Here is a 223,506-nt window from a genome sequence, read left to right on the forward strand (position 1 = left end):
GCCTGCCAGCTGCCGGAAGGCGTGGAAATGGTGATGCCGGGTGACAACGTGAAGATGGTGGTCAGCCTGATCCACCCGATCGCGATGGACGAAGGCCTGCGTTTCGCCATCCGCGAAGGCGGCCGCACCGTCGGCGCCGGCGTGGTGGCCAAGGTCATCAAGTAATACCCCTCGGGATGCCGCCTTCGGGTGGCGACCTGGAAAAAAGCCGGCCTCAGGGCCGGCTTTTTTTATGGCTCGGACGGATGCTGTGCGTCAATCTAGCTCGTCATCCCGGCGCAGGCCGGGATCCAGCAGCGAAAGACTCGATTGTCGCCTCATGGCGATAACCAGAAACTGAGGTGCTGGATCCCGGCCTGCGCCGGGATGACGAACAAAAAAACAGCATTCCACGCAAAAAGAACCGCTTAGCCCTTTTCTTCCACCCAATAGTCAGCTATAGTCGCCGTCTTGCCTGTCGCCGGACCTTGGTTCGGGCGACCTTACAGCGAAATGAGGCACGGGAAGTGCTTCGAGTTCGCTGGCCTGGATGGCCAATACGCAAGAGAGGGCTCGGACGACGAAGCATGACGCTTTGTTGACCTGGCCATTTCGCGCGTTTTATACTTTTCCGTCTAGGCGGGCCCATTTTGGGCCTGCCTAGTCTTTTAAGGTCGATTTGAGGTGTGGCGTTTAGCCTTCCAAGAACGACTGGTTGTATGCAGTAAAGGGTTGTGCGGGTGGGCGAGAAGCTCACTCGAATCACAAGAATTGTTCTTTCGATAACAGGACACGGTTTATGGCGAACCAAAAGATTCGCATTCGGCTCAAGGCGTACGATCACCGTCTGATCGATCGCTCGGCCAGCGAGATCGTCGAGACTGCCAAGCGCACTGGCGCAACGGTGCTCGGCCCGATTCCGCTCCCGACCAAGATCGAGCGTTACACCATTCTGGTGTCGCCGCACGTCGACAAAGATGCCCGCGACCAGTACGAAACCCGTACCCACAAGCGCGTGCTTGACATCGTCGACCCCAACGACAAAACCGTGGACGCGCTCATGAAGCTGGACCTCGCCGCTGGCGTGGACGTTCAGATCAAGCTTGGTTGAGCGAGAGACAGGATACGAAGATGAGTATCGGACTAGTTGGCCGCAAGTGCGGCATGAGCCGACTCTTCACTGAAGATGGCCGTTCGATTCCGGTGACCCTCATTGAGGCCACCCCGAATCGCGTCACGCAGCTGAAGACGGAAGAAAATGATGGTTACAGCGCTGTGCAGGTCGCAGCCGGCGTCAAGCGCGCCAGCCTGCTGACGCAGCCGCTGAAGGGTCACTACGCGAAGGCCAAGGTTGAGCCGGGTCGTGGTCTTTGGGAGTTCCGCGTGTCTGCCGACGACCTCGGCAAGTACAGCGTGGGCGCCGAGATCAAGGCCGACGACGTGTTCCAGGCAGGTCAGATCGTTGACGTTGCCGGCGTGTCGAAGGGCAAGGGCTTCCAGGGCACCATCAAGCGTTGGAACTTCACCATGGGTGACGCGACCCACGGTAACTCGCTGTCGCATCGTGCGCCGGGTTCTATCGGTCAGCGTCAGACCCCGGGTCGCGTGTTCCCGGGCAAGAAGATGTCGGGCCACATGGGTGCGGTCAACCGCACGCAGCAGGGCCTCGAAGTGGTCAAGGTCGACGCCGAGCGTCATCTGATCGCGGTGAAGGGCGCGGTGCCGGGTGCTACCGGTGGCGACGTCGTCATCCGTCCGACGACCAAGGGCTGAGGAGAGACGCCATGGAACTCAATGTTATTGGCGCCAAGCCGCTCAACGTGTCGGACGAAGTGTTCGGCGGTGAGCTCAAGCAGGCCCTGATCCACCAGGTCGTCATCGCCTATCAGGCGGGCGGCCGTGCCGGTACCCAGTCGCAGCTGTCGCGCGGCGAGATGTCCGGCACCACCAAGAAGTTCAAGAAGCAGAAGGGCGGCGGCGCCCGTCACGGTGACTACCGTGCACCGATCTTTGTCGGTGGTGGCCGCACGTTCGCTGCCAAGCCGCGCAGCTACGAGCAGAAGGTCAACCGCAAGTCGTACCGCGTTGCCATCCGTTCGATCCTCGCCGAGCTGATCCGTCAGGATCGTCTGAAGGTGGTCGAGAGCTTCGGCATCGACACCCCCAAGACCAAGGCGATGGTTGCCAAGCTGGCTGAGCTGCAGGTCTCGGGTCGTGTGCTGCTGGTGTCGGAAGACGCCAACGAAGCCACCTTCCTGGCCGCGCGCAACATCCCGTACATCCACGTCGTGGACGTGCTGGCCCTGAACCCGGTCAGCCTGGTCGGTTCGGACCACATCGTCATGACCGTCGATGCGGTGAAGAAGATCGAGGAGTGGCTGGCATGAGCAACGAACGCATTCTGAATACGCTGCGTGCGCCGCACATCTCGGAAAAGGCTGCACGCCTGGCCGAGAAGAACCAGTACGTATTCGTGGTTGCTCCCGAAGCAACCAAGGCCGATGTCCGCGCAGCGGTGGAACAGATGTTCGACGTCAAGGTCGAGCAGGTGAACCTCGTCAATGCCAAGGGCAAGGTCAAGTCCTTCCGTTTCCGCACTGGCAATCGCCAGGGCAAGCGTAAGGCCTATGTCCGCCTCGCCGATGGCCAGACCATCGACGTGTCGGCCAAAGCCTGAGCCAGGAGTTGAATTGAGATGGCACTGATCACTCACAAGCCGACCTCCCCCGGTCGTCGCGACGCAGTCAGCGTTCGCACCGAGGGCCTTCACAAGGGCGCGCCGTACGCGGCGTTGACCGAAGCGAAGACCAAGAACGGCGGTCGCAATAACTACGGTCGTATCACTGTTCGCCACCAGGGTGGTGGTCACAAGCAGCGGTACCGCATCATCGACTTCAAGCGCGACAAGGAAGGCATTGCTGCCAAGGTCGAGCGCATTGAATACGATCCGAACCGCACCGCGCATATCGCACTGCTGTGCTATGCCGACGGCGAGCGTCGTTACATCATCGCGCCGAAGGGCGTGCAGGCAGGCGATCGCCTGGTGTCGGGCAGCGATGCTCCGATCAAGGCCGGCAACAGCCTGCCGCTGCGCGCCATCCCGGTCGGTTCGACCATCCACTGCATCGAGATGCGTCCGGGCAAGGGTGCGCAGATTGCGCGTTCCGCCGGTGCTTCGGTCCAGCTGGTTGCTCGCGAATCGGGTTACGCCACGCTGCGTCTTCGCTCTGGCGAAATGCGCCGCGTGCCGGTCGATTGCCGCGCCACCATCGGTGAAGTGGGCAACGGCGAGCACAGCCTGAAGAAGCTCGGCAAGGCCGGCGCCAAGCGCTGGTTGGGTATTCGTCCCACCGTTCGCGGTGTGGTGATGAACCCGGTCGACCATCCGCACGGCGGTGGTGAGGGCAAGACCTCTGGCGGTCGTCACCCGGTTTCTCCGTGGGGTACGCCGGCCAAGGGCTACAAGACGCGCTCGAACAAGCGCACCCAGCAGTTCATCGTGCGTCGTCGCAAGTAATAGGAAACGATCATGCCGCGCTCTCTAAAGAAAGGTCCGTTTGTCGACCTGCACCTCGTAAAGAAGGTGGAAGCCGCCGTTTCCGCCAATAACAAGCGTCCGATCAAGACCTGGTCGCGTCGCTCGATGATCCTGCCGGAAATGGTCGGCCTGACCATCGCCATCCACAACGGCCGTCAGCATGTCCCTGTGCTGGTCAACGAGAACATGGTCGGGCACAAGCTCGGCGAGTTCGCGACGACCCGCACGTTCAAGGGCCATGGCGGCGACAAGAAGGGTAAGTGATGAGCACTGAAGCCAAAGCGATCCTGCGCAGCGCCCGCATTTCGGCGCAGAAGGCACGCCTGGTGGCTGACCTGGTCCGCGGCTTGCCCGTGGGCCGAGCCAGCGACGTGCTCCAGTTCACCAACAAGAAGGCCGCAGCCCTTGTTCGCAAGGTGCTGTTGTCGGCTGTCGCCAACGCCGAGAACAATCTCGGCGCCGACGTCGACGACCTGAAGGTCGCACGCATCTTCGTCGACGAAGGTCCGGCGATGAAGCGCATGTACGCCCGCGCCAAGGGCCGCGGTTCCCGCATCCTGAAGCGCACGAGCCACATCACTGTGGTCGTTGGCAACTAAAGAGGACGTAGACGATGGGTCATAAAGTTCATCCCACCGGTATCCGCCTCGGCATTGCCAAGGACTGGAACTCGAAGTGGTACGCCAACAAGGGCGAATACGCCCAGTACCTCGCTGCCGACCTCAAGGTCCGCGAGATGCTGCGCAAGAAGCTGGCCCAGGCCGGCATCTCCAAGATCCTCATCGAGCGTCCGGCCAAGACCGCACGCGTGACGATTCACACCGCCCGTCCGGGCGTGGTGATCGGCAAGAAGGGCGAGGATATCGAGAAGCTGCGCAAGGAAGTCAGTGACCTGATGGGCGTTCCGGCGCACATCAACGTCAGTGAAGTCCGTAAGCCTGAGCTGGACGCACAGCTGGTTGCCGAGTCGATCGCGCAGCAGCTGGAGCGTCGCATCATGTTCCGCCGCGCCATGAAGCGCTCGGTTGGCAACGCGATGCGCCTGGGCGCACTGGGTATCAAGATCAATGTCTCTGGCCGTTTGAACGGCGCTGAGATTGCTCGTTCCGAATGGAGCCGCGAAGGTCGCGTGCCGCTGCATACGCTGCGCGCCGACATCGACTACGGCACCGCCGAGGCTCATACGACCTACGGCGTCATCGGCATCAAGGTGTGGATCTACAAGGGCGAAATCTTCGACCTTGCAGCAGCCGGCCAGGAGTCGAAGGAAGAGCAGTCCCAGCCGCGCCGTGAGGGTGGTGAGGGTCGTCGTGAAGGGCGTCGCGAGGGCGGTGAAGGCCGTCGCGAGCGGACGGCGAAGTAAGGAGAGTTGCCATGCTGCAACCTAAGCGAACCAAATACCGTAAGCAGTTCAAGGGCCGTAACGATGGTCTGGCTTTCTCCTCGAACCTCGTCAGCTTTGGCGAGTTCGGTCTGAAGGCAACCACTTTTGGCGCCCTGACCGCTCGTCAGATCGAAGCCGGTCGTCGTTGCATCACCCGTTTTGTGAAGCGCGGCGGCAAGCTGTGGATCCGTGTGTACCCGGATAAGCCCATCACCAAGAAGCCCATCGAAGTTCGAATGGGTGCCGGTAAGGGTGGCGTTGAATACTGGGTCGCTCCGATCCAGCCGGGCCGCATGCTCTATGAAATCGAGGGTATCGACGAGGCGACGGCACGCGAGGCGTTCCGCCTGGCCGCCGCCAAGCTCTCGGTCCAGACCCAATTCGTGACCCGGGCGGTGATGTGATATGGCCATCAAAGATTTGACCACCAAGTCGGCCGACGAGCTGAACAAGCATCTGCTGGACCTCCGCAAGGAGCAGTTCAATCTGCGCATGCAGAAAGGCACCGGCCAGCTCAACCAGCCGCACCAGCTGCGCCGCGTTCGGCGCGACATCGCCCGCACGAAGTTCGTGCTCGGCGGCAAGAAGTAAGGGACGGCTGATATGAGCGACAACCAAAAGCAGACGCGCACCCTCGAGGGCCGCGTCATTAGTAACAAGATGGACAAGACCGTGACGGTCCTGATCGAGCGCCAGGAACAGCATCCGCTGATCGGCAAGATCATCCGTCGTTCGACCAAGCTTCACGCACAGGACGACCTGGGCGCGAACGAGGGCGACCTGGTCCGCATTGCAGAATGCCGTCCCTTGTCCAAGACCAAGCATCACCGCGTGGTCGAAATCATCACGCGCGCTAACGTCTAAGGGAGGGTGCAGACATGATCCAGATGCAAAGCACGCTATCCGCGGCCGATAACAGCGGTGCTCGCGAACTGATGTGCATCAAGGTGCTCGGCGGCTCCAAGCGCCGTTACGCCGCGATCGGTGACGTTATCAAGGTCACCGTGAAAGATGCCATTCCCCGCGGCAAGGTGAAGAAGGGCGAGGTGTACAACGCCGTGGTGGTTCGTACCGCCAAGGGTGTGCGCCGTCCCGATGGCTCGCTGATCCGTTTCGACGGCAACGCAGCGGTCCTCCTCAACAACAAGCTCGAGCCGATTGGCACCCGTATCTTCGGGCCGGTCACTCGCGAGCTGCGCAGCGAGAAGTTCATGAAGATCGTCTCCCTCGCGCCCGAAGTGCTCTGAGCGGAGACTAGACCATGAACCGTATCCGCAAGGGTGATCAGGTCCTCGTGATCACCGGCAAAAACAAGGGTCAGCGCGGCGACGTGCTGCGCGTTGATGGCGACCGCGTGTTCGTCTCCAACGTGAACCTGGTCAAGCGTCACACCAAGCCGAATCCGCAGGCCAACCAGGCCGGTGGCATCGTCGAGCGTGAGGCTTCGATCCACCTCTCCAACGTCCAGCTGTTCAACTCCGCCACGGGCAAGGGTGAACGCGTTGGCGCCAAGACGCTCTCTGATGGGCGTAAGGTGCGCGTGTTCAAGTCCTCCGGCGAAGTCGTGGACGCGTAAGGAATTAACTATGACGACGCGTCTCGAAACGTTTTACAAAGACCAGGTCATCCAGAAGCTCACCGAGCGTTTTGGTTACCAGAACGTGATGCAGGTTCCCCGCATCACCAAGATCACGCTGAACATGGGCGTGGGCGAAGCGGCGGGCAACAAGAAAGTGCTCGAAAACGCCGTGGCCGACATGGCCAAGATCGCCGGCCAGAAGCCGATCCAGACCAAGGCCCGCGTGTCGGTTGCCTCGTTCAAGATCCGCGACGGTTGGCCGATCGGCTGCAAGGTCACCCTGCGCCGCGCGCAGATGTGGGAATTCCTCGATCGCCTGATCAACATCTCGCTGCCGCGTACGCGCGACTTCCGTGGTGTGTCGGGTCGCGCTTTTGACGGCCGCGGTAACTACAACTTCGGCGTCAAAGAGCAGATCATCTTCCCGGAAATCGACTTCGACGCCGTCGACGCGATGCGTGGCATGGATATCTCCATCACCACCACCGCCAAGTCGGACGACGAAGCCAAAGCGCTGCTGGAAGCCTTCAGCTTCCCGTTCCGCAACTGATACACGCGAGAGATATCTATCTATGGCAAAGACCTCGATGGTCAACCGCGATATCAAGCGGACCAAGCTCGTCAAGAAGTACGCCGCCAAGCGCGCCGAACTGAAGGCGATCGTGCTGAGCCCCAACGCCTCGTATGACGAGAAGATGGAAGCCCAGACCAAGCTGCAGAAGCTGCCGCGCGACGCGAGCCCGTCTCGCCAGCGCACCCGCTGTGCTCTGACCGGCCGTCCGCGCGCCGTGTATCAGAAGTTCGGCTTGGGCCGCAACAAGCTGCGCGAAGCCACCATGCGTGGTGACGTGCCTGGCCTGCGCAAGGCCAGCTGGTAAGACCCCAAACAGGGCGTTGACGGGTTTCGGCCCGTTGGCGTTCGATGCGGCGGTGGGCGCCTGCCTGCCGCCGTTGGCGCGATTTATGCGCTGATGTTCGCAAAGTCGGAAAAAGCTGTTATAGTCGTCGGTCTGCGTTCCGCAGGTCGGCACTGTGCCGGCTCACAATTGAATTGATTTCCGGTTTTTCGGATATCGGTGCACTCTGAAGGATGTTTTCATGAGCATGACTGATCCCATCGCCGATCTGTTTACGCGCATCCGCAATGCCCAGCTCACGGGCAAGCAGACCGTAAACATGCCGTCGTCGAAGCTGAAGGTGGCCATCGCCAACCTTCTCAAGAATGAGGGCTATATCCTCGACGCCAAGGCCTCCTCCGTGGAAGGCAAGCCGGTGCTCGAGATCAAGCTCAAGTATTTCGAAGGCCGTCCGGCTATCGAAACCATCGCCCGTGTCAGCCGTTCCGGTCTCCGCGTCTATCGCGGCAAGGACGAGCTGCCGAAGGTCCTCGGTGGCCTGGGTATCTCGATCATCTCGACTTCCGCCGGTCTGCTGACCGACGCGCAGGCCCGTTCGAAGGGTCTGGGCGGCGAAGTCATCGGCCAGGTCGCATAAGGAGCCGACGATGTCCCGCGTAGCCAAACAACCGATCAACCTGCCCAAGGGCGTTGAAGTCAAGTCCGACGCCAACGGCATTTCCGTCAAGGGCCCGAAGGGCACCCTGGCGATCCATCACCTGCCGGGCGCCTCGATCAATATCGACAATGGCGTGGCCAACATCGTTCTCGCCGAAGGCGCGGACGACAAGTTCGGTGGCACCCTGCGCGCGCTGCTGGCCAACATGGTCAAGGGCGTGTCCGACGGTTACGAGCGCAAGCTCGAGCTGGTCGGCGTGGGCTACCGTGCTTCGATGGCCGGCAAGTCGCTGAACATTGCCCTGGGCTTCTCGCATCCGGTCGTGTTCGAAGCGCCCGAAGGCATCACCATCGAAACCCCGACGCAGACCGAAATCCTGATCAAGGGTTCGGACAAGCAGCGCGTGGGCGAGGTGGCCGCCAAGATCCGTGGCTTCCGTCCGCCGGAACCCTATAAGGGCAAGGGCGTGCGCTACTCCGGCGAGAAGATCACCCTGAAGGAAGCCAAGAAGGCATAAGCGGTCCCTCGCGAAAGGGCAGCCATCCATGGCTGCACTCTTCAAAAGGGCTAAAGCTGCTTGTCGATCCGCTTCTAGGAACTATGACGATGAACAAGAACGAATCCCGCCTGCGTCGCGCCAAGTCGACTCGCTCCCACATCCGCAAGCTCGGTGTGGCTCGCCTGTCGGTGCATCGCACCGGTCAGCACCTGTACGCACAGGTGTTCGACGCTTCGGGCACGAACGTGGTGGCTGCTGCCTCCACCGTGCAGAAGTCGGTTGCTGAAGGTCTGAAGGGCACGAAGAACCTCACCGCTGCCGCCGCTGTCGGCAAGGCCGTGGCTGAGCGTGCGCTGGCCGCTGGTATCGAGTCCGTGGCGTTCGATCGCTCGGGCTTCCGCTACCACGGTCGCATCAAGGCGCTGGCCGATGCGGCCCGCGAAGCCGGCCTGAAGTTCTAAGGCCGCTTGGTATCGGGTGCCGGTTCGCCGGCACTTGATGCCAACAGAAGTACCCACAACTCCAAGCGGCTCAGCCGCAAGTAAAAGTCCCGGTTTGCCGGGCACATGGAAAAAAACATGTCTTCTACCGATCGCGAAAATTCAGACGGCCTGCTCGAGAAGCTGATTGCCGTTAACCGCGTGGCCAAGACCGTCAAGGGTGGCCGCCAGATGAGCTTCACTGCGCTGACCGTGGTCGGCGACGGCGAAGGCCGCGTGGGTTTTGGTTATGGCAAGGCGCGTGAAGTGCCGGTCGCCATCTCCAAGGCCATGGAGCGCGCCCGCCGCCAGATGGTGAGCATCGACCTGAACAACGGCACCCTGTGGTACGCCATCAAGGCCAACCACGGCGCAGCCCGCGTGTTCATGCAGCCCGCTTCGGAAGGTACCGGCGTGATCGCCGGCGGCGCCATGCGCGCTGTGCTCGAAGTGGTCGGCGTGAAGAACGTGCTCGCCAAGGCCGTTGGTTCGCGTAACCCGATCAACCTGGTCCGCGCGACCATCAAGGGCCTGCAGGCCGTTGCCTCGCCGAAGCAGATCGCTGCCAAGCGCGGTAAGACCCTGGAAGAGGTGCTGGGCAATGGCTAAGAACAACGAAACCGCCGCCACCGTGCGCGTGCGCCTGGTCAAGGGCCTGCGCGGTGTGCAGAGCCGCCATCGCCTGAGCGTGAAGGCGCTCGGCCTGAGCAAGCTCAATGACGTCCGTGAATTGAAGGACAGCCCGCAGGTTCGCGGCCTGATCAACACGGTCTATTACCTCGTGCGGGTTGAGGAGTAATCACCATGCGTCTTAACGACATCAAGCCGGCCGCCGGCTCCCGTAAGACCCGCCTTCGCGTGGGTCGCGGTATCGGTTCGGGCCTGGGCAAGACCGCCGGTCGCGGTCACAAGGGTCAGCACGCTCGCGCGGGCGGCACCCACAAGTACGGTTTCGAAGGCGGTCAGATGCCGCTGCAGCGTCGCCTGCCGAAGGTTGGCTTCCGCTCGCTGAAGAAGAAAGAAAGCCAGGAAGTGTTCCTGTATCAGCTGGCCACCCTGAAGGCAGACGTGATCGATACGATCGCCCTGCATCAGGCTGGTTTGATCGACAGCCATGCCAAGAAGGTCAAGGTTGTCCTCAAGGGCGAAATCGGCCGCGCCGTGAAGCTGTCGGGCGTGCTGGCTACGGCCGGCGCCAAGGCAGCGATCGAAGCTGCCGGCGGCAGCGTGGAGTAATCACGTGGCGTCAGCCCAGGGCACATCGCTCGGATCGCTCGGCAAGCTGACGGAACTGCGTCAGCGCATCTTCTTCGTGATTGGTGCGCTGATCGTCTTCCGTCTCGGTTCCTTCATCCCGGTTCCCGGCGTCAACCCGGAAGCCATGACGAACCTGATCGAGCAGGGCGGCGGCCTGATGAACATGTTCAACATGTTCTCGGGTGGCTCGCTGGCACGTTTCTCGGTGTTCGCGCTCGGCGTGGTTCCCTACATCTCCGCATCCATCGTGGTGCAGATGATGGGTTCGGTGATCCCGAGCCTGCAGGCGCTGCGCAAGGAAGGTGAGGCGGGTCGTCGCAAGATGACTACCTACACCCGGTTCGGTACGGTTGGTCTGGCGGCTTTCCAGGCGTTCGGCATCGCGGTGGCCCTGCAGAAGCAGGTCGCAGCGGGCGGTGCGCCGGTGGTCTACACGCCGGGCATGGGTTTCATCATGGCGTCGATCGTCGGCCTTACCGCCGGCACGATGTTCCTGATGTGGCTGGGTGAGCAGATCACCGAACGCGGTATCGGCAACGGTATTTCGCTGCTGATCTTCGCCGGTATCGTGGCGGGTCTGCCGGGTGCGGTTGCGCACACGCTGACCATGGCCAACAACGGCGAGCTCTCCGTGATCCGGATGCTCATGGTGGTCGGCCTGATCCTCGCGGTGACGGCGTTCGTGGTGTTCATGGAGCGCGCCCAGCGTCGCATCACCGTGAACTACGCGCGTCGCTCCGGCGGCCAGCGGGCCTACATGAACCAGACCTCGCACCTGCCGCTCAAGATCAACATGGCGGGTGTGATTCCGCCGATCTTCGCGTCCAGTCTGCTGATGTTCCCCGCCACGGCGGCCACCTGGTTCGGCCAGGGCCACCAGTCGCGCTGGATCACCGAGCTGACCCAGGCGCTGACCCCGGGCGAGCCCCTGTACGACATCGTCTTCGCGGTGCTGGTGATCACTTTCGCCTTCTTCTATACGGCGATCGTGTTCAACTCCCAGGAGACGGCGGATAACCTCAAGCGCTCTGGCGCCTTGATTCCGGGCATCCGCCCGGGCCGCTCCACGGCTGACTACATCGACAACGTAATGACCCGTCTTACCGGTGTCGGCGCGCTGTACCTGGTGCTGGTCTGCCTGGTTCCATCGTTTATGCAAAAAGCGTGGCACGTCCCGTTCTACTTCGGTGGCACCTCTCTGCTCATCGTCGTGGTCGTGGTGATGGATTTCACTGCTCAGGTGCAGGCGCACTTGGTCAGTCACCAGTACGAAAGCCTGCTGAAGAAGGCCAACCTCCGCCGCAACTGATGGCTGCTGGGGTGGTGTGAAGTTGGTCTAAGTCGGAGGGCGGCGGTACCCCAGGTACCGCAGGGCTTTCCTAATGGGTTGTTTAAGGTTAGAATTGCGCGTTTACCGCGCACGAAACGCATCGGAGAAAGTACATCATGGCGCGCATCGCGGGTGTCAATTTGCCGGTCCAGAAGCATGTCTGGGTTGGCCTGCAGAGCATTTACGGGATCGGCCGCAGCCGGGCCAAGAAGGTCTGCGCGGACGCTGGCGTGGTTCCCACCACCCAGATCAAGTCCCTGAGTGAAGGCGAAGTCGAGAAGATTCGTCATGAAATCAGCAAGTACGTCGTTGAAGGCGATCTGCGTCGCGAGGTGGGTATCGCCATCAAGCGTCTGATGGATCTGGGTTGCTACCGCGGTCTGCGTCACCGCCGTGGTCTGCCGGTGCGCGGCCAGCGCACGCGTACCAATGCACGCACCCGTAAGGGTCCGCGTCGCGCCATCAAGAAGTAACGGATTCCGAACATGGCTAAGCCTGTCAAGACCAAGAAGAAGATCAAGCGCGTTGTCACGGATGCCGTGGCCCACGTGCAGGCCTCCTTCAACAACACCATCGTCACCATCACCGATCGCCAGGGCAACGCCCTGTCGTGGGCGACTGCCGGCGGCGCGGGTTTCCGCGGCTCGCGTAAGTCGACCCCGTTCGCTGCCCAGGTTGCCGCCGAAAAGGCTGGCCGCGCTGCAGGCGACTACGGTGTGAAGACCGTGGAAGTGCGCATCAAGGGCCCGGGTCCGGGTCGTGAGTCCGCCGTGCGTTCGCTGAACGCGCTGGGCTACAAGGTGCTCAACATCATCGACGTCACGCCGATTCCGCATAACGGCTGCCGTCCCCCCAAGAAGCGTCGAGTCTAAGGAGCATACCCATGGCCCGTTATCGTGGAGCTACCTGCAAACTCGCCCGTCGTGAGGGTGCAGATCTCAGCCTGAAGAGCCCGGCGCGCGCGCTGGACTCCAAGTGCAAGCTGGAAAACAAGCCCGGCCAGCATGGCGCCAACAAGCGCATGCGCATGTCCGATTACGCCAACCAGCTGCGTGAAAAGCAGAAGGTGAAGCGCATCTACGGCGTGCTCGAGCGTCAGTTCAGCAACTACTACTCCAAGGCGTCGACCCTCAAGGGCAACACCGGCGAGAACCTGCTGCGCCTGCTCGAAAGCCGTCTCGACAACGTCGTTTACCGCATGGGTTTCGCGGTCACCCGCGCCCAGGCCCGTCAGCTGGTCAGCCACAAGGCTGTGCTGGTCAACGGCAAGAAGGTGAACATCCCGTCGTACCAGGTTCGTCCGGGCGACGCGGTTGCACTGACCGAGCGTGCGCGCACTCAGCTGCGCGTGCAGGAAGCGGCAACCGTGTTCGACACCATGGACCTGCGTCCGCAGTGGGTCGAAGTCGACAGCAAGAAGTTCGAAGGTACGTTCAAGTCGATGCCGGACCGCGGCGATCTGCCGACCGACATCAACGAGAGCCTGATCGTCGAGCTCTACTCGAAGTAATCAACCGGAGCCCTGCATGGCAGTTTCGTCAACTAGCGTGCTGCGCCCTCGCGGCCTCAGCGTCGAGCAACTCGGAGCCAACCGCGCCAAGGTGGTGGTCGAGCCGCTCGAGCGTGGTTTTGGCCACACCCTGGGCAACGCGCTGCGCCGCGTGCTGCTCTCCTCGATCCCTGGCTCTGCCATCGTCGAGGTGGAAATTGATGGCGTGCTGCACGAGTACACCACGCTTGAAGGTCTGCAGGAGGACGTCATTGAAGTCCTGCTCAACCTCAAGGATGTGGCGATTCGCCAGCATTCGGGTGATGAAGTCACCCTGACCTTGTCCAAGAAGGGCAAGGGCGTGGTCACCGCCGGCGATATCGCCGTCGACCACTCGGTGGAAATCATCAACCCCGAGCATGTGATCTGCCACCTGACCAAGGACATTGCCCTCAACATGCGTTTGAAGGTGCGTCGCGGCGTCGGCTACCAGCCGGCCAGCTCGCGCCAGCATCCGGATGACGAGGCTCGTCCGATTGGCCGCCTGCAGCTCGACGCGTCGTTCGCGCCGGTTCTGCGTGTTGCCTACGAAGTTGACGCCGCTCGCGTTGAGCAGCGCACCAACCTCGACAAGCTCGTGCTCGACATTGAAACCAACGGCACCATCGGTGCGGAAGACGCGGTTCGCAAGGCCGCTGAAATCCTCAACGACCAGCTGTCGGTGTTCGGTGACTTCTCGCGCCGCGAGAGTGCCACCGACAAGGCGGAGAAGGGCGGTTTCGATCCGCTGCTGCTGCGTCCGATCGACGATCTGGAGCTCACCGTGCGTTCGGCTAACTGCCTGAAGGCCGAGAGCATCTACTACATCGGCGACCTGGTGCAGAAGACGGAAGTCGAACTGCTCAAGACGCCGAACCTCGGCAAGAAGTCCCTGACCGAAATCAAGGACGTGCTGGGTGGTCGTGGTCTCGCGCTCGGTATGAAGCTCGAAAACTGGCCGCCGCCGGGTCTGTCCCACGGCATGCAGCTGGGTTAAAAGTTTTGGCGGTCGTTCGCGACCGCCGGCTGTAACGGCAAACTGGCGAGCGTACTTCGGTGCGCTCGCCAGCTGCTAAAGCGGTATCAAAACCGCATGATGTTTTGGGTGACTACTTTGGTCGCCGGTATTGGTGCTCTGACGAGTGTTCAACCCTCGGATTTTGCAGACACCTGAAACGGCCAGCTTGGCCGTCTTGCTCAATAAGAGCCCGTAGTACCAAGGGCTTCATCAGCGGGTAACCGCGGGAAGTCGGACCGAACCGCCGACTTTTCATAACAACAGACAAAGAGAGTATTGCCATGCGCCACCAGAAATCCGGTCGCAAGCTCAACCGCACGAGCAGCCACCGCGAAGCCATGTTCAAGAACATGGCCGCGTCGCTGATCAAGCACGAGCTGATCCGCACCACCCTTCCCAAGGCGAAGGAACTCCGTCGCGTCGCCGAGCCGCTCATCACGCTCGCCAAGACCGATGGCGTTGCCAACCGTCGTCTCGCTTTCGCGCGTCTGCGCGACAAGCAGGCCGTCGGCAAGCTGTTCGTCGAACTGGGTCCGCGCTACCAGACCCGTCCCGGCGGCTACCTGCGCATCCTCAAGTGCGGCTTCCGCCCGGGCGACAACGCTCCGATGGCGTACGTCGAGCTGGTTGATCGCCCGCAGACGGACGAAGCTGCCGAGTAATCGGTTGCAACATGCGTTTTGCAAAACCCTGGCGGGGCAACCTGCCGGGGTTTTTGCTTTTTTGGGACGCGCTGAGTGGAGTTGCCGGCAGGCGTTAGATGGGCGCGGCAGCGGAATCAGCGGCGCATCGTTGCCAGCCGTGTTCGCGGGAAGTTGCGGTGGGACGATCAGGCGATAAGAGTGCGCCTTTGCCAATGCCCCATGGGTGAATCGGCAGGGCTGACAGGGGCGGGGCAAGCGGGTAATGTCCGCTTTCGCATTGCAGCACAGTCAGGCCATGAACCCTTTCCGTTGGTCGTATCGCGCCACCTACTTCGCCGGATTCGTCATCTGCGTCGCGCTGCTGGGCTTTGCCCTGTACGCCGAGCACGTGCTCAACATGATCCCGTGTCCGCTGTGTATTTTTCAGCGCATAGCCTTCATGGTGATGGCGGTGTTCTTCCTTCTCGGCGGCTTGCACGCACCGCGCGGCGGCGCGCGCTGGATCTATACCGGCGGCGTCATGTTGGGCGCATTGGGCGGCATCGTCACGGCGGCGCGCCACCTTTGGCTGCAGACGCTGCCTGCCGATCAGATTCCCGCCTGTGGCCCGAATCTCGGCTACATGATGGATACGTTCCCGTTCGCCAAAGTGCTAAAACTGGTGTTCACCGGTTCGGGCGAGTGCGCCAAGATCGAACCGGTGCTTGGCTTGCCCATGCCGGCGTGGACCCTCATGTGGTACGTGCTGCTGGTGATCGCGGCGGTAGTCGCCGCCACGCGCAAGCGAGTCTGAGCAGGGTTGTTCTCTATGTCGCAGGTTACGCCCGTCAAGCCTTCACCCTCCGCCGACCTGGAAGGCTGGTCGCCAGAAAGTTGGCAGGGCCGCCAGGCGTTGCAGCAGCCGCTTTATGAGGACGCCGCCGAACTGGCGCGCGCCACCGATCAGCTTGCAACGCTGCCTCCGTTGGTCACCTCGTGGGAAGTGCTATCCCTGAAAAAGGCGCTGGCCGAAGCGCAGGAAGGTCATCGTTTCCTGCTGCAGGGCGGCGATTGCGCGGAGAGTTTTGCCGACTGCACCAGCCCGATCATTTCCAATCGGCTCAAAGTGCTGCTGCAGATGAGTCTGGTGCTGGTGCACGGGCTGAAGAAGCCGGTGCTGCGCGTGGGTCGGTTTGCCGGCCAGTACGCCAAGCCGCGCTCGGCCGATCACGAGACGCGCGATGGTGTGACCTTGCCGAGTTTTCGCGGCGACGTGGTCAATGGACCTGAGTTCACGCCGGAAGCCCGTCGCGCCGATCCCCAGCGCCTGATTCAGGGTCACGCGCATTCGGCGCTCACCATGAATTTCGTGCGTGCGCTGATTGATGGCGGTTTTGCCGACCTGCACCACCCCGAATACTGGGATCTGGCCTGGGTCGAGCATTCGCCGCTGGCCGCCGAGTACCGTCGCATGGTTGCGGCCATCGGCGATTCGCTGCGCTTCATGGAAACCCTGGCCGGCCCCATCGCCGGTTTCTCCCGCGTGGATTTCTTCACCTCGCACGAAGCGCTGCTGCTGCACTACGAGCAGGCGCTGACGCGCAAGGTGCCGCGACACCAGGGCTGGTTCAACCTGTCTACGCATTTCCCGTGGATCGGCATGCGTACCGCGGCGCTCGATGGCGCCCACGTCGAGTATTTCCGCGGCATTCGCAATCCGATCGCGGTGAAGGTGGGGCCCTCGGTCACGCCGGATCAGTTGCTGCCCGTCATCGATGCCTTGAACCCGGAAGACGAGCCCGGCCGCCTCACCCTGATCCATCGGATGGGCAATGGCCTGATCGGCAGCGCACTGCCGCCCTTGCTCGAGGCCGTCCGGCGGGAAGGGCGCCGGGTGCTGTGGGTCGCCGATCCCATGCATGGCAATACCGAAACCACCTCCAATGGCTATAAGACGCGCCGTTTCGACAATATCCGGGGCGAGTTGGACCAGGCCTTCGATATCCATGCGGCCGCGGGTACGCGGCTGGGCGGCGTGCATCTGGAATTGACCGGCGAAGACGTCACCGAATGCATGGGAGGCGCCCGCGATCTCAATGAGGCTGATCTGGATCGCGCCTACAAATCCATGGTCGATCCGCGGCTCAACTACGAGCAGTCGCTGGAGCTGGCCATGTTGATCGTGCGCAAATCCGTTGGTTCGTCGCCCCGCTGACCGGCTGCGAGCGTAACCCTGAAAAAAAAGATGTGAAAAACAGAGCCCGGTCCGTCGCCGGGCTTTGTTTTTGCATGGGGAGGAACAGGGTCCCCGCGGCTGCCGCGTTGCAGCGCGTTGCGTAAGGATTTTCCTGCGACAATCGGCAGCTCGCCGAAGGCTCGATCTCACCGCTGCGCAAAGCTTGGGTCGGTTTTACGCGTTAATTGAAACAGGGGTTTGGCACTACTCGATGGTCACGGCAACGAAAGGACACGGCGACGCAGGGAAACGTGCGGCGCTCCACGCAAAGCTTCGCCAGATTGGCGTCGTCGTCGCTTATGCGGTGGGTTTCTCGCTGCTCAAGGAAGTCTCCACTTCCCACTGGAACATGATTGCCGGCTTGCGCCTGCTGTGCCTGCTGGTGGTGCCGTACCGCTACTGGCCGGCCATGATCATCGGGGAGACCATCCCGCTGATCGGTCTGGGTTGGACCTACCACGACCGTTTTGGAACACTCTGGGCACTTTCGGTCACTGTATCGCCGATGCTGGTGACCGCGCCCGTGATTGCGTGGTGCCGGCGCCGCCTGCCCGTATGGGGGGATGGTCGCGTGAACATCACCGCGATCATGACCTGCATCCTTGCCGGCAGCATCGTCAGTGCTCTGGTCAATAGCGCCTCGTTTGCCACGATGACGTTTCTACCCACCGAAAAACCGCATCCGCTGACCGTGCACACGGTGCTGGAATATTTCCTCGGGAGTTACCTTGGTGCGTTGACCTTGGTCCCGCCGGTGTTCGCTTGGTGGAGTTGGTCCGGCCGTCAGGTTGCGGGCGCTGTCTCGATGAAGCGAGAGGCCTTGTTGGATTGCCTGAAGGGCGTGGTGCCGTCGCTGCTGCTGCTCATTTGGCTGGCCTCGACCCAGCTGGGCGACGAGGTAGTAGCCATCGCCCGCATGGCGATGTTCCTGCCGGTGGCATGGCTGACCCTGCGCCTGGGCTGGCAGGGAGCGGCCATCGGTGGCCTGCTCGCCAGCATCGCCGTCGAGCTCACCATGACGGTGGAGCGCGACCCGGCCGTCATGCAGGCGCAGGCGCTGATCGCCTTCGCCGTCTCCAGCTTGATCATGCTGGGCGCGCGCCTGGCGCCAAAGTCGGCCAATGATCTGGGCGGGCGTCTGGACAGCAACGACAGCCTGCGTGGCTTCCTGTTGGCGCAGCAAGGCCTTTACCAGGAGGAGTTGCGCCTGCGCCATGTGGCCGAGTCGCTCGATCGCCTGGGCCAATCGATGCGTGATGGCCAGCACCGCATGATGGAGCGTCTGCGGCCGGTGCTGCCTGCCAGCATGGAGCAGACCTATGCGCGGCATCTGGATCTGACCCAGCTGGAAATGCAGCGCCTTGCCGACGCCTTGCATCCGCGCGCCTGGCGCGAACATGGATTGGCGGCCACTTTCGAGAGCGGTCCGTTGTCGAAGGCCGCTGCACTGGTTGGCGCTGCCTACAGCTGCACGCTTACCGGCAGCGGCCTCAACCTGCTGGCGCCGGACGTCCACATGATGCTCTACCGCCAGGCCTGCGAAGTGTTGGTGTATATGCTGGCGCGCGAGCCGATGAAGCGCGTGCGCGTGCATATTCGCGGCGGCTGCTCGCACGGCCGGCGTTGGGTCGTGCTGCGCATGAGTGCCGTGCGCTCGGCGCCTGCGCTGCGTGGACGGCCGGTACCCGAATGGCGCCAGCTCGTATCGTTGCTCGGCACCAATGGCCAGGGCATGGCCACGGTGCGCGAACGCGCACTCATTTACGGCGGCGTGGTGCACGAACGCGAGAGCCATGATCACCTCGGCGTGACGCTGCTGCTGCACGATGCGCTGCGCGTCGACGCGCCGGTGCCACTGCCGATGCCGCCGCTGGATCGCGCGGTGTCCGCCTGACCCACACGGGAAATCGACAGCACGGGGATCAAGCTTGTGCGGCATGATGTCGCTAAGTCGCGCCGTCTGGCCGTTTGATCCTGCACAGCGTGGATGCGCGCCTATAATCGGCCACCGTTGCGGCGCGGCACGTTCTCGCCGCGCACTCACGCGTAGGTCGGGGAAACATGAAAACCCTTTCAGCGAAGTGGTCGCAGGCCGGGCGCGCATGGGGCGCATGGATCGCGTTGATGTTGCTGATGCACGTTGGCATGGCCCACGCGCAGGACGCGCCGCATCCCGCTATCCCGGACACCCTGCAGCAACGCATTGCCGCATGCACCGCCTGTCACGGCGCGCATGGTGAAGGCACCCCGGAAAGCGGATTTTTTCCGCGCCTGGCGGGTAAGCCCGCCGGCTATCTCGCGCGTCAGCTGAGGGATTTCCAGCTGGGCCTGCGCAAGTACGGTCCGATGGAATACACCGTGCGACAGCTCAGCCCCGAATACATGCACGAGATCGCCGAGTACTTCGCCGCGCAAGAGGTCCCCTACGCGCCTTCGCCGCTGCCCCGTGTCACCGCGCAAGCGCAAGAGCGCGGCGAAACGCTGGTGATGCATGGTGATCCGTCGCGGCAGATTCCCGCTTGCCAGTCTTGCCATGGCAGTCAGCTTACCGGCGTGCAGCCCGACATTCCGGGGCTGGTTGGATTGCCGTACGACTACCTCAGCTCGCAGCTCGGTTCATGGCGCACAAAAACGCGCGCGATGACGGCGCCTGACTGCATGGCGGAAATCGCCAATCGCTTGAGCGACTCGGACATCACCGCTGTGTCGGCGTGGCTGGCCAGCCGTGCACTGCCGGCCGATATGCACGCGCAGGCCCCCGGCACGGTGACACCGCCGCTGCGTTGCGGCGTGCTGGCCGACAAGGGAGATGGCGCATGAAGCGCATAGCGATCATTGTTGTCGTGATACTGCTGCTGGCCGGCGGCTGGTGGTGGTTTCAGCATGAAGCGCAGCCTTCCGTGGCGCCGTCCACCAGCAAGGCTGACGCTGCGAGCTTGAAGGATCCGGCGCTGATCGCGAAGGGCGAATACCTCGCCGTGGTGGGCGATTGCGCGTCCTGCCATACCGCGCAAGGTGGCGAGCGTTATGCAGGCGGGCGCGTGCTGCCTACGCCGTTCGGCAATATTCCCTCGCCCAACATCACGCCCGATCACGCGACTGGATTGGGTGGCTGGAGCTTCGAGGATTTCTGGCAGGCACTGCACAGCGGCAAGGGACGCCAGGGCGAATTTCTGTATCCGGTGTTTTCCTATACCTCGTACACCAAGGTGTCGCGCGACGATGCGCTGGCGATGTTCGCCTATCTGCAATCGTTGGCACCGGTGCATGCGCCCGCGCAACAGCCGTCGCTGGAATTTCCATACAACGTGCGTAGCGGCCTGAAGGCGTGGCGCGCGTTGTACTTTCACGAAGGCGAGTTCCAGCGCGATGCGTCGAAGTCCGATGCGTGGAATCGCGGCGCGTATCTGGTGCAGGGACTCGGCCATTGCAACGAATGCCATGCACCGCGCGATTCGCTGGGTGGGCAGGAAGGCAAGGCGTCGCTGGCCGGCGGACAGATTCCCGCACAAAACTGGTACGCGCCGGACTTGAGCATGCAGGCCAATGGTGGCCTTGCCGGCTGGAGCGAGCAGGACATCGTCGATCTGCTGAAGACAGGGCAGTCAGCGCGCGGCACAGCGTTTGGCCCCATGGCCGACGTGGTGGTGCAGAGCACCCAGCACTTGCAGGATGACGACCTGCGCGCGATCGCCACCTATCTGCAATCGCTACCGCCGCGGGCCGCCACGAAATCCGAGGAACCGCTGTTCGACACGCACGCCATCATGGCGCAGGGCGCCAAGGTGTACGACGCACGTTGCGCGGATTGCCACGGCAAGGACGGCAACGGCGTGGCGGGAATCTATCCGCCGCTCAATGGCAATTCTTCGGTGAATGAGCCGACCGCCATCAATGCGATGCGCGTTGTCCTGCTAGGTGGATTTGCACCGGTGACCAAGGGCAATCCGCGGCCTTATTCGATGCCGCCGTTTGCGCAGCAATTGAGCGATGCCGACGTCGCGGCGGTGGTGACCTACATCCGCAGGTCGTGGAACAATTCGGCCTCGGTGGTGATGGAGCGCGACGTCGGCAAATACCGCCACACGCCGATCGACTGATCGGCGCTGTGCGCGTCATGCTGGCGCGCGTGCATGGCCGGAAGCCTCGCTGATGCAGCCTGCGCCGATGAGTGCAGCGTGCACCGCCTGTTCGAATGGCGTGTAGAGCTCGCCTCCAAGGAACGCCTTGAGCTTGGTGTCATCGAGCTGGACGCGGTCGCGCCACAGATAGCGCATCTTGCAGAGCTCGCGCATGGTTTCGTTGAACGGAGTGGCGAGCCGCGCCAGCCACCAGGGGAAACGCCCGGCCTTGATCGCGTCGTCGCCAGCGGCACGACGCACGGCGTCGAGCATGGCGTGTCCGTCCACCCAGTAGCCGCCGAAATGAAAGCGCTCGAATGGCGCCAGCTCATTCTCGCGATCAAGCAGGCGGACCAAGGCATGAGCGACATCCGGCAGATAAGCCCAGCTGTGGCCCACGCTGTAGTCGCCGGGATAAGCGATGCGTGTGACCGGCTTGCCGGCCTGCAGCAAACCCTGTGCAAACCAGTTGTTGCCGGCGCGCGGGCCAAAGAAGTCGCCACAGCGGAGCACCAGCACGCGGGCGCCCGCCTGCGCGGCGGCTTGCAAGCGGCGCTCCATCTCCACGCGGATCTCGCCCTTGCGGGTTCGCGGATGTTGCGGGGCGCCCTCGCCAAGCAGGGGGAAGGCATCCGGGCCGTAGTTGTAGACGGTACCCGGCAGCACGATGCGGGCGCCGTTCGCCCGGGCGGCGGCGATGGTGTTGTCCAGCATGGGCAGCACGAGTTGGTCCCATGCTTTGTAACCGGGCGGATTCACGGCATGGACGATCACGGCCACGCCGGCCGCCGCATCGAGCACGTCGGTGCGTTGCATGGCGTCGCCGATACGCCAATCGATGGTGTTCGGACCCGCCTGCGGGACCTTGCGGACCAGGGCCCGCACACGCCAGCCACGGCGTAGCAGGGCCGTGCAGGTTTCCTGGCCAATGCCACCGTTGGCGCCGATCACTAGAGCTATACGCTGAGTTTGCATGACAAGTCCTCGTTGGGAGGAATCCAGCTTGCGAGGCTTGCAGCTAAAAGAAAATTGGCGATCGGCGAAGATCTGCTATAAAAATATGCATGGCAAACATGGAACCCGGTTGGGAGCTTTATCGGTCCTTTCTCGCCGTGATGCGGGAAGGCAGCCTGTCGGGCGCCGCCCGCGCGCTGGGCATGACCCAGCCCAGCCTTGGGCGCCATATGCGCGAACTGGAGTCGACCTTGGGGGCGGCGCTGTTTGCCCGTTCGCCGCAAGGCCTGGTGCCCACCGAGCTGGCGCGGGAGCTGGTACCTCATGCGCAGGCCATGGCGTCGGCCTCGGCCGCGCTGCAGCGCACGGCATCGGCTGGCCATGGCGAGGTCAGTGGAACGGTGCGGCTGACCGCGAGCGAGGTCATCGCTACCGAGGTGTTGCCGTCGATGCTGGCGGAGTTCCGTGAACGCCATCCGGGCATCGTGATCGAGCTGGCGCCGTCCAACCAGGCCGCCGACCTGCTGCGGCGCGATGCCGACATCGCCATTCGCATGCACCAACCCACCCAGGATGCGCTGATCGCCCGGCACGTGGGGCGCGTGGAGCTGGGCATGTTCGCGCATAAGCGCTACCTGGATTCGCACGGCTTTCCGCAGATGCTGGCGGAACTGACCGGACATGCGTTGATCGGTTTCGATACCGAAACACCCTATATCCGTCGCCTGCGCCCCCAGGGCATGCCCTATGCGCGGGAACACTTCGCCCTGCGCACAGACAGCGACCTGGCCGCCCTGGCCGCCATTCGTGCGGGATTTGGCATCGGCATCATGCAGGTGAACCTGGCGAAGCGGGATGCGCAGTTGATCCGGTTATTCCCGGCCGAAGTGTCGCTGGCGCTGGAAACCTGGGTGGTGATGCATGAGGACCTGCGTCCCAGCCTGCGCGTGCGTCGCCTGTTCGAACACCTGGCGTCGGCGCTGGCGAGCTATACGCAGGCCTAGCGCGCCCGTACCAGCGCAGCGAGGGCGTGCCACGGGGCAAGATCCCAGTGACCTCTCGCCTGCCCGGACGGGGAGGGCAGCACAAATAGCTGGGTCGGCCCGTAGCGTTCTTCCTGCAGGCCATAGTTGGCCACACGCCCGAGCGCGGCACGTGCCGCCGCCTTGCTGGTGAAAGCCAGCACACGAGGCGCATGCTGTTCGATGCGCTCGCGCAATGCGGCGGCGTCGAAAGCGTCCCGCGGCAGCTCATCGTCATTGCCGATGTGATGCTTGGCCAGATCGGTCAGCCCGATGCCTAGCGCAGGGAGCTGCGGAAACTCCGCCGGCGCAAACAGCCGAGGCGTCAGCGCCACGGCGTGCAGCGCGCGCCAGAACAGGTTGCCCGGATGAGCGTAGTAGGCCGCTTGCTCGGCCGAGCGCCGTCCGGCAGCGGTGCCGCAGAACACCAGGTCCAGGCCGGGACGGAGCAGATCAGGAAGGATCGGATCGGGCATCCGGGTAAGCATAGCCCGCGAATTCATGCGCAGCTAATGGAACACTCATCGGTACATGAAATCCCGTGATTTGCGCGCTGGTTGGCGGCGTGGCGGAGCTCGCGCGGCCTAGCCTGTTTCACGCATCGACAGTGTGCGCATGCAGCCGCTATAAAGATCGCCCATGCATTGGAGTCACCGGTGAGCGAAGAAATCCTGATCAACGTGACCCCTCGCGAGACACGCGTCGGCGTGGTCGAAAACGGCATGTTGCAGGAGGTGCACGTCGAGCGGGCCTCCCGCCGCGGCTATGTGGGCAATGTCTATAAGGGGCGCGTGCAGCGGGTGATGCCCGGGATGCAGGCGGTGTTTGTCGATATCGGACTGGAGCGTGCGGCTTTCCTGCATGCCTCGGATATCGTGCGTCCGCCGGTGCCGGCCGCCGCCGAAGGGGCGGAGGTGGTGACCGGCGGCAACGGTCATACGCCCTCGATCAGCGAGCTGGTGCACGAAGGCCAGGAGATCGTGGTGCAGGTGGTCAAGGACCCGATCGGCACCAAGGGCGCCCGGCTGTCTACCCATCTGTCGATTCCCTCGCGCTATCTGGTGCTGCTGCCGTATGCGCGCACGCTGGGTATCTCGGCGCGGGTCGAGGAAGAAGCGGAGCGCCAGCGCCTCAAGGAAGTCCTGACCTCGCTGATTGGCGAGAACCCGCTGGGCTACATCGTGCGCACCAATGCGGAAGGGCAGACCGCCGAATCGCTGGCCTTCGATGTCACCTACCTGGGCAAGGTATGGCGCGTGGTGCAGGAGAACATCGTCAAGGCCAAGGTGGGTGAGCGTGTCTATGAAGAGCTGTCGCTGCCGCTGCGCAGCCTGCGCGACATGCTCAACGACGATATCGAGAAGGTCCGGGTGGATTCGCGCGAGACCTTCGAGAAGGTCGTCAAATTCGTGCACAAGTTCATGCCGCAACTGGACGACCGCATCGAGCACTATTCGGGCGAACGGCCGATTTTCGACCTGTATGGCGTCGAGGATGAAATCCAGCGCGCGCTGAAAAAGGAAGTGCCGCTCAAGTCCGGCGGCTACCTAATCGTCGACCAGACCGAGGCGATGACCACCATCGACGTGAATACCGGCGGTTACGTCGGTACGCGAAATCTGGAGGAAACCGTTTATCGGACGAATCTGGAAGCGGCGCAGGCCGCCGCACGCCAGCTCCGACTGCGCAACCTGGGTGGCATCATCATCATCGACTTCATCGACATGACCGACGAGGAGCACCGGCGCCAGGTGCTGCGCATGCTCGAAAAGGGACTGTTGCGCGACCACGCCAAGACCACGGTCTACCCCATGTCGGCCCTGGGCCTGGTGGAAATGACGCGCAAGCGCACCACCGAAAGCCTCGAACGCCAGCTGTGCGAGCCGTGTCCAGCCTGCAGTGGGCGCGGCACGCTGAAGACCGCCGAAACCGTGACCTACGAGATCTTCCGCGAGATCACCCGGGCCGTGCGCCAGTTCAACACCGAAAAACTACTGGTGATGGCCAGCCCGAACGTGGTCGGCCGCATCCTGGAGGAAGAGTCCGCCGCGGTGGCCGAATTGGAAGAGTTCATCTCCAAAAGCATACGCTTTCAGGCCGAGGAGCATTATTCGCAGGAACAGTTCGATGTGGTTCTTCTGTAAGACGCGCCGCCCCGCGCTTCGCGTCGCGAGCCAGTCGTGAGCGCACCCTGGTTGAAACGTACCCACTCCTGCGCCCGGGCCGTCGCCTGGGTGGCCGGCGTGGCCGTGATTTCGCTGGCCGTACTGATGGGGCTGGCCCAGTTGCTGCTGCCGCTGCTGGCCAAACACCCGGCGTGGGTGGAGGCGCAGCTGGCCGCAAGGCTGCATCGCCCAGTGACGTTCCAGTCGATGGAAGGTCGCTGGCAGCCCTCCGGTCCGATGTTCGTCATGCGTGGCGTAACCATCGGGTCGGGCGACGGCGGTGCGCCGCTGCAAATTCCCGAAGCTGAGCTCAAGCTCGATCCGGGTGGCTGGCTGCTGCCATCGCGCCATGTGGTGAACCTGCATGCGCGTGGCCTGCAGTTCGACCTCAGCCGAGATAGCGACGGTACGTGGCACGTCAACGGATTTGGCCTGGCGGGCGGTGGCGAGCGGCAGAAGCCGGGCTTCAACCAGTTGTCGATCGGCTTGTCGCTGAGCGATACGCGGCTGGATATCACCGACAATCGCATCAATCGTCATTTCACCTTGCTGGCTGACCAGTTGCGCCTGAGTCGACAGGGCAGCCGCATTCGCGTCGGCGCCTTGTTGCGTCGCGAAGGATCGCCTGGGCAATTGCGCGGCGCCGGTAATTTCAGCGACGACGGTGCGGACGGAAAACTGTGGATCAGCGGCAGCAATCTCGACTTGCACGCCTTGTCCACCGGCATCGATATGGCCGGCTATACGGCCGACAGCGGTAGCGGTTCGTTCGAAAGCTGGCTGGACTGGCGCGACGCGCGCGTGGTGCGCAGCCTCACCCGTTTCCATCTGAGCGATCTGAAACTGGGCAACCCCGATGGCGCCACCGCCAGCGCGGAAGGCCTCGATGGCCTGGCCGAAGTGGCCATCGGCAAGGACAGCTACACCATACGCTGGGCGGCGGATGACGGCGGTATCGCCCTCGCTTCGCTGAAGGGCATGAACTCGGATCAGGCAAGCGTCGATGTCACCGCGCGCAACCTGCAGCTGGCGCCGCTGGTGCCCTGGCTGGCGCTCAAGCCACAGTTGTCGCCGGGGCTGGCGCAGTGGGTGGGTACGGGAAAGCCGCGGGGCCAGATCACGCAGGCGCAGTTCGGCTGGAGTCACGCTGAAGGTTTGCGTGTACTCGACGCCGCGTTCGACAACGTGGCGATCAACCCGGTGGGCAAGTTGCCTGGCATCGACGGTATCCACGGCGAGTTTCGTGGCGATGCGCAGGCGATGGCCGTCTCACTGCCGGCGCAGGCCACGGTGCTGCGCTTTCCGCACACCTTCCGCGAACCGTTCGTGATGTCGAAGCTGGGCGGCGATGTGGCGTTCTGGCGCGATGACGATGCCTTGCATATCGGCACGCAAGCCTTCGATTTCGAAGGCGCGGGTTTCGGCGGCGAAGCGCGAGGCGAAGTGGCGTTGCCCAATGAGGGTGGACGTCCATTCATGGATCTGTATGCCACCATCTCCCATGCCGATATCGTCGCCGCCAAACTGTTCTGGCCGGTGGATTCGATGTCGCCGGCCGCGGTGCAGTGGCTGGACCAGGCATTGGTCGACGGCAAGATGGATCATGCCGATGTGCTGGTGCGCGGCGACCTGAAGGACTGGCCCTTCCACCACAACGAAGGGCGCTTCGAGGGACGTGCCGAGCTCAGCGGGCTGGAGCTCAACTATGGCCGCGACTGGCCGCATGCGCAGAACGTCACGGCCGTCGCCAACTTCATCAACGGCGGGATGTTGGTCGAAGCGAGCGCCGGCGAGTCGCTGGGCAACAAGGTCGAACGCGCGGTGGCGCTCATTCCGGAACTTGGCCACAGCGTGCTCGACCTCAACGTGAGCGGCAACGGCACGGGCGCCAGCATGATGGACTTCGTGCAGCGCAGCCCGATCGGCATCCATCACGCCGATACTTTGTCCAAGCTGCGGCTGGGCGGCAGCGGCGACTTCGATTTCCATCTGTCCTTGCCGGTGGCGGATTCCAGCAACTTCATCCTCGATGGTCGCGCACAATTGAAGGGCGTGGATTTCGATGCGCCGGAGTGGAACCTCAAGCTCGACAAGCTCACCGGCCCGGCGACCTTCGACAAGGCCGGTTTTCACGCCGGTCCGCTTGATACGAGTTTCCGCGGTCAGCCGGCCAAATTGGATCTGGCCATCGCCGGCGCCACCGGGCAACCCAATACGGTGCTATCAGCCAAGCTGGCGGGCCGTTTCAGCATGGCCGAGCTGACGCAGGGCTATAAGCAGCTCGACTGGTTGAACCAGGTCGCAGATGGGCGCAGTGACTTCACCGTCGGCTTCAACATCCTCACGGCGCCGGGCTCAGCCGCGAGCACGCAGCAGTTGAGCGTGGATTCCATGCTCAGTGGCATGACGCTAGATTTCCCCGCGCCGTTGAAGAAGTCGGCGGAGGGCACGCTGCCGTTGCATCTGGATATGAACCTGCCGATGCAGGGCAGTGATGTGCAGCTGAGCGTGGGGCAGGTGGTGCGTGCGCGCATGCGCCTTCCGCAGAACGACAATCAGTCGCTGGCGGCGACGTTCGCCTTCGGTACCAAGGTGCCCGACTCGGTGCCGGAGAAGGGCATCCGCATTCGCGGCCGCCCGGGCAAGCTCGACGTGACCGGCTGGACGCAGTACGCCGCGTCCGGCAGCAGTAGCAACGGCCCGGGCCTGGAAAGCATCGATGTGACGGCCGAGCAGGCGATGGTGTTTGGCCATCCATTTGCCGACATGCATCTGCTCGCCACGTCGCAGCCGGATGGTCTTGTCGTCGATGTCGACAGCGCTGGATTGGCCGGCCGATTCAATATTCCGCTGGCCGATCTCACCCGCCGAGGCGTGACGGCACGTTTGCAGCGCCTGTATTGGCCCAAGGATGTAGTGGCGCCGAAGAAGTCGGCCGGTGGTGCGCCAGATGTTGCCACGGCGCAGAGCGGCTCCGCGCAAGCGGCTGCCGGCGCGACGACGCCGCCACCCAATCCGGCCGTCACCGGCATCACGCCCTCGGCGCTGCCGCCGTTTCACCTCTGGGTGAACGACCTGCGTTTCGGTGATTCCAAACTCGGCGAAGCCAGGCTGGAAACGTGGCCGACCGACAAGGGCATGCATATCGATCAGCTGCGCACCTTGTCGCACGGCGTGCAGATCAATGGTGTCGGCGACTGGAATGGCACGGCGAACGACAGCCGCTCGCACATGCGCTTTGATTTTGCAGCCGAGAACATGGGCGACATGCTCGGCGCCTTCGGCTACGAAGGTCTGCTCGCCGGCGGCAAGGTGCGCTCGCAGCTCGAAGCCACCTGGCCCGGCGCGCCATCGGCGATGGAGCTGGGCAATATGGACGGCAAGCTGAGCATCAACATCACCGACGGCCGCATGCCCGAAGTGACGCCCGGCGTGGCGCGCTTGTTCGGCCTGGTTTCCGTGCTTGAACTGCCGCGTCGCCTGTCGTTCGACTTCGGGGATGTATTCGGCAAGGGACTCGCCTTCGATGCCATCACCGGCGACTTCAAATTGGGCGATGGCAACGCGAGCACCGACAACCTGCAGATACGCAGTCCGGCGGCGGAGATCTCCATCACTGGACGCACCGGTTTGCGTGCCAAGGATTACGACCTGCAGGTGCTCGCCATACCCCACGCTGGCAACAGCTTGCCGGTGGTCGGCGCGTTTGTGGGCGGGCCTATCGGCATTGCGGCGGGCTTCGTGGCGCAGGGGCTGCTGGGGCACGGCATCAATCGCTTTGCCAGTGCGCGCTACAAGGTCACTGGCAGTTGGGATAAGCCAACGATCACCTTGATTGAGAAGAAGGATGTGCCTGTGCCGCCCGCGTTGGCGGCGCCGGGCACGGCCACGTCGCCGGCGCCGGCGACCAGCAGCGCGCGTTGAATCAGGATTTCATTGTGGGAGCGCACCCTGTGCGCGACAGCCGGATCGATAGCAAAGCCGTCGCGCACAGGGTGCGCTCCCACAGGTGTCGCTCTTACGCCGAGGGTTCTCGCGGCTTCGTGCTCCCGCGAAACGGAAACAGCTGCTGGCGCACGAAGCCTTCGGGCATGTAGTCACCGACCACGCCGTAGCTCTCCGGAAACTTCTTGGTCGACTTCACCGCCGTCCCGAACAGGTAATCAAGGAAGGCGTAGTGCGCGGCGTAGTTCTTGTCGATCGCTTCGTCGTCGGAGGCGTGGTGCCAGTGATGGAAGTCCGGCGTGACGATCACGTATTTGAGCGGGCCCCACGGCAGATGCACGTTCGCGTGATTGAACACTGCCTGGAAGCCGACCACGATGATGTACGCATTCATCACACCCTCGCTGAAACCAAGGATGTAGAGCGGCGCCAGCACGGCGACGCGCGTAACGATCAGCTCCAGCATGTGCTGGCGCGAACCGGCGAGCCAATCCATCGTTTTCACCGAATGATGCACGGCATGGAAACGCCACAGGAACGGCACCTCGTGATACGCGCGATGCGTCCAGTACTGCGCCAGGTCGGCCACCAGGATGCACACCAGCAGCTGCGGCACGAACGGCGTGTGCTGCACGAACTGCTGGAAGTCGCTGCGCACCAGCCAGCCGAACAGGTGATGCAGCAGAAAGTTCACCACCAGCAGGGCCAGGCCCACGATGAAATGATTCACCGCGAAGTGCTTCAGATCGGTCTGCCATTCCTTGCGGAACAGCATCTGGCCCTTGTACAGCGGAAACAGCTTCTCGATCACCACGAATACCAGGGTGGAACCGAGCAGGTCGAGGATGAACCAGTCCAGCCCGATGTACGGGGTGTGGTCGGGAAAGTCGCCTACCGGCACACGCGAGCCGCCTAGTGCGGTCGCGGCGATCACCAGGGCGAACGCCACCATGCTGAGCCGGCGAGCACGGCCCAGGATGATGTTGGCCAGCGACATGCCGCCGGCCACCAGCAGGGCGGCCAGCAGCAGCTGGCGCAGCACGTCGACGGAATACTGGTGGCGCAAGTCCGGCGTGGTCAGGTACTGGGGAAAGTGGAAGGCCAGCACCGCCAGCAGGCTCAGGAAGCCCAGCGACAGCGCGATGATGCTGCTCACCATGCCCTGGCCCGGCGTGAGCGCGCCGTCCTTGTGCAGCAGCTCGCGGGTCTCTTCGATGGGTGCCTTGATGGTGCGGTCGATGACCTTGTGGGCCAGCGGCTGCCGGGGTGTGTCGCTCATACGTGTTCCTTCACATGCGCGTCATAGTTGGATGGCGCCATCGTAACCGTTGGCCCAGCCCGGCTCTATCAGAGGAGGCTTTAAACGCCCGGCGAGTGGCCCCAACTTGCTAAAGTCCCCCTTTTGCAAACGGCACCGACTTCATGGATTCCCTGATCGCGCAGGCAGAACGCCGCCTGCTGTCGCCGGGCGGCCTGGCCGCCACCGACCTAGACCGCGTCTTCAACCAGTTGATGGGTCCCTCCATCGACGCCGCCGACCTGTATTTCCAGCATTCGCGCAGCGAGTCCTGGGTGCTGGAGGAGGGCATCGTGAAGGATGGCAGCCACTCCATCGAGCAGGGTGTGGGCGTGCGTGCGATCAGCGGCGAAAAGACCGGCTTCGCCTACTCCGACGAGATCGTGCTGCCGCAGCTGCTGGAGGCCTCCAAGGCCGCCCGTGCGATTGCCCAGGGCGGCAACGGCGCCGGCAAGCCGCTGGCGCTCAACGGCGCCCGCCAGCTGTATCCGGCGATCGACCCGGTCGAAAGCCTGCCCAATCCCGACAAGATCGCCCTCCTGCGCGAAGTGGACGCCTATGCGCGCTCCCGCGACCCTCGCGTAAAGCAGGTCATCGTCAGCCTGTCCGCCACCATGGACACGGTGCTGATCGCCGCCTCCGACGGCACCCTGGCCGCCGACGTGCGCCCGCTGGTGCGCATGAATGTCACCGTGATCGCCGAGCAGAACGGCCGCCGCGAGCAGGGCAGTTCGGGTGGTGGTGGCCGCTATGGCTATCGCGAGCTGATCGAAAACGGCCGCGCCATGGGCTTCGCCGATGAAGCCGTGCGAGGGGCGCTGGTCAATCTGGAGGCCGTCGACGCGCCCGCCGGCAGCATGCCGGTGGTGCTGGGTCCCGGCTGGCCGGGCGTGCTGCTGCACGAAGCGATCGGACACGGCCTGGAAGGTGACTTCAACCGCAAGGGCAGCTCGGCGTTCGCCGGCCGTATTGGCCAGCGCGTCGCCGCACCGGGCGTCACCGTGGTGGATGACGGCACGCTCACCGGCCGCCGCGGCTCGCTCAGCGTGGACGACGAAGGCACCGCCACCGAATGCACCACGCTCATCGAGGACGGCATCCTCAAGGGCTACATGCAGGACAAGCTCAACGCACGCCTGATGGGCATGGCGCCCACCGGCAACGGCCGCCGCGAGTCGTTCGCGCAGCTGCCGATGCCGCGCATGACCAACACCTACATGCTCGCCGGCCAGCACGATCCGCAGGAGATCATCCGCTCGGTGAAAAAGGGCTTGTACGCCGTGAATTTCGGCGGCGGCCAGGTGGACATCACCAACGGCAAGTTCGTGTTCTCCGCCAGCGAGGCCTACCTGATCGAGGACGGCAAGATCACGCGTCCCGTGAAGGGCGCCACCCTGATCGGCTCCGGCCCCGACGTGCTCAACCGCGTGTCGATGATCGGCAACGACCTCGCGCTGGATGAAGGCGTCGGCGTATGCGGCAAGGATGGCCAGAGCGTGCCCGTGGGCGTGGGCCAGCCGACGCTGAAAGTCGATGCGATGACCGTGGGCGGCACGGCGTCCTGACGCCGCTGCAAAATCTGCCTGCCGCCAGCCTGCGGCTATATCGATAGAACAAAAGCTCATTTCGCTTTGACGAGCCGCAGCCGGACAGTGTCCGCTGCGGCTTTTCCGTTGGCCGCCCGGACGTCTGGACGTCCGGTTCATCTTTCGGTGAGGGGCGGTGCGATGAGCGAAGCGACACGAGTTCTGTCGGGTCAGGCCCGTGCCCAGGCGGCTGCCGCCACGCGCCCCGCGCGCTGGGGCGTGTTCTCCAACGAGGACTGGTGGTCGGTTTGGATTGGCCTGCTGGTGATCGTGGTGGCTTGGGCGTTATTCGCGAACGGCAGCAGCCTCAAGTGGCTGGCGGTGGCGCCGGCCAAGTGGAAGACGCTGGCCGAGGCGTGGCAGGGCGTGGTCTCGCACGCACCCAACTATCTCGCGCTGTTTGCTGCGTTCGCGCTGCTGTTCGGCACCGGGCTTGCCGTGCTCGGGCAGTCGCTGACGCGTTTTCTGCCTGCCTTTGCGATTCTGTTCGTGGTGTCGCTGCTGATCTTCACCGCCTCCGCGTGGGTCGAGGCGTCGCGCTACAACCTCGAGGCGCCCTTGCTTGCGCTGGGGCTGGGTCTGATCGTCTCCAACACGGTCACGTTGCCCGAGTGGTTCCAGTCGGGGCTGCGCGTTGAGTTCTACATCAAGGTAGGTATCGTGCTGCTCGGTGCCACCTTGCCGCTGACCCTGCTGTTCTGGGCCGGTCCGGTAGCGGTGGGGCAGGCGACCATCGTCTCGCTCGCCACGTTCTTCACCATCTTTTTGACCGGCAAGGCCTTGGGCCTCGATAAGCGTTTCGCCGCGGTGCTCGGCGTGGGTGGCGCGGTATGCGGCGTGTCCGCGGCCATTGCGAGCGGTGGCGCGGTGCGTGCGCGTCGCGAAGACACCTCGGTGGCCATCACCCTGGTGGTGGTGTGGGCGATCGTGATGATCTTCGTGTTGCCATTCGCGTCGCGCGCGCTGGGTTTGTCGACGCCAGTGGCCGGTGCGTGGATCGGTACGTCCGAGTTCGCGGACGCGGCCGGTGTAGCGGCGGCACAGGCTTACGGCGATGCTGCGCGCAACGCTGGCGGTGCCATTGCGGGCGCGCCGGATGCTGCCGTGCAGGCCTTTACGCTGATGAAGGTGGTGGGCCGCGATATCTGGATTGGCATCTGGGCCTTCGTGCTCGCGTGGGTTGCAACGACGCGTTGGAACACGGCTGAAGAAGGCGTGCAGGCAAAGGCCGATGTGCGCGAGATCTGGGCACGCTTTCCGAAGTTCGTGTTCGGCTTCGTCATCGCTTCAGCCTTGGTCACCTGGATCGCCAGCCACTACTCGCTGGCCGACTACCGCAAGGTGGTCACGCCGGATCTGGTGGCGCCGATCAGCACGTTGCGCACCTGGGCTTTCACGTTCTGCTTCCTGAGCATCGGACTCACGACGCGACTGCGTTCGCTGACGGCCACTGGATGGCGTCCGCTGGCGGCGTTTACCGCGGGAGTGGTGGTGAACGTGATCATCGGCTACGTGCTGTCGGTGCACGTGTTCGCCAATTATTGGAACGGCCTGGGCGGATGAGTGCGGTCGTGACACTCGCGGCGTGTTGCGCGCAATGTCGTCATCGTTGCGATGATCCGCAAAAGCTGGAGCTGCGCGTGCCGGGTTTGACGTCGTTTGGTTCGGCTTATGGCGCGAGCATCGGGGCGAGTGCGTTGTGCGAGGTGCACGATTGTTTTGTGTCGCCGGGAGATGTGTGCGCGCGATTCAGTGCCGTTGAAGACTGAGACGGGTTGAGTCGCGCACAGGGTGCGCTCCCACAAGTGACCTCGATCCTGTGGGAGCGCACCCTGTGCGCGACTCACGCTTGCCTCAATCCTCGTTTTCTTCCGGCGCGTCGTCTTCGTTCTGGTCGTCGGCTCCGTCGGTGCGGCTGCCTGCCGCCAGATCCTTCAGCAACTGATAAATTTCCCGATACGCCCGCGGCGGCTTGTTGCCGTCTTTTTCAATCTTGGCCTGGCGCACCAGCGAACGCAGGTGCTGGCGGTCGACATTCGGATACTGGGCGATCACCTCGCTCATGGCGTTGTCCGGATCGCTCAGCAGGCGATCGCGGGTGGCCTCCAGGCGGTGCATGGCAGCCGTTTCCTGCCGTTGGCGATCGCGGTTTTCGCCGAGTGCGGCCCGCACGCCTTCAAACACGCTGGCGTCGTGACGGCGCATCACCTTAGCCAGAAAGGCCAGCTGTCGCTTGCGCGCGATGTGGGCGGTGATGCGGCGCGTGTTGGCGATCTCGCGCTCCACATCTTCCGGCAGCTCCAGCTTGGCCAGCTTGCTCGGCGGCAGCTCGAGCAGCTGGACAGCCAAGGCGAGCACGGCAAGCGCGTCCTTGCGTTGCTGCGTGCGGGTCGGGCCGTAATCGTGGTCCGGATTGTCGGTGTAAGTGCGGTTCACAGGAGAATTCCAACGGATGGAGCAAACGCTCAGGGGGCAGCGATGACGCCGTCGAGCAGGTCCGGTTCGGCCTGTTCCAACGCGAAGCGGGAAATCGGCTCGCCCTCCAGCTCCACGGTTTCGCAGAACATGGCAGCGGGACGCACCCACAGGCCGTAGTCGCCATAGAGCGCCTGGTAGACCACTACCTCTTCCATCGTTTCGCTGTGCCGGGCGGTGCCCAGGACGCGGTAACGCTGGCCTTTGTAGTGGCGGTAGATGCCGGCTGTCAGTGACATGGCGTTCTCCGCGACGCTCCGTTGCTTTCGGGTGCGCGACCCCCACTTTCGGAGTGGCGCGGCTAGGACCGCGTATTCTACCCGTTCCCCGCTTGCCCGTAGGAATCGACGCGTGACCCAGCTCAGCCCCACCCAGGACCGCAGCAACGACGAACTCGACCGTCTGGCCCAATTGGCCGAAGACGTGATTCGCCGGGCCCGCGCTGCCGGCGCCAGCCAGGCCGAGGTGGCCGCCAGCATCGACACGGGCCTGAACGTGAACGTGCGCCTGGGCGAGGTGGAAACGGTGGAGCACACACGAGACCGCGGTTTCGGGCTTACCGTGTACTTCGGCCAGCGCAAGGGCTCGGCCAGCACGGCCGACCTCAACCCCGATTCGATCCAGGCTACGCTGGAACAGGCCTGCGCGATCGCCCGCTATACCGAGGAAGACCCGGCCGCCGGCCTGGCCGACGCGTCCCGCATGGCCACCCAGTTCCCCGACCTGGACCTGTGGCACCCGTGGCGCATCGAGACCGACCAGGCGATCGAACTCGGCAAGCAAATCGAAGATGCCGGTCGCGCCCACGCGGGCATCACCAACTCCGACGGCGCCAGCGTGCAGATGGGCGAAAGCCTGGCCGTCTACGCCAATTCACACGGTTTTGTCGGCCGCGAGCGCGGCACCCGTCACTCGCTGTCGGTGGCGCTGATTGCCGGCGACGACGACGGCATGCAGCGCGACTATTGGTACGACAGCGTGCGCTCGGCCGAGGATTTCATCAGCGCCCAGGCGCTCGGCGACAAGGCCGCACAGCGCACGCTGGCACGGATGGGCGCACGCTCGCTGTCGACGCGCCAGTGTCCGGTGCTGTTTACCCCGGAAGTGGCACGCGGACTGATCGGCCACCTGATTGGCGCCGTCAGCGGCGGCGCGCTGTACCGTCGCGCCAGCTTTCTGCTGGACCACGCCGGCAAGCAGGTCATGCCGTCCTGGATGAATATCGTGGAGCGTCCGTTCGTGATGCGCGGGCAGGGTTCGGGCTCGTTCGATGCCGAGGGCGTGGCCACGCGCGACAGCTCGCTGATCGATAACGGCGTGCTTGCGCGCTACGTGCTCGGCAGCTATTCGGCGCGCAAGCTGGGTCTGGCATCCACCGGCAATGCCGGCGGCATCCACAACATGATCGTGCAGCCCGGCCAGGACGATTTCGCAGGCATGCTCAAGCGCATGGGCACCGGCCTGGTGGTCACCGAAGTGATGGGGCAGGGCGTGTCCACCATCACCGGCGATTATTCGCGTGGCGCGGCCGGCTTCTGGGTGGAAAACGGCCAGATCGCCTACCCGGTGGAAGAGATCACCATCGCCGCGAACCTGCGTGACATGTACGCCAATATCGTGGCGGTGGGGGCGGATGTGGATCATCGCTCGCACCTGCTGACGGGCTCGATTCTGCTGGAGCAGATGACCATCGCCGGGGAGTGACTAGCTGCACCGGTATTGCGGGCGGACACTTGCTAGGATGAGGCCGTCAGCACTAGCTGGCAGAACAATCAGGCCTTTACGACCCAGGAGATGCACGCATGAGCGTTCCGCCCGAGTCCGTCGTACCGCCCCCGTCGAGCGGCCCTGCCGTGCCGCCGTCCGATGTCCCCAGCGTCCAGGAGCGCCAGTGGGCCATGTTCGCCCATCTGTCCGCGCTGCTCGGCCTCATCATCACCGGCCATTGGTTCGGCTGGGGATGTTTCCTCGGGCCGCTGGTCATCTGGTTGGTGAAGAAGGACAGCATGCCCTTCGTCAATGACCAGGGCAAAGAGGCGCTGAACTTCAACATCACCGTGGCCATCGTGTTCTTTGCACTGTTCGTGCTCACCCTGATCACGCTGGGCCTTGGCGTGTTGATTGCCGTCCCCGTGGGCATCGTGGTTGGTGTGGCGTGGCTGGTATTCACCATCATTGCCGCCATTCGCGCTAACGAGGGGGTGCGCTATCGCTACCCGTTCACCTTGCGGCTGATCAGCTGAGCCAGCAAGAAAAAGGCGACCCTCGGGTCGCCTTTTTCCTTTCAGTGCAAGCCCACGTAGACGCGTTTGAAGCCCACCGGTTGCTCCAGCGTAGGCACCTTCCAGGCGCCGGTCACGACCATCTGCTTGCCGTCGTCCGACGTGGCCCAGGTCTGGTCCAGCTGGGTGCCGTCGGCGTAACGGATAGTCACCACCAGCTGGCCACCCATGATCTGGCCACGCACCATCGCGTTGCCATTGAGCGACTGGCGGGCCACGCCGTCCAGCTTGCCCGTGAGCTGATCGCCGTTGCTCAGGTGCACCTGGAAGGTTTTGGCGTCCTGCTGCACCAGCAATACAGAGTCGGTCTGCAGCATCGGCGGCATCGGGTAGGTGGCCGTCGCGATAGGGTCTTTGTCGGTCGCTGGCGCGGTCTTGCTGTCGCCACCGCCGCCACCGTGGCCGTGACCGCCGCCGCCCATGCCGCCACCGTGGCCGCCACCGCCCATCCCGCCGCCACCCATACCGCCCCCGCCCATGCCGCCACCACCGTGGCGACCGCCGCCATGCGTGCCCGCAGGCGTCGCACTGGATGACGACGAGGCGGGTGCAGAGGACTGCTGGCGCACCGCGAGCTCCTTGCGCGCTTCCACGCGCATCGCGTTGGTCAGGCCATCCGCGTTATCGCTATTGCGGTCGTCCAGGCGCCAGGCGCCGGAAAAATCGGTGGACTGCGCCGCGATGGCGGCGCCGGCCACCAGCATGAGCGTGGCGCCGAGCCAGCGGCTGCGAATGAAGCGGGGTAATGGCATCGGGTTCGCGCAGTCGGGGATTCAACACGCAGGAACGTTCGAGCGTGGCGACTGTTGACCAGTTGCCGGCAGCGCGCTGTGGAGCGGATGCTCAGCGCAGGCGCGCAGCGGCGTAGCGGGCGAGTTCTTCCAGCAGGCTGGCGCGTTCGCCGAAGGGGGCGATGGCGTCGAGCGCATCCTGGGTGAGGCGTGCCAGATGTTCGCGCGACGCCTCCATGCCGATGATCGAAGGGAAGGTCGGCTTATCGGCGGCCGCGTCCTTGCCCGCGGTCTTGCCGAGCACGGCCGACTCGCCTTCCACGTCAAGGATGTCGTCGCGCACCTGGAAGGCCAGGCCGACGGCATGGCCATAGCGATCGAGGGCCAGGAGGTCCTCGTCCGAGGCTCCGGCGGCCAGGCCGCCCAGGCGTACGGCGGCACGAATCAGCGCGCCGGTCTTGCAGGCATGCATGAACTCAAGCTCCGCGAGCGTGAGCTTGCGCCCCACCGCGGCCAGGTCCAGCGCCTGGCCACCGGCCATGCCGTCGGCACCGCAGGCGCGGCCGAGCACGCGCAGCATCTCCACGCAGCGCGCGGGCGAGACGCCAAGGTCCACGTCATGGGCCAGCAGTTCGAACGCCAGGGCCTGCAGTGCATCGCCGGCCAGGATGGCCATCGCCTCGCCAAACACGATGTGGCAGGTGGGGCGGCCGCGCCGCATGGCATCGTCGTCCATCGCCGGCAGGTCGTCGTGCACCAGCGAATAGGCGTGGATCAACTCCACCGCCACCGCGGGCGCATCGAGGCGCGATCCGGTTTCGCCGAACGCGTGGCCGGCCGCATAGACCAGCAGCGGACGCAGCCGCTTGCCGCCGCCGAGCACGGCGTAACGCATCGCCCGGTGCAACTCGATGGGGGCGGTGTCTTCCGGTGGCAGGGAACGGACGAGCGCCTCTTCGGCGCGGGCGATCAGCGACTTGAGCTGGGCGCCAAGCTCGGAGCTCTCAGAGCTCGGGTTCAAAAGGTTCGGCTGTGTCTGGGGCATCGGGGTCGAGCAGCATCCGTACGCGCAACTCGGCATTTTCCAATGCCTGCTGGCAATGGCGATAGAGGCCGATGCCGCGTTCGAAGGAGGACAGGGATTCGTCCAGGCTCAATTCACCGCCTTCCATACGCGCAACCAACTGCTCGAGTTCGTCCAGCGAGTGTTCGAAATCGGCGGCGGGGGCGACGGGGACGGATGCTGACTTGGCCATGGCCCGCAAAGCTAGCGCAGGGGCGGTGCGGAATCAATCGCAACAACGCTCAGTAGGCCGGTTGCCATAGGGGCCGTGCCTCGCCGAACAAGGCCACGCCACGCGCACTCAGCCAGCGGTCGCCCACCCCGATCAGTTCCTCGCCCGCGTAGAGGAGCGGACAGGCCAGTCGACGCCATGGCGGCATGCCGCCCTGCTGGAACAGGTCACGCAGTTCGCGGGTGTGCGCATCGCCTGCCGGGCGCAGCTGCTCGCCGCCTCGGCGCAGGCGGATGCTGAGCGCGTCGCTCAGCTGCCCGGGCGGATCAAGCCGCAGGCTCCCGCCATCGGGCAAGGCCAGCGGCTCGCCATGCCAGTCAGCACCCCATTGCGGATCGATCAGCGGCTGCGGCGGCAGCGCCCACAGGCGTCCCCGCCACACATGCACCTCGGCGCCTGGCCAGCGGATGCAGGGCAGCTGTCCGTCGCGGGCGCCGCACTGGCGTTCGATCTGCTCGCGCTGGGCGGTGGTGGGCGCGGTGAGTCCGCGGGCGTGCAGCCAATCGTCCAGCAGCGGATGCCGCAGCGCGGGCGAAAGCGCGAGCCAGCCGTGGGCGTCGAGGCTGCCGTTGGTGGTGTCGAGCAAGCGCGCCTGTTCGCTACGCCATTGCCGCTCCAGCGTTTCGGTGGCGGCGCGATGAAGGCTGGCGCTGTGCACGATGGAATCGACCGCCTGCGGCCAATGTTGGGTGAGGCGCGGCAGGATCTCGTGGCGCAGAAAATTCCGCGAGAGTCGCGCGTCGTTGTTCGACGGATCGTCGATGCACGGGAGTTCGTGCTGCGCCACGTAACGGCGCAATTCATCTCGCGGCGTGTCCAGCAGCGGACGCCACAGCAGGCCTTCGCCGAGACGACGCGTCGCACGCATGCCGCCCAGTCCTTCAGGGCCGGCGCCACGCAGCAACTTCAGCAGAACGGTTTCAGCCTGATCGTCGCGATGGTGCGCCAGCAACAGTCGTTCGCCTTTTTGCAGCGAGGCGGCGAAGGCGCGATAACGCGCATCGCGCGCAGCGGCCTCCAGGCCATAGCCGCGCGCATGATCGACGTGGACGCGCAACACCAGGCACGGCACACCCCACTCGCGCGCCATCTGTTTGCAGCGTTCGGCCCAGGTAGCGCTGTCCGCATGCAAACCGTGGTCGATATGCAGGGCGCGCAGCTCGCGCGCTTTTGCTTCCGGCAATAGGGCGAGCGCATGCAGCAGCGCGGTGGAATCGGGGCCGCCGCTGTACGCGACGCACAGGTGTCCTTGCGGTTGCTGCTGCAAGGCGTGGCGGAGCGTGTCGATCAGCTTATTCACGAGCCGCTGTCTTCTTGCCCTTGTTGCGCACGTAGATCACCTTGGGGCGTCCTTCGCCGGGACTGCGGCGATCGAGTTCGAACAGTGTGGTGGCGGCAATCAATTCGCTCAGCTTGTTGTAGCCATAGCTGCGAGCGTCGAAGTTCGGGCGCTGCTTGGTGATGATGGAACCCACGCCGCCGAGTGCGGCCCAGCCGTCGTCGTCCGAGGCCGCTTCCAGGGCATTGCGCAACAGGTTTACCAGGCTGGAATCCTGCTTGAGCTGGGCGGCCGTGCGTGGCTTGAGCGGCTGCTCTTCATCGGGTTTGCCGACGATGATGTCGGTGTAGATGAACTTGTCGCAGGCAGCCACGAAGGGATCAGGTGTCTTGCGTTCGCCGAAACCGTAGACGATCAACCCCGACTCGCGGATGCGCGCGGCCAGGCGAGTGAAGTCGCTGTCGCTGGAGACGATGCAGAAGCCATCGAAGCGCCCCGAATAGAGCAAGTCCATCGCATCGATGATCATCGCCGAATCGGTGGCGTTCTTGCCGCTGGTGTAGCCGAACTGCTGGATCGGCTGGATCGACTGGGTGAGCAGTTGCTCTTTCCAGCTCTTCAGGTGATTGGACGTCCAATCGCCGTAAGCGCGTTTGACGTGCGCGGTGCCGTACTTGGCCACTTCGGCGAGCAACGGCTCGGCAATCGCCGGTTGTGCGTTGTCGGCATCGATCAGGACAGCCAGCTTGCTGGTGTGTTCGTTTGCCATGGACGCGATTCCGGGCGGCGTTGGCACGGATGGTAGCGCGCTGGGGCGACGATCGTATTTCTTTGTAGGAGCGCACTTGTGCGCGACCGGCTTTGCGATGCAGTGCGGTCGCGCACAAGTGCGCTCCTACAGGGAGGCCGTCGTTACTCGACGTACGCGCCGTAGCCGCGCAGGCGCTTGTAGCGCAGGTCCATCAGGTCCTTGACCGGCAGCGCTTCCAGCTCGTCGAGCTGGTTGAGCAGCACGGCTTTCAGGCGCACCGCCATCGAGTGCGGGTTGCGATGGGCGCCGCCCAGCGGCTCGCGCACGACCTTGTCGACCAGGCCCAGCTCCAGCAGGCGCGGCGCGGTGAGGCCCAGGGCCTCGGCGGCGTCGCGGGCCTTCTCGGCGCTCTTCCACAGAATGGACGCACAGCCTTCGGGCGAGATCACCGAATACGTGGAGTACTGCAGCATGATCGTGCGATCGCCCACGCCGATGGCCAGCGCGCCGCCCGAGCCGCCTTCACCGATCACCGTGCAGATGATCGGCGTCTTCAGATCGGCCATTTCCAGCAGGTTGCGGGCGATGGCTTCGGACTGGCCGCGTTCTTCGGCGCCGACGCCGGGATAGGCTCCCGGGGTGTCGATCAGGGTGATCAGGGGCAGGCCGAAACGCTCGGCCATCTTCATCAGGCGCAGCGCCTTGCGGTAACCCTCGGGGCGCGGCATGCCGAAATTGCGGCGCACCTTGCCCTTGGTATCGCGCGCCTTCTGGTGGCCGATGATCATCACCGAGCGACCGTTGATGCGGCCCAGGCCACCCACGATGGCGGCATCGTCCGAGTAGGCGCGGTCGCCGGCCAGCTCATGGAACTCGTCGCACATCACGCTGATGTAATCGAGCGTGTACGGACGGCCCGGATGGCGCGACAACTGAGTCACCTGCCAGGGCGTGAGGTTGCGGAAGATCTCGTTGGTCTTGAGCTTCAGCTTCTCGCGCAGGCGGGCGACTTCTTCGTCGATGTTGAACGCCTGCCCGTGACTGGCATGGCGAAGCTCTTCAATCTTCGCGTCCAGCTCGGCGATGGGTTGTTCGAAATCGAGGAAGTTGGGATTCATTCGGTGCAGTTCATGACACGGAAGCGCGCAAGTATACCGGGCCGCGGAATTTCGCGGGAACGGGGGCGTATGGGGTTAGGAAAGAGTAAAGAGAGGCCTTTTTGTGGCCGTGAGTCTAGATTGGCCCCTCACCCCGGCCCTCTCCCCGGAGGGGAGAGGGAGAAGTGATGCTCACCGCGAAACCTGGCAAACCAAGGGCCATGCGAAGCGAGCCCCCGCTTTAAGTCCTCGGCGATTCGGGTGCGTTGCGCAGCGCTTTGTAGTACCCGCTGTGTACCCTCGGAGGTTGTCCCATGACGGTGCACCTCGAGCGTTCGGGCTTATCCAAACACGATGCTGCGGGCGTCATCAGGCCATTTTCTTTGGGTTACTTTCGACGCGAAGCTAGTCCCGTGGGATCTTTTGGGCCAGCAAAAGAAAAGTGACTCGGTCGGCGGCAGCCGATCGAAACGCCCGCCGCGTAGGCGGCACGCTGGCGGAGAGGCAACAACGGGAGACTGACGAAACTGGAATCCGGCCTGCGTCGGAATGACGACTAGGAAAGGACGCGCCGACCGGTCAATCAATCCCCTCGCGGCCGATCATCCGTCTTCACAATCCTCAACTTGGCAGCCTCCACCCCAGGCACCGCCCGAATCGCCCGCAACAACTCCGGAATAGCATCCACCCGCCATTCCTCGCCCAATTCCAGGTCCGCCTGCGCCGTAGCGTTGTGATACCCGTAAAGAATCACGCTAGCGCGCCCACCCCGGTAACCAGCCAGCGTCCGCCGCAGGTCCTCGATGAAAGCCGGGTTCACCCCGTTCAGTTTTAAACGCAGCAGGCGTGCGTAGCGGCGGCAGCCGTCGCCGAGGGTGTAGGCGCTGCGGGCGCGCAGGGCGAAGCCGCCGCCGGAGAAATCGTCGATGCGCAGGCCGCCTTCCACTACCAGCATTTCGTCGCGCGTCAGCAGCGGCGCCACCTGCTGGTAGAGCTCGCCGAAGAAGCTCACCTCGATGATGCCGGTGCCGTCCTCCAGCCGCACGAAGGCATCGCTATCGCCGCGCTTGCGGATGGCCGTGACCATGCCGGCCACGGTCCACGGTGTATCCGGGCCGCGACGGAAACGGTTGTTGTCGCCGTCATCGTTCTTGCGCGGCTTGGGCGGCTGGTAGCGATCGCCGATCTCGCCCAGCGGGCAGGTGGACAGCTGCGCCAGTTCATCCTTCCACGGATCGGTGGGATGGCCGGAAAGGTAATGGCCTAGCGTGTCGCGTTCGCCCTGCAGCAATTGTTCCAGCGGCCACTCGGGCACGGTGGGAAGATCGACCTGCACGACGGGTGCGACGCTTCCCATCATGGCGCCGAACATGTCGTTCTGGCCGCTCTGCCGATCGCGCAAATGCTGCTCGGCAACCTTCATCGCGTTCGGCAACTGCGCCATCAGGCTGGCGCGATTCTCTGCCAGTGCATCGAGCGAGCCGGAAAGAATCAGCGCTTCGAGCACGCGTCGATTGAGCTTGGTCGAATCCACGCGACGGCAGAAGTCGGGCAGATCCTTGTAGGGGCCGTTGCGTTTGCGTTCGTCGGCAATCGCTTCGCACGCGCCCTGGCCGACACCCTTGATCGCGCCCAAGCCGTAGCGGATCGTGCGGGCGCCCTGGCGTCCGGTGGACGATGACCCGTCCGCTTCCACCGCCACGAACATGAACTCGGACGCGTTGACGTCAGGCGGCAACACCTTCAGGCCGATCGCCTTGGACTCGTCGATGAAGGTGACGGCCTTGTCGGTGTTGTCCATGTCCGACGAAATCGTCGCGGCCATGAACTCGGCGGGGTAGTGCGCCTTCAGCCACGCGGTCTGATATGAAACGAGCGCGTATGCCGCGGCATGCGACTTGTTGAAGCCGTAGCCGGCGAACTTTTCCATCAAGTCGAAGATGGCGTCGGCCTTGTCGCCGGTCAGCCCATCCTTGGCGGCGCCCTCGCGGAACTTGGCGCGTTCCTTCGCCATTTCCTCGAGTTTCTTCTTGCCCATCGCGCGGCGCAGCAGGTCGGCGCCGCCGAGCGAATAACCGCCGACGATCTGCGCCATCTGCATCACCTGCTCCTGATAGACCATGATGCCGTAGGTCTCTTTCAGGATCGGCTCGACGCGCGGGTCGGGATAGATCACATCCTCGCGGCCATGCTTGCGCGCCACGAAGCTGGGGATCAGATCCATCGGGCCGGGGCGATACAAGGCCACCAGCGCGATGATGTCTTCGAAGCGGTCGGGCTTGGCGTCCTTGAGCATGCGTTGCATGCCGGAGGATTCGAGCTGGAATACGGCCACCGTCTGCGCTTTTTTCAGCAGGTCGTAGGTGGGCGCGTCGGTGAGCGGCAGCGCGGCGATATCCAGCGGCGCTTCGCCGCAAGTCTCGCGGCGCAGATTGATGGCCTTCACCGCCCAGTCGATGATGGTCAGCGTGCGCAGGCCGAGGAAGTCGAACTTCACCAGGCCGACGGCTTCCACGTCGTCTTTGTCGTACTGCGTCACCACGCCGGTGCCGCCCGGTTCGCAGTACAGCGGTGCGAACTCGGTCAGCGGCTTGGGGCCGATCACCACGCCGCCGGCGTGCTTGCCCACGTTACGGGTGAGGCTTTCCAGGCTGAGTGCGAGGTCGATCAGCGTGCGCGCTTCTTCGTCCTGCTCGTAGAGTTCGCAGAACTCCTTGACGATGCGGTCGGGCTCTTTCTTGGCTTTTTCCGAGCGACCCAGCGCGCATTGCAGCGTGAGGTCGAGCGGACGTGCAGGAATCAGCTTGGCGATGCGGTCGACCGCGTTATAGCCCATGCCGAGCACGCGACCGGAATCGCGCAGCACAGCCTTCGCCGCCATCGAGCCGTATGTGATGATCTGGCTGACATGATCGCGGCCGTATTTGCGCGCGACATAGTCAATCACCTCATCGCGGCGATCCATGCAGAAGTCGATGTCGAAGTCGGGCATCGACACGCGTTCGGGATTGAGGAATCGCTCGAACAGCAGGTCGAACTGGATCGGATCCAGGTCGGTGATCTTCAGCACCCACGCCACCAGCGAGCCCGCGCCCGAACCACGGCCCGGTCCGACGGGAATGCCGTTCTGCTTACCCCAGTTGATGAAGTCCGCCACGATCAGGAAGTAGCCGGGGAAGCCCATCTTGATGATGACGTCCAGCTCGCGTTCCAGGCGCGTTTCGTATTCCTCGCGCGTACGGCCCGGCGCCACGCCGGCGAATTCGAGTCGCTCTCTCAGGCCCTCGCGCGAAATCTCGCGGATATAGCTGGCCAGGTCGTGGCCTTCCGGGACCGGGAAATCAGGCAGGTAGTAGGTGCCGAAATCCAGTTCCAGCGAGCAGCGTTTGGCCAGCTCGATGGTGTTTTCCAGCGCCTCGGGAAGATCGGCGAACAGCGCCTCCATTTCTTCCGGCGACTTCAGGTACTGCTGGTTGCTGTAGTCGCGCGGGCGCTTGGGATCGGCCAGTACGCGGCCCTGGTTGATGCACACGCGCGCTTCGTGCGATTCGAAGTTGTCCGCCTTGAGGAAGCGCACGTCGTTGCTGGCGATCACCGGCAGGTCGAGCTCGCTGGCCAGGGCCAGGGCGGCCGCATTCCAGTTTTCCTCGCCGTCGCGACCGGTGCGGGTCAGCTCGAGATACAGGCGATCGGCCATCTGCTGGGCGAACGGTCGCAGGCGGGCTGCCGCGTTGGTCACGCCCTGGTTGACGGCGATACGTCCGGCTTCGCTTTCGCGGCCGAGCAAGGCGATCAGGCCACGGGTCGCGTCTTCGGTCAGCCAGCTGGCATCAACCAACGCACGGCCACTGTGCTGACCGTCGCGCCACGCGCGCGACACCAGGCGGGACAGATTGAGGTAACCCTCGCGGTCCTGGCAGACGACCGTCAGACGCCAGGGACGCGGATCATCCGGCGCGCTCACCCAAAGGTCGCAGCCACCGATCGGCTTGATGCCGGCGGCACTGCACGCCTTGTAGAACTTCACCAGCGCGAACATGTTGCTGTCGTCGGTCAGCGCAACGGCCGGGATACCCAGGCGCACGCAGGCTTCGACCAGTCCCTTGATGCGGACAGTCGAGTCGACCAGCGAATATTCGCTGTGCAAGTGAAGGTGAGCGAAGCGAACGGACATGGCGCACGCGCGAGATGGATGTTCAGCCTAACGGTGCTGCACGGGGCGGGCAAGAATTGACATTACCTGCCGCCCGCTTTTCCCCGTGGGATCAGGAAGATGTCGGGGTCGCCGTGGCTGGCCTGGTCGCCTCGGGGGCGGGTTGGGCCAGCAGTTCGTCCACTTCCGCCATGATGGTGTCCAGCGAATCTTCGCCATAGCCCGTATGCACGTGGGCGATGCGCCCGTCGCGGCCGATCATCACCATGAAGGGCAGGCCGTTGATCGCGTACGGCTTGCCGATGCGGTTGTCGGCGGCATCGAAAGTCAGGATCACGTCGAGGTTCTGCCAGCGGCGGCGCAAGTCCTTGAACTTGTCGTACTCGTCTTCGTGATTGACGCCGATCACCTTCAGCTCGTCCGCGCCCTTGAGCTTTTGCAGCGCGGCCAGCACGGGCAGCTCCTTGCGGCAGTAGGCGCACCACGAAGCCCAGAAGGAAACGATCACCACTTTGCCGCGCATGCCGGACACCAGCACGTCATGTCCGTCGCGGTCGTGGCCGAGATAGTCGGGCGGAACATCGCCGGGTCCGGGGCGGGCCTGGGCGAGGGTCGCGACGGCAAGCGCCAGCACGGCCAGCGTCGTTCGAATCGAGTGTCGCATCGTCTCTCCCCCTGGATGGGCGAAGCATAGCCGAGGCCCGGGCCGGAGCCGTGGCGTCGATCAGCCGGACCTATGGCGGTTGCAGGGAAGGGCGGGGACTGGCATGGTCGAACGCTTTATCCATCTGCACGGCGGCCTGATGCCTGCCGGGGAAGCACCGATGTCATTGATCCGATCGCTGTTCACTGCCAAACCCATCGAGTCGTCGTTGACGGCCAGCGACAACCTGCGGCGTACGCTGGGCCTCAAGGATCTGATCGTACTGGGCGTGGGTGCGGTGATCGGCGCAGGCATCTTCGTGATCACCGGGCAGGCAGCGGCCGAGCATGCGGGTCCGGCCTTGACCCTCTCTTTCGTGCTGGCTGGCCTTGCCGCGGCACTGGCCGCGCTGAGCTACGCGGAATTCGCCGCCATGCTGCCGGTCTCGGGCAGCGCCTACGTCTATGCGTACGCCACCTTCGGCGAGTTGCTGGCCTGGTTTATCGGCTGGAACGTCGTGGCCGAGTACCTGCTGGCGGTGTCGTCGGTGGCGGTAGGCTGGTCCGGTTACGGCGTGGGTCTGCTGCACAGCATGGGCATCGATGTCCCCAGCGTGCTGGCCAATGCGCCGCTGGCTTTCCATGACGGTCACTTCGTGGTGACTGGCGCATGGATCAACTTGCCGGCGTTGCTGGTGGTGGCCGCGATCACGGCCTTGCTCTACACGGGAACGCGGCAATCGACCTTGTTCGCCAGCGTCGTGGTAGTGGTCAAGGTGCTGGTGGTGATCCTGTTCGTGGTGTTTGGCCTGCAATACATCGACACGTCGCTGTGGCACCCCTATGTGCCGGCCAATCAGGGCGGCGACCATTACGGCTGGAGCGGCGTGTTCCGTGCGGCGACCAGCGTGTTCTACGCGTACATCGGCTTCGACGCGGTGGCCACGGCAGCGCAGGAAACGCGCAATCCGCAGCAGAACGTGCCCGCCGGCATCCTGATCTCGCTGGCTGTGTGCACCGTGCTCTACATCATCGTGGCGGCGGTGCTCACGGGGCTGGTCCCGTTTGCCCAGCTCGCCACCGCCGAGCCAGTCGCGACCGCGCTGGCGGCGCATCCACAGCTCGCCTGGCTCAAGCTGCTGACGCAGGTGGGTGCCGTGGCCGGCCTGACCTCGGTGATCCTGGTGATGCATCTGGGCCTGGCCCGCATCCTTTACAGCATGGCCGGCGATGGTTTGTTGCCGCGCATGTTCGGCGCCGTGCACGAGCGCTTCCAGACGCCGCATCGCACGACTGTGCTGGTGGGTCTGGTCGGCGGCGTGCTGGCGGCGGTGTTTCCGCTGAGCCTGCTCGGCGACCTGCTCTCGATGGGCACGCTGCTGGCTTTCGCCACGGTATGCGTCGGCGTGCTGGTCCTGCGTCGCACGCGTCCTGATTTGCCGCGTGGCTTCCGCGTGCCTGCCGCCGCGGTGGTGTGCCCGCTGGGCGTGGCGGTGTGCCTGTTCCTGCTCGCGCAGATGAATGCCGGCAACTGGATGCTGCTGGCCGGTTGGACGGCGCTCGGCATGCTCATCTATGTCGGCTACGGCTATCGGCACAGTCTGCTGCGGGCGCGCGACTGATCACCCATTTCAAGGCGACGATGGCGCTCCATCGTCGCCAGCCTGGACCATTCACCAGATATGAAAGCGTTCGCTGGCGTCGTAACGGTCGAGGTAGTGTTCCAGTCCTTCCACACGTAGCGGATGGCGGTCGTAGTCGACGTGACGGTATTCGGCGTCGGCGATCGCACTCATCTCTTCGAGCGTGAGTTGCGAGTGGGGCGTGAGATTGGGGCTGATGTCAGGCTCGTTGGGGCGGCGGGTGGTGCTCATGACGCAACTCCTGCGGTCGAATGCGCGCTTGGAGCTTGAGTGCCATGCGGCTGGGGAGACCGCATGGGCCAGCATCCCTGCTTACTGGAGACACCGCACCGCGTGGATCGTTCAGCGGGTGAGGGAGCAGGCGGTGGCTACCTTCCTTATCCATTCGGATGCAGCGGCGGCGAAAAAGGTTGCCTCGTCGTGCCTATCCAATGCCGGGCGCTGTTCCAGGATTCGAGCCTAGCGTAGCGCTATTGCGAGCCGATGACGTGGGTCAATGGACATGCATGACCAGCCGCTATTTGGCCTCATCGATGCATCTCGAGACGCGGCTCACGCCGAGTGAGTTGGACGTCTATTCCGTTTGGATCGTTCTAGAACAGCACGCCCTGGTCCACCAGGATCTTCACCGGCGCGAAGCTGCGTCGATGATGCGGGCACGGCCCCAGTCGCTGCAGCGCGGCCAGATGGGCCGGCGTGCCATAACCCTTGTGCTCGGCGAAGCCGTAGCCGGGATGCTGGCGATCGAGTTCCACCATCCAGCGGTCGCGGGTGACTTTGGCGAGGATCGATGCCGCACTGATCGCAGGCTCCAGCGCGTCGCCGCCGATGATGGCGCGCCCGGCGCAGGGCAGATCGCGCGGCAGGGCATTGCCGTCGATCCAGGCTTCGTGCGCACTGGGCGTGAGGCCCGCCAAGGCCCGGCTCATGCCCGTCATGGTGGCCTGGAAAATGTTGATGCGGTCGATCTCGTCGGACATCACCATCACGATGCTGTAGCTCAGCGCGCGTTCGACGATTTTCTCGTACAGCGCTTCGCGTTTGGCATGCGTGAGTTTCTTGGAGTCGTCCAGGCCGCGGATGCGTGGTTTGGACGGATCCAGGATCACCGCCGCCACCGCCACCGGACCGGCCAGCGGTCCGCGGCCGGCTTCGTCGACGCCAGCGATAAAGCGCACGACGGCATCGGCGGTTGGCGCTTCACGACGCATCCTGGCTCTTGTTTCAGGCATGCTGCGCCTCGATCAGCTCGGCGACCGCGTCGGCCGCCAGATCGCCGGCATGGCCTTGCAGATCGCCGCGCAAGGCGAGATGCAATTGCTCGAACGCGGCGACGATGGCGCCGCGCCGCTCGCTGTCCTGGAACAGCGCCAGCGTGGCCTGGGCCAGTCGGTCGGCGGTGAAATCGTCTTGCATCAGTTCGGGCACCAGCACGACGTCGTCGCCCATGCCGTTGGCGCGGGCCAGGATATTGGGCAGCGAATAGACGTCCGTCTTGAGCATGTTCAATGCACGCGCAATGCGGTAGCTCACTGGCGACACCCGATAACCCACCACCATCGGGCGCTTGGCCAGCATCGCCTCCAGCGTGGCCGTGCCCGAGGCGAGCATCACCACATCGGCGGCAAGCATCGCTTCGTGCGCATGGCCGTCGATCAGCTGCGGCGCGCTTTCGTCATCGGCATGGCCGATGATCTGCTTGAGGCTGGCATGCACGCGCTCATTCGCGGCCGGCACGATGATGCGCAGGCCCGGCATCTGCGCGGCGACCTTGCGCGCGGCCTCGATGAAAGCGCTGCCCAGTTGCTTGATTTCGGAACCGCGGCTACCCGGCAATACGGCGAGCACCGGAACGCTTAGCGGAATGCCGAGAAAATCACGGGCGCCGATGCGATCGGAAACCAGCGCAAAGCGGTCGGCCAAGGGATGGCCGACAAAGCGCGCATCGACGCCATGACGTGCATAGATCGCCGGTTCCATCGGGAACAGGCATAGCACGCGATTGGCGCTGCGGCCGATTTTTTCCGTGCGCTTCTCGCGCCAGGCCCAGACTGAAGGACTCACGTAGTGCACGGTGCGGATGCCGGCTTCGCGCAGGCGTTTTTCCACGCCGAGGTTGAAGTCGGGCGCGTCGATGCCGACCACCACATCGGGTCGTGCGGCAATGATGCGGGCCACCAGCTCCTTGCGCAGCTTCAGCAGCCTCGGCAGATGCGAGACGACTTCTGCAAAGCCGAATAGCGACAACTCGCGAATGTCGTACCAGGAGTCGAAGCCGGTGGCCTGCATGCGCGCGCCACCGATGCCGACGAAGCGCGCTTCGGGATAGCGGCGCCGGAGCGCCGCGATCAGGTCGGCGCCCAGCTGATCGCCGGAGTCTTCGCCAGCGATCACTGCGATGGTTGGGGCGCGTCTTGTCACCTGATTCTCAAGCATGTTGTGACCCGCCGTAAGAGCCAGAGCCCGTGCCTGATTTGTTGATATGAGCAAAGCTCATATCAACGTGCCAACGAACGCTCGCTGCGATCCAGGAACTCAAGCATGGCGCGCACGTCGTCGCTGTCGTTCGCCTGCGTGCTCAGCTGCTCGCGCGCATCAGCCAGCGTCAAGCCGGCCATGTACAGCGTCCGATAAGCGCGCTTGATGGCAGAAATACGCGTGGTATCGAAACCGCGACGCTTGAGGCCTTCGCTGTTGATGCCGCGCGGACGTCCACGTTGCTCGTTGGCCATCATCACGAACGGCGGCACGTCCGAGCCCAGCAGGCAGCCCATGCCGATGAACGCATGCGCGCCGATCTTGCAGAACTGGTGGGCGCCGGAGAAGCCGGCCATCACCACCCAGTCGCCCACTTCCACGTGGCCGGCGAGGGCGGAGTAGTTGGAGAACACCGTGTTGTTGCCGATCTGGCAATCGTGGGCGATGTGGACGTAGGCAAGAATCCAGTTGTCATTGCCGATGCGCGTGGCGCCGCCGCCATCGCTGGTGCCGCGGTTGATGGTGACGAACTCGCGGATCAGGTTGCGATCGCCAATGATCAGCTCGGTAGGCTCGCCCTTGAATTTCTTGTCCTGCGGCGCGCCACCCAAGGAGGCGAACTGGCTGATCTGGTTCTCGCGTCCGATGCGCGTGGGACCTTCGATCACCACGTGCGGACCGATCACCGTGCCTTCGCCGACATGCACGTCAGCGCCGATCACGCTGTACGCGCCGATGCTCACGTCATTGCCAATGACGGCGGAAGGATCGATCTGCGCGGTGGCATGGATCATTTGTCGGACCTCGCGGCGCACATCAGCTCGCAGCTCGCCACTTCCTTGCCGTTGACGATGGTGCGCGCCTCGAACAGGCCCATGCTGCGCAACAGGCGCTTGAGTTCGACTTCAAGGCGCAACTGATCGCCCGGCACCACTGGCGCGTTGAAGCGCGCGTTGTCCACCTTGGCCAGGTAGAACAGCGGGCTGCCGGTGGTGCCCTTGAGGCGGCTGGAGATCTGCGTGAGCAGGCCGGCAGCCTGGGCCATGGCTTCCACGATGAGCACGCCCGGCATCACCGGATGGCCCGGGAAGTGGCCCTGGAAGAACGGTTCGTTGATCGTCACGTTCTTGATCGCCACGGCGCTCTTGTCCGGCACCAGCTCGATCACACGGTCGACCAGCAGGAACGGATAGCGGTGCGGCAGCAGCTGCTGGATCTGTTCCACGTTCACGGGAAGGTGGAAAGGCACGGTCAGGTCACTCATTGTTGCTGTCCTTCTCCAGCGCCGAAAGGCGGCGCACGTATTCATCGAGATGCTTGAATCGGGCTGCGTTGCGCCGCCATTGGCGGTTTTCCTGCAGTGGGACGCCCGAGGAGTATTCACCGGGCTCGCGTATGGAGTGCGTGACCAGGCTCTTGGCGGTAATGGTAACCCGGTCGGCGACTTCCAGATGGCCCAGCACGCCGGCATTGCCGCCGATCATGCAGTAGCGCCCAATCTTGGCGCTGCCGGCCACGGCTGCACAGCCCGCCAAAGCGGTGTGCGCGCCGATATAGACGTTGTGGGCGATCTGGATCTGGTTGTCCAGGCGCACGTCTTCCTCGAGCACGGTGTCGTCGAGCGCACCGCGGTCGATGGTGGTGTTGGCGCCGATTTCGCAGTCATCGCCGATGCGCACGCCGCCCAGTTGCGGCAGCTTGATCCAGTGGTCGCGGTCGAAGGCGAGGCCGAAGCCGTCCGAACCGATCACCGCGCCGGGATGCACCAGTACCCGCTTGCCCAGCGTGACGCGGATCACCAGGGTCACCCGGGCGACCAGGCGGCACTGGGCGCCTACGGTGCACTCGGGGCCAATGATGCAGTGCGGGCCGAGAATCGCCCCGTCTTCCACCACGGCGCCATCCTCGATCACGCAACCGGGACCGATGCTGGCGGTCGGTGCCACGCGTGCGGTCGGCGCCACCACGGCGGAGGGGTGGATGCCCTGCGGCGAGGCAGGCAGGCGTTCGAACAGGGCGGCGATCTTGGCGTAGGCCACGTAGGGATCACGCGCCACCAGGGCAAGCACCGGGCTGTCGGCCACGTTTTCCTCGCGCATCACCACCACGCCGGCCCGGGTGGCCGTCAATTGCGAGGCGTATTTGCTGTTGGAGAGGAAGCTCAGCTGGCTCGGGCCGGCGCCGGCAAGGGTGCCCACGCCGTCGATGACGCGGGAGCCGTCGCCGTGGCACACCAGGCCAAAACGCTCGGCCAGCTCGGATACGGTGGTTTCAAAAACGCTCATGTCAGCTCCCTGCAATCGGGCCATTGTAGGGCTCCCCGCCGGGGGCATCAAAAGTGCCCGGCACGACGTCGTCGTCGCATCAGCGACGGTGGCCACAAAAAAGAAGGCGCGGCATGGCCGCGCCTTCTGCTGTTTCAACCTTGAGCCGGTCAGCTGATCAGAACTGGCTGCCGAAGGTGAACTGGATGCGCTCCTCGTAGTGACCATCATCCTGCTGGGTGCGTAGCGGCACGGCAAAGTTGATGATCAGCGGGCCGATCGGCGCCTGCCAGTGCAGCGAGAGACCGGTGGAAACGCGCAGCGTCTTGGCCGTGAAGCTCTGGTAATCCTGGTAGGCGTTACCCACGTCCACGAACCACGACACGCGTGCCGTGTTGATGTCCTTGAGGAACGGCAGCGGCAGGTACAGCTCAGCCGTGCCCAGCACCTTGAACGCGCCACCCAGCGGCTGTGCGTAGCTGTACACGCTGCCCTGGCAGGTGCCGTTCGGCAGCGGGGTGATCGGCACCTGCTTGCCCGTGGCCGGATCGGTCATGGTGCCTACGCAGACGCGCGGACCCAGCGTGTTGTCCTGGAAGCCGCGGACGTCGCGCACACCGCCGGAGTAGAAGTTCTCCCAGAACGGGAAAGTGATCTTCTCGCCGGCCGTGTAGGTGGTGCCGCCGTCGTTATCGAAGGTCTGGCCGTAGGTCTTGCCGTAACCGACCTGACCGTCCACATAGAGCACGAAGCCCTTGCCGATCGGCCAGTAATGGTTCGCCTCGCCCATGATCTTGTAGTACTGCACGGTGGAGCCGGGCAGGGCGATATCGGTCGACAACGAAATCAAGCCGCCGCGGGTCGGCGCCCAGTAACCGTTGCGCGTGTCGTGGTTCCAGCCCAGCGTGGCATCCCACGTATGGATGGTCTGGTGGCCCAGCGCGTTCTGGTAGTCGATCAGCACCTGCGGCGAGTAGTTGGCCGTCTGCGTGACGGTGTTGCCGTTCTCGTCGACGGTCAGATACTGGTAGCTGAGGTTGATCTTGTTGCTGCTGAGGCCCAGGCCGGCGCGGATGTTGTCCGTTTCGGAAATCGGGAAGCTCAGGAAGCTCGAGAACGACTTCATCGAACTTTCGTAGTTCACGAAGTCGCTGTTGGTGTCGCCGTAATTGCTCTTGGTGTAGCCGGCGTTGTAACCGATACCCACGCCGCTGTCGGTGAGGTAGGGGTTGAAGTAGCTGGCGTTGATGCTGGTGGAGAAGTCGCTGCGCGACGCACCGATGGTGAAGCTGTCACCGGTGCCCATGAAGTTGTTCTGCGACACCGACGCGGACAGGATGATGCCCGAGTACTGCGAATAGCCCACGCCGAACATCAGGCTGCCGGCGGACTGTTCTTCCACCTTCACGGTCAGGTCGACCTGGTCCTCGGTGCCCGGCACCAGCGCCTTGTCGATGTTGACCGTCTTGAAATAGCCCAGGCGCTGCAGGCGGATCTTCGAGCGGTCGATCGCCGGCTGCGAGAACCAGCTGCCTTCCAGCTGGCGCATTTCGCGGCGCATCACGTCGTCTTCCGTGCGGGTGTTGCCCTGGAAGATCACGCGGCGCACGTACACGCGCTTGCCCGGCTCGATGTAGAGCGTGAGGTCGACGGTACGCTTGTCCTTGTCCAGCTTCGGCACCGGCGTCACCTTGGCGAACGCGTAACCGATGCTGGCCAGGATGGTCTTGATCGCATTGGTGCTCGCTTCGATCGCCTTGCGATTGAAGGTGTCGCCCTTGTGCACGTAGACCAGCTGATGCAGCGAGTCCTCGGGGAGGATCAGCTCGCCGAGCAGGTGCACTTCGGAAATCGTGTAGATATCGCCTTCCTTGACGCTGGCGGCGATGTACATCGAGCGCTTGTCCGGCGCGATCGTCACCTGCGTGGAGTCGACGCCGAAGTCGGCGTAGCCGCGGTCCATGTAGTAGGACTGCAGCTTCTCCAGGTCGCCGGAAAGCTTTTCGCGCGAGTACTGGTCGTCCTTCGAATACCACGACAGCATGTTGGACGTGCTCGACTCGAAACCCTTGCGGATTTCCTTGTCGGTGAACGCCTTGTTGCCGACGATGTTGATTTCCTTGATCTTCGCGACCTTGCCTTCGCGAATTTCAATGTCGACGGCCACGCGGTTGCGATCGAGGTTGGTCACGTGCGGATCGACCGACACGTTGTACTTGCCGCGGTTGTAGTACTGGCGAACCAGTTCCTGCTGCACGCGATCAAGCGACAGGCGGTCGAAGGTCTCGCCTTCGGACAGGCCGATTTCCTTCAGGCCCTTGCGCAGGTCTTCTTCTTTGATGTCCTTGTTGCCGCGCAGGGTCAGCTTGGCGATCGAGGGACGCTCGACCACCTTGATGACCATGATGTCGCCTTCGCGATCGATTTCGACATCGCTGAAGAACTTGGTCTGATAAAGCGCACGAATGGCGCGCTGGGCGCCGTCGTTGGTCAGGCGGTCGCCACGGTTGATCGGCAGGTAGTTGAGTACCGTACCGGCAGAAATGCGGCTGAGGCCATCGATGCGGATATCGGAAACGACGAAGGGCTCGAAAGCGAGGACATTGGCGGACAGTGAGGCAAGCAGGATCAGGGCGGCGATACGCTTCATCGTCGATTCCGTTGGTTTATTCCGATGAGGCGGCTTTTTAAGACCGCCCCGATCAATTCGTGAAGCCAGGACAAGCCCAGCCTTGAAAGGGTGCTTGCATCTTCCCCAGATGCACCGGGTAAACCACCGCCATGTTTCCGTAGCAAGCGCGTGATCGCGCACGCTGCAGATACGGCTGTCCCTCGGACGTCGCGCGACTTTCGGCAAAGCCGGTGCGCGTCACGAGGGCAGGAAGCGATGGATGTCGTTGTAGAAAGCCAATCCCATTAACGTGAACAACATGACCAGGCCGACATACTGACCTGCCATCATCGCACGTTCGCTGACGGGACTGCCTTTGACCAACTCAATAAGGTAATACAGCAGCCAACCACCGTCCAAGACCGGTATCGGCATGAGGTTGAGGATCGCAAGACTTAGCGACACCATGGCCAGGAAACTGAAGAACCAGCCGATCCCCATGCTCGCCGAGGCGTTGGCCACCTGGGCGATGCCGATGACACCGGAAAGGTTCTTGGTCGATGCCTGTCCGGTCAGCATCTTGCCGATCATGTTGAAGGTGGAGGCGGCGCTGTTCCAGGTGGTTTCCAGCGAGGCGCCAACCGCCTTCAGCGGGCCGTAGCGAAGCACGGCCGGTTCGCGCTGGGCGAACTGCACGCCGATCACCCAATTGGTCGGCTGGCCTTCCAGCGACTCCATGCGGGCGGTGACGGACAGCGGAATGGTCTTGCCGTTGCGCTCCACCACGATGGCCAGGGTCGGCGACTTGGCCGCCTGCTCCGGCACCAGGCGCTGGAATTGCTCGTAGCTGTCCACGGCGGCGCCGTTGAGACTGATGACGCGGTCACCGCCCTGCATGCCGCCTACCGAGGCAGGCTTGCCCGGAAGCACGATGCCGACGATGGCCGGCGAAGGAGCCAGCTTGAGGCCGAGCTGGTCCAGGTATTGGCCGATGTCCTGGCCGGGCGGCAGCTGGTTCAGCGGCAACGTGAGGTTGCGCGTGCTGCCATCGGTGCCGCGAACTTCCATGGGCAGCGGATCGCGGCCGAGCATGGCATTGGCGACGACATCCATGGAGTCGCTCCAGGTCGCCACCACGTGGCCGCCCACACTCAGGATACGGTCACCGGTGCGCACACCTGCTTCGGCGGCCATGGTCTTGGGCGCGGCGTCGACGACTGGCGCAACGTCCGGCTTGCCCACTAGGAACATCAGCCAGAACGCGAACAGGGTGAAGATCAGATTGAAGCCCGGACCGGCGGCGACAATCGCGATGCGCTGCCATACCGGCTTGGCGGTGAACTCCTGGCCGGCGAGGGCGGGATCGACGTCGCCTTCGCGGGCGTCGAGCATCTTCACGTAGCCGCCCAGGGGGATCATGGCAACCTGGTACTCGGTGCCGTCCTTGCCGATGCGCTTCCAGATGGCCTTGCCGAAGCCCACGGAAAAACGCAGCACCTTGACGCCGCAACGCCGTGCTACCCAGTAGTGTCCAAATTCGTGAAAGGTCACCAGCACGCCTAGCGTGACAAGTAACCAAAACACTGAGCCAAATACACTATTCATCGGTGAGAGCTTATCAGGCTTGTCAGCAAGCGTTGCGAAGGATGCGGCGGGCGGCCTCGCGGGCCGTGCGGTCGCGTTCATTCAGGGTCTGGACATCGACCACAGCTTGCGGCGGCAGTTCCGTAAGGACGCTCTCAACGAGATCGGCGATGCCGAGGAAGGGTAGTCCGCCGGCAAGGAAAGCCTCGACGGCGACCTCGTTGGCAGCGTTGAGGATGGCGGTGGCGTCGCCCCCCGCCCGCAGCGCCTGGAAGGCCAGCGCAAGGCAGCGGAACGTCGCCAGATCCGGCTGCTGAAACGTCAGCGGGGCGCAGGCGGCCAGGTCCAGCGGCGCCACGCCTGCTTCGATACGCGCCGGCCACGCCAGCGCATGGGCGATCGCCGTGCGCATGTCCGGATTGCCCAGTTGGGCCAGCACCGAACCGTCGACGTATTCGACCATCGAATGCACCAGGCTTTGCGGATGCACCAGCACGTCGATCACGTCGGGGCCGGCGCCAAACAAATGATGCGCCTCGATGACTTCCAGGCCCTTGTTCATCAGGGTGGCCGAGTCCACCGAAATCTTGCGTCCCATCACCCAGTTGGGGTGTTTGCAGGCCTGTTCCGGGGTGACGCCGGCAAGTTCGGCGCGCGTGCGGCCACGGAACGGGCCGCCGGACGCGGTCAGGATGAGACGGCGCACGCCGCTGGCGGCCAGGTTGGGACGGCCGCCCGGCAAGCACTGGAAGATCGCGTTGTGTTCCGAATCCACCGGAATCAACTCGCCGCCGCCGACCGCCAGCGCGTCCAGCAACAGCGCGCCGGCCATCACGATGGACTCTTTGTTGGCCAGCAGCAGGCGCTTGCCGCTACGTGCGGCGGCCAGCGTGGAGTCCAGTCCGGCGGCGCCGACGATGGCCGCCACCACGGTGTCGCACAGGTCGCCCGAGACGGCCTGGGTGACGGCGTCATGGCCGCTGGCGACGTCACAGCGCACGCCGGCCGCAGTCAGTCGGCGAACCAGCTCGGCTTCGAGCGACGGATCGGCGATGACCGCAAGTTCCGGACGGAAACGAACGCACAACTCGGCCAGCGCGGCGACATTGCTGTGCGCCGCAAGCACGGTGGCGCGAAAACGGTCGGGATGGCGGGCAATCACATCCAGCGTGCTGCCACCGATCGAGCCGGTCGCACCCAGTACCGCCACCTTGCGCAAGCTATGACTCATAGACCCAGCAAAAGCATGCCGGCAGCGAACACCGGCATCGCGGCGAACACGCTGTCCAGGCGATCAAGCAGGCCGCCATGGCCGGGGAACAGATTGCCCGAATCCTTCACGGCGGCATGGCGCTTCATCAGGCTCTCGAACAGATCGCCGACGATCGAAACGACCACGACAAACACCGACAGCACCAGCAGGCCGATCAGCTTGCCACCGCTGACGCCGAGCATCGAGCCACCGACGCCAGCGACGATGGCGCCCGCCACGAAGGCGCCATAGACGCCCGCCCAGGTCTTGCCCGGGCTGATGGTGGGAGCGAGCTTGCGACGGCCGAACTGGCGGCCGCTGAAATAGGCGCCGATGTCGGCGGCCCAGACGATCAGCAGCGCGAGCATGGTCCACCAGTTGCCGCGGTCGGCCGCGCCATGGATGGTCACGGCGGCGATCCACGCCGGCACGATGGTCAGCAGGCCGGCGCCCAGCTTGATCAGCATATTTTCGCGCGTGGGCGCGGCGCCGAAGGCGAAGTGGCGCAGCCATTGGCCGACCACGATCCACCAGCTCACGCCGATGCCGATCAGCACCGGCCAGGCGATGCCGCCGCGCGCCCACCAGCACAGCGCGAAGATCGCGGCGGTGAGCACCAGCAGGGCGGCGCGTGCCGCGGTTTCCTTCAAGCCCGACAGCCGGGTCCATTCCCACATCGCGGCAAGAAAGGCGAGAGCGACGATCGCCGCAAACAGGCCCGTCGGCGCCAGCAGGATCAGGGCGATCACCAGCGGGGCGAGCAGCAATGCGGTCAAGGTGCGCTGGAGCAGCATGAGTGTCCTTACGCCTGTTTGGCGACTTGGTCGCCGGTCTTGCCGAAACGGCGTTCGCGGCGTGCGTAATCGTCGATGGCGCTTTTCAAACAAGCCTCGTCGAAATCGGGCCACAGGGTATCGGTAAAGTGCAGCTCCGCGTAGGCAAGCTGCCACAAAAGAAAGTTGCTCACGCGGCACTCGCCGCCGGTTCGGATAAACAGATCCAGTGGCGGCAGTTCGGCCAGGCACATGCCCTGGCCAAGCAGGGTTTCGTCGATGTCCTCGGCGCGCAGCTCCCCGCGTGCCACTGCTTCGGCGGCTTTGCGCGCGGCTTGCACAATGTCCCAGCGACCGCCGTAACTCACTGCGATGTTCAGATGCAGCGCATCGTTGCCGGCGGTGCGTGCCATCGCGGCCAGCATGCGCTGGCGCAGGCCGGTTTCGAAACTGGCCAGATCACCGACGAAACGAATGCGTACGCCGTTGCCGTGCAGTTCGTCCACTTCCTTGTCCAGCGCGCGCACGAACAATTCCATCAGCGCGCCGACTTCATCCTGCGGGCGCTGCCAGTTCTCGCTGGAGAACGCGAACAGCGTGAGCACTTTGACGCCTTGGCGCAGGCAGCTTTCGACCACGTTGCGCACGGCCTTGCGTCCGGCGTTGTGGCCGAACGTGCGCGGTCGGTGGCGCAGCTTCGCCCAGCGGCCGTTTCCATCCATCACGATGGCGACGTGGCGCGGTGTCCGCGCGGGATCGGCGCTGGTCATGGGCAGGCGCTCAGAGCGATGGCGCTTAGAGCGCCATCAGCTCCTCTTCCTTGTTCTTGACGACGCCGTCGACGTCTTTGACGAAGCGATCGGTCAGCTTCTGGATTTCGTCTTCCGCCTTGCGCTCATCGTCTTCCGTGATCAGCTTTTCCTTGAGCAGATCCTTGACCTGCTGCATGGCGTCGCGACGCACGTTGCGGATGGCGATCTTGGCGTCCTCGCCTTCATGCGCCACGTGCTTGGCCAGCTCGCGGCGACGCTCTTCGGTGAGCGGCGGCATGTTGAGGCGGATGGTGAGGCCGGAGGTATTCGGCGTGATGCCGACGTCCGAGGCCATGATGGCTTTTTCGATCGGGCCGACCAGGGTCTTTTCGAACGGGGTGATGATGATCGAGCGCGAATCGCCCAGCGCCACCGTGGCCACCTGGTTCAGCGGCATGTCCGAGCCGTAGTACGGCACCTTGATGCCGTCGACCAGGGCAGTGCTCGCGCGACCCGTGCGCAGGCGCAGCAAGTTGTGCTTGAGCGAGTCGATGCTCTTGCCCATGCGGGTCTGGGCATCGTTCTTGATGTCGTTAAGCATGGGAAACCCCTCAAACCGTGCAAGCCCGCGAGTATAGCAGGGGGCCATGGGGGCGGGGCGGGGGAGTGGGTCGCGGCGACAGCTTAAGGTGAGGGATGGCTGCCAGGGATGTGGGGTGAGCAGCGTCCCCGCCACTCGCCGCCCACTCCTCACTCAGTCCCTCAGTCGTCCGACACCAGCGTGCCGATCGCCTCGCCCTGCATGATGCGCATGAGGTTGCCTGGCACGGTCATGTCGTAGATGCGCAGCGGCATGCCGTGGTCGCGGCACAGCGCGATGGCGGCGGTATCCATCACGGCCAGCTTGCCCTCGATCACCTGGTCGTAGGTGAGCGTGTCGTAGCGCGTGGCGTCCTTGTGGCGAGCCGGGTCGGCGGTATAGACGCCATCCACCTTGGTGGCCTTCAGCAGCAGATCCGCGCCCACTTCCACGGCGCGCAGCGCGGCGGCCGAGTCGGTGGTGAAGAACGGATTGCCGGTGCCGGCCGCGAACAGCACGATGCGGCCCTTTTCGATATGGCGGATCGCGCGGCGGCGGATGAAGTCTTCGGACACGTCGTGGATCTGGATCGCGCTCATCACGCGGGCAAAGCCGCCGCGACGCTCGATGGCGTCCTGCATGGCCAGTGCGTTCATCACGGTCGCCAGCATGCCCATGTGGTCGCCGGTGACACGGTCCATGCCGGCTGCCGCCAGGCCTGCGCCGCGGAAGATGTTGCCGCCACCGATGACCACGCCGATCTGGATGCCGGCCCGTTGGACTTCGATGATTTCATCGGCGAGGCGGCCGATCACTTTCGGGTCGATGCCGTAGTCGGCCTCGCCCATGAGGGCTTCACCGGAGAGTTTGAGCAGGATGCGGCGGTAATTAAGCGGTGCGCTCATGGGGTCTCCGGATTGTGTGGGCAAAACGCGCGTATTGTAACGGCAGTGACGCGAACGGGTAAGGGTTGCGTGCCGTCGCGGGGGAAGAAAAGCCGGCATCACCGTGGGGTCGGGGATGGATGGCGCGGGCTTGGCTTCCGCGATATCGGGTACGGCGCGGCGGCCGCTGGCTTTCATAAAAAAAGAAGCCGCGGTTGCCCGCGGCTTCTTCGAGACTTTCCTGCAATGTGAGGCCTTAGACCTGCATCGCCTTGGCCACTTCGGCCAGATAGTCTTCCTGCACCTTCTCGATGCCTTCGCCGACGGCCAGGCGGACCACGGCCACGACGTCAGCGCCTTCCTTCTTCAGGACGTCGCCGACAGTGACATTGGTGTCCAGCACGTAGGGCTGGCCGACCAGGGTCACTTCCGACACGATCTTGTTGATCTTGCCGGAGATGATCTTCTCAAGGATGTCGGCCGGCTTGGCCTTGTCCTTGTCGGTCATCTGGCTCAGCGCGATGTCCTTTTCCTTCGCGATGAACTCGGCCGGGACGTGCTCCGGCTTGATGTGCGGCGGGTTCATGGCGGCCACGTGCATGGCGATGCCCTTGGCCAGCTCTTCCGAGCCGCCCTTGAGCGCCACGATCACGCCGATCTTGCCGCCGTGCGAATAGGTGGCCAGCGGGCCATCGTTCGCGACGTGGGCAATGCGGCGCACTTCGATCTTCTCGCCGATGGTGGCGGTCTGGGACTTGGCGGCGGCTTCGACGCTGTCGGCGCCCGGGAAGGCGGCGGCCTTGGCGGCGTCGATGTCGGCAGCGCCGGAAGCCAGCACGGCTTCGGCCACTTCGTTGGTGAACTGCACGAAGTTCGGCGCCTTGGCGACGAAGTCGGTTTCGCTGTTCACTTCGACCAGCACGGCATTGCCGTTGCCCTGGGCGGTGGCGATGCGGCCTTCGGCAGCAACGCGGTCAGCCTTCTTGTCGGCCTTGGCCAGGCCGGTCTTGCGCAGGTATTCCACAGCGGCGTCGATGTCGCCGTTGTTCTCGACCAGCGCCTTTTTGCAATCCATCATGCCGGCGCCGGAGCGCTCGCGCAGTTCGCTAACCAGTTTTGCGGAAATGGCGGTCATCTGGGTTCCTCAAAAGCTTTAATGCGCCCCGACCCTTGCGGGCCGGGGCAGGGAAGGCTTACTCGCCGTCCGACGACGGCTCGTCGGCGCGACCGCGGCCACCACGGCCACCGTCACGACGCGGCGCGCCAGCGCCCTTTTTGGCCGGACCACGGTTGTTGCGGTCGTCACGGCGCGGGGCAGCCTTGCGCTCGTCCTTGGCCACCGGGTTGCCTTCTTCGTCGAGTTCGACGAACTCGTTGGCGTCGCCCTGGGCGGCAGCCGGCGCAGCGGCCTTGCCTTCCAGGATGGAGTCGGCAGCGGCGCGGGCGTACAGCTGGATGGCGCGGATGGCGTCGTCGTTACCCGGGATGGCGTAATCGACCAGTTCCGGGTTGTAGTTGGTGTCGACCACGGCGATCACCGGGATGCCAAGCTTCTTGGCTTCCTGCACGGCGATGTCTTCGTGACCGATGTCGATGATGAACAGCGCGTCGGGCAGACGGTTCATGTCCTTGATGCCGCCCAGCGAATTCTGCAGCTTGTCGCGCTCACGGCGGCGGGCCAGCACTTCGTGCTTGACCAGCTTCTCGAAGCTGCCGTCGGTTTCAGCGGCTTCCAGTTCCTTCAGGCGGGCAACAGACTGCTTCACGGTGCGGAAGTTGGTCAGCATGCCGCCGAGCCAGCGGGCGGTCACGAACGGCATACCGGCGCGTGCGGCTTCTTCAGCCAACGGCTCGCGGGCCGAACGCTTGGTGCCGACGAACAGCACGGTGCCACGCTTCTGGGCGATGGCCGACAGGAAGTTCATCGCGTCGGTGAAGAGCGGCAGCGTCTTCTCGAGGTTGATGATGTGGATCTTGCCGCGGGCGCCAAAGATGTACGGAGCCATCTTCGGGTTCCAGTAACGGGTCTGGTGACCGAAATGCACGCCAGCTTCGAGCATTTGGCGCATGGTGACTTGAGCCATGGTGTAACTCCAAATTGTTGGGTCGGCCCTGAAAGGCGATTGACCCGGGGGTTGGGACCTCCACGCATCCCCGACTTCGACCCCGGCAGCCCGTTATGATTGGGTAGGCTGACCAAGGCACCCCGAAGACGGTGCCGATGCGTGTGTGGCGTTTAAGTGTCCGATCAAGGACTTGTGGGGGTTGCACCGCAACGCGGTTACAATCTCCCTCGCTTTGCGACGACCGTCTGGACCCATGAAATGGGACGCGTCGGGTCAGCAAAACTTCGAAATTGTAGCCGGTGCGCCGGCGATGCGGCAAGTCGCTGGATTTTCAGCAGGTTTGCCGCCATGTGAGTAGAACTATGGCAGTCACCCTTAAAACCCCCGAAGACATCCAGGCCATGCGCGAGGCCGGCAAGCTGGCCGCCGAAGTGCTTGCCATGCTCAAAGAGCATGTGAAGCCCGGCGTGACCACCGAAGACCTCGACCGGCTGGCCTACGAGCACATCGTCAATGTGCAGAAGGCGATCCCGGCCAACGTGGGCTACAACGGCTTTCCCAAGACGCTGTGCACCTCGGTCAACCATGTGATCTGCCACGGCATTCCGACGCCGGGCAAGGTCCTCAAGGACGGCGACATCATCAATCTCGATGTCACCGTCATCAAGGACGGCTGGCACGGCGATACCAGCCGCATGTATTTCGTCGGCACCCCGTCGGTGCTGGCCAAGCGCCTGGTGGACACCACCTACGAAGCGATGATGCACGGCATCCAGGCGGTGCGCCCGGGCGCGACGCTGGGCGACATCGGCGCGGCGATCCAGAAGCATGCGGAGGCTGCCGGTTTCTCGGTGGTGCGCGAGTATTGCGGGCACGGCATCGGCAAGGTCTATCACGATGAGCCGCAGATCCTGCATTACGGGCGTCCGAGTACGGGTCTGGAACTGAAGAAGGGCATGACGTTTACGGTCGAGCCGATGATCAATGCGGGCAAGCCGCAGACCAAGCAGTTGCCGGATGGCTGGACGGTGGTGACCAAGGATCACTCGTTGTCGGCGCAGTGGGAGCACACGATTGCGGTGACGGATGATGGCTTTGAGATTTTGACGCCTTGGCCGGATGCGGCTTGAGGCCGTTTGAATTTTGAAGGTTGAGGGAAGGTCGCTGCGGCGGCCTTTCTTTTTGGCTCGTCATCCCGGCGCAGGCCGGAAGCGCTTTTCAACAGCCGAAGGCTGGTCATCCAGTTTCGTCAGTCTTCGGTTGTCGCCTTGAGGCCAGCGTGCCGCCTACGCGGCGGGCGTTTCGATCGGCTGCCGCCGCTCGAGTCACTTTTCTCTTGCTGGCCCAAGAGATCCCACGGGACTAGCTTCGCGTCGAAAGTAACCCAAAGAGAATGGCCAGATAACGCCCGCAGCATCGTGTTGGGATAAGCCCGAACGCTCGATGTGCGTCGTTATGGGACAGCCTCCGAGGGTACACAGCGGGTACTTCAAAGCGCTGCGCAACGCGCCCGAATCGCTGAGGACTTAAAGCGGGGCCTCGCTGCGCATCGGCTTTGGGTCACTGATGGCGCACTTGGTGCCGCGCCTGGCGCTTGTCTGTGGGAGCGCACCCTGTGCGCGACAGCCACGATGCGATGTACCGCTCCGTAGGTTTGTCGCGCAGAGGGTGCGCTCCCACAAGTTTTTCACCCTCTCCCTTTTGGGGAGAGTTCTGGGGTGATCGGTGGGGGCTTGCGGCGGCGTTGCAAACGAAGCCGCTTTATCTGGCTTGGGCTTTTGCAAATATTTTCTGGTCTTGACCACAATTTGCCCTGCGCCAAACCCCCATGCATGGCAGACTTGCTGCATCGCCACATGCGTCCCCCTCCATGCCTGTCGCTCCGATCGTGTTGCCTCCCTTGCCACGCCTGCCTGCGGCGGTGCCGCGGTCGGGTGTGTCGACGGATGCGCGGCGGGCGCTGCGGCAGTTGCTAGGTGACGTGGATCGGGCGTTGGCTACGGCGTTTCGCGATGGGGCGGATGCGGCGGCGTTGGCGCAGCGGCGTGGCGAGTCCGTCCAGCGCATCGTGGTGCATGTGTGGACGGCTTGCCTGGGCGACGTGAGCGACGCTGCATTGTTCGCCGTCGGCGGCTTCGGTCGCGGCTTGCTGTTTCCGCATTCGGACGTCGATTTGCTGGCGCTCGTCGGTCCATCCCAACCGGCGCGACTGCGAGCGCTGGAGCAATGCTTCGCCACACTGTGGGACATCGGTCTGAAAGTAGGCCACGCCGTGCGCGACCTGCCGCAGTGCCGAGCTCTGGCCAGGCAGGACGCCAGCGTATTCACCAGCCTGCTCGATGCGCGCCGATTGGTGGGTGATCCATCGATGGAGGAGGGGCTCAAGGCGATCGTCAACGATCCGGCCATGTGGCCGCCCGCTGAGTATCTTGCGGTGCGCCTGTCCGAGCGCGATGCGCGCCACGCGCGCTACAACGACACGGCGTACAACCTCGAACCCAATCTCAAGGATGGTCCTGGCGGCCTGCGCACGCTCGATGCGTTGCGTTGGCTGGGTCGTCGTCTCGCGCATGCGGACGACTTCGATGACATGGTCGAGGAAGGCCTGCTCGATCCCGCTGAAAAGGACACGCTGGAACAATCCGAAGCGACGTTGCGTCGCTATCGCTACGCCTTGCATCTGGAAGCGGGCCGCGCCGAAGAACGCCTGCTGTTCGACTACCAGCGGGCACTCGCCGCGCGGCTGGGCTTCCAGGACGAACACGAGAAGAACCTCGGCGTTGAACAGTTCATGCAGGGCTATTATCGCGCCGCCAGTCAGGTGGAGCGTTTGGGTGTGCAGATCGCCGAGCGCTTCGAGGAGATGCTGGAGCCGCTCGCGCCGCCGCAACCGGTGGGCGAGGATTTCGTGCGCTACGGCAGGCGATTGGCTGTACGCGATCCGGATCTATTCATGCGCCGACCGGCAGCGTTGGTCGAGGCCTTTATTGCGCGATTGGGCGAATCAGGCATTACGGGCTTCACCGCGGACACCATGCGTCGCATGCATCAGGCATCGGCTGCGCTGGATCGCGAACTCGCCGACGACCCCGACGTACTGGCAGCGTTCCTGCGCCTGCTGCGGTTGGGCGCGCCGGCGGTCGAGGCGATGTGGCGGATGAATCGCCATGGTCTGCTGGCGGCGATCCTTCCTGCGTTCGGCAAAGTTTTTGGCCGCATGCAGTACGACTTGTTCCACGTCTACACGGTCGACGAACACACGCTGCGCGTGCTGCGCAATATGGCGCGCTTTGCCGACGCGGACGCTGCGAACGATTTCCCCATCGCATGCAAGATCTGGCCAGGTCTGCCCAAGCCGGAACTGATGCTGCTGGCCGGACTGTTTCATGACATCGCCAAAGGCCGCGGTGGCGATCACTCCGTGCTTGGCGAAGAAGAGGCGCTTGCCTTCGGTCGACGACTGGGTTTGCCAGAGGACGATACGCAGCTCATCGCTTGGCTGGTGCGCTGGCATCTGCTGATGAGCACCACGGCGCAGCGACAAGACATCACCGATCCCGACGTTGTGCATCGTTTTGCCGAGACGGTGGACACGCCCGAGCGGCTGGACTACCTGTACCTGCTGACCATCGCCGACATCATCGGCACCAGTCCCAAGTTGTGGAATGGCTGGAAGGATCGTCTGCTGGCGGATCTGTATACGTCCACGCGCTATGCGCTGCGCAGCGAAGACGAGTTGCCGTCCGATGCCGCCGCACGCGTGCGCCACTGCAGCGAACAGGCGCTGGCGCTGCTGGAACAGGAAGGCTTCACTGCGGACGCCTGCCAGCGTGTGTGGCGCGGTTTCCCGGAATCGAGTTTCCTGCGCCACCGGCCCGAACAGATTGCCTGGCAGACCTCGGCGATTCTGCGCGCCAAGGGAGCGACGCCGCTGGTTGAGGTGCATCCGAAGTCGGTGCGTGGCACCACCGAGTTGTTTGTCTACGTACCCGATCGCGACGGCTTGTTTGCCGCCGTCACGGCCATGCTCGATCGCCTGCATTTGTCCGTGATGGAAGCGCGCATTCTCAGTTCGCCCACCGGCATGGCGCTGGATACCTTCCTGTTGCTCGAAGCAGATACGCAGCAGCCTGCCTCGCCGGAGCGCGCCGATGAGCTCAAGCAGCGCCTGCATCGCGCCCTGTCGCAGCCGGGCCACGTGCACCAGCCGTCGCGCCGCAGCATGTCGCGGCATCTGAAGCATTTCCAGGCGGCGCCGAAGATTGCCTTCAGCACGGTCAATGGCCGAACACGCCTGGCCCTGGTGTGCAGCGATCGTCCCGGCCTGCTCGCGGCGGTAGCGCAGGGCATGATGGATGCCGGCGTGCGCGTGCACGATGCGCGCATTGCCACCTTCGGCGAGCGCGTGGAGGATTTTTTCCTTATCACCGACCGCCACGACGCGCCCTTGAGCATCGAGTTGCAGGATCGACTGCTGCATGCCTTGCTCGAACGGCTGGGGCCCGCCAAGGAAAAACGTGCCTGAGGCGGCGACTCGCGGTACAGGCCGTTTCTTGTCAGAATCCCTTGTCCCTTGCGGCACGCTGCGTTGCCGCACTTTCCCGACTCCATTGCCGTGACCACCATGCAACCTATTGAAACCCTGATCAACGACGCCTTCGAACGCCGCAACGAACTGACCCAGGCCGAGATCGACACGCATCTGCGTCCCGCCGTGGAGCAGGTGATCGACCTGCTGGAGGCGGGCGAGCGCCGCGTCGCCGAGCCTGATGGCAACGGTGGCTGGACGGTCAACCAGTGGATCAAGAAGGCTGTGCTGCTCTACTTCCGCATCAACGGCAACCGCGTGGTCGATGGTGGCCCGGCGATGGCGTTCGACAAAGTGCCGCTGCGTTTTGCCCATGGCAACGATCAGGAATTGGAAGGGTTGGGCGCCCGCGTCGTGCCTGGCGCATTGGTGCGCCGCGGTGCACACGTGGCGAAAGACGCCGTGCTGATGCCCAGCTATGTGAATATCGGTGCTTATGTCGGCGCCGGCAGCATGGTCGACACCTGGGCCACGGTGGGTTCGTGCGCGCAGATCGGCGCCGGCGTGCATCTTTCCGGCGGCGTGGGCATCGGTGGCGTGCTGGAACCGCTGCAGGCCAACCCGACCATCATCGAAGACAACTGCTTCATTGGTGCGCGTTCGGAAGTAGTCGAAGGCGTGATCGTGGAGAAGGGCAGCGTGATCGGCATGGGCGTGTTCCTCGGCCAGTCCACGCGCATCTACAACCGCGCCACCGGCGAGGTCAGCTACGGCCGCGTGCCGGCTGGCAGCGTGGTGGTGGCGGGCAGTCTGCCGGCGAAGGATGGTTCGCACAGCTTGTACGCCGCCATCATCGTCAAGCAGGTGGATGAGAAGACGCGCAGCAAGACCGGCATCAACGAGCTGCTGCGGAGCGCCGAATGAGCGTGACCCTGTACGGCCTGAGCACCTGCGATACCTGCCGCAAGGCGCGCAACTGGCTCGATCGTTTTGAGGTGGCCTACACCTTCGTTGATTACCGCGCCAATCCCGTGCCGGCCGCCACGCTCAAAAGCTGGGCGCAGCAGCTCGGTGGCTGGGAGAAACTGGTGAACAAGTCGTCCACCACCTGGCGCACGCTGTTGCCGCAACGCAAGAACCCGGGCAGCGATCCGGAATGGACGCTGTTGCTCAAGGAATATCCCCCGCTCGTGCGCCGTCCGGTGGTACTGCAAGAAGACGGTTCGGTCAGCGTGGGCTTCACCGATAACGGCTTCAAGAAACTGTTCGGGCGCTGAGGTCGCGATCGCCATGGTGGTGCGCCTGTCACGGATCCTGCTGCTCGCCGCCATCGCGCTCTGGCTCAGCCTGGTCGCGTTCGGCAACCTCACCGACTACGGCAGCAATTGGCCGTTTGTGCAGCACGTGCTGGCGATGGACACGATTTTTCCCAACGCCGGCATCCACTACCGCGCGATCGCCTCGCCGCTGCTGCAGCACCTCGCCTATGGCCTGATCATCGCCACCGAAACGCTGGCTGCCGTGCTGTGCTGGCTGGGCGTGTGGCGACTGTGGCGAGCGCGCAAAGCGCCGGCCCTGCTATTTCATCGCGCCAAGCGGATGAGCGTGCTCGGCCTCACCATTGGCGTGACGTTGTGGCTGGGCGGTTTCATCGCGGTAGGCGGCGAATGGTTTGGCATGTGGATGTCTACGCAGTGGAATGGACTGGAGAGCGCGTTCCGCTTCGTGATGGTGTTGCTGGTGGCGCTGGTCTATCTCGGCCAGCGCGATGGCGAGCTCGACGAATGAGTCACATGGAGGCGGCATGACAGCGCGTCGCGCACGGCACTACCGCAGCAATCTTCGGATCGAGCGCGACAACGCGGCGCTGTACGAGCATCTGTCCGAACTTGCCTCGGATCAGCGTCTGCGTCGCGCCTACCGGCGCATTGCCGACGGTGAACGGGCCAACGCCAGCTTCTGGGAAGAACAGCTCAAACACATGGGCGTCGAGGTGCCGCCGGCGCGGCCCGGCATGCGCGTGAAGGTGCTGACCTGGTTTGCGCGACGCTTCGGCACCGAGTTCGTGATGCCCACGGTGGTAAGACTCGAACATGCGGATCACCTGCCCACGCCGGTGGACCGCGAGGGGCACCGCGACCATTTCCTTGAACCGCACGCGCCGATGCGCAACGGCCGGCATCGCACGCAAAGCGGAAACACCTTGCGTGCCGCCGTGCTGGGTGCGAACGACGGACTCGTTTCCAACGGCAGTCTGGTGATGGGCATGGCGGGTGCCGCTGCGGGCAATCACGCCATCCTGCTCGCTGGTTTCGCGGGCCTGGTGGCCGGCGCATGCTCGATGGCGCTGGGCGAGTGGTTGTCAGTCAACAGCTCGCGCGAGTTCTACCAGGCTCAGATCGCGGCGCGTGCCGAACGTCTCGCAGTATCGCCGGAGGATGGCAAGCGCAGCCTCGCTGGCATCTATCGCCAGAAAGGCATGGACACGAAGACCGCCGACGAGTTGGCCGAACAAATTGCCGAGCGACCGCGCAACGCGCTCGATACCTTGGTGCGCGAAGACCTCGGCATCGATCCGGACGAGCTGGGTGGCTCGGCCTACGGGGCAGCCATTTCCTCGTTCTGCCTGTTCGCCCTGGGGGCGTTGTTTCCGGTGGCGCCCTACCTGTTTCTGAAAGACCACGCCGCCTTCGTCGCCAGCATCGCATCCACTATCGTGGGGCTGGTGCTGATCGGCATGGGCACGGCGCTGTTCACGGGGCGCAGCATGGTGTTTTCCATCGCCAGGCAGCTTGGCATTACGGTGGCGGCCGCAGGCATCACCTACGTTGTTGGCCATGCATTGGGCTCGGCGCTGGCGGGCTGAGTGGCACAGTTGCTCACGGTTTGCATGATTTGAGGCATAGCATGTCCAAGGTTCTCGATTTAGCCATTGACCTCATTCGCCGCCCTTCGGTGACGCCGCACGATGCCGGCTGCCAGGCAGCGATCGGCGAACGCCTGGAGGCCGCAGGTTTCCAGGTGCAGCACTTGCGCTTCGGCGAAGTCGACAACCTTTGGGCTACCCATGGCAAGGGTGGCCCGCTGCTGATGTTCCTCGGTCACACCGACGTGGTGCCCACCGGTCCGGTCGAAGACTGGGGGAGCGATCCGTTCGCGCCGGTAATACGCGATGGCCTTCTATACGGCCGTGGCGCGGCGGACATGAAGGGCTCGGTGGCGGCGATGGTGGTGGCGCTGGAAGCGTTTGTCGCTGCGCATCCCGTGCATGGTGGCCGCGTCGGCTTACTGTTGACCAGCGATGAGGAAGGGCCGACCAATCTCGACGGCGTGCGTCGCGTGGCCGAGCATTTCCGCGCCACCGGCGAGCGCATCGACTGGTGCGTGGTGGGCGAGCCGTCATCGAAACAGCAGCTTGGCGACCTGATACGCGTGGGGCGACGCGGTTCGTTGTCGGGGACGCTGGTCGTGCGTGGCATCCAGGGGCACGTGGCTTACCCAGAGAAAGCGCGCAATCCCATCCACGCGTTTGCTCCGGCACTCGCAGAATTGGCAGCCGAGCGTTGGGACGAAGGCAATCAGGACTTTCCGCCCACCTCGTTCCAAGTGTCCAACCTCAATGCGGGGACCGGCGCCAACAACGTCATCCCTGGCACGCTTACAGCCTTGATCAACTTCCGCTACAGCACGGCCAGTCGCGCCTCGGACCTGCGCTCGCGCACAGAAGCGATCCTGGAAAAGCACGGCGTGGACTGGCAGATCGAATGGACGCTGTCGGGCGAACCGTTCCTCACGCCGCCTCGCGGTGCCGTGCGCGATGCGGTGATTTCCGTTTGCCGCGAGCTGTGTGGCATCGCACCGGAGGAGAGCACCGGCGGCGGTACTTCCGATGGCCGCTTCATCGCACCCTTGGGTGCTGAAGTGGTGGAGCTGGGGCCGGTGAACGCCACCATTCACAAGGTGGATGAATGCGTGTCGGTGGCTGATCTGGAAAAGCTGCCCGCGCTTTACGAGGCCATTTGCGCCCGTCTCTTGCGCTGACGATGGCCTTGGGCACGCCGCACGGAAAAAAGCCGCCTTGAGGCGGCTTTTTTGTTTACGACTTGGTGGGCACCAGCGTCAGCGTGTGCTGGTCAGGCCCCGGCAGCAGCGGCGTCGGTCGGCCGTTGACCCAGTCCTCCTCGCCCGCACCGTGATATGGCGACAGCGGGTTGTCGCTCTGGCCGCCTGGCATGTGCAGGATGCTCTGCGCTTCATGACCGGGCATGGCATCGAGACGTTCCGAGGCGCCGAAACCGGGCGAGACAACGCGCGGCATATTGTGATCGCCGGCCACGGGCTCGTCCGGCATGTCCAGGTAGCGACCAAGGAAGCCGGGCAGGGCACGCGACAGCGGGTGGCGGATGGCGGTGCGGTTGTATTCGCCCCAGGTGCGCGCCGCCAGGCCGCCGGGCTGCTTGCCAAGCTCGTCGACCACGTCGTGCGCAGCGGCATTGAGCAGGGCGTTCCAGTTGTCGTAGGCCGGATCGAGCAGGTTCGAGGGGCGATCGCGGAGCATCGTCCACACGGCGGCTTCGGTGTCGACCAGGCCCGGCCAGGCGAAGTCCTCGTGTTTGGCCTTCACCTGGGCGACGAAAGGCGCCAGCACTTTTTCTTTCACCTTGTCGCGGAAGGCACGCACCAGCCGGTAGTCGACGCTGTCCGTCGCGGCGCGACCCGCCCAGCTGGCAGTGAGTTGGCGCAGCTGTTCCAGGCCCGGGTCGTGCGTGCCCGCCAGCGTGTCCTGCAGCAGACGCTGCCAGCGCGTGAGAAGCACGGCGCGGTTGTCCAACTGCACGTCGAGCATGTTGCCCGGGGTAAAGCTGTTGCGGGCACGCAGATCATCGCGGATCTGCTGCGCACGCGCGCCCAGGTCGTGGCCGCCGTTGCCGAGCAGTTCCAGTTCGGCGCCGTCGACCGTGCGGTTGTTGGCGGTCCACAAACGGCCATCGGCGGGATCTTCAACGCGCGGATACTGCGAGGCCTCGGCGCATCCCAGCCAGCCCGTATCGGCGCTCGACCAGTCGGCCGGCACCTGCGCGTCGTAGCCCTTGCGCAGCGGAATGCAGGTGCCGGTGACGGTCCAGCCGATGTGGCCGGCGTTGTCGCCCACCAGCAGGTTCTGCGGCGGCATGCCCATGCCTGGCGCGAGGTCGAGCGCGGCATGCGCGCTGTCGATGTGTTCCAGCTGCATCACGCCCAGGTTGTAGCCGCGCGCACGATCGCCGATCCACGCCAGCGCCAGCGGGGTGCCGTCCACGTCCTTGCCCATGATCGGGCCCCAGCGCGTGGCTTCCACTTTCAGCGTGTGGTCGGGTGCGTCCTTGATATGGATGACTTCGTCGTGCGTTTCGAGCGCAGCCCAGCCTTCAGGCACCTTGTAGCGCGTGGCGTCGTTGGGATCGCGCTGCACGCGCACCCAGTCCGCCCAGTCGCCGTAGCTGTTGGTGAAGCCCCAGGCCACCTGGCCGTTCGAGCCGACCACCAGCGCAGGCGTGCCCGGCAGCGACACGCCGTTGGCATCGCGCTGTCCGCCCGGCGCCGTGGCATCGGGATAGCGCAGACGCACGCGGTACCAGATGTTGGGCACGCGCAGCGATAGATGCATGTCGTTCGCCAGGATGGCGGCGCCCGATTCGGTGAGCTTGCCGGCCACGGCGAAGCTGTTGCTGCCCGGTCGCGCCGCATCCAGCGCCGGAGCCAGCGCAGCAGTCAGGGCTGTCTGGTCCCCCGTGGTGGACGGTGCGGCCTTGCGCAGGTCGAATACCTCCGCACCGGGAATCACCGGGGGGTGCGAGAGATCACCCTGCAAAGGCGCTTCCCAGTCCGGATCGGGCGACAGCAGGAAATCGGCCACTGGCGCGGGCAAGGCATCGCGCAGCTCCGCCATGTGCAATTCGCGATCGTTGCGGCCGTCGCCATTGAGGTCCAGATACATCGCGGCAATCACCAGAAAGCTGTCCTCTGGGCGCCATGCCTGCGGCTTCGCATTGAGCAGCAGGTATTCCCACGGCTTCACGTGCAGATGGGCGAGACCCGCATTGACGCCAGCGGCATACAGATCCAGCGTGCGTTTCTGCTCGGGCGGTAGCGCGGCATACGCGGCCTGCGCCACGCTGCGCAGGCGATGGCGGCGATGATTGAGGTCGGTATCGAGCGCCTTGGCACCCACCAGCTCCGACAGCTCGCCTGCAGGCAGGCGACGCATCAGGTCCATCGCGAAGAAACGCTCCTGGCCGTGCACGTAACCCATCGCATAGGTGACGTCGTCGCGACTCTTGCCTCGCAGCGTGGTCGTGCCGAGCGCATCGCGCGTGATGGCCACGGCGTCGCTCAGGCCGTTGATTTGTACGTCGCCGTCCAGTTGTGCGCGGCTGCCCGCCAGCAGGAACCAGGCGGCGATGAAGACGCCCAGTATCAGCACCAACAAGGTGCCAAGCAGGTAACGAAGCCAGCGGAAACGGCGGGGTTGATTCATGGTGCGATGGCTCGATGCGAGGGAAGAAAACCGCCAGCGTGCGCGGTCAAGGCGTGGTTGACGAGAACACCGCGAAAATGCCGGCATACGGCTTCACCATGAACGTGGGCGCGCCGGCATAGCCTTCGCCGTCCACGTAAAACTGCGAGATGGTGCCATCCAGGTAAAGCGCATCGCGGCAGCCGAGCTCTTCCTTGAACAGGCGCGCGAAGGTATGGAAATTCACCGGCGCCTCGCTCACCGCAAACACCACGTGGTGCGGCGTTTTTGCGCATACGCCGCTACGCCACTTGAGGCTGTTGGAGTCGTCGATGAACTGCTCGTTGAGTTTGCCGTCGATCACCAGCATGGGACCGGACTGGCTGGCCCATTGCGCGGGCTTGCCGGCCGCCTTGAACGCCGCGCTGGTCTGCACGGCGGCGTGGCCGTCGGCATAGATGGCGAACACGCCATTGGGCAGCAACGAGAAATTGCCCGATGCCGGGTTGCCGTGCGCGAGGTTCAACGGCACGGCGGTCTTGCCGTTCTCCACATACAGGCCCAGTGGCGCAAACTGGCGGTCGTAGATGCCGGCGTTGGCGGCAAACAGCATGCGGCGGCTGTGCGTCATGCCCCATTGGCGCAGCGCGTTGACGGTGCCGAAAGGCTCGCCGCTTTCCGGGTCCTTCCAGTGAAGGCTCAGCGATTCGCGTTTCAGGTCGATGCTGACTACGCGGAAGTTCTGGTTGTCGAACACCGTCTCCCTGCTGGCCACGGCCTGCGCCTGGCGATCGCAGCCGGCCACCAGCGTCAGTGCCAGCAGCAGCCAGCACAGCAAAGGGCGCAGACGGGGTGACGGGCGGTCTGAAGCGGTGGACATGTCCTGATGGTCGCCGCCCGGGCCGGGGCGGCGCAAGTCCACGGAGACGCATCGGCAGAAATTCTGTCGCTGCGGTTGCTTAGCGATTGGGCGAATGTCCGCGCGAACCGAGCAGTGGCAACGGGCACTTGACTATACTGGCCGCTTTCCGCCACAGAACTGCAGCGTACCGATGCCTTATACCCCCATCGTCGCGACCCTCGGCTATGTGCTGTCGCCGGATCGTCGGCAAGTCCTGATGATTCATCGCAATTCGCGCCCTGACGATATGCACCTGGGCAAGTACAACGGCCTGGGCGGCAAGATGGAGCCCGGCGAAGACATTGCTGCCTGCATGCGTCGCGAGATCCTCGAAGAGGCAGGCATCTCCTGTGAGTCGATGTCGCTGCGCGGCACGCTCAACTGGCCGGGCTTTGGCAAGCAGGGTGAGGATTGGCTGGGCTTTATCTTCATCATCGATGGGTTCAGTGGGACGCCGCTGACTTCCAACCCCGAAGGCACACTCGAATGGGTGCCTGTGGATCGGCTGATGGAATTGCCGATGTGGGAGGGGGATCGCCATTTTTTGCCGCTGGTGTTTGATGACGACCCGCGACCGTTTCATGGGGTGATGCCGTATGAGGACGGGCGCATGCAGTCGTGGTCGTATTCGCGGTTTTGATTGACGTGGTGATCACGCGCATCGGGTAGCGCGTGTTTTTCTTGAAACTCGTCATCCCGTCGCAGGCCGGAAGCGCTATTCAACAGCCGAAGGCTGGTCATCCAGTGACTTTGCACTCGATTGTCGGGACACCGCGACCTGGCTCGACTGCCGCGGGCTTCCGACCTCCTGCCGGCGACGCGAAGCTAGTCCCCTCTTTGGGAAGGCCGGGTTACTTTTCTTTGCTTGCCCACGCACGCGCAGGAACGCGTGCGAACGGCGAAGCCGGCCCGAAGGGCGGAGGGCAGGATGCCCGGAGTAAAGAAAAGTAACCAAAAGAAAGGGCCCCCCGGATGACGCGCCTTCCGGGCCGTTGGCCCTCCAGGTTCGCGGGCGGGTTACGGGGACCCCGGGGGGCAAGAGCCACATCAAGATCAAGATCCGAACAGCGCTCGGCCTTGCCGAGCGGCTCTCTTGTAGGAGCGCACTTGTGCGCGACCACCTAACGGAGCGCTGCACCCATGCGCTGCGGTCGCGCACAAGGTGCGCTCCTACAAGGGGAACGCAGGCCTGTGGATGATGGATCAAAGTTGCCGCTCGGTTATTTGTGGGAGCGCACCCTGTGCGCGACAAACCTACGGAGCGGTACATCCAAGCGTGGCTGTCGCGCACAGGGTGCGCTCCCACAGACAAGCCGGTGCGGCAGGCAGATGGAGCGATGCCTAAAGCCGATGCGCAGCGAGGCTTTGCCTTGAGCCCTCTTCGCCGTGGCGCATTGCGGTGTAGCCCAATCGTATGTCGGACGATCGCCACGCTTCCGAACCCCTCGAGCGACAGGTGATCGTATCCAACACGACGCTACGAGCCCTTGCTCTTTTAGGCCATACGCTTCGGGTTACTTTTCTCTTACACCGGGCATCCTGCCCTCCGCCCTTCGGGCCGGCTTCGCCGTTCGCATGCGCTCCTGCGCATGCGTGGGCCCGCAAGAGAAAAGTGACTCGAGCGGCGGCAGCTGTTCGAAACGCCCGCCGCGCAGGCGGCACGCTGGCGGCAGCGCGACAATCGAAGCGCAAAGTCACTGGATTCCTGCCTTCGCAGGAATGACGATCAAAAGCTGCATCACCAGCCATACGGCTGTTGAAAAGCGCCTCCTGCCTTCGCAGGAATGACGATCAAAAGCTGGATCACCAGCCATACGTCTGTTGAGAAGCGCTTCCCACCTTCGCAGGAAGGGCGAGCACCTCACCCCATCCGCCTCACCGCCACCACCGCATTCAACCCACCAAACGCAAACGAATTGCTGATCGCCGCATTCACCTTGCGCTCTCGCGCCACATTCGGCACATAGTCCAGATCGCAGGCGGGATCGGGTTCGAGATAGTTGATCGTGGGAGGCACGATGCCATCGTGGATCGCGCCGATGGCAGCGATCAGTTCCAGTGCTCCGCCGGCGCCCAGCGCATGGCCATGCATGGACTTGGTGGACGAGACCAGCATCTCGCGCGCATGCGCGCCGAACACGCGATGGATGGCGCGGGTCTCGGTGCTGTCGTTGGCGACGGTGCCGGTACCATGGGCGTTGACGTAGTCGACGTCTTCGGGGGCCAAACCACCATCACGCAGCGCCATGTTCATCGCGGCGGCAGCACCGATGTCCGACGGCGCGGCGATATCGCCGGCGTCCGAGCTCATGCCGGTGCCGGCCAGTTCGCAGATGATCTCGGCGCCACGCTTCTGTGCCGATTCCAGCGTCTCGATCACGTACATCGCCGCGCCTTCGCCCAGCACCAGGCCGCGGCGACCCTTGCTGAAGGGGCGGCAGGTATCGGGTGCGAGCACGCGCATGGCCTCCCACGCGCGCAGCGTGCCGAGCGTGATGCAGGCTTCGGTACCGCCGACAACAGCCGCATCGACGATGCCTGATCGGATCATCATCGCCGCCTGCGCTATCGCATGATTGGACGACGCACACGCGCTCGCCACCACAAAGGCGGGACCGGTGATGCCGTGCACCATGCTCACCTGGCTGGCGGGCGCGTTCATCATCATGCGCACGATGCTGAGCGGGTGGAAGCGGCCCTGGTGTTCGCCATACAGGCGTTCGTAGAGATCGTCGCGGGTGGTCTCGCCACCTGCACCGGTGCCGATGACCACGGCGGCGCGAGCGCCGGCTTCACCTTCAAAGCTGATACCCGACTGGCGGATAGCTTCGTTGGCCGCAATCAGCGCGTATTCGCTGAACGTATCGAGCAGCGCGCCACGGCCTTCGTCAAAAAAGTTGGCGGGGTCGTAATCCGCCACTTCCGCAGCGATGCCGCCGTTGCGCAGCTGGCCCGCATCGATATGGTGGATCGGGCCGATGCCGGACCGACCCTCGGTCATCGCCTTCCACACGGAAGGCGCGTCGTGGCCGAGCGCGCAGATCGCGCCCATGCCGGTGATCACGATGCGGCGCATGGATTATTCGCTGGTCTTCTGGGCGAGCTGGCGCTCGATGGCTTCCACTAGCTGGCCGACGGTGCCGCCGTCGAAGTCGGTGTCTTCGTTGGGCAGGTTGATGTTGAAGTGTTCTTCGATATCGAAGATCACTTCGATGGCGTCCAGTGAGGCGATGCCCAGATCCTTCAGGGTGGACTCCGGCTTGATCGTGTCAAGCTCGATCTTGGCCTGCTTGGCGATGATGTCGAAGGTTTCCTGCTGAACGTTGCTCATCTGTGGTTTCCTGGGGTCCATGGCGCCGGGTCACGCGGGCATCCACCGGATGCCTTTACACAAGCCTGACGAACCGTCAGGACAAAGTCCAGAACGCCACCGCATGGAACGGCTGATGCCATGCTCTTCCGGGTTCCCTTTCACCAGCCTTTTAAGCGGGAAATCGTGGGCACGGCGGGGCGGGAGTCGTATCCTATGGCCTTGTGACTCGTGGGACTGTCGCGTGCGGTACCTGAATCAACTCGAGCCGGACGCACTGGTCGCCCGGTTCGCCCAATATCCCCCCATCGATTTCAGTGTGATGCAGGTCGCGGACACGCCGGCCTTCGTGGCGCCGTTCGATCTGCTCACCACCGCCGATGACCAGGCCCGCGCGAAAGTGACCGGCGCGCCTGGCTATCGTTGGTGGGGGCGGCTGCTGCGTTGGCGCACGGCCTTCGTGGGAACCACCGTTTCAGAATATGCGCTGTTTCCCCGCGATGCCCAGCCCGATGCATTGGCAAAGGCCTTGCGCGACCAGTTGGGCCAGCGCCAGCGGTTGATGATCGTGAAGGACATCCCGCAAGCCTCGCCCTTGTTCGACGCCGCTACGGGCGACTGGTGCAAGCGTTTCGCCGATGCCTGCGACGCCGCCGGTTTCATCTTGCTGGAAGGGCAGGCGCTGGCTTATGTGACGATCGACTTCCAGGGCGAGGACGATTACCTCGCGCGCCTGTCGTCGGGTCGCCGCAAAGACATCCGCCGCAAACTGCGCAAACGCGATGAAGTAGCGGTGACCTCGGTGCCTTGCGGCGATGCGGCGTTCAACGACGACGCCGTGATCGACGGCTATTACGCGCTCTACGAAAACGTCTACGCGCAGAGTGAAGTCCATTTCGACAAGCTCAGTCGCGACTTTTTCGCCGCCGTGCTGCGCGATTCGACCAATGGCGGCATGGTGTTTGTCTATCGCCACCAGGGTGAGATGATCGGCTGGAATCTGTGCTTTGTGGTGGAAGGCAAGCTGATCGACAAGTACGTGGGATTTGCCTATCCGCAGGCGCGCGAACAGAACCTGTACTTCACCAGCTGGTTTCACAATCTCGCCTTCGCGCGGGAGCAAAATCTCACCCACTATGTGGCGGGCTGGACCGATCCGCAGATCAAAGCCTATCTGGGTGCACAATTCACCCTGACGCGGCACGCGATCTATCTGCGCAATCCGCTGCTGCGGCTGGCCGCGCGCAAGCTCGGCAAATTCTTCGAGAGCGATAGCCAATGGGCGGCGCATGAACCGGCGTGAACCACTGATCCTGGATTTCGACAGTTCGGTCGGCGCGATTCCGGGCGCGACCACGCTGGCGCTCACCGACTGGCAGGAAGCGATTCGCTTTGGCTGCACGCTGCGCAGCTTCGATCGGCTGCGCGGCTATCTCGACGCGCATCTGCCGGAAAACTACGGCACCGTCCTTATGGGCTCGGGCGATTATCACCATCTCACCTGGCCGCTGGTGCAGCGTCAACGCGCCCGCGGTCCGTTCCAGTTGGTGGTGTTCGACAACCATCCGGACAATATGCGTTTCCCGTGGGGCATCCATTGCGGATCGTGGGTGCGTCGGGTCGCCATGCTGCCGTTCGTGACGCATGTGCACGTGGTGGGGATTACCTCTGGTGACATTGGCGCCAGGCACGCATGGGAGAACTACCTGCGTCCGCTGCAGGCCGGCAAGCTCAGCTATTGGTGCATGGACGTAAACGTGGACTGGGCGGCGAAGCTGGGGCTGGGCGATGCCTTCCATCGCTTCGAGGATCCCGATGCGCTGACCTGCGCGTTCGTGGAGCAGCTGAAGCAGGCGCCGCAGCCCACGTATCTGTCCATCGACAAGGATGCCTTCAGCGTCGAGACGGCGCGCACTAACTGGGACCAGGGCAGGCTTGAAGAGTCCCACGCGATGGCGATCATCGAAGCGTTGCGCGGACGCATCGTCGCCAGCGACATCAACGGTGAAGTCTCGGCTTATCAGTACCGCACGTGGTGGAAGCGCTTGTTGAGCGGCATGGATGGCCAGGAACCGGTGCCGCAGGCCGAGCTGGATGCCTGGCAGGCGCAGCAGCGGGCGTTCAATACACGACTGTTGGCGGCCATCGCCGAAAGCAGCGTGTAAAGCGTTGGGTTGAGTATCGGCCCGGCATTCACGCCGACGCGGCGTTGAACGGGCAAGGATGTCGCAGGCAAATCGAGAGCCGGCTCGTTCCGGCATGCTTCGAGGCGATGCCATCGTATGACCGAGCACTTTCCCGCCAGTCGTCGCGCGTTGATCTTTCTTGGCGTCACCTTCGCCATCACCTGGTTGTCATGGGGCGCGCTGGTCGCGTTGGCCCAGGCGCAGGCCACCAGTTATGGCACCTGGCCCTTCATGACGTTGTACGTGCTGGGCGGCCTGGGGCCGACCATCGCGGCATATATCGCCGTGTGGTGCACGCGCCATGAAGTGCCGTTGCGCGAGTTCAATCAGCGGGTGCTGCGCTGGCGGGTGCGTCCCGTGTGGTATCTGGTGGCGCTGGGTTTGCCCATCGCCTTGGGCCTGTTCGCGATCGGTGTCGCTGTGGCCTTGAAGCCCGCGCTGGCGACGGCCGTCAGCATTCGACCGTGGTATCAGTTTCCGCTCTACCTGCTGATGACCATTATCGGTGGCGGCCTGGAGGAACTGGGCTGGCGCGGCATCACGCAGGAGGAGTGGGGCCGGACCCTCGGCGCCGCTCGTGCAGCCCTGTTGATCGGGCCGATCTGGGCGGTCTGGCACCTGCCGCTGTTCTTCCTGCCGGGCGTGGCGCAATACCACGCGGGCTTCGCGCTGTTCCTGGTGGGCGTGATGGGCAATGCGCTGCTGTTCGGCTGGCTATACACCCGTACGCACAGCATTTTGTTGTGCGTGTTGATGCACGCCGCGTCCAATGCCGCCGTGATGATGGGAGTGAGCATCCCCTCCGGCATGGGCATGGCGGTCGTCGGTCCTTGCCTGAGTCTCGGCCTGGGCGCGCTGCTGTTTCTTTCCACATCGAAACGCGCGGAAAGCCATGAACTTCCGACACGTTGAACGCGGTTTTCAGGCCGTCGCGCGTTCCAGCTCCAGGCAGATGGCCTCGAACGTCGCGTCATCCAGCCAGGGACTGTTGGTGATGGTGAGCGAGCGCGCGGCAAAGGCACGCGCGTTGGGCAACTCGGCGTCGGCGACGATGTCGCGCAGATAGCCGTAATCGGGCAGGGCGTGAATGAACAGGCGGCTGACGCCGAGGCCGGCCGTCCATAGTGTCTTCAACGCCGCATCGCGCCTGGCCGGGTCGGGCAGGGTGAGCAACAGGAAGGGCCACACGCCTTGCTGGCCCTGCGCGTCGTCAAACACGGTGATGCCGGGAATGCGCCGCAGTCGCTCCACGCGACGCAAGGCCTGGGTACGCGTGACATCAAGAAAGGCAGGAAGGCGAGGCAGCGCACGTGAGCCCACCGACTGTCGCCAGTCGCTCACGGTGTGCATGGGAATATCAGGCCCGAAATCGTCGCCCACCGCTGCCACCGGGTCGTTAGCCGCCAGCGCTTTTCGCAATGGACGTCCATACGCCAACGGCAGCAGCGAGGGACGATAGGCCACCGCGTAGCCGATCAGTTCCAGCGCACGCTGCCAGTCCATTTTCGCATCGGCATGAACATGGGCCTGATGGCTGGCTGCAAAGGCCGTGCGCAATACCGGATCGCGAGTCAGCAGCAGGCCACCTTCGAACAAAGTGAGCCCCTTGCCCACGGCGAGGCTGAAGAATCCGGCATCACCGAGCAAGCCGACGCTGAGGCCGCTCTGTTTCGCGCCCAGTGCTTGCGCAGCGTCTTCGAGCACGTAGGCGCCCACGCGATGCGCCACGTCGAGCGCTGCGTTCACGTCGGCCACGCGACCGGCCAGATGCGTCGGCACGATGGCCAGCGTCCTGGGGCCGCCCAATACGCAAAGCTGGGCGACGTCCATATCGAAATGGTTTGGCGCGAGGTCGCACAGCCGCAGCTTCAGGCCGGCACGATGAATGGCGAGCGCCACCAGCGGGCAGGTCCACGCGGGAACGATCACTTCGTCGCGTTGCGGGCGCAGGCCATGCATGGCCTTCAGCGCCACCACCATGGCCGACGTGCCCGAGCATTCCAGTTGCAGGTGCTCCACACCGAGCCAGGCGGCAACCTGATCCGCGAACGGTGCACTGCCCGGCCACAGATCGCTCAGCTGTAGCGGCAGGCCGGCGGTGGGCGGTAGCTCGCGGGACATGAGGGATGGCTGCTCAGTCGCCGGCCGCGACGCCGAGCGCGCCTTTCGCTTCGGTCGGCGCATCGCCTTCCGGATGCGCGCCGCTTTCCGCGAACGCCAGGCAGATGATGCCGGCCACGATGGCGACGGCGCCGATGATGCGTGACGCGGTCAGAGGCTCGTGGAACAGCCACACGGAGAACAGCATCACGCTCACCACTTCAAGATGCGTGACGGCAAACGCAGGGCCGATCGGCGCGTGCTTGAGCAGGGTCATCCAGGTGAAGAAGTTGCCGACGTAGCCGATCACCGCGACATAGATCCACGGATGGCCAAACACGCGCACGATCCATGCCCAGTTCGCTTCGGGCGGGAAGGCGTGATCGCCGGCGTACTTGAAACTCAGCTGCACCAGCGTGTCGAACAACACCAGGATGGTGAAGCCGATGGCGTAGAAACGGGCTAGCTTCATCGACATGTCTCAGCCTCCGGCCATGCCGACAATGGCCACGCCCGCGGTCACCAGCAGCATGCCGGTCACGCGCAGCGGCGTCAGTTTTTCTTTGAACAGGATCCGGCCGGCGATCATCACCACCACGATGTTGATCGAGCCCAGCAGCACGCCTTGCGAAAGATCGACCAGCGACAGGAAGGCGATCCAGACCAGGAATTCGGCCACGTAGGACAGCACGCCGATCCAGATCCACGGACGCGCCGCCATGTATTTCCAACGCGCAACGCCGTCACCCGCTCGCGGGTCGCCGGCCGCTGCCTTGAAGGACAGCTGGCCGACGGTATCGAGCGTGACGTTGAGCAGCCACAACGCGACGACCAGGGGACTCATGGGGAGTCCTCAGGCCGCAGCGCGCGCGACGGGTTCGTAGGTGGCGGCGATCTGGCGGAAGAATTCCGCCGAGCGGTCGGTCAGCAGGCGACGTTCCCGGTCCACCGTGATCATGTGGTAGCTGTCCTTCAGCCACAGCGTTTCCACCGGGCCGGACACGCCGCGCTGCACGAGATAGGCGTTCTCGATGCTGGCGATGTCGTCTTCGGTGGCATGGGCGATCAGGCAGGGCGCGGTCACCTTGGGGAGGTCGCGCTTCACCACGGCGGCCATGTTGTACATCTCGCCGAGCGACGGCCATGGGTTGCCGGGCAGGCCGGCAGCGGCGCTGTCGCCGCTCAGCATGGCGCTGCTGATCTGCGCGCGCAGGCGCTCGTCACGGATGCCGTACGGTTCACCCTCGTGCACCATGCGGTGCTTGCCGATGCCGAAGCGGTGCAGGAAGGGCAGCAGGAAGGAGAACTTGCCGATCCACGGAATCGCCCAGCCGTCATAGCGGAAGGTGGCGCCGTAGACGCCCACGCCCTTGACCCATTCCGGACGCTCGGCGGCCAGCTTGAGCGCCAGCACGGCGCCCATCGACAGGCCGGCCACGAACAGGTGATCCACCTCGTGGCGGAATTTGTCGGCGGCAGCTTCCACGCTGGCATACCACTCGCGCCAGCCGGTCTTCAGCAGGTCGTCGACGTCGCCGCAATGGCCCGCCAACTGCATGCCGTACACCGTGTAACCCGCGCGATTGAGGCCCTTGCCGAGCAGTCGCATCTCGGTCGGCGTGCCGGTCAGGCCATGAATGAGCAGCACACCGCTGCGACCGCCTTCATAGCGGAACTCGACGTCTTGAATCACTGGGGAGCTCCGCAGCAGCCAATCGGGGAAATCCGGGGCATGCGCCACGCGGAAAGATGACAGTAAATCATGGGGTCAGTCTGACCACCGACCCTTTCCAAGAACTTTCGACCCCTGCGGCCCCGTGGCGGGGCCGAATGCCAGTGCAGGCAGGGCCTTCCGGCGCTCAGCGGCCGAAGTGGCCCTGGGTGCCGCCCACCGAGATGCTCATGCCGCCGGTCGGGTGCTCGCAGCTGCCGAAAGCCTGGCTCAGCGTGACGCCGCCGCCGGTGTAGTTGCCGCTGAAGTGGTTGCCGGCAACCACGCCCGTGGTGACCGAGCCATGTACCTGCGGCTGGTTGTAGGTGGCGTCGTCGCAGGTCACCGCCGGAGCAACGCCGACGGCTGCCTGGGTGTCGCCCATCGCGCCGCTGGTGTCGCCGTAGTAAGTCCCCGGCGGATCCTTGGTGTAGCTGCCGTTCTGGCTCGCGGCCTGCGCGGTGGCGTTGCCGTTGGGCTTGGCCGTCTGGCCGCTGCTGTTGGCCACCGTGGTGGCCGGCGGTGGTGGCGGTGCCGCGCTGGCGCTGGCGGCGGGAAGATTGGCCGGCAGCTTCAGGTTCAGCGACTGGTCGGCGTTCTGTGCCCAGGCCGTGGCTGCCAGCAGCGTGGCGGCGGCGAAAACGGTGGTGCGGACGATCTTCATGGAAAAACTCCGGGGACGTGAGGCCTATAACGCGCCACCGTCGCCGGTGTGGACACGCCTCCCTTGGACGACGCGCGGCGACGGGAGTTCCCGCCGCCACGCGGGGTTGCTCAAGGCTGATAAGGCGTAAAGCTGCCGATCGGCTTCAACTGCGGATCGATCGCTTTGGGGTCGCCCACCAGGATGATGCTCTGTTTCTCCGGCGCAAAGTACTTCCGTCCCATCGCCTGCACCTGCTCGGCGGTGACCTTGCCGGTGTCGGTCACGTAGGTGGTCATGAACGACGGCGGCATGCCGCTCACCCAGTAGCGCGCCAGCGTGTTGGCCAGGGCGGACTGGATCTGGTTGCGCAGCAGGTAGATGCCGGCGATCAGGCGCTTGGCGCGCATCAGCTCTTCGGGACTGGCCGGCTCGGTGCCCATGCCTTGGTAGAGCTTGGACAGTTCGCCCAGCGTGGCGCCGGTGACTTCGTTGCGCACATCCACCACGGCGAGCGTGTTGCCGCCGTTGCGGCGCACATCCAGCGTGGAATAGGGGCTGTACGAATAGCCCTTGTCCTCGCGGATGTCCTGCGTGATGCGGCTGCTGAAGCCACCGCCGAGCACGGTGTTGGCCACGGTGAGCGGGATGAAGTCCGGATCGCGCATGGGCGCCGTGGGCTGGCCAAATCGGATATTGGTCTGCACCGCGCCAGCGCGCGCCACCAGCAACTTCTGCGCAGGCACATTGGCGGGCACCTGGGCCACGTTGGCAGGCGCGGGTCCTTGTGCCTTCCAGCTGCCGAACTGTTGCTCGACTGTCTTGAGCACTTGATCCGCATCGACCTTGCCGACCACCACCAGCAGTGCCCGTTCCGGCCGCATGCGTTGATCGTGCAACTGGTGCAGCGACTCGGGCGTGACCGCCTGGATGCTTGCCTCGGTGAGCTCGTCACGGGCATACGGATGATTGCCGTAGACCGCGTGGTTGAACGCGCGCATCGACTGCCAGTCAGGGTCGGCCTCATTGACCTTCAACGACTGCAGTGCGTTGGTTTTCTCCAGGGTGACTTCCTTGGAGGGGAAGCTCGGATGCAGCGCCGTGTCGGCCACCAGTTCGAGCAGTTCATCCGAATGGCTGGCCAGGGCGCTTGCGCTGACGCCAATGGAATCGCGCCCTGCGTTGGCGCCGTAATCACCGCCGATGGCTTGCAGCTGTTCGGCGATCTGCTTGGAGCTGAGCTTGTCGGTGCCTTCGTTGAACAAGGCGGCCATCAGCTCGGCCTGGGCCGGATGCTGCGCGTCGTCGTATGAAGTGCCGCCGAGCACCGCCAGCTGCACGTTCACCTTGGGCAGGCCGTTGCGCGGAATCACCCACACGGTGAGGCCATTGGGCAAGGTGCGCTGCGTGATCTGCGGCACCGGCAGCGGTCGCTCAGGGCCGTAGGGCGGCAGTTCCTTGGGCATGGGCGCTTCGGCCGCGTGCGCGGTCATGGCGATGCCGAGGGCGGCTGCGAGCAGGGATGCTTTCAGAGTCGTCGTGATCATGGCCTTCGCTCTCCTTAGTGCTTGGCCGGCTTGGCGCCGGCGTCCTTGCCGTGGGTCGCCACCGGGCGGCGGATGATCACGCTGCGATTGGCGTCGGTGAGATAGGTCTGTGCCACGCGGCGTACGTCATCGGCCGTCACCTGGTTGATCCAGCCGGGCACTTGATTCACCACGTTGGCGTCGCCCCACAGAGTCTGCAGCTTGGCCAGCGTGTCGGCGCGGGAGAGGAAATCCTCCATGCCGCCGTACCAGTCCGATAGCATCTTGGTTTTCACACGCGCCAGCGTGGCGTCATCGACACCATCATGGGCGACCTTGGCGATTTCCTCGTTGAGCGCAGCCAGCACCTGGTCGGGCTGGGCGTTGGGCTTGTAGATGGCAAACAGGCCAAACAAGGTGGGGCCCGCGTAATCGGTGCCGCTGCCGAGCGCGAAGTTCACGCCGCCCTGGATCTGCAGCAGCTGTTCGCGTCCCTTCACCAGACCCTGGTAGAAGCGCGATGCGTCATCGCCTATCAGCAACTGGGCCAGCACCAGCATGGGCATCTGGTCTTTGCTGCCGCGATCGGGCGCTTTCCAGCCCACGGCAATGGCCGGTGCCTTCGCCAACGCGTCGGTCTGTTCGAGGTGGCGGCCTTTGCTATTCAGCGGTTCGGAAACGTCCGCAGGAGCGGGAAGTGGCCGAGCCGGAATCGCGCCGAAGTATTTTTGCGCCAGCGCGAAGGCCTGCTCGGGCGTGACGTCGCCGGAGATGCCAAGCACTGCATTGGCGGGCTGGTAGAACGTGTCGTGGAAGGCCTTCACGTCGGCGATGCTGGCGTGGTCGAGATCGTCGAACGAGCCGTAACCGTCGTGCTTGTTGGCCCATTTGTCGAAGGCCAGCGCGTCCAGGTCGGTCCAGAAGAACAGGCCGTAAGGCTGGTTCTTCACGTTGACGCGGATTTCTTCCTTCACCACGTTGCGCTGGTTGTCGAGATTCTTTTCGCTGAAATCCAGCGTCTTCATGCGGTCCGCTTCAATCCACAGCAGCGGTTCCAACGCGGAGATCGGCGCGGAGGCGATGTAGTTGGTGTAGTCGGCGCGCGTGGATCCGTTGAAGACGCCACCGCCGCCCTGGATGACCCGATCGAACGTGCCCTTGGGTGCATTGGGCGTGCCTTCGAACATCAGGTGTTCGAACAGATGCGCAAAGCCGGTGCGGTTCTGCGGCTCCAGCCGCATGCCCACGTGGTAGACCGTACTGATGCCTACGGTGGGTGAACTATGGTCTTCGGAAACGACGACGGTGAGGCCGTTGTCCAGCTTCTTCACGGCCACCGGCACCTGCCAGTGATCGGTATCCGCGGCGTGAGCCGTTACTGCGAACAACAGGCCGGCGATGAGCGCCGGCAGTCGTGACGTACGCATGAACCATCCTTGTGCTACGGCGGGAGCACACTGGATACGGCCCAGGCGGGGCGTCCGTCAACATGAAGGATGGTCTAGGGGCCGGCAAACAACAGTGTGGGAGGAAGGATGGAAGGGTTGGATCAGCCCGTCGTCTCGATCCGCTCCACCCGCCGCAGGCCCTGCGGCAGCAGGCCGCCGCGGGTGGCGCGGTTGCCGCCGTACTCGACCAGGTTCGACCACTTCAGCGTGAGCTTGCGCTGGCCGGCATAGAGCGTCACTTCGCCCTTGCCTTCGGTGACCACGGCCACGCCGACGACCTTCACGCCTGCGCTCAACTTGGCCTTGGGCACGTCGATCAGCTTGTTGCCCTTGCCCTTGTCGAGCTCCGGCAACTCGGCCACCGAGAACATCAGCAGATGACCTTCGGTGGTGACGACGACGATGCGGTCGCGTGCCGGATCGGCGCTGATCTGCGGCGCCAGCACCTTGGCGCCATCGCCCAGGGTAATGATCTGCTTGCCCGCCTTGTTGCGGCCGGTGAGCGCCTCGAAGCGCGTCACGAAGCCGTAGCCGTGGTCGGTGGCCAGGATCAGGCGCGTGTCGTTGTCGCCGGCGGCGAGCGCGTCGAAGCTGGCGCCCGAGGGCGGGCTGAAGCGACCGGTGACCGGCTCGCCGTTGCCGCGTGCCGAGGGCAGCGTGTGCGCTGCCATGGAATAGCTGCGACCGGTGGAGTCGATCACCGCGACTTGCTGCGTGGTGCGCGCCTTTACCGCGGCGAGCAGGCTGTCGCCTTCGCGATAGTTGAGGCCGTCTGCGTCGACGTCGTGGCCCTTGGCGGCGCGGATCCAGCCCTTGGCGCTCAGCACCACGGTGACCGGTTCGCTGGCGACCAGTGCGCTTTCATCGAGCGCCTGCGCGGCATTGCGCTGCACCAGCGGCGAGCGGCGGTCGTCGCCGAACTTGGCGGCGTCGGCGCGCAGTTCTTCCTTGATCAAACCCTTGAGCTTGGCGGGCGACTTCAGCAGGACGTTGATGCGTGCGCGTTCTTCTTCGAGCTGATCGCGCTCGGCATTGATCTTCATTTCCTCGAGGCGCGCCAGTTGGCGCAGCTTGGTCTCGAGGATGTAGTCGGTCTGTTCGTCGCTGAGGCCAAAGCGCGCCATCAGCACCGGCTTGGGTTCGTCCTCGGTACGGACGATGCGGATTACTTCGTCCAGGTTGAGGTAGGCGATGCGCAAGCCTTCCAACAGGTGCAGGCGACGCTCGACCTTGGCCAGGCGATGGTTGAGGCGGCGCGTCACCGTATCGGTGCGGAAATGCAGCCACTCGCTGAGGATCCGCTTGAGATCCTTCACCTGCGGACGGCCGTCCAAACCGATCATGTTGAGATTGATGCGGAAGCTCTTCTCCATGTCCGTGGTAGCGAACAGGTGCTGCATCACCTCGGCGGCGTCGATGCGGTTGGAACGCGGCACCACCACCAGGCGGATCGGATTCTCGTGATCGGATTCGTCGCGCAGGTCTTCCACCATCGGCAGTTTCTTCGCGCGCATCTGCGCGGCGATCTGCTCGAGGATCTTGGACGGGCTGACCTGGTGCGGCAGCGCGGTGATGACGATGTTGCCCTCGTCCATGTGGTACACGGCGCGGGCGCGCACCGAGCCGATGCCGTTCTGGTACATCGCCAGCAGTTCGTTGCGGGGCGTGATGATTTCCGCTTCGGTCGGATAGTCCGGGCCCTGGATGTGTTCGCACAGGTCGGCGACGGTGGCGTCCGGATCATCCAGCAGGCGGATGCACGCGCTCACCACTTCGCGCAGATTGTGCGGCGGAATATCGGTGGCCATGCCCACGGCGATGCCCATCGAACCGTTGAGCAGCACATGCGGCACGCGCGAGGGCAGCCAGCTGGGTTCTTCCAGCGTGCCGTCGAAGTTCGGCACCCAGTCCACCGTGCCCTGGCCGAGTTCGCCCAACAGGGCCTCGGCGATCGGGCTCAGGCGCGACTCGGTGTAGCGCATGGCCGCGAAGCTTTTCGGATCGTCCGGCGAGCCGAAGTTGCCCTGGCCGTCCACCAGCGGATAGCGGTACGAGAACGGCTGCGCCATCAGCACCATCGCCTCGTAGCACGAGGTATCGCCGTGCGGATGGAACTTGCCGATCACATCGCCGATCGTGCGGGCCGACTTCTTGGGCTTGGACGAAGCCGCCAGGCCCAGCTCGCTCATGGCGTAGACGATGCGACGCTGCACCGGCTTCAGGCCGTCGCCCACGAAGGGCAGGGCGCGATCCAGCACCACGTACATGGAATAGTCGAGGTAAGCCCGCTCGGCGTATTCCTTGAGCGGGATCTGTTCGAAATTGGCTTGCAAATTCATGGGTTTGCGTCGTTGGGCTGCACGCAGAGGGCGCGCTTAACCGGACGATGGTGCCAGAAAGGGGGACCAGCCGGCGAGGGGTGATAGGCGCCGCCCTGTGGGAGCGCACCCTGTGCGCGACAGGCGACGGAGCGATGAAGCCGAGCGGCGGGTCCGCGAAAGCCGGCCATTGAGGGTGGGCGAGGCGTGGCAGTCGCGCACAGGGTGCGCTCCCACAGGGAGGGGCCGGTCAGTTCTGAATGCGTGTGGTCTTGATGCCCAGCTTGCGCAACTGCTCCTGCAAGCTGTCCGGCCCGGCCAGATGCCCCGCGCCCACGGCGACAAAACTCACGCCCGGCTGCTGCATGCGCTCGGCGATGGTCTTGGCCCAGGCCTGATTACGCTCGACGATCAGCGTCTGGTAGAGCATCGGGCTGTCCTTGCGCAGGTCTTCGTCCTCGATCCTGGCGATCGCGTCGGTGTCGCCGTTGCGCCAGGCATCGATCAGCTCGTGCAGCTTGGACGGGCCGTCAGCCACGTCCTTGAAGGACTGGCGCAGGAATTCCAGCTGCATTGCCTCGGGCAGGTCGGCCAGCATGCGGATCTGCTTCTCCGCGGTTTCCAGCCCGTCGATGGGTTTGCCGGCCTGCTGCATGCGCGCCTTGAGCAGCTTGTCCACGCCCTCGTTCGGGTCGAGTCCGGCCTGCATCAGTGGCGCCATGGTGAGCGTGAGCGCCGCCAGCCAGGGGCGCATTTGCTGCAACGCGTCGACACCTCCGGGCAGCTTGGCCGCTTCGGCTGCCTTCTCCAGTTCGCCCCGATCCCTCTCGTCGAGTTTGCTGGTCAGCAGCTCGCTCTGGTCGACGCCGTGCTGCATCAGCAGGCCTTGCATGGACGCCGAATCGTCGTCGACCACCTCGATGCTCAGGCGCTGGCTCTCGTCCAGTGCCTTGTCCAGCGCAGCGGACTGCCAGTGGGTGTCCGAAGGCAGCAGGTGCACGGTGCCGAACAGATAGACGGTGGCGTGCTCGTTCTTGGCCACCCACAGGCCGGGCTGGGCCACCGCGACCGAGACGAGCAACAGGTTGAGGGCCAGGGCGGCCGCGTATCGTCGAAGCAGTTTCAAAGGGAAATCCCGAATCAGGGGCTGACCACGTGTCGTAGCGGGCCATGGCTATCCGGCCCGCTGATATGCGCACTATCGTGCTCGAACTAGCTTGCTGCAAGCATTCTCAGCGTGGCACACGGTAACCGCCAGGCACGCCGTGCGGGCTGAGCGTGAGCTGCCACAGCTGGTCGCGGCGGCTGCGGAACACCGCGGCCGAGACGGACAGGTAGAAGCGCCACATGCGGCGGAAGCGATCATCGTAGTTGGCGGCCAGCTGCGGCCACGCTGCATCGAAATTGGCCCGCCACGCCGACAACGTGAGGTCGTAGTCGGTGCCGAAGTTGTGCCAGTCCTCCACTACGAACAGATTCTGCAGCGCCTCTGTCACCTGGCTGGCGGCGGGGATCATCGAGTTGGGGAAGATGTATTTCTCGATCCACGGATCGGGCCGGCTGGGCGAGCCGTTGCTGCCGATGGAATGCAGCACGAACAGGCCGTCGTCGTGCAGGCAGCGGCGCGCGATCTCGAAGTAGGTGCGGTAGTTGAGCGCGCCCACGTGTTCGAACATGCCGATTGAAAAGACCGCGTCGAACGGTTCGTTGATCTCGCGATAGTCCTGCAGGCGGATATCGATCGGCAGGCCTTTGCAAAGCTCGCGCGCGTACGCCGCCTGTTCCTTGGAAACAGTGACGCCCACGCCCTGTACGCCATAGCGTTCCGCGGCGAACTTCAGCGCCTCGCCCCAGCCGCAGCCGATGTCCAGCACACGCTGCCCGGGCTGCAGGCGCAGCTTGCGGCAGATCAGGTCGAGCTTGGCTTCCTGCGCATCGTCGAGGTTGTTCGCCTGCGCCCAGTAACCGCACGAATACACCATCCGCTTGCCGAGCATGGCCTGGAACAAGTCGTTGCCCAGGTCGTAGTGCACGCGGCCGATGTCGAACGCGTGGTCGCCACGCTGCAGGTTGACGAAGCGCGCCTTCAGATGCGCGAGCAGCGTGTCCAGGGACTTCAGTTCGGTGTCCAGCTGCGCGCCGAGCACCCGCGTGAACAGGCCGGGCAGGTCTTCGCTGTCCCACCAGCCGTCCATATAGCTTTCGCCAAGGCCCAGCGATCCGTGCGAAAACACGCGTGCGTAGAGTCGTTCGTCGTGCACCCGCATGTCGGTAGGGCGCGAACCGTCGAGAAGAATGCCGGCGTGTTCGAGCAAACTGGCGGCGCGTACCTTCAATGAATCCTGACTCATGCGGTCCTCGTATGCCATGGTGACGAGAAGGGCAGGATGGCGCCGCCTGATCAGCGGGAGTGCGGCGTCCTGCCTAGTATCCCAAAGCTTGCAGGAGCAATTGCAAAGACTGCGTCGACGCCGCTTTCGCGGACCGTTTGCAGCAGCGCCTGCGACTGCGCCTCGCTGAGCAGGAATTCCACCTTGATGGCGAGGTCGTCGGCCAGTTCGAAGAACTGTTCTTCGCGCAGCACGCCGTGCCTGCCGAAGCCGCAGATGGCGCGAAACGCCGAACCGCCCCCGATGCCGTGGCTGCGGGCGTGTTCGAGCAACCATTCGTAGACCAGTTTGCCGTCGTGGTGGGCGCGGGTATGGGTGTAGAAGCTGAGCTGGACGCCTTGCTGCTGGGTTTCCATGGAGCCTCCTAGCGCAATACGGCGCGGGTGAGGGCGATACCGGCAATGGTCAATGCGATCGAGCCGACCAGATGCAGGGCCATGTGGCCGCCGAACCATAGGTACTGCTGACGCAGCAGCAGCGTGGTCGATTCGGCCGAGAAGGTGGAAAAGGTGGTCAGCCCGCCCAGGAAGCCGGTGGCGACGAACAGGCGAAGCTCGGGCGGCAAGGTCTGGAAGTGATCGAAGATGCCCAGCACCACGCCCATCAGCAGGCCGCCGATCAGGTTGGCGGCGAGCGTGCCCAGTTGTACGGTGGGAAAGATGGGGTTGAGCACGACGCCAAGCATCCAGCGCAGCCAGCAACCCAGCACGCCTCCTACGCCGACGGCGATAAAACCGGTAAAGCCCACGTTGTCGTCTCCTTCTGAAGAACTTCGGAAGGACTCCCCGGATACAGGCACACGCCTGCGCCCCGGAAAATCCGGCGGTGCAGGCATCATCAACCCGAAGGTGGTTCGCCGCGGAGCAAGCCGGCAGCAGGAGGCATGCCATCTCCTTGTGCCATTTATCCTAGCCCATGATCCCTCGAACGTCATGGATCAGCCGCGCGAAGGGCACCGCTATACTCGGCTCTTCTCGCCCGCCGTGCCACGCCCATGACCCCCATCCCGCGCCCTGTCCGGCGCAGCCTGCCGTTGTTGCTGGCGGGCTTGTCGATGATCGGCCCGTTTTCGATCGATGCCGTCTTCCCGGCGTTTCCGTTGATCGGCGCGCGCTTTGGCGTGGACAGCACCGGCTTGCAGCAGATGATCAGCATGTACCTGATCACCTATGCGGCGATGAGCCTGTTCCATGGCGCGATCTCCGATGCGATCGGGCGCAAGCCGGTGATCGTGGCAGGCATGCTGGTCTATGCGCTGGCGTCCGCGGGCGCGGCGCTGTCGACCTCTTACGTGATGCTGCTGAGCTGTCGCGCGCTGCAGGGCGCGTGCGCCGGTGCGGGCCTGGTGGTGGGCCGCGCGATCGTGCGCGACAGCCTGGAAGGGCCGGCGGCGCAGCAGATGATGTCGCGCGTGATGATGATCTTCAGCATCGCGCCGGTGATCGCGCCGATCGTGGGCGCGCAGTTGCTCTTCCTCAACGGCTGGCACGGCATCTTCTGGGTGCTGATGGGTTTCACGCTGGTGCTGGCGGCGGCCTTGGCGCTGTTCCTCGACGAAACCCATCCGGTGGCGGCGCGCACGCCGTTTCGCGCGGGTACGCTGGTGCGCGGCTACATCAATTTCGGCAAGGACCGGCCGTTCTGGCCGCTGCTGATTTCCTGTTCGGTGAATTTTGCCGGGCTGTTTTTGTACATCTCTTCGGCGCCGCACATCATTCGCGATCTGCTGCATCTGTCCGCGCAGGGTTTTCCGTGGCTGTTCCTGCCGACGGTGGCCGGCCTGATGGCCGGTGCCTGGATGTCCGGACGACTCGCCCATCGCCGCAGCGCGGCGTACACGGTCAACCTCGGCTACGGCTCGATGCTGCTCGCGTGCGGGCTGCATCTGTTGATTGCGCTAGTCACCACTGAGCCGGTTTTGCCGTGGTCGATGCTGCCGCTGGTCCTGCACGGCATCGGCGTGCAGCTGGCGTTTCCCACGCTCACGCTGTTGCTGCTGGACCGCTTTCCGCATCGACGCGGCGGCGCTTCGTCGGTGCAGGCGTTCGGCAGCCTGATGATGTGCGCGGTGGTCGCCGGCGTGCTGTCGCCGCTGCTGTCCGGCCACATGGTGTATCTGGCGCTGGGCGCCAGTGCGCTGACGGTGACCGGCTGGCTTGCGTGGCGTTGGTACCGGCATCTGACCAGCCAGCCGCGCGTACCGCATACCAGCGCGGCCGAGGTCGAGGTGGAGATGCAGACGGAAATCACCGAGCCGCGTTGAGCGGCGGGGAAGACGGCGCGGGACTGAGCCCGCGCCTGGCCGCTCAGTGTTCGTTGACCTGCAGCTTCTCCAGCAGGAGGTTGAGCTTGCCCTTCATGGCGTCCTCGGGGCGAGGGCCGTCCACGCCATAGAACGCGGTGTACAGCACCGCCGGCTTGGCCTCGCTGCTGGTCTTGGTGCCGCCCACGGTGCCGATATAGGTCATGTCGTTTTCGCTGTACGGCACGCCGTCGTCCGGGTGATCGCGATGGACGATCTTGCCCCAGTGGTTGCGGAAGCTGTCGTCCAGGTCGTCGGTGGGGGCCACGTGGCGGTTCACCATCACATGCTCGGCATTCTCCACGTTGGACTTCACTTCGACCTTGGAGACATCCCACACCGTCTTGCCTTGATCCTGGAAGTAGGACATGCCCAGCACGAGCTGGCTGTCCGGATCGATCTTCTGCAGCGAAGGCGTATAGGCGAAGCCCAGACGCTTGGACTGATACTTGAAGTCGTCGCCATAGTCGAAGCGGATGGCGATGTCGGACAGCACGCTGGGCAACAGCTCGGTATGGGCCAGGAATTCCTTCCATTGCGCCAACGTGCCGCTATAGGAGACGTCGACGAAGTTGGCCAGTTGCGTCATGTCGGCCATGTCTTCGTGCTCGGTGCGGTTTTCGGTGACCCGCCCCATCGCCGCATAACCGTCGGGCACCGGCAGCAGGAAGACGATCACCAACTGGCTGTCGTACGCCATCTGCCATTCGCGTATCTGCCAGCGGCGCTGGTAGGCGTCGGTATAGCTGCGCTCCAGCGACGGTGCGCCCAGCGAGGTGATCTTCACCAGTTCGGAGCCCACGCGCCGCTGCATCGGCGCGCCCTTCAACAAGAGGTCCATGAACAGCTTTGAATCGCCGTAGAACTGCTTGCTGGTGACGTCGTCGGGCTTGCGCAGATGAAACATCACCTGCTGGCCCACCAGGGCACGGCTGATGAAGCCGTTGTGGGGCAGCTGGGCCTTGTTCTCGTTCGCCCGGACGCTGACCCAGTTGCCGTTGCTGTTGCGGTGTAGCAGGGTCGGGAAGGCGCTCAGATCGGAATTGACGTGCAACAACCGGTTCGCGCCCTGGCCGTTGGGGAACAAGGTGGCGGCGTTCTCGGCCAGCAGGTCGTGCAGTTTCTGGTCGACGTCGGCGTTGTGCAGCTTCTGGTAGGTCGCGCTGAAGTCCGCAAAGCTCTTGGGCAGCGGGAATTGCGCCTTGAACGGACCGGTGTGTTTGTCTTCGATCACGTCCAGCTGATAGCTCTCGCGCGTATCGATCTGGCCCAGATTGGCGGGCGCCTTCAGCACCAGATCAATCGGCAGCGCGTAGTTGAGGTTTTCGTCGGGCGACTTCATCACCACCACGCCGATGACCTTGCCGTCCTTGTCCAGCAGCGGACCGCCGCTATTGCCCGGCGAGGCGGCGGCGGAGAAACGCAGCCACTTCCAGCGACCGTCCTGCTCCTCGGGTGTTTGCGAGGTGTACAGGCCGTCGCGGATCACGATGCCGGTGCCCAGTGCATTGCCTACCGCGTAGACCGCTTCGTTCATGACCGGCTGGGTGTTCACCGCCAGCGGCGTCACCTTGGGCGGATCCTTCAGCGAGAACTCCACGAAGTCTTCGTGCAGCGAATAGCGGGTGACCTTGTCGATCGCATAGACATGGCCGCTGGCATCGCGCACGGCCGGCTCGCCCATCAGGCTGTCGATGCCTACCGCGAGCACGTGGCCGGCGGTGACGTAGCGGTTCTCGCCAATCGCAAACGCCGTGCCGACCGAGTAGTACTTGTCGGTGCGCTGCTGGTACGGAAGCTGGTCGAACGGCAGCGGCTTCTCGTAACTCAAGGGGTCGTTCACCGGCTTGGGAATGACTACTTCGAAGGTGGCGCCCTGCACCTGCGGCAGCACGGCCGGATCCAGGGTCGCCGCATGCAGCGACGGCAATGCCAGGCACGCAAGCGCAGCCAGCCACGCCGCGGGACGCCATGCGTGTGGCCTTTTCGATGTGAGCGCGTGCCGAGCCTGATCCATGTGTTGCCTCGTCTGATGATCGGCGCGCTCTGGTGGCGCCATGCCCGGGTGTCAAACCCGTGGGTTGGATGAGTTTATCCAACGGCTCACACGTTGGAACGGTGTACGCCGTAAGCCGTAAGGCCTATCGATGACTTCTCGCCCTGGCGGGGCGACAGCGCTTTCGCCGCAAAATGACCGCAGCAGTTTAAGCTGCCGTTCGTCGATGCGGAGTTGCCCGATGTCCGTTCCTCCCGCTGCCAGCACGGTGCACTTGCCCCAGGGATCATGGGGCACGGTGCTGGACGGACTGTGTGCGCTGTTTCCCCGTATCGAAAGGAGCGTATGGGAGGATCGTTTCGCACGCGGCCGCGTGCTCGACGAGGCCGGGCAACCGCTGGGTGTCGATACGCCGTACCGCGTGGGGCTGTGCGTGCGCTACTTCCGCGAAGTGGCACAGGAAACGCCAATCCCCTTTCACGAAACCTTGTTGCATGTCGACGCCCACCTGGTAGTGGTGGACAAGCCGCACTTTCTGCCGGTGACGCCGGCGGGCGGCTTCGTGGAGCAAACGGTGCTGGCGCGGCTGATCCGGACGCTGGGCAATGCCGATCTGGTGCCGCTGCACCGTATCGACCGGCATACCGCCGGGCTGGTGATGTTCTCGGCCGATCCGGCCAGCCGCGATGCCTATCAGATGCTGTTTCGCCAGCGTCGCATCAGCAAGCGCTACGAAGCCTGGGCGGCGCCGCTGCCTGGGTTGAGCTATCCGCATGTGAGGACATCCCGTATCGCGGCGGGTGAGCCGTTCTTCCGCATGCACGAGGTGGCAGGCGAGCCCAACAGCGAAACGGTCATCGACGTGCTTGAACGGCACCGCGCGCACTGGCGCTATGGGCTGGAACCGGTCACCGGCAAGAAGCATCAGCTGCGGGTGCACATGGCCGCGCTGGGCGCGCCTATCCTGCATGACCCGTTCTATCCGGACCTGCCCGAGCCGCAACCGGACGACCACGCGCGACCGTTGCAGCTGCTGGCCCGTCGCCTGCGCTTCGTCGACCCGATCAGCGGGATGCCGCGCGAGTTCGTCAGCGAGCTGGAACTGCTCTCGCCTGAATGACGGAGCGCGTCGGTTGGTAACATAGGGCGCCCCACCCAAGGACCTGCCTGTCCGATGCCCGTCTCTTTCTCTCCCGCAGCCCAGGACGCGGCGCTGGAGGCCCTGTTCGTGCCCCTGGAAACGGGCGCACTGGCGCTGCCGGCCGATGGACGCGTGCTGTTCCTGCGTGCCCGCGACGGCTTTCGGCTGCGTGAGATGGCGCGCAAGTCGTGGGTGTGCGAGCAGAGCTTCAAGCCGTTCGCCGAGGCCTTGGCGCGCAGCGGCCTTGCCGTGGCGCCGCCCAATGGGACGGAACGCTACCCGCTGGTGCTGGTGTTGCCGCCGCGCCAGCGCGACGAGGCCCGCGCCTTGTTTGCGCAGGCCCTGCGCCGCGCCGCGGTCGGTGGCGTAGTGCTAGCCGCGGTACCCAATGCCGAGGGCGCCAAGTCGGCCGAAGGCGATCTGGCCAGCGTGGCCGGGCCGCTCAGCCAGCTTTCCAAGCACAAATGCCGCGTGTTCTGGACCCAGCCACTAGGGTCGCAGGTGAACCTTGAACTGCTGGAGAGCTGGGCTTCGCTGGACGCGCCGCGCCTCAACGACGCCGGCTTTGTCAGCCGTCCCGGACTGTTTGCCTGGGATCGCGTGGATACGGCATCCGCCTTGCTGGCAACGCATCTGCCCGTCGATCTGGCGGGTAGCGTGGCGGATCTGGGGGCCGGCTACGGTTATCTGTCGACCCAGCTGGTGGCGCGTTGTCCCGCGGTGTCGTCCATCGATCTGTTCGAAGCCGAGGCGCGTGCGCTCGAACCGGCGCAACAGAATCTGGCGCGTGCACGGCAGGACAGCGCTCGCGATGTGGCGTTCGCCGTGCACTGGCACGACGTCACCCAGGGCTTGCCGCGGCGCTACGACGCCATCGTGAGCAACCCGCCGTTTCATCAAGGGCGCGCCGATCTCCCCGATCTGGGCCGCGCCTTCATCGATACCGCCGCCAACGCCTTGCTGCCGCATGGCCGGTTCTGGCTGGTGGCCAATCGCCATCTTCCCTATGAGGCCACCCTGGCCGCACGTTTCAATGAGGTACGCACCGTGGTAACGCAAGACGGATTCAAGGTGATCGAAGCACGCGGGGTGCGCGCATGAAACTGGTCAAGCTAATTGCCAACCTTGGCTATGGCAGCCGCAAGGAAGTCACGGCGATGTTTCGCGAAGGTCGCATCACCGACCCTGATGGCGAGGTGTTGTATGCGGACGACAAGGTGCCGCACGAACACATCCGCATCGATGACGAGCCGCTCGACCCGCCGGCCGGCCTGGTGTTGATGATGAACAAGCCGCTGGGCGCGACCTGCTCGCGCAAGGACATCGGGCGCGTGGTGTACGACTTGCTGCCGCCGCGCTACCGCGTGCGTGATCCAGCGTTGTCCACGGTGGGGCGTCTTGATCGCGAGACCTCAGGCCTGCTGCTGTTCACCGACGACGGCGCCTTGCTGCACCGGATCATTTCGCCCAAAGCGCAGGTGGCCAAAGTCTACGAGGCCACCTTGGCATCCGATCTGCGCGGCGACGAAGTGGCGCTTTTCGCCAGCGGCACGATGATGCTCGAATCGGAAAACGAGCCGCTGGAACCAGCCACACTTGAAGTACTGGCGCCGCGCCTGGCGCGCGTCACGCTGACTGAGGGCCGCTATCACCAGGCCAGGCGCATGTTTGCCGCGGTGGGCAATCACGTGGAGACGTTGACGAGAGTATCCGTGGGGGCACTTACGCTGGACGGACTGCCGCCCGGCGAATGGCGCGCGCTTGAAGATCACCAGATCGCGCGCATCTTTGAAGCACCGGCAGGTGCTTGATGCGCGCGGAGCGCTGCGCTGTTTTCAGCCGAACGGAGTCTGGCGACGTCGCGCGAGTTCGTCCTCGCGGCGAGAGTGCGCGCCCGGTTGCCAGGACACCAGCTGAAAATTGCTGCGGTCCTGATCGTTGTGGTGACGGACGTCCTGCGTGTCCCGATGATTGAGCATCCCTGCTACTAGCTGCATTCCGCGCTCTAACGCAGAACGGGCGAGAAGCATGTGCATGTCGTAGCTCCGGACCACCCCTGCGTGGCCGTTCAGGCTACATATAAGCAGCTTCACGGGCGATACACAAATGCCAATAGGCCATGAAAATCATCTTAAGTTCAACGCAAGCTAGCGTCACATTCTTCACAAAGGTGAATAGCGCAATGTTCTGCGATTTTCCTGCGAAAACAAGGCTTTCCATGGCGCGGAACAGCGCTTCCATTGTCGTCTTTTGCACGATCACGCCATGCCTAATTTGACGTTCGATAACGCCTTCGTGCGCGATCTGCCGGGCGACCCTGAACAAGGTTCCCGCCAGCGGCAGGTCCTGGGCGCGTTGTATTCCCGCCTGGACCCCACGCCGGTGGCATCGCCGCGCGTCGTGGCGTGGTCGCCGGAGATGGCGCAGGCCCTGGGCCTGGACGCCACCGAGCTGGAAAGCCCAGAACTGGCGCAGGTGCTGGGCGGCAATGCCTTGCTGGAGGGCATGCAGCCCTTCGCGGCCAATTATGGCGGCCATCAGTTCGGCGTGTGGGCGGATCAGCTGGGCGATGGGCGCGCGATTTCACTGGGCGAAGTGCTCACGCGCGCAGGCCAGCGCTGGGAGTTGCAACTGAAAGGGGCGGGACCGACCCCGTATTCGCGCGGTGCCGACGGACGCGCCGTGCTGCGTTCATCCATCCGCGAGTTCCTTTGCAGCGAGGCGATGCATCACCTGGGCGTGCCCACCACGCGCGCACTCAGCCTGGTGGTGACCGGCGACAGCGTGGTGCGCGACATGTTCTACGACGGACACCCGCAGCAAGAGCCGGGCGCCATCGTGTGTCGTGTCGCGCCATCGTTCATACGTTTCGGCAATTTTGAGTTGCCGGCTGCGCGTGGCGATCTTGCGCTGTTGAAGCAGCTGGTCGATTTCACCATCGCGCGCGATTTTCCCGAATGTCGGGGCGAGGGCGAGGCGTTGTATGCCCAGTGGTTTGCGCAAGTTTGCGAACGCACCGCGGTGATGGTCAGCCACTGGATGCGCGTGGGTTTTGTGCACGGTGTGATGAACACCGACAACATGTCCATCCTCGGACTGACCATCGACTATGGCCCGTACGGCTGGGTCGACAACTTCGATCCGGAGTGGACGCCCAACACCACTGATGCAGGTCGTCGCCGCTATCGCTTTGGCCAGCAGCCGAATTTGGCGTGGTGGAACCTCAGCCGTCTCGCCATGGCGCTGGCGCCGCTGTTCAGCGGTACCGAGCATCTGCAGGCGGGGCTGGATCGCTATGCAGCGGTGTATGCCCAGGCTGACCGCGACATGATCGCGGCCAAGCTGGGTTTTTCGGCCTGCGAAGAGGGCGACGTGGAGCTCATGCGCGAGCTGTATACGCTGCTGACCGACGGGGAAGTCGACATGACGCTGTTCTTCCGCGCTCTGGCGGATGTCGATCCGGCCCAGCCGTCATTGACGCCGTTGCACGATGCCTTTTACGACGACGCCAAGCGGCAGGCGTTCGAGCCGGCATTCCAGGCCTGGCTAAGCAGCTACGCCGCACGCGCGCGTAGCGACGCTCTCTCTGCACAACAACGCCGCCTGCGCATGCACGCCGCCAATCCGCGTTATGTGCTGCGCAATTATCTCGCGCAGGAAGCGATTGATTTGGCCACGCAAGGCGACTACAGCGGCATCCACGAGCTGCTGAAGGTGATGAGCCGCTCTTACGATGATCAGCCCGGACGCGAACGCTACGCGCAGAAGCGGCCCGCCTGGGCGATGCACAAGGCGGGCTGTTCGATGCTGTCGTGCAGTTCGTAAGACGCTTCAGCGCAGCGCGTTGGCGAGGAACTGGCGCAGTTGCGTGCCGTTGAGCGCACCGGCCTGACGCGCCACTTCGCGCCCGTTGCGCATCACCAGCAGGGTGGGAATGCTGCGGATGCCGAAACGCTGGGCCAAGCCCGGTTGCGCCTCGGTATCCACCTTGGCCAGCCGCAGCTGCGGTTCAAGGCTGTTGGCGGCCTCGGCGAACACTGGCGCAAAACTCACGCAGGGCCCGCACCAGGGCGCCCAGAAGTCGATCACCACTGGTAGATCACCACGGGTTGCCACCGCGTCGAAGTTGCCGGCGTCCAAGGCCAGCGGCTTGCCTTCGAACAGCGGCTGCTTGCAGCGGCCACAGACGGGATGCTGGCCGAGTCGATCCTCGGGCACGCGATTGAGGGCCGCACAGTGGGGGCAGGGAACGGTAAGCGGAGTGGACATGGCAGGCCTCGATGGCCAAAACTCGATGCAGCATCAGATGGTGTCCGCCGATGCGCTAAACAAGGAGCCCGGGCGTGCGCAAGCGTGAAGGCGGCAACACGACAGCTCCCAGTCTCGTCCTGCTGGCGGGAGCGCTGTGGACGCTGCCCAACAGCCTGCTGGGGCTGCTGGCCGGACTTGCCTGCATACCCTGGGGCGCCCGTCCCCAATGGCGGAGCCGTGAATACGCTCTGGCTTTCCGGCGGATGCCCCATCGGGGCAGCGGCGGTGCGCTGACCCTGGGCAATGTGATCCTGTATTCGTGCGACGAGCTCGACACGCCGTGTTTCACCTATGCGCATCGCGCCGGACATCGCGAGGAGCCGTGTATTTCGCTGGCCGATCACGAGCGGGCGCATGTCTACCAGTACATGGTGCTGGGGCCGTTGTTCCTGCCCTTGTATGCCTTGTGCGGCGGCATCAGCGTGCGCAATCGGTTTGAGCGCGCCGCCGATCGCTATGCGCTGCAGCGTGCCGGCTGGTGGCCGTGGTCCTCAGCGCGCATAGTCACGTGATCGACGCGACACCAGTCCGGATAGATAACCCATCACGCTTGCCGGCTTGAGCACCAGCCCGTACAGCATGGCGTAGCCAAACAAGCCGAACGGGTTGCGCCGCACGGTCAGTCCGAGTTCGCGAAACATGCGCGCCTGTACCCGGTAGATGATCACATGCGCGAGCAAGGCCGCTGGCAGCACAAAGGCCAGCATGGCGGCAGCCAGGCCATAGATGCCCATGCAGGCCAGCAGCACGGCAGGCAACACGGCGATCGTGTAGACCAGATCCATATACGGAAACAGCAGGTTCCACCAGATCAGGAACGTGCTCAGGCGGCGACGGAACAGCAGCGAGCCATGGGCCCTGAACGCTTCCATGAGACCGCGCGACCAACGGCCGCGTTGCTGCAGGAACGGCGTGAGCGCGGCGGGGACGCGCGCAAACGCGATGGCGTCTTCGCAATAGCCGACGCGATGATGGTCTCTCAACAAGGCCCAGGTCAGTACAGTGTCTTCACCCGCGCATGCCGGCCAGCCGCCTACCACGCGAAGAATGTCGGTGCGGTACAGCGAAAACGCGGCCGGTGCGACCAGCGTGCCCTGAAACAGGCTTTGCAGGCGCTTGCTTGCCGCGATGCCCTGGAAGTAATCCCACTCCTGCATGCGCGTCACCAGGCTTTGCCGTGAATTGCGCACAAGCACCGCGCCCGCCACCGCCACGGTGCCTGGCGGATCGCTCATGTAACGCGTCACCAGCCGACGCAAGGCTTGGGGATGCAGGTGCGCATCCGCCGCCAGCGTGACGGTGACGGGGTAGGACGCCAGGCGTAGCCCTGCATTGAGCGCATTGGCCTGACCACCAGCTGATTTGAGGTCGAGCACTTCCAGCCAAGGGTAGGACACGCCACGCAGCCGCTCCAGCGTGGCATCGGTGGAGCCGTCGTTGATCACCATCACTTCGATGGGCGCGGGATAGCGTTGCATCGCAATGCTGGCTAGCGTGCCGAGTATCGTGTCCTGCGCGTTGTGCGCGGCAATCAGGATGGACACGCTGGGGAAGTCGCTGTCGGCGAACTGCGAGCGCGGCGGGCGCCGGTCGAGCAGCAAACCCACGGCGAGAAAACTGTTCATGAAGGCGGGCAGCACCGCGATGCCAAGCACCAGCAGATGCGCCATCAGCCGCTGGCCAGGCGTTTGGAATTCGCCCAGCCAATGCTGCGCGGTGGCATAGGCAAACGCGGCCCAGCTAAGCGAAACGACAAGGGCGAGCACAAATTTCAGGCCGACCGGCATATAGCGGCGTCGATGCAGCCGACCATCGTTCGCCGCCGCCAACGGCAAGCGGACCGTGACGGAGAACGGTCGTCGCCTTGACCACACTGGTGCGTTGACGCTCATGGCTAAGCCCGCTGCTGCGGCATCGCGCTGGCAGGTCACGGATGAAGCGTTCCACCTTAGGGGCTGAGCGCGTCTCCGCATGCCTGAACACGCATGCCTGGATGAACCGACGGCGTCCTGCCAGAACTCCGTTCCTTGCTGGAATCAGGGGCAAGAGTCATGCCACGCGCGCTAAGTGCCGATAGCGCCATAACATCGGGAAACACCGGCGTTCCGTGCTGATCCGCGCGACGGCAGCTGCGCAAGAACCGACGTGCGCTGACACAAACCGACGCGCGAGGGCGGCCGGTTTGGTCAGCAGAGAGCGCCGCATCAGGCGGCTTGTTTGCCTGATTCAGGATGCGGTTTCGGCGCCGGCTTGCCGTTGCCGTGACCCGACGGCGGCCGGTTGCCGCCTTGGTTCGGCGGGGGATGACCGCCCTGATTGGGCGGTGGGCGATGGCCTTGCGGTGGCGTGCCGCCGGGCGGCCGGGTCTGCCCCGGCGGATGCGTGCCCGGGTTCTGCGGCGGCCGGTTGTTCGACGGCGGCCGGTGTCCCTGATTCGGTGGCGGCCGATTGCCCGGCGGAGGCGGTCGGTGACCGCCGTTCGGCGGCGGGCGATTGCCTTGCGGCGGCGGACGATGGCCACCGTTCGGCGGGGGACGATACCCGCCATTGGGCGGTCGATAACCATGTGCCGGCGGACGCGCACCCGGATGCCAGCCCGGCGGACGCGGCGGCGGGCGCGGCGCGTATGGACGGCTATACCAGTAATCGCGATTCCGATAGAACGGCCGGTTGGTGTAGTACGAGCCCCAATACGCACCAATCGAAAACGCGACGATGGGAATGCCGATGCGCGCGCCGTAGTCGGCCACATAGACCGGCTGGCTCTGATAAAGGTATTGCACAAAGGTCGCAGCCACCCAGCCGCGCAAGCCCTGGGTGATCACATCGCACCAGCCCCAGCCTTGCGTGCATCCTTGAATGGATACGGCGGTGCCGGCAGGCAGCTGCGCGATGGTGGGATAGCCAGCATCGGGACCGGCATAGAGATCGACGTACGAGGTCACCACGCCGTTCAAGGCCTGCGCATAGGCGGCAGGGGTGGCCAAGCCGAACAGCAACAGCACGGACCAGACTAGCCGCTTCATGGGTGCCTCTCCTGGATATACGACACGATGAGACTGTGTCATCTGCGAAGGACGTGTCAACGACGCGTCAGCTTTCCTGATCGTGAGTTCGTGCGTTCAGCGCGCGGTGCGGTGGGCGTGATGTTCACGCCTGGGCCAGCGATTCGCGATAGGCGCGACGCACCATCTCGTGGAAATGATGCACGGCGTTCTCCCTCAGGGGATTGAGCCGGCCCGCCTCGTACGAGCCCGACGCCAGGCCGCGCTGCACGTCCTCGCAAATGGTCACATCCTCGTCCTGCACTTCGTCGCTGAACTCCACATCGCGCGTGCGGCGCGTTTGCGCGGCAGCGCTGTCATCGCGCGGATAGTAGAAATCGAACTCCACCCGGCAGCGATCCACGCCCAGCGGCAGCACCCGATTGGTCTGCAAGCGCGAGGGCAGGATATTGAGCATGGTGTTGGGATGGATGAAGTAGTAAAGCGCTTCACCACTGCCGTACAGGTCGCCGGCGCTTTCCAGCGGGCTGTACTGGAACGAATACCACGGCGCCGTTTCGGTGATGTAGCTGCGATAGTCGAGCAGGCTGTTGAGGCCGGGATGGATGTGCGGTACGTGGTAACCCTCGAGGTAGTTGTCCACGTAGACTTTCCAGTTGCACGCCACCTCGTAGCTGGCGCGGTGATGAAACTCGTAGTCGTCCAGCGAACGCTCCGGGCCGAGCCGTTCGTCAATGCCGGCGACCACGTCCGCAAACGACGGCGCCTCGCCGATGGCGACAAACACCAGGCCTTGCCACACCTGTACCTGCACTTCCGGCAGGCGAATGTCCGACGGATTGAAGTCCTGCGTGCGGCCCATCTCCGGCGCACCGCGCAGCACGCCGTCGAGCCCGTAGGTCCAGCCGTGATAGCGGCAACGCAAAGTCTTCGCGCCCTTGCCATCGCAACTGGCGATCGGGCCCGCGCGATGGCGGCAAACATTGTGGAAGCTTCGGATGACACCGTCCTCGCCGCGCACCACGATCAATGGCAGGCCGGCAATCTCGGTCACTACGTGATCGCCCACCTCGGGAACCTGGGACCGATGGCACACCAGCTGCCAGCTGCGCGCAAAGATGGCGCGCGCATCCTGCGCCTGCATGCGCGGGTCGGTGTAGAAGCGGGCAGGCAGCGTCAACGCCACCTCAAGCGGCTGCGGCGCCAGAACGGACTCGTCGAACAGATCGCGCATGGACATTACATCGGCAGCGGTTTGCCCGAGTATCGGCCTGCACACGCCCCCGGGGAAGGGGGCGGCCGCTTCAGGCGCTTGCCAGCTGCTGCTGCACGTCGTTGATGGAGTTGCGGATGCGCTGGCTGAAGATCGAATCCTCGTGGTGGATCAGCACCAACCGCTCCGTCGCACGTGTCATCGCCACATAGAGCAGGCGCGCTTCTTCCACCTCGTTCTTGCCGGGCTTGGGCAGCGAGCCCAGGCCAGGGATGATCACCAGCGGAAATTCCAGCCCTTTGCTGGAGTGCATGGTCACCAGCTTCACGGTGTCGTCGACCACGAACAGGGAACTCTTGCCGTTGCCCTCGGCAAGCTGGCTGGCAATACCGGCGCGCTGCAGCGCTTCCTGCAGCTTCTCGCCTTCCCAGCTGTTGCGGAAGATGACCGCCATGTCCGATAGCGGACGGCCAGCGCCCAGTTCATCTCGCAGGCGCTGGATGATCGCTGGCAGCTGATCCTCCTGGCGCTCCACGCGGATCAGCTCGGGCAGGGCGCCGCGGCGTCCTGCGCTTTCCGGTGCGATCAGCGGCACGCCGTCGTCATCGTCGCTGCGGCCCAGCAGCAACTCGTTGGCAAAGCCGCGCGCCACCGAGAGGATTTCCAGCGTGTTGCGGTAGTTGAGCTTGAGGATGGTGGTGCGGCCCTGCGCCTGCACGCCCAGGCTTTTCCAGCTGAGCTTCTTGCGGTTGGCCTGGCCGTAAATGTTCTGCGCGTCGTCGTACAACACCAGCAGCGAGTTGGTGTTGGGGTCGATCATCTGCACGATGAGCTTGTACCACTCGGGCTCGAAATCGTGGCCTTCGTCGACCAGCACCGCACCGTACTGGAAGCGCGGAATCTGTCCGCTGTCCACGCCGGCGATGACGGCCGGCGGCAACGCTTCGGCGAAATGCGGGCCGTCCTCGGGCAGGGGCACGTGGTAGGCCGTGAGCATGCTGCGGCACCACTTGTGGAAGTTGTACACCTGTACCTTGTCGCTGAGGCCGCGTTCGCCCATCAGTTGTTCAAGGCGCTCGGCCAGCGTTTTGTTGTAGCACAGCACCAGGATCGGCTTGGACAGCGCGCGCGCCAGTTCCATCGCGCGAAAGCCCAGGATCATGGTCTTGCCCGAGCCGGCCACGCCGTGAATGATGCGATGCTCGTCGCCCAGCGAGCGGGCCAGCAGTTCCTGCTGGGCATCCATCACCTTGATCAGGTCGGGAATCGCCAGCTTGGTCGCGGCGTTGCTGGCCGAAGCGAACAGGCCGAACTGGCCCTCGCCGGGTTCCACGCGGATTTCCGGGAACAGATGCCAGCGCACGCGATCGATCTGCGGCAGCGTGAGCGCGGTGGGGAAGATCTGCGGAAACATCGCCCACAGGCGTTCCTGGAACGCTTCCGATTCCACCGATTCGTACATTTCGTCCTGGCAGATCACCAGGTGGGCGGGGATTACCGCCTCAAGCTGGCCGGCCTCGAACTGCTTGCGGCTGATATTGGCCAGCACCACGCCATAGCCCCACGGCATCAGCAACTTGCCTTCGTAGATGTGACCGGGCGGATAGCGGAGCGCCGGGTCCTGCGCCAGCACTTTGTGGATCTCGGTGGCGCCGTCGCGTGCCTGCATCAGCGGGTTGTGTTCCTTCACGCTGCTGCTGCCGGTGATCAGCGTGAACAGCGTGCGGTCGGCCTGCTGGATGGTGCCCGGCTTCCAGTCCTTCACTTCGAGCACGAGCAGGCCGCGGCGCGGATGGAACACGATGAAGTCGGGGCGGCGCTGCCTGGGACCGATGGCCACGTCGTACCACAGCAGGTAGTCGTCCTCGAGCTTCTGCTCCAGGCGCTCGGAGAAGCGCTTCTCGCCGCTGGTCATCTGCGGCAGGCTGCTGTTGCGGGAGGGGATGAGCGTCGCCAATGAGAGCCTGCCTCGTGCCGTGCCTTTGTACGCGCCATGCGTTCAGGTCCGGCGACGTTAGCGGATCGGTGGGGCGTGTCAATCTCGCGGGGCCGGCGACGCCCTGCTGGGCTTGGATTTTCACCAAGACGGCGACATGGGAGGGGGCATAGTGTCGGCGCTGTCTGTCCTGCCGTGGGAGTCGCCGATGAACACCTCCAAGCCACCCGTCATCAAGGAAATGTTTCCCTATCTGCGCGTGCGCAACGCCGAGGCTGCGCTGGCGTACTACCAGGAGGTCTTTGGCGCGACCCTCAAAATGCGCCTGGACGAGCCCGGCACCGGGCGCATCGGGCATGCCGAGCTGGCGATGGGGCCCTCGGTGCTGATGCTGTCCGACGAATATCCCGAGCATGGCATCGTCGGTCCGCAGAGCATCGGCGGGACCAGCGTGTCGATCCATCTGCATGTCGACAATGCCGATGCGGTATTGGCCCGTGCGGTCGACAAAGGCGGCTACCTGGTACGACCCGCCACCGATTTCTTCTACGGCGAACGCGGCGGCACCGTGCGCGATCCATTCGGCCACGAGTGGCTGGTGGGCCATGAGATCGAGCAGGTCAGTGCGGAAGAAATGCAGCGGCGCTACGACGCTGCCATGGAGCAAGAATAAGTTAGCGCCAGTGTTGCAGCGTGTCGGTGGGCAGGCCGACGCGCATGCAGGCATGGCTGCCGATGCCGTCATGCAGCGCCATGCGAAAGACTGGCGCGACCGACCAGAGGGCCCGTGCAGCCAGTCGCGATTGGGCGCGCTGCAACGGCGTGCGCTCCAGCAAGGTGTCGGCCCATGGCGGCAGAAGGGCTGCGCCGGCCTGCAGGAAAACATCGCGTGACAATCCCGCCACGGGCACCGGCAGGCGCACGCGATACAGCACGTCCAGCACGGCACGCGATCTTTCGGTGAAACGAAGATCAGTGCGCACGCCCCGGAAATAAGCGGTGATCTGCGCTTCCGATGCAGGTACGTCGCGCGCACCCAGCGCCTCGGCGATACGACGCACCTCGTCGTAGTAGCGGTCGGCCGCGCCTGCCGGCATCGCGATATGGCTGTAGCGCCGATAGCCCTGCAGGAAACTATAGGCCTCGGTGACATGCACCCAGGTCAGCAGATGCGGATCGTCGGCCGCATAGGGTCGCCCATCTTCCGCCGTACCCTTTACCTGCGAGTGAATGTGCCTCACGCGTTCGATCAAGGCCTGCGCCTGGTCGGCCGGCGCATACGTCGTACCACTGACGAATGACGTCGTGCGACGCAGGCGGCCGATCAGGTCGTCGCGGAAGTTCGAGTGATCCCATACACCGGCGAGCGCCAGCGGATGCAAGGTCTGCAGCATCAGCGCCGCAAGACCGCCGGCGAGCATGCCCGGAAAATCCGAATGCACACGCCAGGTGGCACTGTCGGGGCCAAAAAGCCCGGGATCGCCTATCGGATGATCGTAGTCCACATGGCCGCCGCCACCGCGAGGAAATGCGCTCAGCACCCAGCGTCGGATGGGCTCGCGGGCGGGGCGGGTAAGGAGATTCCAAGGTGACGACATGCTGACCAGTGTAATGCTTGGTTTCACATGCATCCTTTGCACACGCGAAAATCCTGTGTTATCTCTAACACCCATGACCTCCCACTCCGCCCGTCAGTATTTTTGGTATTACGGCTATCCGATGCCGCTGGCGGAGGGTTGGTCTCGACTGTCGTAACGACAAGACACCATTCCAAAAAAAAGGCCGCCAGCCACCACTGGCGGCCTTTTTCATGGTCGCGAGTGGAACCTCCCAGGAGATCCCCGTGAACCCTTCCACCGACGATTTACGTATCCGCGCCATCACGCCGCTCACCGCGCCGGCCGAAGTGATGCGCGACTGCACAGCGAGCGTGCGTGCCTCACATACGGTGAGCGCCTCGCGCCAGGCGCTGCATCGCATCCTTGCCGGCGAGGATGACCGGCTGGCCGTGGTGATCGGCCCGTGTTCGATTCATGACACCAAGGCTGCGCTGGAATACGCCGGGCGGCTTGCAGAACAGCGCAAGCGGCATGCAGGCGAGCTGGAAATCGTAATGCGTGTGTACTTCGAAAAGCCGCGCACCACGGTGGGCTGGAAAGGTCTGATCAACGATCCCGATCTCGATGGCAGTTTCCGCATCGACAAGGGCTTGCGACTGGCGCGCGGTCTATTGCGCGACATCAACGAACTGGGCGTGCCGGCCGGCTGCGAATTCCTCGACATGATCACGCCGCAGTACATCGCCGATCTGGTGGCGTGGGGTGCGATCGGCGCGCGCACCACCGAAAGCCAGGTGCATCGCGAGCTGGCATCGGGACTGTCGTGCCCGGTGGGCTTCAAGAACGGCACCGATGGCAATGTGAAGATCGCTGTTGACGCGGTAAGCGCCGCATCGCAACCGCACCATTTCATGGCCGTGACAAAGGAAGGCCACACCGCCATCGCTGCCACCACCGGCAACGAGGACTGTCACGTGATCCTGCGCGGCGGCAAGACGCCCAACTACGACGCCGCAAGCGTAGACGCGGCGTGCGCGGCCATCGTCAAGGGCGGCCAGCCGGCGCGGGTGATGGTCGACGCCAGCCACGCCAACAGCCTCAAGCTGCCGGAGAACCAGCCGCGCGTGATCGACGATATTGCAGCGCAGCTCTCGGCGGGCGAGCAGCGCATCGTCGGCGTGATGGTGGAAAGCCATCTCGTGGGCGGGCGCCAGGATCTGCTCGAAGGCGAGCCTTTGCGTTATGGCCAGAGCATCACCGATGGCTGCATCGACTGGGAGGCCTCGCTGCAGGTGCTCGATCGTCTCGCCCAGGCCGTACGCGCGCGGCGCACTGCACTGGCGGCGACGCAGCGGCCAGTGCGCGCGAGTTGCGCTGGTTGAACTGCGCGGTGGAACTCAGTTGGCGAGCTGTGCGTCCAGATTGATGGTCGCCTTGAGCACCTTCGACACGGGGCAGCCTTCCTTGGTGGCCTTGGCGATCTTGTCGAAGGTGGCGGCGTCGACGCCATCCACTTTCGCGCGGCAGGTGAGATCGACCGTCGTGATGGAAAAGCCGTCGCCATCCTTGTCCAGCGTCACCACCGCCTTGGTCTCGATGTGCGTGGCCGCATGGCCGGCCTGTTCCAGGCCCAGCGCCAGCGCCATCGTGTAGCAGCCGGCATGAGCCGCGCCGAGCAATTCTTCCGGATTGGTGCCCGGTCCGTCCGCGAATCGCGACTGGAAGCCGTAGCGCGCTTCGTGCAGCACGCCTGAGGCGGTGGAGATGGTGCCGGTACCTTCCTTGAGCCCGCCCGACCAGACGGCGGATGCATTTCGTTTCATGTTCAGCTCCCTGGAGCAGGCGATGGTGTCAGGGAAGCTTGCCGAAAGAGTCATGCACGAAATGCGAACGCAAGCGCGCAAGGTCTTCACGCGTGGTTCGCTGTCACTTGCTTTAATCTCCGCGCCGGTCACCCCGATGAGGGCGCGTTTCATGTCTGCCGAGATCAACCACAACGCCAGGACGCACCGCTTCGAAACGAAAGTGGACGGCGTGCCCTGTGTGCTCGACTACACGCTGGAAAATGGTGTGATGACCATCACCCACACCATCGTTCCGTCGGCAGTGGGCGGTCGTGGCATCGCGTCCCATCTGGTGCGCACCGCGCTGGACATGGCGCGGGAAGAACACTGGCGGGTGGATCCGGCCTGTTCGTATTCGGAGATCTGGATGACCCGACATCCGGAATATCAGGATCTGCACGTCTGAAACGCCAGCCGCTTCGCGGCATCGCGCCGGGCGTCGAGAACGCGTTGCACAAGCTCTAAGATGCGCCATGCCCGCTACCGGGTCATGGAGAGAGCGTTTGCGATGAAGAGCTGGCTGAGCGCAGGAACGTGCGCATGAGCACCGCGTCCGGAAAGACCCGTCCCCGCAAGAATGGCTTCGTCCCTTTTCGCATCCTGCGCGCCCGACCGCGCCTGATGATCTCGGGCGTTGTCGCGCTCGTCGTCGGTCTGGCGCTTTGGTACTGCTTCCGGCTGACGCCTGCCGAGGCGCTGCTGCTCGGCTTCGATCTGGGCGTTGCGGTTTACCTGACGGCGTTGACCATCCTGTTCTGCCGCACGACCTCGCCCGACCTCATGCGCGGGCAGGCGCGCAAGCAGGACACCGGTCGCTGGGGCGTGCTATGGACCTCGCTGATCCTCACTGGCTTCGTGTCGCTGGCGCTGACCACGGAAATGGGCGGTGCCAAAGGTGGCGATGCGAAGGCGCTGATCGTCGCCGCCGCGAGCATCGTGCTGTCCTGGCTGTTCTTCAACGTGATGTTCGGCATGCACTACGCGCACGGCTTCTACGGCGATTTCGGCAAGAAGCATGAAGGGCTGGATTTCCCCGGCACCGAGCAACCCGACTACTGGGATTTCATGTACTTCGCCATCGTCATCGGCATGACCTTCCAGGTCTCCGATGTGCAGATCAGCAGCCGCTACCTGCGACGGGTGGCCTTGCTGCACAGCGTGATCGCGTTTTTCTTCAACGTGTTTATTATTGCGATCAGCGTGAATATTGCGGCGGGGCTGGCGGGGTAACGCCCCCCTGTGGGAGCGCACCCTGTGCGCGACTGCAACGTGCCACGACTTCGCATCCTCGGCGCCAGTCGCGCACAGGGTGCGCTCCCACAAGGTCAAGGCATCGCCTTAATCGCGGAAATTATCAAACTGCAGCGGCAGCTCCACGTCGGCCTTGCGCAGGACGGCCATGGCCTCCTGCAGATCGTCGCGCTTCTTGCCCGTCACGCGCAGCTTGTCGCCATTGATCTGCGCCTCGACCTTGAGCTTGGCCGCCTTGAGCGAGGCCACCAGCTTTTTGGCGATCGGCTGTTCGATGCCATGTTTCACGGTCACCTTCTGGCGCGAGCCGCCCAGATTGGTCTCGGCATCGCCCACGTCCAGCGCGCGGATGTCGATTTTGCGTGAGGTGAGGCGGCCGCGCAGGATGTCGAGCATCTGCTCCAGCTGGAATTCGCTGGGGGCCGACTGGGTGATCACGAACTCGTCCAGCTCGAACTTCGCGTCGGTGCCCTTGAAGTCGAAACGGCTGGCCAGTTCGCGGTTGGCCTGATCCACGGCATTGGTCAATTCGTGCTTGTCGACTTCGGAAACGACGTCAAAAGAAGGCATGGTGGCGGTCCGGTCCAGGAAAAACCCGAGTTTAAGCGATCTGGCGCATCCTGTCGGATAATGTCGGGTCAAAGGATCGGGAGCAGGGCATGGCGGCGGTGCGCGCGTGAAAGTAGACGTACTGGTCATCGGTGGCGGCGCGGCCGGACTGATGTGCGCCATCGTGGCCGGCCAGCGCGGGCGCAGCGTGCTGGTGGTGGACCATGCCAACAAGGTCGGCAAGAAGATCCTGATGTCCGGCGGGGGGCGTTGCAACTTCACCAACCTTGGCGTGACGCCGAATGCCTATCTGTCCGCCAATCCGCACTTTCCGAAATCGGCGCTGGCCCGTTACACGCCGTGGGATTTCATTGCGATGGTGGAGAAACATCGCATCGCCTACCACGAGAAGGAACTGGGCCAGCTGTTCTGCGATGACTCGTCCAAGCTGATCGTGCGCATGCTGCTGGACGAGTGCGCGCAGGCCGGCGTGCGCATCGAAACCAGCTGCGGCGTGCAGCGCGTGCGCAAGACCGACGAGGGTTTCAACGTCGTCACGGCGCACGGCGAAGTCCATGCGCAATCGTTGGTGGTTGCCTCCGGCGGCCTGTCGATTCCAAGCATGGGCGCCACCGGTTTCGGTTACGAACTGGCGCGGCAGTTTGGCCATGCGGTGTTGCCCACGCGGGCCGGCCTGGTGCCGCTCACGCTGAGCGGCAAGCATCAGGAGCGCTATCAGGACCTGGCGGGCGTCGCCTTGCCGGCGGTCGACGCAAGCGTGGGCAAGCGTTCATTCCGTGCCGGCCTGTTGTTTACGCATCGCGGCATCAGCGGTCCCTCCATTCTGCAGATTTCCTCGTACTGGCAGCCAAGCGACGACCTGCGCATCAACTTGCTGCCGGAGCTCGATCTTGGCCAGTGGCTGCAGGAGCAGCGTGCGGCGCGTCCCGCGGCGGAACTGAAAAACGTGCTGGGCGATGTACTGCCTCGCCGCCTCGCGCAGCGCTTGTGCGAGCTGTGGTTCGAGAGCCGGCCGATGCGGCAATACCGCGAGGCCGAACTGAACAAGATCGGCGACCAACTGCACGACTGGCCGATGATTGCCAGCGGCACGGAGGGTTATCGCACGGCCGAAGTGACGTTGGGCGGCGTCGATACCGATGGGCTCTCTTCAACCACGATGCAATCGAAATTGGTGCCGGGTCTGTACTTCATCGGCGAGGTGGTCGACGTCACCGGCTGGCTCGGCGGCTACAACTTCCAGTGGGCGTGGGCATCGGCACATGCGGCCGGCGAAGTCGTTTGATTTCGCACAAGGTGAACATGCTGCGTGATCCACTACGCGGATCATTCTGTGTGGAGTCCATCGCATGAAAGTGGGTTTTATCGGCCTCGGTGCCATGGGCAGCGCCATGGCGAGCAACCTCATCAAGGCCGGGCATGAGGTCACCGTGTGGAATCGCTCGCCGGGGCCCACCGAGCCCCTGGCGTCGCTGGGCGCCAAAGTGGTGAAGACGGCCGACCGCGCGGCGCAGGGCGAGGTGCTCTTCAGCATGCTGGCCAACGACCAGGCCGTGCGCAACGTGTTTGTCGACGGCCGCTTGCTCGACGGCATGGACCAGGGCACGGTGCATGTGAATCACGCGACCATTTCCGTGGCCCTGGCGCGTGAGATGGCGGAAGAACATTCGCAGCGCGGCCTGGATTACCTGGCCGCTCCCGTGTTCGGTCGGCCTGATGTCGCAGCGGCCGGCAAGCTCAATATCCTGGTGGCGGGCAAGCCTCACGTGATCGAGCGTGTTCGGGCGTTGCTCGATGTGATGGGTAGCCGCATCTGGCCATTGGGCGAGACGCCAGAGCGGGCGAACGTAGTGAAGATCGCCGGCAATTTCATGATCGGCGCCGCCATCGAAAGCATGGCCGAAGCATCGGCGTTGACAAGAGCGCATGGCGTGAGCGCCGCGGATTTTCTCGATGTGATGACCAACTCGCTGTTCGCCACACCTGCTTACCAGGGCTACGCCAAGCTCATCGCCGAGTCACGCTATACGCCGGCCGGCTTTGCCCTGCCGCTGGGCTACAAGGACATCGGCCTCGCGCTGGCGGCAGCGGACGCAACGCGCGTGCCGTTGCCGCTCGCGGGTGTGTTGCGCGACAGCCTGCTAGAAGCCTTGTCCGCCGGCGAAGACGATGTCGACTGGTCGATCATGGCGCAGGTGGCTGCGCGTCGCGCGCATCTGGACGAGCGCAAGCTCTGACTGTGGGAGCGCACCCTGTGCGCGACGGCCCAACGAAGAGGCGACCGTCCGCTCCGCGGTCGCGCACAGGGTGCGCTCCTACAAGGGGCCGCTCAACGCGTCTTGCGAAACTGCACCAGCCACCGATCCAGCTGATTGGCGAACGCCTGCTTGTCGCGCGCATGAAACGCCGCCGGCCCGCCGGTATCGACGCCCGAGCCGCGCAATTCATCCATGAAATTGCGCATCGAAAGCCTCTGCGCAATCGTGTCGGGCGTATACAGCTCACCGCGCGGATGCACCGCAAGCGCGCCCTTTTCGATCACCAGGGCCGCCAGCGGAATATCCTGCGTCACCACCAGATCGCCTGCGTTCACGCGCTCGACGATCTCGGCATCGGCCACGTCGAAACCGCCGGGCACCTGGATGGCGCGCACGAAACGCGAAGGCGGGGTGCGCAGCCATTGATTGGCGACCAGGGTCACCTGCACCTGCTCGCGTTCCGCCGCGCGGAACAGTACTTCCTTGATCGGCGCAGGGCAGGCGTCGGCATCCACCCAGATCTGCGGCCGCGTGCTCACTCGTGGCCGCTCCAGTGCAGCGTGCCATCGATGATGGTGTTGGTGCGTCCGCCGATCCACACGGTCTTGCCGTCAATGCTCACGGAGAGGCTCGCATCGTGGCCGATCTCGCGGCCCTGGCTCACCACGTAGCCACGCGCGAGCGGGCCGTCCGGTTCGGCATGCGCGATATAGGCGGCAATCAGGCCGTTGGCGGCTCCCGAGGCGGGGTCTTCCACCAGGCCGACGCCGGCCGGCAGTGCGCGCACCACCAGCTGATAGTCCGGATGCGAGCTGCGTGCGAACACGCACAAGCCCACGCTGTCGGTAGCCTTGGCCAGGGCGCCGATGGCGGCGTGGTCCGGCTTCCACTGGCGCAGCGATGCCTCGTCGGCGCATTCGGCCAGCCACCAGTGGCGGCCACCCGATACATAGGCCGGCGGCAGCGTGCCCAGGTCGATGCCGGCCAGTGCGGCGTCGAGCAGCGGATGGGCGTCGCGGCCGGTTTTCTCGACCGTGGACGGCGGCGATTTCAACAGCAACTGGCGTGAGCCTTCACTGTCTTCGACGCGGATGGGCAAGACGCCGGCACCGCATTCCTGCCACAGCACGCCGTCCACCGGCTCGGCCAGTCCGCACAGCAAGACGGCGTGCGCGCTGCCGATGCTCGGATGGCCGGCAAACGGAATTTCCTTGTGCGGCGTGAAAATGCGCACACGGTAGCTGGCGCCGGGCTGGCTGGGCGGCAGCAGGAAGGTGGTTTCGACCAGATTGGTCCAGCGGGCGAAGGCTTGCATGCGGGCGTCGCTCCAGCCGGCGGCGTCGGTGACGACGCCCAGGTGGTTGCCGCCGCCGGGAGCGGCGGCAAAGACGTCCAGATGCAGGTAACGGATCGACATGGGGAGTGCCTGGGGCGTGGGGAAACGCTTGAAGCCGGGCATGATAGTGCGGAATGCCGCGCTGCGCTTGGACTTTCCAGGGGCTGCGGTGTCGACAATCGCCCGCGCCGCCGCCAAGATGCGGATTCTTTGTCACCGCCTCCTGCCTTTCACGGAAGTACGCATGATCACCCTGATCATCATCGCCATCACCTCGGTCGTGTCCTTCATGGCGTTCAAGAACGCCCGCCTGATGAATGATCTGATCCTGTGGCCGCCTGCCATCACCCGCAGCCGCGAGTACCACCGGCTGGTGACGTACGGCCTCGTCCATGCCGATTTCGGCCACCTGCTTTTCAACATGATCACGCTGTACTTTTTCGGCCGCAGCATGGAGGGGTTCTTCACGGCATCGCTGGGCACCTTCGGGTTCGCGCTGTTCTACATTCTGGCGCTGCTGGTCTCGATCCTGCCGACCTATCTGAGCAACAAGAACAACCCAAATTACCGCAGCCTTGGCGCGTCGGGCGCCGTGTCGGCCGTGCTTTTCGCGTATGTTCTGCTGTCGCCGTGGTCGCGCATCATCGTGTTCGTGATACCGCTGCCGGCGATCGTCTACGCGGTGCTCTACGTGGGCTATTCCATCTACATGGATCGGCGTGGACAGGGCAACGTCAACCACAGCGCGCACCTGTGGGGCGCCGCGTTCGGCGTCGCGTTCACCGTGGTGGTTCGACCGGAAGTGATCTCGCATTTCCTGGCGGCGCTCTCGCAGCCGAGATTCTGAGCGCAGCATTGCGTTACTGCGGTTTTGCTCACCCCTGATACATGTTGTTGGTGTTACTTGTCGGTTAGTCCGGCGTGATGGGGCGTCGGGCATTCTCGACCACCGCAGGAGTGAAGACGCATGGCAACGAAGCGCAAGCCGGCCGCGAAGAAATCCTCGGCCAAGAAAGCAGCCACCCGCAAATCCACTGCCAAGAAAACCACCGCTCGCAAGCGCGCCACCGTCAAGCGCGCCGTTCGCAAGACGGCAGCCAAGAAGGCGACTCGCAAGACCGCCGCCAAGAAGGCAACGCGCAAGACCGTAGCGAAAAAGGCAACGCGTAAAACGGCCGTCAAGAAAGCAACCCGCAAGACTGCCTCCAAGAAGGCGACACGCAAATCCCCCGCACGCAAGACGGCGACGCGCAAAGCCGCCGCGCGCAAGTCCACGCGCAAGACGGCGACCAAGAAGGCCGCGCCGCGCAAGACCGCGGTAAAAAAGTCCGCCGCCAAAAAGACCACCCGCAAACGCGCCACCGCCAAGAAGGCGGCCAAGAAAACCGCCACACGCAAGGCGGCGACCAAGCGCGCCGCACCGCGCAAGGCCGCCGCCGCGCCGCGCAAGACGGCCGCCAAGACCGCGCCAGCGGGAGGGCGCAGTCGCAACACGTCCACGGCACGGCCACGCCGTCCGGCGCGCAAGCACCTGACCCCGCAAGAAGCTGCCGAGCATATCCAGGCGCTGCTTGAAGCCAAGCAGGAGCGGGTACGCCAGGGGCCAACTTGGCCGGGCGCCGATGAACACCCCGGCGGCAACAACGGCCACCTGGATACGGGCACCAGCAACGGTGGCGTTTCCAGCGAGGCGGTCTACGGGCATATCCGCCAGCCGCCCGAGCGCAGCGGCAATAACTGAACCGACGACGCAAAGTCGGTCCCGGCATGGCTGGCAGGTAAATACCTGCCAGTCGTGTCGGTAGCGTTCAGTGCGCACTTACCAGCACAGGTTCAAAGTGAGGCTGTCTTCCCCCTGAAGGCCTTACGTCATGAAACGCGTGCTTGCCGGTCTCGCCTTGGCGGTTGCCACCGCAGCGCTATCCGGTTGTTACTACGATCCTGGCTACAGCTATGTGCGTCCGGTCGCCACCGGCGGCGGCGACGCCTACTACGGTACCGGCGTCACCTATAGCAACGGCTACTACCCCGGTTACTACTACCCGAGCTATGGCTACTACGGTTACGGCTGCTGTTATGGCCCGGCCGTAAGCATCGGCATTGGCGGCTACTACGGCGGCTACCGCGGCGGCTATTACCGCGGCGGTGGCTACTATCGCGGTGGCGGTTATTACCACGGCGGTAACGGCTATTACCGCGGAGGCCGAGGCAATTGGAGCGGCGGCCACGGCAATGGTGGCCACGGCGGCTGGAACGGCGGTCACGGCCACTGAAATAGCGGCACAATCGCGGCATGACGTTGCCATGCTTCGTGCCGCGGATCACTGGAATTGTCAGGCCCATCGTCACCTTGACGATGGGCCTGCTGCTTTGTGCCTGCAGCACCGTCGATTACTACGCTCACGTGGCCAAGGGCCAGAGCGAGCTGGTGATGAACCGCCGCGACGTGAGCGAGGTGGTGCGCGATCCGTCGACCGATGCCCAGATCCGCAAACGCCTGCAACTGGCCCAGCAAGCCCGCCAATTCGCCACCGATCACCTGGATCTGCCGGATAACCGCAGCTATACCAGCTACGTGAAGCTCAACCGTTCCTATGTAGTCTGGAACGTGTTCGCGACGCCGCGCTTTTCCATCTCGCCGATCCAGCACTGTTTTCCGTTTGCCGGTTGCGTGGCCTATCGCGGCTATTTCTCCAAGGACAAGGCCAAGGCCGAGTCGTTGCGGCTGGAGGCGCAGGGCGATGACGTCTACGTGGGCGGCGTGCCGGCGTATTCCACGCTGGGCTGGTTCTCCGATCCCATCCTCAGCAGCATGATGCGCTGGGACGACGATGAGCTGGCCGGCACCATCTTCCACGAGCTGGCGCATCAGCTGATCTATGTGAAGGACGACAGTTCGTTCAACGAGTCCTTCGCCAGCTTCGTGCAGGAGGAGGGCCTGCGCCAATGGCGCCAGTCACGCGGATTGCCGGCGCAGAACGACCGCGAGCAGACCATGGACGACGGCTTCACCTGGCTGGTGATGGACCTGCGCGATCGCCTGAAGACGCTGTATGCCAGCGGCATCGACGAACAGGCCATGGCGGCCGGCAAGCAGCAGACCATCGACGACTTTCGCGTGCGCTACGCGCAGTGGCGCGACTTGGACTGGCCCGGCGACCATCGCTACGACGCCTGGGTGAACGGCCCCATCAACAACGCGCGGCTGTTGCCGTTCGGCATCTATGACCGCTGGACGCCAGTATTCCTTGCGCTGTTCCGTCACGCGGAAGGGCAGTGGCCGGCGTTTTACGCCAGCGTGCGCGAGTTTGCCCGGCAACCGTACACGCAGCGGCAACGCTCGCTGCAGCAGTGGCTGGATTCGACCGGGCAGCCATCGATCGCACCGTCTCCCTAGGGTTTCGCCTTGCGTGCGGCCATGTGTCGCAGATAGGCCAGCAGGTCGTCCAGATCCTGATCGGATATCGCCTTCCGATCGAAACCGGGCATGCGCGCCTGCGGCCAGCGGCGCAGCGACTGGGGGTCGCGGATATAGGCGCGGAACAAATCCTCGCGCAAATATTCCGTCGGGCTGTGGGGAATATTGAGATCCGGCCCCAGCTTGGCATCGCCCTGGCCATTGAGCGTGTGGCAGGCAAAGCAGGTGTGCTGGAACACCACGAAGCCCCGCTGCACGGGGCTGCCGGCCTTGAGGGCCGGATCGGGCTGGATCGCGGGGAAGCGTTCGGCCACGGGCGGCTGGCGGCGAATGGAGGCCAACTGGAACGGCCACTGCTCCGGTCCGATCTTCATCGCCTCGGGATGGGTCCACACGACGTAGAAAGGGCCTGCATCGCCCTTGATCTCGGCCAGCGTCGGCCACGGATGGGCGGGATCCTCCACCGCCAGCCAGGCCTCCGACCCGTGGGCGCGCACGATCAACGCCGCTGAGATCTGCGCGGCGAAGCCGTCGGAGGCGGTGAATTGCAGGGTGTCGTCGGGCGATACGCCTTCCAGCAGCGCTTTCAGCGGCACGGCGCGATAGCGCATGGGGCGTTTGAAGGCGACATCAGCCGGAATGGCCACGTCGCGGGCATCGCTGCGCCCCAGCAGCTGGGCGGTGGTGTAGGTCTTGCTGCCGTGGCCCAGGTCGACCGTGAGATCGGCGGCATGCAGGGGCAGGGCGACGGCCAGGGCAAGCAGGCACAGGCGTTGTAGCAGGCGAACCATCGGACGACGCTCCCTTGGAATAAGCCGCCGATGGTAGGCGGGCGCGCCCAGCTTGCCAAAAGCTGAACGGAACTGACGGGGCGCTTGAACTCCGTCCGCGCCGGCCACACTAAGCATACGTATCGCCGTGACGGCGACAAGAAGTGGTGCAGCTGTATCGTGCCACTGAGGGGTCGGTCCTTTTCCCCTCTTTGTTATGAGACCGGCCTGACAAACCCCGGTAGCCCCTCCCCTGGCTACCGGGGTTTTTATTTGCCTGTGGTTCGCCGCCGACTCGCCGCGGCCACCATCGGGCGAGGATAATCCAGACTCCCCGCGCCGCGTGAGCGACTGATGATCGTTTCCTCCCTGCTCGACACCGATCTGTACAAGTTCTCCATGATGCAGGTCGTGCTGCATCACTATCCCGCGGCGCAAGTTGAATACAAGTTCAAATGCCGCAACCCCGGCATCGACCTCACGCCTTATATCGACGAGATCCGGCAGGAGCTGGAAGCGCTGTGCTCGCTGCGCTTCACGCCGGCGGAACTGGAGTACCTGCGCACGTGGCGCTTCATCAAGAGCGATTTCGTCGACTTCCTGGGCCTGTTCCAGCTCAACGCCAAATATGTAGAGATCGTTCCGGCGCAGGATGGCCCTGGCGAGATCGAGATCCATATCCGCGGCCCGTGGCTGCATACCATCCTGTTTGAAGTACCGCTGCTGGCGATCGTCAACGAGGTGTATTTCCGCCGTACCCAACCCGGACTTTCGCTGGACGAAGGACGTCGGCGCCTGCGCGAGAAGATTGCGTTGTTGCGCGATACCGAAGGCTTCCAGGATTGCCGCATCGCCGACTACGGCACGCGCCGCCGCTTCTCGCGCGCTTGGCAGGAGGAAGTAGTCACCACTTTGCGCGACGGACTGGGCCGCCAGCTCACCGGCACCAGCAATGTGTGGCTCGCCTGGAAGCTCGGCCTGACGCCGTTGGGCACGCTGGCGCATGAATACCTGCAGGCGCACCAGGCGCTGGGTCCGCGGCTGCGCGACTCGCAGGTGGCGGCGCTGGAAACCTGGGCGAGGGAATATCGCGGCGATCTGGGCATCGCTCTGTCCGACGTCTACGGACTGAGCGCCTTCCTGCGCGACTTCGACATGTATTTCTGCAAGCTGTTCGACGGCACGCGCCACGATTCGGGCGATCCGATGGCCTGGGGCGAGCGTGTGCTGGCGCATTACCGCGCCAATCGCGTCGACCCGCGTTCCAAGGTGCTGGTCTTCAGCGACGGGCTCGATGTGCCCAAGGTGATGCAGCTGTACGAGCACTTCCACGGCCGCTGCCAGCTGGCGTTTGGCGTGGGCACGAACCTGACCAACGATGTGGGCCCCGAGCCGCTGCAGATCGTCATCAAGATGATCCGCTGCAACGGTCAGCCGGTGGCAAAGCTCAGCGATACGCCCGGCAAGAACATGTGCGAGGACAGCGCCTATGTAGCGTATCTGCGCCGGGTGTTTGAGATTCCGGCCGATCCGGAAGCAGTGACCTGCTAAAGGCCTTCCGTACTGTGTGGGAGCGCACCCTGTGCGCGACTGCCGCCACCCTTGTTCGGGCGAGGCCAGTCACGCAGGGTGCGCTCCCACAGGGGAGCTCTTCAGAACGCCGGCAACACCGCGCCCTGGTACTTCTGCTCAATAAACGCCTTGATCTCGGGGCTGGTGAGCGCCTTGGCCAGCGCCTGCACGCGCGGGTCGTCCTTGTTGTCGGGACGGGCGACCAGGTAATTCACGTACGGCGAATCCTTGTCTTCGATCAGCAGCGCGTCCTTGGTCGGGTTGAGGCCCGCGGCGAGCGCATAGTTGGTGTTGATCAAAGCGAGGTCCACTTCGTCCAGTGTGCGCGGCAGCATCGCTGCTTCCAGCTCGCGGAACTTCAGGTGCTTCGGGTTGGCCGTGATGTCCTTCTGTGTGGACAGCTCGTTGCTCGGATCCTTCAGCGTGATCAGGCCGTGCTTGGCGAGCAGCAGCAGCGCACGGCTATTGTTGCTGGGATCGTTGGGCAGGGTGACCGAGGCGCCGTCAGGCAACTGGTCGATCGACTTGAGCCTGCGCGAGTAAGCGCCGAACGGCTCGATGTGCACGCCCGTCACGATGGTGAGGTTGGTGCCGCGTTCGCGGTTGAACGCATCGAGATAGGGCTTGGTCTGGAAATAATTCGCATCGACCGACTTCTCCAGCACCTGCGTATTGGGCTGGACGTAATCGGCGAACACCTTGATTTCCAGGTCGATGCCCTGCTTGGCCAGGATCGGCTTGACCTGCTTGAGGATCTCGGCGTGCGGCACGGCCGTGGCGGCCACCACCAGCTTCTGACTACTTGAGGCGTCGCCGCCTGAATTGGACGACGAGCAGCCCGCCAGCAGGAGCAGGGCGGAGAGGATGGCTATGAGCTTATTCATCTTCGTTATATGGAGAGAACGCGTGATGCGGTGCAACACCATAGCCGTCCATACCGCCGAATGCAAAACCGCCCGATCAATGCCGCGTATAGCGCGCCACGATACGGTCGCCGGCCATCTGCAACAGCTGTACCAGCACGATCAGCAGCACGACGGTGACCACCATATAGTCCGATTTGTAGCTGAGATAGCCGTAACGGTAGGCCAGATCGCCCAGGCCGCCCGCGCCGATGGCACCGCCCATCGCCGTGTAACCGACCAACGCAATAGCCGTCACGGTGATGCCGGCGATCAGTCCGCCGCGCGCTTCGGGCAGCAACACGTGGCGCACGATCTGCCCGGTACTGGCGCCCATCGCCTGGCTCGCTTCGATCACGCCGCGCTGCACCTCACGCAGCGCCGTTTCCACCAGGCGCGCGAAGAAGGGCGCCGCGCCAATCACCAACGGCGGAATCGCGCCACGTATACCGAGCTTGGTGCCCACCAGCACATAGGTGAGCGGCATCAGCACGATCATCAGGATGATGAAGGGAATCGAACGCAGGATATTCACCAGCAGCGACAACACCGCGTACAGTTTGGGCATCGCACGCAGCTGGCCCTTGCCGGTGAGATACAGCAGCACGCCCAGCGGCAGCCCCACCAGCACTGTCAGGAGCAGCGAGCCGCCGAGCATCAACAACGTGTCGATGCAGGCATGGCCGATTTCGCCCCAGTCGTCGATATGCGGAAACAGCGTTTGCAGCAGCGGAGCGCTCATGCGCGATTCTCCAGCGATGAGGTGATTTCTTCGATTTCGATGCCGGACTCGCGAAGGATGGTGAGTGCGTCATCGACTCGTTCCCCCTGCATGGCCAGCGTCAGCTGCCCATAGGGAAGGTCCTTGATACGGTCGATGCGCCCGGCCAGGATGTTGAAATCGACGCCGGTCTCGCGCGCCACGCGTCCCAGTGCCGGTGTCCACGTCGCGTCGCCCCGAAACGACAGGCGCAGGATGCGGCCTGGCACGTGCGCAAACGGCATTTGTTCGCCGGCGGCTTCTTCCGGCAAGGCCTCGTTGACGAAACGGCGCGTGGTGGCGTGTTTCGGATGCAGGAACACATCGGCGACAGCGCCGCTTTCCACGATGCGTCCGGCATCGAGCACGGCGACTCGGTCGCAGACGCGACGCACCACGTCCATCTCGTGCGTGATCAGCACGATGGTGAGCTTGAGCTCGCGATTGATCTCGGCCAGCAGCTCAAGCACGGATGCCGTGGTTTGCGGATCGAGCGCGCTGGTGGCCTCGTCGCACAACAGGATGGACGGCCGGTTGGCCAGGGCACGGGCAATGCCCACGCGCTGCTTCTGGCCGCCCGAAAGCTGGGAGGGATACTTGTCGGCATGCGCGGTAAGACCCACGCGCGCCAGCAGTTCGTCCACGCGCTGGCGGATCGACGCGTTGTCATGCTCGCCGGCCAGGCGCAGCGGGAAGGCCACGTTCTCGGCCACGGTCTGCGACGACAGCAGGTTGAAGTGCTGGAAGATCATGCCGATGCGCTGGCGTTGCTGGCGCAGCTGCGATTCCGTTAGCGCTGTCATTTCCGTGTCGCCGATCTGGATGCGGCCGCCGCTGGGCCGTTCCAGCAGGTTGATCAGACGTATAAGCGTCGATTTGCCTGCACCGGAATGACCGATGATGCCGAACACTTCGCCATCGGCGATGTCGAGGCTGAACGGTTGCAGCGCGGGAACGTCCCGCCCGTCGACACGGTAGGACTTATGGACATCCAGAAATCTGATCACGGAATACCTTCGGGGAAACCGGGGAGGCCAGAGCCTCGGGCAGCTGCCGGGGGGTGCCGGCGGTGGCAAGCATAAGACACCGTGACGCTGCATGGGGCTAGACTGGCGTCCTTTCAACGAGGAATGGCAGCGATGACCTCCGTCTATGACTTCTCCGCCCGCGATATCGACGGCAACGAGCGTTCGCTTGCCGACTATCGGGGTAAGACGCTGTTGATCGTCAATGTGGCGTCCAAGTGCGGATTCACACCGCAATACACGGGGTTGGAAGCGCTGTGGCGCGCCGATCGCGAGAGGGGCCTGGTGGTGCTGGGCTTTCCCTGCGACCAGTTCGGCCACCAGGAGCCGGGCGACGAGGCCGAGATCCGCAATTTCTGCTCGACCAGCTACGACGTGAGCTTCCCGCTGTTCGCCAAGGTCGAGGTCAATGGCGACGGCGCGCATCCGCTCTACAAGTGGCTCAAGAGCGAAGGCAAGGGCATCCTGGGCAGCGAATCGATCAAATGGAACTTCACCAAGTTCCTAGTCGATAGCAATGGACAGGTGGTGAAGCGCTACGCCCCCACCGATACGCCGGAAAAGATCGGCAAGGATCTCGAGCGTCAGTTGGCGGGCTGAGTCGCCACGGCGGGGGCCGAGCTGGCGCTGCTGGCCGGATGGCGCGAGCCGGCCAGCAACACGGCAATCTGATCGATGTCGCGGGTGGCGCTGGGTGCCCCCGCTGGCGGATCGTAGTTGTTGAGCATGATGGCGAACGCCAGCCGTTCGCCATCGCCGCTGGTGACGTAGCCGGCTAGGCAATGCACGAAGCTCATGCTGCCAGTTTTCGCGTGCACGTTGTTTTCGGCCGGCGTGTTGCGCATGCGCCACTGCAAGGTGCCATCCACGCCGGCGATCGGCAGCGCCTCCACCAACGCCGGTCCGTAAGGCTGCTTGGCGAGGAAAGCGAGTAGATAGGCCATCGCGTTCGGCGTGGCCAGATTGCGGCGGGACAACCCGGTGCCTTCCTCGATCAAGCTCGCGGCGGGCGTGATGCCGATCTGCTCCAGCAGCTGATGCAGCGCGCGTATGCCCCAGCGTTCACTGGTGACGAAACCCATGCTGCCCTCGCGCTGCTCCGTATCAGCCTGCGCCTTCACGCCAGCGAGCAGCAGCAGGTTTTGCAGGTAGAGATTCTGTGAGCGCTTCAGGCCGCGCTCGAGGATCTCGCTGACGGGGGGCGACAACACTTCGGCCAGCGTGCGTGGTTGTGCTGGCAGGAACGTATCGCGGCGCGGCCAGTGCACCGTGAGCAGCTTGCCATCAAGCTGGATGCCACGGCGTACCAAGGCCTCCTGCAGCAGCTGGCCCGCGTATTGGGCCGGGTCGGGCAGGGCGAGTTTGTAACTCTGCGCGGGCGATTTCGCCGCGATATTGCCGAACGCGTACAACACGCCATCGCCCGGCGCCCGATACAAATTGACGTCGTTGTGCGTGCGCTGGGCGCTGGTGATCACCTCGTTGGCCACGCTGGGAATCGCGTTGGCTGGATCGAAGCGCAAGTCGGCCGGCGCACCGGCGCCGATGCCTGCGGTCACCGTCACGTCGACCTGATTTTCGCCCACGCTCAGCGCGGTGGCCGGCACGGCGAACCAGCTTTGCAGGTCAATCGCTTCCCAGCCGGTGCCCATCATGGGACTCGCGAAATAGGTCGAATCGGCAATCAGGTCGCCATGGACATGGCGCAGACCCTGCGCCGCCAGTTGCTCAGCGAGCTGATCGGCCCAGTGCAGCGTGGCGGCGTCGACACCGAGCGTGGGGTCGCCCATGCCGTAGAGGATCAAAGGGCCGTCCAGCCTGCCGTTGCGGATCTCGCCGCCGGTCACCACGCGGGTGGGAATGCGATAGTCGGGTCCCAGCTCGCTCAGCGTCACCGCCGCCGTGAACAGCTTGGCGGTCGAGGCGGGCTGGAACAGCTGATCCGCATGATGGCTGTAAACGCTGCGGCCATTGCTGAGCGAAATCACCGCAATGCCCCAGTCCGCCCCGGCAAAACGCGGCTGGCTGATCAGTCCATTGATCTGCTCGGTAAGCGTGGGCTGGGCGCTGGCTGGCGGCGCCGGAGGGGCCTGGTTTTGCGCCGTAGCGAACACCGGCGTGGCCAGCGACAAGGCCGCCAATGCCAGCCCGAAAAAGGTAGGCCAATGGCGAGCTGTTGCGTAATTCTGAGAACCCATGGACGCAGTATCGCCAATCCTGCGGCCCTGCGCCTAGGCAGCATCGTCACAAGGGGTCTGTTAATCTTGCAGTTTCGTGCCGGTCTCTGCCGGCGCCACTCCCCACTCAGAGAACATTATGCAGATCGCCAACAATTCCGTCGTTTCTTTCCATTACACGCTGACCGACGACAACGGCCAGGTCCTCGACAGCTCGCAGGGTCGCGAGCCGCTCGTGTACCTCCAGGGCGTGGGCCAGATCGTCCCGGGCCTGGAAAAGGCGATGGAAGGCCGTCAGGTCGGCGATCAGTTCAAGGTCGACGTGGTGCCGGAAGAAGGCTACGGCGTGCACCACGCCGAGCTTGTGCAGGAAGTGCCGCGCGAGGCGTTCCAGGGCGTGGACGACATCCAGCCTGGCATGCAGTTCCAGGGCCGCGGTCCGCAGGGCGCCATCAACGTCACCGTGACCAAGGTCGAGAACGACAAAGTGCACATCGACGGCAACCACCCGCTCGCCGGCCAGACGCTGCATTTCGACGTGGAAGTGACCGACGTGCGCGAAGCCAGCGAAGAAGAACTCTCGCACGGTCATGTGCATGGTGAAGGTGGTCATCACCACTAAGCAGTGACATGCGGCGCTGTGGCGTCGCCTCATGGCTTACTGAAAGCCGCGCACTCACCGTGCGCGGCTTTTTTTGTTTTTTAGTACCAATCCAGCAGCGACACGCCGATGCCGAGGTAAGTGGCATTGTGGTTGTAGTCGATCATGCTTTCGCCATAGCCCTTGAACAGCTCCATGTAGCCGCGCAGATTGCCAGCCACCGGGAACGACCAGGTGAACTGCGCCGCGCCGTGACTCTCGCTGCCGGCGCGCAAGGAATGGCGCAGCATCAGGCCGAATTCCTGGCCATGCCATTCGTGGATGATCTGCATGTCGGCACGACCCATGTAGTTGTCGATGTCCGGGTTGTTGTCGTCCGGCCCACCTTCAGGGATGCGCCACCAGGGTCGGAACATGATCGTCCAGCTGGGACGTTCGAAACCGACGTAGCCCATCACGCGATTCCAGCTGCGCGAGAGCGGATCGGATTGGCCGTTGGATTCGTGATCGAGGCCGATGCCGAGCAGCCGGCCGTTCCATCCGGCGAGCTGATAGTTGGTGTTGAACATCAGCATCACTTCGGGCTCGTAATCGGTCTCGCGGAAGGGGCGCGATTCCTTCTCGTTGTAGACCTGCCAGCGCGAGGACTGGGTAAACGCGGCCCACACATCGCCTTCGTCGCCGAACACGCCTTGCCAGATCTTGGTCTTCAGGCTGAGCTGGAATTTGCTCTCGATGTTGTCCACCTGCTGCGGCTCGGTGACCGTGTTGAGTGGATTGGGGCTGCTCGGTTCCCGGTTCTGGTTGCTGCTGGCGAAGAACGGCAGCACCACGATCGGTTTGTAACCACGCAGATTGAAGGTGCCGAGCTTGCTCTCGGGCGAGAGCTCCCAGCGGCTGTCGAGCAGCGAAAGCGGCTTCACATCCGATGCTGCCTCGCCGCTCTCGGCGCTCTGAGTGTTTGTGCCTGCTACTCGCGGCGCTTCGTGGCCGAACGCGTTGCTCGATGGGCTCGTCGAAGCGGCCGGGGCGGGTGCTTGTGCGGCAGCGTCGCTCTTCTTCTGTGCGGCCGGCAGATTGTCACGCCCGGTGGCGCGGTCGTAGCAAGCGAGTCGCTGTGCATCCGTCTCGATGGCGGTGCAGGCGCGGATGTCCATCGGGCTGGGATTCTGCGCATGCGCAGCGAGGGTAGGCAGGCCAAGCGTGAGCGAGACGGCTGCCAGGGAAGTGAGTCGCATCGTGAGGCTCCATCCTGGGCGGGCGCGCGAACAGGAGCGCAGCGCCGGGGATTGCCTGGATAGCAGCCGCTTCCTGTATCGCATATGACGACGCGGGCCGCCGTTGCCGACGACCCGCGTCCGAAGTGCCGCATCTTACCGGTTGTTGCTTAACCAGGCCTCGTACTGCGCCTTGCTCACGCGGCCGGCGTGACCCTTGTCCACATAGGCCCAGTCATTGGCCAGCAGCGGATAGGCCGAGGCATCGCTTTCGGAAATGTACTTCTTGCCATTGGCCAGCTGCTCGAAGCTCGGCGCCGGTCCTGCGTTCACAGGCGGTACGCTCGAGTTGATGGTGACCTGCTGGCCCGCGGTGGCCGTCTGTGCCTGGGTGCCGCCCGGCGGAGGCGGAGGCGTCGGCTGCGTGGCCGGCATGACCTGCGTCGGCGGCGGAGGCGTCGGTTGCGCGGGCATCGTTTGCGCCGGCGGAGGCGGCGGTGGCGGTGGCGTCGGCATGGTCTGGTCTTGCGCCAACACCGTGCCCGCCAGCATCAGCGAACCGGCCGTAACAAGAGCGATCAGAGGTGTGCGGGATTTCATCGTCGTGACTCCATGCCAGAATGCGTGGCTCGTGAACGGATGCGCGCGATGGGGCAGTGATGGAATGCAATGTCGCGCTGCATGTCCTTCGCGCTGCAGACAAACTAACAAAGCACGGCTAAATGCCGCCTCAACACAGGCATCGTGATCACGTGAAGTCATCGTTACCGTTGTCGGTTCCTTCATCCGTCCCACACACTGCGTTGAATCTGACGCAGGCAAGGCGTCTTCATCTGGCGGCGCAAGGCCTGCTCAGCAAACCGAAATCGCGGGCCAAGCCGGCGCATGTGGTTGATGCGATAACGCGCATGCGCCTGCTGCAGATCGACAGCATCCACGTGGTCGCGCGCAGTCCTTATCTGGTGCTGCATTCGCGTCTTGGTCATTACGATCCGCAGTGGCTCGAGGATGCGCTCGATGTCGGACGCATTGCCGAATGCTGGGCACACGAAGCGTGCTTCGTGCCGGCGGCGGATCTCGCACTTCACCAGGCATGGCGCAGGCAGCGCGCGATGCATTGGGCGTACAAGCACGCCGATCGCATGCATCGCGAACATCGCGAGGGCATGGATGCATTGTTGGCGCGTATACGCGACAACGGCGCGGCGCGCGCGGCGGATTTCGAAAGCGAGACCAAGGGCGCTGGCGGGTGGTGGTCGTGGAAGCCTGAAAAGCGCTGGCTGGAAGCCTGGTTTGCACTGGGCGACTTGATGGTGACCCGACGCGAGCGCTTCCAGCGCGTCTACGATCTAGAGGCGCGCGTGCTGGAGAAACTCGATCCACCGTTGGATCGCACGCTGCTTGCACTCGATCACGAAGCCTTGCGCCGCCGCTTCATCCTCGACAGCGTACGCGCGCTAGGCGTGACGCAGGCGCGCTGGATCGCAGACTACTACCGCTTGAAACCCGCGGTGACGGACAAGGAGCTCGCGCCGCTGGTCGCCGAAGGCGAGCTCTTGATGGTGCAGGTGGCCGATTGGAAAGTGCCCGCGTATGTGCATCCCGATCATGCCGGCGTGCTTGCGCAGGCGGCGGCAGGTCAGCTGCGCGCGACACACACGACGTTGCTGTCGCCGTTTGATCCGGTGGTATGGGATCGCGCGCGTGCCGAGGCGTTGTTCGGTTTCGAATACACCATCGAGTGCTACGTGCCGGCACCCAAGCGGCGCTATGGCTATTACGTGCTGCCGATTCTGCATCGCGGCCAGTTGATCGGCAGGCTCGATGCGAAGGCATATCGTCGCGAAGGCGTGTTCGAGGTCAAGGCTTTATTCCTTGAGCCCGATGTCGAGGCGACGCCACGCTTGCTTGAAGAAGTCGCCAGCGCGATCCGTGCCACGGCGCAGTGGCACGACACGCCGAAGGTAAAAATCGCACGCAGTCGGCCCGCGCCGGTGGCAGCGGCACTGCGTGCGCTGCTGCGCTGAGACTCAATGCGCGCTGCTGCTGGCAGCAGGCGATACCGGTGCACAGGCCTTGCCTTTCAGCGTTTCGCGCAACTGCTTGGCAAGTGCCGTGCAGCGGGCGCCCAGCTGCGGACGTGTATTGGGATCCACCGAATCCTGCAGCAGGCTGGTGCGCATCTCCTGATAGCGCGACTGCAGTTGGTCGGGCGAATAGACGCCCGCGACGGCATGGCAGGAGACGTAGCTGGCCAGGTAGTCGTCGCAGGCGGGAATACCCGTGCTGTTCGGCAGCGGTTTACCGCCTGAGGTGGTCACCGTGCCCGTGCGGGGTTTGGCCGTAGCCGCCGTCGAGCCAGTGCTGCCCGTTGTATGGGTAGTCGCTTGGGTGGTCGTCGTGTGAGCGGACGTCGTGGGGCGTGTCTGGGGCTTATCGGAACAGCCGCCGAGTATCACGCCGCCAGCGACAAGGGCGAGCAGGGCGAGGCGGTGGTGGCGAAACATCATGGAGCTACTCCTCACGGGGGTTGCGGGTTGAGCGTGTCGCTCTGCCCATCCAAGGGACGAGATGAAATGCGAAGACGGCGTGAAAATCAAACACCGTTTTGTAAGACCTAACGGTTATTCATTCAGGTTTTCAGGGCTGGAACCAGTCGCATTACGGCCTGGGAGCGGTTATGATGCACTCACTGTGTTTGCTGGGGTCACCAGAGTTTTGTGACCCGATGCCGCTGATCTCGATCTAGCCTCATCGCCTCACCCCTAGGGTTTCCTTGCACACCAGTAAGCCGGCCTGCACATGTCGTGCGGGCTGAGTCTGTTCAAATCCTACGGAGTGATTTACATGTCTGATCGTCAGATCGGTACCGTCAAGTGGTTCAACGACGCCAAGGGCTTCGGCTTCATCAGCCGTGACAACGGCCCGGACGTCTTCGTGCATTTCCGCGCGATCCAGGGCAATGGCTTCAAGAGCCTGCAGGAAGGCCAGAAGGTCTCCTTCAAGGTCGTGCAGGGTCAGAAGGGCCTGCAGGCCGACGAAGTGATCCCGCAGTAATTAAGTAATACCGCGGTACGGCGGTTTCAAACGCCGAGAAAAAGCCAGGCAGCAATGCCTGGCTTTTTTGTTTTATTCGCAAATGTCATTGAAATGTGAAAATCAAAACATTGATTAAGGCCATTCACTTGCATTAAAGAAATCCGTTATGCTGGATTCACTGTGGTTGCTCGGTCACGTGCGTGCCCGATGCGCGACTCTTGATGAGTCCACATCGCTACACCCCGATCCCTGCATGCGCAGTAAGCCGTCGGCCAAAGGGGAGGCTGACTTGTCTCAGCATCGAGTTGATCGGAGTGAGTCATGTCGGATCGTGAAGTTGGCACTGTGAAATGGTTCAACGACGCAAAGGGCTTTGGTTTCATCAGCCGTGAAAGCGGCCCGGATGTCTTCGTGCATTTTCGGGCGATTAGCGGTTCAGGTTTCCGTAGCCTGAAAGAGGGGCAAAAGGTGAGCTTCAAGGTGGTGCAGGGGCAGAAGGGTCTGCAAGCCGATGAAGTGGCGCCCGCCTGAGTTCATCAAAGCATTACTGCATGAAGAAAAGGCCGGCACTCGCCGGCCTTTTCTTTACTGCGACTTTTTAGTCGCGCGCGAATTGGCGTAGCCTCCATCGCTTCCTTAGCGACGTGTGCCGAGAATGTCCGTTACTTCTTTCGTTTCCGCCGCGCTGCCCGCCCATGACGTATTACCCGTGATCTCGGCCGACGGTGCGCGAGCGGAACTGCTATTGCAGCGCCCCGCGACCCAGGCGACGCAGGTGATCTATTGGCTGCCGGCCTTGGGTGTGGCGGCCAAGCATTACCTGCCGCTGGCGCAGGCGCTGGCGGAACAAGGCATGGCGGTGGCTATCCACGAGTGGCGCGGCATCGGTTCCAGCAACAAGCGGGCCGATCGGCACGAAGACTGGGGTTATCGCCAATTGCTGGAAGATGACCTGCCGGCCGGCATAGACGTCCTGCGCGCCTCGCTGCCCATGGCGCGCCTGACCCTGGGCGGCCACAGCCTGGGCGGGCAGATGGCCGCCCTCTACGCCAGCCTGCATCCGCAGCAGGTGGCTGGCCTGCTGGTGGTGGCCAGCGGGGCACCGTATTGGCGCCAGTTTCCCCTGGCGCCTCTGCTATGGGTGGCCTATGCGTTGGCGCCGTGGTTGGCCCGTCTGGTCGGCCATCTGCCGGGACGGCGGATCGGCTTCGGCGGCAACGAGGCGCGGCAGCTGATCGACGACTGGGCGCGCACCGGCCGTACCGGCCGCTATACCGCTGCGGGCATGCCTGTCGATTTTGAAGCGCTGCTAGGCAGGCTCGAGCTGCCGATCCTTGGACTGCGCATGCACGACGACTGGCTCGTGCCGCCGGCTTCGCTGTCATGGTTGCTGGGGAAAATGCAGCGAAGCCCAAACACACAGCAAGTAATCACGGCTGGCGAACTGGGCAACGACAAGGCCGATCACTTCGGCTGGATGAAGACGCCCGATGCCGTCGCGGAGCGCATTGCACGGTGGCTGCAGGTGGCGGGTACTTGAACCGGGCGTTGAGCGCCGGCATGTGTGGCAGATCCCTCTCCCAGAGCCGGCCGATGAAACTGTTCACCCCGTTCACCCAACGCAGCGTGTCACTGCGCAACCGTCTTGTCATTGCGCCGATGTGCGAATACTCCGCCACCGACGGCCTGCCCAACGACTGGCACTTCGTCCATCTGGGCAGCCGCGCGGTAGGCGGCGCCGGTTTGCTGATCACCGAAGCCACGGCGATTTCACCCGAAGGCCGTATTTCCGCCGGCGACGTGGGAATTTGGAACGAAACTCAGCAGCGCGCGTGGCAGCCGATCATCGCCTTCATCAAGGCGCAAGGCGCCGTCGCCGGCGTGCAGTTGGCTCATGCGGGACGCAAGGCCAGTTCGATGCGTCCGTGGGAAGGTGGCGGTCCGCTGGCTGCCGATGCGGGCGCCTGGCAAACCGTGGCCCCATCGGCCATACCGTTTGACCAACATTGGCATGTGCCGCACGCGCTCGATCGTGCTGGTATTGCCAAGGTGATTGCCGACTTCCGCGCCGCTGCGGAGCGTGCGCTCGCCGCCGGCTTCCAGCTGATCGAGCTGCACGGTGCGCACGGCTACTTGCTACATCAATTTCTTTCGCCGCTGAGCAACCACCGCACCGACGAATACGGCGGCAGCTTCGAAAATCGCACGCGCCTCGTGCGCGAGGTGATCACGGCGGTGCGCGAAGTGTGGCCCGAGCATCTGCCGCTGTGGCTGCGCGTTTCCGCCACCGACTGGAGCGATGGCGGCTGGGATGTCGAGCAGACCGTGCAACTTGCCCGCGACGTAAAGTCGATGGGCGTCGACCTTGTCGATGTTTCCAGCGGCGGCCTGATTCCGCACGTGAAGATTCCGCTGTCGCCCGGCTACCAGGTTCCGTTTGCGGCGCGCGTGCGTCACGATGCGGGCATCGCGACGGGCGCCGTGGGCCTCATCACCGAATCCACACACGCGGCGCGCATCATCGACGAAGGATCGGCCGACGTGGTGTTGATTGCGCGAGAAAGCCTGCGCGATCCGTATTTCCCGCGTCGCGCCGCACAGGAACTGGGCGTGACGATCAGCGCGCCGGAACAATACCAGCGCGCCTGGTAAGGAGACTCGATGGAACAGCAACCGATCTTGATCGAGGGACGCGTGCACGACCTGGGCGACGGCTTCAACGTCCGTCGCCTGGTGCCGGTCTTGCAGGCGCGCCACGTGGGCCCGTTCGTGTTCTTCGACTACATGGGCCCGGTGACCTTTCTCGACGACAAGGGCATGGACGTGCGGCCGCATCCGCATATCGGCCTGGCCACGGTGACGTGGCTGTTCGATGGCGTGATCCGCCATCGCGACAGCCTCGGCAGCATTGCGGATATCCGCCAAGGCGAAGTGAACTGGATGACTGCCGGCCGCGGCATCGTGCATTCCGAGCGCACCCCGCCGGAAGCGCGCGGCGGCGGCTTTCGCACGCATGGCATCCAGGTCTGGGTGGCGCTGCCGCAGAAGGACGCCGAGGTCGAGCCGGAGTTCCATCACCATGGCGCGGATGAGCTGCCCCGCGTATCGCTGCCGGGCGTTGACTTGGTGCTGATCGCGGGCACCGGTTACGGCAAAGAGTCGCCCGTCAAAGTGTTCGCGCCGATGTTCTTCATCGAGGCGACGCTGGAAGAGGGCGCCGAACTACCCTGGCCGGAGCAGCACGTGGAACGCGGCGTCTGCGTGGTCGACGGTGAAGTGGAATGGGACGGCGTCAGCGTGGTGGCCATGCACGCCGCCGTGCAGACCGGCCCGGATTCGCCGCCGTTGCGTGCGCGCACCAAGAGCCGCGTGATGCTGTTTGGCGGCGCGCCCCTGGATGGCGAGCGCCACCTGTGGTGGAACTTCGTGGCCAGCACGCGCGAGCGCATCGAGCAGGCCAAGGCCGACTGGGCCGCACAGCGCATGGGCAAGGTAGTGGGCGACGAAGAGGAATACATCCCGCTGCCGGCGTGAGGCAGCGCATGCTGCATGCGCGCATGCAATGGCCGGCAGGGCGGTTTACGCTGAGCGTGAACCATCCAGGGCGATGCGCATGGCCGGCTATTCCAGCTTCCGCGAGTTCTATCCGTTCTATCTCAACGAGCACAGCAACGTGCGTTGCCGGCGCATGCATTTCGCCGGCAGCACGCTGGTGCTGGCGGTGCTCGTGCTGGCCATCGTCAGCGGCAACGCATGGTGGTTGCTGCTGGCCCCGGTGGCTGGTTATGGCTTTGCATGGATCGGTCACTACGTGTTTGAGAAGAACCGGCCGGCCACATTCACCCACCCGCTATACAGCCTGCTCGGCGATTGGGTGATGTATTGGCAGATCCTGCGGGGCAAGGTGAAGATCTGATCGGACTGAATCGCGTTGTTGTGGGAGCGCACCCTGTGCGCGACTGGAACGCATGCCATCCATCCGGCTCAGTCGCGCACAGGGTGCGCTCCCACAGGACCAGTCGCGGTCTAGCGATACTGCTGATGACACGACTGGCAGGTTTCCCCAATCGGCTTGATCGCCTTCGCCAACGCCGCGCAATCCCCCGGCGCCGCCTGCAGCGCCGCCTGCGTCTTCTCGCGCAGCTTGGCTTCTTCGTCCTTGAACGGTTGATCGACGCCCGGGAAGGCCTCATCTAGGTCGGCCTGGGTCTCCAGCAGGCGCGAAAGATGCCGCTGCGCCTGCGCGGCGTCGCACTTCTGGGCTTTCACTGCCGCGCTGAGCGCACCGGCATGGTGGGACATCAGGGTCATCACCGTATGCGAGAACGGCTCGCGCTCGTGCAGCGCGTTCATGGCGAATACGGTGCCGACGATGCCAATGACCAGGCCGAGCACGAGCAGTAGGGCGGAACGCATGGGGTGGATCCCTGTGGGCGCAGAGTGAAGCCGCCAGCATAACGGCAGCCCTGCAGCGGCGGACAGTTCCCGATAAAATGCGTCACTTCAAGGTGTTGTTATGGCTTCAACGATGCAGACCGAAATCGCCGCTCCGGTGGCAGACCCCATCACCTTGCCTGCCGACGAGGCGGGCGTGGCGTTTCCGCGTGAGCGTTTCGCGGGCGTCGAGCGCCTGTATGGCGTGGGCAGCCTCGACCGGCTGATGCAAAGTCACGTCTGCGTGATCGGCATCGGCGGCGTGGGCTCGTGGGCCGCCGAGGCCTTGGCGCGCACGGGCGTGGGTCATCTCACGCTGATCGACGCGGACGAGATCTGTGTCTCCAACACCAATCGCCAGCTGCATGCGCTGGATGGCCAGTTCGGCAAGTCGAAAGTGAAGGTGATCGAGGAGCGTCTGCGCGCGATCAATCCGGCGATCAAGATCGATGCGATCGAGCGCTTCCTCACTACGTCCACGCTCGATGAATTGCTCGATCGCGGCTACGACGTCGTGCTCGATGCCTGCGACGCGTTCCGCGTGAAGCTGGAGGCCATTGCGTGGTGTCGCCGCCGCAAGCTGCCGATGGTGACGGTGGGTTCGGCGGGCGGGCGTACCGATCCCACGCAGATTCGCGTGCGCGATCTGTCGCGTACGGAGCATGACGCGATGTTCAGCCTGATCCGCAAGAAGCTCCGGCAGGATTTCAATTTTCCCAAGAATCCGGATCGCTATTTCGGCGTGTCGGCGGTGTACTCGCTGCAAAACGTGCAGTATCCGCAGCCGGATGGGACGGTGTGTGGGACGCGGCCGCCGGTGGCGGATGGCACGGAGGCTTTGAATCTGGCGTGTGGTGGTGGGTTGGGTGCTGCTACGCATGTCACCGGCGCGTTTGCGTTTGCGGCGGTGGGTAGGGTGATGGAGAGGTTGTTGGGCAACTGAGCTTTTCTCGCTGTCCGTGACGTCAAGCTCGTCATCCCGGCGCAGGCCGGAAGCGCTTCTCAACAGCGAAGCTGGTCATCCAGCAGCGGTGCGCTGCGATTGTCACGTTGAGGCCAGCGTGCCGCCTACGCGGCGGGCGTTTCGACTGCCTGCCGGCAGCCGAGTCACTTTTCTCTTGCTGGCCCAAGAGATCCCACGGGACTAGCTTCGCGTCGAAAGTAACCCAAAGAGAATGGCCTAAAACGCCCGCAGCATCGTGCTGGGATAAGCCCGAACGCTCGAGGCGCGTCGTGTTGGGACAACCTCCGAGGGTACACAGCGGATACTTCAAGGCGCTACGCAACGCGCCCGAATCGCTGAGGACTTAAGGCTGGGGCTCGCTTCGGGTTTCGCGGTGCACGCACTTCTCCCTCTCCCCTGCGGGGAGAGGGCTGGGGTGAGGGGCGGGTGCTCGCGGGAAGGCTTCTCTTGGCGAGCTTCGAATGAGCTTTGCCGTCGAGCTAGCTCAAGGGAATTACGGCCGCCTCCGCGAGAACAGGCGGCAGATCACCACCCCATGTAATGCCCACCATTGATCGACAGGTTCGCGCCTGTGATCCATGCTGCTTCTTCGCCAGTCAGGAAGGCCACGGCGTGCGCAATTTCCTCAGGCTTGCCGAGCCGGCCGACGGGGATCTGGGCGACGATCTTTTCGCGCACTTCTTCGGGCACGGCCATCACCATGTCGGTGCCGACGTAGCCCGGCGATACGGTATTCACGGTGATGCCGAACTTGGCATTTTCCTGCGCCAGCGAGATGGTGAAGCCGTGCATGCCGGCCTTGGCGGCAGCGTAGTTGGCCTGGCCGTACTGACCCTTCTGGCCGTTGATGGAGCTGATCTGCACGATGCGGCCCCACTTGTTGTGGCGCATGCTTTCGATCACCGGGCGGGTGACGTTGAAGCAGGCATTGAGGTTGGTGTTCACCACTTCCATCCACTGCGGATAGGTCATCTTGTGGAAGGTGGTGTCGCGCGTGATGCCGGCGTTGTTGACCAGGATTTCCACCGGACCCATCGCGCTCTCGATGATGCGCACCATGGCTTCGCAGGAATCGGGATCTTTCACGTCGCCCGGCACCAGCAGTACCTCAATCCCTTCCTTCGCCATCATTTCCTTCATGGCTTCGGCTTTGGACTGGTCACGATAGTTGGTGGCGACCCGATGTCCCTGACGTCCAAGGTAGCGAATGATGGCCGTGCCGATACCGCCCGTGCCGCCAGTGACCAATGCCGTGCGTTGCGTCATGCCTGTTCTCCAAAGATGCGAGTGACCAATCAACCCCGATCGTGCAACCGGGACGCTGCCATGTCTACCACGAGGCACATGGCAAAACGTCTACGCAGGTTACGCCGACTTGCGCTTCTGTGTGGCAGTTGGACGACGAATACGTCGACGGCCGTTTAGGCTGCCGCGCGTTCGCTGCAGTGCGGTAGTCGATCTGGCGTGAATTCGGCGAGGGCGTGTGCAAGCAGGGCCGAGGGCTCACGTGCTGCCGGCGCCACCGGCAGATCGAGAAAAGCCAGCGCGCGGCGCAGTGCGGGCAGTGGGTCGGTGGGGTCCACCGGATGGGCACGCTCGGACTTGGACAGCTTGCGGCCGTCGTCATCCAGCGCCAGCGGCAGATGCAGATATCCGGGCGTCGGCAGCTTCAGGCAGCGCTGCAGGAAGATCTGCCGTGGCGTCGAATCCAGCAGATCGTTGCCGCGGACCACCTGGGTGATGCCCTGGTGGGCGTCATCGACCACGCAGGCGAGCTGGTAGGCGTAGTAGCCCTCCACGCGGCGTATCACGAAATCCCCGGCAGCCAGGCGCAGATTCTGGCTCTGAGGGCCCTGCAGGGCATCCACAAAATCGAGCTCGATATCCGGCACGCGCAAACGCCAGGCCGGCGTGCGGCCCTCCAAAGGCGGCGCGAGGCAGTGGCCATCGAGGTGCAGGCCACCCGCGAGGTCGTTGCGGCTGCACCAGCAGGGGAACACCAGATCGGCCGCCTGGAGCTGCTCGAACGCCCCGTCATAGGCCGCCTGGCGCTGGGACTGGAACAGGGCGGGCGCGTCGGCCACCAGTCCGAAGGCGGGCAGGGCCGCCAGGATGCTTTCGGCGGAACCGGGCAGCTCGCGCGGCGGGTCGATGTCTTCCACCCGCAGCAACCAGGCGCCACCGGCGTGGCGGGCGCACAACCAGCTGCCCACGGCCGCCACGAGGGAACCGAAATGCAAGTGGCCGGTCGGAGAAGGGGCGAATCGTCCGCGGTAGTTCATCGGGCCATTTTACGGGCCGGCGATTGGCTGCAGGAAACACCGGTGTACGGAGGTCCTTAGCTGACGCGCAGTTGAAAGCTGGACGGCTGATACGAAGATTCCCGACTGACAGCCCTTGAAACCGCAAGAATTCGCCACGATCCTTTCACAGCGGCGAAAGTCGCATCCCCTTTCATGACTGCCCGAGAGACAGCCATGCGTCGCATCGCATTGTTCCTGCTTACCAATATCGCCGTCCTTTTCCTGCTGAGCATCGTCTGCCGCTTGTTCGGCATCGATCAGTGGGCTGCCGCCCGTGGTTACGGCGGCATGGGTGGATTGCTGCTCTATGCCGCGGTCTTCGGCATGGGTGGTGCTTTCATCTCGCTGGCCATGTCCAAGTGGATGGCGAAGATGTCCACCGGCGCCCGCGTGATCGAGCAGCCGCAGAACGAAGCCGAGCGCTGGCTGCTGGACACCGTGCGCCGTCACGCCCAGGCGGCCGGCATCGGCATGCCCGAGGTGGCGATCTACGACGCACCGGAAATGAACGCGTTCGCCACCGGCATGACCAAGAACAGCTCGCTGGTGGCGGTGAGCACCGGCCTGCTGCAGCAGATGGACCGCGAGCAGGTGTCAGCCGTGCTCGGTCACGAAATTGGCCATGTGGCCAACGGCGACATGGTCACGCTGACCCTGATCCAGGGTGTGGTGAACACCCTGGTGATCGTCGCGGCTCGGGTAGTCGGCCGCCTGGTGGACAGCTGGATGTCCGGCGGTCGCGACCGCGAGGGTGGCGGCGGCATCGGCTACTTCGTGTCGGTGCTGGTGCTGCAGCTGGTGTTCGGCCTGTTCGCCTCGATGATCGTGGCGGCCTTCTCGCGCTGGCGCGAATTCCGTGCCGACGCCGCCGGCGCCAAGTTTGCCGGCCGTGGCGCGATGATTTCCGCCCTGCAGCGCCTGCAGGTGCAGCACGGCGAGAGCACGCTGCCGCAGACGATTGCCGCGTTCGGCATCTCCGGTCCTTTGGCGATGGGCTTCAAGCGGCTGTTCATGAGCCACCCGCCGCTGGAAGAGCGCATTGCCGCCTTGCAGAATCCTTCGGCCAACGCCTGAATTCACCCGCTTTCCCACACAGAGCGGGCATCATAAGGGGCCGATTCGTCGGCCCCTTCGCTTGTTACTCCTTCGACTGACCTTTGCATGAGTCTCTTCGCATGACGACTACCGCGCCCGAAACCCGCAAATTCGAAGCCGAAGTGGCCCAGGTCCTGCACCTGGTCACGCATTCGCTCTATTCGCACAAGGAGATCTTCCTGCGCGAATTGATCTCCAACGCCTCCGACGCCTGCGACAAGTTGCGCTTCGAATCGATCGCCAACCCCGACCTGCTCAGTGGCGACGGCGAGCTGCAGATCCATGTGAGCTGGGATCCGCAGGCACGCACCGTTACCGTGCGCGACAACGGCGTCGGCATGAGCCGCGATGAAGTGGTGGCCAATATCGGCACCATCGCCAGCTCGGGCACGCGCCGTTTCCTGGAAGCGATGAGCGCCGAGCAGAAAACCGATGCCCGCCTGATCGGCCAGTTCGGCGTAGGCTTTTACTCCTCGTTCGTGGTGGCCGATCGCGTCACCGTGCTGAGCCGTCGCGCCGACCTGCCGGCAAGCGAGGGCGTGAAGTGGGAAAGCGACGGCAAGGGCGAATACAGCCTGGCCCAGGTTGACCTGCCCGAGCGCGGCACCTCGGTGATCCTGCACCTGAAGGCCGACGAGGACGAATTCCTCAAGGGCTGGGAACTGCGTTCACTGATCCGCAAATATTCCGACCACGTCGCTTTCCCGATCCGTTGTCCCAAGGACGAGGACGGCAAGCCGGGCGACGAATGGGAGACCGTCAACGATGCCTCGGCGCTGTGGGCCAAGCCGCGCAACGAGATTTCCGACGAGGATTACCAGAGTTTCTACAAGTCGCTCGGCCACGATTTCAACGATGCGCTGGCCTGGACGCACAACCGCGTCGAGGGCAGCCAGAGCTTCACCACGTTGTTGTACATCCCCGAGCAGCCGCCGTTCGATTTGATGATGGGCGGCCGCGACGAGCGCAAGGGCCTCAAGCTCTACATCAAGCGCGTCTTCATCATGGATGCGGCCGAAGAGCTGCTGCCCAACTACCTGCGCTTCGTGCGCGGCGTGGTGGATGCAGACGATCTGCCGCTCAACGTCAGCCGCGAAATCCTCCAGCACAACCGCCAGCTGGAACGTATCCGCGCGGCCTGCGTGAAGCGCGTGCTCGACCTGCTCGAGAAGCTTTCGCGCGATGAGCCGGAGAAGTTCGCCACCTTCTACAAGTCGTTCGGCAACACCCTGAAGGAGGGCATTGCCGAAGATCCCGCCAATCGCGAACGCATCGCCAAGTTGCTGCGCTTTGCCTCCACCAAGGGTGATGGCGCCGCACAGACCGTATCGCTCGACGACTATATCGGCCGCATGCCGCTCACCCAGGACACCATCTGGTACATCACGGCCGATAGCTACACGGCCGCGATCGGCAGCCCGCAGCTGGAGGCGTTCAAGGCCAAGGGCATCGAAGTGCTGCTGATGTCCGACCGCATCGACGAATGGATGCTCAACAGCCTCACCGAATACAGCGGCAAGAAGCTGCGCAACGTGGCCAAGGGCGAGCTGCCGCTGGACGAGGCGGACAAGAAACAGCAGGAAGAGGTGAGCAAGGCAGCCGAGCCGCTGGTGCTCAAGCTGAAGGAACTGCTCGGCGATCGCGTCGGCGATGTGCGCGTGTCGGCACGCCTCACCGATTCGCCCTCGTGCCTGGCCTTGTCCGACTACGAGATGGCGCCGCACCTGGCCCGCCTGCTGCGCGAGGCCGGCCACGACGTGCCGCTGGCCAAGCCGACGCTGGAAGTGAATCCGCACCATCCCTTGCTCCAGCGCGTGGAGAACGAGAGCGATCCGGCCAAGTCCGCCGATCTCGCCAACCTGCTGCTTGATCAGGCGGAGATTTCGGCGGGGGCACAGTTGCCGGATCCGGCGGCGTTTGTGCAGCGTTTGAATCGCTTGATCGTGGGGTGATGATCTAAATCTCGTCATTCCGGCGCATGCCGGAGGCGTTTTTCAACAGCCGAAAGGCTGGTCATCCAGTAACGAGCGCGTCGGATGGTCGCTTCGGTCGGCATGCATGGATGCACTTCGCGACATGCCACCACCGAGGCCACTGGATTTCGGCCTGCGCGTGAAAGACGAACCCTTGGAGCTGGCGGAGACGTAGAACGCTTCACCAAGCCCCCCAACAAACGGCCGCTATACTGCGGCCGTTTCGTTTTCCAGGAAGCCCATGGGCGCGTTGCTCCTGTTGTTCACTTGCCTCCTGCTCGGCGTACTGGTCGCGCGTTTCGCGAGGACCCCGGCCGGCCTCGTCCATGGCATCAACTGGTGGGTGATCAATATCGCGCTGCCGGCGCTGGTCCTGGCGCTGGTGCCCAAGGTGAAGGTGGACACGGAGCTGTGGTTTCCCGTGGCTTCCATGTGGGTGACCTTTTTTGGGGCGTGGCTGCTGTTCGCCGCGCTCGGGAAAATGCTGGGCTGGTCGCGCCAACGCATCGGCGCTCTCACGCTGGTTTGCGGATTGGGCAATACCTCGTTCATGGGCTACCCCCTGATGCAGGCCCTGCACGGCAAGGAGGGCCTGGCGCTCGCCGTGGTGGCCGATCAGCTGGGATGTTTCCCCTTGCTGGCCTCGGCTGGCGTGGCGGTGGCATCGCTGTATGCGGGGCGATCGCCGCAACCGGCCGTGATTGCGCGGCGCATCCTCACCTTCCCATCCTTCCTGGCCTTGGTGCTCGCCGCGATCGTCGGCGCGCTGGGTGGCTGGCCTCCGATCATCGATGAGGTGCTCATGCCCATCGGCGCCACGCTGACGCCGCTGGCGCTGTTCTCCGTGGGCTTGCAGATCAAATTCCACCTGGGCGAACGCCAGTTGCCCCCGTTGCTGCTGGGACTGGGGTGGAAACTGCTGCTTGCGCCCCTTGCGGCCTTAATGCTGGGCATGACGGCCGGTGTTGCAGGCCTCACGCTGACCGTGGGCGTGTTGCAGGCGGGCATGGCGCCGATGATTTCCGCGGCGATTCTGGCCGATGAGTACAAGCTGGAGCCGTCGCTCGCCAACACCTTGCTGGGCGCCGGCATCGTGTTGTCGCTTATCACCATACCGCTGTGCAACCTGCTGCTGGGCAGCTGAGGAACAAGCATGGATCTTGCCTCGCACTTGTTGGATCTGGAGACGCAACTGCACCGGCAGGACGTGCGTGCCGATGAGGCGATGCTGCTTCAGCTCATTGCCGACGACTTCTTCGAATTTGGCGTCTCGGGCACGGTGTGGACGCGCGATGCCGTCGTGGAGGCACTCCGTGGTGAATCGTTTTCGCGGCGTGAGGTCAGCGATTTTCGGCTGACCATGCTGGCCGACGATGTGGCCTTGGTGACTTACCGCGGGCATCGCGTTGCCACAGCGGAGCGTCCCGCTTCGGATTCGCTGCGCAGCTCGATCTGGCGCCTGCGCGATGGCCAGTGGCAGATGCTGTTCCACCAGGGCACCCCTTTGTAGGAGCGCACCCTGTGCGCGACCGCAGCGCTTCGGTTTAGCTCAGTGCTGGATTTCCTCGCGAAAGTCTGTCGCGCACAGGGTGCGCTCCCACAGGAGGGGCGTGGGTGTTTGTAGGAGCGCACCTTGTGCGCGACCGCAGCGCTTCGGTTTAGCTCAGTACTGGATTTCCTCGCGAAAGGCTGTCGCGCACAAGGTGCGCTCCTACAAGGGAGCTCGGTGCGCGATAATCGGGGGATGTCACGGCCCGAATCGTCTCCTGCAGTCCCCGTACGCGCCGATGTTTGGCTCTGGGCGGCGCGCTTCTTCAAGACCCGCAGCCTCGCCAAGCAGGCTATCGAGGGCGGCAGGATCGACCTCAACGATGGCAGCTGCAAACCCGCCAAAGCCGTCCATGTAGGCGACGTGTTCCGCATCAACCGGGGCGAGGAGCGGCTGGAAGTGGAGGTGCTGGCGGTTTCCGAAAAACGCGGCCCCGCCCTGGTCGCGCAGGCGCTTTATCGCGAAAGCGAGGCCAGCATCGCTGCACGCGATGCGGCGAAGGCTCAGCGTAAGTTATTGGGCGCCATGGCTCCTCCAGGGCGTCCGGATAAGCAGGCACGTCGAGAATTGCGACGGCTTAAGGATTCCATGTGAGTCACCCATCTCAGAACGGAGCGCCGTTCTGGGTAAGCATGTCCTCCAAGGAAAGCCGCGCGGGCGCGTGGTTTTCCCTTAGATATAAGCAGTGGGAGGGCGACAATGGCGGGCATGGGATTCCTGAAGCGACTGCTTTCGAGCGCAACGCCGGGGCAGGTCGAGCAGACGTGGCGTAAGACCACGCATGGTGCACGGATACTGGTGGTGGACGATTCGGCGACGATCCGCGCCGTGCTCGGCCGCATGCTGGAAGTGGACGGCTACGATGTAGTGCGTGCAGCCGACGGCGAAAGTGCGTTGGAGATGGCGCGCGCCGAGCCGCCGGCCATGATCTTTCTGGATATCGTGCTGCCGGGCATGAACGGCTTTGCCGTGTTGCGCGCGCTGCGCCACGACCCGGCCACGCAGCACGTGCCGATCGTGATGATCAGCGGCAACCAGCAGGCGACCGAGCAGTTCTACGTACAGCGCTTTGGTGCCGACGACTTCATCAGCAAGCCGTTCGGGCAGGCGGAAGTCGCGCGCAGCATCGACCGCTTGGTGGGCTTCGGACGCCTGTCCGCGCGCGAAGCGGCCAAGGTGGTGTCCTTGCCGGTACCGGTGCCGGTGGAAACCATTCCTGCTCTGCTGGCCAACGCGACGGACGAACCGGTCCTGGTGACCGTGCCCGAATTGGCGGCCTGACCGCTCGTTTCGCCATCAAAACAAAGGGCGGCGCTCGTAAGAGACGCCGCCCTCGCTTTTTGCAGCATCGTTAGAGCGTGATGCCTACCGCCTTGGCGACGCCTTCGCCGTACGCCGGGTCGGCCTTGCTGAAGTGCGCGATCTGACGGCGAATGATCGCTTCCGGCACGCCTTGCATCGCCGCGGCGATATTGCGAAACAGCTGTTGCTGCTGATCGGCACTCATCAGGCGGAACAGGTCGCCCGGCTGCGTATAGTCGTCATTGCCATCGCGATGGTTGTAGCGGTCCGCATCGCCGGAGATCGTCAGCGGCGGTTCCTGCACTGACTTGTCCTCGACCGGACCGTTGAACGAGTTCGGCTCGTAATTCACGCTGCCGCCACCGTTGCCGTCAAAGCGCATCTGGCCGTCGCGGTAGTAGTTGTGTACCGGGCAGCGTGGGCGGTTGATTTCCAGCGCCTCGTGATTGGTGCCCAGGCGGTGACGTGCCGCATCCGCGTAAGAGAAGATGCGAAATTGCAGCATCTTGTCCGGGCTATGGCTGATCCCGGGGATCACGTTGGCCGGCGAGAAGCTCGATTGCTCCACTTCGGCAAAGTAGTTGTCCGGATTGCGATTGAGCTCGAGCACGCCCACTTCGATCAACGGGTAGTCCTTGTGCGGCCACACCTTGGTGAGGTCGAACGGGTTGTACGGCGTGTCCTGCGCCTCGGCTTCCGGCATCACCTGCACGTACATCGTCCACTTCGGGTAGTCCTTGCGCTCGATCGCTTCGTACAAGTCGCGCTGGTGCGACTCGCGATCCTGCCCGATCACGCCGGCTGCCTTGTCGTTGGTCCAGTTCTCGATGCCTTGCCGGGTCTTGAAGTGGAACTTCACCCAGAAGCGCTCGCCCAGGTCGTTCCAGAAACTGTAGGTATGGCTGCCGAAGCCATGCATGTGGCGCAGCGTGGCGGGCAGGCCGCGATCGCTCATCAGGATGGTGACCTGGTGCAGCGATTCGGGCGACAGCGACCAGAAATCCCACATGGCGGTGGCGCTGCGCAGGTTGGTCCTCGGGTCGCGTTTCTGCGTATGGATGAAATCGGGAAACTTGTACGGATCGCGCACGAAGAATGTCGGCGTGTTGTTGCCGACCAGATCCCAGTTGCCTTCCTCGGTGTAGAACTTGATGGCGAATCCGCGCACGTCGCGCTCGGCATCCGCGGCACCGCGTTCGCCAGCGACGGTGGAGAAACGCAGAAACAGCGGTGTCTTGGTCCCTGGCTTGAACACTTTTGCGCGGGAGTAACTGGTGATGTCGTGCGTGATGGTCAGCGTGCCGTGCGCCGCGGAGCCGACGGCGTGCACGACGCGTTCGGGAATGCGTTCGCGGTTGAAGTGTGCGTGCTTCTCGAACAGCTGGTGGTCCTGCACCAGCAGCGGGCCGCGGGGGCCGGCGGTCAGGGCGTTCTGGTTATCGGGGACGGATGCACCGGACGAGGTCGTGAGGGTCTTGCGATGGTCAGTCATGCGTGGCTCCTTGCACGTGGGGGAATGGCTGGCATGCACCCGACTCTAGGTAGCTGGCATCATTTGGGGAATTCGATTGTTTTGATGTCGACCATAGCCGTGGCCTATGAGGTGAGGCTGGTGCCGCGCATACGGAAGCGCTGCCGCCAGGAGGTGGCCGGCTGCCGAATTCGATGACGTTGCATCGCGGCTTTCACGCACACACCACCATGCCTGTCTGACGATGCCTGCCTCTTGATCCCAGCGGAGAGTGTCGTGGCAGAGCACATCCAGGAAGGCGACATGGTCTTCGTGGCCGACGGCGAGGATGGCATCGGCTCGGTACGCCGGCTGCTGGAGGGCGGCCATGCGCTGCTGGTCTATATCGAGAACGGCGGCGATTTCGAGATCCCGGTCAGCGCTGTGCGCGCCGTGCATTCGGGCAAGGTCGTGCTCGACCTCGATCATTTGCCAACGCCGGTGCTCGAAGCGATCGGCAATGCGCGCAAGTCGGAGTATCCGCACTAGCTTGCGCTGTGTGACATCGACTCGCCCGCCGGCGAGCCGATGTCCGGTGCCGCTCAGCCCAGCGACTTGAGCCGATAAAGCGCTTCCAGCGCCTCGCGCGGCGTCAAGGCATCGGGATCGATGCCTTCCAGCGCACGTTCCACTACGGACGGTGCTGCGGCGAACAAGCCCATTTGCGGCGATTCCTGTGCGGGCGTCTTGGTGCCGACCGCCGAGGCGTGCTGATACATGCCGCGCTCCAGTTCAGCCAGCGTGCGCCGCGCATCGGCGATCACCGACTTGGGCAGGCCAGCGAGCGCGGCCACCTGCAGGCCGAAGCTGCGATTGGCCGGGCCTTCCTTCACCGCGTGCATGAACACCAGCTGCTCGCCGTATTCCACCGCGTCCAGGTGCACGTTGGCGATCGTGGCGTATTCGTTGGCCAGCTCGGTCAGCTCGAAGTAGTGCGTGGCGAACAGCGTGTACGAGCGGCTGCTCGCCGCCAGATGCACCGCCGCTGCGCGCGCGAGCGCGAGGCCGTCGTAGGTGCTGGTACCGCGGCCGACTTCATCCATCAGCACCAGGCTGTGCTCGGTGGCGTTGTGCAGGATGTTGGCGGTTTCGCTCATTTCCACCATGAAGGTGGACTGGCCGCGCGACAGGTCGTCGCCCGCGCCGATGCGCGTGAACACGCGATCGATCGGGCCGATCACGGCGCGGGAGGCGGGCACATAGCTGCCGATATGCGCCAGCAGCACGATCAGCGCGTTCTGGCGCATATAGGTTGACTTACCGCCCATGTTGGGACCGGTGATCACCAGCATGCGACGGTTGTCGTCCAGCATCAGATCATTCGGCTCGAACGGTTCCTCGCGTACTTTTTCCACCACCGGATGACGGCCGCGCTCGATCGCGATGCCGGGCTCATCGGTGAGTTCGGGCGCACTCCAGTCCAGAGCCATGGCGCGCTCGGCGAGCGTAGCCACGACGTCCAGCTCGGCCATCGCGGTCGCGGCGCTCTTGAGCGGCTCCAGTTCCGCGATCAGCGTGTCGAGCAGCGCTTCGTACAGCGCGCGCTCGCGCATCAGCGAGCGTTCCTTGGCCGAGAGCACCTTGTCTTCGAAGTTCTTCAGTTCTTCGGTGATATAGCGTTCGGCGTTCTTGGTGGTCTGCCGGCGCGTGTAATGCGTAGGCGCCTTGTCGGACTGACCCTTGCTGATCTCGATGTAGTAGCCGTGCACACGGTTGTAGCCCACCTTCAGCGTGGTGATGCCGCTGGCGGCCTTCTCGCGCTCTTCCAGCTCGACCAGATACTGATCGGCATGCGTGGCGAGGCGACGCAGTTCGTCCAGCTCGGCGTCGTAGCCATCGGCGATGACGCCGCCGTCGCGTTGCAAGACTGGGGGCTGTTCCACCACGGCCCGGCCGAGCAGTGCAGCCGTGTCGGCGTGATCGCCGATGCGCTCGACCAGCGCATGCAGCAGCGGGCTGTCGAGCGGCGCGATCAATGCGCGCAACAGCGGAGCAGCGGCGAGACCATCACGCAACGTGGACAGATCACGCGGACGCGCCGAACGCAGCGCCACGCGCGCCAGGATGCGTTCCAGATCGCCGATGCCGCGCAACTTCTCGCGCAATGGCTCGTGCTGGCGTTGATCGATCAAGCTGCCGATGGCTTGATGGCGTGCGCGCAACAGTTCGCGCGAACGCAGCGGGCGATTGAGCCAGCGGCGCATCAGGCGTGCGCCCATCGGCGTAACGGTTTCGTCGAGCACACCGAGCAGCGTGTGTTCGGTGCGCCCGCTGGGATGGGTATCCAGTTCCAGATTGCGGCGCGTGGCGGCGTCCAGCGCAATGGTGTCGCTGGCGCTTTCCACCGACATGCCGGAGAGATGCGGCAGCGCGCTCTTCTGCGTTTCTTCCACATAGCCCAGCAGGCAGCCCGCAGCGGCAATCGCCAGCGGCAGGCGATCGACGCCGAAACCGCCCAGATCGCGCGTGCCGAAGAAGCGGTTGAGTTCACGCTTGGCCGCATCGGGGTCGAAGTGCCACGGCGGACGCTTGCGCAGGCCGGGCAGGGTGCTGACCAGTTTGGGCCATGCCACGTCCTCGCCTACCAGCGTTTCCGCCGGTTGCAGGCGTGCCAGTTCGGAAGCGAGTGCTTCGGCGCTGGGCACTTCGCTGAGCAGGAAGCGGCCACTGGCCAGATCCACCCAGGCCAGGCCATAGGCGCCGTGCGCGCCGGCGGCAATGGACATCAGCAGGTTGTCGCGGCGTTCTTCCAGCAGCGCGGCGTCGGTCACCGTACCCGGCGTGACGATGCGCACCACCTTGCGTTCCACCGGCCCCTTGGAGGTGGCCGGGTCGCCGATCTGCTCGCAGATCGCCACCGACTCGCCCAGCCGCACCAGACGCGCCAGGTAGTTCTCGGCAGCGTGATAGGGCACACCTGCCATGGGAATCGGTTGGCCGCCGGACTGGCCGCGCTGGGTCAGCGTGATGTCCAACAGCCGCGCGGCCTTGCGCGCGTCGTCATAGAACAGCTCGTAGAAATCGCCCATGCGAAAGAACAGCAGCACATCCGGGTGCGCGGCCTTGGCGCCCAGGTACTGGCGCATGAACGGGGTGTGGCTTTCGAAATCCTGGGCGACCATAACGTGCTGTTCTGTCGGGCCTTAAGGTGAAACCGGCCGTGGCGGGAAGGCGCTGCGCGCCATTTGAAAAATGCCCGCCAAGATAACCGAATTGGCCCGGCATGTATCCCGCGAACGCCGGGGCTTCTTGCAGGCTTTGTCTTTGCCGCAGACATCCTTGTGATGGGCGGAATCGGCTGTGTAGGATCGTCCGCTATGCATAGACGCCCACGTTCCGCGACCTCACGGGTGACAGCGCTGCTGGTCGCGTTGTCTGCCTCCGCTGCTTTTGCCGCCGACAAGCAGGCCAAGCCGTCGCCTGCCGACGCGCTGACGCTCTACGCCGGCGCCACCGTCATCGATGGTACCGGAGCGGCGCCACGTCCCGATCAGGACATCCTGGTGCGCGGCGAACGCATCGTGGCGGTGGGGCCGCACGGGTCGCTGGCAGAGGCTAAGGGCGCCGCGGTGAAGACCGTCGACCTGCACGGCCGCTACGTGATACCCGGCCTGATCGACAGCCACGTTCATATCGCCACGCCACCGGATGCGAAGCGTGCGCAGGCCATCCTGCGGCGCAATCTCTACGCCGGCGTCACCGCCGTGCGTGACATGGCAGACGATCTGCGTTCGGTTGGCGAGCTGGCCCGCGAGGCGCGCACCGGTGAGATTCCCTCGCCGGATATCTACTACGCCGCCGTGATGGCCGGCCCGGAGTTCTTCGCCGATCCGCGCGTGGCCGCGGCCAGCTACGGCGTCAAGCCGGGCGCGAGTCCCTGGATGCAGGCCATCGACGAGAAGACCGATCTGCGCGAGGCCGTGACGCTTGCGCGCGGCACCTCGGCCACGGCCCTCAAGGTCTATGCCGATCTGCCGCCCGATCTGGTCAAGGCGATCACCGCCGAGGCGCATCGCCAGCACATGATGGTGTGGGCGCACAGCGCCGTATTTCCCACCCGACCGGCGGACGTGATCGACGCCGGCGTCGACGTGGTCAGCCACGCCTGCTACCAGGCGTATCAGCTCGAACCGGTGATGCTCAAAGCTTACGAGGATCACACGCCGTTCCACGAAAACCTGCTGGCGAAGGACGGCGACGATCCGGTGATGGCAGGCCTTTACCGCGACATGCTCAAGCACGGCACCATCCTCGACGCCACGGGCAGCCTGTTCGTGCGCTACGACGCCGAGCGCAAGTTGCATCCCGATCGCAAGCCACTGCGTTGCACGGGGCCGACCACGATCCGCCTGCTCCGCCAGGCGTGGCAGGCGGGCGTGCCGATCTCGACAGGCACCGACAGCGACCCGGGCTTCAAAGACGTTTGGCCGTCTGTTTACGACGAGATCTTTTTCCTCACCCACGACGTGGGCATGCCGCCGCTGCAGGCGATTCGCTCGGCTACGCTGATCGGCGCCGAAGCGGCCGGGCAGGCCAACGACATGGGTTCGATCGAGGTCCGCAAACTGGCGAACTTTGCCGTGCTGTCCGCCGACCCGCTGAAGGACATCGGCAACCTCCGCAGCATCCGCATGACGGTGAAACGGGGCCACGTGTATCCGCGTGCCGACTATCGACCGGTGACCAAGGAGGAAATGGGCAATGACGACGATTGATCGGCGAACCTTCCTGACCGGCGCGACCTGGGCTGCCGCCGCTGCCATGCTGCCTTGGGACGCTCGTGGCGCGGACGCGCAGCGCGCGGCGGTGGCCGACAGCGGCATCATCATCAACGCGCTGGGCGGCCTGGACGATCCCAACCGCGGATCGGACAAACTGGTACCTGAGTTCTCGCCGCGAGTGCTGGCCGAAGCGCATGCGTCAGGCCTGACCGCGGTGAACATCACGCTGGGCTATGTCTCCGGGCCCGACGATCCGTTCGAGGCGAGCGTCCGCGACATCGCCGCCACCGATGCGCTGGTGCGCGAGCACGGGCGCGATCTGACCAAGATCCTCACCGCGGCCGATATTCGCCGCGCCAAGGCCGACAACAAGATCGGCCTGATCTATGGCTTCCAGAACGGCGCGATGATGGGCAAGGACGCCACGCGCGTCGACATCTTCGCCGACCTCGGCGTGCGCGTGTTCCAGCTCACCTACAACCCGGCCAACCAGCTGGGCGATGGATCGATGGCCAAGGAAAACCGTGGGTTGACGCCGTTAGGTCGCGAGGTGGTGGCGCGGCTCAATGCGCGCCATGTGATGGTCGATCTTTCGCACAGCGGCGAGCAGACCTGTCTTGAAGCGGCGCGCGTGTCCACCGCGCCCATCTCGATCAATCACACCGGCTGCCGCGCGGTGACCGATCTGCCGCGCAACAAGACCGACGCCGAGCTGAAGCTGGTGGCGGAGCGGGGCGGCTTCATCGGCATCTATTTCATGCCCTTCGTCAACGCCACTGGACATGCGCATGCCGAGGACGTGGTCGCCCATATCGACCACGCGGTGAACGTCTGCGGCGAAGATCATGTGGGTATCGGCACCGATGGCTCGGTGACCCAGATCGATGATCTGCATGCCTATCAGGCGACGCTGGCCAAAGAGATTGCGCAGCGTCAGGCGGCCGGCATCAGCGCGGCGGGCGAGCGGCCGGATACGTATCCGTTCGTGGTCGATCTGCGCGGGCCGCAACAGTTCCACAAACTGGCGCAGCTGCTTACCCAGAAGGGCTATTCGACGGGGCGCATCGAGAAGATCCTGGGCCTGAATTTCCTGCGCTACGCCGAGTTGGTCTGGGGCAGCTGAGCACCCCCATCCACGCGGGCGGGGCAGCCTGTCGATCCTTGGACTCTTGGCGCGGTGCCCCCATCGCGGTAGAAGAGTCCACTTCCGTCCGTCCCCCCCGGAATCCCCATGAGCTTGTCTGTCCCCACTGATGCCGATCTTTATGCCCTGGCCGAACAGGTGGCCGCTGCGGCCCTGCAGCGTCGTCTGATGCTGGTCACCGCCGAATCCTGCACCGGTGGCTGGGTCGCCAAGGCGCTCACCGACCTGTCGGGCAGCTCTGCCTGGTTCGACGCCGGCGTGGTCACCTATAGCTACGGCGCGAAGGAGGCCTTGCTCGGCGTCAACCCGCGCACGTTGGAGCGCACCGGTGCGGTCAGCGAGGAAACCGCACTGGAAATGGTCTCGGGCGCGCTGGCCCGCTTCGGCGCCGGCATGGCCGTGGCCGTCACCGGCATCGCCGGGCCAACCGGTGGTACGCCCGATAAGCCCGTCGGCACCGTCTGGATCAGCTGGAAGCGGCGCGGCGGTTACGCCCACGCCAGCCTCTTCCAGTTCGCCGGTGATCGCGAGGCGGTACGCCGTCAGACCGTGGCCGCGGCGCTCAAGGGCGTCATCAAGGCACTGACGGACTGAGTCGCCTGCAGGCCATTGGGCCGCTTGACCGGTATGGGATACTCCCCAGTTACAGATCGCAGCCCGTGAGACAAACCGCGGGCATCATGTCCTCATTCACTGCCACTCCGGGATTCAAGACGATGGATGACAACAAGCGCAAGGCGCTCACTTCCGCCCTCGGCCAGATCGAGAAGCAATTTGGCAAGGGCGCCGTCATGCGCCTGGGCGATCGCGTCGACGACGCCATCGACACCGTGTCCACCGGCTCGCTGGGCCTGGATATCGCGCTCGGCATCGGTGGTTTGCCGCGTGGCCGCGTCGTCGAGATCTACGGTCCGGAGTCCTCGGGCAAGACCACGCTGACCTTGCAGGTCATCGCCAACTGCCAGAAGAACGGCGGCACCGCTGCGTTCGTGGACGCCGAGCACGCGCTCGATCCCACCTACGCCGCCAAGCTGGGCGTCAATGTGGAGGACCTGCTGGTCTCCCAGCCCGACACCGGCGAACAGGCACTGGAAATCGCCGACATGCTGGTGCGCTCCGGCGCGGTGGACGTGGTGGTAGTCGACTCGGTCGCCGCGCTCACGCCCAAGGCTGAAATCGAAGGCGAAATGGGCGACTCCCACGTCGGCCTGCACGCCCGCCTGATGAGCCAGGCGTTGCGCAAGCTCACCGCCAACATCAAGAAGTCCAACTGCCTGGTGATCTTCATCAACCAGATCCGCATGAAGATCGGCGTGATGTTCGGCAGCCCGGAAACCACCACCGGCGGTAATGCGCTGAAGTTCTACGCCTCGGTGCGCCTGGACATCCGCCGCATTGGCGCGGTGAAGAAGGGCGAAGAGGTGATCGGTTCGGAAACCCGCGTCAAAGTGGTCAAGAACAAGGTGGCGCCGCCGTTCCGCCAGGCCGAGTTCGAAATCCTCTATGGCGAAGGCACCTCGCGCGAAGGCGAAATCATCGAGCTGGGCGTGGCGCAGAACCTGATCGACAAGTCCGGCGCCTGGTACAGCTACAAGGGCGACCGCATCGGCCAGGGCAAGGAGAACGTGCGACAGTTCCTGCGCGACAACCCGGCCATCGCCAATGAAGTCGATGCCGAACTGCGCAAGCGTTTGCTGGTGTCGAACGGTACTTCGCCGCTGCCGGCGGTGGAAACCGAGGAAGCCTGATCTAAGTAGCAGCACCCGCGGGCCGCGCTCATGCCCGGTCCGGCGGGTGCCGTTACAGATCAGCGGAAGGGTGGCGCACGCCGCCCCTTCTGAAGGCAAGACCATAGGTCAGGCATGCCGCGAGAACCCGGTGACAAACCCAAAACCTCAGCCTACGACCGGGCGTTGGGGTTGCTTGCCCGCCGTGAGCATTCCCGGCGTGAGCTGCAGCTCAAGCTGCGGCAGAAGGGTTATGAAGGCGACGAGGCTGGCGAAGCCATCGACCGCCTCGGTGACCAGCACTACCAGGACGACGAACGGTTCGCCCACTCGCTCGTTCGCAGCCGGGCGGCGCAAGGTTATGGCCCGATGCGCGTGCGCGCCGAGCTGAAAAGCCACGGTCTGTCGGATGCGCGCATCCGGACGGTGCTGGACGAGGCGGGCGTGGATTGGGACGCCAACGCCCTTAACGTGCTGCGGCGGCGTTTTGGCGGCAAATCGGCGCCAGATCACGCAGAAAAGGCACGTCGGGCGCAATTCCTCTTGCGCCGGGGCTTTCCCGCCGCCACAGTACGGAGTGTTACCCACGCCGACGTGGACGACGCAGCCGACGACGCCTGACCTCCCCACTGCTGGGGCGGGAGAGTGTCGTGTCGGCGGTGCTTCCCGGCGTGACCCATCCGCCAGGTCCTCCCCAGCCGCATGAAAACCGCCGAAATCCGCTCGACCTTCCTCGACTATTTCCGTTCGAAAGGGCACACCATCGTGCCGTCCAGCTCGCTGGTGCCGGCCAGCGATCCGACGCTGCTGTTCACCAACTCGGGCATGGTGCAGTTCAAGAACGTATTCCTGGGCAGTGAGAAGCTGCCGTACGTGCGCGCCGCCGACGTGCAGCGCTGCCTGCGTGCGGGCGGCAAGCACAACGACCTCGATTCGGTCGGCTATACCGCGCGCCACCACACCTTCTTCGAAATGCTGGGCAACTGGTCGTTCGGCGACTACTTCAAGCGCGATGCGATTGCCTATGCGTGGGAGCTGCTGACCGACGTCCTCAAGCTGCCCAAGGACAAGCTGTGGGTCACCGTCTATCACACCGATGACGAAGCCTTCGACATCTGGAACAAGGAAGTGGGCGTGCCGGCCGAGCGCATCGTGCGCATCGGCGACAACAAGGGCGCGCCGTACGCGTCGGACAATTTCTGGCAGATGGCCGACACCGGCCCATGCGGTCCGTGCACGGAAATCTTCTTCGACCACGGCGAAGACATCGCCGGTGGCCCGCCGGGTTCGCCCGACGAGGACGGCGACCGCTATATCGAAATCTGGAACCTGGTGTTCATGCAGTTCGACCGCGCGCCCGACGGCACGCTGTCGCCGCTGCCGGCGCCGTGCGTCGACACTGGCATGGGCCTGGAGCGTCTGGCAGCCGTGCTGCAGCACGTGCATTCCAACTACGAGATCGATCTGTTCGAGCATCTGATCAAGGTCGCTGCCGAACTTACCGCAACGAAGGATCTGGCCAACAAGTCACTGCGCGTGATCGCCGATCACATCCGCGCGTGCTCGTTCCTGATTGTCGATGGCGTGCTGCCGTCCAACGAGGGGCGTGGTTACGTGCTACGCCGCATCATCCGTCGCGCGCTGCGCCACGGCTGGATGCTCGGCGTGCGCGGCGATTTCTTCTGGAAGATGGTGCAGCCGCTGGTCGAGGAAATGGGCGAGGCCTATCCGGAACTGGCGCAAAAGCAGGCCTTCGTGGAAGAGGCGCTGCGTACCGAAGAACGCCGCTTCGGTGAAACGCTGGAAAACGGCATGCGTCTGTTCGATGCGGTCGCCACCAAGTCGAACGGCAGCATTCCTGGCGCCGATGCGTTCCGCCTGTACGACACCTACGGCTTCCCGGTCGACCTCACCGCCGACATCGCGCGCGAGCGCGGCCTCACGGTGGACATGGACGGCTTCGAGCAGTCGATGAAGGAACAGCAGGAACGCAGTCGCGAAGGCGGCAAGTTCGAAGCCAAGGGCCAGATGCCGGCCGAGCTGGCCAGCCAGCTGCAGCCGACCGCCTTCCTAGGCTACGACGCGCTGATGAGCCAGGGCAGCAAGGTGGTTGGCATCGTACGCGGCGGCAAACAGTACGATCAGCTGGGCGAAGGCGAAGAAGCCCTCGTCATGCTCGACCGCACGCCGTTCTACGCTGAATCCGGTGGCCAGGTGGGCGATACCGGCGTGCTGGTGAATACGGCGGGCTCGTTCGCAGTGGCCGATACGCTCAAGATGGGCGGCGTGTTCTTCGGTCATGCCGGTCGTTGGAACGGCAGGCAGGCGCTGCGCGTCGGCGACGTGGTCGATGCCAATGTCGACGGCACGCGCCGCCAGGCCATCGTGCTCAATCACTCGGCCACGCATTTGCTGCATGCAGCTTTGCGCAAGGTGTTGGGCGAGCATGTGACGCAGAAGGGGTCGCTGGTGGCGCCTGAACGCCTGCGTTTCGACTTCTCGCATTTCAAGCCGATGAGTGCGGATGAACTGCGCCAGATTGAAACTCTGGTGAATGCCGAAGTGCGCCGCAATGCGGCCGCGGAAGTGCACCAGATGGGCTACAACGACGCGATCGAATTTGGCGCGATGGCGCTGTTCGGCGAGAAGTACGGCGACGAAGTGCGCGTGCTCAAGATGGGCGAGTTCTCCACCGAGCTCTGTGGCGGTACGCACGTCGGCCGCACCGGCGACATCGGCTTGTTCAAGATCGTCAGCGAGGCGGGCGTGGCCTCCGGCGTGCGCCGTATCGAAGCTGTTACAGGCGCAGGCGCGCTGGCCTATGTGGCCGACGAGGAGCGTCGCCTGGGCGAGTTCGCTCAGCTGTTGTCGTCCAATGGTGATGATGCCGTGGAGAAGCTGCGCCAGCTGTTCGACAAGCAGAAAAAACTCGAGCGCGAACTGGAGTCGTTGCGGGCCAAGGCCGCCGGCTCGGCGACAGCGGACCTCGCGTCGACGGCGAAGGACGTGGCCGGCATCAAGGTCATCGCCGCACGCCTGGAAGGCCTGGATGCCAAGGCATTGCGCGACAGCATGGACCAGCTCAAGCAGCAGCTGAACGATTGCGTGGTGCTGCTGGCGGGCGCAGCTGACGGCCGCGTTTCCCTGGTCGCCGGCGTCGGCGGCAAGGCGCTGGGTCGGGTCAAGGCCGGTGACGTGGTTGCACATGTCGCCAGTCAGATCGACGGCAAGGGCGGCGGTCGTCCCGACATGGCCCAGGGCGGTGGTAGCGATACTGCCGAATTGCCTGGCATTTTGGAGGGCTTGGCTGACTGGATCGGTCGGCGCCTGGCGTCCTGAGCAGGTCAACCGTCGGGAGTCCGTTGCCGTTTACGCATTGCGCTGCCATTGGACGCTCGGCTAGTATCCAAATACTGCTGACACCGATGGTTGCGTCGGTGTCGCTTGACATGGCATCACAGGGGATGCCTCGTCTGTGTAACCGGGAAGGCGGTAGGGCCTTCGGCGGTAGCATCGTCGAAATGTCCAGATGGTGAAGCTCAGGGGTGAGGCATAACCGTCTGTTGGCCTGTGACCAAAGTATTCATGGAGTGGCAAACATGTTGATTCTGACCCGCAGGGTCGGTGAAACCTTGATGATCGGTGACGAGGTGACCGTTACCGTTCTCGGCGTCAAGGGCAACCAGGTGCGCATTGGTATTAATGCGCCGAAGAACGTTGCCGTGCATCGCGAAGAGATCTATCAGCGGATCAAGAACGAGCACGAGCCGGACGGCACTGCCTCCGGCGGTACTGGCGAACACTGACAGGCAAGAAACGCTTTACCTCAAGCGCGCCGGTTAGTATCCTTGCCGGCTCCGCAGAGATGCGGACAAAAAACGGAGAGATGCCCGAGAGGCCGAAGGGGCTCCCCTGCTAAGGGAGTATAGGGTCAAAAGCCTTATCGAGGGTTCGAATCCCTCTCTCTCCGCCAGATACGCAAAAAGCCCCGCAAGGGGCTTTTTGCGTATCTGGCGGAGAGAGGTGGTGGACGAAACCTCCCGGGTTCGACAAATTTGTCTGGAACAAATTTGGACAGCCGCAGGCTGGCCCTGGAGCGCGAAGCGCGGAAGGGTGAGGCCCATGGATGGGCCGAACAATCCCTGCCTCCACGTGACCGCGCCGCAAGGGGCTTTTTGCGTATCTGGCGGAGAGAGGTGGTGGACGAAACTTCCCGGGTTCGACAAATTTGTCTGGAACAAATTTGGACAGCCGCAGGCTGGCCCTGGAGCGCGAAGCGCGGAAGGGTGAGGCCCATGGATGGGCCGAACAATCCCTGCCTCCACGTAACCGCGCCCTGCAACGAAGGCAAGGTGCTTTTTGAGCACCCAAAGCTCCCTGCGTACCCAAGCATTCATCTCCCAGCCCACCATCTGAACCCCAACGAACCCATCCCGCTCCACGCTGTACAACCTCCCCCAATCTCACGCGTTATTCCCATCAGGATCCACGAACCGGGAGTGGCGTTATGGAACGGCTCAAACCCAGCCAACGCGCAGCGTCGCAACACCGGCTGTTTCGCTCCGTCCTCGCTGTCCTGGCACTCGCTACCGCAGCAGCGCTCCCGCTGAATGCAAGCGCCGGAGTCTCGGTCGGCGTCTCCGTCGGCATCGCACCGCCGCCCTTGCCGATCTACGTGCAACCGGCGATTCCCGCACCGGGCTACATCTGGGTGCCCGGCTATTGGGCATGGGATGGCGACGGCTACTACTGGGTACCTGGCACATGGGTGTCGCCGCCTTACATCGGCGCGCTATGGACCCCTGGCTACTGGGGCTGGGGTGGTGGCCTATACGTGTTTCACCGCGGCTACTGGGGCCCGCACGTGGGCTTTTACGGTGGCATCAACTACGGCTACGGCTATACAGGCGCCGGCTATGCGGGCGGCTACTGGCGGGGCGGCGCGTTCTACTACAACCGGTCGGTGAACCACATCGACAACGTGCACATCACCAACGTCTACAACCGCACGGTGGTGACCAACGCCAACTTCAATCGGGCCAGCTTCAACGGCGGTCAGGGCGGCATCGCGGCGCACCCGTCGCAGCGGGAGTTGGGCTACGCGCGTGAGCAACACGTGGCTCCTGTCGCGGCGCAGGAGCAGCAGAGGACGCTGGCGAGTCAAAACCAGGGCATGCGTGCCTCGTTCAACCACGGTGCGCCTGCGGTGGCCGCAACGCCGCGTGCAGGCGCCTTCAATGCGACGAGTCAGCCCACGCCGACTACTGCCCATGCAGCTCGCGCCGCCGTATCCACGCCTGCGGCTGGCAACAACATGGCGCTGCACTCGGCAGGCTTCGCGCCACATGGCAGCGGCAGCACGACGGGCGGTGCGCCTGCGTACCACCCCTCGGCAGCAACGAACCACGCAGCCTATTCGCGAGGACCTTCCAATCCCGCTGCGGGCTATCACGCAAGCACTCGTCCCCAGCCCACCTATGCAGCGCACGCGTCACCGATGCCGGCCTATCACCCGCAGGCGGCTCGTCCAGCTGCGGTGCCGCACGCCCAGTCGCATGCGCCGGCGGGGGCCTCCCATGGCGGCGCGGAACATCGCTGATCGGCCTGGCGCGGGACCGGGCTGAAAACGCCGGCTCTCTGTTGTAGCCAGCGTCTTACATCGCAAACAGCGAGGAATCGTGTTGGCGTCCCCTAGAATGGGGAGCGGTTCTCCAGGACCGCAAACGGATACGGGAGTAGCCGTTACAACCAACCATCGAAACAAGGAGAGGGGAGTCGATGTTTAAACGTATCGTGTTTGCAGCGCTGCTGGTTGCGTCAGGCAGCGCCATGGCGTCGAAGGATCTGAGCAATATTCCGCTGGTGTGGTCGCCGACGCAGAGCTTCGCGGAATTCGGTGCGGTGGATATGAACGGCATCGGCAACGTGAAGGTGCAGTTCAATGGCTTCACCGACGTGCGCAAGAATCCGCTCTTGATCGCCGAGAATCGTGAGAAGCAGCCGGCGCGCCAGGTGACCACCAGGGACAACGTGGCGGCCTTCGTTACTGATCATGTGAAAGACACTTTCAGCAAGGCCGGGATCAACGTCGTCGACAGCGGCGGCGATGTGATCGTGTCAGGCGAGATCCGCGACTTCTTCGTCAACGAAACCGAGCAGTACGTGGGCAACGTCACCGTCTACGTCACCATGACGAACCCGGCTGGCAAGGTGTTGTGGCAGGGCGTGGCTGGCGGCGGCGCCAATAACTTTGGTCGTTCGTACAAGGCGGACAATTACTACGAGACCTTGTCCAACGCCGTGCTGAAGCTGAGCAACAGCATGCTCAACAGCCAGGGTTTCCGGAGCGCGATGCAAGCGCCCTGATGGCGAGCGAGGGACGATCACTCGCCGCATGCGGCGGGTGATCGCTCCGCATCAGGGGAGGGCGAGTCCCCGCAACTCCACGCCTTCAGGCGTGACGCGCAGCACCGAACCGTGCTCGTACCAGTCGCCCAGTACGATGCGTTCCGCCGTTTGGCCGTCCAGATCGAATCGATGGATGGCGGGGCGATGCGTATGTCCATGGATCAGCCGCGACACGCAGGCCTTGCGCATGGTGTCCGCCGTGGCGTCGGCGTTGACGTCCATGATGGTTTCCATGGTGGCGCCCGTATGCGCCTTGCTGTCGGCACGAGCCTTGGCGGCAAACGCGCGGCGAGCATCGAGCGGCATCGCCAGGATTTGTGCCTGCCACTCCGGCGTGCGCACCTGCTTGCGTACCGCCTGGTAGGCGAGGTCATCGGTGCACAACACATCGCCATGCATCAGCAGGGTGGGGCGGCCGTAGAGCTCGTGCACGGTGCCGTCCTCGAGCAGCGTCATGCCGGCGCGCTCGGCGTAGGCTTGGCCGAGCAGGAAGTCGCGATTGCCAACGATGAAATACACGGGCACGCCGTGCTCGCTCAGCGCCTTGGTGGCGCGCGCGATGCGGCTGGGGAGTTCGGCGTCGTCATCGTCGCCGATCCATGCCTCGACCAGATCGCCGAGGATATAGACGGCATCGGCGGAGCGGGCCTCGTCGCTGGCGAGAAAGTCTTCGAACAGGCGCGTGATCTCCGGACGGCTATCGTCCAGATGCAGGTCCGCGATGAACAGTGTCGCCATGCTGCTTCAGCCCTTCTTGCCGCCCGGCTTCTTGGCCGGCTCGGTGGCGGGCGCGGCAGGCTTGGGCGGGGTGGCCGGGGTGGCGGCCGCTTCCTCGCCCACCACGTTCGCGCTGTCGATCACCACCAGCGGGTTGGGTACGTCGCCGGCAAACGGGCCGAGCCCGCGGGTCGGCAGGGCGGCCATCTTGTCGACCACGTCCATGCCCTTGATGACCTTGCCGAACACGGCATAGCCCCAGGTCAGGCCGCTCTGGTTGCCGACGAAATCGAGACGGCGGTTGTCGACCAGGTTGAAGAAGAACTGTGCCGTCCCCGAATTCGGATCCGCGCCACGCGCCACGGCCACCGTGCCGCGCACATTGGACAGGCCGTTGTCCGCCTCGCTCGGGATCGCCGAGTGGGTGCGCTTGGCCTGCAGGTCGCGCGTATACAGGCCGCCCTGCACCAGGTAGCCCGGGATGGCGCGGTGGAACACGGTGCCGCTGTAGAAGCCGTCGCGGACGTACTGCAGGAAGTTCGCCACGCTCTTGGGCGACTTGTCCGGGTAGAGCTCCAGCGTGATGTCGCCCTGCGAGGTGTGCAGCACCACTTCCGGATGCGTGACGGCAGGCGTGGCAGCGGCAGGTTTGTTGGCCTGGGCAAGCAGCAGGGACGAGGGCAGCAGCAGGAGCGCGGCGAGCAGGAGTCGGGTCATGGCAGGTCGGGCGGCGTGTGGCATCAGGACATCATACGCGGCGAAGAGGCTCCATGGCCGGGCCGACGCGCGGCCCGTACCAGCAAAGCTCAGGATGGATGGACTTCAAGCAGCAGGCCGAGCTCGTTCAGCGGCGCCTGCTCCTGCTCCAGGTCAGCCTCGCTGAGCGGATGCTGGTCGATCCAGGCGGCCGGCACCGTGAGGCGCAGGCGCTGGGTGGTGGCCGCCAGCTGCATCTGCGGCAGCGACTCGGCGCGGCGGGCGCGACGGAACAGCACGCCCAGGCGCAGCAGGGCGGTGATATAGCGCGCCAGTTGCCGGTAGCGCTGCGGCAATGCCGAGAAGGTGGCCTTGTCCGGCTTGCGGCGATGCGACTCCACGATGGCCGCCAGGAGTTGCTGCTCCTGTCGCGAGAAGCCGGCCAGGTCGGCGTTGCGCAGGATATACGCGCCGTGATGATGATGCTGGCTGTGCGCGATGGCGAGGCCGATTTCGTGCACGCGTGCCGACCAGGACAGCCACTCGCGCGCTTCGGCATCCAGTTTCCAGATGCGCGCGATCTGATCGAAGAACATCAGGGCCGTCGATTCCACGCGACGTGCCTGCGCACGATCGACGCCGTAGCGGTTGGCCAGCGCATCGATGCTCGCCGTACGCGGATCGCTGCCCCCGGCGCGGCCGAGCAGATCCCACAGCAGCCCTTCGCGCATCGAGCTCTCGCAGACGCGCAGGCGCTCGATGCCGAGGGCTTCGAATGCCGCTTCGAAAATCACCACGCCGCCGGCGATCACGGGCGCGCGATCATCCGCCAGACCGGGCAGCTTGAGCGTTTCGATCTGGCCCTGGGCGAGCAAGGCATCGCGCAGCTGGGCCAGCGACGCCGGCGTGATGCCGTCGTCGGAGAAGCGCATGGTCTGCACCACCGAGCCGATCGCCTTGGCGGTGCCCGACGAGCCGAATGCTTCGACCCAGCCGGACTCGCGATAGTCCTCGGCAAACTGCTGCAGCAACACGCCGATTTCGTTGTTCGCGCGTTGCCAGCGCTTGCGATTGAGCTTGCCGCCGGGGAAGAAGCGCAGGGTCGAGGCAATGCAGCCGGCCTGCACGCTTTCCGTGTGCATGGGCGCGAAGCCGCGGCCGATGATGAATTCGGTACTGCCGCCGCCGACGTCGATCACCAGGCGGCTTTCGCGCGACGCGGGCAGGTCGTGCGACGCGCCGAGAAAGATCAGGCGGCCTTCTTCGCGTCCGGAGACGATCTCCACCGGATGGCCCAGCGAGGTTTCGGCGGCGGTGAGGAAGGTCTGCGGCGAGGCCAGCCGGCGCACGGTATTGGTCGCCACCGCGCGCACGCGGCTGGACGGCACGCCGGCAATGCGCTGGCCAAAGCGGGCAAGGCAGTTGAGTGCGCGTGCGCGGTGCTCGGCATCCAGGGTGCCGTCGGCGCGCAGGCCGGCGGCCATGCGCACGGTTTCACGCAGGCGATCGATCACACGAGGCTCGCCGTGTTCCACGCGCGCCACCACCATGTGATAGCTGTTGGAGCCCATGTCGACGGCAGCGATCAGTTCGCCGTCCTTGATCTGGATCTGATCGCCATGACTCATGCGGGGCTCGTTCCGGGCTGCAGAGTGTGAATTCTCTCACGCTGGAACCGGTGCGAGTAGCGCAAATTGCGTCGGGCTACACGGTGCCGGGCGTCAATTTCTCCAGCAGCGATTGCTGCGCGCTGTGCGGCGGCTGGTCGCCGGGCTGCGCGCGGGTGTAGCGGCCGTCGCCATCGAGCAACCATGCCTCGGTGTTGTCGGCGAGGTAGTTGGCCAGGGTTTCGTCGTAGACGCGTGCGGCATGCGCAGGGTCGAGTATCGGGAAGGCCACTTCGATGCGACGCTTGAGGTTGCGTTCCATCCAGTCGGCGCTGGCGCAATAAATCTCGGGCGCACCATCGTTGCCGAACCAGTACACGCGGCTGTGCTCGAGGAAGCGCCCCACGATCGAGCGCACGCGAATCCTTTCGGAAACACCGGGAATGCCCGGCCTCAAGGTGCAGGCGCCGCGCACGATCAGGTCGATCTCCACGCCCGCCTGCGAAGCGCGATAGAGCGCCGAAATGACGTGGGCTTCGTTGAGTGCATTGAGCTTGGCCACGATGCGCGCCGGCCGGCCTGCCTCCGCATGCGCCGTCTCGCGCTCGATCTTGGCCAGGACGCAGCGGTAGAGCGTGAAAGGCGAATGCAGCAGGTGCTTGAGCTCGATCATCGGGCCCAGGCCCGAGAGTTGCTGGAAGACCTTGTGCAGATCCTCGCCGATGCCGGGATGCGAGGTCATCAGGCCGATGTCGGTATAGCTGCGGCTATTGCCTTGATGATAGTTGCCGGTGGAAAGGTGCACATAGCGGCGCAGCACCTCGTCTTCACGGCGCACGATCAGCAGCATCTTGGCGTGCGTCTTGTAGCCCACCACGCCGTAGACCACCTGCACGCCAGCCTCCTGCAAGCGCGTGGCGAGGCGGATATTGGCCTCTTCGTCGAAGCGCGCGCGCAGCTCGATCACCACCGTCACGTCTTTGCCGTTGCGCGCCGCTTCCACCAGCAGGTCCACCAGCGGCGTGTCGGCGCCGGCACGATAGAGCGTCTGCTTGATGGCCAGCACCGCGGGGTCCTGCGACGCCTGGCGCAACAGGTCCACCACGGTGGCGAACGATTCGTACGGGTGATGCAGCAGCACATCGCGCTGGCGCAGCACTTCGAACTTGCAACGGCTGCCGTTGAAGGCGGCCGGCAGCTGCGGGATGAAACGCGGGAACTTCAGATCCGGGCGATCCAGGCCGTCATAGATGGTGCCGGCGCGGATGATGTTGACCGGTCCGTCGCAGCGATAGACGTCGGTTTCTTCCAGCTCGAAGTTGGCGATCAGCATGGCCACGATCGCCTTGGGGCAGTCGTTGCCGATCTCCAGTCGCACCGGTCGCGCATAGCCGCGGCCGATCAATTCTTCGCTCAGCGCGCGGGCGAGGTTTTCCACCTCGGCCTCTTCCACCATCAGCTCGCTGTTGCGCGTGACGCGGAACTGGTAGGACCCGGCCACCTTGAAGCCGGGGAACATCAGATCGACGAAACCCTGCAGCAGTTCGGCCAGGAAAATGTAGTGCTCGCCGCCGTCGCACACTTCGCTGGGCAGGCGAATGATGCGAGGCAATGAACGTGGTGCGCGCACCAGCGCCATATGGCCTTCGCGACCGAACGCGTCGCGGCCTTTCAGCACCACGGCGATATTGAGCGTCTTGTTGAGGATGCGCGGGAACGGATGCGCCGGGTCCAGGCCCAGCGGCGACAGCACCGGCATCACTTCGTTTTCGAAGTAGCCCTGCAGCCACAAGCGTTGCCGCGGCGTCCAGCTGTCGCGGGTGAGGAAATGGATGTTTTCGGCATCCAACGCCGGGCGCAGTTCGGCCTGCCAGGTTTCGTATTGCAGGTCGACCAGGTCAAGCACGCGCTTGCGGATGCAGGTGAGCAACTCGCCGGAGGAGATGCCGTCCGGGCCGGGCGCGGCCGAGCCGAACATATGGTGGTGCTTGAGCATGGCCACGCGCACCTCGAAGAACTCGTCGAGGTTGTTCGCCACGATGCTCAGGAAGCGCAGTCGTTCCAGCAGCGGAATGCGCTCGTCGCGCGCCTGCGCCAGTACACGGAAATTGAATTCGAGCGCGGCCAGCTCGCGGCTGAGAAACAGCTCGGGAGCAGCGCGGTCGATGACGGGAGGAGGGGTGGCAGGCTTGCGACGCATCCGTGCATTCTGGCCGATCCTGCACTTGGTTACATGGCGCAGTGCCGCGTAGTGTGACGGCCGTTCAGCTGAGGCGCCGAGGCGCCTGCGGATGCCGATTATTCAGGGTCGCCCACGCCCGGTGCGAGCAGGCGTTCCGCGCTGAACCAGCAGGCGAAGGTCGAGCCCTGGCCCGGCTCGCTCTGGATGTCCAGGCGCGCCTGATGCAAATTCAGCACGTGCTTGACGATGGACAGGCCCAGACCGGTGCCGCCGCTTTCGCGCGAGCGGCTGGAGGAGACGCGGTAGAAGCGTTCGGTGAGACGCGCCAGATGCGAGGCCGGAATGCCGTAGCCGGTATCGGTGACGGAATAGACCGCGCCTTCCGAGGTACGACGCCAACGGATGGTGATGCGGCCGCCGGTGGGCGTGTAGCGCACGGCATTGCTCACCAGGTTGGAGAACGCGCTGTGCAGATCCTTCACCGAGCCGAGCAGATCGGCTTCGGCGGTGGATTCCATGGTGATCTGGTGACGGCCCTGGCTGAGCGCTTCAGCTTCTTTGCGGATGGTGGCGAGCAGCGGCGTCATCTGCACACGCTCGTCCTGCACGTGTTCCTGGGTTTCCAGGCGCGAGAGCGTCAGCAGGTCTTCCACGATCTGGCCCATGCGCTTGGACTGCGCGCGCATTTCGTTGAGCACCGGCGCGAGCTCGGGCACGTCTTCCGGATCGATCAATTCGAGATAGCCGTGGATCACGGTAAGCGGCGTGCGCAACTCGTGCGACACGTTGGCGACGAAGTCGCGGCGAATCTGTTCCAGGCGCGTGAGATGGCTGATGTCGCGAGCCAGCAGCAGGCGCTGGCGACGGCCGAACGGCAGCAGCGTCACGTTGATATGGCGGTTGGGATGGCCCGGTGCGGCGACATCGTTGAGCGGCTCGCGCGCGCCTTCCCTCAACCACGTGGCAAGTTCCGTGGTGCTCAGCCGTTCGTCCAGGTGAGCGCCGCGATCTTGCGGGCGGCGCAGGCCGAGCAGGTCTTCAGCAGCATGATTGAACCAGCGCACGTGTTGCTCGTTGTCGAGCAAGACGACGGCGTCCGGCAGACTGCCGGCGGCACTGCGCAGGTCGCGCAAACTGGAAGCGATTCGGCGGGAGCGCGTCATGAAACGGTCATGCTGGAGAGAGGTCAGCCTAGGATCTTGCGTCATCATGAGCTGCGCTTGATGACGGATTCGGGTCACTAAAAAGACGATTTCCACGACGGCGACCAGCGCCAAACCCGTGGCCACGTGGCCTCCCGCAAGCCAGCCTGCGACAGCGCCCACCAGCAGTCCGGCGCTCAGTGCGGCCGGCAGCTTCCATGAGCGCTCGAAGGTTGTGGGCATAGGGGAGGTGTCAGTCGTGCCGGGGCTGGCGGTGCGCCAGCATCGGCAAAAGCCTGCGTTCCCGCAATAGGAACGTCAGACGCTGGCGGAGAATCGATAACCCGCGCCGCGAACGGTCTGCACCATGTCGTCGAGCTTCCATGGTTCGAGCGTCTTGCGCAGGCGGCGGATATGGACGTCCACGGTGCGTTCTTCCACGTACACGCTGCCGCCCCATACATGGTCGAGCAGCTGTGCGCGCGAATACACGCGCTCGGGGTGCGTCATGAAGAAGTACAGCAAGCGATATTCGGTGGGTCCGATGGTCACCGGCTCATCGCCGGCAAACACGCGGTGGGCCGGACCATCGATGCGCAGGCCACCCAGCTCCACCATGCCCGAACCGTCGTCGCCCTGGCTGCGGCGAAGCACGGCCTTGATGCGGGCCACCAGTTCGCGGGTGGAGAACGGCTTGACGACATAATCGTCGACGCCTGCCTCCAGCCCGTTCACGCGGTCCATTTCTTCGCCGCGCGCCGTGAGCATGATGATCGGAACCTCGCGGCTCAGCTCCTCTTTGCGCAGGCGACGGGCTAGTTCGAGGCCGCTGGTGCCCGGCAGCATCCAGTCGAGCAGGATGAGGTCGGGTACTTGTTCGGCAATGGCTAGTTGGGCCGCACGCGCGTCAGCGGCGTGGATGGCGTCCATGCCGGCCTTGCGCAGGGCAAAGGCGACCATGTCGCGGATCGAAGCTTCGTCTTCGACAATCAAGATGCGCTTATGCACGCTTTAGGTCCGCTGGGAGGGGGCTGTGACGCAATTATTGCAGCGGTCTAATGTTACGCCCGGATGACATTTCACACGGTCGCAACAACATGGCGTGTCTATCGTCTCACGTTTGACTGAAATCAGCGCACCGAATTGGTCGCGCCGAAGCACAGCCGGCCCCGGCAATTCTCGTTGTTTTGCAGCTGCTGGCTGCGGCCATCGGGGTTGTCGTCGGTCTGGACGCGGCGCTTGCGCAGTTCCATTACCAGCGGCGTCAGGTCGTTGATGCGGGCCTGGATGCGGGCCCGGGCGTAATAGTCCAGATCGGGGCGCTTGAGCAGGTTCTTGAGCTGCTCCATGGCGTCGAAGGGGCGTCCGGACAGGTAGGAGGCATCGGCATAGGCCTCGCCGGAGCGCACGCTGTCTCCGGCTTTTTCCGACGCGCGAGCATAGGTGCGGTAGAGCTCGGGCTCGTCGTTGTTGTCCAGCATCGGCAAGACCATGCTGGCGGCCTGCTTTGCTTCGTCCTGCGAACCGCCTTCGGTCAGCGCCTTGGCATAAGCCATGGCGATGGCGTGGTTGCGCGGCGATTGCTGGTTGAGTTCGGCATACAGGGTCAGGGCTTCCGCGCGGCGGCCCGCCTGCAGTTTGGCGTCGGCCATGGCCAGGCGTACCACCTGGCTGTCGGGATGCGCGCTGAGTACCGGCTGCAGTTCATCCACGGCCTTGGCGCCGCGATTGCTGCGGATCAGCGCCAAGGCATAGCCGTAGCGATTGGACGGCGTATCGAAGCCGCGCTCTTTCTGCAGGTTGGTGGCGTAATAAGTGGCCAGCTGGCCGGCGTCGCCGGATAGCACGCGAACGCGCTCGCGCATCAGCAGATACACGTCGAGGCCGCCCTTGTTGTCGCGGGAAGCGATCGCCGTGGGGTCTTTGACAAAGGAGATCGGCGCCGTGCTTTTTTCCCACTGCGCTTTGTCCAGCGTGGAGCCGTTTGGCCGCTGCTTTTGCTGGGCAATCAGTGCGCCGGCGCGGGCCTTGGCGTCGCTGATGCGGTCCATGCTGACCGGGTGGTCCTGCAGCAGCGCGGGCACGTCGCCAATGTCGCCGCCGGAGCCCACGCGCAAGGTGTCTTCCATGCGGCCAAAGAACGATGCCATGGCGTTGGGGTCGTAACCTACGTTGGAAAGCGTCTGGATGCCGGCGCGGTCCGCCTCGATTTCATCCTTGCGGGTGAAGTTGATCTGGCGCTGCATCAGCAGGCCCTGGCCGCCCATCATGATCGCGCCCGCCGCATCGCCCGCACCGGCGCCGGCGCCGGCCGCAATGGCGCCCAGCAGGATCAGTGCCATCAGCGGCGTGTCCTTTTTGGAGGCTTCGAAGGCACGCTGCAGGTGGTTTTGCGTGATATGGCCGATTTCGTGGGCGATCACGCCAGCCAGCTCGCTTTCGCTGTTGGTGATGATGATCAGGCCCGAGTTCACCGCGATATAGCCGCCGGGCGCAGCAAACGCATTAATCACATTGTCGCTGGCGATGAAGAACTGAAAATGCTCTTTCGGCTTCTCGCTGCCCGAGACCAGGCGGTAGCCCAGGTCGTTGATGTAATCGTCCAGCATAGGGTCGTCGAGCACCATGTTGAGCGCGCGCATCTGGCGCAGCATGGCGGCGCCGTAGTCCTGGGCCTCCTGGGGCGAGATCAGGGCGTTGGCTGAGCTGCCCAGGTCGGGCAGGCGCACGTCCTTGTCCTGGGCGGCGGCGCTCAGCGTCAGGCCGCCGCAGAGCAGGGCGGTCAGCAGGCGGGTGGGCGTGAAGCGGCTCATGGGCGTCCCGCCCGCAGGCTTTGCGTGGTCATTGTTCCGTTTTCGTTAGTCCGCCCTGCGGCATTCCGCCCCCGTTTTACAGGGAAACGGATTGTCTCCGGGGCGGGGCGTGGTGCCATGCGCATAGGTCAGCGACAATAGCATTAGTGACACCAGCTTACGGTGTCAGTTCACTGTTGTTTACACCCCTGGCGGACCCCATGTAGGGCTGCCGTAGGGTTCCCAGATTTTCGAGGTGTGTTGTGCCCAAGATTGAGGTCTATTCCACGGCGGTATGCCCGTACTGCGTGTCTGCCAAAAACCTGCTCAAGTCCAAGGGGCTGGAGTGGAGCGAAGTGCGCATCGATACCGACCCGGCGCAGCGTGACGCCATGCTGGCCCGCAGCGGCGGTCGTCGCACCGTGCCGCAGATTTTCATCAACGACCACCACGTGGGCGGTTTCGACGATCTCGTCGCCGCCGACCGCAGCGGCAAGCTCGCCGAACTGCTGGAGATCAACGCATGAGTCATCTGAAGGACGAGGGCGGCAAGGACCGCGTCGCCGAATTCACCGCGTTTCGCCAGCGCATGAACGAGCGCATTCTGTCGGAGGACAACCAGGTCGTCCGCCGATTCTTTGCGCTCGATACGCAGACCTACAAGCCCGGCGCGCTGGACGTGAAGACCAAGGAGCTGCTCGGCCTGGTCGCCTCGATGGTGCTGCGCTGCGACGACTGCATCAGCTACCACGTGGCCCAGTGCAAGGAAGCGGGCGTCACCCGCGAAGAATTCTTCGAGACCTTCAGCGTCGGCCTGGTGGTGGGCGGTTCCATCGTGATCCCGCACCTGCGCCGGGCGGTGGATTTCCTGGACCAGCTGGAATCGGACGAGGGCGCCACGCCCGCGGCGGACTGCGCAAGCCACGCCTGATCGAACCTCGGGGCGGCTCCCTCCTTGCCGCCCCGTTGACGCATGCGAGTTTATTCAATGCTGCGTGCGAGGATTTGCAACGGCTGCCAGGGCTCGTGGTCTGGCCGCTTGGCGACGCATCGGGGATAATCGACGGGATTTATAGCCCTGTCGTACCCCGCCACAGGGTTGCTCGATTCATATCCCAAGGAGTGTCCCCATGAGCAAGACCATTGCCGTGATTCCGGGCGACGGTATCGGCCCCGAGATCATGAACGCCACGTTGCGCGTGCTCGACGCCCTGGACTGCGGCCTGTCCTACGAGTTCGTCGATGCCGGCATGGTCGCGCTGGAAAAGAGCGGCGACCTGCTTCCGCAGCCGACGCTCGACGCCATCGCCAAGCACAAGGTGGCCCTGAAGGGCCCGCTGACCACCCCGGTGGGCGGTGGGTTCACCTCGATCAACGTGACCCTGCGCCGTCATTTCGACCTGTACGCCAATGTGCGTCCGGCGATCAGCTTCCCGGGCACCAAGGCGCGCTTCGACAACATCGACATCATCACGGTGCGCGAGAACACCGAAGGCGCGTACCTGTCCGAAGGCCAGAGCATTTCCGAAGACGGCGAAACCGCCATCTCGATGATCCGCAATACGCGCAAGGGCTCCAGCCGCATCGTGCGCTACGCCTTCGAACTGGCCGTGAAGAAGGGCCGCAAGAAGGTCACGGCCGTGCACAAGGCCAACATCATCAAGACCGCCTCGGGCCTGTTCCTCAACGTGGCGCGCGAAATCGCCAAGGAATACCCGCAGATCGAGTTCAGCGAGATGATCGTTGACAACGCCTGCATGCAGCTGGTGATGAAGCCCGAACAGTTCGACGTGATCGTCACCACCAACCTGTTCGGCGACATCCTCTCGGATCTGTGCGCCGGTCTGGTGGGTGGCCTGGGTCTGGCCCCTGGCGACAACATCGGCACTGAAGCTGCGATTTTTGAAGCCGTGCACGGTTCGGCGCCCGATATCGCCGGCAAGGGCATCGCCAATCCGTGCGCGCTGCTGCTCGCCGCCGCCGACATGCTCGATCACCTGGGCATGGTCGAGAAGGGCGACAAGGTGCGCAACGCGATCCGCGACACCATGACCAACGACCGCGACAGCGTCACCCCGGACATCGGCGGCAAGGGCACCACGTCCAGCTTCGGCGATGCCATCGTCAAGCGCGTCAAGGCCTGATTGCTTTCATGTCATAAGGAAAAAGCCCCTCAGTGAGGGGCTTTTTTTTGCTTCAGGCTGCCTGTTTCGCAGCAGGCTTGTAGCTGCCGGCGGGCGTCTGGAACGCTACGTTGATGCGGTTCCAGGTGTTGATCAGGCCTACCAGCAAGGTGAGGCTCAGCAGTTCCTCTTCGCTGAACGAGGCATGGGCGCGGTCGTAGACGGCATCGGACACACCGTGCTCGCCCAGACGCGTGACTGCCTCGGCCCACTCGAAAGCTGCGCATTCGCGCTCGCTGTAGAACGACGCTTCGCGCCAGCCCGCCAGCACGTACAGACGCTGCTCGGTTTCGCCGGCGGCGCGTGCATCCTTGCTGTGCATATCCATGCAATAGGCGCAGCCGTTGATCTGCGAGACGCGCATCAACACCAGCTCCACCAGCGGGGCTTCCAGGCCGCTTTCATGCATCGCCGCGCTGAAGTCGAGCAGCGGCTTGAGGGTTTTGGGATACTTCATAAACGAAAGACGCTTGGACATGACGGGTTCCTTGGCATGCGGCCACCACGGCCGCTCATGACAAAGACGTACCAGCCTGCGGATTCGTGACAGCCTCCAGCCGTGCCAGTTTCTCTGGGTTGCGCAGCGAGTGGATGCTGGTGATGCGCTCGCCGTCCGTATCGATCCATGCCACGGTCGACAGTTTTGCATCCACCCAGGTCAGCAAAGCGGGCGCCCCGTTGAGCCACTGCAGTCGATGCACGATCGAATAGTCGCGATAACGCTGGGCGATGATGGCGTACAGCCGCACGATGCGATCGGCCCCGTGCAACGGCCGCAGGGTGGCGCGGGCCTTGCCGCCGCCATCGGCCAGATGGACGGCGTCTTCGGCAAACAGCGCCTGCAGGGACTCGACGCTGGCGTTTTCCAGCGCGTCGCGAAACTTCTGCAACAGGCGGCGCTGCACATTCGGCGCATGGGTGAAGCGCGGGCGTCCTTCGCTCAGGCGCAGGCGTGCACGATGGACGCGCTGGCGGCAGGCGTCTTCGCCGATCTGCAGCATCTGCGCCGTTTCGCCGTGGCTGTAGCCGAACACCTGGACCAGCAGGAAAGCGGCGCGTTCCTCCGGGCTCAGGCGTTCTAGCAGTGCGAGGAAGGACAGGCTGAGGCTTTCGGCGCGCTCAAGTTCCGCTTCCGGCTGCTGGGTCTCCTCCACCAGCGGCTCGGGCAGCCAGGGGCCGGTGTAGTGCTGGCGCTCGGTCTTGGCGCGGCGCAGGCGGTCGAGCGATAGCCGGGTGGTCACGGTGACCAGCCAGGCCGCGGCGTCATCCAGGGCGCCGGTGTCCTGCTGGTGCCAGCGCAACCAGGCGTCGTGCAGCACGTCCTCGGCATCCGCCTGGGTGCCGAGCATGCGATAGGCCAGGCCGAGCAGGCGCGGGCGATGGTGCTGGAACGTGGCGGTGGCGGCGTCCATGACGTTCTCCGACAGGAAGACACAAGGACGCGCGAACATCACGATTCGTGACCGCTCAGCGGAAGAACGGCCACGGCGCCAGGAAGATGATCCAGATCAGCACCAGCATGCCGATGTATTTGGCCGTGCGGAACAGCTTGGGATGCTTCTTCTTGAAGGTACGGTTGCGATCGCGGCTGCGCTGGTTGAGCGCGAACATGCGGTTGACGAAGCCGGTCTTTTCTTCCGGCGATTCGGTATTGGGGGACGCGGTGATCTTGCCCATAAAGGCACCCACGCGATGATTGATGGCATTCATGAAGCGCGTGCGCAATGGACGCTCGACATCGGCGAACAGGATCACACGCGTCTGGTCGGTACGGTTCTCCGCCCAGTGCACGTAGGTTTCGTCGAACACCACGTCCTTGCCATCGCCCCAGCTGTGCATCTCGCCATCGACAAAGATGCGGCAGTCTTCCGAATTGGGTGTGATCAGGCCCAGGTGATAGCGCAGCGAGCCGGCGAACGGGTCGCGATGCGGATTGAGCTTGCTGCCGGGCGGGAGCAGGGCAAACATCGCCGCTTTCACGCTGGGAATGGCATTGAGCAAGGCCACCGTCCGGGGGCACAGCGTTTCGGCCGAGGCCAGCGGCTCGCCGTACCACTTCAGGTAGAAGCGCTTCCAGCCTTGCTTGAAGAAGCTGTTGAAGCTCGCGTCGTTGTTCTTTTCCGCCGCGCGGATATAGCCCTCGTCGAACAGATGCAGTGCTTCCTCGCGAATGGCCTGCCAGTTCGCCTGCAGCAGATCCAGCTGCGGAAAGCCGCGGCGATCCAGGATAGGCGTGGCCGGCACCGCCGAGAATGCGTACATCAGCAGGTTGTAGGGCGCGAAGACCGCCGAGTGATCCACCAGCTGGCGATCGAAGCGCAGCCTGGCGCGACCGCGCAGATGCACCAGCAGCACGCACAGCGCAAACAGTGCGAACAGGATCAACAGTACGAGGCGCGGGGCAAGGATCATGGACGAGTCATGGCGGCGAGCGGAAGCGGCCATTCTACTCCCTGAGGGAGGGCCTGCCCGGACGCCGATTCAGCGTGTGTGCGGATTGGCCGCCTCAGTGGCCAAGCACGTGAATGTCGCCAGCACCCGGGCGATAGCTGCGTTCGAGCGCGCGCTGCACGTAGGCGACGGCGCGGCGCACAGCCGAGCGCGGCGCATGGCCCTTGGCCAGCTCCGCCGCGATGGCCGAGGCCAGCGTGCAGCCGGTGCCATGGCCCTCGATGGGGAGACGCCGGTGCCGCAGCTCCATCACGCCGCCTTCGTCGTAGAAACGATCGACCACCTGGCGTTCGTCCGAATGGCCGCCTTTGAGCAGCACGGCGCGGGCGCCGAGCTTGAGCAAGGCCTTGCCGGCGCGATCGAAATCCTGCGCCTTGCGCAATTTTTTTCCCAACAGTGCTTCCGCCTCGGGCAGGTTGGGCGTGAGCACGTCGGCGAGCGGAATGAGTTCTTCCACCATGGCCTGCACGGCGTCCTCGTCGAGCAGGCGCGCGCCGCTGGTGGAAATCATCACGGGGTCGACGACCAGCCATGCGGGTTTGCGCGTGCGCATCTCCTTCGCCACGAGTCTGGTTACCGAGGCGCTTCCCAACATGCCAGTCTTCACGGCGCCGATAGCGAAGTCGTCGAACACCGCGTCGAGTTGGCTGCGGATATGTTTCAACGGAACCGTGTGCACCGCCGTCACGCCCTGGGTGTTCTGCGAGGTGATCGCCGCGATCACCGAAAGGCCATGCACTTCGCGAGCGTGGAAGGTTTTCAGATCGGCTTGGATGCCGGCGCCGCCGCCGGAGTCGGAACCGGCGATGGTGAGGGCGATGGGCGGGGTGGCTTGGGGCATGATGGGTACGGGATTTGGATGGAGGTGTCTTCGGATTCTGCTGCTCGCCAAATGACGGGCGTGTCGAAGAGCAGCGCATCATAGGCGCTATTTGTGGGAGCGCACCCTGTGCGCGACAAGCCTACGTAGCCGTGGCGCCCAGCGTGCAGTCGCGCACAGGGTGCGCTCCCACAGGGAAGGGAGTTGCTCCGATGGGCGTCGGAGCAACTCGGTTTCTCTTACAGCGCTTCCGACGCAAAATCCGCCAGTCGCGAACGCTCACCGCGACGCAAGGTGATATGCGCCGAGTGCTCCCAGTGCTTGAAGCGATCCACCGCGTACGTCAGGCCGGACGTGGTTTCGGTGAGGTAGGGCGTGTCGATCTGCTCGACGTTGCCCAGGCAGACGATCTTGGTGCCCGGACCTGCACGCGTGATCAGCGTCTTCATCTGCTTGGGCGTGAGGTTCTGCGCCTCGTCGATGATCAGGTATCGCGAGAGGAAGGTACGGCCGCGCATGAAGTTCAGCGAGCGGATCTTGATGCGTGAGGCGAGCAGGTCGTTGGTGGCCTGGCGTCCCCAGCTGCCGCCTTCCTCCGGGTTGGCGAGTACTTCGAGGTTGTCGGTGAGTGCTCCCATCCACGGCGTCATCTTTTCCTCCTCCGTGCCGGGCAGGAAGCCGATGTCTTCGCCCACGGACACGGTGGCGCGCGTCATGATGATTTCGCGATAACGCTGCTGGTCCATCACCTGTGCCAGGCCGGCGGCGAGCGCGAGCAGCGTCTTGCCCGTGCCTGCGGTGCCAAGCAGGGTGACGAAATCGACATCCGGGTCCATCAGCACGTTGAGCGCGAAATTCTGCTCGCGGTTGCGCGCCGCGATGCCCCATACGGCGTGATTCGCGTGGCTGTGATCGTCGAGCAGCACCAGCGTGGCCTTGACGTCGTCCACATGCAGCACGCGCAGTTCCACGCTGTTGTCGCCAGGCAAAAACAGGCACTGATTGGGGTACCAGTCTTCATCGTCGCGACGGTCGAGCTTGTAGAAGGTGCGTCCGCGTTCGTTCCACGACTGGACCTCGGGATGCTTGTCCCAGAAGTCTTCGCCTAACTCGGTGGAACCGGTGTAGAGCAGCGCGAAATCGTCGAGGGCGCGGTCGTTCTCATAGTCTTCCGCATCGATGCCGTAGATCTTGGCCTTGATGCGCAGGTTGATGTCCTTGCTGACCAGCACCACCGAGCGCTCGGGATTCTGGTCGCGCAGTTCGATCACCGCCGACAGGATCAGGTTGTCCGCCTTGCCGTGGCCGTTGGTGGTGCGCTGCTGGAAATACAGCCTGCCTACCGCGCCGCCGCGTTTGAGATTGACCCCTTCGGGGTTGGACAGCTCCAGGCCGTTGCTGATGCCGTGGCCATTGCCGCGAACGATCAGTTCATTGAGGAAGCGGCTGACCTGGCGACCATTGCGCGAAACCTCGGAGGCGCCCTTTTTCTTTTCGTCCAGTTCCTCCAACACCGTCATGGGGATGAAGACATCGTGTTCTTCAAAGCGGAACAGCGAAGTCGGATCGTGCAGCAACACATTGGTGTCGAGAGCGTAGATGCGCTTGCTTCCGGTCATACGGAAGAAACCTCTTGGGAGTGCGAGGTGGAAGAACCGCGGCATGCGGCGTGCCGCGGGAAGTCGGCCGATGGGCCGGGATGCCATGCGCGATAAGTAGTCGTCCCGGCGGGACGGGCAGCGGCATGGCGAAAAAGGCGATCGCGGATCACTGGGCGGGGATGGCGTCGAGCACGGCCTGGGCGTGCCCTGGGACTTTCACGTTGCGCCATTCCTGGGCCAGCCTTCCTTCGGGATCGATCAGGAAGCTGCTTCGTACAACACCCATATGACGTTTTCCGTACAGCACCTTCTCGTGGATCACGTCGAAGGCGTTGCACCAGGTTTCGTCGGGGTCGGAAACCAGCGGGAACGGCAGTTCCTGCTTGGTGGCGAAATTGGCGTGGGACTTCACCGAATCACGCGAGACACCGATGATCTGCGCATGGCGCTTCTTGAATTTCGGGTAGAGGTCGCGGAAATCCTTGGCCTCGTTGGTACAACCGGGGGTGCTGTCCTTCGGGTAGAAGTACACCACCACCCACTGGCCCTTCAGGCTGTCCAGCTTCAGTTCGCTGCCATCGCCAATGAGGCCTTTGAGTTTGGGGACTTTCTTGCCAACTTCGGGCATAGGTTCTCCTGCGAAGCCGTGGCCGGCTTCGACTGGGTGTCGTCGATCAAGGGAAACGAGGCAGCGGCGGTGGGTGCAAAGGCGGTCAGGGTTCGCCCCGCGATCGGTGCAAATCGACCCGCCTGCTGCATGCCATCTCTCCGGTACTGCTCTTGAGGCCAGAGACTAGCGCTTGCCGTGTAGGGAATGACAGTCCTTGCAGCAGGGCGCCTCAGGGAGCATGCTCAAGGACCCGGCGAGCGCGCCGGAAAACCGGTATTCCGTGCGACATTCGCCGCTCAGAATTTCACCGGATCCATGATGGCGTCGAGATTCAGGCCATCGCAGAATTCCAGGAAATCATCGCGCAGCGCGGCAATATGCGTTGCCGCCGGAATGCCGATGGTGATCTGCGCCTGGAACATGTCCGCACCGGTCTGCATGGCCTGATAACGCAGCGAGCTCAGCTGCTCGATGACGATGTCGCGACGGTCGAAGAAGTCGATGATCTTCACCAGGATGCCCGGGCGATCGGCCGAGATCACTTCGATCAGATACGGCAGCAGGTGCGAGTGATGCTCGCGCGGACCAGTGCGATAGAACGACAGGCGCAGGTCTTCGTCCCGGGCTGTCTTGGCCAGCGCGGTTTCGAGCTTGGCCACGGCATCCCAGGCACCGGTGGCGAGCAGGGTCAGCGAGGTATCGGCCCCAAGCGAGGCCACCCGCGCATCGGCCAGGTTGCAGCCGGCTTCGGCAATACGCTTGGCCAGCGTCAGCAAGGGCGCGCTAGTGGAGGGAGTCAGTGTCTGGATCAGCAGCTGGTTGTCGCTGCCGGTGCGCGCGGAAGAACGATTCAAGGAGTCCACCTGTGGCGCTCCCGCACGATGCGGGTCAAAAAAGCACGTCGTTCGAGCTTACTTGCCGCCGCCGGAGGCCCGCAAGTAAGGGTTTGGACTGGCTGGCAGCCAGGCCGCGGGGGATGCGCTGCGCCGGCATCTTGGCCTGCCCCAAGGCTCTGTATTGGCTGAACAAGCTTTTCCGGTAACATGCCGGGTTTGAGTTTCAGCCGGAGCCGGTCTTGAACATTCGCGGAAGCATCTGTGCGCTGGTCACGCCGTTCGCGGCGGACGGGGCGCTTGATCTTGCGGCTTTCGCAAAGCTGCTGGACTACCAGATCGACGGCGGAACCGAAGGCGTGGTCGTGGCCGGCTCCACCGGCGAGGCCCATATGCTCGAGCATGACGAATACGAGCGCCTGCTCGCGTTTGCCGTGGAGCGGGTGGCCGGCCGCATGCCGGTGCTCGCGGGCACTGGCGAGGCGGGCACGGCCAAGACCGTGGCGCTCACGCGTCGTGCGAAGGCGCTGGGTGCCGATGCGGCGCTGGTGGTGGCTCCGTACTACGTGCGACCCACTCAGGAAGGCCTGCGTCGCCATTTCCTCGAAGTGGCGGAGCATGGCGGCCTGCCGGTGGTGCTGTACAACGTGCCTGCCCGCACGGGTTGCGACCTGCTGCCGGCAACGGTGGCTGAGCTGCGCGACCACCCGGCCATCGCGGGCCTCAAGGAAGCGCTGGGCACCGATGAAAGGATTCGCGCCATCGCGGAACTTGCGCGGCCGGATTTCGTCTATCTGTCCGGTGACGACGGCACGGCCTGCAAGGCGATGCTCGCCGGTGCGGCGGGGACGATCTCGGTGGTAGCCAATCTGGTGCCTCGTGCGTTTCGCATGTTGTGCGATGCCGCCACGGCGGGCGACCGGGCCGAAGCACAGCGTTGCGACGCCGAACTGGCACCGCTGGTTTCGGCGCTCAATTGCGCGCCGAACCCGATTGCGGTGAAGGCCGGGCTGCCGCCGCTGGGTCTGGGGTTGGCGGCGCCACGCCTGCCTTTGGTTGAATTGGAGGATGGTCCGGACCGCGCGCGACTTCGCGAAGCGCTGGCGGGTCTGGCATCCTTGGCGAATGCGGCCTGACATTTCGGGCAACTGATACTCCTACGGAATCTGCTTACATGAAGAAATCCCCGCTTGTCGTGGCCCTGCCGGTACTGGCCCTGTCTGCCTTGCTGCTCTCCGGCTGCGGCATGTTTCGTTCGCAGAAGGCCTGGGAAACGGCCAAACAGGAGTCGCCGCTGGAAATTCCGCCGGGCCTGGATACGCCTTCCACCAGCGCTGCGCTGGTCATTCCGGAAGCGGGTGCCAACAACCCGACCGCCAATGGTGCGACCGCGCGCGTCGGCAGCAGCAGCGCCCAGATCGCTGACGGCTTTGTGCTGAACGACAGCATCGACAACACCTATCGCCGCGTGGGTCAGGCCCTGGAGAACGGCGACATCGGCCAGGTGGTGGGGCACGACGATGACGCCCGCACTTACACGCTGAGCGTGGTGGCCTCGGACCAGCCGACCCAGAAGAAGGGTTTCTTCAGCAGCATGTTCAACGGCAAGTCCAAGGAATCGGCTGATGCCCCGGGCGCCAAGCCGCGCCAGGTGCTGCTGACCGTGAGCACCAGCGGCGAAAAGGCCAGCGAAGTGCGCGCGCAGGGCGATGCCGCCGCCGTGGCCAAGGTGATCGACACCCTCAAGGGTCGTATGGGCGGCGGTTGATCCGTTGCTTTCCGGCCAATAAAAACGCCGCCTCAAGGGCGGCGTTTTTTCATGCGTAAACGGGTGCGGCTTGCGGACTGGAGTGGCGTACGCGGGGCAGCCTTCAGCGTTCGAGCAGGTCGAGCTTGTTGGGCTTGTTTTCCCAGTCCTTGGCGTCGGCCAGGCCGTCCTTGCGCTCGGTGATCACCGGCCAGCTCTTGGCCAGCTCCGCGTTCAGCGCAGTGAAGCTCTCCTGCCCGGCGGGCACGTCGTCTTCCGGATAGATCGCGTTGATTGGGCACTCAGGCTCGCACAGCGTGCAGTCGATGCACTCATCCGGATCGATCACGAGGAAGTTGGGACCTTCGTGGAAGGCGTCGACGGGGCAAACTTCGACGCAGTCGGTGTATTTGCACTTGATGCAGTTGTCGGTGACGACAAAAGTCATACGCTCTCGTGCCTGTCTTGAATGAGCCGGGGCCCGTGCCAGGCCGGAAGTGGCGCTCCCTACGAGGTTCGAACTCGTGTTCCCGCCTTGAGAGGGCGGTGTCCTAGGCCACTAGACGAAGGGAGCGAAATGCACCGGAGCGCGCTAGTATAGCGGAATTGCTTCGCCCGGCAATGCCCTCAGGGGCTCAGGGACTGGTCGGGTGGACGGCCACCGGCTCAATGGGCATGGTGGATGTGGAGGCGGCGCAACGTTGTGCCGCAATCGATCGCTTTGAATGGCGCATGCGCCTGCAAGGATCCAGACCGCTTGAATCACGACGCAAGGACCAACGCCACGCCTGCACTGCGCATCATTCCGCGCGAGCAGCACGTGATTTCGCGCAAGAACATCAGCAAGGCAGCGCTGCGCGTGCTCTATCGCCTCAATGAGGCCGGCTACCAGGCCTATCTGGTGGGAGGCGCTGTACGCGACCTTCTGCTGGGCGGTCATCCCAAGGACTTCGACGTGGCCACCAATGCCACGCCCGACGAGGTCAAGAAACTCTTTCGCAATTCGCGCCTGATCGGCCGCCGCTTCCGCCTGGCCCACGTGGTGTACGGGCCGGAAATCATCGAAGTGGCCACTTTCCGCGGCACCGGCGAGGAAGAAGGCGAGGGCGACCGCCACATCGTCGACGGCCGCATCGTGCGCGACAACGTGTGGGGCTCGATCGAAGAGGACGCGATCCGTCGCGACTTCCGCGTCAACGCGCTCTACTACGACATCAGCGATTTCTCGGTACGCGACTACGTTGGCGGCATGCAGGACGTGCAAGACCGCGTGCTGCACCTGATCGGCGATCCGGAAACGCGCTACCGCGAGGATCCGGTGCGCATGCTGCGCGCCGTGCGTCTCGCGGCCAAGCTCAATTTCCGCATCGACGCGGCCGCCGCCGCGCCGTTCGACGAGTTGGGGCCGCTGCTGGCCGACGCTGCGCCGGCCCGGTTGTTCGACGAGTCGCTCAAGCTGTTCCTCTCGGGACATGGCCTCAAGAGCTTCCACATGCTCGAACAGACCGGCCTGCTGAAGTTCATGTTCCCGGCCACGGCACGCGCGCTCAAGCGCGGCGACAAGGCCTTGCGCGCGTTGATCGAGCAGGGCCTGGCCAATACCGATGCGCGCGTCGCCGAAGGCAAGTCGGTGACGCCGGCCTTCCTGTTCGCCGTGCTGCTGTGGGGCGAAGTGCGCGATCTGGCGCATACCTGGATCACCAAGGGCATGGAGCCGGTGGCCGCGTGGGAACGCGCTGCCACGCACGTCATCGGCGAGCAATGCCAGCGCGTGGCGATCCCGCGTCGTTTCACGCTGACCATGGAAGAAATCTGGGGCATGCAGCCGCGCTTTGAACAGGTGCAGCGCAAGCGCGTGTTCCGCCTGATGACGCATCCGCGCTTCCGCGCCGCCTTCGACTTCCTGTTGCTGCGCGCGGCGGAATCGCCTGCAGTGCGTGAACTCGGTGCATGGTGGCAGCACGCTCAGCAGCTGCCGCACGAAACGCTGGCGGCCGCGCTGTCGGGCACGGCGTCCGGTCCCGGAGGCGAAAGCGCTGCGCCGGCCGCAAAGCCGCGCAAGCGACGCCGCCGTAAGCCGAGTTCGAAGACGGGCAACAAGTCGGATCCCGCGTGACGGTTGCGTTCATTGCGTTGGGCAGCAATCTGGGCGACGCGCAAGGACAGGTGCTGGGCGCATTCGCTGCGTTGGATGCCCTCCCGCAAACCCGCTTGCTTGCCCGCTCGTCGCTGTACCTGACGCCGCCCTGGGGCGTGCTCGACCAACCCGCTTTCATCAATGCGGTGGCGCAGATCGATACGGCGCTTACGCCGCACGAGCTGCTCGATGCCTTGTTGAACGTGGAGCGGGGTGCGGGTCGCGTGCGCGACGGCGAACGCTGGGGCCCGCGCACGCTCGATCTCGATGTGCTGCACATGGACGGCGTCGTGTTGTCGGACGGCCGTCTGACGCTGCCTCATCCGCGCATGGCTGAGCGCGCCTTCGTGCTGCTGCCGCTGAACGATCTGGCGCCGGCACTGGAGTTGCCGGGCCAGGGAAAGGTGGCGGATCTGCTGGCAGCCATTGAAACCACGGGTTGCGAGCGTCTGCCTTGAGCCCTTCACGCCCCACGCGGGATAATCCGCGCCTGCCTCCGCTCTAGGGAATTGTCGTGTACTCGCAAAAAGCGAACGCCCCCACGCGCAAGCCGGTCACCGTGCCGTCGCTGCGCGCGATGAAGGAAGCAGGCCAACGCATCGTCATGCTCACCTGTTACGACGCGAGTTTCGCGGCGCAATTGGAAATGGCCGGCGTCGATGTGGCGCTGGTGGGCGACTCGCTGGGCATGGTGATCCAGGGACACAAAAGCACGCTGCCGGTGACGCTGGACCACATGGTCTATCACACCAGCATCGTGTCGCGCGGGCTCAACGCCACGCTGCTGATCGCGGACTTCCCGTTCATGGCCGATCGCGATGTCGCCCATGCCTTGGAGGCCGGCGCGCAGCTGGTCGGCGAGGGCGGTGCCGCGATGGTGAAGATCGAGGGCGCCTCGCCGCATATCCTCGAAGTGATCACCGCGCTGGTCGAACGCGCCATTCCGGTCTGCGCACACCTGGGCCTGACGCCGCAATCGGTGCACAAGTTCGGCGGCTTCCGAATCCAGGGCCGCGCGCAGGACGCCGCCGATCGTCTGGTCGAAGACGCCAAGGCGGTGGAAGCGGCCGGTGCCGATCTGCTCGTGCTGGAAGGCATTCCGACCGCCCTGGGCGAGCGCATCACGCAGGCCGTCTCCATTCCCACCATTGGCATCGGCGCCGGTCCGCATTGCGATGGGCAGGTGCTGGTGATCCACGACATGCTGGCCGTCACGCCCGGCAAGCGACCCAAGTTCAGCAAGGATTTCCTCGCAGGACGCGACTCTGTGGCTGCGGCGATCGCGGCCTATGCCGAGGATGTGCGCAGTGGCGCCTTCCCGGCACCGGAACATTGCTTCGACTGAGGCAGCCGAGCTCAAAGACATGCAGACTGTGCAAGATGCCGCGGCGCTACGCGCCACCATCCGTGGCTGGCGCGGCCAGGGCCTTACGGTGGGTTTCGTGCCCACCTTGGGTAACCTTCACGCCGGCCACCATTCCTTGATCAAACTGGCTCGCGCCCGCGCCGACCGCGTGGTGGCAAGCGTGTTCGTCAATCCCACCCAGTTCGGCCCCAACGAGGACTTCGAGCGTTATCCGCGCACCCTCGTGCAGGATCAGGTGGGGCTGGCCGAACAGGACTGCGACCTGCTGTTTGCCCCGGAAGTGCCCACGCTGTACCCGTTCGGCGCGCAGAACAGCGTAAGCATCCATGTGCCGCAGCTCACCGAAACGCTCGAGGGTGCCCATCGCCCGGGGCATTTCGACGGCGTGGCCACCGTCGTGTGCAAGTTGTTCAACCTGGTGGAGCCGGATCTGGCCGTGTTTGGCCAGAAGGATTTCCAGCAGCTCAAGGTGATCGAGCGGATGGTGCGCGATCTCTCGTTGCCGGTGAAGATCATTGCGGCGCCCACGCTGCGCGCCGACGATGGCCTCGCCCTGAGTTCGCGCAACCAGTACCTCTCGGCCGAACATCGCGCCCTGGCGCCGCAGGTCTACGCCACCCTGCAGCAGATGCGCGATCTCATCGCCAAGGGGCACGCCTGGTCCGTGGTGGAGCAGGCGGCAGCCTCCAAGCTCGCCCGGGCGGGTTTCGAGCCCGATTACACCGCCATTCGGCGCTCCGAAGACCTGGCCGAGCCGGTCGACGGCGAGACCGATGGGCTGGTTGCCCTGATCGCGGCCCGGCTGGGTTCCACCCGCCTGATCGACAACTTGCCTTTCGACTGACCGACCCCATCAAGGGGCTGCCGGGACCCCATGTTGCGACGCGGCGCGTCTCGGCGGGATAATAGTGGGCTACGCGGGCTATACCTGTCGGAAACTGAAGTCATGAACCTGAACATGCTCAAGGCCAAGATCCACCGTGCGACGGTGACCCATGCCGAGCTCCATTACGAAGGCTCCATCGCCATCGACGGCCTGTTGCTCGATGCCTCCGGCATTCGCGAGTACGAGCAGATCCATGCGTGGAACATCAACAACGGCAAGCGCTTCGTCACCTATGCGCTGCGTGCCGAGGAAGGCTCGGGCATCATCTCGGTGAACGGCAGTGCCGCCCACCGCGCGCAGCCGGGCGACCTGGTGATCATTGCCGCGTTCTGCCAGCTGTCCGAAGCCGAGCTCGAGCAGTTCCAGCCGACCCTGGTGTACGTGGACGCCAACAACGCCATCTCGCACACCAATCGCTCGATTCCCAAGCAGATGGCTGCGGCCTGAAGCTTTGTGCCTCGCCTCAGGGCGGGGCGTGGGTGCGGTGCAACAATGTGCTGGCGCACGGTGCGCGAAGCTGCGTAAGATCGACGTCCCCCTTCGCCGAGCATGAGTTCCCATGTCGTCCGAGCGCCGTCCGTCTTTTCTCGCAGAACACGTTGACCGGCTCGCAGGCACGCACCTGCGGGAATTGCTGAAGGACGCCGCGCGCGGCAAGCGCCTGAGACATCGTCTCGGGCCGATCCTGCTGGACCTGAGCCGCCAGAAGCTTGACCAGCCTGCGCTCGACGCACTGGGCGCGCACGTGGAAGCCAGCGGCTGGCAGGCGGCGCGCGACGCGATGTTTTCCGGCCAGCCGATCAATACCTCCGAAGACCGTGCGGTGCTACATACCGCACTGCGCGCCGGCGGCTCGCAACTGCCTTCGCCGGCACCGCGCGATGCGCTCAAGGAAATCGACGCCACGCTCAAGCGCATCGATGCGCTGGTCAAGGCCGTGGAGCTCGGTGACGCCAGCGCCTACGGCGTCGCCCCCGGCATCACCGATATCGTCAATATCGGGATCGGCGGCTCGGACCTCGGGCCGCGCCTGGCTGCCCGCGCGCTGGCGCCGTATCACGTGCCGGGGTTGCGCAGTCACTTCCTCACCAATGTGGATGGCCAGTCGGCCTATGAGCTGATGCATCAGCTCGATCCCAAGCGCACGCTGGTGATCGTGGTTTCCAAGACCTTCACCACGCAGGAAACCCTGCTCAACGGCAACGTGATGCGCGAGTGGATCAGCCGCGCCTACGACGGCGACCAAGCTGCCGTGTCGCGCCACTTTCTCGCGGTGAGCGCCAATGTCGCCGAGGCGGAGAAGTGGGGCATTCCTGCGGCGCAGGTTTATCCGATGTGGGATTTCGTCGGCGGCCGTTTTTCGCTGTGGTCGGCGGTGGGTCTGTCGCTTGCGCTGGCGATCGGTTCGTACAACTTCCATGAGCTGCTCAAGGGCGCGGCGCTGGTGGACGATCATTTCCGCAGCGCGGCCTGGTCGGAAAACCTGCCGGTGCTGCTGAGCCTGGTGGAGTACTGGAACCGCGACGTCCAGGGCCGCGGCAGTCGCGCCGTCATTCCGTACGCGGACCTGCTTACTGATCTCACGTCCTATCTGCAGCAGCTGGAAATGGAGAGCCTGGGCAAGCAGGTCACCAAGCAAGGCCAGCCCGTCTCGCAGCCGACCTCGGCGGTGGTGTGGGGCAGTGTGGGCACCAACGCGCAGCACGCGTATTTCCAGTCGCTGCACCAGGGCACTGACGTGGTGCCGCTGGAATTCATCGGCGTGGTGAAGCCCGCGCACGATCTCACTGCGAACCACGAAGCGCTGTTGTCGAATCTGCTGGCGCAGGCGGCTGCGCTGGCGCTGGGCAAGACGTTCGACGAAGCGCTCGCCGAGGCTAACTCGGGTACCGACGAAGAGCGTCGCGTGCTTGCCGCGCAGCGCACCTTCCCGGGCGACCGTCCCAGCACAGTGATGCTGCTCGACGCGCTCACACCGGAAAGCCTGGGCGCACTCATCGCGCTCTACGAGCACAAGGTGTTCATGCTTGGCCACCTGTGGGGCGTCAACGCCTTCGACCAGTGGGGCGTGGAGCTGGGCAAGTCGATTGCGCGGCAGATCCTGCCGGCGTTGGATGCGAGTGGGGCCAAGAGCGTCGCGGGCCTGGATGCATCTACGCAGGCGTTGATCGAAGAAATCCAAGCGCGCCGCAAGGTCTAAAAAATAGAAACTGTGGGAGCGCACCCTGTGCGCGACGGACGCCTCGCGAGGCTTGTCGCGCACAGGGTGCGCTCCCACAGGGCAAGCATCCGGCGCGCGTCAGGCGGGATGTTTCGCCAGCGCCCACGCCACATGCTCTCGCACGATCTCCGACGGATGATCGCTGCGCGCAAGCAGCGCATCCCGCACTTCGTTCGAATGCGGCGCATTGCCCAGCGCCACCGCGATATTGCGCAGCCAGCCTTCATAACCGGTACGACGGATGGCCATGCCTTCGGTGCGCTGCAGAAACTCCTGCTCGCTCCAGCCGAACAACTCCACCAGCTTTGCACCATCGAGCCGGTGGCGCGGCGCGAAATCCGGTTCGGTCGCATCCTGGGCAAACTTGTTCCACGGACAGATCAGCTGGCAATCGTCGCAGCCGAAAATACGGTTGCCGATCGGCTCGCGAAGTTCTTCCGGAATGCTGCCGCGCAACTCGATGGTGAGATACGAAATGCAGCGCCGCGCATCGAGCTTGTACGGCGCGACGATCGCCTGGGTGGGGCAGATATCGATGCAACGACGGCAGCTGCCGCAGTGCGCGCTGGCCGGCGCATCCACCGGCAGCGGCAGATTGGTGTAGAGCTCGCCGAGGAAAAAGTACGAGCCGGCGCTGCGGTTGATCAGCACGGTGTGCTTGCCGATCCAGCCCAGCCCCGCGTTTCGGGCGAGCGCTTTTTCAAGCACGGGCGCCGAATCGACGAAGGCGCGATAACCGAAGTCACCGATCGCCCCATGGATGCGCTCGGCCAATTTCTGCAGGCGGTTGCGCATCAGCTTGTGGTAATCGCGGCCCAGTGCATAGCGCGCCACATAGCCGGCGTCGGCATCGTGCAAGACATTCCACGCATTGCGCGTGCCCGGCGGGATGTAATCCATGCGCACGGAAACGACGCGCAGCGTGCCCGGTTCCAGTTCCGCCGGGCGACTGCGTTTGTCGCCGTGGCGGGCCATGTAATCCATCTCGCCGTGATGGCCGTCGTCCAGCCAGTTTTTCAGGTGCACTTCGTCTTCGCCCAGCTCAGTGCCGGCGATGCCGCAATCGGCAAAACCGAGTTCCTGCGCCCAGCGCTTGATGTCGAGCGCAAGCGCAGCGTAGTCAGCGGGTGGGGCGGCAACGGAGGACATGCGGCTATTGTAGGCGGTCTGCGCTAAGGCTCGCGTCGGCATGCCTATAATTCCCGCATGACTGCCCACGCCCATCGTCACGAGCTCTATACCGTCGAACAGGTGCGAGCGCTCGATCGCCGCGCCATCGAGCAGCTCGGTATTCCCGGTTACGAGCTGATGCAGCGCGCCGCCGCAGCCGCGCTGGTGTGCCTGCGCGAGCACTGGCCGCAGGCGCGGCGCATCGCGGTGTACTGCGGCCCTGGCAACAACGGCGGCGACGGCTTTTTGCTCGCAGCGCTGGCACGCGAGGCCGGCGTGCACGCCGAAGTTTTTGCGCTGGGCGAAAGCCGCGGCGACGACGCCCGTCGTGCGCGCCGCGAATTCGAGCATGGCGGCGGTACGGTGCACGCGTGGAGCGATGCGGTCGGGCTTCCGCACGTGGATGTCCACGTCGATGCCTTGTACGGCACTGGCCTGCAGCGCGCGCTGGCGCCTGAGGCTGCCGCGCTGGTCCAACACATACACGCAACCGGCGCGCCGGTGCTGGCGCTGGACGTGCCCTCGGGCGTCAACGCCGATACCGGCGATGTGCCGGGCGAGGCGATACAGGCCAGCGTCACCGTAACCTTCATCGCGCCCAAGCGCGGCCTCTACACGGGGCTGGCGCCGGGCTATGTGGGAACGGTGCAGTTGGAGTCGTTGGGCTTGCCGGAAACGCTGTGGCAGGACGCCCACGCCAATGCCGAGCTGATGCATCCGTGGACGCTACCGCCGCGTCCGCGACAGTCGCACAAGGGCAACAACGGTCACGTGCTGGCCATCGGCGGCGATCACGGCACGGCCGGTGCGATCCGCTTGTGCGGCGAGGCGGCCCTGCGTGGCGGCGCCGGACTGGTCAGTGTCGCGACGCGCGCCGAACATCTGATCGCACTCAACAGCGCCCGGCCGGAGCTGATGGCGCACGACGTGAACGGGCCGCAGGCACTCGAGGCCTTGCTGCCTCGTGCCAGCGTGCTCGCCGTGGGACCGGGACTGGGGCAAGGGGCGTGGGGGCATGCCTTGTGGCTGACCGCGCTCGACGCCGATCTGCCGCTGGTGCTCGACGCGGACGGCCTGAATCTGCTCGCGCTCGAGCCGCGCGAATTCTCCCGCCCGGTGGTGATCACGCCGCATCCTGGCGAGGCGGCGCGCCTGCTGGGATGCGATACCAAGGCCATTGCGGCCGACCGATTTGCGGCCGTGCGCGAACTGGCCAGGCGCTATCGCGTCGTAGCGGTGCTGAAGGGCGCCGGCAGCCTGGTCGCTGATCCGGACGGGCGCGTTGCCCTATGTCCCTGGGGCAATCCGGGCATGGCTAGCGGCGGCATGGGCGATCTGCTCACCGGCATCGTCGCCGCACTGCTGGCGCAAGGTTGCGACGCCTGGCAGGCCGCGACGCTGGGTGTTGCCCTGCACGCCCGTGCGGGTGATTTGGCGGCCCGTCACGGCGGTGAGCGTGGCTTGATCGCCACCGACCTGCTGGAGCCGCTGCGCCGGCTCCTCAACGGAAATGACGCATGACGGATCCGAGCTGGAATCTCCCCGACGAAGCCACCACCGCCGCGCTGGCCACCCGCCTGGCCGGCGCGCTCGATGACGGCCTGGTGGTCTATCTGCATGGCGACCTGGGCGCCGGCAAGACCAGCTTTGCCCGTGCGCTGCTGGGTGCCCTGGGCGTGGGTGAGCGCATCAAGAGTCCGACCTACAGCCTGGTCGAGTCCTACCGCGCCAACGGTCGACCGGCCTGGCATCTGGACCTCTACCGCATCGCCGATCCTGGTGAGCTGGAGTGGCTGGGCCTGGATGCGCTATCGGACCCCTCGGCCCTGGTGCTGGTGGAATGGCCCGAGCGCGGTGCCGGCGCTTTGCCGGCTCCGGACCTCGTGGTGCACCTCAGTTACGCCGGCAATGGCCGCCATGCCCGCATGGAAGTGCGAACGCCCCGCGGTGCCGCTGTCACCTCGCGTCTGGCCTGACGCGCCAACCCCTCGAATCACCTAAGTATCGGTACTTGCTGAGATTTTTTCCTCGGCAAGCATGGGGGAATTCGCCTTCAGTTTGCGTGGCTTGCGGCCGATAGCTGGATGCCGTCTGACGAAACTTACGCAGGTTATGGATATTCAAGGGAAAACCTATTGCAATCCCCGGGCGGGTGGGCTTCAATTCCGCTCCATGAAGGGATATAGGACGCATCCTGCTCTGCTCAGTGCCGTGGCCATGCTGGCCGTGGTGCCTTTTTGCGTGGCCAGAGCGGCCGATGTGAAGTCCGCCCGCGTGTGGGCAGGTCCCGAATACACCCGCGTGGTGCTCGATGTTTCCGGCCCTGTTACCTACAAGGTCAACCAGGACGGCGACGAGCTGACGGTGGATATCAACGGCAGCTCCGTCGTTGGCGGTTTCAGTTACCCGGCTGCCACAGGCCTGTACAAGGGCATGAGTGGCGCCAAGCAGGGCAGCAATGTCCGCCTGACCGCGAAGGTCGATCCCTCGAGCAGCGTCAAAAGTTTCCTGCTCAAGCCGCAGGCGGATTACGGCTACCGGCTGGTGGTCGACCTTTACCCAGGCAGCGGCTCGGTGGCGAAGACCTCGTCGCCGGAGAAGCGATCCGTACCGACGATTCCCATCCCGGCGCTCCCGCCATCGGATGACGATGGCGACAGCGCATCGAGCACGGCCGGTGCGATGCCCGAAGCGGCCCCGCCGCCGGCTGCCATGCCGCCGTCGGCGCCGATGCCCGAGTCACGCAGCTCGACCCGTTCCACGCTGAAGCCGACCCAGAGCGGCATGGCCTCGACGCGTGCGGCGGCCAGCCTGCTCAACGGCGAGCGCAAGGTGGTGATCGCAGTCGATGCCGGCCACGGCGGTGAGGATCCGGGCGCCCATGGCCCGGGCGGCACGCTGGAGAAGAACGTCACGCTAGCTGTGGCACGCCAGCTGGCCGACCAGATCAACCAGCAGCCCGGCATGCGTGCCGTGCTCACCCGCAACGCCGACTTCTTCATCCCGCTGGCGCAGCGTTACCAGATCGCGCGCAATAACTCGGCCGACCTGTTCGTCTCGATCCACGCCGACGCCTTCATCAATGGCGACGCCAAGGGTTCGTCCGTCTGGGTGTTGTCGCCGCGTGGCAAGACCAGCATGGCGGCGCGCTGGCTGGCCGATGGCCAGAACCGCGCCGACCTGATCGGCGGCGTGACGCTGGACGACAAGAACGACGGCCTGGCCGCCGTCCTGCTCGACCTGCAGCAGGGTTATTCCATGCAGGCCAGCGAGTCGGTGGCAGGCAACGTGCTGAAGGCACTGGGAAATCTCGGCCCCACCCATCGCGGTTACGTGGAGCGCGCCAACTTCGTGGTGCTGCGCTCGCCGGATGTGCCCTCGATCCTGGTCGAGACGGCCTTCATCAGCAATCCGGACGAGGAGCGCAAGCTGCGCGATCCTACGCACCAGTCGCGTCTCGCCGCGGCGGTGATGACGGGCGTGCGCGGCTATTTCGAAGCGACGCCGCCGCCGGGCAGCTGGTTTGCCGCGCAGGCCTCGCGTCGCAACGGCATGGCGAATGTAGCGACTTCGCAGGGCGACGACGATACCGCCGCCAAGGCCACCCGCGCCGTGGCGCAGGCGATGGCTTCCACGCCCAGCGCTGGCAGCCGCGCCGATGATGGCGTACAGGACCTGCACCGCGTAGAGCGGGGCGAAAGCCTGCGCAGCATCGCCAAGCAGTACGGCGTCAGCGTCAACGCGATCAAGAGCGCGAACAAGCTCGATAGCGACAGCTCGGTGCGCGTGGGCATGATGCTGGCCATACCGGCCGGCTGAAGCGGTTGCTCAACGAATGACCAACAACGCCGCCTTCGGGCGGCGTTCTGCTTTCGCCGGGGGCCGTCAGGTTCTAAGCTTCGCCGATGCCAGTCATTCGTCCCCTGCCTCCCGAACTCATCAATCAGATCGCTGCCGGTGAAGTGATCGAACGGCCTTCCTCCGTCGTCAAGGAACTGGTCGAAAACAGCCTCGACGCCGGCGCCACGCGCATCGAGGTGGATATCGAGCAAGGCGGCTCCCGCCTGATCCGCGTGCGCGACGACGGTTGCGGCATCGTTCCCGACGAGCTGGCGCTGGCAGTGGCCTCGCACGCCACCAGCAAGATCGGCAGCTTCGACGATCTGGAGCACGTGGCCAGCATGGGTTTCCGTGGCGAGGCGCTGGCTTCGGTGTCTTCGGTAGCCCGTTTCGCGCTGACCTCGCGCGCGCAGGGACTGGACACGGCGTTCCGCATCGAAGTGGACGGCGGCAAGCTGCAGGCGGCGCGTCCCGCCCAGCATCCGCAAGGCAGCAGCGTGGAAGTGCGCGACCTGTTCTACAACGTGCCCGCACGCCGCAAATTTCTCCGTGCCGAGCGCACCGAATTCGCGCATATCGACGATCTGCTGAAGTCGCTCGCGTTGGCGCGCGGTTCGGTGGAATTTCGCCTGAGCCACAACGGCAAGCCGGTGCGCATGCTCAAGGCCGCGCGCGACGAAAGCGCCGCCTTGCAGCGCGTTGCCGAAGTGCTCGGCGAGGAATTTCCCGCGCAAAGCCTTCGCATCGATCACGCGGCGGCCGGCTTGCATCTGTCGGGCTGGGTAGGCTTGCCGACCGCTTCGCGTTCGCAGGCCGATTCGCAGTATTTCTACGTCAACGGTCGACTGGTGCGCGATCGCATCGTGGCGCATGCGGTGCGCCAGGCGTATGCCGATGTGCTGTTCCATGGCCGCCATCCGGCGTTCGTGTTGTATCTGGAACTCGATCCGGTCGGCGTGGATGTGAATGTTCATCCGGCCAAGAGTGAAGTGCGTTTCCGCGAGCAGCGGCTGGTGCACGATTTTCTGTTTCGCACGCTGCACGAAGCGCTCGCGCAGACGCGCGCAGGCAATGTGGGCCTGCCTGCTGCCGAGTCGCCGATGGCGGGAGCAGCGCCGTCGTATAGCTACAGCATGGCCTCCTCGTCGGGATCGGCCAGTTCCGCTCCGGCATGGCCCAATGCCTTGAGCCAGAGCCGCCTGAGCCTGGGCGTGCGGGACGAACCGCTCGCTGGCTACGCTGCTCTGTTGGGCGAACCCGCGACCGTGTCCACGCCGTTGTCGTTCGCGGCCATTGCACCAATGCCGGCCGCATCCGAGGAGGAAGCGCCGCCGCTGGGCTTCGCCATCGCCCAGCTCAAAAGCATCTACATCCTTGCTGAAAATGCGCATGGCCTGATCCTGGTCGACATGCACGCGGCCCATGAGCGCATCACTTACGAAAAGCTCAAGGCCGGTCGCGTCTGCAGCAATCTGCGTTCGCAGATGTTGCTGGTGCCGATGAATGTGGCAGTGAGTGCGAAAGAGGCCGCAGCGGCCGAGGAACACGCCGAGGCCTTGGCGGAGTGGGGCATGGAGCTGTCGCGCAGCGGTCCGTCCGGCGTGGTGGTGCGGCGCATTCCGGCGCTGCTCGAAGGCGCCGATGTGGCGCAACTGTGTCGCGACGTGCTGTCCGAGCTCGCCCAGCACGGCAGTTCGCGTCGCCTGCAGGAGCTGGAAAACGAGCTGCTGTCCACCATGGCCTGCCATGGCTCGGTGCGTGCGGGCCGCCGCCTCACCATTCCTGAAATGAATGCACTGCTGCGCGAAATGGAAGCGACCGAGCGCTCCGGGCAGTGCAATCACGGACGCCCGACCTGGACGCAGCTGAGCCTGCCCGAGCTCGACAAGCTTTTCCTACGCGGACGGTGACGATTTCCTGTACCGGCGGGCGCTTGCCCGGTTTGTAAATGGACGGCCATACTGCTGTTTCATTCCGACGGGGCCTGCCATGTTGCGTACCGCCGTTCTTGCCTTTGCCTTGAGCCTTGGAGTTCCCACCGTGCAAGCTCAGACCCCTACCACCGCTGCGGCGACGGACTTCGCCCAGCAAAACGTCAACTGGCAGAACAAGCGTCTTGCCGGCCTCACCGCGCCCAGCGGCTGGCTCAGCCTGATCGGTCTGGAGTGGCTGAAGGAAGGGGCCAATCGCGTGGGTAGCGCGACCGACAACGACATTGTGTTGAAAGCCGGTCCAGCCCACCTGGGCGTGGTGACCCTGGCCAAGGACGGCAGCACGCACATCGTGTTCGACAAGCACGGCGCTGCCACGGTGGACGGCAAGACCGTGCCGGAGGCGACCCTCGTCGACGACATGCACGCCGGTGACGGCGCGCCGTCCGTGGTGGCTTTTGGTTCGGCCAGCTTCCTGGTGATCGAGCGCGACGGCCGCAAGGCTTTGCGCGTAAAGGACAGCAACGCCGAAACGCGCACTCACTTCCTGGGACTGGACTACTACACGCCCGATCCGTCGTGGCGCATCGTGGCCGACTGGGTGCCGTTCGACCCGCCGCATGAGTTGGAGATCGGCTCGGTGCTGGGCACGGTCAACAAGGAAAAGGTGCCGGGCAAGGCGGTGTTCCATCGCGATGGCCACACCTACGAGCTGATGCCGATCCAGGAAGACCCCGATTCGCTGTTCTTCGTGATTGCCGACCGCACCTCGGGCAAGGAAACCTACGGCGCCGCGCGTTTCATGTATGCGGATCTGCCGAAGGACGGCAAGGTCGTGCTCGACTTCAATCGCGCCTACAACCCGCCCTGCGCGTTCACGCCGTACGCCACCTGTCCGTTGGCGCCGCCGGAGAACCGCCTGGATCTGGCGGTGACCGCGGGTGAGAAGAATTACCGCGGCGGCCATCACTGAGCATCCGCATTATCCGTGCTCCACACACTCGTCATTCCTGCGAAAGCAGGAATCCAGCGCCTTTCGGCATATAAAGCAGAGGCGCTGGATTCCCGCTTTCGCGGGAATGACGAATCGGGATGCCTGACGCACCTCCATGCGCGTCAGCGTCCTTTGAAATCAGCCTTGCGCTTTTCCAGGAACGCCGTCGTGCCTTCGCGCATGTCTTCAGTGGCGAAGGCCAGCGCGAACGCCTGCGTTTCAAACTCCAGGCCCTGATCGATGCTGGTTTCGCCGCCCTGTAACACGGCGTCGAGAATCCCGGCGGCGGCCAGCGGCGCGGCGGCGGCCAGCTGGTCGGCCATGGCGTTGACGGTTTCGTCCAGCGCCTCAGGCGCGACCACGCGGGTCACCACGCCCAGCTCATAGGCGCGCTGGGCGTTGATGGTGGCGCCCAGCAGGCACAGCTCCAGCGCCGCGGCACGGCCAGCCAGGCGCAGCAGGCGCTGGGTACCGCCGAAGCCGGGGATCAGTCCGAGATTGATCTCCGGTTGGCCGAACTTGGCCTTTTCGCTGGCCACGCGCAGGTGGCAGCACATCGCCAGCTCCATCCCGCCGCCCAGGGCAAAGCCCTGGATGCGCGCGATCACCGGCTTGCCAAGGCGCTCGACCAGGCTCATCAACCGCTGCCCGGTGCGCGAGAAACTCTGCGCCTGGACGGGCGTATAGCCATTCATCTCGGCGATGTCCGCACCGGCCACAAAGGCCTTCTCGCCTGCGCCGGCCAATACGACGACCCGCACCGCATCGTCCTGGGCGGCCTGGGTGAAGGCCAGCGTCAGCTCGTTGAGCGTCTCGCGGTTGAGCGCATTGAGCTTGTCCGGGCGATTGACGGTGATGGTGCGCACCGCGTCGCGGTTGGCGATTTCCAGGTTGCGATAGGCCATGATTCGACTCCGGCGGAAAAGGCGCCATGGTAGCAGCGGGAACCTTTGCCGCCTCCGGCGTTCGAAGGCACAGACGCCGGATGGACCGGCGCCGCTGCACGATTCGCCCGGACCGCTTACGATGGCCAGGTTGCAGCCGCAATGGAGGAAGGCATGGCACAACTGCGTTGGCTAGCTCTGGGCATCCTGTTATGGGGTGGTCTGGCGCATGCTCAGGTCAGTAGCGCCCCGCAGGATCAGTCGCAGGTCAAGCTGGACAAGACCAAGCTGTCCTACGCCATCGGTTTCCAGATCGGCAGCCAGTTCGCCAACGGCGATCCGGACGTGGATATCCCCACGCTGCTGCGCGCGATCCAGGATGCCTACGCCAAAAAGCATCCCACCGTGTCGATGCGCGACATGCACGACCAGCTGCGCGAACTCGACGAACAGATGCATAGCCAGGCGCTGGCGCAATTCAAGCGCGTGGCGGAAACCAATGCACGCAAGAGCGCCGATTACATGGAGCGCAACCGCAGCAAGCCGGGCGTGATCCAGCTGCCATCGGGCATCCAGTACGAAGTGGTGAAGCAGGGCACCGGCACCAAGCAGGTGCCGGAAGGCTCCGTGGTCACCGTCAATTTCCGCGCCATGCTGATCGACGGCACCGAGTTCGACAGCTCATGGGCGCATGGTTCGCCGGTGAGCTTCGTGGTGAACAACAAGGTGATCCCGGGCTGGCAGGAAGTGATCCAGCGCATGCACGTCGGCGACCTGTGGAAGGTCACCGTGCCGCCTGCCATGGCCTATGGCATCAAGGGCGATCCGCCGCGCATCGGCCCGAACGAAGCGCTGGTGTTCGAAATCGAGCTGCTCGAGATCAAGCAATGATTTCCGCCCGAACGCTGCCGCCCATGGCAGCGTTCGAATGACGGCTTGAGCCCCTTGCGATAGAATGGGCGCTTCGCTGGCACGCTCCGTGCCGCGCTGATAGTTCCTCGCAGCATGACAGCGGCAGACGGCACCCCTGGTCCATCCGGCAATCCCCTCAGTCCTTGCATCGGCATCTGCCGGCTGGACGAACGCGGCTATTGCATCGGCTGCCTGCGCACGGGCACGGAAATCGCCGGATGGCGGGCCATGGATGACCAGGAACGACTGCGCTACATGCGCGACGTGCTGCCTCCCCGGAAACGGCCCTGATGGGTGAGCTGCTGACCGACCTGAGTCATGCAGTCTTGCCCTTGTCGTCACCGCCATCGGGGCGGGGTTGGAATCATTCGGACATGGTCCAGTTGATCGGCGATGCGCCGCGTCGGCCCGCCGCCGTGCTGGTGGGCGTACGCGAGGGCGTGCAGCCGCGATTGGTGCTGACGGTGCGTACCGACCACCTGCAGGATCACGCAGGGCAGGTGGCATTTCCCGGTGGTCGCACCGACCCCGGCGATGCCGATGCGATCGCCACGGCCTTGCGCGAAAGCGAAGAAGAGATTGGCCTCGAAAGCCGGCTGGTGACGCCGCTGGGTTTTCTCGATCGCTTCGAAACCATCAGCGGTTACAGCGTCACGCCGGTGGTCGCGCGCATCGATGGCGAAGCGCGTCTGTATCCCGCACCCGCGGAAGTGGCCGAAGTATTCGAAGTGCCGCTGGCGTTCTTTCTTGAACCGCGCAATCTCAAGCGCTACACCATGGATTTCCGCGGTCATCGCCGCGACATGGTGGAATTCGTGCATGGCGGCCACCGCATCTGGGGTGCCACCGCCGCCATGGTGTTCAACCTCCTGCAGAGGATGGGACGCGCATGACGCTCAAGACCACTTTGATCGACGTAAAAGAACTGGCGGCGCTCGCGCCGGCCGATGTGCTGATCGTCGATTGCCGTTTCGACCTGATGGCGCCCGGCAGCGGCCAGCGTGATGTCGGCAAGGGTGAGCGTGACTATCGCGAAGGGCACATCCCGGGCGCGGTTTACGCCAGTCTCGACAGCGACCTGTCCGATCTCTCGCGCAAGCCGCTGGGTCTGGGGCGACACCCGTTGCCGCTGGAAGCTGCATTCTCCGAATCCCTGTCGCGCTGGGGATGGCAGGAGGGCATGCAGATCGTGTCCTACGACGCCGCCAACGGTTCGCTCGCTGCCGCTCGCCTGTGGTGGCTGTTGCGCCTGGCCGGCATCCGCGACGTCGCTGTACTCGATGGCGGATTTCAAGCCTGGGTGGCCGCAGGCCTGCCGGTCGAAGCGGGTGATGTGGCCCGCGAGCCGCGACCGACCAGCCTCTATTTCGATGCCGAGCAATACATCGTTGATCACGCCGCGCTGCGTAACGATGCGCGGCGCGTCTTGCTCGATGCGCGTGCCGCTCCGCGTTATCGCGGCGAGGTCGAACCCATCGACCCGGTCGGTGGCCACGTGCCCGGCGCGTTGAATCGGCCTTTCTCGGAAAATCTGCGCGAGGATGGCCGCTTCAAGCCGGCCGATGTACTACGCCATGAATTCCAGGCATTGCTCGGCGCGCATGCACCTGGCGACGTGGTGCATATGTGCGGCTCGGGCGTCACCGCCTGCCACAACCTGCTCGCCATGGAGCATGCAGGACTCACCGGTTCGCGTCTTTACGCGCCCTCGTGGAGCGGCTGGGTGAGCGATGCGAACCGGCCCGTGGCCAAGGGCGCAGAGCCGGGCTGAGCGTCGGTTTTTGTGGGAGCGCACCCTGTGCGCGACCCGGCGCCGCACGGCGCCGTTCGTGCACAGGGTGCGCTCCTACAAGGTCAGTCCTTCTTCTTCAGCCGCGCAACCAGCTTTTCCAACACCGCCTGCGTTTCCGGATGGAAATACGCGTCGAGGAATCCATCGATCGGCAATTCCTCCGGACGCGCCCACACGGCGGTAAGGTCGGCACGCGCAATCGCACGCGTCTTCAGCATGGCGTTGGAGGGCAGGGCGAGCATGCCCTGCATCCAGACCAGAGAGCGCGTCACCACCTGTTCGACGTTGGTGAGTTCGTCCACCAGACCGACCGCCAGCGCCTCGCTGGCTTCGATCATGGCGCCCGCCACCATCAGGCGTTCGGCGCGATAGGCACCGACGATGCGGCGCAGCGCCATCTGGATGCTTTCCGGCACCACCAGGCCTACCTGCACTTCGTTGAGGCCGATCTTGAACGGGCCTTCGGCCATCACGCGGTAGTCGCAGAACAGCGAGAGCACGGCACCACCGGCCGGACTGTGGCCGGTGATGGCCGCCACGATGGGAATCGGCGACATCGCCAGGGTCGACGTCGTCTGGAAAAACTCGCGCCAGAAATCACGCACGCCATCGCGATCGCGACCGAGCAGCGAAGGCACATCCACGCCAGCCGAGTACATGCCGGGCTGGCCGGACAGGACGATACCGCGCGCACCGCCGGCTACCGCGTTGTCCACCGCATCGCGAAGCGCGCGTAGCAAGTCGACATTGAGCGCGTTCACTGGCGGCCGCGCCAGGTTGATTTCGACGATGGCGTCGTGCGTGATCAGGTTGAGCATGGCAGTGGCCGGCTGAGTTGGCAGGAGTGAGGGACGAGATTAGCAAAGACGGCACCCCGCTGCTTTCTCTCGCTGCTCACTCCTCTCCACTCACTCCTTATCCTTGCGGATGGTCGTCCGCCGTCCACTGGTAGCGCACCGCGTAATCGAGCGTCGCCTTGCCGTTGGCCGGCACCGTCACCTTGAATTCCAGCGTGTCCGTCGTCTGCGCGCTCGGTTTGATGCTGGAGGAGGCGAGCGTCCACTGGCGCCAGCGCTGGGGATGTTCGCGCACGGTGATTACGCGCGGAGCATCGCCTGCATTGGTGAAGGTGATGCGGAAGGCCTCGTCCAGGCGGTGGCCGTTCTTGTCCACGGTAAAGGCGGTGCGCTCGCGACTGGCGCGCAGATCGAACGCCATGCCCAGCGTGATATGCGCGTCGCTGCCCTTCGGGGTGTCGTTGACGCGACCGCTGCCGATCAGTTGCGGCGTGCCGTTGCGGTCCATCGAAAGCACGCGCAGGTTGCCTGCAGGGAGGCTGTCGAACGCCCGGAATTGCAGCGTGCTGGAAATGCCCTCAGTACCGCCGTTGGTGAAGGCGTCCTGCCCGATCATGGGCTGTGGCGGCGACCAGACGGCTCCCGTTTCATACAGCGAGGTGCGTTCGCAGGCGATGGTCCGCGTGTCGTACATCGGCACCTGGCTCACGCTGCCATCGGGCAGGTCGACCGTGCCAGGCAGGCTGTACGTGCGATAGTCGGCAAGCGTGGATTGCTCGGGCAGCGCGGCATCGGCGGTCTTGGCCCGCGCGTTGAACATCATCGGCCGCGGTCCCGAAGACTGCGCCAGTTGGGGTTCGCCGGCCACCAGCATCAGCTGCACGTTGTTCCAGTCGCGACCGCTGCGGTTGGCGATACTGGCGCGTGATTCGAACTGCATCTTGCAGCCTTCGCCCGGCGCCAGCGTGCCAACGTAGGCAGCGCGCCAGCCCAGGCCTGCGGTGGAATAGCTCAGCGTGGCGTTGGCCTTGCCGGCGCGGCTGGCGTCCACGCGCAGTTGCAGGCCCGAGCCCACCTGGAAGACGCCGCGCGCCTTGACCGCGCCGTATTCGTGGATCAGTGCAACGCGTTCGTTCGCGCTGGAGGTATCGCGCACCATCAGGCCGCTGGCGTCGGCGCGCAGCAGTGTGCCGCTGGCCAATACTTCGCCATTCGTCCCGGACACATCGACTGGCTGCCCAATGAGGCTGCCCAGCGCGGCGTACTGGCCCTGGCCCAGGCGCAGACGTTGCGACAGCACCTTGGCGCCGTCGCCGTCGATGTTCAGCGCAATCGCTTCCGGATCGACGTATTGCGGCAGCCCGTCGAGACTGAGGTCCTGCGTGCCGGCCTTGAGCTCGAGCTGGCGCGTTTCGCGCGCCACGGCATGGCCGGACGGCACGGAGCCATTGTCGCCCGCGCTGTACAGCGCATTGTCATCGCTGCGATAGAGCGTCAGTGAGGTCGTGGCTGGCGCGGCGAGGGCGCCTGCGCTGGTGCTGGCGAGGATGGCAAGGGCGAGGGTGCGAAGCGGAACTGGGATCACGGTCGAACTCCATTCGGGTGGTCGCCGCTGATAGTACGGATGCCGCATGAAGCTGCGGCATCCGTGGTGCCGGTGGGCTTAACCCCGAATGCCGGCTGGGTCGATCAAGCGCCGGCTTGCGCCGCGTCGCGGATCGATGGCGGCAACGGCACCGGCTTGCCGGTGGTGGGATCCATCCATACCAGCACGACCTTGCCGTCGCTATAGAGGGCGTCGTCGTTGGCGTCGACGATGCGGTGCGCCAGCGTGATCGAGCTGTTGCCGAGCCGTTCGCAGAACAGCTGCACGTTCAACTGCGCGGGCCATTCGATGGGGCGGCGATAGTTCACTTCGCTGGCTGCCAGCACCGGCATCGAGTGCTCGTTGAACCAGCCCGGCACGTGCTGCAGCCACTGCAGACGCGCTTCTTCGAGGTAGGTGAGGTAGTTGGCGTTGTTGACGTGATTGAACGCGTCAAGATCACGCCAGCGAACACCGATCGGGGCGACGAACAGCGGGGTGTTCGTCGTCTCGGTGGCCTGGGCATCCGTCACGGCCGAGGCGCTTTCCTGCGTCTCGGCCTTGCGCGTGCGCTGCTCAGGCACGGGTTGGGTGGAACTCATGCAGTCTTCTTCCGTAGTGCAGGTTTGCTCTTGCTCGTGCTCTGGGCCTTGGCCGCCTTGGCGGGCTTCATGTCCAGGTGCGGGGCAAGGAAATGTCCGGTATGCGAGCCCGCCATGGCAGCCACGGTTTCCGGCGTGCCGGTGACCAGGATGCGACCACCGCCGGCACCGCCTTCCGGGCCCAGATCGACCAGCCAGTCGGCGGTCTTGATCACATCGAGATTATGCTCGATCACCACCACGGTGTTGCCCTGGTCCACCAGCTTGTGCAGCACGTCGAGCAGCTGCTCGATATCGTGGAAGTGCAGACCGGTGGTCGGCTCGTCGAGGATGTACAGCGTGCGACCCGTATCTCGCTTGGACAATTCCTTGGACAGCTTCACGCGCTGCGCTTCGCCACCCGAGAGCGTGGTCGCGCTCTGGCCGAGCTTGATGTAATCCAGGCCCACGGCGCGCAGCGTTTCGAGTTTGCGTGCGATGGTCGGCACGTTTTCGAACAGCTTGAATGCATCTTCCACCGTCATGTCGAGCACGTCGGCAATCGTGTGGCCCTTGTAATGCACTTCCAGCGTTTCACGGTTGTAGCGCTTGCCATGGCAGACGTCGCAGGGAACATACACGTCCGGCAGGAAGTGCATCTCCACCTTGATCATGCCGTCGCCTTCGCAGGCCTCGCAGCGGCCACCGCGCACGTTGAAGCTGAAGCGGCCCGGCGTATAGCCGCGCGCACGCGCTTCGGGCACCTGCGCAAACAGCTCGCGCAGCGGCGTGAACAGGCCGGTATACGTGGCCGGGTTCGAACGCGGCGTGCGACCGATCGGCGACTGGTCGATGTCTACCACCTTGTCGAACAGTTCCAGTCCTTCGACGGATTTGTACGGCGCAGCCTGCTCGCTCGAACCGTTCAGTTCGCTGGCGGCGAGGCGGAACAAGGTGTCGTTGATCAGGGTCGATTTGCCCGAACCGGATACGCCGGTGACGCAGGTAAACAGGCCCGCCGGAATGGCCAGGTCGACGTTCTTCAGATTGTTGCCGCTGGCGCCCTTGAGGTGCAGCCACGAATCGGCGTCCAGCTGCTGGCGGCGTTCCTCGGGCACGCGAATGCCACGCTTGCCGGACAGGAACTGGCCGGTGATGGAACGCGGCGAGGCAAGCATGTCCTTGAACGATCCTTGCGCCACGATCTCGCCGCCGTGCACGCCGGCGCCGGGGCCGATATCGAGCACATGATCGGCCATGCGGATGGCATCTTCGTCATGCTCGACCACAATTACCGTATTGCCCAGATCACGCAGGCGCGTCAGCGTGCCGAGCAGGCGTTCGTTGTCGCGCTGGTGCAGGCCGATGGACGGCTCGTCGAGCACGTACATCACGCCGACCAGGCCGGCGCCGATCTGCGAGGCGAGACGAATCCGCTGCGCCTCGCCACCCGACAGCGAATCGGCCTGGCGATCGAGCGTGAGGTAGTTGAGACCCACGTCGTTGAGGAAGGTGAGGCGCTCGCGAATCTCCTTCACGATCTTCACCGCGATCTCGCCGCGCCAGCCGGTGAGCGTCAGCTTCTCGAAGAACGCCAGCGTGTCGTCGATCGAGCGGGAGGTGAGCGAGGGCAGTGCGTGGTCGGCGACGAACACGTTGCGCGCCGAACGATTCAGGCGCTGGCCTTCGCAGTCGGGGCAGGGACGGTCGCTGATGTACTTGGCCAGTTCCTCGCGCACCGCTGGCGATTCGGTTTCCTTGTAGCGGCGATCCATGTTCGGGATGATGCCCTCGAACGCGTGCTCGCGCGTCACCCGGCCACCGCGCTCGGTGATGTACTTGAAGGCGATCTTGTCCTTGCCGCTGCCGTACAGGATGGCCTTCTGGACGTCCGCCGACAGCTTGCGCCACGGCGTGTCCACGTCAAAGCCGTAATGCGCGGCCAGCGACAGGATCAACTGGAAATAATGGGCGTTGCGGCGATCCCAGCCGCGCACGGCGCCACCGGCAAGCGACAGCTCCGGATGCGCTACGACACGGGCGGGATCGAACACCTGGGTTACGCCCAGGCCGTCGCAGGTCGGGCAGGCGCCCACCGGCGAATTGAACGAGAACAGGCGCGGCTCAAGCTCGGGCAGCGAGTAATCGCACACCGGGCAGGAGTAGCGCGAGGAGAGCAACTGCTCGGGCGCCTTCGCATCGTCCATGTCGACCACGATGGCGATGCCGTCGCCAAGTCGCAGCGCGGTTTCAAACGATTCGGCCAGGCGCTGCTTGATGTCGTCGCGCGGACGGAAGCGATCGATCACCACTTCGATGGTGTGCTTCTGGCGCAGCGTCAGCGGCGGCACGGCGTCGAGGTCGTAGACGGCGCCGTCGACGCGTGCGCGCACGAAGCCCTGCGCGCGCAGCTGATCAAACACCTGCACGTGCTCGCCCTTGCGCTCGCGGATCACCGGCGCGAGCAGCATGAAGCGCTTTTCGGGATCGAGCGCCAGCGTGCTGTCCACCATCTGGCTGACGGTTTGCGCCTCGAGCGGAATGCCATGGTCCGGGCAACGCGGCGTACCTACGCGGGCATACAGCAGACGCAGATAGTCGTAGACCTCGGTGATCGTGCCCACGGTGGAGCGCGGATTGTGCGAGGTCGATTTCTGCTCGATGGAAATGGCCGGCGACAGACCCTCGATGTGGTCGACGTCCGGTTTTTCCATCATCGACAGAAATTGCCGGGCGTAGGCCGACAGCGATTCGACGTAGCGGCGCTGGCCCTCGGCATAAATGGTGTCGAAAGCCAGCGATGACTTGCCCGAACCGGATAGGCCGGTGATGACGATCAGCTTGTCACGCGGCAGATCGAGGTCGATGTTTTTGAGATTGTGCGTGCGCGCGCCGCGAATGCGGATCGTATCCATATCGCCCGGAGTCGTTTGGGGGAGGGAAAACTGTACTATACCAAACTTGTCAGTACGCTTATTACTGACGAATGCCACCCAACAAACTCTTAAGAGAAGATTCGGCCGAGTATGGCTTAATGGAATCTTTGGCCAGTTTCTGGCCGACATACGAACAGAGAGTGCGGATGGGCAAGCTGAAGAGATGGGGTGTTGCCATGGCGCTTGCAATGGGCATGGGACAGGCAATGGCGTCGTCGGCACCGGCCACAGAAGATCAGGTTCGGCAGCTGATGGAAGTCGTCGGAGTCGGCAAGATGCTGCTGCAGATGAACACCCAGGCGGTGACCACGCTGCAGCAGTCCATGCCGTGCGTGCAGCCCGAGTTCTGGCAGAACTATATGGACGCCAACCAGACCCAGCTGTTCATCGGCCGGCTGGTGCCCGTCTACCAGAAGCACTTCACTGCCGACGAGATGTCGGGGCTGCTGAAGTTCTACCGCTCGCCGCTGGGCCAGAAGGTCATCAACGAGATGCCCACCACCATGGCCGAGGCCAACCAGGCCGGCCAGCAGTGGAGCCATGAGCGCAGCGACCAGATGGTCAACGAACTCAAGCAGATGGGCACGCTGGACGGTTCCGGCCGCTGCCCGGGCAAGGTATCTACCACGCCGATCACGGGTACGGCCCTGGAGGGCGCGGCGGCGATCCAGGCGGCCGAGAACGGCGAAAAGATCAAGCCCAGGCAGGCAGCCGAGGGCGGCGACAAGGCCGAGTCCAAGCAGGCGCCGAAATCCGCTTCACACTCCAAGGCGCCGGCCAAGAAGACCACCAAGCCTGCCCCGAAGAAGACTACGCCAGCCAAGGCGCCGGCCAAGCCTGCCGCCAAGACGGCGGCCAAGGCCGAGGCCAAGCCTGCACCGGCCAAGACCGACACCAAGCCAGCTGCCACGACCGGCGGATCGACTGGTCAGTAATTGACCAGGCCGCCAGGGCTTCGTTATACTCCCGAGTTCACCGGTGCCTGATGGGTCCGGTGAACCCAAGAGAATAACGACAGAAGGGATAATCCCATGAGCTATGCAGTCATCAAGACCGGCGGCAAGCAGTACCGCGTTCAGCAGGGCGATGTCCTGCGCGTGGAGTTGCTGAACGCCGAAGAAGGCGCCGCCTTCACTTTCGATCAGGTCCTCCTGGTCGGCGCCGGTGAGTCGATCACCGTCGGTGCGCCCATCGTGGCCGGTGCCACCGTCAGCGCCACCGTGCGCAAGCACGGCCGTGCCGACAAGATCCGCATCATCAAGTTCCGCCGCCGCAAGCACCACAAGAAGCAGCAGGGACATCGTCAGCATTTCACCGAAGTCGAGATCACGGGCATCAACGCCTGAGCAACTGGAGCATTGAGTCATGGCACATAAAAAAGGCGTAGGTTCCAGCCGCAACGGTCGCGATTCGAACCCGAAGTATCTCGGCGTGAAGATCTACGGCGGCCAGGCTATTGAAGCCGGCAACATCATCGTGCGTCAGCGCGGCACCAAGTTCCATGCCGGTACCGGCGTGGGCCTGGGGCGCGACCACACGTTGTTTGCGCTGGTCGACGGCACCGTCGAATTCAAGGTGCGCGGCGAGAACAATCGCCGTTTCGTCAACGTCATCAAGGGTTAATTCTCCTTCGACGTTGCAGCGAAGGCCCCGCTTCGGCGGGGCTTTTGTTTTTTGAGAGCAGGGCATAGGGAATAGGGAGTAGGGAATCGGCCGGGCCGTTTCGCTATTCATCACGGTCCCGAGAACCCGGCTTTTACTACTCTCTATCCCCTTATTCGCTATTCCCCAGGCACCCCATGAAATTCGTCGACGAAGCCATCATCAATGTCAAAGCCGGCGACGGCGGCAACGGGTGCATCAGCTTCCGTCGCGAAAAATTCATTCCCTTCGGCGGCCCCGATGGCGGCGATGGCGGCAGCGGCGGCTCGGTGTGGCTGGTGGCCGACGAGGGCCTCAACACCCTGATCGACTTCCGTCACCAGCGCTCGTTCAAGGCCGAGCGCGGCCAGAACGGCATGGGCAGCCAGATGTACGGTAAGGGCGGGGAAGACACCTATATCCGCGTGCCGGTGGGCACCGTGGTGATCAACGTCGATACCGACGAGACCATTGGCGACCTCACCGTGAACGGCCAGCGTCTGCTGGTGGCGCAGGGTGGCAAGGGCGGCCTGGGCAATATCCATTTCAAGAGCTCGGTGAACCGTGCGCCGCGCAAGTCCACGCCGGGTACGCCCGGTGATCTGCGCGAGCTGAAGCTGGAGCTGAAGCTGTTGGCGGACGTCGGCCTGCTGGGTTTTCCCAATGCGGGCAAGTCCACTTTCATCCGCGCCGTTTCCGCGGCCACGCCGCGCGTGGCCGATTACCCGTTCACCACGCTGCATCCAAACCTTGGTGTGGTCAGTCTCGGTACGGATCAGAGTTTCGTGATTGCCGATATTCCGGGCCTGATCGAAGGTGCGGCAGATGGCGCGGGCCTGGGCATCCAGTTCCTGCGTCATGTGTCGCGCACGCGACTGCTGCTGCACGTGGTGGATATCGCGCCGATCGACGGTTCCGATCCGGTGGAGCAGGTGCGCGCGATCGAGCAGGAGCTGGAGAAGTTTGATCCCGAGTTGCTGGAGCGGCCGCGCTGGCTGGTGATGAACAAGGCTGACGTGCTGCCTGAGGATGAGCGTCAGGCGGTTGCGGCGGACGTGGTGGCGCGGCTGGAATGGAAGGAGCCGTCGTTCCTGGTGTCGGCCATTTCGCGCGAGAACACCATGCCGGTGTGCCAGCAGGTGTGGCGTTTCCTTGAGGCCGAGCATATGGCGCGGGTGGAGCGCGACGATATGGCTCCGGGGGATGTGAGGTTGCGGGGGGAGTGAGGGGGCGTTTGTCGCCATCTTCTTTCAGAAAAAAAGCGGCCTTCGGGCCGTTTTTTTGTGCTCGCGGGAGCGTCTCTGGCTCTTCGTCCCGGTCTTGCTCGTCATTCCTGCGAAGGCAGGAGGCGCTTTTCAACAGCCGAATGGCTGGTCATCCAGTGACTTTGCGCCGCGATTGTCGCGTCTCCGCGATCTGGCCGCCTACGCGGCGGGCGTTTCGAACGGCTGCCGCCGCTCGAGTCACTTTTCTCTTGCTGGCCCACGCATGCGCAGGAGCGCATGCGAACGGCGAAGCCGGCCCGAAGGGCGGAGGGCAGGATGCCCGGAGTAAGAGAAAAGTGACCCAAAGAGAATGGCCTAAAAGAGCAAGGGCTCGTAGCGTCGTGTTGAATACGATCGTCTGTCGCTCGAGGGGTTCGGAAGCGTGGCGATCGCCCGACATGCGATTGGGCTACACCGCAACGCGCCACGGCGAAGAGGGCTTAAAGCAAAGCCTCGCTGCGCATCGGCTTTAGGCATCGCTCCATCCGCCTGCCGTGCCGGCTTGTCTGTGGGAGCGCACCCTGTGCGCGACAGCCACGCTGAGGTGTACCGCTACGTAGGTTTGTCGCGCACAGGGTGCGCTCCCACAAATAGCTGTCCAGCCATTTTGATCCGCCATCCACAGGCCTGCGCGCTCCCTTGTAGGAGCGCACCTTGTGCGCGACCGCCATGCGTGGGTGTACCTCTCCGTAGGCTTGTCGCGCACAGGGTGCGCTCCCGCAAGAGGGTTGCCAGGCGGCCCCTAGGCGTCCGATAACCAAAAAGCCGGCTTGCGCCGGCTAACTTTCCATCAGGCACACAAAAAAGCCGGCTTCCGCCGGCTTTCTCGCCAACCCAAGATGCAGTTCACGAAGCTGGCTTACGCCAGCTCGTGGATCTTTGCGTTGAGGCGGCTCTTATGGCGAGCAGCCTTGTTCTTGTGGATCAGGCCGCGGGCAGCGTAGCGGTCCATGACCGGCTGGGCAGCGGCAAAGGCTTCAACGGCGGCAGCCTTGTCCTTGGCCTCGATGGCCTTGACGACCTTCTTGAGGGCGGTGCGCACCATGGAACGGGCGCTGACGTTGCGCAGGCGGCGCTGCTCGGACTGGCGCGCGCGCTTCTTCGCGGACTTGATGTTGGCCAAGGTAGAACTCCGAAATGAATTGCTGGGTTGGAAAAAGACGGCAAGTATGCGGCTAATGAGCCGTTGCGTCAACAGCTTAGCCGTTTTTCAAGGCGCTCCAAGGAGCGCCATGCCACCAAGATGGTGGCCTAGGGGAACGGACGGCCCTGATTATGCCACGTCTGCGCTGTCATCTTTCCATTCCGGGCTGTCAAACTACGCGCCTTTCGCCGCCGGGGCAGAGGGGCTCCGGCGCGCAGTACGTCTCACCAGCATAGGTACGGCCTCAAGGCATGAAGTCTCCCAGCATGTTCCGCGGGCTGCTGTCATTCAGCAGCATGACCATGATTTCGCGCGTACTCGGGCTGGTCCGGGACATGTCGATCAACGCCACCTTTGGCGCCAATGCGGCCACCGATGCGTTCTGGGTGGCGTTCCGCATCCCCAACTTCATGCGCCGCCTGTTTGCGGAGGGCTCGTTCTCGACGGCCTTCGTGCCGGTCTTCACGGAAGTGAAGGAGAAGCGGAGCCATGACGATCTGAAGCAGCTGATGTCACGCGTGTCGGGCACGCTGGGCGGGGTGCTGCTGGTGATCACGGCGTTGGGCGTGATTTTCGCGCCCCAGGTCGCTGCGCTGTTTTCGCAGGGCGCGGCCGATACGCCGGAGAAATTCGCGTTGACGGCGCAGCTGCTGCGCCTGACGTTTCCGTTCCTGCTGTTCGTCTCGCTGACGGCGCTCTGTGGCGGCGCGCTCAACAGTTTCCACAAGTTCGCATTGCCGGCGCTGACGCCCGTGATTCTCAACCTGTGCATGATCGGCGGCGCGCTGTGGCTGTCGAAGTTCGTGCATCCGCCGATCATGGCGATGGGCTGGGCAATCATGGTCGCGGGCCTGCTGCAGTTGCTGTTCCAGCTGCCGTCGCTGCGCGGGCTGGATCTGCTGACGCTGCCGCGCTGGGGCTGGAGCCATCCGGATGTGCGCCGCATTCTCACGCTGATGGTGCCCACGCTGTTCGGCTCGTCGATCGCGCAGATCAATCTGTTGCTGGATACGGTGATCGCGGCCTACCTGATGACGGGTTCGCAGAGCTGGCTGTCGCAGGCCGACCGCTTCCTCGAGTTGCCGTTGGGCCTGTTTGGCGTGGCGCTTGGTACGGTGATCCTGCCGTCGCTGTCGCGCCACCACGTGACCACCGACAAGGACGGTTTCTCCAAGGCGCTGGACTGGGGCCTGCGCATCACGTTGCTGATTGCCGTGCCGGCGATGTTTGCGCTGATGCTGCTGGCCAAGCCGCTGGTGGCCACCTTGTTCCAGCATGGCCAGTTCACGCCCTTCGACACGCGCATGGCGACGCTGTCGATTACGGCGCTCAGCTTTGGCCTCCCTGCGTTCGCCTTGGTGAAGGTGGCATTGCCGGCGTTCTATGCGCGCCAGGACACGCGCACGCCAGTGCGCGCTGGCGTGGCTTCGCTGGTGGCGAACATGGTGCTCAATGTGATTTTCGTGGCGATGCTTTACGTGCTGTGGGCCACGCCGACGCAGCGCCAGTTGCCCTGGCTGGACGGCATTGCCGCGGTGCCTGGCCTGCACATGGCGCTGGGCATGGCGAGCGCGCTGGCGAGCTATATCAACTTGGGATTGCTGTGGCATTGGCTGCGTCAGGCCGGCGTGTATCAGCGCCAGCCCGGCTGGGCTCGTCACATGGTGCGCCTGGTGCTGGCCTGCGCGGTGATGGTGGTCGTGCTGTTGGTCGGCATGTGGGTGTGGCCGGATTGGACCGAGGCCGGCAAGTGGACCCGTGCGTGGCACCTGGCCGTGCTGGTGGCGGCGGGTGGCGGCGCCTATGTGGTGACGCTGTTTGCGGCGGGGTTCCGCTTGCGCGAATTGCGTGGCGTTTGAGGCGGGGTTTGGGCCGAAACGCCGCGCTTCAGCCGGTATACTCGCCCGATGATGAGACTTTCCAGGGATGTCGCCGGCCCTAGTCTGGCGCCCGGCGGCAGCGTCGTAGCCGTTGGCGCGTTCGACGGCCTGCACCGCGGTCACCAGGCCCTGCTTGCGCAGGTGCATGAGCGCGCCGCCAAGCTTGGGCTCACGGCTATCGTGGTGAGTTTTGAGCCGCTGCCGCGGGCTTATTTTTCACCGGAGCCCGTGGCCCGGCTGTCCAGCGTTCGCGAAAAATTACGCGGGTTCGACGAAGCCGGCATGGAGCAGGTGCTCTTGTTGCGCTTCAACCGAGCCCTCACTTCTATGACGGCGGAAGATTTCATTCGCCGCGTGCTGGTGGATCGGCTGAACGCGCGTGAGGTGTGGGTGGGCACGGATTTCCGCTTTGGCCACAAGCGCAGCGGCGATGTGGCGATGCTGGAGCGAGTGGGGCCCGAGCTGGGATTCACCGCCCGCACGATGCCTTCGGTGCTGCTGGATGGTGCGCGGGTATCGGCCACGCGGGTCCGCATGCTGCTGGCAGCCGGCGAATTTTCCGGCGCGGCGCCGCTGCTGGGCCGGCCGTTCGTGATCGAAGGCAAGGTGGAATACGGCAAGCAGCTGGGTCGCCAGCTTGGTTACCCGACCGCCAATATCCATCTGCGTGACCGGTCCAGCCCCGTTCACGGCATATTTGCCGTACGCGTGGGCCTGGGCGAAAGCGAGTGCAGCTGGCCCGGCGTCGCCAGCCTCGGCGTTCGTCCCACCGTGAACGAGGTGCCGGAGCCGCTGCTGGAAGTGCATTTGTTCGACTTCGAGGGCGATCTCTACGGCCAGCGCATGGCGGTGGAATTCGTGGCGAAGCTGCGTGATGAGCAGAAATTCGACAACCTGGACGAGTTGACCGTCCAGATGGCCAAAGACGCGCGCCAGGCCCGTGAGTTGCTGGGCATGAATCCGCGTCTCAGCGAGGCGTAACTGCCTCAAATCCGGTAACGTTGGCGCTTTCGCCGTGATGGTAGAAGCGCCGGCCCCAGGGCCATGGCGCTGCCGAGGCGACACCCGAACAACCCGACGATCAGAGCATCCCCAGGCAATGACCCAGGATTACAAGAACACCATCAACCTGCCGCAGACGGAATTCCCGATGCGCGGCGACCTCCCCAAGCGCGAGCCCAAGTGGCTGGCCGATTGGCAGCAGGTGGGCCGCTACGAGCAGATCCAGGAGCGCGCCGCCGGCCGCGACAAGGTGTTTGTGCTGCATGACGGCCCGCCGTACGCGAACGGTGCGATCCACCTGGGTCATGCGGTGAACAAGGTGCTCAAGGACGTGGTGGTGAAGTCGCGCCTGCTGGCCGGTTTCCGCGCGCCTTACGTGCCGGGCTGGGACTGCCACGGCCTGCCGATTGAAGTGGCGATCGAAAAGAAGTTCGGCCGCGTGGGCGACAAGCTCGACGCCGCTGCGTTCCGCCAGAAGTGCCGCGAGTACGCGCAGCAGCAGATCGACCTGCAGCGCACCGACTTCAAGCGCCTCGGCGTGCTGGGCGATTGGGAACACCCGTATCGCACGATGGATTTCAAGTACGAAGCGGACATGGTGCGTGCGCTGGCCAAGATCGTCGGCAACGGTCACGTCGTGCGCGGTGCCAAGCCGGTCTACTGGTGCTTCGATTGCGGTTCGGCGCTGGCTGAAGCGGAAATCGAATACGCCGACAAAGTCTCGCCGGCTGTCGACGTCGCTTATGACGCAGTGGACCCGAAAGCGCTCGCACAGAAGTTCGGGGTGGATGCGGGCGATGCCATCGTCGCCATTCCGATCTGGACCACCACGCCGTGGACGTTGCCGGAAAGCCTGGCGGTGTCGCTGGGTGGCGAGCTCGAATACGCGCTGATCGAAGGTCCGGCGCGCGAGGGCCAGCGCGTGCTGCTGGTGATCGCCAGCGCACTGGTCGAGAAGGCCGCGCATCGTTATGGCATCGATGAGCCGAAGGTGTTTGGCCATGTCGACGGGCAGACGCTGGAAGGCGTGCTGCTCAAGCATCCGTTCTATGCACGCGAAGTGCCGGTGCTGATCGGCGACCACGTGTCCGCCGAAGACGGTACCGGCGCCGTGCACACCTCGCCAGACCACGGCGTTGAAGACTTCGTCGTCTCGCGCAAGTACGGCATCGAGACGCTGAATTACACCGAGGCCCGCGGCACCTATCGCGCCGATACGCCGGCCGCGCTCGATGGCACGGTGATCGCGGGCAAGCATCTGTGGAAGGCCAACGACGAAATCGTCGAGCTGCTGCGTCGTCGTGGCGTGCTGCTGGCGTTTGCCAAGATCGAGCACAGCTATCCGCATTGCTGGCGCCACAAGTCGCCGGTGATCTTCCGCACCACGCCGCAGTGGTTCATCAGCATGGAGAAGGAAGGCCTGCGCCAGACCGCACTCGATGCGATCAAGCAGGTGCGCTGGGTGCCGGGCTGGGGCGAAGAGCGCATCGCCGGCATGGTGGGCGATCGTCCCGACTGGTGCATCTCGCGTCAGCGCACCTGGGGCGTGCCGATCGCGCTGTTCATCAACAAGAGCACGCAGGAACCGCACCCCGATAGCGTCGCGCTGCTGGAGCAGGTGGCCAAGCGCATCGAACAGGGCGGCATCGACGCGTGGTATGCGCTTGATGCAGCCGAGCTGCTCGGCGATCAGGCGAAGGACTATGAAAAAGTCCTCGACGTGCTCGACGTGTGGTTCGATTCCGGCGCCAGCCACTTCACCGTGGTGGGCCAGCGTCCCGAACTGCAGCAGGGCAATGCGAGCAGCTACAAGGTGATGTACCTGGAAGGCTCGGACCAGCATCGCGGCTGGTTCCAGTCCTCCTTGCTCACCTCGTCGGCGATGTTCGCGAAGGCGCCGTACAACGACGTGCTCACCCACGGCTTCACCGTGGATGCGCAGGGCCGCAAGATGTCCAAGTCGATGGGCAACGGCATCGAGCCGCAGGACATCATGAAGAACCTGGGCGCGGACATCCTGCGCCTGTGGATCTGCTCGACCGATTACCGCAACGAGATGTCCTTGTCGGACGAGATCTTGAAGCGCGTGTCCGATACCTATCGCCGCATCCGCAACACCGCGCGCTTCCTGCTCGGCAATCTCGATGGCTTCGATCCGGCCAAGCATCTGGTGCCGGTGGAAGAAGGCACGCTGCTCGACCAGTGGGTCGTGCAGCAGGCGTACGACGTGCAGCAGGCGGTGACAGCGGCGTATGACCGCTACGATTTCCCGGAGATCGTCCAGCGCGTGCAGAACTTCTGCACCAACGAGCTGGGCGCACTGTACCTGGATATCACCAAGGATCGCCTCTACACGATGCCGACCGAAAGCCATGGTCGCCGCAGCGCGCAGAGCGCGATGTATCGCATCGCCGAGGCACTGGTGCGCTGGCTGGCGCCGGTGCTCACCTTCACGGCGGAAGAAATCTGGCAGCACATGCCGGGCAAGCGTGGCGAGAGCGTGCTGTTCGAGACCTGGTACGACGGTCTGGCGGCAACGCAGGGTTCGCCGGAGCAGCGTCGTTACTGGTCGGACCTGCTGGCGATCCGCGATACCGCGTCGCGCGTGCTCGAAGGCATGCGCAAGGCCGAGCAGATCGGCGCGTCGCTGGAAGCGAAGGTGGCCATCCATGCCGACGCCGCTGTGGTTGCGCGTTATCAGCCGGCCGCGTCGGAGCTGCGCTTCTTCTTCATCAGTTCCGATGTGCGTCTGGATCTGGCCGGTGGCCAGCCGGCCGACGCAGTGCTGACCGAGCTGGAAGGTGCGGACGTGTGGGTGTCGGCGACGGTGAGCGACGCGGCCAAGTGCGTGCGTTGCTGGCAGCGTCGCGATGATGTCGGCACGCATGCGGCGCATCCGGAACTGTGCGATCGCTGCATCAGCAATGTGGAAGGGCCGGGCGAGAATCGTCGCTGGTTTTAACCCGATGGAAACTCACGTCGATAGAGTCGGCGTGAGTCACCTTGCATCGCGCTATACGCTCGTCATCCCGGCGAAAGCCGGGATCCAGCGCCTTTCAGCTCCAGAGCAAAGTCACTGGATTCCGGCTTTCGCCGGAATGACGGGGATAGGATAGGTTGGGGCAAACGTCCCATTCCGCCCTGACTTCCTGGAGAAGCAGGTGTCATTCGGAATACTGAATTCGCTTATGAAACCCAAACCCAACGCCCTGTCCTGGCTCGTGCTCTCCCTCGTCGTCATCGTGCTCGATCAACTGAGCAAGTGGTGGGCGCTTGCGGCGTTGCAGCCCGCTGGTACGCCGCATCCCGTGATTCCCGGTTTCCTCAACTGGACGCTGGCTTTCAACAGGGGCGCGGCTTTCAGCTTCCTCGCCAACAACGACGGCTGGCAGCGCTGGTTCTTCGTGCTGCTCGCGGTGGTGATCAGCGGCGTGCTGGTCGTGTGGCTGTCGCGCACGCCGCGCGGCGACTGGAAGACGGCACTGCCGCTGGGCCTGATCGTGGGCGGTGCGCTGGGCAATCTCATCGACCGCCTGCATGCCTCTCAGGTCACCGATTTCATTCACGTGTATTTCCGCGAGTGGAACTATCCGGTGTTCAATCTCGCCGACTGTGGGATCACCGTGGGTGCCGTGATGCTGGTGGTCTTCGGCTTGTTCCAGGGCAAGGCCAAGGCCTGACCCGGCGCTCACGTATGGTCACGGCGACCGTGCGATAATGGCGACCAGTCAGTCTGATAGGTCCGGAGCTTCCGTGGACATCCTGCTCGCCAATCCCCGTGGTTTTTGCGCTGGTGTGGATCGCGCCATTGCCATTGTCGAACGCGCGCTCGAATCCTATGGCGCCCCCATCTATGTGCGTCACGAAGTGGTGCACAACCGCTACGTGGTCGACAAGCTGCGTGCTGATGGCGCGGTGTTCGTCGAGGAACTGCACGAAGTGCCGGACGGCGCCACGGTGATCTTCAGCGCGCATGGCGTGTCCAAGGCCGTGCGCGAAGAGGCCGATCAGCGCGGCCTGAAAGTGTTCGACGCCACCTGCCCGCTGGTCACCAAGGTGCATATGGAAGTGGCGCGCCTGGGTCGTATCGGCCGCAGCGTCGTGCTGATCGGTCACGGCGGCCATCCCGAGGTCGAAGGCACCATGGGCCAGTGGAACCCTGCCAACACTGGCGAGATCCTGCTGGTGGAATCGGTGGAGTGCGTGGCCACGCTGGAGCCGAAGTTTCCGCACGAGCTCTCGTACGTCACGCAGACCACGCTGTCGGTGGACGACACCAAGGCGATCATCGAAGCGCTGCGCGCGAAATTCCCGGATATCGACGGTCCGCGCAAAGACGACATCTGTTACGCCACGCAAAATCGCCAGGATGCCGTGCGCCGTCTCGCCGCCTCGGTGGATCTGATGCTGGTGGTGGGCTCGGTCAATAGCTCCAACTCCAACCGCCTGCGCGAGTTGGCGGAGAAAGAGGGCGTGCGTTCCTATCTCATCGACGGGGCGGAGCATATCGAGCGTAGCTGGCTCGACGGCGTCACCCACATCGGCCTCACCGCCGGCGCATCGGCGCCGGACAAGCTCGTGCGCGACGTTATTGCGCGCCTGCAATCGTGGGGCGCCGGCGCAGTGCGCGAACTCGACGGCGAGCCGGAGACGATCACCTTCGCCTTGCCCAAGGAACTGCGCCTGGTCGGCGGCGTTTCCGCGAGTCTTTGATCGCACACATCTTGCGCGGTTCTGCTCCGCTCCGTAGAATTCACGGTTCCTCGCCGGAATAGCTCAGTTGGTAGAGCGGCGCATTCGTAATGCGTAGGTCGTAGGTTCGATTCCTATTTCCGGCACCAGTATCAAGAGAAAGAGCCCGCGCAAGCGGGCTCTTTTTTTGTTGGCCACGAATGCCAATCACTGGATCTTCGGTTCGAGCCTCTTCTTGGTGTCGCAATAACTTGCGAGACGCCGGCGCTCCTCTGTGATGCGACCATAACTGCTAAAACAGCTATATCTGTATGATTCTATAGGGCTGTTCTAGAAAATTGCGGCTCCGATCACGGGGAGCAAGCGTCCGCTTACCGCTCATCGGCAAGTTCTTACCGTTTATCCCGAAAGAATTTACGATTTGGTTTGTAAGCCCTAGGCTGACCCCTAAGTAGTCAGAAGGGGCTGACCATGTGCGTAAAAGCGATGGGGGGCGTCGGCAGTAGTGCCGGGCGCTTCCAGACCGGATTCACATTGGTCGAGTTGATGGTGACGCTTGCAGTGCTCGTGGTGTTGACCGCCATCGCGGTGCCGAGCTTTCGCAGCCTCACGCTTTCCAATCGTCTGACGGCTTCGGCCAACGAGATCGTGGGCACCATCCAGGTCGCGCGGATGGAAGCGATCAAGCGCAACGCGCGCACCCAGCTGTGCAGCAACTCCGCCACCAGCAATGCCGCAGACACCCTGGGTCAGGCCTGTGGAACGTCGCTGGGCGCCGTTGTGGCCACGACGGCGACGGGTCCCGTGGTGGTGCGTGAGAGTCAGCTCGATTTGACCGGCTCGGTGATCGTGGCGGGAGATATGAAGGCGCTCCGCTTCAACGCGCAAGGCATCGCGCACGCCACCGGCAGTTCCGCGCCCTATGAAGGCAACGTCATCGATATCTGTACGCCGTCGCTGCGTGCCGAGAATCATCGGGTGATTCGAATGGTGGCCGGTTCGGTCGTGGAGACCGTCACGACTTCAACAGAGTGTTCCTCATGACGACGCATCGTTTTCGCATCGCCCGTTCTTGCCGCCGCACCCATGACGCTGGCGCAGCACACGCGCAGCACGGCGTGGGACTCATCGAGGTATTGGTGGCAGTGTTGTTGCTGTCCATCGCGTTTCTCGGCGTCGCGGCGCTGCAGGCCAAGTCGCTGTCCACCAACAACAGCGCGATGGCACGCAGCATGGCGACGATGGCCAGCTATTCCATCCTCGATGCAATGCGGGCCGACTACGCCTTGGCTATTGCGGGCGGCTACAACACCTCATCGCCGATCAAGGCCAGTGCTTGCCCTGCGGCCGATACGACGGTCAAGAACACGCAGTTGAATGATTGGTGCGTGCAGCTGGGTCAGACGCTCGGTGCGAGCGACGCCACGACTGGCAGCATCGCCTGCACCGGCACGCGGGGCGACTGCACGATCACCATCACGTTCGACGACAGCCGTGCCGGGAAGGGCGGGGCGAGCAACCAGACTGTCGTGACCAGGGGCATGCTATGACGCCGCGTTTGCTCCGTTCTGCGCTGCATCGTCGTGACGCCGCGCGCGGCTTCACCCTTATCGAGCTGATGGTGGCCATGTTGCTCGGCCTGGTCGTGATGGCCGGCGTGGGCAGCGTGTTTCTCTCCAACCAGCGCGTGTATCGCACCAACCGCGCGCTGAGCGATGTGCAGGACAACTCGCGCGCGGCGTTCGAACTGCTGGCGCGAGACATCCGCAATGCGGGCCTTACTGCTTGCAGCAATAGTGGCCGCGTGGCCAACGTGCTCAATATCGGGCCGGTCAACGGCGGCACGACCTGGTGGGGCAATTGGAACAATGCGGTTCGCGGCTTCGAAGGCAACGACGCCGATGTAGCCGCCGGCACTGGCGATGCCGATCGCATTGCCGGACAGGCATCGCTGCAATTGCTCGGTGGCGACGATACGAGCTATAGCGTTGCGTCGCACGATCCCAGCACGGCGACGTTTGCATTGAACGAAGCCAGCACGGATCTTGCGGCAGGCGATGTATTCATCGTGTGCGACTACGATCACGCGGCCATCTTCAAGTCCAACAGCTATAGCGCCACGGCCAAAACGATTGGCCATGCCACCACCGGCGGCAATTGCTCGACCGGCCTGGGCTTTCCGACCTCATGCGGCTCCGCCAACTTCTACACGTTCGGCGCCAATGCTTATGTGACTCGCCTGAATGTGTCGGACTGGTACGTCGGCAAGAATCCGGCCGGCACCCGCTCGCTGTATCGACTGGGTCGCGCAGGCGGCACGCCGACACGCCAGGAAATGGTGCGTGGCGTGTCCGATATGCAGCTCAGATATCACCAGAGCGATCTGGCGGGTACGCCGTTCGTCAAGGCAAGCGACGTCACCAACTGGGGCAACGTGAATGCGGTTCGCGCCACGCTGACCATGCAGAGCGCGGACGAGCATGCGAGTACCAGCAATACCTCGCTGGTACGCAGCTTCACTGTGACCACCACCGTGCGCAACCGGGTGCTGTGAGATGAGTGCCATGAATCCTCAAGCGGTTTCTCCCCTGAGCACCAGCGCGACGCGGCGCATGCGTGTGATGCGAGCACAGCCCAAGCGCGAGCGAGGCGTCGTGCTGGTGGTGGCCTTGCTGCTGCTGGTGGTGGTGACGCTGGTCGGCTTTGCCGCCGTGCGCGGCACCATCATGCAGCAGAAGATGGCCGCCAATCATTACGACCGGCAGATCGCGTTCCAGAGCGCGGAGGCCGCGCTGCGCGCCGCCAAACTGCGAATCAATGCAAATCCCGGCGACATCGCGCGCAACTGCCGCACCGGCTCGAGCGCATGCCTGTCCAATCCGTTCAACGATCCGAATTTGCCATCCGGCAGCATTCACGACGTTGCCGAGGGCACGGCGGATGGCCAGTTCACCAAGGCATCGGTGGCGTCCAGCCAGCCGCAATACGTGATCGAGAACATGGGCAACTGGGCTGATCCCACTTCCGACACCGGTTTCGATCAGAGCGCCAATTCCTACAACTACGGCAATTCCGGCGGTTCCACCTCGGCCGTCTACTACCGCATCACCGCGCGCAGCGGCGATCCGACGGCGGTGGGCGATCGTGCAGTCGTGGTTTTGCAAGCCATCGTCAAGCATCGCTGAGTTGCATCGACGCGGCGCCGGTGGATCGTGCGCTGTTCACCTTCAGGGCGGATCGATATGAACAATCATTCCAGCTTGCGCGCCCGCGCAGGCCGCTTCACGGGCAGGCTGCTGTCGGCCGGCCTCACGGTGCTGGCGCTCGGTGTGCTCTCCACGCCGAGCATGGCGGCGGTGACGGTGGACCAGCAACCGCTGATCATCCAGAAATCGCTGCCGCCCAACATCGTGCTGATGTTCGACGATTCCGGCTCGATGGCCTGGGATTTCATGCCCGATGCAAAGTTCCTGACCGGCGCGACGACCAACAACGGCGTCACGATGGTGGATCTCGATGCGCTGCGCTATTCGGGCAATAACGGCACCTACTACAACCCCACTGTGACCTATGCGCCGCCGGTGAAGGCCGATGGCACGAAATACACCGCGCCCACCGGCATCGACAGCGCCTTCGTCGATGGCTTTCGCAGCACGACGACCACGGATGCGACGCAGTATGCGTCCGATAGCTTCTGCGACTACAACAACGTTCGTACCTGCACGGCGACCGGCAGCACCTCGTACCACTACTTCAAGTACTACACGGCCATTACGACGTCGTCGAGCAACACCAGCACCTATGCGGCCAATCCCAAGTGCACCAGCGGCAACGACACGCTGGTGACCGACGGCGGCACCAACAACGGCATGTGCAAGCACATCAGGAGCAACGGCAACATCAGCTATCGCGATCCGAGCACCAGTTGCGACAGCGCGGACACGTATCTGCCATCCAGCATGCTGTGCCAGAAGGTCACTACGGTCACCACCACGACCAATCTGTTCACCTATACGGTGCCGGGAACCAACGGAACCTATACGCGCAAATACATCGGCAAGACCGGCTCCTGCACAGCCGCCGGCCTGACCTCCGCCACCTGCGACGACAGCCTCACGGCGCAGCAGAACGTGGCCAACTGGTTCTCGTATTTCCGCACGCGCATCCTGATGGCCAAGAGTGGCCTGATGAATTCGTTCTCGACGCTGGATACCACCTTCCGCGTTGGCTTCGGCTCGATCGACGGCAACAACGACTCCAAGTTGCCCACCGGTCAGACCAGCAAGAACAACTTCAATATCGCCAACGTGAAGCCCTTCGTCGATCAGAAGAGCGCGTTCTGGACGTGGCTTGAGGGCGAGACAGCCAGCAACGGCACGCCCTTGCGTTCGGCCCTCGATGCGGTGGGCCTGTACTACAAGACCGATCAGCCCTGGGGCTCGATGAGCAGCGACCCTGACTATGGCACCGCCAGCGGCAACACCGAACTGGCCTGCCGCCAGTCCTACACGATCCTCACCACCGACGGCTTCTGGAATGGTGCCGCGGCATCCACCAGTGTCGGCGATGCGGACAGCACGGCGAAGACGAATACGGGCGGCAACAACCAGTCCTATACGTTCACCGCGGCCAAACCATTCAAGGACAGCGTGTCCGGCACGCTGGCCGACGTGGCGATGTACTACTGGGTCAACGACCTGCGTACGAATACGTCCAACGAAGTGCCGGTGAACAACGAAGACCCGGCCTTCTGGCAGCACATGACCACGTTTACCTTGGGCCTGGGCTTTACGCCCACCGGCATCACGCCGGCGGGGACCACGGTGGACCAGATCTTCAATTGGGCGCGTGGCGGTACGGCGATCGACAACTTCGCCTGGCCGGCGCCCAGTTCCGACAGCATCAACAATATCGCCGACCTCGCGCATGCGGCCGTCAATGGTCACGGTGGTTTCTATTCCGCGACCAGCCCGGAAGCGTTTACCAGCGGCCTGAAGGATGCGCTCAAGCGCGCCACGGAGCGCGTCGGTACGGGCGCCAGCCTGGCCGCCAACTCCACGCAGTTGAAGACCGGCACGGTCGCCTACCAGGCCAACTACTACACGGCGAAGTGGAAGGGCGATCTCAAGGCGCTGTCGATCAATGCCAACTCCGGTGCGATCGCAACCAATCCCGATTGGACGGCGACCGCGGCGCTGCCGGCCTACGCCGATCGCAAGGTGTATAGCTACAACGCATCGGCGGTGTCTCCCAATACGCCGGTGTTCCAGTTCAATGCGGCCAACGTCGGCATGCTGTCCGGCACCCAGCAGCTCGCGCTGGGCGCGACCAGCGCCGCGCAGCAAACCATGATCAGCTACCTGCTGGGCGATACCTCGCAAGAGCAGCGCAATGGTGGAGCGTTGCGCAACCGCGACACACCCCTGGGTGACATCGTCAACTCCCAGCCGGTGTACGTGGGTGCGCCCAACGCCAACCAATTTGTCGGCAAGAGCTTTACCGGCTCCAGTACGTTTGCCGATTACGCGGCGGGCAAGGCCGGCCGGGCCGGTCGCATCCTCGTGGCGGCCAACGACGGCATGCTGCACGCCTTTAACGGCAGCACGGGTGCCGAGGTGTACGCCTATCTGCCGTCGGCCGTGATCACCAGCAACCTCAAGCAGATTGCGAATCCTGCCTACGGCGGCACCGACGTAGTCCATCAATACTTCAACGACGGCGAGTTGACGGTGGCCGACGTTTACTACGGCAGCCCTGGCGCCTGGCATACCGTGGCGGTGGGCACCACCGGCCGTGGCCTGGCCAAGTCGGTGTACGCGCTCGACGTGACCGATCCGGCCGTCTTCAATTTGCTGTGGGAACGCTCGGCGACCGACGGCCTCACCAATAGCAGCTATATCGGTCAGATGAACGGCAAGCCCGTCATCGCGCA

221 protein-coding genes, 3 tRNA genes and 1 riboswitch (1 of these 225 only partly in view) are annotated in these 223,506 nt (G+C 64.2%); of the genes, 131 read left to right on the top strand and 93 right to left on the bottom strand.

The features are described 5' to 3' along the window. From AC1DMY_RS16220 to AC1DMY_RS16380, 33 genes are all read left to right on the top strand, one after another. Window positions 1-165: EF-Tu C-terminal domain-related protein (locus AC1DMY_RS16220; RefSeq protein ID WP_477166124.1), on the top strand; the 165-nt coding region annotated here is incomplete at its 5' end. A 613-nt stretch (window positions 166-778) separates the two neighbouring features. Next, the gene (gene rpsJ / locus AC1DMY_RS16225) at window positions 779-1,090 is read left to right on the top strand and encodes a 30S ribosomal protein S10 (RefSeq protein ID WP_017461875.1); all 312 of its coding nucleotides are present in this window, start codon (window positions 779-781) and stop codon (window positions 1,088-1,090) included. A 20-nt stretch (window positions 1,091-1,110) separates the two neighbouring features. After that, the gene (rplC, locus tag AC1DMY_RS16230; RefSeq protein WP_046972913.1) at window positions 1,111-1,752 is read left to right on the top strand and encodes a 50S ribosomal protein L3; all 642 of its coding nucleotides are present in this window, start codon (window positions 1,111-1,113) and stop codon (window positions 1,750-1,752) included. Between the two features lie 11 nt (window positions 1,753-1,763). Next, entirely contained in the window at window positions 1,764-2,366 is a 603-nt protein-coding gene (rplD, locus tag AC1DMY_RS16235; RefSeq protein ID WP_204634037.1) for a 50S ribosomal protein L4, read from the top strand. Then, window positions 2,363-2,656, top strand: coding sequence for a 50S ribosomal protein L23 (gene rplW / locus AC1DMY_RS16240; protein ID WP_046972911.1), 294 nt, complete (start codon window positions 2,363-2,365; stop codon window positions 2,654-2,656). The genes rplD and rplW overlap by 4 nt, the downstream gene beginning before the upstream one ends. Before the next feature lie 18 nt (window positions 2,657-2,674). Next, window positions 2,675-3,496: a 50S ribosomal protein L2 gene (gene rplB / locus AC1DMY_RS16245; protein WP_046972910.1), complete on the top strand. Its 822-nt coding sequence runs from the start codon at window positions 2,675-2,677 to the stop codon at window positions 3,494-3,496. Window positions 3,497-3,508: 12 nt separating this feature from the next. Continuing rightward, on the top strand, window positions 3,509-3,781 hold the full coding sequence (rpsS, locus tag AC1DMY_RS16250) for a 30S ribosomal protein S19 (RefSeq protein WP_046972909.1): 273 nt from the start codon (window positions 3,509-3,511) through the stop codon (window positions 3,779-3,781). After that, complete coding sequence (rplV, locus tag AC1DMY_RS16255) at window positions 3,781-4,116, top strand: 50S ribosomal protein L22 (RefSeq protein WP_477165951.1); 336 nt, start codon at window positions 3,781-3,783, stop codon at window positions 4,114-4,116. Before rpsS ends, rplV begins: the two co-directional genes overlap by 1 nt. Window positions 4,117-4,130: 14 nt before the next feature. Continuing rightward, on the top strand, window positions 4,131-4,880 hold the full coding sequence (rpsC, locus tag AC1DMY_RS16260; protein ID WP_121881668.1) for a 30S ribosomal protein S3: 750 nt from the start codon (window positions 4,131-4,133) through the stop codon (window positions 4,878-4,880). Between the two features lie 11 nt (window positions 4,881-4,891). After that, on the top strand, window positions 4,892-5,305 hold the full coding sequence (gene rplP, locus AC1DMY_RS16265; RefSeq protein ID WP_019464892.1) for a 50S ribosomal protein L16: 414 nt from the start codon (window positions 4,892-4,894) through the stop codon (window positions 5,303-5,305). 1 nt (window position 5,306) lies between these two features. Continuing rightward, window positions 5,307-5,492, top strand: a complete 186-nt coding sequence (rpmC, locus tag AC1DMY_RS16270; protein WP_046972906.1) for a 50S ribosomal protein L29 — start codon at window positions 5,307-5,309, stop codon at window positions 5,490-5,492. Between the two features lie 12 nt (window positions 5,493-5,504). Further along, the gene (rpsQ, locus tag AC1DMY_RS16275) at window positions 5,505-5,765 is read left to right on the top strand and encodes a 30S ribosomal protein S17 (protein WP_038620426.1); all 261 of its coding nucleotides are present in this window, start codon (window positions 5,505-5,507) and stop codon (window positions 5,763-5,765) included. A gap of 14 nt (window positions 5,766-5,779) precedes the next feature. Beyond that, window positions 5,780-6,148 (top strand): 50S ribosomal protein L14, encoded by a 369-nt coding sequence (rplN, locus tag AC1DMY_RS16280; protein WP_038620422.1) that lies wholly within the window; start codon window positions 5,780-5,782, stop codon window positions 6,146-6,148. A 14-nt stretch (window positions 6,149-6,162) separates the two neighbouring features. Further along, on the top strand, window positions 6,163-6,477 hold the full coding sequence (rplX, locus tag AC1DMY_RS16285; protein WP_441605431.1) for a 50S ribosomal protein L24: 315 nt from the start codon (window positions 6,163-6,165) through the stop codon (window positions 6,475-6,477). 10 nt (window positions 6,478-6,487) lie between these two features. Beyond that, window positions 6,488-7,030, top strand: coding sequence for a 50S ribosomal protein L5 (gene rplE, locus AC1DMY_RS16290; protein WP_121881664.1), 543 nt, complete (start codon window positions 6,488-6,490; stop codon window positions 7,028-7,030). A 22-nt stretch (window positions 7,031-7,052) separates the two neighbouring features. Further along, on the top strand, window positions 7,053-7,358 hold the full coding sequence (gene rpsN, locus AC1DMY_RS16295; RefSeq protein ID WP_441605433.1) for a 30S ribosomal protein S14: 306 nt from the start codon (window positions 7,053-7,055) through the stop codon (window positions 7,356-7,358). A gap of 220 nt (window positions 7,359-7,578) precedes the next feature. Further along, on the top strand, window positions 7,579-7,974 hold the full coding sequence (gene rpsH / locus AC1DMY_RS16300; protein WP_441605434.1) for a 30S ribosomal protein S8: 396 nt from the start codon (window positions 7,579-7,581) through the stop codon (window positions 7,972-7,974). A gap of 10 nt (window positions 7,975-7,984) precedes the next feature. Beyond that, window positions 7,985-8,512, top strand: a complete 528-nt coding sequence (rplF, locus tag AC1DMY_RS16305) for a 50S ribosomal protein L6 (protein WP_441605435.1) — start codon at window positions 7,985-7,987, stop codon at window positions 8,510-8,512. An 83-nt stretch (window positions 8,513-8,595) separates the two neighbouring features. After that, complete coding sequence (gene rplR, locus AC1DMY_RS16310; protein WP_441605436.1) at window positions 8,596-8,955, top strand: 50S ribosomal protein L18; 360 nt, start codon at window positions 8,596-8,598, stop codon at window positions 8,953-8,955. Between the two features lie 117 nt (window positions 8,956-9,072). Next, window positions 9,073-9,582 carry a 30S ribosomal protein S5 gene (gene rpsE / locus AC1DMY_RS16315; RefSeq protein WP_046972899.1) on the top strand — a complete coding sequence of 170 codons (510 nt, stop codon included), beginning with the start codon at window positions 9,073-9,075 and terminating at the stop codon, window positions 9,580-9,582. Beyond that, window positions 9,575-9,772 carry a 50S ribosomal protein L30 gene (gene rpmD, locus AC1DMY_RS16320; protein ID WP_046972898.1) on the top strand — a complete coding sequence of 66 codons (198 nt, stop codon included), beginning with the start codon at window positions 9,575-9,577 and terminating at the stop codon, window positions 9,770-9,772. Before rpsE ends, rpmD begins: the two co-directional genes overlap by 8 nt. After that, the gene (rplO, locus tag AC1DMY_RS16325) at window positions 9,772-10,209 is read left to right on the top strand and encodes a 50S ribosomal protein L15 (RefSeq protein ID WP_199045596.1); all 438 of its coding nucleotides are present in this window, start codon (window positions 9,772-9,774) and stop codon (window positions 10,207-10,209) included. The genes rpmD and rplO overlap by 1 nt, the downstream gene beginning before the upstream one ends. A gap of 4 nt (window positions 10,210-10,213) precedes the next feature. Beyond that, window positions 10,214-11,539, top strand: coding sequence for a preprotein translocase subunit SecY (gene secY / locus AC1DMY_RS16330; protein WP_477165952.1), 1,326 nt, complete (start codon window positions 10,214-10,216; stop codon window positions 11,537-11,539). Window positions 11,540-11,676: 137 nt separating this feature from the next. Beyond that, window positions 11,677-12,033: a 30S ribosomal protein S13 gene (gene rpsM, locus AC1DMY_RS16335; protein ID WP_046972895.1), complete on the top strand. Its 357-nt coding sequence runs from the start codon at window positions 11,677-11,679 to the stop codon at window positions 12,031-12,033. A 12-nt stretch (window positions 12,034-12,045) separates the two neighbouring features. Further along, window positions 12,046-12,432: a 30S ribosomal protein S11 gene (rpsK, locus tag AC1DMY_RS16340; RefSeq protein ID WP_007513384.1), complete on the top strand. Its 387-nt coding sequence runs from the start codon at window positions 12,046-12,048 to the stop codon at window positions 12,430-12,432. Window positions 12,433-12,443: 11 nt separating this feature from the next. Further along, window positions 12,444-13,070 (top strand): 30S ribosomal protein S4, encoded by a 627-nt coding sequence (gene rpsD / locus AC1DMY_RS16345; RefSeq protein ID WP_046972894.1) that lies wholly within the window; start codon window positions 12,444-12,446, stop codon window positions 13,068-13,070. Between the two features lie 16 nt (window positions 13,071-13,086). After that, window positions 13,087-14,085: a DNA-directed RNA polymerase subunit alpha gene (locus tag AC1DMY_RS16350; protein WP_441605438.1), complete on the top strand. Its 999-nt coding sequence runs from the start codon at window positions 13,087-13,089 to the stop codon at window positions 14,083-14,085. Between the two features lie 302 nt (window positions 14,086-14,387). Continuing rightward, complete coding sequence (gene rplQ / locus AC1DMY_RS16355) at window positions 14,388-14,768, top strand: 50S ribosomal protein L17 (protein WP_121881660.1); 381 nt, start codon at window positions 14,388-14,390, stop codon at window positions 14,766-14,768. 277 nt (window positions 14,769-15,045) lie between these two features. After that, window positions 15,046-15,543, top strand: a complete 498-nt coding sequence (locus AC1DMY_RS16360) for a disulfide bond formation protein B (protein WP_477165953.1) — start codon at window positions 15,046-15,048, stop codon at window positions 15,541-15,543. A 15-nt stretch (window positions 15,544-15,558) separates the two neighbouring features. Next, a complete protein-coding gene (locus AC1DMY_RS16365; RefSeq protein ID WP_477165954.1) occupies window positions 15,559-16,944 on the top strand; it encodes a class II 3-deoxy-7-phosphoheptulonate synthase in 1,386 nt (461 codons plus the stop codon). 232 nt (window positions 16,945-17,176) lie between these two features. Beyond that, entirely contained in the window at window positions 17,177-18,859 is a 1,683-nt protein-coding gene (locus AC1DMY_RS16370) for an MASE1 domain-containing protein (RefSeq protein ID WP_477165955.1), read from the top strand. Window positions 18,860-19,026: 167 nt separating this feature from the next. After that, entirely contained in the window at window positions 19,027-19,785 is a 759-nt protein-coding gene (locus tag AC1DMY_RS16375) for a c-type cytochrome (RefSeq protein ID WP_477165956.1), read from the top strand. Then, entirely contained in the window at window positions 19,782-21,065 is a 1,284-nt protein-coding gene (locus AC1DMY_RS16380; protein WP_477165957.1) for a c-type cytochrome, read from the top strand. The genes AC1DMY_RS16375 and AC1DMY_RS16380 overlap by 4 nt, the downstream gene beginning before the upstream one ends. A gap of 15 nt (window positions 21,066-21,080) precedes the next feature. Here the strand turns inward: AC1DMY_RS16380 and AC1DMY_RS16385 are convergent, their stop codons facing one another. After that, the gene (locus AC1DMY_RS16385) at window positions 21,081-22,061 is read right to left on the bottom strand and encodes an NAD-dependent epimerase/dehydratase family protein (protein WP_477165958.1); all 981 of its coding nucleotides are present in this window, start codon (window positions 22,059-22,061) and stop codon (window positions 21,081-21,083) included. 89 nt (window positions 22,062-22,150) lie between these two features. Between AC1DMY_RS16385 and AC1DMY_RS16390 the strand changes: the two genes are divergently transcribed. Then, window positions 22,151-23,044 carry a LysR family transcriptional regulator gene (locus tag AC1DMY_RS16390; protein ID WP_477165959.1) on the top strand — a complete coding sequence of 298 codons (894 nt, stop codon included), beginning with the start codon at window positions 22,151-22,153 and terminating at the stop codon, window positions 23,042-23,044. Here AC1DMY_RS16390 and AC1DMY_RS16395 read toward each other — a convergent pair. Next, window positions 23,041-23,538 (bottom strand): mismatch-specific DNA-glycosylase, encoded by a 498-nt coding sequence (locus AC1DMY_RS16395; RefSeq protein ID WP_477165960.1) that lies wholly within the window; start codon window positions 23,536-23,538, stop codon window positions 23,041-23,043. The genes AC1DMY_RS16390 and AC1DMY_RS16395 overlap by 4 nt on opposite strands. Window positions 23,539-23,718: 180 nt before the next feature. On the opposite strand from AC1DMY_RS16395, the gene rng reads away from it, so the two are divergent. Next, a complete protein-coding gene (gene rng / locus AC1DMY_RS16400) occupies window positions 23,719-25,206 on the top strand; it encodes a ribonuclease G (RefSeq protein ID WP_477165961.1) in 1,488 nt (495 codons plus the stop codon). Window positions 25,207-25,242: 36 nt separating this feature from the next. Then, window positions 25,243-29,151, top strand: coding sequence for a YhdP family protein (locus tag AC1DMY_RS16405; RefSeq protein WP_477165962.1), 3,909 nt, complete (start codon window positions 25,243-25,245; stop codon window positions 29,149-29,151). A 94-nt stretch (window positions 29,152-29,245) separates the two neighbouring features. Here the strand turns inward: AC1DMY_RS16405 and AC1DMY_RS16410 are convergent, their stop codons facing one another. After that, a complete protein-coding gene (locus AC1DMY_RS16410; protein ID WP_477165963.1) occupies window positions 29,246-30,451 on the bottom strand; it encodes a sterol desaturase family protein in 1,206 nt (401 codons plus the stop codon). Window positions 30,452-30,594: 143 nt separating this feature from the next. Between AC1DMY_RS16410 and tldD the strand changes: the two genes are divergently transcribed. After that, window positions 30,595-32,034, top strand: coding sequence for a metalloprotease TldD (tldD, locus tag AC1DMY_RS16415; RefSeq protein WP_477165964.1), 1,440 nt, complete (start codon window positions 30,595-30,597; stop codon window positions 32,032-32,034). 162 nt (window positions 32,035-32,196) lie between these two features. Then, complete coding sequence (locus tag AC1DMY_RS16420; protein ID WP_477165965.1) at window positions 32,197-33,618, top strand: YeiH family protein; 1,422 nt, start codon at window positions 32,197-32,199, stop codon at window positions 33,616-33,618. A gap of 291 nt (window positions 33,619-33,909) precedes the next feature. Here AC1DMY_RS16420 and yjgA read toward each other — a convergent pair whose 3' ends face one another. Together yjgA and AC1DMY_RS16430 are read right to left on the bottom strand one after the other, a co-directional pair. After that, a complete protein-coding gene (yjgA, locus tag AC1DMY_RS16425) occupies window positions 33,910-34,491 on the bottom strand; it encodes a ribosome biogenesis factor YjgA (RefSeq protein WP_477165966.1) in 582 nt (193 codons plus the stop codon). A 29-nt stretch (window positions 34,492-34,520) separates the two neighbouring features. After that, window positions 34,521-34,769, bottom strand: a complete 249-nt coding sequence (locus AC1DMY_RS16430; RefSeq protein ID WP_046972880.1) for a DUF1653 domain-containing protein — start codon at window positions 34,767-34,769, stop codon at window positions 34,521-34,523. 112 nt (window positions 34,770-34,881) lie between these two features. Here AC1DMY_RS16430 and pmbA point away from each other — a divergent pair, with 112 nt between their 5' ends. Then, entirely contained in the window at window positions 34,882-36,234 is a 1,353-nt protein-coding gene (gene pmbA, locus AC1DMY_RS16435; RefSeq protein ID WP_477165967.1) for a metalloprotease PmbA, read from the top strand. Between the two features lie 98 nt (window positions 36,235-36,332). Next, on the top strand, window positions 36,333-36,773 hold the full coding sequence (locus tag AC1DMY_RS16440) for a DUF4870 domain-containing protein (RefSeq protein WP_477165968.1): 441 nt from the start codon (window positions 36,333-36,335) through the stop codon (window positions 36,771-36,773). Between the two features lie 41 nt (window positions 36,774-36,814). Here AC1DMY_RS16440 and AC1DMY_RS16445 read toward each other — a convergent pair whose 3' ends face one another. The 8 genes from AC1DMY_RS16445 to AC1DMY_RS16480 form a co-directional block, all read right to left on the bottom strand. Next, entirely contained in the window at window positions 36,815-37,564 is a 750-nt protein-coding gene (locus AC1DMY_RS16445; RefSeq protein ID WP_477165969.1) for a hypothetical protein, read from the bottom strand. A gap of 91 nt (window positions 37,565-37,655) precedes the next feature. After that, a complete protein-coding gene (locus AC1DMY_RS16450) occupies window positions 37,656-38,588 on the bottom strand; it encodes a polyprenyl synthetase family protein (RefSeq protein WP_477165970.1) in 933 nt (310 codons plus the stop codon). After that, a complete protein-coding gene (locus AC1DMY_RS16455; RefSeq protein WP_354013004.1) occupies window positions 38,548-38,799 on the bottom strand; it encodes an exodeoxyribonuclease VII small subunit in 252 nt (83 codons plus the stop codon). The genes AC1DMY_RS16450 and AC1DMY_RS16455 overlap by 41 nt, the downstream gene beginning before the upstream one ends. A gap of 49 nt (window positions 38,800-38,848) precedes the next feature. Next, window positions 38,849-40,138 carry a tRNA lysidine(34) synthetase TilS gene (tilS, locus tag AC1DMY_RS16460; protein WP_477165971.1) on the bottom strand — a complete coding sequence of 430 codons (1,290 nt, stop codon included), beginning with the start codon at window positions 40,136-40,138 and terminating at the stop codon, window positions 38,849-38,851. Next, entirely contained in the window at window positions 40,131-40,886 is a 756-nt protein-coding gene (locus AC1DMY_RS16465; protein ID WP_046972876.1) for an NYN domain-containing protein, read from the bottom strand. Before AC1DMY_RS16465 ends, tilS begins: the two co-directional genes overlap by 8 nt. A 143-nt stretch (window positions 40,887-41,029) precedes the next feature. Beyond that, window positions 41,030-41,986, bottom strand: a complete 957-nt coding sequence (locus AC1DMY_RS16470) for an acetyl-CoA carboxylase carboxyltransferase subunit alpha (protein ID WP_121881621.1) — start codon at window positions 41,984-41,986, stop codon at window positions 41,030-41,032. Window positions 41,987-42,548: 562 nt separating this feature from the next. Then, a complete protein-coding gene (dnaE, locus tag AC1DMY_RS16475; protein WP_477165972.1) occupies window positions 42,549-46,139 on the bottom strand; it encodes a DNA polymerase III subunit alpha in 3,591 nt (1,196 codons plus the stop codon). A gap of 91 nt (window positions 46,140-46,230) precedes the next feature. Continuing rightward, the gene (locus AC1DMY_RS16480; protein ID WP_477165973.1) at window positions 46,231-46,782 is read right to left on the bottom strand and encodes a TlpA family protein disulfide reductase; all 552 of its coding nucleotides are present in this window, start codon (window positions 46,780-46,782) and stop codon (window positions 46,231-46,233) included. Between the two features lie 160 nt (window positions 46,783-46,942). Here AC1DMY_RS16480 and AC1DMY_RS16485 point away from each other — a divergent pair, with 160 nt between their 5' ends. Next, complete coding sequence (locus AC1DMY_RS16485) at window positions 46,943-48,382, top strand: amino acid permease (protein ID WP_477166125.1); 1,440 nt, start codon at window positions 46,943-46,945, stop codon at window positions 48,380-48,382. Window positions 48,383-48,433: 51 nt separating this feature from the next. On the opposite strand, the gene AC1DMY_RS16490 is transcribed toward AC1DMY_RS16485, so the two are convergent. The 15 genes from AC1DMY_RS16490 to rpsB all read right to left on the bottom strand — a co-directional run bounded on the left by AC1DMY_RS16490 (window position 48,434) and on the right by rpsB (window position 63,665). Then, the gene (locus AC1DMY_RS16490) at window positions 48,434-48,634 is read right to left on the bottom strand and encodes a hypothetical protein (protein ID WP_477165974.1); all 201 of its coding nucleotides are present in this window, start codon (window positions 48,632-48,634) and stop codon (window positions 48,434-48,436) included. 362 nt (window positions 48,635-48,996) lie between these two features. Further along, a complete protein-coding gene (locus AC1DMY_RS16495; protein ID WP_477165975.1) occupies window positions 48,997-49,614 on the bottom strand; it encodes a ribonuclease HII in 618 nt (205 codons plus the stop codon). Between the two features lie 13 nt (window positions 49,615-49,627). Beyond that, window positions 49,628-50,839, bottom strand: coding sequence for a lipid-A-disaccharide synthase (gene lpxB, locus AC1DMY_RS16500; protein ID WP_477165976.1), 1,212 nt, complete (start codon window positions 50,837-50,839; stop codon window positions 49,628-49,630). Between the two features lie 62 nt (window positions 50,840-50,901). Next, a complete protein-coding gene (gene lpxA, locus AC1DMY_RS16505; protein ID WP_441605253.1) occupies window positions 50,902-51,675 on the bottom strand; it encodes an acyl-ACP--UDP-N-acetylglucosamine O-acyltransferase in 774 nt (257 codons plus the stop codon). Next, on the bottom strand, window positions 51,672-52,145 hold the full coding sequence (gene fabZ, locus AC1DMY_RS16510; RefSeq protein ID WP_046972869.1) for a 3-hydroxyacyl-ACP dehydratase FabZ: 474 nt from the start codon (window positions 52,143-52,145) through the stop codon (window positions 51,672-51,674). The genes lpxA and fabZ overlap by 4 nt, the downstream gene beginning before the upstream one ends. Then, window positions 52,138-53,166 (bottom strand): UDP-3-O-(3-hydroxymyristoyl)glucosamine N-acyltransferase, encoded by a 1,029-nt coding sequence (gene lpxD, locus AC1DMY_RS16515; RefSeq protein ID WP_477165977.1) that lies wholly within the window; start codon window positions 53,164-53,166, stop codon window positions 52,138-52,140. Before lpxD ends, fabZ begins: the two co-directional genes overlap by 8 nt. 157 nt (window positions 53,167-53,323) lie before the next feature. Further along, window positions 53,324-55,795 (bottom strand): outer membrane protein assembly factor BamA, encoded by a 2,472-nt coding sequence (gene bamA, locus AC1DMY_RS16520; RefSeq protein WP_477165978.1) that lies wholly within the window; start codon window positions 55,793-55,795, stop codon window positions 53,324-53,326. A gap of 219 nt (window positions 55,796-56,014) precedes the next feature. Further along, entirely contained in the window at window positions 56,015-57,361 is a 1,347-nt protein-coding gene (rseP, locus tag AC1DMY_RS16525; protein ID WP_477165979.1) for an RIP metalloprotease RseP, read from the bottom strand. Between the two features lie 22 nt (window positions 57,362-57,383). Then, window positions 57,384-58,571 carry a 1-deoxy-D-xylulose-5-phosphate reductoisomerase gene (locus AC1DMY_RS16530; protein WP_477165980.1) on the bottom strand — a complete coding sequence of 396 codons (1,188 nt, stop codon included), beginning with the start codon at window positions 58,569-58,571 and terminating at the stop codon, window positions 57,384-57,386. Beyond that, window positions 58,568-59,386, bottom strand: a complete 819-nt coding sequence (locus AC1DMY_RS16535; RefSeq protein ID WP_477165981.1) for a phosphatidate cytidylyltransferase — start codon at window positions 59,384-59,386, stop codon at window positions 58,568-58,570. Before AC1DMY_RS16535 ends, AC1DMY_RS16530 begins: the two co-directional genes overlap by 4 nt. 8 nt (window positions 59,387-59,394) lie before the next feature. Further along, the gene (gene uppS / locus AC1DMY_RS16540; protein ID WP_477165982.1) at window positions 59,395-60,135 is read right to left on the bottom strand and encodes a polyprenyl diphosphate synthase; all 741 of its coding nucleotides are present in this window, start codon (window positions 60,133-60,135) and stop codon (window positions 59,395-59,397) included. Window positions 60,136-60,160: 25 nt separating this feature from the next. Beyond that, complete coding sequence (frr, locus tag AC1DMY_RS16545) at window positions 60,161-60,718, bottom strand: ribosome recycling factor (RefSeq protein WP_046972862.1); 558 nt, start codon at window positions 60,716-60,718, stop codon at window positions 60,161-60,163. 161 nt (window positions 60,719-60,879) lie between these two features. Further along, a complete protein-coding gene (gene pyrH / locus AC1DMY_RS16550) occupies window positions 60,880-61,602 on the bottom strand; it encodes a UMP kinase (protein ID WP_441605245.1) in 723 nt (240 codons plus the stop codon). Between the two features lie 235 nt (window positions 61,603-61,837). Further along, window positions 61,838-62,716, bottom strand: a complete 879-nt coding sequence (gene tsf / locus AC1DMY_RS16555; protein WP_441605244.1) for a translation elongation factor Ts — start codon at window positions 62,714-62,716, stop codon at window positions 61,838-61,840. Between the two features lie 58 nt (window positions 62,717-62,774). Continuing rightward, a complete protein-coding gene (rpsB, locus tag AC1DMY_RS16560; RefSeq protein ID WP_441605243.1) occupies window positions 62,775-63,665 on the bottom strand; it encodes a 30S ribosomal protein S2 in 891 nt (296 codons plus the stop codon). A 344-nt stretch (window positions 63,666-64,009) separates the two neighbouring features. Between rpsB and map the strand changes: the two genes are divergently transcribed. The 7 genes from map (at window position 64,010) to dapE (ending at window position 72,216) form a co-directional block, all read left to right on the top strand. Beyond that, the gene (gene map, locus AC1DMY_RS16565) at window positions 64,010-64,777 is read left to right on the top strand and encodes a type I methionyl aminopeptidase (RefSeq protein WP_046973047.1); all 768 of its coding nucleotides are present in this window, start codon (window positions 64,010-64,012) and stop codon (window positions 64,775-64,777) included. A 740-nt stretch (window positions 64,778-65,517) separates the two neighbouring features. After that, a complete protein-coding gene (glnD, locus tag AC1DMY_RS16570; protein ID WP_477165983.1) occupies window positions 65,518-68,172 on the top strand; it encodes a [protein-PII] uridylyltransferase in 2,655 nt (884 codons plus the stop codon). A 99-nt stretch (window positions 68,173-68,271) separates the two neighbouring features. Next, the gene (gene dapD, locus AC1DMY_RS16575; RefSeq protein ID WP_477165984.1) at window positions 68,272-69,099 is read left to right on the top strand and encodes a 2,3,4,5-tetrahydropyridine-2,6-dicarboxylate N-succinyltransferase; all 828 of its coding nucleotides are present in this window, start codon (window positions 68,272-68,274) and stop codon (window positions 69,097-69,099) included. Continuing rightward, a complete protein-coding gene (locus AC1DMY_RS16580; RefSeq protein ID WP_477165985.1) occupies window positions 69,096-69,452 on the top strand; it encodes a Spx/MgsR family RNA polymerase-binding regulatory protein in 357 nt (118 codons plus the stop codon). Before dapD ends, AC1DMY_RS16580 begins: the two co-directional genes overlap by 4 nt. A 13-nt stretch (window positions 69,453-69,465) precedes the next feature. Beyond that, window positions 69,466-69,963 carry a DUF2165 family protein gene (locus tag AC1DMY_RS16585; protein ID WP_477165986.1) on the top strand — a complete coding sequence of 166 codons (498 nt, stop codon included), beginning with the start codon at window positions 69,466-69,468 and terminating at the stop codon, window positions 69,961-69,963. 16 nt (window positions 69,964-69,979) lie between these two features. After that, the gene (locus AC1DMY_RS16590) at window positions 69,980-71,041 is read left to right on the top strand and encodes a VIT1/CCC1 transporter family protein (protein ID WP_477165987.1); all 1,062 of its coding nucleotides are present in this window, start codon (window positions 69,980-69,982) and stop codon (window positions 71,039-71,041) included. A gap of 41 nt (window positions 71,042-71,082) precedes the next feature. Then, complete coding sequence (gene dapE / locus AC1DMY_RS16595) at window positions 71,083-72,216, top strand: succinyl-diaminopimelate desuccinylase (protein ID WP_477165988.1); 1,134 nt, start codon at window positions 71,083-71,085, stop codon at window positions 72,214-72,216. 55 nt (window positions 72,217-72,271) lie between these two features. On the opposite strand, the gene AC1DMY_RS16600 is transcribed toward dapE, so the two are convergent. Together AC1DMY_RS16600 and AC1DMY_RS16605 are read right to left on the bottom strand one after the other, a co-directional pair. Further along, window positions 72,272-74,692 carry a penicillin acylase family protein gene (locus AC1DMY_RS16600; protein WP_477165989.1) on the bottom strand — a complete coding sequence of 807 codons (2,421 nt, stop codon included), beginning with the start codon at window positions 74,690-74,692 and terminating at the stop codon, window positions 72,272-72,274. A 46-nt stretch (window positions 74,693-74,738) separates the two neighbouring features. Beyond that, complete coding sequence (locus AC1DMY_RS16605) at window positions 74,739-75,551, bottom strand: phosphodiester glycosidase family protein (RefSeq protein ID WP_477165990.1); 813 nt, start codon at window positions 75,549-75,551, stop codon at window positions 74,739-74,741. Between the two features lie 172 nt (window positions 75,552-75,723). Here AC1DMY_RS16605 and AC1DMY_RS16610 point away from each other — a divergent pair, with 172 nt between their 5' ends. Continuing rightward, window positions 75,724-76,212 carry an NUDIX hydrolase gene (locus tag AC1DMY_RS16610; protein ID WP_477166126.1) on the top strand — a complete coding sequence of 163 codons (489 nt, stop codon included), beginning with the start codon at window positions 75,724-75,726 and terminating at the stop codon, window positions 76,210-76,212. Window positions 76,213-77,433: 1,221 nt separating this feature from the next. On the opposite strand, the gene AC1DMY_RS16615 is transcribed toward AC1DMY_RS16610, so the two are convergent. Further along, entirely contained in the window at window positions 77,434-78,648 is a 1,215-nt protein-coding gene (locus tag AC1DMY_RS16615) for a beta-ketoacyl-[acyl-carrier-protein] synthase family protein (RefSeq protein WP_477165991.1), read from the bottom strand. A 3-nt stretch (window positions 78,649-78,651) separates the two neighbouring features. Continuing rightward, window positions 78,652-78,903, bottom strand: coding sequence for an acyl carrier protein (locus AC1DMY_RS16620; RefSeq protein WP_046971921.1), 252 nt, complete (start codon window positions 78,901-78,903; stop codon window positions 78,652-78,654). A gap of 223 nt (window positions 78,904-79,126) precedes the next feature. Here AC1DMY_RS16620 and AC1DMY_RS16625 point away from each other — a divergent pair, with 223 nt between their 5' ends. The 3 genes from AC1DMY_RS16625 (at window position 79,127) to AC1DMY_RS16635 (ending at window position 81,980) form a co-directional block, all read left to right on the top strand. Then, a complete protein-coding gene (locus AC1DMY_RS16625; protein ID WP_477165992.1) occupies window positions 79,127-80,185 on the top strand; it encodes a GNAT family N-acetyltransferase in 1,059 nt (352 codons plus the stop codon). Then, a complete protein-coding gene (locus AC1DMY_RS16630; RefSeq protein ID WP_477165993.1) occupies window positions 80,172-81,047 on the top strand; it encodes an arginase family protein in 876 nt (291 codons plus the stop codon). The genes AC1DMY_RS16625 and AC1DMY_RS16630 overlap by 14 nt, the downstream gene beginning before the upstream one ends. Before the next feature lie 117 nt (window positions 81,048-81,164). Continuing rightward, the gene (locus AC1DMY_RS16635; RefSeq protein WP_477165994.1) at window positions 81,165-81,980 is read left to right on the top strand and encodes a CPBP family intramembrane glutamic endopeptidase; all 816 of its coding nucleotides are present in this window, start codon (window positions 81,165-81,167) and stop codon (window positions 81,978-81,980) included. A 9-nt stretch (window positions 81,981-81,989) separates the two neighbouring features. Here the strand turns inward: AC1DMY_RS16635 and AC1DMY_RS16640 are convergent, their stop codons facing one another. The 12 genes from AC1DMY_RS16640 to crcB form a co-directional block, all read right to left on the bottom strand. After that, on the bottom strand, window positions 81,990-83,189 hold the full coding sequence (locus AC1DMY_RS16640) for a DegT/DnrJ/EryC1/StrS family aminotransferase (protein ID WP_477165995.1): 1,200 nt from the start codon (window positions 83,187-83,189) through the stop codon (window positions 81,990-81,992). 13 nt (window positions 83,190-83,202) lie between these two features. Next, on the bottom strand, window positions 83,203-83,646 hold the full coding sequence (locus tag AC1DMY_RS16645; protein ID WP_082121068.1) for a DMT family transporter: 444 nt from the start codon (window positions 83,644-83,646) through the stop codon (window positions 83,203-83,205). Window positions 83,647-83,649: 3 nt separating this feature from the next. Continuing rightward, window positions 83,650-84,012, bottom strand: coding sequence for an EamA family transporter (locus tag AC1DMY_RS16650; protein ID WP_477165996.1), 363 nt, complete (start codon window positions 84,010-84,012; stop codon window positions 83,650-83,652). A 9-nt stretch (window positions 84,013-84,021) separates the two neighbouring features. Then, window positions 84,022-84,861, bottom strand: a complete 840-nt coding sequence (locus AC1DMY_RS16655) for an alpha/beta hydrolase (protein ID WP_477165997.1) — start codon at window positions 84,859-84,861, stop codon at window positions 84,022-84,024. 166 nt (window positions 84,862-85,027) lie between these two features. Further along, entirely contained in the window at window positions 85,028-85,543 is a 516-nt protein-coding gene (locus tag AC1DMY_RS16660; RefSeq protein WP_477165998.1) for a hypothetical protein, read from the bottom strand. Window positions 85,544-85,653: 110 nt separating this feature from the next. After that, window positions 85,654-87,069, bottom strand: a complete 1,416-nt coding sequence (locus AC1DMY_RS16665) for a M16 family metallopeptidase (RefSeq protein WP_477165999.1) — start codon at window positions 87,067-87,069, stop codon at window positions 85,654-85,656. A 14-nt stretch (window positions 87,070-87,083) separates the two neighbouring features. Further along, window positions 87,084-88,475: a M16 family metallopeptidase gene (locus tag AC1DMY_RS16670; RefSeq protein ID WP_477166000.1), complete on the bottom strand. Its 1,392-nt coding sequence runs from the start codon at window positions 88,473-88,475 to the stop codon at window positions 87,084-87,086. 122 nt (window positions 88,476-88,597) lie between these two features. Beyond that, window positions 88,598-90,835: a DNA topoisomerase IV subunit A gene (gene parC / locus AC1DMY_RS16675; protein ID WP_477166001.1), complete on the bottom strand. Its 2,238-nt coding sequence runs from the start codon at window positions 90,833-90,835 to the stop codon at window positions 88,598-88,600. A 229-nt stretch (window positions 90,836-91,064) separates the two neighbouring features. Beyond that, window positions 91,065-91,940, bottom strand: a complete 876-nt coding sequence (locus tag AC1DMY_RS16680) for a TraB/GumN family protein (RefSeq protein WP_477166002.1) — start codon at window positions 91,938-91,940, stop codon at window positions 91,065-91,067. Window positions 91,941-92,046: 106 nt separating this feature from the next. Further along, a complete protein-coding gene (cfa, locus tag AC1DMY_RS16685) occupies window positions 92,047-93,165 on the bottom strand; it encodes a cyclopropane fatty acyl phospholipid synthase (protein WP_477166003.1) in 1,119 nt (372 codons plus the stop codon). Window positions 93,166-93,215: 50 nt separating this feature from the next. Beyond that, window positions 93,216-93,560, bottom strand: a complete 345-nt coding sequence (locus tag AC1DMY_RS16690; protein WP_477166004.1) for a DUF190 domain-containing protein — start codon at window positions 93,558-93,560, stop codon at window positions 93,216-93,218. Between the two features lie 8 nt (window positions 93,561-93,568). Beyond that, the gene (gene crcB, locus AC1DMY_RS16695) at window positions 93,569-93,952 is read right to left on the bottom strand and encodes a fluoride efflux transporter CrcB (protein ID WP_477166005.1); all 384 of its coding nucleotides are present in this window, start codon (window positions 93,950-93,952) and stop codon (window positions 93,569-93,571) included. Between the two features lie 73 nt (window positions 93,953-94,025). Next, window positions 94,026-94,107: riboswitch (Fluoride riboswitch) on the bottom strand. A gap of 91 nt (window positions 94,108-94,198) precedes the next feature. Between crcB and AC1DMY_RS16700 the strand changes: the two genes are divergently transcribed. After that, the gene (locus tag AC1DMY_RS16700; protein ID WP_477166006.1) at window positions 94,199-95,467 is read left to right on the top strand and encodes a multidrug effflux MFS transporter; all 1,269 of its coding nucleotides are present in this window, start codon (window positions 94,199-94,201) and stop codon (window positions 95,465-95,467) included. A 43-nt stretch (window positions 95,468-95,510) separates the two neighbouring features. On the opposite strand, the gene AC1DMY_RS16705 is transcribed toward AC1DMY_RS16700, so the two are convergent. Next, window positions 95,511-97,523: a S1 family peptidase gene (locus AC1DMY_RS16705; RefSeq protein WP_477166007.1), complete on the bottom strand. Its 2,013-nt coding sequence runs from the start codon at window positions 97,521-97,523 to the stop codon at window positions 95,511-95,513. A 220-nt stretch (window positions 97,524-97,743) separates the two neighbouring features. Between AC1DMY_RS16705 and AC1DMY_RS16710 the strand changes: the two genes are divergently transcribed. From AC1DMY_RS16710 to AC1DMY_RS16720, 3 genes are read left to right on the top strand one after another with little or no spacing between them, the layout of a single operon-like run. Further along, entirely contained in the window at window positions 97,744-98,622 is an 879-nt protein-coding gene (locus AC1DMY_RS16710; RefSeq protein ID WP_477166008.1) for a pseudouridine synthase, read from the top strand. A 54-nt stretch (window positions 98,623-98,676) separates the two neighbouring features. After that, entirely contained in the window at window positions 98,677-99,744 is a 1,068-nt protein-coding gene (locus AC1DMY_RS16715) for a class I SAM-dependent methyltransferase (RefSeq protein WP_477166009.1), read from the top strand. Continuing rightward, window positions 99,741-100,454 (top strand): pseudouridine synthase, encoded by a 714-nt coding sequence (locus AC1DMY_RS16720; RefSeq protein ID WP_477166010.1) that lies wholly within the window; start codon window positions 99,741-99,743, stop codon window positions 100,452-100,454. The genes AC1DMY_RS16715 and AC1DMY_RS16720 overlap by 4 nt, the downstream gene beginning before the upstream one ends. 24 nt (window positions 100,455-100,478) lie before the next feature. On the opposite strand, the gene AC1DMY_RS16725 is transcribed toward AC1DMY_RS16720, so the two are convergent. After that, window positions 100,479-100,679: a hypothetical protein gene (locus tag AC1DMY_RS16725; RefSeq protein WP_441605089.1), complete on the bottom strand. Its 201-nt coding sequence runs from the start codon at window positions 100,677-100,679 to the stop codon at window positions 100,479-100,481. Window positions 100,680-100,716: 37 nt separating this feature from the next. Further along, window positions 100,717-100,884 (bottom strand): hypothetical protein, encoded by a 168-nt coding sequence (locus AC1DMY_RS16730; protein ID WP_477166011.1) that lies wholly within the window; start codon window positions 100,882-100,884, stop codon window positions 100,717-100,719. 24 nt (window positions 100,885-100,908) lie between these two features. Between AC1DMY_RS16730 and AC1DMY_RS16735 the strand changes: the two genes are divergently transcribed. Beyond that, on the top strand, window positions 100,909-102,468 hold the full coding sequence (locus tag AC1DMY_RS16735) for a protein adenylyltransferase SelO (protein WP_477166012.1): 1,560 nt from the start codon (window positions 100,909-100,911) through the stop codon (window positions 102,466-102,468). Window positions 102,469-102,474: 6 nt separating this feature from the next. On the opposite strand, the gene trxC is transcribed toward AC1DMY_RS16735, so the two are convergent. Beyond that, a complete protein-coding gene (gene trxC, locus AC1DMY_RS16740; RefSeq protein WP_477166013.1) occupies window positions 102,475-102,912 on the bottom strand; it encodes a thioredoxin TrxC in 438 nt (145 codons plus the stop codon). A gap of 74 nt (window positions 102,913-102,986) precedes the next feature. Between trxC and AC1DMY_RS16745 the strand changes: the two genes are divergently transcribed. Beyond that, entirely contained in the window at window positions 102,987-103,466 is a 480-nt protein-coding gene (locus tag AC1DMY_RS16745) for a hypothetical protein (RefSeq protein ID WP_477166014.1), read from the top strand. On the opposite strand, the gene AC1DMY_RS16750 is transcribed toward AC1DMY_RS16745, so the two are convergent. The 4 genes from AC1DMY_RS16750 to AC1DMY_RS16765 all read right to left on the bottom strand — a co-directional run bounded on the left by AC1DMY_RS16750 (window position 103,446) and on the right by AC1DMY_RS16765 (window position 109,087). Then, window positions 103,446-104,846: a glycosyltransferase family 2 protein gene (locus AC1DMY_RS16750; RefSeq protein WP_477166015.1), complete on the bottom strand. Its 1,401-nt coding sequence runs from the start codon at window positions 104,844-104,846 to the stop codon at window positions 103,446-103,448. The genes AC1DMY_RS16745 and AC1DMY_RS16750 overlap by 21 nt on opposite strands. Before the next feature lie 312 nt (window positions 104,847-105,158). After that, window positions 105,159-105,980, bottom strand: a complete 822-nt coding sequence (locus tag AC1DMY_RS16755) for an SH3 domain-containing protein (protein WP_477166016.1) — start codon at window positions 105,978-105,980, stop codon at window positions 105,159-105,161. 124 nt (window positions 105,981-106,104) lie between these two features. Further along, a complete protein-coding gene (locus AC1DMY_RS16760) occupies window positions 106,105-107,193 on the bottom strand; it encodes an aromatic ring-hydroxylating oxygenase subunit alpha (RefSeq protein ID WP_477166017.1) in 1,089 nt (362 codons plus the stop codon). A 70-nt stretch (window positions 107,194-107,263) separates the two neighbouring features. After that, the gene (locus tag AC1DMY_RS16765; protein WP_477166127.1) at window positions 107,264-109,087 is read right to left on the bottom strand and encodes a DEAD/DEAH box helicase; all 1,824 of its coding nucleotides are present in this window, start codon (window positions 109,085-109,087) and stop codon (window positions 107,264-107,266) included. Window positions 109,088-109,316: 229 nt separating this feature from the next. Here AC1DMY_RS16765 and AC1DMY_RS16770 point away from each other — a divergent pair, with 229 nt between their 5' ends. Continuing rightward, window positions 109,317-109,781, top strand: coding sequence for a VOC family protein (locus AC1DMY_RS16770; protein ID WP_477166018.1), 465 nt, complete (start codon window positions 109,317-109,319; stop codon window positions 109,779-109,781). A gap of 1 nt (window position 109,782) precedes the next feature. On the opposite strand, the gene AC1DMY_RS16775 is transcribed toward AC1DMY_RS16770, so the two are convergent. Further along, window positions 109,783-110,706, bottom strand: coding sequence for an oxygenase MpaB family protein (locus AC1DMY_RS16775; RefSeq protein WP_477166019.1), 924 nt, complete (start codon window positions 110,704-110,706; stop codon window positions 109,783-109,785). Between the two features lie 245 nt (window positions 110,707-110,951). On the opposite strand from AC1DMY_RS16775, the gene AC1DMY_RS16780 reads away from it, so the two are divergent. Beyond that, window positions 110,952-112,049 (top strand): 3-deoxy-7-phosphoheptulonate synthase, encoded by a 1,098-nt coding sequence (locus AC1DMY_RS16780; protein WP_477166020.1) that lies wholly within the window; start codon window positions 110,952-110,954, stop codon window positions 112,047-112,049. A 15-nt stretch (window positions 112,050-112,064) separates the two neighbouring features. On the opposite strand, the gene AC1DMY_RS16785 is transcribed toward AC1DMY_RS16780, so the two are convergent. Further along, window positions 112,065-112,490, bottom strand: a complete 426-nt coding sequence (locus tag AC1DMY_RS16785) for an OsmC family protein (protein ID WP_477166021.1) — start codon at window positions 112,488-112,490, stop codon at window positions 112,065-112,067. On the opposite strand from AC1DMY_RS16785, the gene AC1DMY_RS16790 reads away from it, so the two are divergent. Beyond that, window positions 112,489-112,917 carry a GNAT family N-acetyltransferase gene (locus AC1DMY_RS16790; RefSeq protein WP_477166022.1) on the top strand — a complete coding sequence of 143 codons (429 nt, stop codon included), beginning with the start codon at window positions 112,489-112,491 and terminating at the stop codon, window positions 112,915-112,917. The genes AC1DMY_RS16785 and AC1DMY_RS16790 overlap by 2 nt on opposite strands. Window positions 112,918-113,051: 134 nt before the next feature. Next, window positions 113,052-113,741 (top strand): DUF1345 domain-containing protein, encoded by a 690-nt coding sequence (locus tag AC1DMY_RS16795; protein WP_477166023.1) that lies wholly within the window; start codon window positions 113,052-113,054, stop codon window positions 113,739-113,741. Between the two features lie 108 nt (window positions 113,742-113,849). Here the strand turns inward: AC1DMY_RS16795 and AC1DMY_RS16800 are convergent, their stop codons facing one another. Beyond that, window positions 113,850-114,332 (bottom strand): YajQ family cyclic di-GMP-binding protein, encoded by a 483-nt coding sequence (locus AC1DMY_RS16800; protein WP_477166024.1) that lies wholly within the window; start codon window positions 114,330-114,332, stop codon window positions 113,850-113,852. 106 nt (window positions 114,333-114,438) lie between these two features. Here AC1DMY_RS16800 and AC1DMY_RS16805 point away from each other — a divergent pair, with 106 nt between their 5' ends. Both AC1DMY_RS16805 and AC1DMY_RS16810 read left to right on the top strand, forming a co-directional pair. Then, window positions 114,439-115,617, top strand: a complete 1,179-nt coding sequence (locus AC1DMY_RS16805; RefSeq protein ID WP_477166025.1) for a BaiN/RdsA family NAD(P)/FAD-dependent oxidoreductase — start codon at window positions 114,439-114,441, stop codon at window positions 115,615-115,617. Window positions 115,618-115,681: 64 nt separating this feature from the next. Continuing rightward, window positions 115,682-116,569, top strand: a complete 888-nt coding sequence (locus AC1DMY_RS16810; RefSeq protein WP_477166026.1) for an NAD(P)-dependent oxidoreductase — start codon at window positions 115,682-115,684, stop codon at window positions 116,567-116,569. Window positions 116,570-116,661: 92 nt separating this feature from the next. Here the strand turns inward: AC1DMY_RS16810 and AC1DMY_RS16815 are convergent, their stop codons facing one another. Together AC1DMY_RS16815 and AC1DMY_RS16820 are read right to left on the bottom strand one after the other, a co-directional pair. Continuing rightward, window positions 116,662-117,129 (bottom strand): YaiI/YqxD family protein, encoded by a 468-nt coding sequence (locus AC1DMY_RS16815; RefSeq protein ID WP_046971892.1) that lies wholly within the window; start codon window positions 117,127-117,129, stop codon window positions 116,662-116,664. Next, window positions 117,126-118,007 (bottom strand): PhzF family phenazine biosynthesis protein, encoded by an 882-nt coding sequence (locus AC1DMY_RS16820; RefSeq protein ID WP_477166027.1) that lies wholly within the window; start codon window positions 118,005-118,007, stop codon window positions 117,126-117,128. The genes AC1DMY_RS16815 and AC1DMY_RS16820 overlap by 4 nt, the downstream gene beginning before the upstream one ends. 163 nt (window positions 118,008-118,170) lie before the next feature. Between AC1DMY_RS16820 and AC1DMY_RS16825 the strand changes: the two genes are divergently transcribed. From AC1DMY_RS16825 to AC1DMY_RS16840, 4 genes are all read left to right on the top strand, one after another. Further along, on the top strand, window positions 118,171-118,773 hold the full coding sequence (locus AC1DMY_RS16825) for a rhomboid family intramembrane serine protease (protein WP_477166128.1): 603 nt from the start codon (window positions 118,171-118,173) through the stop codon (window positions 118,771-118,773). Between the two features lie 120 nt (window positions 118,774-118,893). Further along, a complete protein-coding gene (locus tag AC1DMY_RS16830; protein ID WP_477166028.1) occupies window positions 118,894-119,667 on the top strand; it encodes a hypothetical protein in 774 nt (257 codons plus the stop codon). Between the two features lie 130 nt (window positions 119,668-119,797). After that, window positions 119,798-120,199: a hypothetical protein gene (locus AC1DMY_RS16835; RefSeq protein ID WP_477166029.1), complete on the top strand. Its 402-nt coding sequence runs from the start codon at window positions 119,798-119,800 to the stop codon at window positions 120,197-120,199. 83 nt (window positions 120,200-120,282) lie between these two features. Then, a complete protein-coding gene (locus AC1DMY_RS16840; RefSeq protein WP_477166129.1) occupies window positions 120,283-121,323 on the top strand; it encodes an aminopeptidase in 1,041 nt (346 codons plus the stop codon). On the opposite strand, the gene AC1DMY_RS16845 is transcribed toward AC1DMY_RS16840, so the two are convergent. Beyond that, the gene (locus tag AC1DMY_RS16845; RefSeq protein ID WP_477166030.1) at window positions 121,320-122,135 is read right to left on the bottom strand and encodes a c-type cytochrome; all 816 of its coding nucleotides are present in this window, start codon (window positions 122,133-122,135) and stop codon (window positions 121,320-121,322) included. The genes AC1DMY_RS16840 and AC1DMY_RS16845 overlap by 4 nt on opposite strands. Window positions 122,136-122,468: 333 nt before the next feature. Between AC1DMY_RS16845 and pncB the strand changes: the two genes are divergently transcribed. Further along, window positions 122,469-123,665 carry a nicotinate phosphoribosyltransferase gene (gene pncB, locus AC1DMY_RS16850; protein WP_477166031.1) on the top strand — a complete coding sequence of 399 codons (1,197 nt, stop codon included), beginning with the start codon at window positions 122,469-122,471 and terminating at the stop codon, window positions 123,663-123,665. 101 nt (window positions 123,666-123,766) lie between these two features. On the opposite strand, the gene AC1DMY_RS16855 is transcribed toward pncB, so the two are convergent. From AC1DMY_RS16855 to AC1DMY_RS16865, 3 genes are all read right to left on the bottom strand, one after another. Continuing rightward, window positions 123,767-124,570 (bottom strand): MetQ/NlpA family ABC transporter substrate-binding protein, encoded by an 804-nt coding sequence (locus AC1DMY_RS16855; RefSeq protein ID WP_477166032.1) that lies wholly within the window; start codon window positions 124,568-124,570, stop codon window positions 123,767-123,769. A 76-nt stretch (window positions 124,571-124,646) separates the two neighbouring features. Further along, a complete protein-coding gene (locus AC1DMY_RS16860; RefSeq protein WP_477166033.1) occupies window positions 124,647-125,330 on the bottom strand; it encodes a methionine ABC transporter permease in 684 nt (227 codons plus the stop codon). Further along, window positions 125,327-126,355, bottom strand: coding sequence for a methionine ABC transporter ATP-binding protein (locus AC1DMY_RS16865; RefSeq protein ID WP_477166034.1), 1,029 nt, complete (start codon window positions 126,353-126,355; stop codon window positions 125,327-125,329). The genes AC1DMY_RS16860 and AC1DMY_RS16865 overlap by 4 nt, the downstream gene beginning before the upstream one ends. Before the next feature lie 132 nt (window positions 126,356-126,487). Between AC1DMY_RS16865 and AC1DMY_RS16870 the strand changes: the two genes are divergently transcribed. Beyond that, window positions 126,488-126,973: a glutathione peroxidase gene (locus tag AC1DMY_RS16870; protein WP_477166035.1), complete on the top strand. Its 486-nt coding sequence runs from the start codon at window positions 126,488-126,490 to the stop codon at window positions 126,971-126,973. Here the strand turns inward: AC1DMY_RS16870 and dacB are convergent. Next, complete coding sequence (gene dacB / locus AC1DMY_RS16875; protein WP_477166036.1) at window positions 126,958-128,571, bottom strand: D-alanyl-D-alanine carboxypeptidase/D-alanyl-D-alanine endopeptidase; 1,614 nt, start codon at window positions 128,569-128,571, stop codon at window positions 126,958-126,960. The genes AC1DMY_RS16870 and dacB overlap by 16 nt on opposite strands. A 118-nt stretch (window positions 128,572-128,689) precedes the next feature. On the opposite strand from dacB, the gene AC1DMY_RS16880 reads away from it, so the two are divergent. After that, window positions 128,690-129,172, top strand: coding sequence for an FKBP-type peptidyl-prolyl cis-trans isomerase (locus AC1DMY_RS16880; RefSeq protein ID WP_477166037.1), 483 nt, complete (start codon window positions 128,690-128,692; stop codon window positions 129,170-129,172). An 80-nt stretch (window positions 129,173-129,252) separates the two neighbouring features. Here the strand turns inward: AC1DMY_RS16880 and AC1DMY_RS16885 are convergent, their stop codons facing one another. Together AC1DMY_RS16885 and AC1DMY_RS16890 are read right to left on the bottom strand one after the other, a co-directional pair. Continuing rightward, a complete protein-coding gene (locus tag AC1DMY_RS16885) occupies window positions 129,253-130,389 on the bottom strand; it encodes a phospholipase A (protein ID WP_477166038.1) in 1,137 nt (378 codons plus the stop codon). 135 nt (window positions 130,390-130,524) lie between these two features. After that, entirely contained in the window at window positions 130,525-130,968 is a 444-nt protein-coding gene (locus AC1DMY_RS16890; protein ID WP_477166039.1) for a hypothetical protein, read from the bottom strand. A gap of 308 nt (window positions 130,969-131,276) precedes the next feature. Between AC1DMY_RS16890 and AC1DMY_RS16895 the strand changes: the two genes are divergently transcribed. Continuing rightward, window positions 131,277-132,395 (top strand): winged helix-turn-helix domain-containing protein, encoded by a 1,119-nt coding sequence (locus tag AC1DMY_RS16895; protein WP_477166040.1) that lies wholly within the window; start codon window positions 131,277-131,279, stop codon window positions 132,393-132,395. Between the two features lie 3 nt (window positions 132,396-132,398). On the opposite strand, the gene AC1DMY_RS16900 is transcribed toward AC1DMY_RS16895, so the two are convergent. Continuing rightward, a complete protein-coding gene (locus AC1DMY_RS16900) occupies window positions 132,399-132,878 on the bottom strand; it encodes a hypothetical protein (RefSeq protein WP_477166041.1) in 480 nt (159 codons plus the stop codon). A 337-nt stretch (window positions 132,879-133,215) separates the two neighbouring features. Between AC1DMY_RS16900 and AC1DMY_RS16905 the strand changes: the two genes are divergently transcribed. The 6 genes from AC1DMY_RS16905 (at window position 133,216) to AC1DMY_RS16930 (ending at window position 137,323) form a co-directional block, all read left to right on the top strand. Continuing rightward, window positions 133,216-133,425: a cold-shock protein gene (locus AC1DMY_RS16905; protein WP_038616297.1), complete on the top strand. Its 210-nt coding sequence runs from the start codon at window positions 133,216-133,218 to the stop codon at window positions 133,423-133,425. Between the two features lie 303 nt (window positions 133,426-133,728). Then, window positions 133,729-133,938 (top strand): cold-shock protein, encoded by a 210-nt coding sequence (locus tag AC1DMY_RS16910; protein WP_019465668.1) that lies wholly within the window; start codon window positions 133,729-133,731, stop codon window positions 133,936-133,938. Window positions 133,939-134,062: 124 nt separating this feature from the next. Next, entirely contained in the window at window positions 134,063-134,947 is an 885-nt protein-coding gene (locus AC1DMY_RS16915; RefSeq protein ID WP_477166042.1) for an alpha/beta hydrolase family protein, read from the top strand. Window positions 134,948-135,000: 53 nt separating this feature from the next. Next, on the top strand, window positions 135,001-136,059 hold the full coding sequence (locus AC1DMY_RS16920) for an NADH:flavin oxidoreductase/NADH oxidase (protein ID WP_477166043.1): 1,059 nt from the start codon (window positions 135,001-135,003) through the stop codon (window positions 136,057-136,059). Between the two features lie 9 nt (window positions 136,060-136,068). After that, complete coding sequence (locus AC1DMY_RS16925) at window positions 136,069-136,941, top strand: pirin family protein (protein WP_477166044.1); 873 nt, start codon at window positions 136,069-136,071, stop codon at window positions 136,939-136,941. A gap of 79 nt (window positions 136,942-137,020) precedes the next feature. Continuing rightward, window positions 137,021-137,323, top strand: a complete 303-nt coding sequence (locus AC1DMY_RS16930) for an Mpo1-like protein (protein ID WP_477166045.1) — start codon at window positions 137,021-137,023, stop codon at window positions 137,321-137,323. 110 nt (window positions 137,324-137,433) lie between these two features. On the opposite strand, the gene AC1DMY_RS16935 is transcribed toward AC1DMY_RS16930, so the two are convergent. Beyond that, window positions 137,434-137,823 (bottom strand): cytochrome c, encoded by a 390-nt coding sequence (locus AC1DMY_RS16935; protein WP_477166046.1) that lies wholly within the window; start codon window positions 137,821-137,823, stop codon window positions 137,434-137,436. A gap of 112 nt (window positions 137,824-137,935) precedes the next feature. Between AC1DMY_RS16935 and AC1DMY_RS16940 the strand changes: the two genes are divergently transcribed. Next, window positions 137,936-138,784: a tRNA threonylcarbamoyladenosine dehydratase gene (locus AC1DMY_RS16940; RefSeq protein WP_477166130.1), complete on the top strand. Its 849-nt coding sequence runs from the start codon at window positions 137,936-137,938 to the stop codon at window positions 138,782-138,784. Window positions 138,785-139,330: 546 nt separating this feature from the next. Here the strand turns inward: AC1DMY_RS16940 and phbB are convergent. Both phbB and gluQRS read right to left on the bottom strand, forming a co-directional pair. Then, on the bottom strand, window positions 139,331-140,071 hold the full coding sequence (gene phbB / locus AC1DMY_RS16945; protein WP_441605131.1) for an acetoacetyl-CoA reductase: 741 nt from the start codon (window positions 140,069-140,071) through the stop codon (window positions 139,331-139,333). Between the two features lie 155 nt (window positions 140,072-140,226). Continuing rightward, the gene (gluQRS, locus tag AC1DMY_RS16950; RefSeq protein ID WP_477166047.1) at window positions 140,227-141,087 is read right to left on the bottom strand and encodes a tRNA glutamyl-Q(34) synthetase GluQRS; all 861 of its coding nucleotides are present in this window, start codon (window positions 141,085-141,087) and stop codon (window positions 140,227-140,229) included. A 195-nt stretch (window positions 141,088-141,282) separates the two neighbouring features. On the opposite strand from gluQRS, the gene htpX reads away from it, so the two are divergent. The 6 genes from htpX (at window position 141,283) to AC1DMY_RS16980 (ending at window position 147,006) form a co-directional block, all read left to right on the top strand. Then, on the top strand, window positions 141,283-142,182 hold the full coding sequence (gene htpX, locus AC1DMY_RS16955; protein WP_441605133.1) for a protease HtpX: 900 nt from the start codon (window positions 141,283-141,285) through the stop codon (window positions 142,180-142,182). A gap of 101 nt (window positions 142,183-142,283) precedes the next feature. Then, window positions 142,284-144,155: a molecular chaperone HtpG gene (gene htpG / locus AC1DMY_RS16960; protein WP_477166048.1), complete on the top strand. Its 1,872-nt coding sequence runs from the start codon at window positions 142,284-142,286 to the stop codon at window positions 144,153-144,155. A 262-nt stretch (window positions 144,156-144,417) separates the two neighbouring features. Then, window positions 144,418-145,320, top strand: coding sequence for an AEC family transporter (locus AC1DMY_RS16965; protein WP_477166049.1), 903 nt, complete (start codon window positions 144,418-144,420; stop codon window positions 145,318-145,320). Between the two features lie 9 nt (window positions 145,321-145,329). Next, window positions 145,330-145,686: a nuclear transport factor 2 family protein gene (locus AC1DMY_RS16970; protein WP_477166050.1), complete on the top strand. Its 357-nt coding sequence runs from the start codon at window positions 145,330-145,332 to the stop codon at window positions 145,684-145,686. A 234-nt stretch (window positions 145,687-145,920) separates the two neighbouring features. Beyond that, complete coding sequence (locus tag AC1DMY_RS16975; RefSeq protein ID WP_477166051.1) at window positions 145,921-146,319, top strand: RNA-binding S4 domain-containing protein; 399 nt, start codon at window positions 145,921-145,923, stop codon at window positions 146,317-146,319. 105 nt (window positions 146,320-146,424) lie between these two features. Then, a complete protein-coding gene (locus AC1DMY_RS16980) occupies window positions 146,425-147,006 on the top strand; it encodes a response regulator (RefSeq protein ID WP_477166052.1) in 582 nt (193 codons plus the stop codon). Between the two features lie 70 nt (window positions 147,007-147,076). On the opposite strand, the gene AC1DMY_RS16985 is transcribed toward AC1DMY_RS16980, so the two are convergent. Further along, window positions 147,077-148,519: a catalase gene (locus AC1DMY_RS16985; protein ID WP_477166053.1), complete on the bottom strand. Its 1,443-nt coding sequence runs from the start codon at window positions 148,517-148,519 to the stop codon at window positions 147,077-147,079. A 255-nt stretch (window positions 148,520-148,774) separates the two neighbouring features. Between AC1DMY_RS16985 and AC1DMY_RS16990 the strand changes: the two genes are divergently transcribed. Next, complete coding sequence (locus AC1DMY_RS16990) at window positions 148,775-149,026, top strand: hypothetical protein (protein ID WP_477166054.1); 252 nt, start codon at window positions 148,775-148,777, stop codon at window positions 149,024-149,026. A gap of 53 nt (window positions 149,027-149,079) precedes the next feature. Here AC1DMY_RS16990 and mutS read toward each other — a convergent pair whose 3' ends face one another. Then, window positions 149,080-151,659 carry a DNA mismatch repair protein MutS gene (gene mutS / locus AC1DMY_RS16995; RefSeq protein ID WP_477166055.1) on the bottom strand — a complete coding sequence of 860 codons (2,580 nt, stop codon included), beginning with the start codon at window positions 151,657-151,659 and terminating at the stop codon, window positions 149,080-149,082. A 195-nt stretch (window positions 151,660-151,854) separates the two neighbouring features. Here mutS and AC1DMY_RS17000 point away from each other — a divergent pair, with 195 nt between their 5' ends. From AC1DMY_RS17000 to AC1DMY_RS17045, 10 genes are all read left to right on the top strand, one after another. Continuing rightward, on the top strand, window positions 151,855-153,252 hold the full coding sequence (locus AC1DMY_RS17000) for an amidohydrolase family protein (RefSeq protein WP_477166056.1): 1,398 nt from the start codon (window positions 151,855-151,857) through the stop codon (window positions 153,250-153,252). Beyond that, a complete protein-coding gene (locus tag AC1DMY_RS17005; RefSeq protein ID WP_477166057.1) occupies window positions 153,239-154,381 on the top strand; it encodes a dipeptidase in 1,143 nt (380 codons plus the stop codon). Before AC1DMY_RS17000 ends, AC1DMY_RS17005 begins: the two co-directional genes overlap by 14 nt. A gap of 108 nt (window positions 154,382-154,489) precedes the next feature. Next, window positions 154,490-154,996 (top strand): CinA family protein, encoded by a 507-nt coding sequence (locus AC1DMY_RS17010; RefSeq protein ID WP_477166058.1) that lies wholly within the window; start codon window positions 154,490-154,492, stop codon window positions 154,994-154,996. Between the two features lie 122 nt (window positions 154,997-155,118). After that, window positions 155,119-156,150: a recombinase RecA gene (gene recA, locus AC1DMY_RS17015; RefSeq protein ID WP_441605144.1), complete on the top strand. Its 1,032-nt coding sequence runs from the start codon at window positions 155,119-155,121 to the stop codon at window positions 156,148-156,150. Window positions 156,151-156,264: 114 nt separating this feature from the next. Further along, window positions 156,265-156,750 carry a regulatory protein RecX gene (locus tag AC1DMY_RS17020; protein WP_477166059.1) on the top strand — a complete coding sequence of 162 codons (486 nt, stop codon included), beginning with the start codon at window positions 156,265-156,267 and terminating at the stop codon, window positions 156,748-156,750. An 81-nt stretch (window positions 156,751-156,831) separates the two neighbouring features. Then, a complete protein-coding gene (gene alaS / locus AC1DMY_RS17025; RefSeq protein WP_477166060.1) occupies window positions 156,832-159,468 on the top strand; it encodes an alanine--tRNA ligase in 2,637 nt (878 codons plus the stop codon). A gap of 260 nt (window positions 159,469-159,728) precedes the next feature. Further along, complete coding sequence (csrA, locus tag AC1DMY_RS17030) at window positions 159,729-159,935, top strand: carbon storage regulator CsrA (RefSeq protein WP_046971859.1); 207 nt, start codon at window positions 159,729-159,731, stop codon at window positions 159,933-159,935. A 74-nt stretch (window positions 159,936-160,009) separates the two neighbouring features. Continuing rightward, window positions 160,010-160,102 (top strand) — tRNA-Ser (locus AC1DMY_RS17035). A 534-nt stretch (window positions 160,103-160,636) separates the two neighbouring features. After that, a complete protein-coding gene (locus tag AC1DMY_RS17040) occupies window positions 160,637-161,728 on the top strand; it encodes a YXWGXW repeat-containing protein (RefSeq protein ID WP_477166061.1) in 1,092 nt (363 codons plus the stop codon). Window positions 161,729-161,907: 179 nt separating this feature from the next. After that, window positions 161,908-162,495 (top strand): hypothetical protein, encoded by a 588-nt coding sequence (locus tag AC1DMY_RS17045; RefSeq protein WP_477166062.1) that lies wholly within the window; start codon window positions 161,908-161,910, stop codon window positions 162,493-162,495. A gap of 51 nt (window positions 162,496-162,546) precedes the next feature. On the opposite strand, the gene lpxH is transcribed toward AC1DMY_RS17045, so the two are convergent. The 7 genes from lpxH to AC1DMY_RS17080 all read right to left on the bottom strand — a co-directional run bounded on the left by lpxH (window position 162,547) and on the right by AC1DMY_RS17080 (window position 171,694). Then, window positions 162,547-163,275, bottom strand: a complete 729-nt coding sequence (gene lpxH / locus AC1DMY_RS17050; protein WP_477166063.1) for a UDP-2,3-diacylglucosamine diphosphatase — start codon at window positions 163,273-163,275, stop codon at window positions 162,547-162,549. Between the two features lie 6 nt (window positions 163,276-163,281). Beyond that, window positions 163,282-163,971, bottom strand: a complete 690-nt coding sequence (locus AC1DMY_RS17055; protein ID WP_477166064.1) for a peptidylprolyl isomerase — start codon at window positions 163,969-163,971, stop codon at window positions 163,282-163,284. A gap of 89 nt (window positions 163,972-164,060) precedes the next feature. After that, window positions 164,061-165,578 (bottom strand): Ppx/GppA phosphatase family protein, encoded by a 1,518-nt coding sequence (locus AC1DMY_RS17060; RefSeq protein ID WP_477166065.1) that lies wholly within the window; start codon window positions 165,576-165,578, stop codon window positions 164,061-164,063. 76 nt (window positions 165,579-165,654) lie between these two features. Further along, window positions 165,655-167,757 carry a polyphosphate kinase 1 gene (gene ppk1 / locus AC1DMY_RS17065; RefSeq protein WP_477166066.1) on the bottom strand — a complete coding sequence of 701 codons (2,103 nt, stop codon included), beginning with the start codon at window positions 167,755-167,757 and terminating at the stop codon, window positions 165,655-165,657. Window positions 167,758-167,855: 98 nt separating this feature from the next. Beyond that, entirely contained in the window at window positions 167,856-169,124 is a 1,269-nt protein-coding gene (gene phoR / locus AC1DMY_RS17070; protein WP_477166067.1) for a phosphate regulon sensor histidine kinase PhoR, read from the bottom strand. A gap of 75 nt (window positions 169,125-169,199) precedes the next feature. After that, on the bottom strand, window positions 169,200-169,889 hold the full coding sequence (gene phoB, locus AC1DMY_RS17075; RefSeq protein ID WP_046971852.1) for a phosphate regulon transcriptional regulator PhoB: 690 nt from the start codon (window positions 169,887-169,889) through the stop codon (window positions 169,200-169,202). Between the two features lie 122 nt (window positions 169,890-170,011). Next, window positions 170,012-171,694, bottom strand: a complete 1,683-nt coding sequence (locus AC1DMY_RS17080; RefSeq protein ID WP_477166068.1) for a M48 family metalloprotease — start codon at window positions 171,692-171,694, stop codon at window positions 170,012-170,014. Between the two features lie 242 nt (window positions 171,695-171,936). Between AC1DMY_RS17080 and grxC the strand changes: the two genes are divergently transcribed. The 3 genes from grxC (at window position 171,937) to AC1DMY_RS17095 (ending at window position 173,817) form a co-directional block, all read left to right on the top strand. Then, on the top strand, window positions 171,937-172,200 hold the full coding sequence (gene grxC, locus AC1DMY_RS17085) for a glutaredoxin 3 (RefSeq protein WP_046971850.1): 264 nt from the start codon (window positions 171,937-171,939) through the stop codon (window positions 172,198-172,200). Next, complete coding sequence (locus tag AC1DMY_RS17090; protein ID WP_477166069.1) at window positions 172,197-172,604, top strand: carboxymuconolactone decarboxylase family protein; 408 nt, start codon at window positions 172,197-172,199, stop codon at window positions 172,602-172,604. The genes grxC and AC1DMY_RS17090 overlap by 4 nt, the downstream gene beginning before the upstream one ends. 199 nt (window positions 172,605-172,803) lie before the next feature. Then, entirely contained in the window at window positions 172,804-173,817 is a 1,014-nt protein-coding gene (locus tag AC1DMY_RS17095; protein WP_477166070.1) for an isocitrate dehydrogenase, read from the top strand. A gap of 52 nt (window positions 173,818-173,869) precedes the next feature. Here AC1DMY_RS17095 and AC1DMY_RS17100 read toward each other — a convergent pair whose 3' ends face one another. From AC1DMY_RS17100 to AC1DMY_RS17130, 7 genes are all read right to left on the bottom strand, one after another. Continuing rightward, window positions 173,870-174,334, bottom strand: a complete 465-nt coding sequence (locus tag AC1DMY_RS17100) for a carboxymuconolactone decarboxylase family protein (RefSeq protein ID WP_477166071.1) — start codon at window positions 174,332-174,334, stop codon at window positions 173,870-173,872. 34 nt (window positions 174,335-174,368) lie between these two features. Continuing rightward, window positions 174,369-175,268 (bottom strand): RNA polymerase sigma factor SigJ, encoded by a 900-nt coding sequence (gene sigJ, locus AC1DMY_RS17105; protein ID WP_477166072.1) that lies wholly within the window; start codon window positions 175,266-175,268, stop codon window positions 174,369-174,371. A gap of 55 nt (window positions 175,269-175,323) precedes the next feature. Beyond that, entirely contained in the window at window positions 175,324-176,268 is a 945-nt protein-coding gene (locus AC1DMY_RS17110) for an aspartyl/asparaginyl beta-hydroxylase domain-containing protein (RefSeq protein ID WP_477166073.1), read from the bottom strand. Window positions 176,269-176,362: 94 nt separating this feature from the next. Beyond that, window positions 176,363-177,148, bottom strand: coding sequence for a bifunctional hydroxymethylpyrimidine kinase/phosphomethylpyrimidine kinase (thiD, locus tag AC1DMY_RS17115; RefSeq protein ID WP_477166074.1), 786 nt, complete (start codon window positions 177,146-177,148; stop codon window positions 176,363-176,365). A gap of 218 nt (window positions 177,149-177,366) precedes the next feature. Then, complete coding sequence (locus tag AC1DMY_RS17120) at window positions 177,367-178,746, bottom strand: PhoH family protein (RefSeq protein ID WP_477166075.1); 1,380 nt, start codon at window positions 178,744-178,746, stop codon at window positions 177,367-177,369. Window positions 178,747-178,894: 148 nt separating this feature from the next. Then, window positions 178,895-179,356, bottom strand: a complete 462-nt coding sequence (locus AC1DMY_RS17125) for a peroxiredoxin (RefSeq protein ID WP_477166076.1) — start codon at window positions 179,354-179,356, stop codon at window positions 178,895-178,897. A gap of 278 nt (window positions 179,357-179,634) precedes the next feature. Beyond that, window positions 179,635-180,201, bottom strand: a complete 567-nt coding sequence (locus tag AC1DMY_RS17130; protein ID WP_121881418.1) for a glycine cleavage system transcriptional repressor — start codon at window positions 180,199-180,201, stop codon at window positions 179,635-179,637. 212 nt (window positions 180,202-180,413) lie between these two features. On the opposite strand from AC1DMY_RS17130, the gene dapA reads away from it, so the two are divergent. Both dapA and AC1DMY_RS17140 read left to right on the top strand, forming a co-directional pair. Next, complete coding sequence (gene dapA, locus AC1DMY_RS17135) at window positions 180,414-181,307, top strand: 4-hydroxy-tetrahydrodipicolinate synthase (protein WP_477166077.1); 894 nt, start codon at window positions 180,414-180,416, stop codon at window positions 181,305-181,307. Window positions 181,308-181,345: 38 nt separating this feature from the next. Continuing rightward, window positions 181,346-181,939 carry a hypothetical protein gene (locus tag AC1DMY_RS17140; protein ID WP_477166078.1) on the top strand — a complete coding sequence of 198 codons (594 nt, stop codon included), beginning with the start codon at window positions 181,346-181,348 and terminating at the stop codon, window positions 181,937-181,939. A gap of 103 nt (window positions 181,940-182,042) precedes the next feature. Here the strand turns inward: AC1DMY_RS17140 and fdxA are convergent, their stop codons facing one another. Both fdxA and AC1DMY_RS17150 read right to left on the bottom strand, forming a co-directional pair. Further along, a complete protein-coding gene (gene fdxA / locus AC1DMY_RS17145) occupies window positions 182,043-182,366 on the bottom strand; it encodes a ferredoxin FdxA (protein ID WP_046971836.1) in 324 nt (107 codons plus the stop codon). A 50-nt stretch (window positions 182,367-182,416) separates the two neighbouring features. After that, window positions 182,417-182,492, bottom strand: a tRNA-Glu gene (locus AC1DMY_RS17150). 183 nt (window positions 182,493-182,675) lie between these two features. On the opposite strand from AC1DMY_RS17150, the gene pcnB reads away from it, so the two are divergent. The 6 genes from pcnB (at window position 182,676) to pgi (ending at window position 188,507) form a co-directional block, all read left to right on the top strand. After that, window positions 182,676-184,034, top strand: coding sequence for a polynucleotide adenylyltransferase PcnB (gene pcnB, locus AC1DMY_RS17155; RefSeq protein ID WP_477166079.1), 1,359 nt, complete (start codon window positions 182,676-182,678; stop codon window positions 184,032-184,034). Next, window positions 184,031-184,513: a 2-amino-4-hydroxy-6-hydroxymethyldihydropteridine diphosphokinase gene (gene folK, locus AC1DMY_RS17160; protein ID WP_477166080.1), complete on the top strand. Its 483-nt coding sequence runs from the start codon at window positions 184,031-184,033 to the stop codon at window positions 184,511-184,513. The genes pcnB and folK overlap by 4 nt, the downstream gene beginning before the upstream one ends. A gap of 56 nt (window positions 184,514-184,569) precedes the next feature. Next, a complete protein-coding gene (gene panB, locus AC1DMY_RS17165) occupies window positions 184,570-185,400 on the top strand; it encodes a 3-methyl-2-oxobutanoate hydroxymethyltransferase (protein ID WP_477166081.1) in 831 nt (276 codons plus the stop codon). A 19-nt stretch (window positions 185,401-185,419) separates the two neighbouring features. Then, the gene (panC, locus tag AC1DMY_RS17170) at window positions 185,420-186,265 is read left to right on the top strand and encodes a pantoate--beta-alanine ligase (protein WP_477166082.1); all 846 of its coding nucleotides are present in this window, start codon (window positions 185,420-185,422) and stop codon (window positions 186,263-186,265) included. A 102-nt stretch (window positions 186,266-186,367) separates the two neighbouring features. After that, the gene (gene panD, locus AC1DMY_RS17175; protein ID WP_046971832.1) at window positions 186,368-186,754 is read left to right on the top strand and encodes an aspartate 1-decarboxylase; all 387 of its coding nucleotides are present in this window, start codon (window positions 186,368-186,370) and stop codon (window positions 186,752-186,754) included. A gap of 112 nt (window positions 186,755-186,866) precedes the next feature. Beyond that, the gene (gene pgi, locus AC1DMY_RS17180) at window positions 186,867-188,507 is read left to right on the top strand and encodes a glucose-6-phosphate isomerase (protein WP_477166083.1); all 1,641 of its coding nucleotides are present in this window, start codon (window positions 186,867-186,869) and stop codon (window positions 188,505-188,507) included. A 99-nt stretch (window positions 188,508-188,606) separates the two neighbouring features. On the opposite strand, the gene queG is transcribed toward pgi, so the two are convergent. Further along, complete coding sequence (gene queG, locus AC1DMY_RS17185) at window positions 188,607-189,677, bottom strand: tRNA epoxyqueuosine(34) reductase QueG (RefSeq protein WP_477166084.1); 1,071 nt, start codon at window positions 189,675-189,677, stop codon at window positions 188,607-188,609. 57 nt (window positions 189,678-189,734) lie between these two features. On the opposite strand from queG, the gene AC1DMY_RS17190 reads away from it, so the two are divergent. The 5 genes from AC1DMY_RS17190 (at window position 189,735) to AC1DMY_RS17210 (ending at window position 196,442) form a co-directional block, all read left to right on the top strand. Then, window positions 189,735-191,219 carry an NAD(P)H-hydrate dehydratase gene (locus AC1DMY_RS17190; protein WP_477166085.1) on the top strand — a complete coding sequence of 495 codons (1,485 nt, stop codon included), beginning with the start codon at window positions 189,735-189,737 and terminating at the stop codon, window positions 191,217-191,219. Next, window positions 191,216-191,674, top strand: a complete 459-nt coding sequence (gene tsaE, locus AC1DMY_RS17195) for a tRNA (adenosine(37)-N6)-threonylcarbamoyltransferase complex ATPase subunit type 1 TsaE (protein ID WP_477166086.1) — start codon at window positions 191,216-191,218, stop codon at window positions 191,672-191,674. The genes AC1DMY_RS17190 and tsaE overlap by 4 nt, the downstream gene beginning before the upstream one ends. A gap of 196 nt (window positions 191,675-191,870) precedes the next feature. Continuing rightward, window positions 191,871-193,517 (top strand): N-acetylmuramoyl-L-alanine amidase, encoded by a 1,647-nt coding sequence (locus AC1DMY_RS17200; protein ID WP_477166087.1) that lies wholly within the window; start codon window positions 191,871-191,873, stop codon window positions 193,515-193,517. Between the two features lie 86 nt (window positions 193,518-193,603). After that, window positions 193,604-195,448 (top strand): DNA mismatch repair endonuclease MutL, encoded by a 1,845-nt coding sequence (gene mutL, locus AC1DMY_RS17205; RefSeq protein WP_477166088.1) that lies wholly within the window; start codon window positions 193,604-193,606, stop codon window positions 195,446-195,448. 79 nt (window positions 195,449-195,527) lie between these two features. Next, window positions 195,528-196,442 (top strand): DUF1684 domain-containing protein, encoded by a 915-nt coding sequence (locus AC1DMY_RS17210; protein ID WP_477166089.1) that lies wholly within the window; start codon window positions 195,528-195,530, stop codon window positions 196,440-196,442. A 143-nt stretch (window positions 196,443-196,585) separates the two neighbouring features. Here the strand turns inward: AC1DMY_RS17210 and AC1DMY_RS17215 are convergent, their stop codons facing one another. Then, window positions 196,586-197,368 carry an enoyl-CoA hydratase/isomerase family protein gene (locus AC1DMY_RS17215; RefSeq protein WP_477166090.1) on the bottom strand — a complete coding sequence of 261 codons (783 nt, stop codon included), beginning with the start codon at window positions 197,366-197,368 and terminating at the stop codon, window positions 196,586-196,588. 153 nt (window positions 197,369-197,521) lie between these two features. Between AC1DMY_RS17215 and AC1DMY_RS17220 the strand changes: the two genes are divergently transcribed. The 4 genes from AC1DMY_RS17220 (at window position 197,522) to AC1DMY_RS17235 (ending at window position 200,030) form a co-directional block, all read left to right on the top strand. Continuing rightward, the gene (locus AC1DMY_RS17220) at window positions 197,522-198,238 is read left to right on the top strand and encodes an FKBP-type peptidyl-prolyl cis-trans isomerase (RefSeq protein ID WP_477166091.1); all 717 of its coding nucleotides are present in this window, start codon (window positions 197,522-197,524) and stop codon (window positions 198,236-198,238) included. Window positions 198,239-198,352: 114 nt separating this feature from the next. Next, on the top strand, window positions 198,353-198,550 hold the full coding sequence (locus tag AC1DMY_RS17225; RefSeq protein WP_477166092.1) for a DUF1289 domain-containing protein: 198 nt from the start codon (window positions 198,353-198,355) through the stop codon (window positions 198,548-198,550). Beyond that, the gene (locus tag AC1DMY_RS17230) at window positions 198,550-199,152 is read left to right on the top strand and encodes a CoA pyrophosphatase (protein ID WP_477166093.1); all 603 of its coding nucleotides are present in this window, start codon (window positions 198,550-198,552) and stop codon (window positions 199,150-199,152) included. The genes AC1DMY_RS17225 and AC1DMY_RS17230 overlap by 1 nt, the downstream gene beginning before the upstream one ends. After that, the gene (locus tag AC1DMY_RS17235; protein ID WP_477166094.1) at window positions 199,149-200,030 is read left to right on the top strand and encodes a sulfurtransferase; all 882 of its coding nucleotides are present in this window, start codon (window positions 199,149-199,151) and stop codon (window positions 200,028-200,030) included. Before AC1DMY_RS17230 ends, AC1DMY_RS17235 begins: the two co-directional genes overlap by 4 nt. Before the next feature lie 83 nt (window positions 200,031-200,113). On the opposite strand, the gene AC1DMY_RS17240 is transcribed toward AC1DMY_RS17235, so the two are convergent. From AC1DMY_RS17240 to uvrA, 4 genes are all read right to left on the bottom strand, one after another. Further along, window positions 200,114-200,869 carry an enoyl-CoA hydratase/isomerase family protein gene (locus AC1DMY_RS17240; RefSeq protein ID WP_477166095.1) on the bottom strand — a complete coding sequence of 252 codons (756 nt, stop codon included), beginning with the start codon at window positions 200,867-200,869 and terminating at the stop codon, window positions 200,114-200,116. 97 nt (window positions 200,870-200,966) lie between these two features. Then, window positions 200,967-202,433, bottom strand: a complete 1,467-nt coding sequence (locus AC1DMY_RS17245) for a DUF4139 domain-containing protein (RefSeq protein ID WP_477166096.1) — start codon at window positions 202,431-202,433, stop codon at window positions 200,967-200,969. Window positions 202,434-202,537: 104 nt separating this feature from the next. After that, entirely contained in the window at window positions 202,538-203,035 is a 498-nt protein-coding gene (locus AC1DMY_RS17250) for an acyl-CoA thioesterase (protein ID WP_477166097.1), read from the bottom strand. Next, window positions 203,032-205,929, bottom strand: a complete 2,898-nt coding sequence (gene uvrA / locus AC1DMY_RS17255) for an excinuclease ABC subunit UvrA (RefSeq protein ID WP_477166098.1) — start codon at window positions 205,927-205,929, stop codon at window positions 203,032-203,034. The genes AC1DMY_RS17250 and uvrA overlap by 4 nt, the downstream gene beginning before the upstream one ends. 272 nt (window positions 205,930-206,201) lie before the next feature. Here uvrA and AC1DMY_RS17260 point away from each other — a divergent pair, with 272 nt between their 5' ends. From AC1DMY_RS17260 to cgtA, 4 genes are all read left to right on the top strand, one after another. Further along, window positions 206,202-206,885, top strand: a complete 684-nt coding sequence (locus AC1DMY_RS17260) for a DUF2059 domain-containing protein (RefSeq protein ID WP_477166099.1) — start codon at window positions 206,202-206,204, stop codon at window positions 206,883-206,885. A gap of 96 nt (window positions 206,886-206,981) precedes the next feature. Further along, window positions 206,982-207,296 (top strand): 50S ribosomal protein L21, encoded by a 315-nt coding sequence (gene rplU / locus AC1DMY_RS17265; protein WP_038616498.1) that lies wholly within the window; start codon window positions 206,982-206,984, stop codon window positions 207,294-207,296. A gap of 19 nt (window positions 207,297-207,315) precedes the next feature. Next, window positions 207,316-207,573, top strand: coding sequence for a 50S ribosomal protein L27 (rpmA, locus tag AC1DMY_RS17270; protein ID WP_477166100.1), 258 nt, complete (start codon window positions 207,316-207,318; stop codon window positions 207,571-207,573). Window positions 207,574-207,749: 176 nt separating this feature from the next. Then, a complete protein-coding gene (cgtA, locus tag AC1DMY_RS17275; protein ID WP_477166101.1) occupies window positions 207,750-208,817 on the top strand; it encodes an Obg family GTPase CgtA in 1,068 nt (355 codons plus the stop codon). 898 nt (window positions 208,818-209,715) lie between these two features. On the opposite strand, the gene rpsT is transcribed toward cgtA, so the two are convergent. Continuing rightward, a complete protein-coding gene (gene rpsT / locus AC1DMY_RS17280) occupies window positions 209,716-209,979 on the bottom strand; it encodes a 30S ribosomal protein S20 (protein WP_008213299.1) in 264 nt (87 codons plus the stop codon). A gap of 287 nt (window positions 209,980-210,266) precedes the next feature. Between rpsT and murJ the strand changes: the two genes are divergently transcribed. The 11 genes from murJ to AC1DMY_RS17335 all read left to right on the top strand — a co-directional run. Then, the gene (gene murJ / locus AC1DMY_RS17285) at window positions 210,267-211,859 is read left to right on the top strand and encodes a murein biosynthesis integral membrane protein MurJ (RefSeq protein WP_477166131.1); all 1,593 of its coding nucleotides are present in this window, start codon (window positions 210,267-210,269) and stop codon (window positions 211,857-211,859) included. Window positions 211,860-211,907: 48 nt separating this feature from the next. Continuing rightward, window positions 211,908-212,861, top strand: a complete 954-nt coding sequence (locus AC1DMY_RS17290; RefSeq protein WP_477166102.1) for a bifunctional riboflavin kinase/FAD synthetase — start codon at window positions 211,908-211,910, stop codon at window positions 212,859-212,861. A gap of 118 nt (window positions 212,862-212,979) precedes the next feature. After that, entirely contained in the window at window positions 212,980-215,844 is a 2,865-nt protein-coding gene (gene ileS, locus AC1DMY_RS17295; RefSeq protein ID WP_477166103.1) for an isoleucine--tRNA ligase, read from the top strand. Between the two features lie 226 nt (window positions 215,845-216,070). Then, window positions 216,071-216,562, top strand: a complete 492-nt coding sequence (lspA, locus tag AC1DMY_RS17300) for a signal peptidase II (RefSeq protein WP_477166104.1) — start codon at window positions 216,071-216,073, stop codon at window positions 216,560-216,562. 73 nt (window positions 216,563-216,635) lie between these two features. After that, window positions 216,636-217,595, top strand: coding sequence for a 4-hydroxy-3-methylbut-2-enyl diphosphate reductase (ispH, locus tag AC1DMY_RS17305; protein ID WP_477166105.1), 960 nt, complete (start codon window positions 216,636-216,638; stop codon window positions 217,593-217,595). 52 nt (window positions 217,596-217,647) lie between these two features. Beyond that, a tRNA-Thr gene (locus tag AC1DMY_RS17310) sits at window positions 217,648-217,723 on the top strand. Between the two features lie 337 nt (window positions 217,724-218,060). Beyond that, complete coding sequence (locus AC1DMY_RS17315) at window positions 218,061-218,618, top strand: GspH/FimT family pseudopilin (protein ID WP_477166106.1); 558 nt, start codon at window positions 218,061-218,063, stop codon at window positions 218,616-218,618. Beyond that, window positions 218,615-219,124, top strand: coding sequence for a type IV pilus modification protein PilV (pilV, locus tag AC1DMY_RS17320; protein ID WP_477166107.1), 510 nt, complete (start codon window positions 218,615-218,617; stop codon window positions 219,122-219,124). The genes AC1DMY_RS17315 and pilV overlap by 4 nt, the downstream gene beginning before the upstream one ends. Continuing rightward, window positions 219,121-220,128 carry a PilW family protein gene (locus AC1DMY_RS17325; protein WP_477166108.1) on the top strand — a complete coding sequence of 336 codons (1,008 nt, stop codon included), beginning with the start codon at window positions 219,121-219,123 and terminating at the stop codon, window positions 220,126-220,128. Before pilV ends, AC1DMY_RS17325 begins: the two co-directional genes overlap by 4 nt. A gap of 10 nt (window positions 220,129-220,138) precedes the next feature. After that, on the top strand, window positions 220,139-220,759 hold the full coding sequence (locus AC1DMY_RS17330) for a pilus assembly PilX family protein (protein ID WP_477166109.1): 621 nt from the start codon (window positions 220,139-220,141) through the stop codon (window positions 220,757-220,759). A 57-nt stretch (window positions 220,760-220,816) separates the two neighbouring features. Continuing rightward, window positions 220,817-223,506, top strand: partial view of a pilus assembly protein gene (locus tag AC1DMY_RS17335; RefSeq protein ID WP_477166110.1) — the 5' portion only. The gene runs 1,045 nt beyond the window's last position; the window shows 2,690 of its 3,735 coding nt (coding positions 1-2,690); its start codon is at window positions 220,817-220,819; the stop codon falls past the right edge of the window.

It is taken from the genome of Dyella sp. 01L423 (genome assembly GCF_056399945.1).

What these genes read in the sequence shown, in the direction of transcription:
- rpsJ (WP_017461875.1), top strand. Translation starts at nt 779, where the DNA reads ATGGCGAACCAAAAGATTCGCATTCGGCTCAAGGCGTACGATCACCGT.
- rplC (WP_046972913.1), top strand. Translation starts at nt 1,111, where the DNA reads ATGAGTATCGGACTAGTTGGCCGCAAGTGCGGCATGAGCCGACTCTTC.
- rplD (WP_204634037.1), top strand. Translation starts at nt 1,764, where the DNA reads ATGGAACTCAATGTTATTGGCGCCAAGCCGCTCAACGTGTCGGACGAA.
- rplW (WP_046972911.1), top strand. Translation starts at nt 2,363, where the DNA reads ATGAGCAACGAACGCATTCTGAATACGCTGCGTGCGCCGCACATCTCG.
- rplB (WP_046972910.1), top strand. Translation starts at nt 2,675, where the DNA reads ATGGCACTGATCACTCACAAGCCGACCTCCCCCGGTCGTCGCGACGCA.
- rpsS (WP_046972909.1), top strand. Translation starts at nt 3,509, where the DNA reads ATGCCGCGCTCTCTAAAGAAAGGTCCGTTTGTCGACCTGCACCTCGTA.
- rplV (WP_477165951.1), top strand. Translation starts at nt 3,781, where the DNA reads ATGAGCACTGAAGCCAAAGCGATCCTGCGCAGCGCCCGCATTTCGGCG.
- rpsC (WP_121881668.1), top strand. Translation starts at nt 4,131, where the DNA reads ATGGGTCATAAAGTTCATCCCACCGGTATCCGCCTCGGCATTGCCAAG.
- rplP (WP_019464892.1), top strand. Translation starts at nt 4,892, where the DNA reads ATGCTGCAACCTAAGCGAACCAAATACCGTAAGCAGTTCAAGGGCCGT.
- rpmC (WP_046972906.1), top strand. Translation starts at nt 5,307, where the DNA reads ATGGCCATCAAAGATTTGACCACCAAGTCGGCCGACGAGCTGAACAAG.
- rpsQ (WP_038620426.1), top strand. Translation starts at nt 5,505, where the DNA reads ATGAGCGACAACCAAAAGCAGACGCGCACCCTCGAGGGCCGCGTCATT.
- rplN (WP_038620422.1), top strand. Translation starts at nt 5,780, where the DNA reads ATGATCCAGATGCAAAGCACGCTATCCGCGGCCGATAACAGCGGTGCT.
- rplX (WP_441605431.1), top strand. Translation starts at nt 6,163, where the DNA reads ATGAACCGTATCCGCAAGGGTGATCAGGTCCTCGTGATCACCGGCAAA.
- rplE (WP_121881664.1), top strand. Translation starts at nt 6,488, where the DNA reads ATGACGACGCGTCTCGAAACGTTTTACAAAGACCAGGTCATCCAGAAG.
- rpsN (WP_441605433.1), top strand. Translation starts at nt 7,053, where the DNA reads ATGGCAAAGACCTCGATGGTCAACCGCGATATCAAGCGGACCAAGCTC.
- rpsH (WP_441605434.1), top strand. Translation starts at nt 7,579, where the DNA reads ATGAGCATGACTGATCCCATCGCCGATCTGTTTACGCGCATCCGCAAT.
- rplF (WP_441605435.1), top strand. Translation starts at nt 7,985, where the DNA reads ATGTCCCGCGTAGCCAAACAACCGATCAACCTGCCCAAGGGCGTTGAA.
- rplR (WP_441605436.1), top strand. Translation starts at nt 8,596, where the DNA reads ATGACGATGAACAAGAACGAATCCCGCCTGCGTCGCGCCAAGTCGACT.
- rpsE (WP_046972899.1), top strand. Translation starts at nt 9,073, where the DNA reads ATGTCTTCTACCGATCGCGAAAATTCAGACGGCCTGCTCGAGAAGCTG.
- rpmD (WP_046972898.1), top strand. Translation starts at nt 9,575, where the DNA reads ATGGCTAAGAACAACGAAACCGCCGCCACCGTGCGCGTGCGCCTGGTC.
- rpsM (WP_046972895.1), top strand. Translation starts at nt 11,677, where the DNA reads ATGGCGCGCATCGCGGGTGTCAATTTGCCGGTCCAGAAGCATGTCTGG.
- rpsK (WP_007513384.1), top strand. Translation starts at nt 12,046, where the DNA reads ATGGCTAAGCCTGTCAAGACCAAGAAGAAGATCAAGCGCGTTGTCACG.
- rpsD (WP_046972894.1), top strand. Translation starts at nt 12,444, where the DNA reads ATGGCCCGTTATCGTGGAGCTACCTGCAAACTCGCCCGTCGTGAGGGT.
- AC1DMY_RS16350 (WP_441605438.1), top strand. Translation starts at nt 13,087, where the DNA reads ATGGCAGTTTCGTCAACTAGCGTGCTGCGCCCTCGCGGCCTCAGCGTC.
- rplQ (WP_121881660.1), top strand. Translation starts at nt 14,388, where the DNA reads ATGCGCCACCAGAAATCCGGTCGCAAGCTCAACCGCACGAGCAGCCAC.
- AC1DMY_RS16360 (WP_477165953.1), top strand. Translation starts at nt 15,046, where the DNA reads ATGAACCCTTTCCGTTGGTCGTATCGCGCCACCTACTTCGCCGGATTC.
- AC1DMY_RS16365 (WP_477165954.1), top strand. Translation starts at nt 15,559, where the DNA reads ATGTCGCAGGTTACGCCCGTCAAGCCTTCACCCTCCGCCGACCTGGAA.
- AC1DMY_RS16370 (WP_477165955.1), top strand. Translation starts at nt 17,177, where the DNA reads ATGGTCACGGCAACGAAAGGACACGGCGACGCAGGGAAACGTGCGGCG.
- AC1DMY_RS16375 (WP_477165956.1), top strand. Translation starts at nt 19,027, where the DNA reads ATGAAAACCCTTTCAGCGAAGTGGTCGCAGGCCGGGCGCGCATGGGGC.
- AC1DMY_RS16380 (WP_477165957.1), top strand. Translation starts at nt 19,782, where the DNA reads ATGAAGCGCATAGCGATCATTGTTGTCGTGATACTGCTGCTGGCCGGC.
- AC1DMY_RS16385 (WP_477165958.1), bottom strand. Translation starts at nt 22,061, where the DNA reads ATGCAAACTCAGCGTATAGCTCTAGTGATCGGCGCCAACGGTGGCATT.
- AC1DMY_RS16390 (WP_477165959.1), top strand. Translation starts at nt 22,151, where the DNA reads ATGGCAAACATGGAACCCGGTTGGGAGCTTTATCGGTCCTTTCTCGCC.
- AC1DMY_RS16395 (WP_477165960.1), bottom strand. Translation starts at nt 23,538, where the DNA reads ATGCCCGATCCGATCCTTCCTGATCTGCTCCGTCCCGGCCTGGACCTG.
- AC1DMY_RS16410 (WP_477165963.1), bottom strand. Translation starts at nt 30,451, where the DNA reads ATGAGCGACACACCCCGGCAGCCGCTGGCCCACAAGGTCATCGACCGC.
- tldD (WP_477165964.1), top strand. Translation starts at nt 30,595, where the DNA reads ATGGATTCCCTGATCGCGCAGGCAGAACGCCGCCTGCTGTCGCCGGGC.
- AC1DMY_RS16420 (WP_477165965.1), top strand. Translation starts at nt 32,197, where the DNA reads ATGAGCGAAGCGACACGAGTTCTGTCGGGTCAGGCCCGTGCCCAGGCG.
- AC1DMY_RS16430 (WP_046972880.1), bottom strand. Translation starts at nt 34,769, where the DNA reads ATGTCACTGACAGCCGGCATCTACCGCCACTACAAAGGCCAGCGTTAC.
- AC1DMY_RS16440 (WP_477165968.1), top strand. Translation starts at nt 36,333, where the DNA reads ATGAGCGTTCCGCCCGAGTCCGTCGTACCGCCCCCGTCGAGCGGCCCT.
- AC1DMY_RS16445 (WP_477165969.1), bottom strand. Translation starts at nt 37,564, where the DNA reads ATGCCATTACCCCGCTTCATTCGCAGCCGCTGGCTCGGCGCCACGCTC.
- AC1DMY_RS16450 (WP_477165970.1), bottom strand. Translation starts at nt 38,588, where the DNA reads ATGCCCCAGACACAGCCGAACCTTTTGAACCCGAGCTCTGAGAGCTCC.
- AC1DMY_RS16455 (WP_354013004.1), bottom strand. Translation starts at nt 38,799, where the DNA reads ATGGCCAAGTCAGCATCCGTCCCCGTCGCCCCCGCCGCCGATTTCGAA.
- AC1DMY_RS16465 (WP_046972876.1), bottom strand. Translation starts at nt 40,886, where the DNA reads ATGGCAAACGAACACACCAGCAAGCTGGCTGTCCTGATCGATGCCGAC.
- AC1DMY_RS16470 (WP_121881621.1), bottom strand. Translation starts at nt 41,986, where the DNA reads ATGAATCCCAACTTCCTCGATTTCGAACAACCCATCGCCGAGCTGGAC.
- dnaE (WP_477165972.1), bottom strand. Translation starts at nt 46,139, where the DNA reads ATGTCCGTTCGCTTCGCTCACCTTCACTTGCACAGCGAATATTCGCTG.
- AC1DMY_RS16480 (WP_477165973.1), bottom strand. Translation starts at nt 46,782, where the DNA reads ATGCGACACTCGATTCGAACGACGCTGGCCGTGCTGGCGCTTGCCGTC.
- AC1DMY_RS16485 (WP_477166125.1), top strand. Translation starts at nt 46,943, where the DNA reads ATGTCATTGATCCGATCGCTGTTCACTGCCAAACCCATCGAGTCGTCG.
- AC1DMY_RS16490 (WP_477165974.1), bottom strand. Translation starts at nt 48,634, where the DNA reads ATGAGCACCACCCGCCGCCCCAACGAGCCTGACATCAGCCCCAATCTC.
- AC1DMY_RS16495 (WP_477165975.1), bottom strand. Translation starts at nt 49,614, where the DNA reads ATGCGTCGTGAAGCGCCAACCGCCGATGCCGTCGTGCGCTTTATCGCT.
- lpxB (WP_477165976.1), bottom strand. Translation starts at nt 50,839, where the DNA reads ATGCTTGAGAATCAGGTGACAAGACGCGCCCCAACCATCGCAGTGATC.
- lpxA (WP_441605253.1), bottom strand. Translation starts at nt 51,675, where the DNA reads ATGATCCATGCCACCGCGCAGATCGATCCTTCCGCCGTCATTGGCAAT.
- fabZ (WP_046972869.1), bottom strand. Translation starts at nt 52,145, where the DNA reads ATGAGTGACCTGACCGTGCCTTTCCACCTTCCCGTGAACGTGGAACAG.
- lpxD (WP_477165977.1), bottom strand. Translation starts at nt 53,166, where the DNA reads ATGAGCGTTTTTGAAACCACCGTATCCGAGCTGGCCGAGCGTTTTGGC.
- bamA (WP_477165978.1), bottom strand. Translation starts at nt 55,795, where the DNA reads ATGAAGCGTATCGCCGCCCTGATCCTGCTTGCCTCACTGTCCGCCAAT.
- rseP (WP_477165979.1), bottom strand. Translation starts at nt 57,361, where the DNA reads ATGAATAGTGTATTTGGCTCAGTGTTTTGGTTACTTGTCACGCTAGGC.
- AC1DMY_RS16530 (WP_477165980.1), bottom strand. Translation starts at nt 58,571, where the DNA reads ATGAGTCATAGCTTGCGCAAGGTGGCGGTACTGGGTGCGACCGGCTCG.
- AC1DMY_RS16535 (WP_477165981.1), bottom strand. Translation starts at nt 59,386, where the DNA reads ATGCTGCTCCAGCGCACCTTGACCGCATTGCTGCTCGCCCCGCTGGTG.
- uppS (WP_477165982.1), bottom strand. Translation starts at nt 60,135, where the DNA reads ATGACCAGCGCCGATCCCGCGCGGACACCGCGCCACGTCGCCATCGTG.
- frr (WP_046972862.1), bottom strand. Translation starts at nt 60,718, where the DNA reads ATGCTTAACGACATCAAGAACGATGCCCAGACCCGCATGGGCAAGAGC.
- pyrH (WP_441605245.1), bottom strand. Translation starts at nt 61,602, where the DNA reads ATGAGCGCACCGCTTAATTACCGCCGCATCCTGCTCAAACTCTCCGGT.
- tsf (WP_441605244.1), bottom strand. Translation starts at nt 62,716, where the DNA reads ATGACCGCCATTTCCGCAAAACTGGTTAGCGAACTGCGCGAGCGCTCC.
- rpsB (WP_441605243.1), bottom strand. Translation starts at nt 63,665, where the DNA reads ATGGCTCAAGTCACCATGCGCCAAATGCTCGAAGCTGGCGTGCATTTC.
- map (WP_046973047.1), top strand. Translation starts at nt 64,010, where the DNA reads ATGGCAGTCACCCTTAAAACCCCCGAAGACATCCAGGCCATGCGCGAG.
- glnD (WP_477165983.1), top strand. Translation starts at nt 65,518, where the DNA reads ATGCCTGTCGCTCCGATCGTGTTGCCTCCCTTGCCACGCCTGCCTGCG.
- dapD (WP_477165984.1), top strand. Translation starts at nt 68,272, where the DNA reads ATGCAACCTATTGAAACCCTGATCAACGACGCCTTCGAACGCCGCAAC.
- AC1DMY_RS16580 (WP_477165985.1), top strand. Translation starts at nt 69,096, where the DNA reads ATGAGCGTGACCCTGTACGGCCTGAGCACCTGCGATACCTGCCGCAAG.
- AC1DMY_RS16585 (WP_477165986.1), top strand. Translation starts at nt 69,466, where the DNA reads ATGGTGGTGCGCCTGTCACGGATCCTGCTGCTCGCCGCCATCGCGCTC.
- AC1DMY_RS16590 (WP_477165987.1), top strand. Translation starts at nt 69,980, where the DNA reads ATGACAGCGCGTCGCGCACGGCACTACCGCAGCAATCTTCGGATCGAG.
- dapE (WP_477165988.1), top strand. Translation starts at nt 71,083, where the DNA reads ATGTCCAAGGTTCTCGATTTAGCCATTGACCTCATTCGCCGCCCTTCG.
- AC1DMY_RS16600 (WP_477165989.1), bottom strand. Translation starts at nt 74,692, where the DNA reads ATGAATCAACCCCGCCGTTTCCGCTGGCTTCGTTACCTGCTTGGCACC.
- AC1DMY_RS16605 (WP_477165990.1), bottom strand. Translation starts at nt 75,551, where the DNA reads ATGTCCACCGCTTCAGACCGCCCGTCACCCCGTCTGCGCCCTTTGCTG.
- AC1DMY_RS16610 (WP_477166126.1), top strand. Translation starts at nt 75,724, where the DNA reads ATGCCTTATACCCCCATCGTCGCGACCCTCGGCTATGTGCTGTCGCCG.
- AC1DMY_RS16615 (WP_477165991.1), bottom strand. Translation starts at nt 78,648, where the DNA reads ATGCGCCGCATCGTGATCACCGGCATGGGCGCGATCTGCGCGCTCGGC.
- AC1DMY_RS16620 (WP_046971921.1), bottom strand. Translation starts at nt 78,903, where the DNA reads ATGAGCAACGTTCAGCAGGAAACCTTCGACATCATCGCCAAGCAGGCC.
- AC1DMY_RS16630 (WP_477165993.1), top strand. Translation starts at nt 80,172, where the DNA reads ATGAACCGGCGTGAACCACTGATCCTGGATTTCGACAGTTCGGTCGGC.
- AC1DMY_RS16635 (WP_477165994.1), top strand. Translation starts at nt 81,165, where the DNA reads ATGACCGAGCACTTTCCCGCCAGTCGTCGCGCGTTGATCTTTCTTGGC.
- AC1DMY_RS16640 (WP_477165995.1), bottom strand. Translation starts at nt 83,189, where the DNA reads ATGTCCCGCGAGCTACCGCCCACCGCCGGCCTGCCGCTACAGCTGAGC.
- AC1DMY_RS16645 (WP_082121068.1), bottom strand. Translation starts at nt 83,646, where the DNA reads ATGTCGATGAAGCTAGCCCGTTTCTACGCCATCGGCTTCACCATCCTG.
- AC1DMY_RS16650 (WP_477165996.1), bottom strand. Translation starts at nt 84,012, where the DNA reads ATGAGTCCCCTGGTCGTCGCGTTGTGGCTGCTCAACGTCACGCTCGAT.
- AC1DMY_RS16660 (WP_477165998.1), bottom strand. Translation starts at nt 85,543, where the DNA reads ATGAAGATCGTCCGCACCACCGTTTTCGCCGCCGCCACGCTGCTGGCA.
- AC1DMY_RS16665 (WP_477165999.1), bottom strand. Translation starts at nt 87,069, where the DNA reads ATGATCACGACGACTCTGAAAGCATCCCTGCTCGCAGCCGCCCTCGGC.
- AC1DMY_RS16670 (WP_477166000.1), bottom strand. Translation starts at nt 88,475, where the DNA reads ATGCGTACGTCACGACTGCCGGCGCTCATCGCCGGCCTGTTGTTCGCA.
- parC (WP_477166001.1), bottom strand. Translation starts at nt 90,835, where the DNA reads ATGAATTTGCAAGCCAATTTCGAACAGATCCCGCTCAAGGAATACGCC.
- cfa (WP_477166003.1), bottom strand. Translation starts at nt 93,165, where the DNA reads ATGAGTCAGGATTCATTGAAGGTACGCGCCGCCAGTTTGCTCGAACAC.
- AC1DMY_RS16690 (WP_477166004.1), bottom strand. Translation starts at nt 93,560, where the DNA reads ATGGAAACCCAGCAGCAAGGCGTCCAGCTCAGCTTCTACACCCATACC.
- AC1DMY_RS16700 (WP_477166006.1), top strand. Translation starts at nt 94,199, where the DNA reads ATGACCCCCATCCCGCGCCCTGTCCGGCGCAGCCTGCCGTTGTTGCTG.
- AC1DMY_RS16705 (WP_477166007.1), bottom strand. Translation starts at nt 97,523, where the DNA reads ATGGATCAGGCTCGGCACGCGCTCACATCGAAAAGGCCACACGCATGG.
- AC1DMY_RS16710 (WP_477166008.1), top strand. Translation starts at nt 97,744, where the DNA reads ATGTCCGTTCCTCCCGCTGCCAGCACGGTGCACTTGCCCCAGGGATCA.
- AC1DMY_RS16715 (WP_477166009.1), top strand. Translation starts at nt 98,677, where the DNA reads ATGCCCGTCTCTTTCTCTCCCGCAGCCCAGGACGCGGCGCTGGAGGCC.
- AC1DMY_RS16720 (WP_477166010.1), top strand. Translation starts at nt 99,741, where the DNA reads ATGAAACTGGTCAAGCTAATTGCCAACCTTGGCTATGGCAGCCGCAAG.
- AC1DMY_RS16725 (WP_441605089.1), bottom strand. Translation starts at nt 100,679, where the DNA reads ATGCACATGCTTCTCGCCCGTTCTGCGTTAGAGCGCGGAATGCAGCTA.
- AC1DMY_RS16730 (WP_477166011.1), bottom strand. Translation starts at nt 100,884, where the DNA reads ATGGAAGCGCTGTTCCGCGCCATGGAAAGCCTTGTTTTCGCAGGAAAA.
- AC1DMY_RS16735 (WP_477166012.1), top strand. Translation starts at nt 100,909, where the DNA reads ATGCCTAATTTGACGTTCGATAACGCCTTCGTGCGCGATCTGCCGGGC.
- trxC (WP_477166013.1), bottom strand. Translation starts at nt 102,912, where the DNA reads ATGTCCACTCCGCTTACCGTTCCCTGCCCCCACTGTGCGGCCCTCAAT.
- AC1DMY_RS16750 (WP_477166015.1), bottom strand. Translation starts at nt 104,846, where the DNA reads ATGAGCGTCAACGCACCAGTGTGGTCAAGGCGACGACCGTTCTCCGTC.
- AC1DMY_RS16755 (WP_477166016.1), bottom strand. Translation starts at nt 105,980, where the DNA reads ATGAAGCGGCTAGTCTGGTCCGTGCTGTTGCTGTTCGGCTTGGCCACC.
- AC1DMY_RS16760 (WP_477166017.1), bottom strand. Translation starts at nt 107,193, where the DNA reads ATGCGCGATCTGTTCGACGAGTCCGTTCTGGCGCCGCAGCCGCTTGAG.
- AC1DMY_RS16765 (WP_477166127.1), bottom strand. Translation starts at nt 109,087, where the DNA reads ATGACCAGCGGCGAGAAGCGCTTCTCCGAGCGCCTGGAGCAGAAGCTC.
- AC1DMY_RS16770 (WP_477166018.1), top strand. Translation starts at nt 109,317, where the DNA reads ATGAACACCTCCAAGCCACCCGTCATCAAGGAAATGTTTCCCTATCTG.
- AC1DMY_RS16775 (WP_477166019.1), bottom strand. Translation starts at nt 110,706, where the DNA reads ATGTCGTCACCTTGGAATCTCCTTACCCGCCCCGCCCGCGAGCCCATC.
- AC1DMY_RS16790 (WP_477166022.1), top strand. Translation starts at nt 112,489, where the DNA reads ATGTTCAGCTCCCTGGAGCAGGCGATGGTGTCAGGGAAGCTTGCCGAA.
- AC1DMY_RS16785 (WP_477166021.1), bottom strand. Translation starts at nt 112,490, where the DNA reads ATGAAACGAAATGCATCCGCCGTCTGGTCGGGCGGGCTCAAGGAAGGT.
- AC1DMY_RS16795 (WP_477166023.1), top strand. Translation starts at nt 113,052, where the DNA reads ATGAGCACCGCGTCCGGAAAGACCCGTCCCCGCAAGAATGGCTTCGTC.
- AC1DMY_RS16800 (WP_477166024.1), bottom strand. Translation starts at nt 114,332, where the DNA reads ATGCCTTCTTTTGACGTCGTTTCCGAAGTCGACAAGCACGAATTGACC.
- AC1DMY_RS16810 (WP_477166026.1), top strand. Translation starts at nt 115,682, where the DNA reads ATGAAAGTGGGTTTTATCGGCCTCGGTGCCATGGGCAGCGCCATGGCG.
- AC1DMY_RS16820 (WP_477166027.1), bottom strand. Translation starts at nt 118,007, where the DNA reads ATGTCGATCCGTTACCTGCATCTGGACGTCTTTGCCGCCGCTCCCGGC.
- AC1DMY_RS16825 (WP_477166128.1), top strand. Translation starts at nt 118,171, where the DNA reads ATGATCACCCTGATCATCATCGCCATCACCTCGGTCGTGTCCTTCATG.
- AC1DMY_RS16830 (WP_477166028.1), top strand. Translation starts at nt 118,894, where the DNA reads ATGGCAACGAAGCGCAAGCCGGCCGCGAAGAAATCCTCGGCCAAGAAA.
- AC1DMY_RS16835 (WP_477166029.1), top strand. Translation starts at nt 119,798, where the DNA reads ATGAAACGCGTGCTTGCCGGTCTCGCCTTGGCGGTTGCCACCGCAGCG.
- AC1DMY_RS16840 (WP_477166129.1), top strand. Translation starts at nt 120,283, where the DNA reads ATGGGCCTGCTGCTTTGTGCCTGCAGCACCGTCGATTACTACGCTCAC.
- AC1DMY_RS16845 (WP_477166030.1), bottom strand. Translation starts at nt 122,135, where the DNA reads ATGGTTCGCCTGCTACAACGCCTGTGCCTGCTTGCCCTGGCCGTCGCC.
- pncB (WP_477166031.1), top strand. Translation starts at nt 122,469, where the DNA reads ATGATCGTTTCCTCCCTGCTCGACACCGATCTGTACAAGTTCTCCATG.
- AC1DMY_RS16855 (WP_477166032.1), bottom strand. Translation starts at nt 124,570, where the DNA reads ATGAATAAGCTCATAGCCATCCTCTCCGCCCTGCTCCTGCTGGCGGGC.
- AC1DMY_RS16860 (WP_477166033.1), bottom strand. Translation starts at nt 125,330, where the DNA reads ATGAGCGCTCCGCTGCTGCAAACGCTGTTTCCGCATATCGACGACTGG.
- AC1DMY_RS16870 (WP_477166035.1), top strand. Translation starts at nt 126,488, where the DNA reads ATGACCTCCGTCTATGACTTCTCCGCCCGCGATATCGACGGCAACGAG.
- dacB (WP_477166036.1), bottom strand. Translation starts at nt 128,571, where the DNA reads ATGGGTTCTCAGAATTACGCAACAGCTCGCCATTGGCCTACCTTTTTC.
- AC1DMY_RS16880 (WP_477166037.1), top strand. Translation starts at nt 128,690, where the DNA reads ATGCAGATCGCCAACAATTCCGTCGTTTCTTTCCATTACACGCTGACC.
- AC1DMY_RS16885 (WP_477166038.1), bottom strand. Translation starts at nt 130,389, where the DNA reads ATGCGACTCACTTCCCTGGCAGCCGTCTCGCTCACGCTTGGCCTGCCT.
- AC1DMY_RS16890 (WP_477166039.1), bottom strand. Translation starts at nt 130,968, where the DNA reads ATGAAATCCCGCACACCTCTGATCGCTCTTGTTACGGCCGGTTCGCTG.
- AC1DMY_RS16895 (WP_477166040.1), top strand. Translation starts at nt 131,277, where the DNA reads ATGCGCCTGCTGCAGATCGACAGCATCCACGTGGTCGCGCGCAGTCCT.
- AC1DMY_RS16900 (WP_477166041.1), bottom strand. Translation starts at nt 132,878, where the DNA reads ATGATGTTTCGCCACCACCGCCTCGCCCTGCTCGCCCTTGTCGCTGGC.
- AC1DMY_RS16905 (WP_038616297.1), top strand. Translation starts at nt 133,216, where the DNA reads ATGTCTGATCGTCAGATCGGTACCGTCAAGTGGTTCAACGACGCCAAG.
- AC1DMY_RS16910 (WP_019465668.1), top strand. Translation starts at nt 133,729, where the DNA reads ATGTCGGATCGTGAAGTTGGCACTGTGAAATGGTTCAACGACGCAAAG.
- AC1DMY_RS16915 (WP_477166042.1), top strand. Translation starts at nt 134,063, where the DNA reads ATGTCCGTTACTTCTTTCGTTTCCGCCGCGCTGCCCGCCCATGACGTA.
- AC1DMY_RS16920 (WP_477166043.1), top strand. Translation starts at nt 135,001, where the DNA reads ATGAAACTGTTCACCCCGTTCACCCAACGCAGCGTGTCACTGCGCAAC.
- AC1DMY_RS16925 (WP_477166044.1), top strand. Translation starts at nt 136,069, where the DNA reads ATGGAACAGCAACCGATCTTGATCGAGGGACGCGTGCACGACCTGGGC.
- AC1DMY_RS16930 (WP_477166045.1), top strand. Translation starts at nt 137,021, where the DNA reads ATGGCCGGCTATTCCAGCTTCCGCGAGTTCTATCCGTTCTATCTCAAC.
- AC1DMY_RS16935 (WP_477166046.1), bottom strand. Translation starts at nt 137,823, where the DNA reads ATGCGTTCCGCCCTACTGCTCGTGCTCGGCCTGGTCATTGGCATCGTC.
- AC1DMY_RS16940 (WP_477166130.1), top strand. Translation starts at nt 137,936, where the DNA reads ATGCAGACCGAAATCGCCGCTCCGGTGGCAGACCCCATCACCTTGCCT.
- phbB (WP_441605131.1), bottom strand. Translation starts at nt 140,071, where the DNA reads ATGACGCAACGCACGGCATTGGTCACTGGCGGCACGGGCGGTATCGGC.
- gluQRS (WP_477166047.1), bottom strand. Translation starts at nt 141,087, where the DNA reads ATGAACTACCGCGGACGATTCGCCCCTTCTCCGACCGGCCACTTGCAT.
- htpX (WP_441605133.1), top strand. Translation starts at nt 141,283, where the DNA reads ATGCGTCGCATCGCATTGTTCCTGCTTACCAATATCGCCGTCCTTTTC.
- htpG (WP_477166048.1), top strand. Translation starts at nt 142,284, where the DNA reads ATGACGACTACCGCGCCCGAAACCCGCAAATTCGAAGCCGAAGTGGCC.
- AC1DMY_RS16965 (WP_477166049.1), top strand. Translation starts at nt 144,418, where the DNA reads ATGGGCGCGTTGCTCCTGTTGTTCACTTGCCTCCTGCTCGGCGTACTG.
- AC1DMY_RS16970 (WP_477166050.1), top strand. Translation starts at nt 145,330, where the DNA reads ATGGATCTTGCCTCGCACTTGTTGGATCTGGAGACGCAACTGCACCGG.
- AC1DMY_RS16975 (WP_477166051.1), top strand. Translation starts at nt 145,921, where the DNA reads ATGTCACGGCCCGAATCGTCTCCTGCAGTCCCCGTACGCGCCGATGTT.
- AC1DMY_RS16980 (WP_477166052.1), top strand. Translation starts at nt 146,425, where the DNA reads ATGGCGGGCATGGGATTCCTGAAGCGACTGCTTTCGAGCGCAACGCCG.
- AC1DMY_RS16985 (WP_477166053.1), bottom strand. Translation starts at nt 148,519, where the DNA reads ATGACTGACCATCGCAAGACCCTCACGACCTCGTCCGGTGCATCCGTC.
- mutS (WP_477166055.1), bottom strand. Translation starts at nt 151,659, where the DNA reads ATGGTCGCCCAGGATTTCGAAAGCCACACCCCGTTCATGCGCCAGTAC.
- AC1DMY_RS17000 (WP_477166056.1), top strand. Translation starts at nt 151,855, where the DNA reads ATGCATAGACGCCCACGTTCCGCGACCTCACGGGTGACAGCGCTGCTG.
- AC1DMY_RS17005 (WP_477166057.1), top strand. Translation starts at nt 153,239, where the DNA reads ATGACGACGATTGATCGGCGAACCTTCCTGACCGGCGCGACCTGGGCT.
- AC1DMY_RS17010 (WP_477166058.1), top strand. Translation starts at nt 154,490, where the DNA reads ATGAGCTTGTCTGTCCCCACTGATGCCGATCTTTATGCCCTGGCCGAA.
- recA (WP_441605144.1), top strand. Translation starts at nt 155,119, where the DNA reads ATGGATGACAACAAGCGCAAGGCGCTCACTTCCGCCCTCGGCCAGATC.
- AC1DMY_RS17020 (WP_477166059.1), top strand. Translation starts at nt 156,265, where the DNA reads ATGCCGCGAGAACCCGGTGACAAACCCAAAACCTCAGCCTACGACCGG.
- alaS (WP_477166060.1), top strand. Translation starts at nt 156,832, where the DNA reads ATGAAAACCGCCGAAATCCGCTCGACCTTCCTCGACTATTTCCGTTCG.
- csrA (WP_046971859.1), top strand. Translation starts at nt 159,729, where the DNA reads ATGTTGATTCTGACCCGCAGGGTCGGTGAAACCTTGATGATCGGTGAC.
- AC1DMY_RS17040 (WP_477166061.1), top strand. Translation starts at nt 160,637, where the DNA reads ATGGAACGGCTCAAACCCAGCCAACGCGCAGCGTCGCAACACCGGCTG.
- AC1DMY_RS17045 (WP_477166062.1), top strand. Translation starts at nt 161,908, where the DNA reads ATGTTTAAACGTATCGTGTTTGCAGCGCTGCTGGTTGCGTCAGGCAGC.
- lpxH (WP_477166063.1), bottom strand. Translation starts at nt 163,275, where the DNA reads ATGGCGACACTGTTCATCGCGGACCTGCATCTGGACGATAGCCGTCCG.
- AC1DMY_RS17055 (WP_477166064.1), bottom strand. Translation starts at nt 163,971, where the DNA reads ATGACCCGACTCCTGCTCGCCGCGCTCCTGCTGCTGCCCTCGTCCCTG.
- AC1DMY_RS17060 (WP_477166065.1), bottom strand. Translation starts at nt 165,578, where the DNA reads ATGAGTCATGGCGATCAGATCCAGATCAAGGACGGCGAACTGATCGCT.
- ppk1 (WP_477166066.1), bottom strand. Translation starts at nt 167,757, where the DNA reads ATGCGTCGCAAGCCTGCCACCCCTCCTCCCGTCATCGACCGCGCTGCT.
- phoR (WP_477166067.1), bottom strand. Translation starts at nt 169,124, where the DNA reads ATGCCCACAACCTTCGAGCGCTCATGGAAGCTGCCGGCCGCACTGAGC.
- AC1DMY_RS17080 (WP_477166068.1), bottom strand. Translation starts at nt 171,694, where the DNA reads ATGAGCCGCTTCACGCCCACCCGCCTGCTGACCGCCCTGCTCTGCGGC.
- AC1DMY_RS17090 (WP_477166069.1), top strand. Translation starts at nt 172,197, where the DNA reads ATGAGTCATCTGAAGGACGAGGGCGGCAAGGACCGCGTCGCCGAATTC.
- AC1DMY_RS17095 (WP_477166070.1), top strand. Translation starts at nt 172,804, where the DNA reads ATGAGCAAGACCATTGCCGTGATTCCGGGCGACGGTATCGGCCCCGAG.
- AC1DMY_RS17100 (WP_477166071.1), bottom strand. Translation starts at nt 174,334, where the DNA reads ATGTCCAAGCGTCTTTCGTTTATGAAGTATCCCAAAACCCTCAAGCCG.
- sigJ (WP_477166072.1), bottom strand. Translation starts at nt 175,268, where the DNA reads ATGGACGCCGCCACCGCCACGTTCCAGCACCATCGCCCGCGCCTGCTC.
- AC1DMY_RS17110 (WP_477166073.1), bottom strand. Translation starts at nt 176,268, where the DNA reads ATGATCCTTGCCCCGCGCCTCGTACTGTTGATCCTGTTCGCACTGTTT.
- thiD (WP_477166074.1), bottom strand. Translation starts at nt 177,148, where the DNA reads ATGCCCCAAGCCACCCCGCCCATCGCCCTCACCATCGCCGGTTCCGAC.
- AC1DMY_RS17120 (WP_477166075.1), bottom strand. Translation starts at nt 178,746, where the DNA reads ATGACCGGAAGCAAGCGCATCTACGCTCTCGACACCAATGTGTTGCTG.
- AC1DMY_RS17125 (WP_477166076.1), bottom strand. Translation starts at nt 179,356, where the DNA reads ATGCCCGAAGTTGGCAAGAAAGTCCCCAAACTCAAAGGCCTCATTGGC.
- AC1DMY_RS17140 (WP_477166078.1), top strand. Translation starts at nt 181,346, where the DNA reads ATGAAGAAATCCCCGCTTGTCGTGGCCCTGCCGGTACTGGCCCTGTCT.
- fdxA (WP_046971836.1), bottom strand. Translation starts at nt 182,366, where the DNA reads ATGACTTTTGTCGTCACCGACAACTGCATCAAGTGCAAATACACCGAC.
- panC (WP_477166082.1), top strand. Translation starts at nt 185,420, where the DNA reads ATGCAGACTGTGCAAGATGCCGCGGCGCTACGCGCCACCATCCGTGGC.
- panD (WP_046971832.1), top strand. Translation starts at nt 186,368, where the DNA reads ATGAACCTGAACATGCTCAAGGCCAAGATCCACCGTGCGACGGTGACC.
- pgi (WP_477166083.1), top strand. Translation starts at nt 186,867, where the DNA reads ATGTCGTCCGAGCGCCGTCCGTCTTTTCTCGCAGAACACGTTGACCGG.
- queG (WP_477166084.1), bottom strand. Translation starts at nt 189,677, where the DNA reads ATGTCCTCCGTTGCCGCCCCACCCGCTGACTACGCTGCGCTTGCGCTC.
- AC1DMY_RS17190 (WP_477166085.1), top strand. Translation starts at nt 189,735, where the DNA reads ATGACTGCCCACGCCCATCGTCACGAGCTCTATACCGTCGAACAGGTG.
- tsaE (WP_477166086.1), top strand. Translation starts at nt 191,216, where the DNA reads ATGACGGATCCGAGCTGGAATCTCCCCGACGAAGCCACCACCGCCGCG.
- AC1DMY_RS17200 (WP_477166087.1), top strand. Translation starts at nt 191,871, where the DNA reads ATGAAGGGATATAGGACGCATCCTGCTCTGCTCAGTGCCGTGGCCATG.
- mutL (WP_477166088.1), top strand. Translation starts at nt 193,604, where the DNA reads ATGCCAGTCATTCGTCCCCTGCCTCCCGAACTCATCAATCAGATCGCT.
- AC1DMY_RS17210 (WP_477166089.1), top strand. Translation starts at nt 195,528, where the DNA reads ATGTTGCGTACCGCCGTTCTTGCCTTTGCCTTGAGCCTTGGAGTTCCC.
- AC1DMY_RS17215 (WP_477166090.1), bottom strand. Translation starts at nt 197,368, where the DNA reads ATGGCCTATCGCAACCTGGAAATCGCCAACCGCGACGCGGTGCGCACC.
- AC1DMY_RS17220 (WP_477166091.1), top strand. Translation starts at nt 197,522, where the DNA reads ATGGCACAACTGCGTTGGCTAGCTCTGGGCATCCTGTTATGGGGTGGT.
- AC1DMY_RS17225 (WP_477166092.1), top strand. Translation starts at nt 198,353, where the DNA reads ATGACAGCGGCAGACGGCACCCCTGGTCCATCCGGCAATCCCCTCAGT.
- AC1DMY_RS17230 (WP_477166093.1), top strand. Translation starts at nt 198,550, where the DNA reads ATGGGTGAGCTGCTGACCGACCTGAGTCATGCAGTCTTGCCCTTGTCG.
- AC1DMY_RS17235 (WP_477166094.1), top strand. Translation starts at nt 199,149, where the DNA reads ATGACGCTCAAGACCACTTTGATCGACGTAAAAGAACTGGCGGCGCTC.
- AC1DMY_RS17240 (WP_477166095.1), bottom strand. Translation starts at nt 200,869, where the DNA reads ATGCTCAACCTGATCACGCACGACGCCATCGTCGAAATCAACCTGGCG.
- AC1DMY_RS17250 (WP_477166097.1), bottom strand. Translation starts at nt 203,035, where the DNA reads ATGAGTTCCACCCAACCCGTGCCTGAGCAGCGCACGCGCAAGGCCGAG.
- uvrA (WP_477166098.1), bottom strand. Translation starts at nt 205,929, where the DNA reads ATGGATACGATCCGCATTCGCGGCGCGCGCACGCACAATCTCAAAAAC.
- AC1DMY_RS17260 (WP_477166099.1), top strand. Translation starts at nt 206,202, where the DNA reads ATGGAAGTCGTCGGAGTCGGCAAGATGCTGCTGCAGATGAACACCCAG.
- rplU (WP_038616498.1), top strand. Translation starts at nt 206,982, where the DNA reads ATGAGCTATGCAGTCATCAAGACCGGCGGCAAGCAGTACCGCGTTCAG.
- rpmA (WP_477166100.1), top strand. Translation starts at nt 207,316, where the DNA reads ATGGCACATAAAAAAGGCGTAGGTTCCAGCCGCAACGGTCGCGATTCG.
- cgtA (WP_477166101.1), top strand. Translation starts at nt 207,750, where the DNA reads ATGAAATTCGTCGACGAAGCCATCATCAATGTCAAAGCCGGCGACGGC.
- murJ (WP_477166131.1), top strand. Translation starts at nt 210,267, where the DNA reads ATGTTCCGCGGGCTGCTGTCATTCAGCAGCATGACCATGATTTCGCGC.
- AC1DMY_RS17290 (WP_477166102.1), top strand. Translation starts at nt 211,908, where the DNA reads ATGATGAGACTTTCCAGGGATGTCGCCGGCCCTAGTCTGGCGCCCGGC.
- ileS (WP_477166103.1), top strand. Translation starts at nt 212,980, where the DNA reads ATGACCCAGGATTACAAGAACACCATCAACCTGCCGCAGACGGAATTC.
- lspA (WP_477166104.1), top strand. Translation starts at nt 216,071, where the DNA reads ATGAAACCCAAACCCAACGCCCTGTCCTGGCTCGTGCTCTCCCTCGTC.
- AC1DMY_RS17315 (WP_477166106.1), top strand. Translation starts at nt 218,061, where the DNA reads ATGGGGGGCGTCGGCAGTAGTGCCGGGCGCTTCCAGACCGGATTCACA.
- pilV (WP_477166107.1), top strand. Translation starts at nt 218,615, where the DNA reads ATGACGACGCATCGTTTTCGCATCGCCCGTTCTTGCCGCCGCACCCAT.
- AC1DMY_RS17325 (WP_477166108.1), top strand. Translation starts at nt 219,121, where the DNA reads ATGACGCCGCGTTTGCTCCGTTCTGCGCTGCATCGTCGTGACGCCGCG.
- AC1DMY_RS17330 (WP_477166109.1), top strand. Translation starts at nt 220,139, where the DNA reads ATGAATCCTCAAGCGGTTTCTCCCCTGAGCACCAGCGCGACGCGGCGC.